This is a genomic window from Thioclava sp. F1Mire-8 (assembly GCF_002213165.1).
Taxonomy (GTDB): domain Bacteria; phylum Pseudomonadota; class Alphaproteobacteria; order Rhodobacterales; family Rhodobacteraceae; genus Thioclava; species Thioclava nitratireducens.
Genome location: NZ_NBNY01000003.1, coordinates 53,933 through 275,873, shown reverse-complemented (window position 1 = coordinate 275,873; position 221,941 = coordinate 53,933). Strand labels below are relative to the sequence as shown.

Annotated in this window: 225 protein-coding genes and 4 tRNA genes (2 of these 229 cut by a window edge); 116 read left to right on the top strand and 113 right to left on the bottom strand. The window is 63.9% G+C overall.

Translation table 11 applies throughout. The annotated features are described in order from the left end of the window. The 5 genes from leuC to B6V75_RS12750 all read left to right on the top strand — a co-directional run. Positions 1-752 carry the 3' portion of a 3-isopropylmalate dehydratase large subunit gene (gene leuC, locus B6V75_RS12770; protein ID WP_075776747.1) on the top strand. 670 nt of this gene lie to the left of the window's left edge, so the window shows 752 of its 1,422 coding nt (coding positions 671-1,422); its start codon lies off the left edge, out of view; the stop codon is at positions 750-752. 12 nt (positions 753-764) lie between these two features. Continuing rightward, the gene (leuD, locus tag B6V75_RS12765) at positions 765-1,370 is read left to right on the top strand and encodes a 3-isopropylmalate dehydratase small subunit (RefSeq protein ID WP_075776748.1); all 606 of its coding nucleotides are present in this window, start codon (positions 765-767) and stop codon (positions 1,368-1,370) included. A 126-nt stretch (positions 1,371-1,496) separates the two neighbouring features. Next, complete coding sequence (locus B6V75_RS12760) at positions 1,497-2,009, top strand: DUF308 domain-containing protein (RefSeq protein WP_088719938.1); 513 nt, start codon at positions 1,497-1,499, stop codon at positions 2,007-2,009. Between the two features lie 272 nt (positions 2,010-2,281). Next, positions 2,282-3,109: a hypothetical protein gene (locus tag B6V75_RS12755; RefSeq protein WP_075776750.1), complete on the top strand. Its 828-nt coding sequence runs from the start codon at positions 2,282-2,284 to the stop codon at positions 3,107-3,109. A 92-nt stretch (positions 3,110-3,201) separates the two neighbouring features. Then, on the top strand, positions 3,202-4,143 hold the full coding sequence (locus B6V75_RS12750) for an endonuclease/exonuclease/phosphatase family protein (protein ID WP_240496960.1): 942 nt from the start codon (positions 3,202-3,204) through the stop codon (positions 4,141-4,143). Here B6V75_RS12750 and B6V75_RS12745 read toward each other — a convergent pair. Next, the gene (locus tag B6V75_RS12745) at positions 4,107-5,027 is read right to left on the bottom strand and encodes a hypothetical protein (protein WP_075776752.1); all 921 of its coding nucleotides are present in this window, start codon (positions 5,025-5,027) and stop codon (positions 4,107-4,109) included. The genes B6V75_RS12750 and B6V75_RS12745 overlap by 37 nt on opposite strands. Before the next feature lie 216 nt (positions 5,028-5,243). Between B6V75_RS12745 and leuB the strand changes: the two genes are divergently transcribed. The 8 genes from leuB to B6V75_RS12705 all read left to right on the top strand — a co-directional run bounded on the left by leuB (position 5,244) and on the right by B6V75_RS12705 (position 11,900). Further along, positions 5,244-6,347 (top strand): 3-isopropylmalate dehydrogenase, encoded by a 1,104-nt coding sequence (leuB, locus tag B6V75_RS12740; protein WP_075776753.1) that lies wholly within the window; start codon positions 5,244-5,246, stop codon positions 6,345-6,347. 118 nt (positions 6,348-6,465) lie between these two features. Further along, complete coding sequence (locus tag B6V75_RS12735) at positions 6,466-7,443, top strand: DMT family transporter (protein WP_075776754.1); 978 nt, start codon at positions 6,466-6,468, stop codon at positions 7,441-7,443. 52 nt (positions 7,444-7,495) lie between these two features. Then, positions 7,496-7,572, top strand: a tRNA-Pro gene (locus tag B6V75_RS12730). 98 nt (positions 7,573-7,670) lie between these two features. Beyond that, positions 7,671-8,243 (top strand): dTDP-4-dehydrorhamnose 3,5-epimerase, encoded by a 573-nt coding sequence (rfbC, locus tag B6V75_RS12725; RefSeq protein WP_168174477.1) that lies wholly within the window; start codon positions 7,671-7,673, stop codon positions 8,241-8,243. Then, positions 8,240-9,277, top strand: coding sequence for a dTDP-glucose 4,6-dehydratase (gene rfbB / locus B6V75_RS12720; protein WP_088719935.1), 1,038 nt, complete (start codon positions 8,240-8,242; stop codon positions 9,275-9,277). The genes rfbC and rfbB overlap by 4 nt, the downstream gene beginning before the upstream one ends. Then, positions 9,274-10,119, top strand: coding sequence for a dTDP-4-dehydrorhamnose reductase (rfbD, locus tag B6V75_RS12715; RefSeq protein WP_088719934.1), 846 nt, complete (start codon positions 9,274-9,276; stop codon positions 10,117-10,119). The genes rfbB and rfbD overlap by 4 nt, the downstream gene beginning before the upstream one ends. Further along, positions 10,116-10,985, top strand: a complete 870-nt coding sequence (rfbA, locus tag B6V75_RS12710) for a glucose-1-phosphate thymidylyltransferase RfbA (RefSeq protein ID WP_088719933.1) — start codon at positions 10,116-10,118, stop codon at positions 10,983-10,985. Before rfbD ends, rfbA begins: the two co-directional genes overlap by 4 nt. Before the next feature lie 6 nt (positions 10,986-10,991). After that, positions 10,992-11,900, top strand: coding sequence for a glycosyltransferase (locus B6V75_RS12705; protein ID WP_088719932.1), 909 nt, complete (start codon positions 10,992-10,994; stop codon positions 11,898-11,900). A gap of 4 nt (positions 11,901-11,904) precedes the next feature. Here the strand turns inward: B6V75_RS12705 and B6V75_RS12700 are convergent, their stop codons facing one another. After that, positions 11,905-12,543, bottom strand: coding sequence for a ChrR family anti-sigma-E factor (locus B6V75_RS12700; RefSeq protein WP_075775155.1), 639 nt, complete (start codon positions 12,541-12,543; stop codon positions 11,905-11,907). Then, positions 12,540-13,127 carry a sigma-70 family RNA polymerase sigma factor gene (locus tag B6V75_RS12695; protein ID WP_075775156.1) on the bottom strand — a complete coding sequence of 196 codons (588 nt, stop codon included), beginning with the start codon at positions 13,125-13,127 and terminating at the stop codon, positions 12,540-12,542. The genes B6V75_RS12700 and B6V75_RS12695 overlap by 4 nt, the downstream gene beginning before the upstream one ends. A 190-nt stretch (positions 13,128-13,317) precedes the next feature. Between B6V75_RS12695 and B6V75_RS12690 the strand changes: the two genes are divergently transcribed. Genes B6V75_RS12690 through B6V75_RS12675 form a run of 4 tightly spaced genes read left to right on the top strand, consistent with a single transcriptional unit; the run spans position 13,318 to position 17,108 of the window. Continuing rightward, the gene (locus B6V75_RS12690) at positions 13,318-14,628 is read left to right on the top strand and encodes an FAD-dependent oxidoreductase (protein ID WP_088719931.1); all 1,311 of its coding nucleotides are present in this window, start codon (positions 13,318-13,320) and stop codon (positions 14,626-14,628) included. Beyond that, entirely contained in the window at positions 14,625-15,377 is a 753-nt protein-coding gene (locus B6V75_RS12685) for a DUF1365 domain-containing protein (protein ID WP_088719930.1), read from the top strand. Before B6V75_RS12690 ends, B6V75_RS12685 begins: the two co-directional genes overlap by 4 nt. Next, a complete protein-coding gene (locus B6V75_RS12680) occupies positions 15,377-16,540 on the top strand; it encodes a cyclopropane-fatty-acyl-phospholipid synthase family protein (protein WP_088720045.1) in 1,164 nt (387 codons plus the stop codon). The genes B6V75_RS12685 and B6V75_RS12680 overlap by 1 nt, the downstream gene beginning before the upstream one ends. 1 nt (position 16,541) lies before the next feature. Continuing rightward, positions 16,542-17,108, top strand: coding sequence for a DUF3833 domain-containing protein (locus tag B6V75_RS12675; protein WP_233243064.1), 567 nt, complete (start codon positions 16,542-16,544; stop codon positions 17,106-17,108). On the opposite strand, the gene mtgA is transcribed toward B6V75_RS12675, so the two are convergent. The 8 genes from mtgA to B6V75_RS12635 all read right to left on the bottom strand — a co-directional run bounded on the left by mtgA (position 17,109) and on the right by B6V75_RS12635 (position 28,399). Next, complete coding sequence (gene mtgA / locus B6V75_RS12670; RefSeq protein WP_088720044.1) at positions 17,109-17,855, bottom strand: monofunctional biosynthetic peptidoglycan transglycosylase; 747 nt, start codon at positions 17,853-17,855, stop codon at positions 17,109-17,111. A 31-nt stretch (positions 17,856-17,886) separates the two neighbouring features. Then, the gene (locus B6V75_RS12665; protein ID WP_088719929.1) at positions 17,887-18,804 is read right to left on the bottom strand and encodes a Hint domain-containing protein; all 918 of its coding nucleotides are present in this window, start codon (positions 18,802-18,804) and stop codon (positions 17,887-17,889) included. A gap of 131 nt (positions 18,805-18,935) precedes the next feature. Further along, a complete protein-coding gene (locus tag B6V75_RS12660) occupies positions 18,936-19,511 on the bottom strand; it encodes a DUF1269 domain-containing protein (RefSeq protein WP_168173031.1) in 576 nt (191 codons plus the stop codon). A gap of 76 nt (positions 19,512-19,587) precedes the next feature. Continuing rightward, positions 19,588-24,126: a glutamate synthase large subunit gene (gene gltB / locus B6V75_RS12655; protein ID WP_075775162.1), complete on the bottom strand. Its 4,539-nt coding sequence runs from the start codon at positions 24,124-24,126 to the stop codon at positions 19,588-19,590. After that, a complete protein-coding gene (locus B6V75_RS12650) occupies positions 24,123-24,878 on the bottom strand; it encodes a hypothetical protein (RefSeq protein WP_240496959.1) in 756 nt (251 codons plus the stop codon). The genes gltB and B6V75_RS12650 overlap by 4 nt, the downstream gene beginning before the upstream one ends. A gap of 35 nt (positions 24,879-24,913) precedes the next feature. Further along, positions 24,914-26,347 carry an NAD(P)-dependent oxidoreductase gene (locus tag B6V75_RS12645; RefSeq protein WP_088719926.1) on the bottom strand — a complete coding sequence of 478 codons (1,434 nt, stop codon included), beginning with the start codon at positions 26,345-26,347 and terminating at the stop codon, positions 24,914-24,916. Positions 26,348-26,565: 218 nt separating this feature from the next. Continuing rightward, the gene (locus tag B6V75_RS12640; protein ID WP_088719925.1) at positions 26,566-27,363 is read right to left on the bottom strand and encodes an undecaprenyl-diphosphate phosphatase; all 798 of its coding nucleotides are present in this window, start codon (positions 27,361-27,363) and stop codon (positions 26,566-26,568) included. A 49-nt stretch (positions 27,364-27,412) separates the two neighbouring features. Continuing rightward, positions 27,413-28,399 (bottom strand): complex I NDUFA9 subunit family protein, encoded by a 987-nt coding sequence (locus B6V75_RS12635; protein WP_088719924.1) that lies wholly within the window; start codon positions 28,397-28,399, stop codon positions 27,413-27,415. A 160-nt stretch (positions 28,400-28,559) separates the two neighbouring features. Here B6V75_RS12635 and B6V75_RS12630 point away from each other — a divergent pair. Next, a tRNA-Leu gene (locus B6V75_RS12630) sits at positions 28,560-28,644 on the top strand. Between the two features lie 87 nt (positions 28,645-28,731). On the opposite strand, the gene B6V75_RS12625 is transcribed toward B6V75_RS12630, so the two are convergent. Beyond that, positions 28,732-29,610: a MurR/RpiR family transcriptional regulator gene (locus B6V75_RS12625; RefSeq protein ID WP_240496958.1), complete on the bottom strand. Its 879-nt coding sequence runs from the start codon at positions 29,608-29,610 to the stop codon at positions 28,732-28,734. A 138-nt stretch (positions 29,611-29,748) separates the two neighbouring features. Here B6V75_RS12625 and B6V75_RS12620 point away from each other — a divergent pair, with 138 nt between their 5' ends. The 20 genes from B6V75_RS12620 (at position 29,749) to B6V75_RS12525 (ending at position 48,074) form a co-directional block, all read left to right on the top strand. Then, positions 29,749-30,519, top strand: a complete 771-nt coding sequence (locus B6V75_RS12620) for an N-formylglutamate amidohydrolase (RefSeq protein WP_088720042.1) — start codon at positions 29,749-29,751, stop codon at positions 30,517-30,519. Continuing rightward, positions 30,519-31,025: a TRAP transporter small permease subunit gene (locus B6V75_RS12615; protein ID WP_075775169.1), complete on the top strand. Its 507-nt coding sequence runs from the start codon at positions 30,519-30,521 to the stop codon at positions 31,023-31,025. Before B6V75_RS12620 ends, B6V75_RS12615 begins: the two co-directional genes overlap by 1 nt. Further along, the gene (locus B6V75_RS12610) at positions 31,025-32,350 is read left to right on the top strand and encodes a TRAP transporter large permease subunit (protein ID WP_075775170.1); all 1,326 of its coding nucleotides are present in this window, start codon (positions 31,025-31,027) and stop codon (positions 32,348-32,350) included. Before B6V75_RS12615 ends, B6V75_RS12610 begins: the two co-directional genes overlap by 1 nt. Positions 32,351-32,393: 43 nt before the next feature. Further along, positions 32,394-33,431 (top strand): TRAP transporter substrate-binding protein, encoded by a 1,038-nt coding sequence (locus B6V75_RS12605; protein ID WP_075775171.1) that lies wholly within the window; start codon positions 32,394-32,396, stop codon positions 33,429-33,431. A gap of 103 nt (positions 33,432-33,534) precedes the next feature. Next, complete coding sequence (locus B6V75_RS12600) at positions 33,535-34,899, top strand: glutamine synthetase family protein (RefSeq protein WP_088719923.1); 1,365 nt, start codon at positions 33,535-33,537, stop codon at positions 34,897-34,899. 44 nt (positions 34,900-34,943) lie between these two features. Next, positions 34,944-36,332: an aldehyde dehydrogenase family protein gene (locus tag B6V75_RS12595; RefSeq protein ID WP_075775451.1), complete on the top strand. Its 1,389-nt coding sequence runs from the start codon at positions 34,944-34,946 to the stop codon at positions 36,330-36,332. After that, entirely contained in the window at positions 36,329-37,483 is a 1,155-nt protein-coding gene (locus B6V75_RS12590) for an iron-containing alcohol dehydrogenase (RefSeq protein ID WP_088719922.1), read from the top strand. The genes B6V75_RS12595 and B6V75_RS12590 overlap by 4 nt, the downstream gene beginning before the upstream one ends. 237 nt (positions 37,484-37,720) lie before the next feature. Continuing rightward, positions 37,721-38,827 carry an ABC transporter substrate-binding protein gene (locus B6V75_RS12585; RefSeq protein WP_088719921.1) on the top strand — a complete coding sequence of 369 codons (1,107 nt, stop codon included), beginning with the start codon at positions 37,721-37,723 and terminating at the stop codon, positions 38,825-38,827. Positions 38,828-38,904: 77 nt separating this feature from the next. After that, positions 38,905-39,759 carry an ABC transporter permease subunit gene (locus tag B6V75_RS12580; RefSeq protein WP_088719920.1) on the top strand — a complete coding sequence of 285 codons (855 nt, stop codon included), beginning with the start codon at positions 38,905-38,907 and terminating at the stop codon, positions 39,757-39,759. Then, complete coding sequence (locus B6V75_RS12575; RefSeq protein WP_075775176.1) at positions 39,756-40,544, top strand: ABC transporter permease; 789 nt, start codon at positions 39,756-39,758, stop codon at positions 40,542-40,544. The genes B6V75_RS12580 and B6V75_RS12575 overlap by 4 nt, the downstream gene beginning before the upstream one ends. A gap of 3 nt (positions 40,545-40,547) precedes the next feature. Continuing rightward, the gene (locus B6V75_RS12570; protein ID WP_088719919.1) at positions 40,548-41,606 is read left to right on the top strand and encodes an ABC transporter ATP-binding protein; all 1,059 of its coding nucleotides are present in this window, start codon (positions 40,548-40,550) and stop codon (positions 41,604-41,606) included. 152 nt (positions 41,607-41,758) lie between these two features. Beyond that, positions 41,759-42,454: a hypothetical protein gene (locus B6V75_RS12565; protein WP_141104917.1), complete on the top strand. Its 696-nt coding sequence runs from the start codon at positions 41,759-41,761 to the stop codon at positions 42,452-42,454. A 74-nt stretch (positions 42,455-42,528) separates the two neighbouring features. Beyond that, entirely contained in the window at positions 42,529-43,170 is a 642-nt protein-coding gene (locus B6V75_RS12560; protein ID WP_075775179.1) for a DedA family protein, read from the top strand. Between the two features lie 105 nt (positions 43,171-43,275). Continuing rightward, complete coding sequence (locus tag B6V75_RS12555) at positions 43,276-43,890, top strand: ribonuclease D (RefSeq protein WP_075775180.1); 615 nt, start codon at positions 43,276-43,278, stop codon at positions 43,888-43,890. Then, the gene (locus B6V75_RS12550) at positions 43,871-44,827 is read left to right on the top strand and encodes a KpsF/GutQ family sugar-phosphate isomerase (protein WP_088719918.1); all 957 of its coding nucleotides are present in this window, start codon (positions 43,871-43,873) and stop codon (positions 44,825-44,827) included. The genes B6V75_RS12555 and B6V75_RS12550 overlap by 20 nt, the downstream gene beginning before the upstream one ends. Then, the gene (gene lptC / locus B6V75_RS12545) at positions 44,827-45,429 is read left to right on the top strand and encodes an LPS export ABC transporter periplasmic protein LptC (RefSeq protein WP_141104918.1); all 603 of its coding nucleotides are present in this window, start codon (positions 44,827-44,829) and stop codon (positions 45,427-45,429) included. Before B6V75_RS12550 ends, lptC begins: the two co-directional genes overlap by 1 nt. An 8-nt stretch (positions 45,430-45,437) precedes the next feature. Then, complete coding sequence (gene lptA, locus B6V75_RS12540) at positions 45,438-45,929, top strand: lipopolysaccharide transport periplasmic protein LptA (RefSeq protein ID WP_075775183.1); 492 nt, start codon at positions 45,438-45,440, stop codon at positions 45,927-45,929. Next, on the top strand, positions 45,929-46,705 hold the full coding sequence (lptB, locus tag B6V75_RS12535; RefSeq protein WP_075775184.1) for an LPS export ABC transporter ATP-binding protein: 777 nt from the start codon (positions 45,929-45,931) through the stop codon (positions 46,703-46,705). The genes lptA and lptB overlap by 1 nt, the downstream gene beginning before the upstream one ends. Positions 46,706-47,000: 295 nt before the next feature. Next, positions 47,001-47,576: a ribosome-associated translation inhibitor RaiA gene (raiA, locus tag B6V75_RS12530; protein WP_075775185.1), complete on the top strand. Its 576-nt coding sequence runs from the start codon at positions 47,001-47,003 to the stop codon at positions 47,574-47,576. 33 nt (positions 47,577-47,609) lie between these two features. After that, a complete protein-coding gene (locus tag B6V75_RS12525) occupies positions 47,610-48,074 on the top strand; it encodes a PTS sugar transporter subunit IIA (protein WP_075775186.1) in 465 nt (154 codons plus the stop codon). 67 nt (positions 48,075-48,141) lie between these two features. Here the strand turns inward: B6V75_RS12525 and B6V75_RS12520 are convergent, their stop codons facing one another. From B6V75_RS12520 to cysQ, 8 genes are all read right to left on the bottom strand, one after another. Further along, the gene (locus tag B6V75_RS12520) at positions 48,142-49,533 is read right to left on the bottom strand and encodes a nodulation protein NodH (RefSeq protein WP_088719916.1); all 1,392 of its coding nucleotides are present in this window, start codon (positions 49,531-49,533) and stop codon (positions 48,142-48,144) included. A gap of 3 nt (positions 49,534-49,536) precedes the next feature. Next, positions 49,537-51,234 (bottom strand): beta-1,6-N-acetylglucosaminyltransferase, encoded by a 1,698-nt coding sequence (locus B6V75_RS12515; protein ID WP_075775188.1) that lies wholly within the window; start codon positions 51,232-51,234, stop codon positions 49,537-49,539. A 13-nt stretch (positions 51,235-51,247) separates the two neighbouring features. Continuing rightward, entirely contained in the window at positions 51,248-52,258 is a 1,011-nt protein-coding gene (locus B6V75_RS12510; protein ID WP_088719915.1) for a glycosyltransferase family 2 protein, read from the bottom strand. A 212-nt stretch (positions 52,259-52,470) separates the two neighbouring features. Beyond that, positions 52,471-53,493 (bottom strand): glycosyltransferase family 2 protein, encoded by a 1,023-nt coding sequence (locus B6V75_RS12505; protein WP_088719914.1) that lies wholly within the window; start codon positions 53,491-53,493, stop codon positions 52,471-52,473. Positions 53,494-53,518: 25 nt separating this feature from the next. Continuing rightward, complete coding sequence (galE, locus tag B6V75_RS12500; RefSeq protein ID WP_088719913.1) at positions 53,519-54,502, bottom strand: UDP-glucose 4-epimerase GalE; 984 nt, start codon at positions 54,500-54,502, stop codon at positions 53,519-53,521. A gap of 3 nt (positions 54,503-54,505) precedes the next feature. Beyond that, entirely contained in the window at positions 54,506-55,399 is an 894-nt protein-coding gene (gene galU / locus B6V75_RS12495; RefSeq protein ID WP_075775192.1) for a UTP--glucose-1-phosphate uridylyltransferase GalU, read from the bottom strand. Positions 55,400-55,592: 193 nt separating this feature from the next. Beyond that, a complete protein-coding gene (kdsB, locus tag B6V75_RS12490) occupies positions 55,593-56,393 on the bottom strand; it encodes a 3-deoxy-manno-octulosonate cytidylyltransferase (RefSeq protein WP_088719912.1) in 801 nt (266 codons plus the stop codon). Further along, the gene (gene cysQ / locus B6V75_RS12485) at positions 56,393-57,187 is read right to left on the bottom strand and encodes a 3'(2'),5'-bisphosphate nucleotidase CysQ (RefSeq protein WP_075775194.1); all 795 of its coding nucleotides are present in this window, start codon (positions 57,185-57,187) and stop codon (positions 56,393-56,395) included. The genes kdsB and cysQ overlap by 1 nt, the downstream gene beginning before the upstream one ends. Before the next feature lie 130 nt (positions 57,188-57,317). Between cysQ and B6V75_RS12480 the strand changes: the two genes are divergently transcribed. Both B6V75_RS12480 and B6V75_RS12475 read left to right on the top strand, forming a co-directional pair. Further along, positions 57,318-58,139 carry an ABC transporter permease gene (locus B6V75_RS12480; RefSeq protein WP_075775195.1) on the top strand — a complete coding sequence of 274 codons (822 nt, stop codon included), beginning with the start codon at positions 57,318-57,320 and terminating at the stop codon, positions 58,137-58,139. 40 nt (positions 58,140-58,179) lie between these two features. Beyond that, the gene (locus tag B6V75_RS12475; protein ID WP_088719911.1) at positions 58,180-58,806 is read left to right on the top strand and encodes an SH3 domain-containing protein; all 627 of its coding nucleotides are present in this window, start codon (positions 58,180-58,182) and stop codon (positions 58,804-58,806) included. Here B6V75_RS12475 and B6V75_RS12470 read toward each other — a convergent pair whose 3' ends face one another. Further along, positions 58,807-59,835, bottom strand: a complete 1,029-nt coding sequence (locus B6V75_RS12470; RefSeq protein WP_088720040.1) for a LacI family DNA-binding transcriptional regulator — start codon at positions 59,833-59,835, stop codon at positions 58,807-58,809. Between the two features lie 327 nt (positions 59,836-60,162). On the opposite strand from B6V75_RS12470, the gene B6V75_RS12465 reads away from it, so the two are divergent. Next, positions 60,163-60,239: transfer RNA gene (locus B6V75_RS12465), tRNA-Arg, on the top strand. Positions 60,240-60,296: 57 nt separating this feature from the next. On the opposite strand, the gene B6V75_RS12460 is transcribed toward B6V75_RS12465, so the two are convergent. The 4 genes from B6V75_RS12460 to B6V75_RS12445 form a co-directional block, all read right to left on the bottom strand. After that, positions 60,297-61,544, bottom strand: a complete 1,248-nt coding sequence (locus B6V75_RS12460; RefSeq protein ID WP_088719910.1) for a saccharopine dehydrogenase family protein — start codon at positions 61,542-61,544, stop codon at positions 60,297-60,299. Positions 61,545-61,595: 51 nt separating this feature from the next. Further along, positions 61,596-62,690, bottom strand: coding sequence for a carboxynorspermidine decarboxylase (gene nspC, locus B6V75_RS12455; protein WP_088719909.1), 1,095 nt, complete (start codon positions 62,688-62,690; stop codon positions 61,596-61,598). 62 nt (positions 62,691-62,752) lie between these two features. Further along, a complete protein-coding gene (locus tag B6V75_RS12450; protein ID WP_240496957.1) occupies positions 62,753-63,457 on the bottom strand; it encodes a helix-turn-helix domain-containing protein in 705 nt (234 codons plus the stop codon). Next, positions 63,429-63,710, bottom strand: coding sequence for a hypothetical protein (locus tag B6V75_RS12445; protein WP_088719907.1), 282 nt, complete (start codon positions 63,708-63,710; stop codon positions 63,429-63,431). The genes B6V75_RS12450 and B6V75_RS12445 overlap by 29 nt, the downstream gene beginning before the upstream one ends. A gap of 168 nt (positions 63,711-63,878) precedes the next feature. On the opposite strand from B6V75_RS12445, the gene B6V75_RS12440 reads away from it, so the two are divergent. The 3 genes from B6V75_RS12440 (at position 63,879) to B6V75_RS12430 (ending at position 66,381) form a co-directional block, all read left to right on the top strand. Further along, entirely contained in the window at positions 63,879-64,424 is a 546-nt protein-coding gene (locus tag B6V75_RS12440; protein WP_075775200.1) for a hypothetical protein, read from the top strand. Positions 64,425-64,528: 104 nt separating this feature from the next. Continuing rightward, on the top strand, positions 64,529-65,164 hold the full coding sequence (locus B6V75_RS12435) for a ribonuclease HII (RefSeq protein WP_088719906.1): 636 nt from the start codon (positions 64,529-64,531) through the stop codon (positions 65,162-65,164). A 113-nt stretch (positions 65,165-65,277) separates the two neighbouring features. Next, positions 65,278-66,381: a site-specific DNA-methyltransferase gene (locus B6V75_RS12430; RefSeq protein ID WP_075775202.1), complete on the top strand. Its 1,104-nt coding sequence runs from the start codon at positions 65,278-65,280 to the stop codon at positions 66,379-66,381. A gap of 293 nt (positions 66,382-66,674) precedes the next feature. Here B6V75_RS12430 and B6V75_RS12425 read toward each other — a convergent pair whose 3' ends face one another. Genes B6V75_RS12425 through B6V75_RS12410 form a run of 4 tightly spaced genes read right to left on the bottom strand, consistent with a single transcriptional unit; the run spans position 66,675 to position 68,999 of the window. Next, positions 66,675-67,064: a MarR family transcriptional regulator gene (locus B6V75_RS12425; protein ID WP_075775454.1), complete on the bottom strand. Its 390-nt coding sequence runs from the start codon at positions 67,062-67,064 to the stop codon at positions 66,675-66,677. 53 nt (positions 67,065-67,117) lie between these two features. Next, the gene (locus B6V75_RS12420) at positions 67,118-67,945 is read right to left on the bottom strand and encodes a carbon-nitrogen hydrolase family protein (RefSeq protein ID WP_075775203.1); all 828 of its coding nucleotides are present in this window, start codon (positions 67,943-67,945) and stop codon (positions 67,118-67,120) included. 2 nt (positions 67,946-67,947) lie between these two features. Next, positions 67,948-68,205, bottom strand: coding sequence for a glutaredoxin 3 (gene grxC / locus B6V75_RS12415; protein ID WP_075775204.1), 258 nt, complete (start codon positions 68,203-68,205; stop codon positions 67,948-67,950). Between the two features lie 35 nt (positions 68,206-68,240). Then, positions 68,241-68,999 (bottom strand): ComF family protein, encoded by a 759-nt coding sequence (locus B6V75_RS12410; protein ID WP_240496956.1) that lies wholly within the window; start codon positions 68,997-68,999, stop codon positions 68,241-68,243. Between B6V75_RS12410 and B6V75_RS12405 the strand changes: the two genes are divergently transcribed. Continuing rightward, the gene (locus B6V75_RS12405) at positions 68,998-69,834 is read left to right on the top strand and encodes a methyltransferase domain-containing protein (protein WP_088719904.1); all 837 of its coding nucleotides are present in this window, start codon (positions 68,998-69,000) and stop codon (positions 69,832-69,834) included. The two genes, B6V75_RS12410 and B6V75_RS12405, sit on opposite strands and share 2 nt — an antisense overlap. Here the strand turns inward: B6V75_RS12405 and B6V75_RS12400 are convergent. Both B6V75_RS12400 and otsB read right to left on the bottom strand, forming a co-directional pair. Continuing rightward, positions 69,826-71,172, bottom strand: a complete 1,347-nt coding sequence (locus B6V75_RS12400; protein WP_088719903.1) for a trehalose-6-phosphate synthase — start codon at positions 71,170-71,172, stop codon at positions 69,826-69,828. The genes B6V75_RS12405 and B6V75_RS12400 overlap by 9 nt on opposite strands. Before the next feature lie 10 nt (positions 71,173-71,182). Beyond that, on the bottom strand, positions 71,183-71,932 hold the full coding sequence (gene otsB, locus B6V75_RS12395; RefSeq protein ID WP_088719902.1) for a trehalose-phosphatase: 750 nt from the start codon (positions 71,930-71,932) through the stop codon (positions 71,183-71,185). 113 nt (positions 71,933-72,045) lie between these two features. Here otsB and hemH point away from each other — a divergent pair, with 113 nt between their 5' ends. Further along, positions 72,046-73,101, top strand: coding sequence for a ferrochelatase (gene hemH, locus B6V75_RS12390; RefSeq protein WP_075775208.1), 1,056 nt, complete (start codon positions 72,046-72,048; stop codon positions 73,099-73,101). 148 nt (positions 73,102-73,249) lie between these two features. Beyond that, positions 73,250-73,543 carry a hypothetical protein gene (locus B6V75_RS12385; protein WP_088719901.1) on the top strand — a complete coding sequence of 98 codons (294 nt, stop codon included), beginning with the start codon at positions 73,250-73,252 and terminating at the stop codon, positions 73,541-73,543. A gap of 73 nt (positions 73,544-73,616) precedes the next feature. On the opposite strand, the gene B6V75_RS12380 is transcribed toward B6V75_RS12385, so the two are convergent. Next, on the bottom strand, positions 73,617-74,222 hold the full coding sequence (locus B6V75_RS12380; protein ID WP_075775210.1) for a L,D-transpeptidase: 606 nt from the start codon (positions 74,220-74,222) through the stop codon (positions 73,617-73,619). Positions 74,223-74,390: 168 nt separating this feature from the next. Between B6V75_RS12380 and B6V75_RS12375 the strand changes: the two genes are divergently transcribed. Continuing rightward, positions 74,391-74,906, top strand: coding sequence for a CAP domain-containing protein (locus tag B6V75_RS12375; protein WP_075775211.1), 516 nt, complete (start codon positions 74,391-74,393; stop codon positions 74,904-74,906). A 67-nt stretch (positions 74,907-74,973) separates the two neighbouring features. Here the strand turns inward: B6V75_RS12375 and B6V75_RS12370 are convergent, their stop codons facing one another. The 6 genes from B6V75_RS12370 to B6V75_RS12345 all read right to left on the bottom strand — a co-directional run bounded on the left by B6V75_RS12370 (position 74,974) and on the right by B6V75_RS12345 (position 81,417). Beyond that, on the bottom strand, positions 74,974-75,474 hold the full coding sequence (locus B6V75_RS12370; RefSeq protein ID WP_075775212.1) for a L,D-transpeptidase family protein: 501 nt from the start codon (positions 75,472-75,474) through the stop codon (positions 74,974-74,976). Positions 75,475-75,536: 62 nt separating this feature from the next. Continuing rightward, positions 75,537-76,757, bottom strand: a complete 1,221-nt coding sequence (locus B6V75_RS12365; protein WP_088719900.1) for a class I SAM-dependent RNA methyltransferase — start codon at positions 76,755-76,757, stop codon at positions 75,537-75,539. A gap of 39 nt (positions 76,758-76,796) precedes the next feature. Continuing rightward, a complete protein-coding gene (locus B6V75_RS12360) occupies positions 76,797-78,623 on the bottom strand; it encodes an ABC transporter ATP-binding protein (RefSeq protein WP_088719899.1) in 1,827 nt (608 codons plus the stop codon). 43 nt (positions 78,624-78,666) lie between these two features. Beyond that, entirely contained in the window at positions 78,667-79,806 is a 1,140-nt protein-coding gene (locus B6V75_RS12355; protein WP_088719898.1) for a CCA tRNA nucleotidyltransferase, read from the bottom strand. After that, entirely contained in the window at positions 79,803-80,396 is a 594-nt protein-coding gene (locus B6V75_RS12350; protein WP_088719897.1) for a CoA pyrophosphatase, read from the bottom strand. Before B6V75_RS12350 ends, B6V75_RS12355 begins: the two co-directional genes overlap by 4 nt. Then, positions 80,389-81,417, bottom strand: coding sequence for an Hsp33 family molecular chaperone HslO (locus B6V75_RS12345; protein ID WP_075775217.1), 1,029 nt, complete (start codon positions 81,415-81,417; stop codon positions 80,389-80,391). The genes B6V75_RS12350 and B6V75_RS12345 overlap by 8 nt, the downstream gene beginning before the upstream one ends. A gap of 97 nt (positions 81,418-81,514) precedes the next feature. Between B6V75_RS12345 and B6V75_RS12340 the strand changes: the two genes are divergently transcribed. Continuing rightward, on the top strand, positions 81,515-81,955 hold the full coding sequence (locus B6V75_RS12340; RefSeq protein WP_088719896.1) for an NUDIX hydrolase: 441 nt from the start codon (positions 81,515-81,517) through the stop codon (positions 81,953-81,955). A gap of 44 nt (positions 81,956-81,999) precedes the next feature. Here B6V75_RS12340 and B6V75_RS12335 read toward each other — a convergent pair whose 3' ends face one another. Then, positions 82,000-83,322, bottom strand: a complete 1,323-nt coding sequence (locus B6V75_RS12335) for a SpoIIE family protein phosphatase (protein WP_088720039.1) — start codon at positions 83,320-83,322, stop codon at positions 82,000-82,002. A 150-nt stretch (positions 83,323-83,472) separates the two neighbouring features. On the opposite strand from B6V75_RS12335, the gene B6V75_RS12330 reads away from it, so the two are divergent. Further along, complete coding sequence (locus tag B6V75_RS12330; RefSeq protein WP_075775220.1) at positions 83,473-83,802, top strand: histidine kinase; 330 nt, start codon at positions 83,473-83,475, stop codon at positions 83,800-83,802. Between the two features lie 205 nt (positions 83,803-84,007). On the opposite strand, the gene ilvA is transcribed toward B6V75_RS12330, so the two are convergent. Further along, positions 84,008-85,255, bottom strand: a complete 1,248-nt coding sequence (gene ilvA / locus B6V75_RS12325; protein ID WP_075775456.1) for a threonine ammonia-lyase IlvA — start codon at positions 85,253-85,255, stop codon at positions 84,008-84,010. A 185-nt stretch (positions 85,256-85,440) separates the two neighbouring features. On the opposite strand from ilvA, the gene B6V75_RS12320 reads away from it, so the two are divergent. The 3 genes from B6V75_RS12320 (at position 85,441) to mog (ending at position 88,394) form a co-directional block, all read left to right on the top strand. After that, positions 85,441-86,526, top strand: a complete 1,086-nt coding sequence (locus B6V75_RS12320) for a hypothetical protein (RefSeq protein ID WP_088719895.1) — start codon at positions 85,441-85,443, stop codon at positions 86,524-86,526. A 105-nt stretch (positions 86,527-86,631) separates the two neighbouring features. Then, positions 86,632-87,861: an argininosuccinate synthase gene (locus B6V75_RS12315; protein ID WP_075775222.1), complete on the top strand. Its 1,230-nt coding sequence runs from the start codon at positions 86,632-86,634 to the stop codon at positions 87,859-87,861. After that, entirely contained in the window at positions 87,858-88,394 is a 537-nt protein-coding gene (mog, locus tag B6V75_RS12310; RefSeq protein ID WP_088719894.1) for a molybdopterin adenylyltransferase, read from the top strand. The genes B6V75_RS12315 and mog overlap by 4 nt, the downstream gene beginning before the upstream one ends. 126 nt (positions 88,395-88,520) lie before the next feature. Here the strand turns inward: mog and ubiG are convergent, their stop codons facing one another. Next, the gene (gene ubiG / locus B6V75_RS12305; protein ID WP_088719893.1) at positions 88,521-89,264 is read right to left on the bottom strand and encodes a bifunctional 2-polyprenyl-6-hydroxyphenol methylase/3-demethylubiquinol 3-O-methyltransferase UbiG; all 744 of its coding nucleotides are present in this window, start codon (positions 89,262-89,264) and stop codon (positions 88,521-88,523) included. Positions 89,265-89,331: 67 nt separating this feature from the next. Between ubiG and pip the strand changes: the two genes are divergently transcribed. The 6 genes from pip to infB all read left to right on the top strand — a co-directional run bounded on the left by pip (position 89,332) and on the right by infB (position 96,326). Continuing rightward, a complete protein-coding gene (gene pip / locus B6V75_RS12300; RefSeq protein WP_088719892.1) occupies positions 89,332-90,303 on the top strand; it encodes a prolyl aminopeptidase in 972 nt (323 codons plus the stop codon). 29 nt (positions 90,304-90,332) lie between these two features. Beyond that, the gene (locus tag B6V75_RS12295) at positions 90,333-90,800 is read left to right on the top strand and encodes a TspO/MBR family protein (RefSeq protein WP_088719891.1); all 468 of its coding nucleotides are present in this window, start codon (positions 90,333-90,335) and stop codon (positions 90,798-90,800) included. A gap of 139 nt (positions 90,801-90,939) precedes the next feature. Continuing rightward, positions 90,940-91,521, top strand: coding sequence for a ribosome maturation factor RimP (gene rimP / locus B6V75_RS12290; protein ID WP_075775227.1), 582 nt, complete (start codon positions 90,940-90,942; stop codon positions 91,519-91,521). Position 91,522: 1 nt separating this feature from the next. Next, the gene (gene nusA, locus B6V75_RS12285; protein ID WP_088719890.1) at positions 91,523-93,142 is read left to right on the top strand and encodes a transcription termination factor NusA; all 1,620 of its coding nucleotides are present in this window, start codon (positions 91,523-91,525) and stop codon (positions 93,140-93,142) included. A gap of 29 nt (positions 93,143-93,171) precedes the next feature. After that, complete coding sequence (locus B6V75_RS12280; RefSeq protein ID WP_075775229.1) at positions 93,172-93,801, top strand: RNA-binding protein; 630 nt, start codon at positions 93,172-93,174, stop codon at positions 93,799-93,801. Continuing rightward, complete coding sequence (infB, locus tag B6V75_RS12275; RefSeq protein WP_075775230.1) at positions 93,798-96,326, top strand: translation initiation factor IF-2; 2,529 nt, start codon at positions 93,798-93,800, stop codon at positions 96,324-96,326. Before B6V75_RS12280 ends, infB begins: the two co-directional genes overlap by 4 nt. 219 nt (positions 96,327-96,545) lie before the next feature. On the opposite strand, the gene mutT is transcribed toward infB, so the two are convergent. Genes mutT through B6V75_RS12260 form a run of 3 tightly spaced genes read right to left on the bottom strand, consistent with a single transcriptional unit; the run spans position 96,546 to position 99,255 of the window. Further along, positions 96,546-96,944: an 8-oxo-dGTP diphosphatase MutT gene (gene mutT / locus B6V75_RS12270; RefSeq protein WP_075775231.1), complete on the bottom strand. Its 399-nt coding sequence runs from the start codon at positions 96,942-96,944 to the stop codon at positions 96,546-96,548. Beyond that, on the bottom strand, positions 96,941-98,320 hold the full coding sequence (argJ, locus tag B6V75_RS12265; protein WP_088719889.1) for a bifunctional glutamate N-acetyltransferase/amino-acid acetyltransferase ArgJ: 1,380 nt from the start codon (positions 98,318-98,320) through the stop codon (positions 96,941-96,943). The genes mutT and argJ overlap by 4 nt, the downstream gene beginning before the upstream one ends. A 20-nt stretch (positions 98,321-98,340) precedes the next feature. Continuing rightward, positions 98,341-99,255, bottom strand: coding sequence for a peptidylprolyl isomerase (locus B6V75_RS12260; protein WP_075775232.1), 915 nt, complete (start codon positions 99,253-99,255; stop codon positions 98,341-98,343). Between the two features lie 181 nt (positions 99,256-99,436). Here B6V75_RS12260 and secA point away from each other — a divergent pair, with 181 nt between their 5' ends. Both secA and B6V75_RS12250 read left to right on the top strand, forming a co-directional pair. Then, positions 99,437-102,139, top strand: coding sequence for a preprotein translocase subunit SecA (gene secA, locus B6V75_RS12255; RefSeq protein WP_088719888.1), 2,703 nt, complete (start codon positions 99,437-99,439; stop codon positions 102,137-102,139). 205 nt (positions 102,140-102,344) lie between these two features. Further along, a complete protein-coding gene (locus tag B6V75_RS12250; protein ID WP_088719887.1) occupies positions 102,345-103,334 on the top strand; it encodes a hypothetical protein in 990 nt (329 codons plus the stop codon). On the opposite strand, the gene radC is transcribed toward B6V75_RS12250, so the two are convergent. The 3 genes from radC to dnaK form a co-directional block, all read right to left on the bottom strand. Further along, on the bottom strand, positions 103,325-104,086 hold the full coding sequence (radC, locus tag B6V75_RS12245) for a DNA repair protein RadC (RefSeq protein WP_088720038.1): 762 nt from the start codon (positions 104,084-104,086) through the stop codon (positions 103,325-103,327). The two genes, B6V75_RS12250 and radC, sit on opposite strands and share 10 nt — an antisense overlap. 95 nt (positions 104,087-104,181) lie before the next feature. Continuing rightward, on the bottom strand, positions 104,182-105,345 hold the full coding sequence (gene dnaJ / locus B6V75_RS12240; RefSeq protein ID WP_075775235.1) for a molecular chaperone DnaJ: 1,164 nt from the start codon (positions 105,343-105,345) through the stop codon (positions 104,182-104,184). 74 nt (positions 105,346-105,419) lie between these two features. Continuing rightward, positions 105,420-107,336, bottom strand: a complete 1,917-nt coding sequence (gene dnaK, locus B6V75_RS12235) for a molecular chaperone DnaK (protein ID WP_088719886.1) — start codon at positions 107,334-107,336, stop codon at positions 105,420-105,422. Positions 107,337-107,518: 182 nt separating this feature from the next. On the opposite strand from dnaK, the gene B6V75_RS12230 reads away from it, so the two are divergent. Then, complete coding sequence (locus B6V75_RS12230) at positions 107,519-108,154, top strand: alpha-ketoglutarate-dependent dioxygenase AlkB (protein WP_088719885.1); 636 nt, start codon at positions 107,519-107,521, stop codon at positions 108,152-108,154. 66 nt (positions 108,155-108,220) lie between these two features. Here the strand turns inward: B6V75_RS12230 and B6V75_RS12225 are convergent, their stop codons facing one another. After that, positions 108,221-109,363 carry an alkane 1-monooxygenase gene (locus B6V75_RS12225; protein ID WP_088719884.1) on the bottom strand — a complete coding sequence of 381 codons (1,143 nt, stop codon included), beginning with the start codon at positions 109,361-109,363 and terminating at the stop codon, positions 108,221-108,223. Between the two features lie 58 nt (positions 109,364-109,421). Further along, positions 109,422-110,474, bottom strand: a complete 1,053-nt coding sequence (mutY, locus tag B6V75_RS12220) for an A/G-specific adenine glycosylase (protein WP_088719883.1) — start codon at positions 110,472-110,474, stop codon at positions 109,422-109,424. A gap of 83 nt (positions 110,475-110,557) precedes the next feature. Between mutY and B6V75_RS12215 the strand changes: the two genes are divergently transcribed. Both B6V75_RS12215 and B6V75_RS12210 read left to right on the top strand, forming a co-directional pair. Beyond that, positions 110,558-111,106: a DUF721 domain-containing protein gene (locus tag B6V75_RS12215; RefSeq protein ID WP_075775240.1), complete on the top strand. Its 549-nt coding sequence runs from the start codon at positions 110,558-110,560 to the stop codon at positions 111,104-111,106. Further along, positions 111,107-111,784, top strand: a complete 678-nt coding sequence (locus B6V75_RS12210) for a DsbA family protein (protein ID WP_075775241.1) — start codon at positions 111,107-111,109, stop codon at positions 111,782-111,784. Positions 111,785-111,832: 48 nt separating this feature from the next. On the opposite strand, the gene lpxK is transcribed toward B6V75_RS12210, so the two are convergent. From lpxK to B6V75_RS12190, 4 genes are all read right to left on the bottom strand, one after another. After that, positions 111,833-112,822 (bottom strand): tetraacyldisaccharide 4'-kinase, encoded by a 990-nt coding sequence (gene lpxK / locus B6V75_RS12205; RefSeq protein ID WP_088719882.1) that lies wholly within the window; start codon positions 112,820-112,822, stop codon positions 111,833-111,835. Next, positions 112,822-114,060 carry a glycosyltransferase N-terminal domain-containing protein gene (locus B6V75_RS12200; protein WP_075775243.1) on the bottom strand — a complete coding sequence of 413 codons (1,239 nt, stop codon included), beginning with the start codon at positions 114,058-114,060 and terminating at the stop codon, positions 112,822-112,824. Before B6V75_RS12200 ends, lpxK begins: the two co-directional genes overlap by 1 nt. 7 nt (positions 114,061-114,067) lie before the next feature. Next, on the bottom strand, positions 114,068-114,325 hold the full coding sequence (locus B6V75_RS12195) for a DUF4170 domain-containing protein (protein ID WP_075775244.1): 258 nt from the start codon (positions 114,323-114,325) through the stop codon (positions 114,068-114,070). A gap of 87 nt (positions 114,326-114,412) precedes the next feature. Next, positions 114,413-115,234, bottom strand: coding sequence for a sugar phosphate isomerase/epimerase family protein (locus B6V75_RS12190; protein WP_088719881.1), 822 nt, complete (start codon positions 115,232-115,234; stop codon positions 114,413-114,415). Between the two features lie 77 nt (positions 115,235-115,311). On the opposite strand from B6V75_RS12190, the gene zapE reads away from it, so the two are divergent. Beyond that, positions 115,312-116,403, top strand: coding sequence for a cell division protein ZapE (gene zapE, locus B6V75_RS12185; RefSeq protein ID WP_088720037.1), 1,092 nt, complete (start codon positions 115,312-115,314; stop codon positions 116,401-116,403). Here the strand turns inward: zapE and B6V75_RS12180 are convergent. The 4 genes from B6V75_RS12180 to B6V75_RS12165 all read right to left on the bottom strand — a co-directional run bounded on the left by B6V75_RS12180 (position 116,400) and on the right by B6V75_RS12165 (position 120,782). Beyond that, complete coding sequence (locus tag B6V75_RS12180) at positions 116,400-117,422, bottom strand: LLM class flavin-dependent oxidoreductase (protein ID WP_088719880.1); 1,023 nt, start codon at positions 117,420-117,422, stop codon at positions 116,400-116,402. The two genes, zapE and B6V75_RS12180, sit on opposite strands and share 4 nt — an antisense overlap. 92 nt (positions 117,423-117,514) lie before the next feature. Further along, the gene (locus B6V75_RS12175) at positions 117,515-118,786 is read right to left on the bottom strand and encodes a folylpolyglutamate synthase/dihydrofolate synthase family protein (protein WP_088719879.1); all 1,272 of its coding nucleotides are present in this window, start codon (positions 118,784-118,786) and stop codon (positions 117,515-117,517) included. A gap of 91 nt (positions 118,787-118,877) precedes the next feature. Further along, positions 118,878-119,822 (bottom strand): acetyl-CoA carboxylase, carboxyltransferase subunit beta, encoded by a 945-nt coding sequence (gene accD / locus B6V75_RS12170; RefSeq protein WP_075775248.1) that lies wholly within the window; start codon positions 119,820-119,822, stop codon positions 118,878-118,880. A gap of 66 nt (positions 119,823-119,888) precedes the next feature. Continuing rightward, the gene (locus tag B6V75_RS12165; protein ID WP_088719878.1) at positions 119,889-120,782 is read right to left on the bottom strand and encodes a type II CAAX endopeptidase family protein; all 894 of its coding nucleotides are present in this window, start codon (positions 120,780-120,782) and stop codon (positions 119,889-119,891) included. 168 nt (positions 120,783-120,950) lie between these two features. On the opposite strand from B6V75_RS12165, the gene B6V75_RS12160 reads away from it, so the two are divergent. Then, entirely contained in the window at positions 120,951-121,709 is a 759-nt protein-coding gene (locus B6V75_RS12160) for a TSUP family transporter (protein WP_075775250.1), read from the top strand. Positions 121,710-121,712: 3 nt separating this feature from the next. Here the strand turns inward: B6V75_RS12160 and B6V75_RS12155 are convergent, their stop codons facing one another. Further along, entirely contained in the window at positions 121,713-123,038 is a 1,326-nt protein-coding gene (locus tag B6V75_RS12155) for a FliI/YscN family ATPase (protein ID WP_088719877.1), read from the bottom strand. Positions 123,039-123,118: 80 nt separating this feature from the next. Between B6V75_RS12155 and B6V75_RS12150 the strand changes: the two genes are divergently transcribed. From B6V75_RS12150 to B6V75_RS12110, 9 genes are read left to right on the top strand one after another with little or no spacing between them, the layout of a single operon-like run. Continuing rightward, positions 123,119-123,505 (top strand): FlgB family protein, encoded by a 387-nt coding sequence (locus B6V75_RS12150; protein ID WP_088719876.1) that lies wholly within the window; start codon positions 123,119-123,121, stop codon positions 123,503-123,505. Positions 123,506-123,507: 2 nt separating this feature from the next. Beyond that, positions 123,508-123,900, top strand: a complete 393-nt coding sequence (gene flgC / locus B6V75_RS12145; RefSeq protein ID WP_088719875.1) for a flagellar basal body rod protein FlgC — start codon at positions 123,508-123,510, stop codon at positions 123,898-123,900. 18 nt (positions 123,901-123,918) lie between these two features. Then, positions 123,919-124,209 (top strand): flagellar hook-basal body complex protein FliE, encoded by a 291-nt coding sequence (gene fliE, locus B6V75_RS12140; protein WP_088719874.1) that lies wholly within the window; start codon positions 123,919-123,921, stop codon positions 124,207-124,209. Then, positions 124,209-124,475, top strand: coding sequence for a flagellar biosynthetic protein FliQ (locus B6V75_RS12135; RefSeq protein WP_088719873.1), 267 nt, complete (start codon positions 124,209-124,211; stop codon positions 124,473-124,475). Before fliE ends, B6V75_RS12135 begins: the two co-directional genes overlap by 1 nt. Before the next feature lies 1 nt (position 124,476). Then, a complete protein-coding gene (locus B6V75_RS12130; protein WP_088719872.1) occupies positions 124,477-125,193 on the top strand; it encodes a flagellar hook-basal body complex protein in 717 nt (238 codons plus the stop codon). Positions 125,194-125,207: 14 nt separating this feature from the next. After that, the gene (gene flgG, locus B6V75_RS12125) at positions 125,208-125,993 is read left to right on the top strand and encodes a flagellar basal-body rod protein FlgG (RefSeq protein WP_088719871.1); all 786 of its coding nucleotides are present in this window, start codon (positions 125,208-125,210) and stop codon (positions 125,991-125,993) included. After that, on the top strand, positions 125,993-126,418 hold the full coding sequence (flgA, locus tag B6V75_RS12120; RefSeq protein ID WP_088719870.1) for a flagellar basal body P-ring formation chaperone FlgA: 426 nt from the start codon (positions 125,993-125,995) through the stop codon (positions 126,416-126,418). Before flgG ends, flgA begins: the two co-directional genes overlap by 1 nt. Positions 126,419-126,442: 24 nt before the next feature. Beyond that, positions 126,443-127,168 carry a flagellar basal body L-ring protein FlgH gene (gene flgH, locus B6V75_RS12115; RefSeq protein WP_088719869.1) on the top strand — a complete coding sequence of 242 codons (726 nt, stop codon included), beginning with the start codon at positions 126,443-126,445 and terminating at the stop codon, positions 127,166-127,168. A 9-nt stretch (positions 127,169-127,177) separates the two neighbouring features. Next, positions 127,178-127,708: a flagellar basal body-associated FliL family protein gene (locus tag B6V75_RS12110; RefSeq protein ID WP_075775260.1), complete on the top strand. Its 531-nt coding sequence runs from the start codon at positions 127,178-127,180 to the stop codon at positions 127,706-127,708. A 48-nt stretch (positions 127,709-127,756) separates the two neighbouring features. Here the strand turns inward: B6V75_RS12110 and B6V75_RS12105 are convergent, their stop codons facing one another. The 10 genes from B6V75_RS12105 to B6V75_RS12060 form a co-directional block, all read right to left on the bottom strand. Further along, positions 127,757-128,125, bottom strand: a complete 369-nt coding sequence (locus B6V75_RS12105; protein WP_075775261.1) for a hypothetical protein — start codon at positions 128,123-128,125, stop codon at positions 127,757-127,759. Continuing rightward, positions 128,113-129,204: a flagellar type III secretion system protein FlhB gene (locus B6V75_RS12100; protein WP_088719867.1), complete on the bottom strand. Its 1,092-nt coding sequence runs from the start codon at positions 129,202-129,204 to the stop codon at positions 128,113-128,115. Before B6V75_RS12100 ends, B6V75_RS12105 begins: the two co-directional genes overlap by 13 nt. After that, positions 129,201-129,989 carry a flagellar biosynthetic protein FliR gene (locus tag B6V75_RS12095; protein WP_088719866.1) on the bottom strand — a complete coding sequence of 263 codons (789 nt, stop codon included), beginning with the start codon at positions 129,987-129,989 and terminating at the stop codon, positions 129,201-129,203. The genes B6V75_RS12100 and B6V75_RS12095 overlap by 4 nt, the downstream gene beginning before the upstream one ends. Further along, positions 129,986-132,070, bottom strand: a complete 2,085-nt coding sequence (gene flhA / locus B6V75_RS12090) for a flagellar biosynthesis protein FlhA (RefSeq protein ID WP_075775264.1) — start codon at positions 132,068-132,070, stop codon at positions 129,986-129,988. Before flhA ends, B6V75_RS12095 begins: the two co-directional genes overlap by 4 nt. Then, positions 132,070-132,819 (bottom strand): transglycosylase SLT domain-containing protein, encoded by a 750-nt coding sequence (locus B6V75_RS12085; RefSeq protein WP_088719865.1) that lies wholly within the window; start codon positions 132,817-132,819, stop codon positions 132,070-132,072. The genes flhA and B6V75_RS12085 overlap by 1 nt, the downstream gene beginning before the upstream one ends. Positions 132,820-132,903: 84 nt before the next feature. After that, entirely contained in the window at positions 132,904-135,210 is a 2,307-nt protein-coding gene (locus tag B6V75_RS18480) for a hypothetical protein (RefSeq protein WP_146735135.1), read from the bottom strand. Then, positions 135,207-136,076: a flagellar motor stator protein MotA gene (motA, locus tag B6V75_RS12075; protein ID WP_075775267.1), complete on the bottom strand. Its 870-nt coding sequence runs from the start codon at positions 136,074-136,076 to the stop codon at positions 135,207-135,209. Before motA ends, B6V75_RS18480 begins: the two co-directional genes overlap by 4 nt. Positions 136,077-136,152: 76 nt before the next feature. After that, positions 136,153-136,608: a hypothetical protein gene (locus tag B6V75_RS12070; protein ID WP_146735134.1), complete on the bottom strand. Its 456-nt coding sequence runs from the start codon at positions 136,606-136,608 to the stop codon at positions 136,153-136,155. 143 nt (positions 136,609-136,751) lie between these two features. After that, positions 136,752-137,105 carry a hypothetical protein gene (locus B6V75_RS12065; RefSeq protein ID WP_075775269.1) on the bottom strand — a complete coding sequence of 118 codons (354 nt, stop codon included), beginning with the start codon at positions 137,103-137,105 and terminating at the stop codon, positions 136,752-136,754. Between the two features lie 11 nt (positions 137,106-137,116). Continuing rightward, positions 137,117-137,608: a flagellar basal body-associated FliL family protein gene (locus tag B6V75_RS12060; protein WP_088719862.1), complete on the bottom strand. Its 492-nt coding sequence runs from the start codon at positions 137,606-137,608 to the stop codon at positions 137,117-137,119. A 121-nt stretch (positions 137,609-137,729) separates the two neighbouring features. Here B6V75_RS12060 and fliF point away from each other — a divergent pair, with 121 nt between their 5' ends. From fliF to fliP, 4 genes are read left to right on the top strand one after another with little or no spacing between them, the layout of a single operon-like run. Then, a complete protein-coding gene (gene fliF, locus B6V75_RS12055; RefSeq protein ID WP_088719861.1) occupies positions 137,730-139,358 on the top strand; it encodes a flagellar basal-body MS-ring/collar protein FliF in 1,629 nt (542 codons plus the stop codon). Continuing rightward, positions 139,358-139,954 carry a flagellar biosynthesis protein gene (locus B6V75_RS12050; RefSeq protein WP_088719860.1) on the top strand — a complete coding sequence of 199 codons (597 nt, stop codon included), beginning with the start codon at positions 139,358-139,360 and terminating at the stop codon, positions 139,952-139,954. The genes fliF and B6V75_RS12050 overlap by 1 nt, the downstream gene beginning before the upstream one ends. Then, positions 139,947-140,225 carry a FliM/FliN family flagellar motor switch protein gene (locus B6V75_RS12045; protein WP_075775273.1) on the top strand — a complete coding sequence of 93 codons (279 nt, stop codon included), beginning with the start codon at positions 139,947-139,949 and terminating at the stop codon, positions 140,223-140,225. The genes B6V75_RS12050 and B6V75_RS12045 overlap by 8 nt, the downstream gene beginning before the upstream one ends. A gap of 1 nt (position 140,226) precedes the next feature. Then, a complete protein-coding gene (fliP, locus tag B6V75_RS12040) occupies positions 140,227-141,018 on the top strand; it encodes a flagellar type III secretion system pore protein FliP (protein WP_088719859.1) in 792 nt (263 codons plus the stop codon). 75 nt (positions 141,019-141,093) lie between these two features. Here fliP and B6V75_RS12035 read toward each other — a convergent pair. Next, positions 141,094-141,169: transfer RNA gene (locus tag B6V75_RS12035), tRNA-Lys, on the bottom strand. A 106-nt stretch (positions 141,170-141,275) separates the two neighbouring features. Between B6V75_RS12035 and dapF the strand changes: the two genes are divergently transcribed. The 7 genes from dapF to B6V75_RS12000 all read left to right on the top strand — a co-directional run bounded on the left by dapF (position 141,276) and on the right by B6V75_RS12000 (position 148,072). Next, a complete protein-coding gene (gene dapF / locus B6V75_RS12030; RefSeq protein WP_088719858.1) occupies positions 141,276-142,112 on the top strand; it encodes a diaminopimelate epimerase in 837 nt (278 codons plus the stop codon). Next, positions 142,109-143,371 carry a tRNA (N(6)-L-threonylcarbamoyladenosine(37)-C(2))-methylthiotransferase MtaB gene (mtaB, locus tag B6V75_RS12025; RefSeq protein ID WP_088719857.1) on the top strand — a complete coding sequence of 421 codons (1,263 nt, stop codon included), beginning with the start codon at positions 142,109-142,111 and terminating at the stop codon, positions 143,369-143,371. The genes dapF and mtaB overlap by 4 nt, the downstream gene beginning before the upstream one ends. A 42-nt stretch (positions 143,372-143,413) precedes the next feature. After that, positions 143,414-143,836 carry an alternative ribosome rescue aminoacyl-tRNA hydrolase ArfB gene (gene arfB / locus B6V75_RS12020; RefSeq protein WP_075775325.1) on the top strand — a complete coding sequence of 141 codons (423 nt, stop codon included), beginning with the start codon at positions 143,414-143,416 and terminating at the stop codon, positions 143,834-143,836. After that, positions 143,826-145,088 carry an aminotransferase class III-fold pyridoxal phosphate-dependent enzyme gene (locus B6V75_RS12015; RefSeq protein WP_088719856.1) on the top strand — a complete coding sequence of 421 codons (1,263 nt, stop codon included), beginning with the start codon at positions 143,826-143,828 and terminating at the stop codon, positions 145,086-145,088. Before arfB ends, B6V75_RS12015 begins: the two co-directional genes overlap by 11 nt. Continuing rightward, a complete protein-coding gene (locus tag B6V75_RS12010; RefSeq protein ID WP_088719855.1) occupies positions 145,085-146,062 on the top strand; it encodes a phosphotransferase in 978 nt (325 codons plus the stop codon). Before B6V75_RS12015 ends, B6V75_RS12010 begins: the two co-directional genes overlap by 4 nt. Next, complete coding sequence (locus B6V75_RS12005; protein ID WP_088719854.1) at positions 146,059-146,502, top strand: NUDIX hydrolase; 444 nt, start codon at positions 146,059-146,061, stop codon at positions 146,500-146,502. Before B6V75_RS12010 ends, B6V75_RS12005 begins: the two co-directional genes overlap by 4 nt. Before the next feature lie 88 nt (positions 146,503-146,590). Next, entirely contained in the window at positions 146,591-148,072 is a 1,482-nt protein-coding gene (locus B6V75_RS12000; protein ID WP_240496954.1) for an inorganic phosphate transporter, read from the top strand. Between the two features lie 4 nt (positions 148,073-148,076). Here the strand turns inward: B6V75_RS12000 and pncB are convergent, their stop codons facing one another. Both pncB and pncA read right to left on the bottom strand, forming a co-directional pair. Beyond that, a complete protein-coding gene (pncB, locus tag B6V75_RS11995) occupies positions 148,077-149,384 on the bottom strand; it encodes a nicotinate phosphoribosyltransferase (RefSeq protein ID WP_088719853.1) in 1,308 nt (435 codons plus the stop codon). 3 nt (positions 149,385-149,387) lie between these two features. After that, positions 149,388-149,987 carry a bifunctional nicotinamidase/pyrazinamidase gene (pncA, locus tag B6V75_RS11990; RefSeq protein WP_075775330.1) on the bottom strand — a complete coding sequence of 200 codons (600 nt, stop codon included), beginning with the start codon at positions 149,985-149,987 and terminating at the stop codon, positions 149,388-149,390. Between the two features lie 98 nt (positions 149,988-150,085). Here pncA and B6V75_RS11985 point away from each other — a divergent pair, with 98 nt between their 5' ends. Further along, positions 150,086-150,991 carry a rhodanese-related sulfurtransferase gene (locus B6V75_RS11985; protein ID WP_088719852.1) on the top strand — a complete coding sequence of 302 codons (906 nt, stop codon included), beginning with the start codon at positions 150,086-150,088 and terminating at the stop codon, positions 150,989-150,991. Here the strand turns inward: B6V75_RS11985 and B6V75_RS18705 are convergent. Then, positions 150,988-151,152: a hypothetical protein gene (locus B6V75_RS18705; protein WP_157771528.1), complete on the bottom strand. Its 165-nt coding sequence runs from the start codon at positions 151,150-151,152 to the stop codon at positions 150,988-150,990. The two genes, B6V75_RS11985 and B6V75_RS18705, sit on opposite strands and share 4 nt — an antisense overlap. A gap of 155 nt (positions 151,153-151,307) precedes the next feature. Here B6V75_RS18705 and mbfA point away from each other — a divergent pair, with 155 nt between their 5' ends. The 5 genes from mbfA (at position 151,308) to B6V75_RS11960 (ending at position 155,236) form a co-directional block, all read left to right on the top strand. Next, positions 151,308-152,285: an iron exporter MbfA gene (mbfA, locus tag B6V75_RS11980; protein WP_075775332.1), complete on the top strand. Its 978-nt coding sequence runs from the start codon at positions 151,308-151,310 to the stop codon at positions 152,283-152,285. 127 nt (positions 152,286-152,412) lie between these two features. After that, positions 152,413-153,330, top strand: a complete 918-nt coding sequence (locus B6V75_RS11975; RefSeq protein WP_088719851.1) for an AEC family transporter — start codon at positions 152,413-152,415, stop codon at positions 153,328-153,330. A gap of 10 nt (positions 153,331-153,340) precedes the next feature. Further along, positions 153,341-154,171, top strand: a complete 831-nt coding sequence (fghA, locus tag B6V75_RS11970; protein ID WP_088719850.1) for an S-formylglutathione hydrolase — start codon at positions 153,341-153,343, stop codon at positions 154,169-154,171. Beyond that, positions 154,168-154,626: a YaiI/YqxD family protein gene (locus B6V75_RS11965; protein ID WP_075775335.1), complete on the top strand. Its 459-nt coding sequence runs from the start codon at positions 154,168-154,170 to the stop codon at positions 154,624-154,626. The genes fghA and B6V75_RS11965 overlap by 4 nt, the downstream gene beginning before the upstream one ends. Then, positions 154,619-155,236 (top strand): HAD family phosphatase, encoded by a 618-nt coding sequence (locus B6V75_RS11960; protein WP_075775336.1) that lies wholly within the window; start codon positions 154,619-154,621, stop codon positions 155,234-155,236. The genes B6V75_RS11965 and B6V75_RS11960 overlap by 8 nt, the downstream gene beginning before the upstream one ends. A 42-nt stretch (positions 155,237-155,278) precedes the next feature. Here the strand turns inward: B6V75_RS11960 and dxs are convergent, their stop codons facing one another. The 9 genes from dxs to B6V75_RS11915 form a co-directional block, all read right to left on the bottom strand. Then, positions 155,279-157,201 carry a 1-deoxy-D-xylulose-5-phosphate synthase gene (dxs, locus tag B6V75_RS11955; RefSeq protein WP_088719849.1) on the bottom strand — a complete coding sequence of 641 codons (1,923 nt, stop codon included), beginning with the start codon at positions 157,199-157,201 and terminating at the stop codon, positions 155,279-155,281. 19 nt (positions 157,202-157,220) lie between these two features. Further along, complete coding sequence (locus tag B6V75_RS11950; RefSeq protein ID WP_075775338.1) at positions 157,221-158,087, bottom strand: polyprenyl synthetase family protein; 867 nt, start codon at positions 158,085-158,087, stop codon at positions 157,221-157,223. Then, complete coding sequence (locus B6V75_RS11945) at positions 158,088-158,324, bottom strand: exodeoxyribonuclease VII small subunit (RefSeq protein WP_075775339.1); 237 nt, start codon at positions 158,322-158,324, stop codon at positions 158,088-158,090. It abuts the gene before it with no gap. A gap of 125 nt (positions 158,325-158,449) precedes the next feature. Further along, positions 158,450-158,845 carry a cytochrome c gene (locus B6V75_RS11940; protein WP_088719848.1) on the bottom strand — a complete coding sequence of 132 codons (396 nt, stop codon included), beginning with the start codon at positions 158,843-158,845 and terminating at the stop codon, positions 158,450-158,452. 348 nt (positions 158,846-159,193) lie between these two features. Next, the gene (locus B6V75_RS11935; RefSeq protein WP_075775341.1) at positions 159,194-159,826 is read right to left on the bottom strand and encodes a queuosine precursor transporter; all 633 of its coding nucleotides are present in this window, start codon (positions 159,824-159,826) and stop codon (positions 159,194-159,196) included. Positions 159,827-159,913: 87 nt separating this feature from the next. Continuing rightward, the gene (locus B6V75_RS11930; RefSeq protein WP_088719847.1) at positions 159,914-160,843 is read right to left on the bottom strand and encodes an esterase-like activity of phytase family protein; all 930 of its coding nucleotides are present in this window, start codon (positions 160,841-160,843) and stop codon (positions 159,914-159,916) included. Continuing rightward, positions 160,816-161,712: a penicillin-insensitive murein endopeptidase gene (gene mepA / locus B6V75_RS11925; protein ID WP_088719846.1), complete on the bottom strand. Its 897-nt coding sequence runs from the start codon at positions 161,710-161,712 to the stop codon at positions 160,816-160,818. The genes B6V75_RS11930 and mepA overlap by 28 nt, the downstream gene beginning before the upstream one ends. Further along, positions 161,709-163,064: an MFS transporter gene (locus B6V75_RS11920; RefSeq protein ID WP_088719845.1), complete on the bottom strand. Its 1,356-nt coding sequence runs from the start codon at positions 163,062-163,064 to the stop codon at positions 161,709-161,711. Before B6V75_RS11920 ends, mepA begins: the two co-directional genes overlap by 4 nt. A 103-nt stretch (positions 163,065-163,167) precedes the next feature. Continuing rightward, positions 163,168-163,701: an acyl-CoA thioesterase gene (locus B6V75_RS11915; RefSeq protein ID WP_088719844.1), complete on the bottom strand. Its 534-nt coding sequence runs from the start codon at positions 163,699-163,701 to the stop codon at positions 163,168-163,170. Between the two features lie 127 nt (positions 163,702-163,828). Here B6V75_RS11915 and B6V75_RS11910 point away from each other — a divergent pair, with 127 nt between their 5' ends. Both B6V75_RS11910 and recQ read left to right on the top strand, forming a co-directional pair. After that, positions 163,829-164,128 (top strand): YggT family protein, encoded by a 300-nt coding sequence (locus B6V75_RS11910; protein WP_075775346.1) that lies wholly within the window; start codon positions 163,829-163,831, stop codon positions 164,126-164,128. Further along, complete coding sequence (gene recQ, locus B6V75_RS11905; RefSeq protein WP_088719843.1) at positions 164,128-166,191, top strand: DNA helicase RecQ; 2,064 nt, start codon at positions 164,128-164,130, stop codon at positions 166,189-166,191. Before B6V75_RS11910 ends, recQ begins: the two co-directional genes overlap by 1 nt. Here recQ and B6V75_RS11900 read toward each other — a convergent pair. Further along, positions 166,188-168,401, bottom strand: coding sequence for a response regulator (locus tag B6V75_RS11900; RefSeq protein ID WP_088719842.1), 2,214 nt, complete (start codon positions 168,399-168,401; stop codon positions 166,188-166,190). The genes recQ and B6V75_RS11900 overlap by 4 nt on opposite strands. Positions 168,402-168,545: 144 nt before the next feature. Further along, positions 168,546-169,721: an acetyl-CoA C-acyltransferase family protein gene (locus B6V75_RS11895; protein ID WP_088719841.1), complete on the bottom strand. Its 1,176-nt coding sequence runs from the start codon at positions 169,719-169,721 to the stop codon at positions 168,546-168,548. Positions 169,722-169,885: 164 nt separating this feature from the next. Between B6V75_RS11895 and B6V75_RS11890 the strand changes: the two genes are divergently transcribed. Next, a complete protein-coding gene (locus B6V75_RS11890; protein ID WP_088719840.1) occupies positions 169,886-170,758 on the top strand; it encodes an MBL fold metallo-hydrolase in 873 nt (290 codons plus the stop codon). Positions 170,759-170,761: 3 nt separating this feature from the next. On the opposite strand, the gene B6V75_RS11885 is transcribed toward B6V75_RS11890, so the two are convergent. From B6V75_RS11885 to B6V75_RS11875, 3 genes are all read right to left on the bottom strand, one after another. Then, the gene (locus B6V75_RS11885; protein ID WP_088719839.1) at positions 170,762-171,496 is read right to left on the bottom strand and encodes a metallophosphoesterase family protein; all 735 of its coding nucleotides are present in this window, start codon (positions 171,494-171,496) and stop codon (positions 170,762-170,764) included. A 68-nt stretch (positions 171,497-171,564) separates the two neighbouring features. Next, positions 171,565-173,160 (bottom strand): phosphoglycerate dehydrogenase, encoded by a 1,596-nt coding sequence (serA, locus tag B6V75_RS11880; protein WP_088719838.1) that lies wholly within the window; start codon positions 173,158-173,160, stop codon positions 171,565-171,567. 70 nt (positions 173,161-173,230) lie between these two features. Further along, positions 173,231-174,376, bottom strand: coding sequence for a phosphoserine transaminase (locus tag B6V75_RS11875; RefSeq protein WP_088719837.1), 1,146 nt, complete (start codon positions 174,374-174,376; stop codon positions 173,231-173,233). Between the two features lie 305 nt (positions 174,377-174,681). Between B6V75_RS11875 and B6V75_RS11870 the strand changes: the two genes are divergently transcribed. Both B6V75_RS11870 and serB read left to right on the top strand, forming a co-directional pair. Next, positions 174,682-175,740 carry a glycosyltransferase family 2 protein gene (locus B6V75_RS11870; protein ID WP_088719836.1) on the top strand — a complete coding sequence of 353 codons (1,059 nt, stop codon included), beginning with the start codon at positions 174,682-174,684 and terminating at the stop codon, positions 175,738-175,740. A 122-nt stretch (positions 175,741-175,862) separates the two neighbouring features. After that, positions 175,863-176,735, top strand: a complete 873-nt coding sequence (serB, locus tag B6V75_RS11865; RefSeq protein WP_088719835.1) for a phosphoserine phosphatase SerB — start codon at positions 175,863-175,865, stop codon at positions 176,733-176,735. Here the strand turns inward: serB and nagA are convergent. Both nagA and B6V75_RS11855 read right to left on the bottom strand, forming a co-directional pair. Continuing rightward, complete coding sequence (gene nagA, locus B6V75_RS11860; RefSeq protein ID WP_088719834.1) at positions 176,711-177,853, bottom strand: N-acetylglucosamine-6-phosphate deacetylase; 1,143 nt, start codon at positions 177,851-177,853, stop codon at positions 176,711-176,713. The two genes, serB and nagA, sit on opposite strands and share 25 nt — an antisense overlap. Beyond that, positions 177,841-178,662 carry a BadF/BadG/BcrA/BcrD ATPase family protein gene (locus B6V75_RS11855; protein ID WP_088719833.1) on the bottom strand — a complete coding sequence of 274 codons (822 nt, stop codon included), beginning with the start codon at positions 178,660-178,662 and terminating at the stop codon, positions 177,841-177,843. Before B6V75_RS11855 ends, nagA begins: the two co-directional genes overlap by 13 nt. Before the next feature lie 134 nt (positions 178,663-178,796). Here B6V75_RS11855 and B6V75_RS11850 point away from each other — a divergent pair, with 134 nt between their 5' ends. The 8 genes from B6V75_RS11850 to B6V75_RS11815 all read left to right on the top strand — a co-directional run bounded on the left by B6V75_RS11850 (position 178,797) and on the right by B6V75_RS11815 (position 187,052). Then, positions 178,797-180,926, top strand: coding sequence for a bifunctional TVP38/TMEM64 family protein/FAD-dependent oxidoreductase (locus B6V75_RS11850; protein WP_088719832.1), 2,130 nt, complete (start codon positions 178,797-178,799; stop codon positions 180,924-180,926). Further along, entirely contained in the window at positions 180,923-181,528 is a 606-nt protein-coding gene (locus B6V75_RS11845; RefSeq protein WP_075775359.1) for a CDP-alcohol phosphatidyltransferase family protein, read from the top strand. Before B6V75_RS11850 ends, B6V75_RS11845 begins: the two co-directional genes overlap by 4 nt. Before the next feature lie 11 nt (positions 181,529-181,539). Beyond that, entirely contained in the window at positions 181,540-182,739 is a 1,200-nt protein-coding gene (locus B6V75_RS11840; protein WP_088719831.1) for an ABC transporter substrate-binding protein, read from the top strand. A gap of 7 nt (positions 182,740-182,746) precedes the next feature. Next, on the top strand, positions 182,747-184,402 hold the full coding sequence (locus tag B6V75_RS11835; protein ID WP_088719830.1) for an ABC transporter permease: 1,656 nt from the start codon (positions 182,747-182,749) through the stop codon (positions 184,400-184,402). Then, entirely contained in the window at positions 184,399-185,034 is a 636-nt protein-coding gene (locus tag B6V75_RS11830; protein WP_088719829.1) for an ATP-binding cassette domain-containing protein, read from the top strand. The genes B6V75_RS11835 and B6V75_RS11830 overlap by 4 nt, the downstream gene beginning before the upstream one ends. A gap of 73 nt (positions 185,035-185,107) precedes the next feature. After that, positions 185,108-185,767, top strand: a complete 660-nt coding sequence (locus tag B6V75_RS11825; RefSeq protein ID WP_088719828.1) for a hypothetical protein — start codon at positions 185,108-185,110, stop codon at positions 185,765-185,767. Positions 185,768-185,916: 149 nt separating this feature from the next. Beyond that, on the top strand, positions 185,917-186,690 hold the full coding sequence (locus B6V75_RS11820; RefSeq protein ID WP_088719827.1) for a DUF6478 family protein: 774 nt from the start codon (positions 185,917-185,919) through the stop codon (positions 186,688-186,690). Between the two features lie 11 nt (positions 186,691-186,701). After that, the gene (locus tag B6V75_RS11815) at positions 186,702-187,052 is read left to right on the top strand and encodes a hypothetical protein (protein WP_075775364.1); all 351 of its coding nucleotides are present in this window, start codon (positions 186,702-186,704) and stop codon (positions 187,050-187,052) included. A gap of 50 nt (positions 187,053-187,102) precedes the next feature. Here B6V75_RS11815 and B6V75_RS11810 read toward each other — a convergent pair whose 3' ends face one another. Continuing rightward, positions 187,103-188,731: an AMP-binding protein gene (locus B6V75_RS11810; protein ID WP_088719825.1), complete on the bottom strand. Its 1,629-nt coding sequence runs from the start codon at positions 188,729-188,731 to the stop codon at positions 187,103-187,105. 97 nt (positions 188,732-188,828) lie between these two features. Here B6V75_RS11810 and B6V75_RS11805 point away from each other — a divergent pair, with 97 nt between their 5' ends. Continuing rightward, a complete protein-coding gene (locus B6V75_RS11805) occupies positions 188,829-189,476 on the top strand; it encodes a sulfotransferase family 2 domain-containing protein (RefSeq protein ID WP_088719824.1) in 648 nt (215 codons plus the stop codon). Between the two features lie 262 nt (positions 189,477-189,738). After that, positions 189,739-190,407 (top strand): Hint domain-containing protein, encoded by a 669-nt coding sequence (locus B6V75_RS11800; protein ID WP_075775367.1) that lies wholly within the window; start codon positions 189,739-189,741, stop codon positions 190,405-190,407. Between the two features lie 178 nt (positions 190,408-190,585). Here B6V75_RS11800 and B6V75_RS11795 read toward each other — a convergent pair whose 3' ends face one another. The 10 genes from B6V75_RS11795 to B6V75_RS11750 all read right to left on the bottom strand — a co-directional run bounded on the left by B6V75_RS11795 (position 190,586) and on the right by B6V75_RS11750 (position 199,819). After that, entirely contained in the window at positions 190,586-192,775 is a 2,190-nt protein-coding gene (locus B6V75_RS11795) for a 3-hydroxyacyl-CoA dehydrogenase NAD-binding domain-containing protein (RefSeq protein WP_088719823.1), read from the bottom strand. 11 nt (positions 192,776-192,786) lie between these two features. Continuing rightward, entirely contained in the window at positions 192,787-193,998 is a 1,212-nt protein-coding gene (locus B6V75_RS11790) for an acetyl-CoA C-acetyltransferase (RefSeq protein ID WP_075775369.1), read from the bottom strand. 9 nt (positions 193,999-194,007) lie between these two features. Beyond that, positions 194,008-194,634, bottom strand: a complete 627-nt coding sequence (locus tag B6V75_RS11785) for a glutathione S-transferase family protein (protein ID WP_075775370.1) — start codon at positions 194,632-194,634, stop codon at positions 194,008-194,010. Positions 194,635-194,828: 194 nt separating this feature from the next. Further along, complete coding sequence (locus B6V75_RS11780) at positions 194,829-195,365, bottom strand: hypothetical protein (protein WP_088719822.1); 537 nt, start codon at positions 195,363-195,365, stop codon at positions 194,829-194,831. Between the two features lie 16 nt (positions 195,366-195,381). After that, on the bottom strand, positions 195,382-195,594 hold the full coding sequence (locus B6V75_RS11775) for a hypothetical protein (protein WP_075775372.1): 213 nt from the start codon (positions 195,592-195,594) through the stop codon (positions 195,382-195,384). A 114-nt stretch (positions 195,595-195,708) separates the two neighbouring features. After that, entirely contained in the window at positions 195,709-196,068 is a 360-nt protein-coding gene (locus B6V75_RS11770; RefSeq protein WP_088719821.1) for a DUF6404 family protein, read from the bottom strand. A 165-nt stretch (positions 196,069-196,233) separates the two neighbouring features. Beyond that, on the bottom strand, positions 196,234-198,009 hold the full coding sequence (locus tag B6V75_RS11765; RefSeq protein ID WP_088719820.1) for an acyl-CoA dehydrogenase C-terminal domain-containing protein: 1,776 nt from the start codon (positions 198,007-198,009) through the stop codon (positions 196,234-196,236). A 26-nt stretch (positions 198,010-198,035) separates the two neighbouring features. Beyond that, positions 198,036-198,431, bottom strand: coding sequence for a MerR family DNA-binding transcriptional regulator (locus B6V75_RS11760; RefSeq protein WP_075775375.1), 396 nt, complete (start codon positions 198,429-198,431; stop codon positions 198,036-198,038). A gap of 239 nt (positions 198,432-198,670) precedes the next feature. Beyond that, the gene (locus B6V75_RS11755; RefSeq protein WP_075775376.1) at positions 198,671-199,039 is read right to left on the bottom strand and encodes a MerR family DNA-binding transcriptional regulator; all 369 of its coding nucleotides are present in this window, start codon (positions 199,037-199,039) and stop codon (positions 198,671-198,673) included. An 87-nt stretch (positions 199,040-199,126) separates the two neighbouring features. Continuing rightward, positions 199,127-199,819 carry a metal-dependent hydrolase gene (locus tag B6V75_RS11750; protein WP_088719819.1) on the bottom strand — a complete coding sequence of 231 codons (693 nt, stop codon included), beginning with the start codon at positions 199,817-199,819 and terminating at the stop codon, positions 199,127-199,129. Between the two features lie 181 nt (positions 199,820-200,000). Here B6V75_RS11750 and gatC point away from each other — a divergent pair, with 181 nt between their 5' ends. From gatC to B6V75_RS11730, 4 genes are read left to right on the top strand one after another with little or no spacing between them, the layout of a single operon-like run. After that, positions 200,001-200,288, top strand: coding sequence for an Asp-tRNA(Asn)/Glu-tRNA(Gln) amidotransferase subunit GatC (gene gatC / locus B6V75_RS11745; protein WP_088719818.1), 288 nt, complete (start codon positions 200,001-200,003; stop codon positions 200,286-200,288). Beyond that, entirely contained in the window at positions 200,285-201,763 is a 1,479-nt protein-coding gene (gene gatA / locus B6V75_RS11740; RefSeq protein WP_075775379.1) for an Asp-tRNA(Asn)/Glu-tRNA(Gln) amidotransferase subunit GatA, read from the top strand. Before gatC ends, gatA begins: the two co-directional genes overlap by 4 nt. Before the next feature lies 1 nt (position 201,764). After that, a complete protein-coding gene (locus tag B6V75_RS11735) occupies positions 201,765-202,481 on the top strand; it encodes a hypothetical protein (protein WP_075775380.1) in 717 nt (238 codons plus the stop codon). Next, the gene (locus B6V75_RS11730) at positions 202,478-203,167 is read left to right on the top strand and encodes an N-acetylmuramoyl-L-alanine amidase (RefSeq protein ID WP_240496953.1); all 690 of its coding nucleotides are present in this window, start codon (positions 202,478-202,480) and stop codon (positions 203,165-203,167) included. Before B6V75_RS11735 ends, B6V75_RS11730 begins: the two co-directional genes overlap by 4 nt. A gap of 120 nt (positions 203,168-203,287) precedes the next feature. Here the strand turns inward: B6V75_RS11730 and B6V75_RS11725 are convergent, their stop codons facing one another. Continuing rightward, complete coding sequence (locus B6V75_RS11725) at positions 203,288-205,303, bottom strand: NADPH-dependent 2,4-dienoyl-CoA reductase (RefSeq protein ID WP_088719817.1); 2,016 nt, start codon at positions 205,301-205,303, stop codon at positions 203,288-203,290. 225 nt (positions 205,304-205,528) lie between these two features. Between B6V75_RS11725 and B6V75_RS11720 the strand changes: the two genes are divergently transcribed. Beyond that, entirely contained in the window at positions 205,529-206,434 is a 906-nt protein-coding gene (locus B6V75_RS11720) for a LysR family transcriptional regulator (protein WP_075775383.1), read from the top strand. 42 nt (positions 206,435-206,476) lie between these two features. On the opposite strand, the gene B6V75_RS11715 is transcribed toward B6V75_RS11720, so the two are convergent. Genes B6V75_RS11715 through B6V75_RS11705 form a run of 3 tightly spaced genes read right to left on the bottom strand, consistent with a single transcriptional unit; the run spans position 206,477 to position 208,880 of the window. Then, a complete protein-coding gene (locus B6V75_RS11715) occupies positions 206,477-207,445 on the bottom strand; it encodes an OmpA family protein (protein WP_088719816.1) in 969 nt (322 codons plus the stop codon). Beyond that, positions 207,442-208,155: a GNAT family N-acetyltransferase gene (locus B6V75_RS11710; RefSeq protein ID WP_088719815.1), complete on the bottom strand. Its 714-nt coding sequence runs from the start codon at positions 208,153-208,155 to the stop codon at positions 207,442-207,444. Before B6V75_RS11710 ends, B6V75_RS11715 begins: the two co-directional genes overlap by 4 nt. Then, positions 208,152-208,880: a molybdopterin-binding protein gene (locus B6V75_RS11705; protein ID WP_075775385.1), complete on the bottom strand. Its 729-nt coding sequence runs from the start codon at positions 208,878-208,880 to the stop codon at positions 208,152-208,154. Before B6V75_RS11705 ends, B6V75_RS11710 begins: the two co-directional genes overlap by 4 nt. Positions 208,881-208,997: 117 nt before the next feature. On the opposite strand from B6V75_RS11705, the gene map reads away from it, so the two are divergent. After that, positions 208,998-209,807 (top strand): type I methionyl aminopeptidase, encoded by an 810-nt coding sequence (map, locus tag B6V75_RS11700; protein WP_075775386.1) that lies wholly within the window; start codon positions 208,998-209,000, stop codon positions 209,805-209,807. Between the two features lie 143 nt (positions 209,808-209,950). Here the strand turns inward: map and B6V75_RS11695 are convergent, their stop codons facing one another. The 3 genes from B6V75_RS11695 to B6V75_RS11685 are packed head-to-tail and all read right to left on the bottom strand — an operon-like array spanning position 209,951 to position 212,375. Beyond that, complete coding sequence (locus tag B6V75_RS11695) at positions 209,951-210,619, bottom strand: HAD family phosphatase (protein WP_240496952.1); 669 nt, start codon at positions 210,617-210,619, stop codon at positions 209,951-209,953. Continuing rightward, on the bottom strand, positions 210,616-211,179 hold the full coding sequence (gene rsmD / locus B6V75_RS11690) for a 16S rRNA (guanine(966)-N(2))-methyltransferase RsmD (RefSeq protein ID WP_075775388.1): 564 nt from the start codon (positions 211,177-211,179) through the stop codon (positions 210,616-210,618). Before rsmD ends, B6V75_RS11695 begins: the two co-directional genes overlap by 4 nt. Then, positions 211,176-212,375 (bottom strand): FAD-dependent oxidoreductase, encoded by a 1,200-nt coding sequence (locus B6V75_RS11685; RefSeq protein ID WP_088719814.1) that lies wholly within the window; start codon positions 212,373-212,375, stop codon positions 211,176-211,178. Before B6V75_RS11685 ends, rsmD begins: the two co-directional genes overlap by 4 nt. A gap of 82 nt (positions 212,376-212,457) precedes the next feature. Here B6V75_RS11685 and B6V75_RS11680 point away from each other — a divergent pair, with 82 nt between their 5' ends. Continuing rightward, positions 212,458-212,946: a peroxiredoxin gene (locus B6V75_RS11680; protein WP_075775390.1), complete on the top strand. Its 489-nt coding sequence runs from the start codon at positions 212,458-212,460 to the stop codon at positions 212,944-212,946. A gap of 54 nt (positions 212,947-213,000) precedes the next feature. On the opposite strand, the gene B6V75_RS11675 is transcribed toward B6V75_RS11680, so the two are convergent. The 6 genes from B6V75_RS11675 to smc all read right to left on the bottom strand — a co-directional run bounded on the left by B6V75_RS11675 (position 213,001) and on the right by smc (position 220,447). Beyond that, positions 213,001-213,372 carry a 4a-hydroxytetrahydrobiopterin dehydratase gene (locus B6V75_RS11675; protein WP_075775391.1) on the bottom strand — a complete coding sequence of 124 codons (372 nt, stop codon included), beginning with the start codon at positions 213,370-213,372 and terminating at the stop codon, positions 213,001-213,003. 57 nt (positions 213,373-213,429) lie between these two features. Then, complete coding sequence (locus B6V75_RS11670; RefSeq protein WP_075775392.1) at positions 213,430-214,311, bottom strand: mechanosensitive ion channel domain-containing protein; 882 nt, start codon at positions 214,309-214,311, stop codon at positions 213,430-213,432. Positions 214,312-214,350: 39 nt separating this feature from the next. Then, positions 214,351-215,538: a GNAT family N-acetyltransferase gene (locus B6V75_RS11665; RefSeq protein WP_088719813.1), complete on the bottom strand. Its 1,188-nt coding sequence runs from the start codon at positions 215,536-215,538 to the stop codon at positions 214,351-214,353. Between the two features lie 57 nt (positions 215,539-215,595). Beyond that, positions 215,596-216,363 (bottom strand): glycerophosphodiester phosphodiesterase family protein, encoded by a 768-nt coding sequence (locus B6V75_RS11660; RefSeq protein WP_168174475.1) that lies wholly within the window; start codon positions 216,361-216,363, stop codon positions 215,596-215,598. Next, positions 216,360-216,815, bottom strand: a complete 456-nt coding sequence (locus tag B6V75_RS11655) for a RidA family protein (RefSeq protein ID WP_088719811.1) — start codon at positions 216,813-216,815, stop codon at positions 216,360-216,362. Before B6V75_RS11655 ends, B6V75_RS11660 begins: the two co-directional genes overlap by 4 nt. Positions 216,816-216,988: 173 nt before the next feature. Further along, positions 216,989-220,447 (bottom strand): chromosome segregation protein SMC, encoded by a 3,459-nt coding sequence (gene smc, locus B6V75_RS11650; RefSeq protein WP_088719810.1) that lies wholly within the window; start codon positions 220,445-220,447, stop codon positions 216,989-216,991. 262 nt (positions 220,448-220,709) lie between these two features. On the opposite strand from smc, the gene B6V75_RS11645 reads away from it, so the two are divergent. Together B6V75_RS11645 and B6V75_RS11640 are read left to right on the top strand one after the other, a co-directional pair. Further along, positions 220,710-221,066: a CidA/LrgA family protein gene (locus B6V75_RS11645; protein ID WP_088719809.1), complete on the top strand. Its 357-nt coding sequence runs from the start codon at positions 220,710-220,712 to the stop codon at positions 221,064-221,066. Then, complete coding sequence (locus tag B6V75_RS11640; protein ID WP_088719808.1) at positions 221,059-221,775, top strand: LrgB family protein; 717 nt, start codon at positions 221,059-221,061, stop codon at positions 221,773-221,775. The genes B6V75_RS11645 and B6V75_RS11640 overlap by 8 nt, the downstream gene beginning before the upstream one ends. Here B6V75_RS11640 and B6V75_RS11635 read toward each other — a convergent pair. Next, positions 221,772-221,941, bottom strand: partial view of a trimeric intracellular cation channel family protein gene (locus B6V75_RS11635; protein ID WP_088719807.1) — the end only. 487 nt of this gene lie beyond the right edge of the window; only the last 170 of its 657 coding nucleotides appear in the window; its start codon lies beyond the right edge, outside the window; the stop codon is at positions 221,772-221,774. The two genes, B6V75_RS11640 and B6V75_RS11635, sit on opposite strands and share 4 nt — an antisense overlap.

Genomic DNA, 221,941 nt, shown 5'->3' with positions numbered 1-221,941 from the left:
ACATGGCGATCGAAGGCGGCGCGCGCGCTGGCCTCATCGCGCCGGACGAGAAGACCTTCGAATACGTCAAAGGCCGGGCTCACGCTCCGAAAGGCGCGCAATGGGAGGCGGCTCTGCATTGGTGGAAGCAGCTCTACACCGACGAGGGCGCGCATTTCGACAAGGTCGTCACCATCAAGGCCGAAGAGATCGAGCCCGTCGTGACCTGGGGCACTTCGCCCGAGGACGTGCTGCCGATCTCGGGCTCCGTGCCCGCGCCGGAAGACTTCAAGGGCGGTAAGGTCGAAGCGGCCAAGCGCGCGCTCGACTACATGGGCCTCGAAGCGGGCACCAAGCTGACTGACATCAAGATCGACGTGGTCTTCATCGGCTCGTGCACCAACGGCCGGATCGAGGATCTGCGCGCCGCCGCCGAAGTCGTCAAAGGCCGCAAGCTGGCCGACGGCGTCCGCGCGATGGTCGTGCCGGGCTCGGGTCTCGTGCGGGCTCAGGCCGAAGAAGAGGGTCTGGACAAGATCTTCCTCGACGCCGGGTTCGAATGGCGCATGGCGGGCTGCTCGATGTGTCTCGCGATGAACCCCGACCAGCTGGCAGAGGGCGAGCGTTGCGCGTCGACCTCGAACCGTAACTTCGAGGGGCGTCAGGGCTACAAGGGCCGCACCCATCTGATGAGCCCGGCCATGGCCGCCGCCGCTGCCGTCACCGGTCATCTGACGGATGTTCGGAAGCTGATGGAAATGGAAGACGCGTAAGGAGCGACGAGAATGGAAAAGTTCGAAAAAGTTACCGGGATCGCCGCGCCCATGCCGCTGGTCAATATCGACACCGATATGATCATCCCCAAGGGTTTCCTGAAAACCATCAAGCGTACCGGGCTCGGCGTGCATGCGTTCGACGAGATGCGTTACGACCGTCAGGGCAACGAGAACCCCGACTTCGTTCTCAACAAGCCGCAATATCGGGAAGCGCAGATCCTCGTGGTCGGCGACAACTTCGGCTGCGGCTCCTCGCGTGAGCACGCCCCGTGGGCGCTCGCCGATTTCGGCATCAAGGTGATCATCTCGACCTCCTTCGCCGACATCTTCTACAACAACTCGTTCAAGAACGGGATGTTGCCGATCGTGCTGCCGCAGGAGCAGGTCGATATCCTGATGAAGGATGCGGAGAAGGGTTCGAACGCACGGATGACCGTCGATCTCGAGAACCAGGAGATCACGACCTCGGAAGGCGAGACGATCAAGTTCGATGTCGACGCTTTCAAGAAGCATTGCCTGCTCGAAGGTCTCGACGATATCGGCCTGACGCTTGAAAAGGCCGCAGCCATCGACAGCTTCGAGACGCAGATGCATCAGGCGCGTCCTTGGGTGTAATCCCCGATACCATAAGAACAGGAAAAGCCGCCCCGACCCGGGCGGCTTTTTTCGTGAGGAGGGGGCGCGGGAACGCACCGCCCGTGGTATCGTTCATCATTTGACGTAGACCGAGAGGATGATGCGATGCGCGTTTCGACCCTGTTTCTGATGACCGGCCTCGTGCTGATTGTTCTCGGCGTCGCGGCCATCACGAATCCCTTCGCGACCTCTCTGGCCCTGACTACCTTCGTGGGCATACTGTTCCTGATTGCCGGGGTGGTGCAGGCGTGGCTCGCCTTCAACGACCGAGACGGGGCGCATCGCGCGTGGCACGGGCTGATCGCGCTTCTCAATATCGTCGTCGGCGTCTGGCTGATCGCCGATCCGATGTCCGGCACGGTCTCGCTCGCAGCGGTGGTCGGCGTGCTCTTCCTGCTGATGGGGGCGTTGCGCCTGCTGATCGGCCTGCGCCTCGCGGCGCCGCGTCTGCGCTGGATGCTGGTCCTGTCGGGCGCGGTTTCGATCCTTCTCGGGCTTTTGATCTTCGCGGCCTTCGATCAGATCGCGACGCAGATCCTCGGGCTTTTGCTGGGCATCCAGCTTCTCGCGGATGGTGTCGGTCTTGCCGCAATCGGCTTTGCCAGTCGCGACTCCTGAGGGCTTTTGACCGGCTAAGCCCTTGATCCACAAAATATGGTTCCGCTCCCTAGTTTGCCACAATTTTGCACCTTTATTGATGCAATGTCGCACCAGGTCTTTCCAGAAAACGCCCGAATACGGCAGAGAGTCTGAAAACAGTATTTGCTTGGATCGGGAACTTGGGCAAAATCATGGCAAGTTTGAGGCAGCGGGTCACATTTGGCGCGCGTCTTGCGGGTAAAAGGATCGGCAATGTATCGAATCCGACCGCAGGGAAGGGTAGGGTAACTGTGTTTTCACGTCTCTCAGGGGCGCTCTTTCGCGCGATCCTCGTTGCGGTGGTGATTTGCATCCCCGCGCTCATACTGCCCGATACCAGTAGCGACACCGCCCAGATCGTGGCGTTGATGGCGCTGTTCGGATTTGCGCTGACCCTGTTCGAATACGCCTCGGTCTATCCCGGTCTGATCGAGTTTCGCGATGCGCCGCCCTTCAACCGCATTCGGTTCATGTCGCTGTTTCTAACCGTCGGCCTGCTCTCTCTTGCGGTACAGTCGCAATATCACGCATCGACCCTGACCCGGTTGATCGAGGTTCTAGGCACTACGGTCGCAAGCTCCATCGACGTGCCTTACAGCCCCGTGCGCCTATTGCAGCTCGCGCTTCCGGCGGATGCCTCTTTGCATCAGGTCGCGCTGGTGCGCACCGCGGCGGGGATGGCCTACCTGATCTCGCTGCTGACCCTCGGCTATTTCGTCATCGTCATGCGGATCATGGGCTGGCCGCAGGCGCATACCAAATTCAACGTCTGGGTAAATCTGCCGACCTTCGACCCCACCGCGGGCGGCGACGTGGTCGAGCGCCTGCGCCGCGACGCGTGGTTCAACATTGCACTCGGATTTCTTTTACCCTTCCTTATTCCGGCGGTGCTCAAACTCGTTTCGGTCAGTTTCGTGATCGTGACGCTGGAGGTGCCACACACGATGATCTGGATGGTGACGGCATGGGCCTTCCTTCCCGCAAGCCTGTTCATGCGCGGCATCGCGCTGGCCCGGGTCGCGCAAATGATCGAGAACAAGCGTCTCGCCTCCGGGGCGAGCGACTACTTGCCGGCCTGATCGCGCTCTGTTTCGCGCAGCCCGCCACGGCCGAGACTCTGCGCGTGGCGACATGGGATGCGGGGCTGTCGCGCCGGGGTCCGGGTCTTCTTATGAAAGATATCCGCAAAGGCGAGGCGCAGGTCGCGGCGGCGACGCGGATCGTGGACACGATCGCGCCGGACGTTCTGCTGCTGACCGGGATCGACTGGGATCTCGACGGGCTGTCGCTGGAGGCGCTGAACGAACGCCTCGCGCAGCCCTATCCGCACCTTTTCGCGCCGCGCCCCAATAGCGGCTGGCCGAGCGGGGCCGATCTCGACGGCAACGGAAAGCTAGGCGAAGCGCGGGATGCCCAAGGCTACGGACGATTTCCGGGGCAGGGCGGCATGGCGCTTCTGTCGCGTTATCCGATCGAGGCCGACCGTGTGCGCGACTTCTCCAGGATGCTGTGGAAGGACCTGCCCGACGGGAGGATCGCCGGGGCGGAGCTGTTGCCCGACGCGATGGCGGTACAGCGCCTCAGTTCGACGGGGCATTGGGACGTGCCGCTCAAGTTGCCGTCGGGCGAGCGCCTTCATCTTCTGGCCTTCTCCGCGACGCCGCCGGTGTTCGATGGGCCGGAAGATCGCAACGGACGCCGCAATCGTGATGAGATCGCCTTCTGGCTGCGCTATCTGGATGGGGAGCTCGACGCGCTGCCGCCCGAAGCGCCGGTGATCCTGATGGGCGACGCCAACCTCGACCCGAAGGACGGGGAGGGGCGGCGCGATGCGCTCGATTTGCTGCTGAACGGTCCGCATTTCCAAGACCCCCAGCCGCGGAGCGCGGGGGCGAAAGCTGCGGCGGATCCTGATCATAGGGGCGACTCGAGCCTTGATACCGCCGATTACGACGGCCCGGGTAACCTACGGCTCGACTACGTTCTGCCGTCGAATGATCTGCATGTAGAGGCGGCGGGCGTCGTCTGGCCCGAGCCAGGCGCGCCCTTGGCGGAGGCGGCACGCGCCGCCTCGCGTCACAAGATGGTCTGGCTCGACATTGTATTGCCCTGATCGGGCACGACCTTGAGGCCCCGGATATAGAGATGCTCGAACACCACGCGCTGCAGCGTCTTCGGCGTGAATTCCGGGAAGCGTGCGTGGAAATCGGTGCCGTCGATTTCGTGGCTCATGTCGAACAGGTAGCGCATCTCGCGTAGTTCGCGTGCCAGTTCCCACGCGGGCGATGCGAGCAGAAGCGCCGTCCACGGGAATTTCTTGATCGAGATGTCGCGCCCCATCTGGCGGGAGAATTCCTCGGCCAGCTCGCGAACGGAGAACCGGGTTCCGGGGAACCCGAGATCGAGAAGACCGGGCGAGTGATCTTCGGTCTCGGCAAGTTGCACCGCGACACGCGTCATGTCCTCGAGATCGGCGTAGACGCGCTGCGCATCGGGCTTGCCGAGCGCGGTGATCTTGCCCTTGCGCAAATCCTTCAGCATCACCCGGTTGAGTAGCGTATCGGGCGCCTCGGCATTGATGAAATCGCCGCCGCGCAGGATCACGACCGAACGGCCCTCCTCGGCATGGGCGCGATAGCGCGCCTCCATCTCGGCGCGGATATTGCCCTTGCGGGTGCAGGCGTGATGCGGGGTCGAGGCGCTCCACGGAGACGGCTCGCGCCCGTAAACATAGACGTTGCCCGGCACCATCACCGATGCGCCGCTATCGCGCGACGCGGTCAGAACCTGCTTGGTGATCTGCGGGATCTGGTTCGCCCAGTCGTGGTAATTCGGCGGGTTCATCGCATTCACGATCCACCGCGCGCCGCGCGCCGCGATCGCCATATCGGTGCCCCGGCGATAGCGATCGACGTCCCAGCCAGCCGCTCGAAAGGACCGTGCCGCAGCTGATCCGAACAAACCGCCCATTCCCAGGATCAGTACCCTGCGATTCATTTCGCCCTCATGTGTCGTCTGCCTGCTCTAAACTCTAGCATGCGCTCATACGCGCGCGGGGGCCACTCGCCAACCACTTGATCCGCAAAAGCCCGCCGAAGCCTCGGCAACCGCTTGCCGATCGTCCAGACACGGTTTCGCGACCTGTGCCGCTTGACCAGGGGGCGGGCAGGGGATACCCCCTTCGAGACCCTGTTTTCTCGGGAGATTATCCTAATGACCAACCCTTCCATCCTCATCCTGCCCGGCGACGGGATCGGCCCCGAAGTCATGGCCGAGGTTCGCAAAGTCATCGATTGGTACGGTGCCAAGCGCGACCTCGCCTTCGACGTGAGCGAAGACCTCGTCGGCGGCGCGGCCTATGACAAGCACGGCGTGCCGCTGGCCGATGAGACGATGGCGAAGGCGCAGGAAGTGGACGCGGTTCTGCTCGGCGCCGTGGGTGGCCCGAAATACGACACGCTCGACTTCTCGGTGAAGCCGGAGCGCGGCCTGCTGCGTCTGCGCAAAGAGATGGACCTGTTTGCGAACCTGCGCCCCGCGCAATGCTTCGACGCGCTCGCCGATTTCTCCTCGCTGAAGAAGGACGTGGTCGCAGGCCTCGACATCATGATCGTGCGCGAACTGACCTCGGGCGTCTATTTCGGCGAGCCGCGCGGCATCTTCGAAGAAGGCAACGAGCGCGTCGGCATCAACACCCAGCGCTACACCGAGTCCGAGATCGAGCGCGCCGCCCGTGCCGCGTTCGAACTGGCGATGAAGCGCAACAAGAAGCTCTGCTCGATGGAGAAAGCCAACGTGATGGAGTCGGGCATCCTCTGGCGCGAAGTCGTGACCCGCGTCGGTCAGGACTATCCGGAAGTCGAACTGAGCCATATGTATGCGGACAACGGCGCGATGCAGCTCGTGCGCGCGCCCAAGCAGTTCGACGTGATCGTCACCGACAACCTGTTCGGCGACATCTTGTCTGACTGCGCGGCGATGCTGACCGGTTCGCTCGGGATGCTGCCTTCGGCGAGCCTCGGCGCGCCGATGGCGAATGGTCGCCCGAAAGCGATGTACGAGCCCGTTCACGGTTCCGCGCCCGATATTGCGGGGCAGGGCAAGGCCAACCCGATCGCCTGTATCCTCAGCTTCGCGATGGCGTTGCGCTACAGCTTCGATCAGGGCGACGAGGCGACCCGCCTGGAAAACGCGATCGAGAAAGTGCTGGCCGATGGCGTGCGCACCGCGGACCTGATGGGCCCCGAAGGCGGCACCCCGGTCTCGACCACCGAGATGGGCGACAAGATCATCGAAGCGCTCGACGCCTCGCTCTGATCCAAGAGAAAAGTCTCATGAAAAAGGCGCGGGTGAAAGCTCGCGCCTTTTTCATGCCGCGGCCTTGCAACTCCCGAACATCCGCCCAAGATGCGAGCGATAACACCGGGAGCCTTCCATGCCCGATTTTGGCGGAAAATCAAACGCGCGCGGCGCCGCGCTCGGCCTGACATCGATGGCGATCTATGCCACGCATGACGTCATCATCAAACATCTTGGCCAGACCTATTCGCCGGTTCAGATCGTGTTCTTCGCGGCGCTTCTATCCTTCCCGCTGCTCTCGGTGATCCTGCTCAACGACAAGCGCGAGGGCAGCCTGCGCCCGGTTCATCCCGGTTGGGTCGTGGGGCGTGTCGTCACCACCGTCGTCACTGGGCTCTGCGCGTTCTACGCCTTCTCGACCCTGCCACTGGCGCAGGTCTATCCGCTTCTCTTCGCGATGCCGCTGCTGGTCACCGTCTTCTCGATCCCGATCCTCGGCGAGCGGGTCGGTATCCACCGCTGGGCCGCTGTCATCCTCGGCCTAATCGGCGTGGTGATCGTGGTGCGCCCCGGACAGGCGGAACTCGCGCCGGGCCATTTCGCGGCGATGACGGCGGCGGTGACCGGCGCCCTCGCCTCGGTGATCGTGCGCAAGATCGGTTCGGAGGAGCGTTCGGTCGTCCTCCTGCTCTCGCCGCTTCTGGGCAACGTGATCGTCATGGCGATCCTTCTCCCTTTCGTCTGGCAGCCGCTTCAGATTACCGATCTCGGCCTGATGGCGGTGATCGCGATGTTCGGCCTGACCGCGTCCTTCCTGCAAATCCTCGCCTATCGCGCGGGAGAGGCCGCAATCGTCGCGCCGATGCAATATTCGCAGATCCTCTGGGCGGTCTTTTACGGCTGGATCATTTTCCACGAGAGCGTGGATATCCCGACGCTCGTCGGCGCCGGCGTCGTGATCCTGTCCGGCATCTACATCGTGATCCGCGAGACCCGCGTCTCCACGAACCAGCCGGTGCTGCGCACGCGGGGTCGTTCGGAAACCGCGACCGCGCCGCGTTCGTCGCTGCTGGGCCGCGTTTTGGGCCTTCGCGCACCCAATTCAAGAAGCTGATCAAGACCCCCTTGCAAAACCCCGCGCAAGCCGCTAATTCCCCGCCCACGGTCGGAGCGTAGCGCAGCCTGGTAGCGCACCTGCTTCGGGAGCAGGGGGTCGGAGGTTCGAATCCTCTCGCTCCGACCATTTCCCGATTTTCCCTGATTCCTTGGCTTTTGGCGATGTCGCTGGCCTTTCGGCCCGTGCTTTGGCACAACTTTCCCGAAGCAATGAAGGCAGGGCGCATGCAGGCCGAAGCAACACCCCTCAGCGGCGTTCTGGTGATCACCCCGAAGCGATTCGGCGATCACCGTGGATTTTTCTCCGAGAGCTATTCGGCGAAGCGATTTGCCGAGGCCGGGATCGAGATCGATTTCGTTCAGGACAATCATTCGGTGTCCCAGGCCGTGGGCACGGTGCGCGGGTTGCATTTTCAGGCCCCGCCGCACGCGCAGGCGAAACTGGTGCGCTGCGGGCGCGGGCGGCTCTGGGATGTCGCCGTCGATATTCGCAAAGGCAGCCCGACCTACGGCCAGTGGTTCGGCACCGAGTTGAGCTTCGAGAACGGCAAGCAGCTGCTGATCCCGGCGGGGTTTGCGCATGGGTTCGTGACGCTCGAGCCGGGCACCGAGATCGTCTACAAATGCTCGGATTACTACGCGCCCGAATGCGAAGGTGCGATCCGCTGGGACGATCCCGATCTGGGCATAGACTGGCCGCTTTCCGCGGGAATAGAGCCTGTTTTGTCCGGCAAGGATGCCGAGGCACCTCTGTCTTCCGCGCTCAATAGCCCCTTCACCTGGGAGGGCGCAGCATGAAGATCCTCGTCACCGGCGGCGCCGGGTTCATCGGCTCCGCCGTCCTCCGCCTCGCCGTCTCGCGCGGCCATGAGGTTGTGAACCTCGACGCGCTGACCTATGCCGCCTGCCTGGAGAATGTCGCGCCCGTCGCCGACAGCCCGCTTTATGCGTTCGAGCAGGCCGATATCCGCGACCCCGAGGCACTGACGGCGATCTTCGCCCGCCACAAGCCCGACGCGGTGATGCATCTCGCGGCCGAAAGCCACGTGGATCGCTCGATCGATGGTCCCGGCGCCTTCATCGAGACGAACGTGATGGGCACCTACAACATGCTGCAAGCGGCGCGCAGCTTTTGGGAGGGTGAAGGCCGCCCCGAAGGTTTCCGCTTCCACCACATCTCCACCGACGAGGTCTATGGCACGCTCGGCCCCAGGGGCCAGTTCACCGAAGAGACGCCCTACGCCCCGAACAGCCCCTATTCCGCCTCGAAAGCGGGCTCGGACCATCTCGTGCGCGCTTGGCACGAGACCTATGGCCTGCCAGTGGTGCTCACCAATTGCTCGAACAATTACGGCCCCTATCACTTCCCGGAAAAGCTGATCCCGGTCGTGATCCTGAACGCGCTCGCGGGCAAACCGCTGCCGATCTATGGCGACGGCTCGAATGTGCGCGACTGGCTCTTTGTGGAAGATCACGCCGATGCGCTGCTTCTGGTGTTGGAGAAGGGCGCTTTGGGTCGCAGCTACAATATTGGCGGCGAGAACGAGCGGTCGAACCTCGAACTGGTCCAAACGATCTGCACCATTCTCGACAGGCTGCGTCCGGGCGAGACGCCCTATGCCGATCTGATCACCTTCGTCACCGACCGCCCCGGCCACGATGCCCGCTACGCGATCGACCCGACCCGCATCCGCGAGGAGCTGGGCTGGCGCCCGAGCGTCACCGTCGAAGAGGGGCTCGAGCGCACCGTGCGCTGGTATCTCGAGAACGAGGATTGGTGGCGCCCGCTGCTGGAGCGGCACGGCGTCGGCGAAAGGTTGGGCAAGGCATGATCCTCGTCTTTGGACAGACTGGCCAAGTCGCGCAGGAGCTACAGCGCCTCGCCCCTGATGCGGCGTTCTTAGGCCGGAATAGGGTCGATTTGAATGATCCCGGCGCTACAGCAAAGGCGATCCGGGTGGCCAAGCCCGAGGCGGTGATCAATGCCGCCGCCTATACCGCCGTGGATAAGGCCGAAGCAGAAGAGGCGCTCGCCCAGGTGGTCAACGGTGACGCGCCCGCGGCGATGGCCGAGGCCTGCCGCGACCTTGGCATCCCCTTCGTTCACATCTCGACCGATTACGTCTTCGACGGCTCCGGTGAAGCGCCGTTCAAACCGACCGATCCGACCGCTCCGCTCGGCGCCTATGGCCGCACCAAGCTCGCAGGCGAAGAGGCGATCCGGGCCGCAGGCGGCCCCTTCGCCATCCTGCGCACCAGCTGGGTCTTCTCGGCGCATGGCGGGAACTTCGTGAAGACGATGCTGCGCCTGTCCGAGAGCCGCGATCGCCTGACGATCGTCGCCGACCAGATCGGCGGGCCGACTCCGGCCAAGGCGATTGCCGAGGCCTGCCTGACGATGGCAGCGCAGTTGCAGCGCGCGCCCGAGAAGAGCGGCGTTTACCATTTCTCAGGCTCTCCCGATGTAAGTTGGGCAGGCTTCGCGCGGGAGATCTTCGCGCGGGCCGGGCGGGACGTGACGGTGGAGGATATCCGCACCGCCGATTATCCGACGCCCGCGAAACGGCCGCTCAATTCGCGGCTCGACTGCAGCGATCTGGCCGTGTTCGGCCTGAACAGACTCGATTGGAGATCGGGATTGGACGAGGTTTTGACCGAATTGGGGGCGATATGACGCGCAAGGGGATCATTCTGGCGGGCGGCTCGGGCACGCGGCTCTATCCGATCACGATGGGCGTCTCGAAGCAGCTTCTGCCGGTCTACGACAAGCCGATGATCTACTACCCGCTGACCACCCTGATGCTGGCCGGCATTCGCGAGATTGCGGTGATCACCACGCCGCATGATCAGGAGCAATTCATCCGCACGCTCGGCGATGGCAGCCAATGGGGGCTGAGCCTGACCTATATCACCCAGCCCTCGCCCGACGGTCTCGCGCAGGCCTATCTGCTGGCTGAAGACTTTCTCGCGGGCAGCCCTTCGGCGATGGTTCTGGGCGACAACATCTTCTTCGGCGCGGGTCTCGGCGAGATCCTGAAAGCGGCGAATGCGACAACAGAGGGCGGCACCGTCTTCGGCTATCGCGTCCGCGATCCCGAACGCTACGGAGTGGTGGATTTCGACGACAGCGGCAAAGTGCGTGCGATCATCGAGAAGCCCGAAGTACCGCCCTCGCAATTCGCGGTCACGGGGCTCTATTTCCTCGACGAGACCGCTCCGGACCGCGCCAAGACGATCACGCCATCCGCTCGGGGCGAGTTGGAGATCACCTCGCTTCTGGAAACCTATCTGCATGACGGCGCGCTCTCGGTCACGCAGATGGGCCGGGGCTTTGCCTGGCTCGACACCGGAACGCATGGCAGCCTGCTCGACGCGGGGAACTTCGTGCGAACGCTGGAAGAGCGACAGGGGCTGCAAAGCGGCTCGCCGGATGAAATCGCCTTCGAGAAAGGCTGGATCAGTGGCGAGCAACTGAAAGATCGCGCTAATGAGTTCGGCAAGAACAGCTATGGCGAGTATCTGCTGCGCCTGATCGAGTGATGGTCAATGGCACGGGTCACGATCCTGATGGCGACACGCGATCCGGGCCCGGAGTTGCGCGATCAGCTCGAAAGCCTCGCGACGCAGACGCATCCTGAGTGGCGGCTGATTGTTGGGGACGACAGCCGAAGCGATGCCGCACACGATCTATTGGCAGAGTTCGCGCGGAGCCATGAGGTATGGATTGTAGCCGGGCCGCAAAAAGGAGCGGGGGTGAATTTCCTATCTCTTCTAAGCGGCTTGGACCCCGCCACGACCGAGTTCATCGCCTTCTGCGATCAGGATGATGTTTGGTTGCCGGATCGGCTCGCGCGGGGGATTTCGGCCTTGCAGGAGGGTAAACCTGCTCTCTATTGCAGCCGCACATGGGTCTGTGACGTTAATTTGGGAAACAAACACCTTTCGGCTCGACATCCACATCGGCCATCGTTCCGTAACGCTCTGGTCCAGAATATCGCGGCCGGTAACACGATCCTCCTGAACCCGGCCGGGGCCGAGCTCGCCATCTCTGCGGCGCGCGAATTGCAGGTCGCGCCGCGCCATGACTGGTGGATTTATCAACTGTTCACTGGCTGCGGCGTCCGGGTCGTCTATGATGCGGAACCTACGCTTCTCTATCGACAGCATGGCCACAACGCGGAAGGTGCGAACCTCACGATGCGTGCAAAGCTCTCTCGGTTGAAGCGGCTGCTGAAGGGTGAATGGCGTGGTTGGATCGATGTCCAATGCGCGGCGCTTACCGCCTCCGCGCACCGGTTCACGCCCGAAAACCGGACCATTTTCAACCGCTTCTTGAATATGCGCGAGGCAGGTTTTTCGACCCGAATGAAAGAGGCCGCCCGGCTGAGGCTCTATCGCCAAAGCCGGGCGGCTACGCTTGCCCTTTGGATTGGGGCCGTGTTTCGCCTGATTTAGGGTCTCAAATCCGGAAAATCGGCTGCAGTAGGCGCGGCAGGAGCCCCTTGAACTTCAGCGGCGCATCGGTCGCGGCGAGGCAGATGCAGACATCTTCCATCCCCGCGATCGGCGTGTGGTCGAGATCGTCATCCGCCACTTCCACATCGCCCACGCCAAAGCGCCCGGTTTCGTCCGAGAAGGAGCCCTGCAGAACCATGGTCAGTTCCAGGCCGCCATGGGTATGATCGGGCACCGCCATTCCTGGCGGGATGTAGAGAAGCCGGGCCGACCCCTCTTTGTCCTCGCTCAGGATGGCCTGCTTGATGCCGCCGCCCAAGGCACGCCAGCGCGGGTTGTCCGCGCCCATCGCCTCGACCACGGCGCCCGGATAGATTCCTGCGCGCGCGGGTTGCGCCGCGACGATCACATCGTCGTCGTCCAGCCCATCAAACACACGTCGCCGCAAATCGTCGCTCGGCGCCATGCCTTCAAGCTCGTCCAGAACCAGCCCGCCTGCCAGTTCCTCTGCTTCAAGCCGTGCGCGACACTCGTCACACTGGCTCACATGCGCCGCGACGACCAGCGAAAACGCATGACCCAGCGAGCCGGTCGCGTAAGACCGAACCAACCAATCGGGCAAATGATGCGTAATCTCCGTCATTCGTCTCTCAGATCCCTTAACTCGTGTCTAAGCTTCTCCAGCGCGAGCCGGATCCGCGATTTGATCGTCCCAAGTGCGAGGCCTGTTGCCTCGCGTATTTCGGCCTGTGTGAGTTCCCCCACGTAGGCCCGCTCGATAATGTCGCGCTGCGCTTCGGGCAGAGCCTTGATCGCTTCACGCAGCTGCGCCGCTTCCTGTTCCAACCCGATCGCCGCGTCGGCTTCTCGGGTTTCCCGCGTTTCCGCTTCGGCGACCAGCTCGTCTGGAACGGGCCGGGGCCGTCTTCGGATCACATCGATCTGCCGATTGCGCGCAATTCGGTAGATCCATGCCGAGGCGCGCGCCCGCGTCTCGTCGTAAAGATGAGCCTTGCGCCAGATCGTGAGCATCACGTCCTGCACCACATCCTCCGCCGCCGCCTGCGACATGCCAGAGCGCACCAGCATCCCCTTCAGTCGCGGCGAGAAGTGATCGTAAAGCCGCGCGAAGGCCATTTTGTCACGCCTGTCACGAACGGCGACGAGCCAGTCGGTCTGCTCGCATGCCGCCTCTGGCGTCGGTTTCGCTGAATTCTTGTCGTCCATACTCTTCCCGGCAAAGGTATGTCCCGCCGCGATTGGCGGGGTCCCCGTGGTGTCGAAGTTGATGGTCGCATCTCTCAGCATGTGACCGATACGCAGCTTATGGGAATCTGGTTCACATGAGTCGCGAAAAAACTTCTGATCCAAACGGTAATATGCACCGTTAAGCCTTCAAGAGCTTGGGAGAATTCGAATGTCATTTGATGCCGTGCATCCACAGGCGCAACGCATCGCGATCATCGGCTCGGGGATTTCCGGTCTGGCCGCGGCGTGGCAACTCGCGCCGCAGAACCGCGTTACCGTCTACGAGGCGGAGCCGCGGCTCGGTGGGCATTCGCGGACGATCGTCGCGGGGCGCAACGGCGATCAGCCGGTCGATACCGGTTTCATCGTCTTCAACTACGCGAATTATCCCCATCTGACGCGCCTGTTCTCCGAGCTCGACGTGCCCGTCGAGAAATCCGACATGAGCTTTGGCGTGACGATCGATCAAGGCCGCATCGAATATGCGCTGCGCGATCTGAACAGCCTTGTGGCGCAAAAGCGCAACCTCGCCCGGCCGGGCTTTCTGCGGATGGTCGCGGATATCGCGAAGTTCAATGCGAAAGCCGTCTCGGTCGCGCAGAGTGACGACGTGACGATCGACGGCCTGCTGAACGAGTTGAACTTAGGCGACTGGTTCCGGCGCTATTACCTGTTGCCGATTTGCGGGGCGATCTGGTCCACGCCCGCCGATCAGATCGGCGCGTTTCCCGCGAAAAGCCTGCTGCGCTTCTTCGAGAACCATGCGCTGTTGTCGGCGACCGGTCAGCATCAGTGGTGGACAGTCTCGGGCGGGTCGATCGAATATGTAAAGCGGCTGGAGGCGGCCTTGCGTCTGCGTGGCGTCGAATTCCGCACCGGTACCCCGGTCACCGCGATCAAGCGGGAGCGAAATTCGGTGGCCATTCTGGCGGAAAAGGCCCTTCCGGATCAGTTCGACCAGGTGATCATCGCCACCCATTCCGATCAGGCGCTCAAGCTGCTGGCCAAGCCGACCCCGCAGGAGCAGGCCGCGCTTTCGGCGGTCCGCTATCAGCCAAACGATGTATATCTTCATCGCGACGAGGCGCAGATGCCGCGTCGGCGCGCTTGTTGGTCGAGCTGGGTCTACCAGGCGCAGACCCGTGCGAGCGAGACGCGGCTTGGTGTGACCTATTGGATGAACAAGTTGCAGAACATCCCCGAGCGCGATCCGCTCTTTGTCACACTGAACCCCGACACACCAATTGCCGAGGAAAAGATCTACGACCACGAGGTCTTCTGGCACCCGGTCTTCGACCGCGCGGCGTTGCGGGCGCAGGGCGAAATCCAGGCGATACAGGGTCTGAATCGGACCTGGTTTGCAGGGGCGTGGCTACGTCATGGCTTCCACGAGGACGGGTTCGCCTCGGCGGTTCGGGTTGCGCGCGAGCTCAATCGCGGGGCGCAGCCGCAGATCAAGTTCGAGAAGGTGCCCGCATGAGTGGCGAATTCTGTCCCGGTCACACGGTCCATGCGCGGCGGGGCGCGATTGCCCACCAGTTCCGCTATCACGTCGATTACGTGCTGATCGATCCGGATTCGCGGGGCCCCTGGCCAAGAGTATTCTCACGACGTGGGCGCAACCTCGCGACGGTGCAGGACAAGGACTATGGTGGGACGCCTCATTATGGGGAAGGCGCGGAGTGGGTCCGCAAGCAGCTCTCTCGGCTCGGTGCGCCGGAGATCGCGAAGCTCCGCCTTCTGACCCAACCGAAAATTCTCGGGGCGGGGTTCAACCCTGTGAATTTCTGGCTGGCCTATGATGCGCAAAACGACCTGCGCGCCGTTATCGCGGAGGTGAACAACACTTTCGGTGATCGGCACTCCTATCTCTGCGCCACCCCAGATTTCGACCCTATTTCTGCGGAAACCGAGCTTCACGCCGCGAAGATCTTCCATGTTTCCCCCTTCCAGACGATCGCGGGCGAGTATCGCTTCCGCTTCGATATCCGGACGGAACATATCCGCATCAGCATCGACCACCGAAATGGAGAGGAAGGCGTGGTTGCGACTCTCGTGACCGACCGGCGTCCACTCACCTCGGCGGCACTTCTCGGGATGGCGCTGCGCCGTCCGCTCACCCCAATCCGCACGCTCGGCCTGATCTACTGGCAGGCCCTGCGGCTCAAGCTCAAAGGCGCCCGCTACCTGCCGCGGCCCACACCCCCGACCGAGGAGATCAGCCAATGATGCCTTCCCTGACCAACCGCATCCGCAGCGAATTCCTCGCCACATGCGAGAAGATCGAGCATGGGACGCTCTATTTGCGCCTGCCCGACGGCACCGCTCGCCGCTTTGGTCACGGAGAGCCGCAGGCCGATATGGAAATCCGCGACTGGCAAGCCGTGGTGGCGATGGCGTCTCGCGGCGATGTCGGCCTGGGCGAGGCCTATATTGCGGGGCTATGGGAGACCTCCTCGATCGAGGCGCTTCTTTCTCTCGCGCTGAAGAACCTCGATGTGGTCGACGGCTATGCCTATGCGGGCTTCTGGTCGAACCTGAAATTCCGCCTGATCGACCGGTTGATGCGGGCCAATTCGCTGCGTGGCGCTTCGCGCAACATTCGGGCGCATTACGATGTCGGAAATGAGTTTTATCAACTCTGGCTCGATGAAGGGATGAGCTATTCGTCGGCGCTTTTCGCGCCGGGCGACAGCGATCTGCATCGGGCCCAAAACCGCAAGCTCGATCGCATTCTCGACCGGATGGGTGAGGGGGAGCAGGTGCTGGAGATCGGCTGCGGCTGGGGACATTTCGCCGAACGCGCGGCCGAGCAGGGGCGCCACGTCACCGGCATCACGATCTCGCCCAGTCAGAAAGGCTATGCCGATGCGCGGCTCGACGGGCGCGCGGATATCCGGCTTCAGGACTATCGCCGTACGCCGGGGCAGTTCGATCATATCGTCTCCATCGAGATGATCGAAGCGGTCGGAGAGCGCTACTGGCCGAACTATTTCCGTACTCTGAAAGAGCGGCTGGCGGAAGGCGGTTCGGCAATGATTCAGGCCATAACAGTGTCTGATTCCTACTTTCCGAAATATCGCCAGACCTCGGATTTCATCCGGCAATACACCTTCCCCGGCGGGATGCTCCTGTCGGACGGCGTGATCCGGGATCAGGCGGCGAAGGCGGGCCTGGCGGTGAAGGACAGCTTCGCTTTCGGGCAGGACTATGCCGAAACCTGCCGGCAATGGGCCGCCCGCTTGAAAGAGCGCAGCGCGCGGGCTGCCGAGCTGGGCTTTGGCCCGGAATTCCTGCGCAACTGGGCCTACTATCTCGAAGCCTGCGCGGCGGCTTTCGCGGTCGGCCATACCGATGTCGTTCAGGTGCAACTGGCACATGCGAGGGCGTAACATGATGCTGAAATTGTTAATTGTCGTCGCGGCCCTGATCTTTGCGGCTTTGCTGGTCCGACACTTCTTCTTCTCTTTCCCGGCGCAGAAATCTGCGGATTACGCGGCAGAGAGTCCGGAATTCGACATCCGGCGGGCCTTCGACGGTCCCGTCGAGGCGCACGGCATGATCTACGGGCCCGACGGCCGCGTCACCTCCCGCTTCCGCGCTGTGATGACGGGGCGGTTCACCAATGACGGTGGCGTAATCGAGGAAGAGTTCGAATATGCCTCGGGGCGGCGCCAGAGCCGGGCATGGAATATTCAGTTCGGGCCGAACGGCGAGATCAGCTCGACCGCCGACGATATCGAAGGCCGCGCCGAGATGGAGCAGTCGGGCAACGCGCTGCGGATGCGGTACCGGCTGCGGCTGCCGGAAGACGCGGGCGGCCATGTGCTCGACGTGACCGACTGGATTTACCTGATGCCGGACGGGACGCTTCTGAACCGGTCGCAGATGCGCAAATTCGGCATCAAGGTGGCGGAGCTGTTCGCGGTCATGCGGCCGATGACCGAACCGGCCGAATGATCACTCGAAGCAACTGGCGCGGCCGTCTTTCTGGATCGTCGCCGCGCCATCCATGATCGAACGCGCGCGGCGCGACAGGAAGCTGCCGGGCTTCGCTGCCGAACGGTCCTTCGGGTCCGGCAGGACGCCTGCGATCAGCGCGGATTGCCGGGCGCTCAGCTTGTCGGGTGTGCTGCGGAAATAGCGATGCGCCGCAGCATCCACCCCGAACGCTCCCTCATCGAACTCGGCGACGTTAAGATAGATTTCCAAAATCCGTCTCTTGCCCCAGATCGCTTCGGCGAGCGGTGTCATAGACGCCTCCAGCGCCTTGCGCAGCCAGCTTCGGCCCTGCCAGAGAAACACGTTCTTCACGGTCTGCTGGGTGATCGTCGAGGCGCCGCGATTGGCGCCATCGTCGATCGCCTTGCGGATCGCGCGCATGTCGAAGCCCCAGTGATTGCAGAAATTGGCATCCTCCGCCGCGACGACCGACCGGGCAAGCACCGGCGCAATGTCCTCGAGCGGCACCCAGTTCTGATCCACCGCACCGAGCCGCTGGCGTTCGCTCCAAATCGTCCAGGTGGTCGGTGGGTTAACGAACTTGAAAAGAACGATAAGCACGAGCACGAGCGCGACGAGACCGAGCAGGCCGCGCAGTGCCCATCTAAGAGCACCGCGAAACGGCGCTCGCATGCGGGTGGAGACACTCGATTTCGTGCTGCGTTTGGCGGGCTTTCTGCCCGTTTTTTTCGTGCTCTTTGCCATGCGCGTATAAGTCACAGCGTGCCCCGAGGGGTCAAGCGACAAGGAGCGCCAATTCCGGCCCGCGTGCCACATGTCGCGCCGTTACCATGGTTTCGATCGGTGCGTCTGAGACGGCTGTCCACGCGGTGCGGATCTCCTGCGCGAGGTCGCGATCTTCGTCGAGGATCATGTTCCCTGGAAAGAGGCTCTCGCTCGGCGCACCTTCGGCAACCAGAATATGATGCCGCGCTAAGAGCAGATGGCGATAGTGGACGGTTGCCCTCGGCTCGATCCGCACGCTTTTGCCATTCACCAGATGCTTTGCGGCGATCAGCACCTCGCTATCCGCGCAGGCGATCTCGGCGCGCCAGCCGCGCAGCAACATCCGGTGTTCCTGCGATACGTAGAGCGGACGTTCGTTGCCAATGGCACCGGCGGCGAAGCGGACCGGCGCGTAAAGGCCGGCGCCACGGCAGACCCGTCCCCCCGCCCAAAGGAGCGGCTGCGGCCCTTCGTCTTCGGTTGAGACGAGATCGCCTGCCGAGAGCGTTTCGACCGCACGCGGACCAGTGGGTGTCTCGATCCGCGTTCCGGCGAGAAAACAGGCGGGTCCGAGGTCGCCGACAGGGGCCTGCGTGCTTTGCGTGACGTAGGTCGAGCTGACGAAGGTCGCGTTGTGGAGGATCGTACCGTCCGAGGGCGTAAACACGGCCGTCCCGTCGCGCAGGTAGAACGTATCGCCGGTGATCGTTTCCTGCACGCCGTTCGCACGTTCGATCGTGATCGAGTCGCCGCGCCAGACATCGGTGACGCGTTGGCCGTTGATCGTGTCGCGGGCACCGTTGCTGCTTGATATCCAGTTGTCGTTGTTCCTGTCGACGATTTCGAATGTCGTCGGAGACAGGGCGGTGCCTGCGGTGGGCGGATTGCCCGGGTCCATGACGTAGAACTGATCGTAATAAGTCGCCATCTTTACTGCCCTGGTAACGTTATTATTGGTTATTCGTTACGTGGTAAGCAGCGATCTGGGCGACACGAAGGCGCCTGCAAGGCGCAAAATTAACACAGGATTAAAAAGTGGCAGCCCGGCGACGGGCCAATTCAGAGCGCAGAGGGGCCGACCATCCGAGCAAGGCCGCCGGTCGAGCCTTCGCTGATTTCCTCGCCGGTGAAGGCCGTGGTGCCCCCGGAGGAGAGCGCGACTTCCAGCCGTTCGTGGAAATCTTCCGGCAGGGGAATCTGCAGCACGCGGCCGCTTGCATGGCCCAGTGTCCGCATTCGGTCGAGCACTTCGGCGGCGCTGGCTTTCTTAAGCATGATGAAGACCGCAGAGCCGCCTTCCGGCAGGCTCTCCCCCGCCTCGCGCAGGAAGGAGGTATTCAGCCCGACATCCGTGAACTTGCCCGAGATCACCCCGGCCCCGGCGCCCACCACTGCACCGACCAGTGGCGACAGGAAAACCAACCCGAGGACGCCGCCCCAGACCGCGCCGCCGATCGCGCCGAGGGCGACCGTATTGTTGTTCTCATGGACCCGGACCGCGCCGCTTTGCTCGCGGGTCACGACGACAATGTCCTGCGACCGGAAAAATCCCTCTTTCTCGAGGGCGGTCAGTTCCTCGCGCATCGCGAAACCGGCGGCTTCCGTTTCATGCGCCATCACCAGTAATTCGGACATCGTTACCTCCAGACAGAACAAAGGGCGAGACATTTGTCTCGCCCTTTGAAACGGTTCCGTGAGGGGGTGGGTTCCCTTATTCCGCCGGCACTGCCTGCGGCTCGTCGCTGAGCGGGTAGGACAGATGCGCCAGCATTTCCTTCGGGCAGACCTGCAGGAAGTTCGCCTTCTCGGTCTCCCAGTGCTGGAGAATATCTGCGCCTTTGCGCGATCCCGTTTCGGCGACGTGACGCTCGATCAGGCCTTTCAGCTCGGCTTCCCAATGCTCGTGGCCCAGCCCGCAGGTGACGAGGCTTTCGAGATTGATCAGCTCTTCCGCCGTATTGTCCGGATCGTAGAGATAGGCCATGCCGCCGGTCATGCCCGCACCGAAGTTCGGGCCGATCGAGCCGAGGATCACCGCGACGCCGCCGGTCATGTATTCGCAACCGTTGGAGCCGCAGCCCTCGATCACCACTTTCGCACCCGAGTTACGCACCGCGAAGCGCTCGCCTGCGCGGCCCGCCGCGAAGAGGTAACCCTCGGTCGCGCCGTAAAGCACGGTGTTGCCGATGATCGTGTTCTCGGAGGCCACCAGCGGCGAAGCCATGGGCGGACGGACGACGATCATGCCACCCGAGAGACCTTTGCCGACATAGTCGTTGGCATCGCCCGACACTTCGATCTTCAGACCCGGGGCCGCGAAGGCGCCCAGCGACTGACCGCAGGAGCCGGTCAGCTTCACCGTCAGGTGGTCCGATTGCAGCGCGTTGCGCATCCCGAAGTTCTTCACGATGTGCGAAGAGGCGCGCGTCCCGATGGTGCGCAGCGTGTTGCGCACCGCGTAGGAGAGTTGCATCTTCTCGCCATCCTCGAAGAAGCGGTGACCGTCCTTGATGATCTCGGCATCGAGCGTGTCCGAAACCCAGTTACGCGGCTTCGAGCGGTCGTAGACGATCTTGTCCCAGCCATCGACGGTGATCAGGAGCGGATTGAGATCCAGATCGTCGAGATGCGCCGACCCGCGGCTCACCTGGCTGAGAAGATCGGCGCGACCGATCACCTCGTCGAGCGAACGCGCACCGATCGAGGCGAGGATTTCGCGAACTTCCTGAGCGTAGAAGGTGATGAGGTTCACCACCTTGTCCGCGGTGCCGGTGAACTTGGCGCGCAGCTCCGGATCCTGGGTGCAGACGCCCACCGGGCAGGTGTTCGACTGACACTGACGGACCATGATGCAGCCCATCGCGATCAGGGCGGCGGTGCCGATGCCGTATTCCTCGGCCCCCATCATTGCGGCCATCACGATATCGCGGCCCGTGCGCAGACCGCCATCGGTCCGCAGGGTGACGCGTTCGCGCAGGTTGTTCATCGCGAGAACCTGATGCGCCTCGGTCAGACCCATCTCCCACGGGAGACCGGCATATTTGATCGAGGTCGCGGGCGATGCGCCCGTGCCGCCGTTGTGGCCCGAGATCAGAATGATGTCGGCCTTCGCCTTCGCGACACCGGCCGCGATCGTGCCGACGCCCGAGGACGCGACCAGCTTCACCGTCACTTTGACCTTCGGGTTGATCTGCTTGAGGTCGTAGATCAGCTGCGCGAGGTCTTCGATCGAGTAGATGTCGTGGTGCGGCGGCGGCGAGATCAGGGTCACGCCCTTGGTCGAGTGCCGCAGACGCGCGATCAGGTCGGTGACTTTCATCCCCGGAAGCTGGCCGCCTTCACCGGGCTTGGCACCCTGAGCGACCTTGATCTCAAGCTCTTCGCAGTGGTTGAGGTATTCGGCGGTGACACCGAAACGGCCCGACGCCACCTGCTTGATCTTCGCCGACGGGTTGTCGCCGTTCGGCTCGGGCACGAAATGCGCCGGGTCTTCGCCGCCTTCACCCGAGTCCGATTTCGCGCCGATCCGGTTCATCGCGACGTTCAGGAGCTTGTGCGCCTCGGGCGAAAGCGCGCCCAACGACATGCCCGGCGTCACGAAACGCTTACGGATCGAGGTGATCGACTCGACCTCTTCGATCGGCACCGGCTTGCCCAGCGACTTGATGTCCAGCATGTCGCGGATGTGGATCGGCGGGTTCGCCCGCATCATCGCGGAATACTGCTTCCACAGGTCATAGCTCGCGCGGTTACAGGCCGATTGCAGCATGTGCATCGACTGCGCGCCCCAGGCGTGGCTTTCGCCGGTGCGGCGCGCCTTGTAGAAGCCGCCGATCGGCAGCACGTCCTGACCGCCTTTCCAGCCCTTCGCATGCACGCCTTCAAGCGCGTGCTGGATGCCGTGCAGACCGATGCCGGAGATGCGCGAGTGCATGCCGGGGAAATATTCTGCGACCATCGCGCGCGACAGACCCACGGCTTCGAAGTTCAGACCGCCGCGATAGGAGGAAATCACCGAGATCCCCATCTTCGACATGATCTTCAGCAGACCGGCGTCGATCGCATCGCGATACTTGCGCATCGCATCGACGAGCGAGCCGCTCAGCAGCCCACGGTCGATCCGGTCGGCGATCGTGTCCTGCGCGAGATAGGCGTTCACTGTGGTCGCGCCCGAGCCGATCAGCACCGCGAAGTAATGCGGGTCGATACATTCCGCCGAGCGCACGTTGATCGAACAGAAGGTCCGCAGACCTTTCTGCGTCAGCCAGCTATGCACCGCCGAGGTCGCGAGGATCATCGGCATCGCGACCTTGTTCTCGTCCTGCTCCTCGTCGGTCAGCACGATATGCAGCGCACCCGAGCGCACCGCGTCTTCGGCTTCCTGACGGATCCGGGTCAGACCCTCGCGCAGCGCATCCTGATCCGCATTGGCCGGGAAGGTGCAGTCGATCATCGCCACCTGCTCGCCGAATTCCTTGAGCATGTGGTCGAATTCGGAATTCGCGAGGAACGGGCTTTCGAGGATCCAGATTTCGGTCTGCGAGCTGTCCTCGTCGAGGACGTTCTTCAGGTTGCCGAAGCGCGTCTTGAGCGACATCACCCGGCTTTCACGAAGCGAGTCGATCGGCGGGTTGGTCACTTGGCTGAAGTTCTGACGGAAGAAATGGCTCAGCGGACGGTATTGCTTAGACAGAACCGCAGGCGGCGTGTCGTCGCCCATAGAGGCGATGGCTTCCTTGCCGTCCTCTGCCATCGGCGCGAGAATCTGTTCAATCTCTTCGACCGTGTAGCCCGCTGCGACCTGACGCTTGCGCAGCGTGCCGCCGGAGAATTTCGGCTCTTCCGGCACGTCCACGAGGATCGCGTTCAGATCGGTAACCTTGCCGACCCATTCGCCGAAGGGCTGTGCCGCGGCCAGTTTGTCCTTGATTTCGGTGTCGTGGTAGAGCTTGCCCTCGCGCATATCGACCGCGATCATCTGACCCGGGCCAAGCGCGCCCTTTTCCACGACCGTCGCCTCATCGATCGGCACCATGCCGGCTTCCGAGCCTGCGATCAGGACGCCGTCACCAGTAATGACATAGCGCAGCGGGCGCAGGCCGTTGCGGTCGAGACCGCCGCAGACCCAGCGGCCATCGGTCATCGCCAGCGCGGCGGGGCCGTCCCACGGCTCCATCACGGCGTTGCAATAGGCATACATGTCCTGCCACGCGGACGGCATCGTATCGGTGGATTTCGACCACGGCTCGGGCACGAGCATGGTCTTCACCATCGGCGCGTTGCGGCCCGAGCGGACCATCAGTTCGAACACCGCATCGAGCGCACCGGAATCCGACGCACCTGCCGGGATGATCGGCTTGATGTCTTCGGCGCTGTCGCCGAAGGCCGAGGAGGCCATGCGGATTTCATGGCTCTTCATCCAGTTGGTATTGCCCTTGATCGTGTTGATCTCGCCGTTATGCGCCAGCATCCGGAACGGCTGCGCCAGCCACCACTGCGGGAAGGTGTTGGTGGAATAGCGCTGGTGATAGATCGCGAAGGCGGATTCGAAGCGCTCATCCTTCAGATCGGGATAGAATTCCGCGACCTGCTCGGCCAGCATCATGCCTTTGTAGATGATCGAGCGCGTCGACAGCGAGCAGATGTAGAGCCCGTTGATCTGCGCAGCGATCGCCGCTTTCTCGATGCGGCGACGGATGATGTAGAGCTCGCGCTCGAACTGCTCCTCGTCGATGTCCTTGTCGTTGCGGATCAGGATCTGCTCGATCTCGGGACGCGTTGCGTTGGCCTTCTCGCCCAGCACTTCGGTGTTCACCGGAACGTGGCGCCAGCCGTAGATGTAGTGACCCATCCGAAGAACTTCGGATTCGACGATCGTGCGGCAGCGCTCCTGCGCGCCGAAATCGGTGCGCGGCAGGAAGACCTGACCGACGGCAACCATCTTCTCCATGTCCGGCTCGTGGCCGGTGCGGCGGATCTGGTCGTAGAAGAAGGGGGCCGGGATCTGGACGTGAATGCCCGCGCCGTCGCCGGTCTTGCCGTCGGCATCGACTGCGCCGCGGTGCCAGATCGCCTTCAGCGCGTCGATGCCGTTCTCCACGACGCGGCGCGAGGCCTTGCCGTCGATCGACACCACGAGACCGACGCCGCAGGACGCCTTCTCGTCATCTTCCTTCCACAGCGAATTCTCGTTCATCCACTGGCGTTTCGCTTCCTCGGCGGCCACCCAGGCTTCGTCATATTTGGTCATTGCAGTGCCTCCTTGGAGAAAGAGCGGGAAAGGGGGGCGAGGCTGACGCGCGTGGGCCGCAGATCGGCCTCCGTCATCATCAGGTCGCAGTCATATTCGGGCGTCTCGGTCGAAAAACCGGGATCGCCGGGAAAGTCGAAGCGTACCGGGCTGTCGTCATAACTCACGACATCGCCCTGATCGTTCTCGAACCGCTCGGCACCGCTGAAGAACACGCGATACTTGCGCGAGATATATTGCGTGCCGGTGCGGGTCGCGACGGTTTGGCCGTTCTGGTCGTCTTCGCGCAGGTCGAAGGTGATTGTCTCGAGCGGGACATCGTCGATGCTGAGCGAGTTGCCGGTGAGGGCATCGCTGCCGACATAGCGGCGCAGGCCCCGGTAATTCGACCGCGTGACGAAATCGTAATCGTCCTTGCCATCCGACAGGAGCGCCGAGAACGAGGGGGCGTCCTTCGACGCGCCCGGATCGAACATCTCGATCTCGCCGGTATCGGCCGACACGCTTTCGAGCCAGCGGGTCTCGGAATCTATATGGCTCAGGTAATAGATGCCCTCGCCATCCGCGAACGCGGTCCAGAGATCGCCCTCGGGATCGGCGGCGCAGCGATAGTAATTGGCGACCTGACAGTTATGCATCTGCACGGTCATGAAGACCTCGCAGCCCTGCGGCGGCTTGAAGTCTGCGGCATGGGCGGGCAGGGCGCTGAAGAGCCCCCCGCAGATCGCCATGCCGAGAAAATTCGACCGCATCGCATGCATTCCTTTTCAGATCGACAGGGCGCGGATCACTCCGCTGCCACCGCCGCCACGTTTTCGAGATAGCTCAGGATCGAGCCAGCCGCTTCGCGCCCGTCGCGGATCGCCCAGACAACGAGGCTAGCACCGCGCACGATGTCGCCGACCGCGTAGACGCCGGGGATCGAGGTCGCGTGGGTGCCGAACTCGGCCTTCACGGTGCCCCAGCGGGTCGTTTCCAGATCGTCGGCGTCCCACGCGCCGGGCAGGTCTTCGGGCTCGAAACCGAGCGCCTTGATCACCAGGTCGGCCTCTTCGTCATAGATGCCGCCCTCGATCTTCTCGGGGCTCTGACGGCCCGACTTGTCCGGAGCGCCCAGACGCATCCGCTGCACCGAGCAGTTGGTGACGGGATTGCCCGAGAAGCCGGCCGGTGCGGAGAGCCAGACGAATTCCACGCCTTCTTCCTCGGCATTCTGCACTTCGCGCTGCGAGCCCGGCATGTTGGCGCGGTCGCGGCGATAGAGACATTTCACCGAAGTGGCGCCCTGACGGATCGCGGTGCGCACGCAGTCCATCGCGGTGTCGCCCCCGCCGATGACGAGGACGCGCTTGTCCTTGGCGTTGAGCGTGCCGTCCTCGAATTCCGGCACCTCGTCGCCGAAGCTCTTGCGGTTCGAGGCGGTGAGATAGTCGATCGCGCGCACGATGCCGGCCGCGTCCGACCCCTTGTCGGTCAGTTCGCGCGTCTTGTAGACGCCCGTCGCGATCAACACCGCGTCATGCTTTCCGCGGATCGCGTCGAAGGAGATGTCGGTGCCGACATTGCAGTTCAGCACGAATTCGACGCCGCCATCTTCCAGCTGCTTCACGCGCTGCATGACGATGTCTTTCTCGAGCTTGAAGCCGGGGATGCCGTAAGTCATCAGGCCGCCCGCGCGGTCGTAGCGGTCATAGACGGTGACCTGAACGCCTGCGCGACGCAGCATGTCGGCCGCTGCCAGGCCGCCCGGACCCGCGCCGATGATGCCGACGCTTTCGGCACGCTCGGTCGCCGGTTTGATCGGCTTCACCCAGCCCATGTCGAAAGCGGTGTCGGTGATGTATTTCTCGACCGCGCCGATGGTGACGGTGCCGTGGCCCGACTGTTCGATCACGCAGTTGCCTTCGCACAGACGATCCTGCGGGCAGATGCGACCGCAGATTTCCGGGAAGGTATTGGTCGCCTGCGACATCTCATAGGCTTCCTGCAGACGGCCTTCGGCGGTCAGGCGCAGCCAGTCGGGGATGTTGTTATGGAGCGGGCAATGCGTGTGGCAATACGGCACGCCGCACTGGCTGCAGCGGCTCGCCTGCTCGGCAGCCTTCTCGTCCGCGTATTCGCGATAGATTTCGTTGAAATCATGGGAGCGCACGTTCGCGTCGCGCTTCTGAGGCATCTCTTTCGCCGTCTTGACGAACTTGAGCATCGGTTGCTTGGCCATTGTGGCGCCTCCCTAGAAAACCGGTGGGTGCGCATGACTACACCGCTTGCCGCAGCAATAAAAGTAAGCAAGGCTGACCTAAATGTGCGTTTTTTGTGTGAGGTGCGCGAGAAGGCCCCTCAAAATCACTCAAACTAGGTCAGCTTAGTTTACGTTATTGCGGCTTTTCCCTGATTTTCCTGAAGATGACGCACCGCCAAAAAGCGATTCGCGCTTCGTCAGCCTAGCACACCGACCGCCGCGAGGCTCAGCAAGAGCCCACCGAAGATGATCCGGTAGATCGCGAAGATGGTGAAACGGTGCCCCTGAATGTAGCCAAGGAGCCATTTCACCGCGACAAAGGCCGTGATTGTCGAGACGATGAAGGCGACGCTGAGCGCGGTCCAGTCCTCGTTGCCGCCGGCCCCGTCCTTGAACTGTTTGAGCAATTCGTAACCGCTCGCCGCATACATGGTGGGGATGCCGACGAGGAAGGCGAATTCCGTCGCGGCCGCGCGGTTCGAGGTGCCCAGAAGCATCGCTACGAAGATCGTCGTGGCGGAACGCGAGGTGCCCGGAAAGACCCCGGCCACGATTTGCGCGATCCCGACTGCGATCGCGACACGCCAGAAGACGTGGCTGCTATCGGGCTGACGATCCGCGACCTGCTCGGCAAAGAGCATCCAGAAGCCGCCGATCACCAGCGCCCAGGCGACTGGCTGAATGGCCGTCGGCAACTCGAAGCCCATCTTCTTTACGATCAGGCCCAGAACGGCCGTAATCAGGAAGGCAACGGTCAGCTTCGCCAAATAGTCGCGGTTTTCAGGATCGCGCCAGTTGAACAGCAGTTCCATCAGGCGGCGCCAGTAGATCAGTGTGACGGCGAGGATCGCCCCGGCCTGAATGACGATATTGTAGGTGTCCGAGCGCGTACCGAGCCAATGTTCGGCGAGAATGAGGTGGCCAGTGCTCGAAATCGGGAGGAACTCGGTGATCCCTTCAATCACACCGAGCAGAACATCGTTCAGATAGCTCAAGAATACCGCCTATGTCAGAACTGCGCCGCACGCGACGCTTGGAGGTGGGTCAGGTCTTGCGAAGGTTCTTCGCGGAAGCCTTGATGTCGTCATACTGGCCACCGGGACGGAAGCGCCACAGGTAGCCGGGCATCACGGCTTCCATTGCCATAGGATGGATTCCGAGATCGGAGAAGCCTTTCGCCCCCTCGGACACGACATTGTCAGTCTGCAGGTTCTTCACCTGATCGCGCGTGAGGATGCGGTTGGTGAACAGCCCGCCGGTGACGGCCTGGCCCAGATCGAAGACGCCGCCCATGATGCTTGCGATCCAGCGCGGCAGCGACAGCACGAGCCGACGACGGTGGATCACTGCCAGCATCTGCTTCATCAGGTCGTGGAAGGTTTCTACATCCGGCCCGCCGAGTTCATAGATGCCGGGCGCGACTTTCCCGTCGGCGCCCATGACCGCCACCTTCGCGACATCGTCGACGAAGACCGGCTGGAACTTGGTCTTGCCACCGGTGATCGGAAGGATCGGGGTGAAGCGCGCCATCGAGGCGAACTTGTTGAAGAAACCGTCCTCGTTGCCGAAAATGATCGAGGGACGCAGGATCACGGCCTGCGGATAGGCCTCCAGAACCGCTTTCTCGCCCGCAGCCTTGGTGCGGGCATATTCGCTGGGGCTGTCCGGATCGGCGCCAATGGCCGAGATCTGCACCAGTTTCGGCACGTTCATCTCTGCGGCGATACGTGCCACGCGGCCTGCGCCTTCGGCCTGCACCGCCCCGAACTTGTTCTTGCCTTCGTTCACCAGGATGCCGACGCAGTTGATCACCGCATCCGCGCCCTGCATCGCCGCGCGCACGCTGGCATCATCACGAATGTTACAGAAGACCGGCTCGACTTGCCCGACCGCACCGTAGGGTTTGACGAAGAGCGCCTCGTTCGGACGCCGGACCGCAACGCGAATCCGCCAACCGTCCTTTGCCATGCGCCGCGCGATATACCGCCCGACGAACCCCGAACCGCCGTAGATCGTAACCAGCTTGGACATGGGCAGAGGCCTTTCCTTGCAAGAATTTCGTCCTTTGATTACCGCCTCGCCCCCGCGGGAACAAGGCCAAAGACCCGAAGAGTGAAAGCTTGCGAATTTTTCGTGTCGATCCCCGTTGACAGTCCCAGCGCCGCTCTGTATCTCGCGCTCCACGGCACCTGCCCAGGTGGCGGAATTGGTAGACGCGCACGGTTCAGGTCCGTGTGCCGCAAGGCGTGGAGGTTCGAGTCCTCTCCTGGGCACCACTACTAAAAAGTCGCGCAACTCATCTGGGTTGCGCGACTTTTTCGTTTTCGGGTGGAGCGTCCTCGTGCAGCGGCCCGCGCTCCGTCTTATTTCCTGCGGAAAAAGCGCGCGCGATCGTAAAGCGCCTCGAGCCTAGCCATGCGGGCCGAGGTTTCCTCCCAAGTGAGCGACTGGATCGCAGCCATGAAGGTTTCGACCAGAACCTGAATCGCGACCGTCGAATCCCATGCCGAGGGCGCTTCGATCTGCGCCGAAAACCGATAGCGCGCATGCGTCGCGGCAGGCGAGACCCAGGGATCGGTGATCAGCACGACTTCCGCGCCCTGCTCGACCGCCATCTCCACCAGTTGCAGCACGCTCGATTCATAGCGGCGAATGTCGAATACCAGCAGCACGTCGCCCTTCTGCATCTCCAGAAGCGCGGGCGGCCAGCTGTTCGATAGCGGTTCGAGCAGCTCGACCCAGGGCCGGATCACCTTCATATGTGCCACGAAATAAGCTGCGATCGGGCCGGTGATCCGGCCCCCGGTCGCGAAAATGCGCCGCTTCGGATCGGCCATCATCGCGGCGGCGGCGTCGAACTGGGCATGGTCGATCTGCTTCAGGGTCGCCTGCAGGTTGCCCAGAACCGTATCGGCGAAGCGGTTGATCATATGGGTATCGGGCGCATCCCCCGCCCAGCGGTCATGTTTGACGAGCGGGGAGACAAGCTGCGCCTCCAGCTCGTCGCGCACCGCCTGCTGCAGTCCCGGATAGCCACCATAGCCCATCTTCTGGGCAAGTCTCACGACGGTGGGAGAGGAAACCTCGGCGGCGCGCGCCAGCTGCGCGACAGATCCCAGAAGCGCCATCGGATAGTGACGCAGGATATGTCCGGCGAGCTGCTTCTCGGTCCGGGTCATCTCTTCGATGCCCGACCGGAGCCTGTCTTCGATGCTTTGCGTGGCTGCTGACAAATCGGGCACTCCCGTGCGAATCACGTTAGAAATGATTGTAACAGAATTTTCTTCTCTGAAATTTTCTTGACAGACACGAGGTGCCGGGGCGAGCCTGACGCTAAGGACGCGACGCAGAATCGCGCCTTGCAACAGGAAGGGACCAATTTGAACAGCGCGCATGCAGCGGTGGACATCGAAGGCGCAGAGCGTTCGGGCCAGATCGTTCTGGTCTGCGAACATGCTTCGAATGCGTTTCCCGCGCCTTGGGGCGAGCTGGGATTGACCCCCGATCAACGCGACGCGCATATCGCCTGGGATCCCGGCGCGCTGGGCCTCGCGCGCGGTCTGGCTGTGAAATTGGAGGCACCGCTGGTTGCGGCCTGCCAGTCGCGGCTGATCTACGATCTCAACCGCCCGCCGCATCATACCGGAGCCATGCCCGTGCAGTCGGAGATCCACGAGATCCCCGGCAATGCGGGGCTGACACCGGACGACCGCAGCGCCCGCACCGAGGCGCTTTATCTTCCGTTCCACGCGGCTCTGGGCGGTCTCGTTGCCGAGCGGCTGGCGCGCGGGCAAGCCACTGCACTGGTCACGGTGCATTCCTTCACGCCGATCTGGTTCGGTCAGCCCCGCGCGGTAGAGTTCGGCGTGATCCACGACGCCGATCCGAGCTTTGCGCAGGCGGTTTTCGAGGAAGCCCGCCGTGTCACCGAGCTCGATACGCGTCTTAACGAACCTTACTCAGGCGCCGATGGCGTCTGTCATACGCTGGCGCTGCAAGCGACGCCGATGGGGCTGCCGAATGTCATGCTGGAACTGCGCAACGATCTGATCGCCGATCCCGCCGCGCAGGAGGCGATGGCCGCGACGCTTGCGCCGGTACTGCAAGCCGCGCTCTCACGGATCACCGCAAATAACGGGGAGGCCGCCTGATGCCACGCTGGAGTGTCGCCTATGTCCGCCTGATCGACGGGTTCAATCGCAAGCTCGGCAAACTGGCGATGTACCTGCTCTACGTCATCATGGGCATCATGCTGTTCTCGTCGGTGACGAAGATTGTGCAGATCCCCGCACTCTGGACGCTGGAAATGGCCCAGTTCACGCTGGTGGCCTATTACATGCTGGGCGCGCCGTGGACGCTGCAGGGCGATACCAACGTGCGGATGGACCTGCTATATTCCCGCTGGTCGGCGAAGGGGCAGGCGTGGTGGGATGCTTTCACCGTCTTCGCGCTGCTCTTCTATCTCGGGATCATGGTCTACTCGGCCTATGACTCGACGGTCTATTCCTTCGAATACAACGAGCGAAATCCGACCGCGTGGCGTCCGGTGCTGTGGCCGATCAAGGTCATCATCACGACGGGCTTCGCGCTTCTGTTCCTGCAGGCCGTGGCGCTTCTGATCCGCGATGTCGCGACTATTCGCGGAGAGGAAATCTGATGGATCACAACACCATCGCCCTTTTGATGTTCTCGACGATGCTGCTGATGATGCTGACCGGTCAGCGCGTCTTCGGCGCGATCGGCTTCGTCGCGGTCGTCGCGGCCTTCTGGCTCTGGGGGCCGGGCGGCACGCAGATGGGCTTCGGCTCGGTCATGAAGCTGATGAAATGGACGCCGCTGCTGACGCTGCCGATGTTCGTCTACATGGGCTATGTGATGTCCGAGAGCCGTCTGGCCGAAGACCTATATCGGATGTTCCACGTCTGGTTCGGGCCATTACCGGGCGGCCTCGCCATCGGGACAATCATGCTGATGGTGATGATCTCGGTGATGAACGGGCTGTCGGTCGCGGGCATGGCGATCGGGGCGACGATCGCGCTGCCGGAACTGCTGCGCCGGAACTACGACAAGCTGATGATCTCGGGCGTGATTCAGGCGGGGTCGAGCCTCGGCATCCTGATTCCGCCTTCGGTCGTGCTGGTGCTGTTCTCGCTGATCGCACGCCAGCCGGTTTCCGAACTGTGGCTGGCCGGCGCGGTGCCGGGGCTTCTGATGGCCACGCTTTTCGTCGCCTATATCGTGATCCGCTGCAAACTGAACCCCGACCTCGCGCCGCCGATGGATGCGGAAGAGCGCGCGATGATCACCATGCGCGAGAAACTGCGTCTGCTGCGTGCGGGTCTGATGCCGGTGTTCATCTTCATTGCGATGATGGTGCCATTCCTCAAAGGCTGGGCGAGCCTGACCGAAGCTTCGGTGATCGGCGCGCTGGCCGCTGTCTTCGCGGCGGTGATCAAGCGGCGCTTCACCTGGCAGGTTTTCCAGGTCGCGACCGAGAACACGCTCAAGATCACCGTGATGTTCATGCTGATCATTACCGCGGCGCTCTCCTTCGGGGCGGTGTTCGACGGTCTGGGTGCGGGCCGCGCGATCGAGGATTTCTTCACCGACAGCCTCGGTCTCGGCCCGTGGCAGATCCTGATCCTGATGCAGCTGAGCTTCCTCGTGATGGGGATGTTCCTCGACGACACGGCGATGCTGGTGATCGTGGCTCCGGTCTATGTCTCGCTCGCCCGGCATCTGGGCTTCGACATGATCTGGTACGGTGTCCTTTATACCATCACCTGTCAGGTTGCCTATCTCACGCCCCCCTTCGGCTATAACCTGTTCCTGATGAAGGCGATGGCGCCGAAGGAATTCACGTTGCCGGTGATCTACGCCTCCGTGATCCCCTTCGTGGGCGTGATGGTCCTGACGCTGATCCTCGTGATGATCTTTCCGCAGCTGGCGCTCTGGCTGCCGCATGCGGTGCTTGGAAGATAACCATAACCCGGAAAAACCGGGACCAACCAACAAGGAGAGAGTGATGACGACAAGAAGACAGTTCCTCACCACCGGTGCGGTGGGTGCGGCTGCGGCGGGCCTTGCGGCCCCGGCCGTCGCGCAAACCACGCCGATCAAGTGGCGGATGCAGACCTATGCCGGCCCCGCGCTGGCTGAACAGGTCGTGGATAACTGCATCAAGACCTTCAACGAAATCGCCGATGGCGAGATGGAGATCGAACTTTACTACGCCGACCAGCTGGTGCCGACCTCCGAGCTGTTCCGCGCGATGCAGTCGGGCACGATCGACGCCGTGCAATCCGACGACGACTCGATGGCCTCGCCCACCGAAGTCACCGTCTTCGGCGGCTATTTCCCCTTCGGCCTGCGCTACTCGCTCGACGTGCCGACGCTGTTCAACGAATGGGGTCTCAACGAGATCTGGGACGAGCAGTATTCGGCCGTGGGCGTGAAGCACATCTCGGCGGGCTCGTGGGATCCGTGCAACTTCGCCATGAAAGAGCCGGTGAAGTCGCTCGACGATCTGAACGGCAAGCGGGTCTTCACCTTCCCGACCGCCGGGCGCTTCCTCGCGCAATTCGGCGTGGTGCCGGTGACGATTCCGTGGGAAGACGTGGAAGTCGCGCTGCAGACCGGCGAGCTTGACGGCGTCGCATGGTCGGGCATCACGGAGGATTACACCTCGGGCTGGGGCAAGAACGCGCCCTACTTCCTGACCAACAACATCTCGGGCGCATGGATCGGCCACTTCTTCGCCAACATGGATCGTTGGAACGAAGTGCCGGATCGTCTGAAGACGCTGATGAAGACCTGCTTCGATCAATCGCATTACCACCGCCAGTACTGGTACTGGTCGGGCGAGGCGAAGCTGCGCGTCGATGGCGAGGATATGCAGCTCACCACGATCCCGGATGCCGAATGGCAGAAGGTCGAGGATGCGGCGCACAAGTTCTGGGACGAGATCGCGGCCGAGAGCGAGTTGAAGGCGAAAGTCGTCGACATCTTCCGCAAGTATAACGAGACGATGCGCAAGGCAGGCCCGCCCTACCGTTGCGGTTGATCTCGTCGGCGGGCAGCCCGTCCTGCCCGCTCTTATTTGCCCTCTTGTAGGGCCTTGCACCGCGCGGCACTCTCGCGCGGTGACCCTGATCCCGGAGGAACTCATGTCGCGAAAAATGTCGTTCGACGCGCTCAAGAAGGCGGTCAATGCTGGCGAGGTCGATACCGTCATCGCAGCCCTTGTGGATATGCAGGGACGGCTTCAGGGCAAGCGGTTCCACGCGGCGCATTTCATCGACAGCGCATGGGAAGAGACCCATTGCTGCAACTACCTGCTGGCGACCGACACGGAGATGGTCACGGTGCCGGGTTATGACGCGTCCAGCTGGGAACGCGGCTACGGCGATTACGTGATGAAACCCGACATGGAGACGCTGCGGCTGATCCCTTGGGTTCCGGGCACGGCGCTGGTGATCTGCGATCTGCTCGATCATCACAGCCACGAGCCGATTCCCCATGCGCCGCGCCAGATGCTGAAATCGCAGCTCAAGCGCGCGAAGGACATGGGCTATGACGTGATGATGGCGACCGAGCTGGAGTTCTTCCTGTTCGAGGAAAGCTATCCGCAGCTCTTCGACGCGGGCTATCCGGAGCCGACCCCGGTCGCGCGCTACAATGTCGATTACTCGATCATGGGCAATTCGCGCGCCGAACCGGCGATGCGCGCGATGCGCAACGCGCTTTATGCGGCGGGCGTGCCGGTCGAATGCTCCAAGGGCGAGGCCGAGCGCGGTCAGGAAGAGCTGAACGTGAAATATGCGGCCGGTCTGCAGACCGCCGACATGCATGTGCTGGTAAAGCAATGCGCCAAGGAAGTCGCCCAGTCCCACGGGCTGTCGGCGACGTTCATGGCGAAATACCACACCGACAAGGCGGGCAGTTCGAGCCACGTGCACCAGTCGCTCTGGAAGGGTGGCAAGCCTGCCTTCTTCGACAAGGACGCGCCCAATGGCATGTCCGAGCTGATGCGCCACTATCTCGGCGGGCAGATGGCCCATGCGCGTGACATCACCTATTTCCTCGCGCCCTACACCAACAGCTACAAGCGTTTCTGCGAGGGGCTTTTCGCGCCGACGAAAGCGGTTTGGTCTTTGGACAACCGCACCGCGGGTTTCCGCATCTGCGGCGAGGGCACGAAGTCCATCCGCGTCGAATGTCGCATCGGCGGCGCCGACCTGAACCCCTATCTGGCCTGCGCCGCGCTTCTGGCGGCGGGGCTCGCCGGGATCGAGCAGCAGATGGACCCGGGCCCGGAAGCCGCGGGCGACATCTACAAGGCGGGCGAAGTGACCGAGGTGCCGAAATCGCTGACTGAGGCGCTGGGCGCTCTGGAAGGTTCGGACATGCTCAAATCCGCCTTCGGTGAGGACGTGATGGCCCATTACGTGCGCGCCGCCCGCTGGGAAATCGAAGAACAGAACCGAGTTGTGACCGACTGGGAGCGGATGCGCGGTTTCGAACGCGCCTGAGTTTTGACAGACCCGCGGGGCCCTACACCCCGCAAGGAGACATGATGACCAAGACCCTGAAATGTATCTCGCCCGTCGACGGGCAGGTCTATGCCGAACGCGAGGCGCTGAGCGCCTCCGACGCGCAGGCGCTGGCCGCAGGCCTGCGCGCCGCGCAGCCGGCATGGGCCGAGCGCCCGCTGTCCGAGCGTATCGCGCTCGTCGAGGCGGGCATCGCCAAGCTCAACGAGATGAAAGACCTCGTAGTCGAGGAGCTCGCGTGGCAAATGGGCCGCCCGACCCGCTATGGCGGTGAATTCGGCGGCATGAACGAGCGCGCGGGCTACATGGCCTCGATCGCCGAAGAGGCGCTGGCCCCGATGGTGGTCGAGCAGAGCGACAGCTTCCTGCGCCAGATCGCGCGCGAACCCGTAGGCGTCGTCTTCATCATCGCGCCGTGGAACTACCCCTACATGACGGTGATCAACTCGCTGGTCCCGGCCCTGATCGCGGGCAACACGGTGATGTTGAAGCACGCGACGCAAACGATGCTGGTGGGCGAACGCATCGCCGAAGCCTTCCACGCGGCGGGCGTGCCGCAGGACGTGTTCCAGAATGTCTACCTCACGCATGAGGTGTCGGAAGAGTTGATGGGCGCGAAGGCGTTCGATTTCGTCAACTTCACCGGCTCGGTCGGCGGCGGTCGCGCGGTGGAGCGCGCGCTGGCGGGCACCTTTACCGGGTTGGGCCTCGAACTGGGCGGCAAGGATCCGGGCTACGTCGCCGCGGATGCCGATCTGGACGCGGCGGTCGACGGTTTGATGGATGGTGCGCTGTTCAACGCGGGCCAGTGCTGCTGCGGGATCGAGCGAATCTACGTCCATGCGAGCCTCTACGACGCTTTCGTCGAAAAAGCGGCGGCCTGGGCAAGCAAGCTGACCCTCGGCAATCCGTTCGAGCCGGAAACGACCCTCGGCCCGATGGCGAACAAGCGTTTCGCCGAAGTGGTGCGCGGCCAGATCGAGGACGCGATCACCGATGGCGCGAAGCCGCTGCTCGATCCTTCGTTGTTCCCGGCAGACGATGGCGGCGCCTATCTCGCGCCGCAGATCCTCGTGGACGTGAACCACGAGATGCGCGTGATGCGCGAGGAAAGCTTCGGTCCCGTCGTCGGCATCATGCCCGTGAAGGATGACGAGGAAGCCATCGCAGCGATGAACGATTGCGATTACGGGCTGACCTGCTCGATCTGGACCGCCGATCCCGCCCGCGCCGAGGCGATGGGCAAGCGGCTGCAGACCGGCACCGTCTTCATGAACCGCTGCGACTATCTCGACCCGGCGCTGTGCTGGACCGGCTGCAAGGAAACGGGCCGTGGCGGCTCGCTCTCGGTGCTGGGCTATCACGCGCTGACGCGTCCGAAATCCTACCATCTCAAGAAGGTGACGAAATGACTGCCCCCACCGCAAACTGGTCCTATCCGACCACGATCAAGTTCGGCCCCGGCCGGATCTCGGAACTGGCCGATCACTGCAAATCCGTGGGCATGAACAAGCCGCTTCTGGTGACCGACAAGGCGCTGGCGGCGCTGCCGATCACCGCTGCCGCGCTCGACGTTCTGGACGGCGCGGGTCTGGGCCGCGCGGTTTTCTCCGAGGTCGATCCGAACCCGAACGAGGGCAACATGGCCGCCGGGATCGAGGTCTATAAAGCGGGCGGCCATGACGGCGTGATCTGCTTCGGCGGAGGCTCGGCGCTCGACCTGGGCAAGATGATCGCGCTGATGGCGGGGCAGGACAGCTCGCTCAGCGTCTGGGATCTGGAAGATATCGGCGACTGGTGGACGCGCGCCAATGGCGACGCCATCGCGCCGATCATCGCCGTACCGACGACCGCCGGGACCGGCTCGGAGGTCGGGCGCGCGGGCGTTCTGACCAATTCCGAGACTCACAAGAAGAAGATCATCTTCCACCCGAAGCTGATGCCCGCGATCACGATTTGCGATCCGGAGCTGACGGTCGGCATGCCGCCCTTCATCACGGCGGGCACCGGGATGGACGCGCTGGCGCATTGTCTCGAGGCGTTCTGCAGCCCTCATTACCACCCGATGAGCCAGGGTATCGCGCTTGAAGGGATGCGGCTGGTCTTCGAGAACCTGCCGCGCGCCTTCACGACGCCGGACGATCTGGAAGCGCGCGCCAACATGATGTCGGCGGCGGCGATGGGGGCGGTGGCCTTCCAGAAGGGGCTCGGCGCGATCCACTCGCTCAGCCATCCGGTCGGCGCGGTCTACGGCACCCATCACGGCACGACCAATGCCTGCGTGATGCCGATGGTGCTCGACTTCAACCGCGCCGCCATCGAAGAGCGGATCAACCGCGCGGCGGCTTACCTTGGCATCCCGGGCGGCTTCGACGGCTTCAAGGCCCGCATCGAAAGCCTGCGCACCGAACTGTCCATCCCGGCTAACCTGACCGAGATGGGCGTGAAGCGCGAGGATCTCGACATGCTGGTCGAGATGGCACTGGAAGATCCGTCCTGTGGCGGCAATCCGGTCGAGATGACCGTCGACAATACCCGCGCGCTCTACGAGGCGTGCCTATAAAATCTGCGTGCGGCGGCCGGAAGGTCGTCGCACGCGCCTGCGGCTCACGCATCTGTGGCTCGTGTTGATAAGTAAATTGACTGCATGATCAATCTTGCCAAAATTCTGTTACAAGACCCGCATAAAGGGACGCCGATGCCGGAGCCAACCGGACGGCACAATCGTCGAAAGACATAGCTCGGGGGACAGGACCGCATGATGCGGCACCGCCCCCCATCAACGGGGAGAGACCTGAATATGACCTTCAAGTTCCGTTATCTTGCGGCAGCCAGCGCGATGGCCCTCGCTGCCAGCACCGGCGCCAGCTTCGCCGACAGCATGGATGACCTCTACGCCGCCGCTAAGGAAGAAGGCAGCCTGACCACGATCGCGCTGCCGCATTCGTGGTGCAACTACTCGGGCGTGATCGACGGCTTCAAGAAGAAGTACCCCGGGATCACCGTGAACGAGCTGAACCCCGATGCGGGCTCGGCCGACGAACTCGAGGCGATCCGCGCCAACAAGGACAACAAGGGTCCGCAGGCGCCCGACGTGATCGACGTCGGTCTTTCCTTCGGCCCGGCGGCCAAGGACGAAGGTCTGATCCAGCCCTACAAGGTCTCGACCTGGGACACGATCCCGGACAGCGCCAAGGATTCCGAAGGCTACTGGTACGGTGATTATTACGGTGTGCTGTCGTTCGCGGTGAACAAGGACATCGTCGACAACGTGCCGCAGGACTGGTCGGATCTGCTCAAGCCGGAATACGCGAACTCGGTGGCTCTGGCGGGCGACCCGCGCGCCTCGAACCAGGCGATCCTCGGCGTTCTGGCTGCGGGCGTCGCAGCAGGCGGCGAGCCGGGCAAAGCCTCGGGTGAAGCTGGCCTGAAGTACTTCGCCGAGATGAACAAGAACGGCAACTTCGTGCCCGTCATCGGCAAGACCGGGACGCTCGCACAGGGCGCGACCCCGATCGTCATCGAGTGGGACTATAACGCTCTGGCAGGTCGCGACACGCTGAACGGCAACCCGCCGGTCGACGTCGTCGTGCCGAAATCGGGCGTGGTCGCCGGTGTCTACGTTCAGGCGATCTCGGCCTACGCGCCGCACCCGAACGCAGCCAAGCTCTGGATGGAATACCTCTATTCGGACGAAGGTCAGCTCGGCTGGCTGGAAGGCTATTGCCACCCGATCCGCTTCAACGACCTGTCGGCCAACGGCAAGGTTCCGCAGAAGATGCTCGACGCGATGCCTCCGGCGGAAGGCTATGCCAAGGCGATCTTCCCGTCGCTCGACGCGCAGGCTGCGAACAAGGAAGTCGTGACCGGCGGCTGGGACAGCGTCGTCGGCGCGAACGTCCAGTAACCGAACCGGCATAAGAAAACGCCCCGCGCTTGATCGCGCGGGGCGACTTTATTGGAATTTCTGTAAGGCGAGGCCCGATGCAAAGCCGCAAGCTGCCGCTGACTTGGGTGGGGATGGTTCCCTTCACGCTCTTCGCGCTTTTGTTCCTGATCGCCCCGACGATGTATATCGTGGTGGGCGCGTTTAGGACGAGTGACGGGGGTTTCACGCTGTCGAACCTCGTGAACCTGTTTCAACCGACGATCCTCGCGAGCTATTGGATTTCTATCAGGATCAGCCTCGCCACTGCGCTTATAGGCTGCCTAATCGGGTTCGCGCTCGCTGCGGCCGTCACGCTGGGCGGCCTGCCGAAATGGCTGCGCGGTCCGGTGATGACCTTCTCGGGCGTGGCCTCGAACTTCGCGGGCGTGCCGCTGGCCTTCGCCTTTCTCGCGACGCTGGGACGTCTGGGTCTCGTGACCGTGCTGCTGAAGTCGTGGTTCGGCTTCAACATCTACACGCACGGCTTCAACCTGCTCAGCTTCTTCGGTCTGACGATCACCTATCTGTTCTTCCAAATCCCGCTGATGGTGCTGATCATCACCCCTGCGCTGGACGGTCTGAAGCGCGAATGGAAAGAGGCGGCGAGCATCCTCGGCGCGACCGGCTTCCAGTATTGGCGCATCGTCGCGCTGCCGATCCTCTGGCCCTCGCTGCTGGGTACGCTGGCGCTGCTGTTCGCCAATAGCTTCGGTGCGGTGGCGACGGCCTATGCGCTCACCGGTTCGTCGATGTCGATCGTGCCGATCATGCTTTACGCGCAAATCCGTGGCGATGTGCTGCAGGACCCGCATCTGGGCTACGCGCTGGCCTTCGGGATGATCGTCATCACCGGCCTAGCCAACCTCGCCTATGTCTGGCTGCGCGTACGCTCGGAAAGGTGGATGCGATGAAATCCAAGAAACTCTGGTCATGGCTCGCGCTGGCGTTCGGGGCGCTCTATTTCGCCCTGCCGCTGCTCGGTACGCTGGAATTCTCGCTGCGGGCGCGGCGCGGGGTGTATTCGCTCGACGCTTACCGCTCGGTGCTGGCCGATCCGCAATTCCGCGAGACCTTCAGCTACTCCGTCGTGATGGCGATCTTCACGATCCTCGTGGGGGCGCTGATCGTGGTGCCGACCGCCTATTGGGTGCGGTTGCGCCTGCCGCATTGGCGCCCGGTGGTTGAGTTCATCACGCTGCTGCCGCTGGTGATCCCGCCAATCGTGATCGTTTTCGGCTATATCCGGCTCTATAACACGTCGTCGATCCTGCCGCTGACCGGCACGACGACGGGCACCAATGTCCTGCTGATGCTGGGCTATGCCACGCTCTCGCTGCCCTACATGTATCGCGCCGTCGATACCGGCCTGCGCACCATCGATGTCGGTACGCTGACCGAGGCGGCGCAAAGCCTCGGCGCGGGATGGAGCACGATCCTTGCCCGCGTCATCCTGCCGAACGTGCTGGTCGCGGTGCTCTCGGGCGCCTTCATCACCTTCGCCATCGTCATCGGCGAGTTCGTCCTCGCCTCGCTCCTCAACCGGCCGGCCTTCGGCCCCTACATGCAGCTGACCGGCGCGAACAAGGCTTACGAGCCCGCCGCGCTTGCGGTGATCGCCTTCTCGATCACCTGGATCTGCATGGGGCTCATTCAACTCGTCACCCGGTTTTCCAAACATACGAACGCAAAGCGGTAACCCATGGCCTCTCTCGAGATCGAACACCTGGAAAAATCCTTCGGCGCGAACCGCGTTGTGAAGGATTTCAACCTCTCCATCGAAGAGGGCGAATTCATCTCGCTCCTTGGCCCGTCGGGCTGCGGCAAGACGACGGTGCTGCGGATGGTGGCAGGCTTCGAGTCCCCCTCGGGCGGTGCGATCCGCATCGGCGGGCAGGACGTGACGCATATGGGGGCGAACCAGCGCAATATCGGTATGGTGTTCCAGGCCTACGCGCTGTTTCCCAACCTGACAGTCGCGCAGAACGTGGGCTTCGGGCTGCGCGTGGCGAAACGTCCGCGCGCTGAGATCAAGGCGCGTGTCGCCGAGATGCTGTCGCTGATCGGCCTGCCCGATCTGGGCAATCGCTACCCGTTCCAGCTGTCGGGCGGACAGCAGCAGCGTGTGGCGCTCGCACGGGCGCTCGCGATTCAGCCGCGCGTGCTGCTGCTGGACGAGCCGCTCTCCGCGCTCGATGCCAAGATCCGCGTGAGCCTGCGTGAGGAAATCCGCGACATTCAGCGACGTATGGGCATCACGACGATCTTCGTCACCCACGATCAGGAAGAGGCGCTGTCGATCTCGGATCGCGTGGTGGTGATGAATGGTGGCGTCGCCGAGCAGATCGGTGCGCCTTTCGAAATCTACAATCAGCCGAAGACCCGGTTCGTCGCGCAATTCGTGGGCACGCTGAACGCGCTGGAGGCCGAGGTGGCCGATCCCGCGCGGGGCGCATTGCGGGTCGGCGATACCGAGGTGATCCTCTCCGAACCGGTCACCATGGGGCAGGGGACTCCGGTGACGCTGGCCGCACGGCCCGAGGTTCTGGCCTTGGGCCGCCGCGAGGGCAATGACACGGTGTTCACCGGGCGGATCGTCGAGACGCATTTCCTCGGCTCGATCCTGCGGGTAAAAATGGAAGTGGAAGGGCAGCTCATCGCGCTCGACACGTTCAACCGCCCCGACAACCCGCCGCCCAAGGTCGGCACCGAAGCCGAGGTCAGCGTAGCGAGCCGTGATCTGCTGGTTCTTGCCGACTGACGAGGCAAAACCGGTCCTGCGCTCCTCATTTCTTCAGGTTTCCGGACCCGGACGCCCCTCTGCCGCGTTGCCGATAGAACACTACGTGCGACCGATGCAGAAGGATGAAGATGGAGTGGCTTGTCGACCATAATCAGGTTGTAAGCATCGCGGTGCAGATCGTCACCGCGTTCGTCTGGCTGGTCTACCTGCAACTTCTACTGCAGAATTTTCGGCGTGAACGGCGCTCGAAACTGCTGCTCACCCGGGTCGCGGGCGGCCATGAACGCGGGCATCTGATGCTTGGCAACATGGGTGCCGAGCCAATCTTCGTGAAAGCGCTTCTCGCCGATCTCGTGGTCGACGGGAAAACCTATCACTCGATCGCCAGCGACTCCGGCGGCTTCGCTCCTTTCGGGGATTCCCAACCCGACGAGTCGATCAAGGGCCCGTTGAACACTGCGGAGTACCGGGATTTGGGCCGGATTTCAGATCTCGTGGATGTCGCACTGGAATTCTCCAGCCTGCCTGACGACGCGAAAGAGATGGAAACCGTGGTATTCACCGTTCTGGCGGAAAGCAGTCGCGACAATATCCTCGTCGCCGGACGCCTCTCTCTCGACGTTTATAACGCCGGGGAGCATCAACGCTTCTTGCCGCAGAGCCTGTCGACCGAGCAGCTGCGCAGTTTTCGCAAGCGTCGGGAACTGGCGTCGCGGCTGGAGGAGATGCTGGAGCAGGAAGCCCGCGCCTACCTGACCGGCGAAGACGGCAAACGCCGGGGGCGCGGCGCCGAGTTGGGGCAGCTACGCCTGAAACAACGCGGCGACGGGCGCCAAACAAAGGCTCCGCACGAGGCCGCTGAATGAAGCGGACAGATACCTCAGTTTAACCCACCCGACCAAGACGCGCCGTTCCGGTTTTCGTCGCCAAAGGAGACAACATGTTCAACTGGATTACCGGCGTTATCGCGTCCTTCGGCTATTTCGGCATCGCGGGGCTGATGTTGCTGGAAAACGTGTTTCCTCCGATCCCGTCGGAGCTGATCATGCCGCTCGCGGGGTACATGGCCGCGCAAGGGAAATTCTCGCTGATCGGTTTGATCGTCGCGGGGACGATCGGCTCGGTCATCGGGGCGCTTCTCTGGTACTGGATTGGTCTGAAAATCGGGATCAAGCGTCTGTGTCACCTCTCGAGCCGCCACGGTCGCTGGATCGGCATCACCCCCCGCGACATTACCCGGACCAAGAAATGGTTCGACAAGCACGGCTGGGCAGCGGTGTTCTTCGGGCGGATGCTGCCCGGCGCGCGCACGCTGATCTCGGTGCCGGCTGGCATGGCGCGGATGCCCTTCCTGCCGTTCCTCGCCTACACCACGGTGGGCAGCGCGCTCTGGACGGCATTGCTGACCGTTGCGGGCTATCTGCTCGGAAAGCAGTACAGCGAAGTCGCAAGCTGGGTGAACCCGGTCTCGACCGGCGTGATCGTGATCCTCGTCCTGCTCTACATCTACCGCGTGATTACCTGGAAGCCGCTGGAAGACCCCGACGAGTCGAGCGGCGCCATGCCGTCACGCGAGAGCTGATCGGCGAAGCAAGCGCCATACCTCGGCTGCCTTTCGCCATCTCGCGTTGGCAAGAACGCGGCAAAAGGCTTATATGCCCGGCAAGACGTTAAAGAAGGACACGCCGTGGCAATCCACCTGCATCAAAACGACCTTCCCGACGGGCTCGATCTCGGTCCCGTCGTGGCCATCGACTCCGAAACGATGGGCCTTGACCCGCGCCGCGACCGGCTCTGCCTCGTGCAGCTTTCGGCGGGCGATGGCGACGCGCATCTGGTGAAGATCGCCCAAGGTCAGACCGAAGCGCCGAACCTGTGCCGCATGCTGGCCGATCCGTCGGTGGAGAAGCTGTTCCACTTCGCGCGCTTCGATGTGGCGGCCCTCTACAACGCATTCGGGGTTGAGACGAAGCCGGTCTTCTGCACCAAGATCGCCTCGAAGATGGTGCGGACCTTCACCGATCGCCACGGGCTCAAGGTGCTGGTGCAGGAGCTTGTCGGCGTCGACATTTCCAAGCAGCAGCAAAGCTCGGACTGGGGCGCGGCGGAGCTGACCGACGCGCAGATGGAATACGCGGCCTCGGACGTGCTCTACCTGCACCAGATCAAGGCTGAACTGGTCAAGCGGCTGGAGCGCGAGAACCGGATCGGGCTGGCGCAGGCCTGTTTTGATTTCCTGCCGACGCGTGCGAAGCTCGATCTGCTGGGCTGGGATGAACCCAATGACATCTTCCACCACTGATTATTCCGACATCGCCCGCCGCGTGATCGGCATCGAGGTCGCCGGGCTCGAAGCCTTGGCGGCGAGCCTCGATGGCGAGTTTTCACGCGCGGTGGCGATGATCCTCAAAACCGAGGGGCGCGTGATCGTTTCCGGCATGGGGAAATCGGGCCATATCGGGCGCAAGATCGCGGCGACGCTGGCCTCGACCGGGACACCGGCGCATTTCGTCCATCCGGCGGAGGCGAGCCACGGCGATCTGGGCATGGTCACCCGGCACGATCTGGCGCTGGTGCTGTCCAATTCTGGCGAGACGCCGGAGCTGGCCGATCTGATCGCCCATACGCGGCGCTTCCGGATTCCGCTGATCGGTGTCGCGAGCCGCCCGGACTCGACCCTGCTGCGGCAATCGGATCTCGCGCTGGTGCTGCCCAAGGCCGAGGAAGCCTGCGGGACGGGCGTGGTGCCCACGACCTCGACGACGATGACGCTCGCGCTGGGCGATGCGCTGGCCGTCGCGCTGATGGAGCACCGCGAATTCACCGCCGAGCATTTCCGCACGTTCCATCCCGGCGGCAAGCTGGGCGCGCGGCTGTCGAAAGTCTCGGACCTGATGCATCGCGATATGCCGCTGGTCGCGGAAGACACGCCGATGCCCGATGCGCTCTTGATGATGAGCCAGAAGGGCTTCGGTGTCGTTGGCGTCACCGATGAGGCGGGCCGTCTGACCGGGATCGTCACCGATGGCGATTTGCGGCGCCATATGCAGGGGCTGCTGGAGCACAAGGTCTCCGAGGTGATGACCGCCAATCCGCGCACCATCGCGCCGGAGCAACTGGCCGAGGCTGCCGTGGCGCAGATGAACGAGCGCAAGATCACCGCGCTTTTCGTCGTCGAAGACGAAAAGCCCGTGGGCTTCTTGCAGATCCACGACTGCCTGAGGGCCGGGATCGTCTGATGATGTACGACAATAGCCATACGCGACTGGTGAACTGGGCGAAGATTGTCCTGCCGCTGCTCGCGCTGGCGCTGTTGTCGACGATCTTCCTCGTTTCACGTCGGATCGATCCGAGCGCCGCGATCCCCTATGCCAAAGTCGATGTCGAGAAACTCGCGCGCGAAAATGCGGTCACCCGGCCCGAATATTCCGGCGTGACCGATACCGGCGCGACGCTCTCGGTGACCGCAGCAATGGCGCGCACCCAGCCCGCGCAGGATCAGGGCGCGAGTGCCGATCAGGTCGCGGCAAAGCTGACCGCACCCGATGGCCATGTGACCGATCTGAGCGCGAATGAGGGTCTGTTTCAGCCCAATTCGAACCGTATCGATCTGACCGGGAAGGTCGCGATGCAGACCTCCGACGGCTATCGGGTGAATTCCGAGAAAATTGAACTTCAGACCGATAGCAGCGTTCTGACCTCGCCCGGCCCGATTCACGGGACATCCCCTTTCGGAACGCTCGATGCGGGCTATATGCAGATCGTCCCGACGGCGGATGGCAGCGGTCACGATCTTGTTTTCAAACAGGGTGTGAAGCTGGTATATCAGCCGCAACAATGAGGGTGTGGATGTTTCGAGCGCGTTTTTTCACCGCCTGCGCGATGGTGGTTTCGTTCCCGGTTCTCGTGATGGCGCAAAGCGTCAATTTCGGCGGTCTGCGCGCCGACAAGACCGCCCCGGTCGAGGTCACGGCCGACTCGCTCAACGTCGATCAGCAAAGCGGCCAGGCGGTGTTCTCCGGCAATGTGGAAGTCACCCAAGGCGATATGCATATGAAAGCGGCCGAGCTTGAGGTGTTCTACGCCAGCGACAAACGCTCCGAGATCACGAAGCTGCATGCGACCGGCGGTGTCACGCTGGTCTCGCCCACCGAAGCCGCCGAGGCAGAGGAAGCCGTGTACGACGTGAAGGCGGGCACCGTCGTGATGACGGGCAAGGTTCTTCTGACCCAAGGCAACAACGTGATGTCGGGCAACAAGCTCAATGTCGATCTGAGCACCGGCACGGGCACGATGGATGGACGTGTCCGCACGCTTCTGAAGCCCGCCGGGAGCAAGTGATGGTCGAGGATGCCGCCAAGAGCGACGCCGGGCTGGCCCCGGTCGCGGGTCACGGCGGTTTGCAGATCCGCGGGCTGCGCAAGAGCTACAAGCGCCGCCCCGTGATTCGCGATGTCTCGCTCGATCTGTCGCGCGGCGAGGTCGTGGCGCTTTTGGGGCCCAACGGTTCCGGGAAAACCACCTGTTTTTACAATATCGCCGGGCTGATCCGTCCCGATGCGGGCGAGGTGCTCATCGACGGACGCGATGTGACGGGCCTGCCGATGTATCGCCGTGCACGGCTCGGGATCGGCTATCTGCCGCAGGAAGCCTCGATTTTCCGCGGGCTTTCAGTCGAAGAGAACATCATGGCGGTTCTCGAGGTCGCCGTGCCGGACCCGCACACGCGGCGGGAACGTCTGGAGGAGCTGCTGGGCGATTTCTCGATCGGCCACCTGCGCCACGCGCCCGCGCTGGCGCTGTCGGGCGGTGAACGCCGTCGCTGCGAAATCGCGCGCTGTCTGGCCGCCGATCCGAAATATCTGTTGCTCGACGAGCCTTTCGCGGGCGTCGATCCGATCGCGGTGTCGGAGATTCGCGCCCTCGTCGGTCAGCTCAAGGATCGCGGTATCGGGGTTTTGATCACGGATCACAACGTCCGCGAGACGCTCGAGATCGTGGATCGGGCCTACATCCTGCATGACGGGACGGTGCTGATGTCAGGCACCGCAGAAGAGGTTGTGCAGGACGAAAACGTGCGCCGCGTCTATCTCGGGCAGCATTTCCGCATCCTCTGAGCATGCTCTACGGATCGCCCAAGCGACTCCGACCCTCGGCAGTTTTGCACCGCAGCGAGGGTCACCCGTTGACACCCCCTGCGATCCATCCCCAAATACATAAGAGATGCGTGATGTTCGCCCCCACTCCCCGGGCGCGCTTGCGGCCCCCGAGAGGGGTCCGGCGCGCGAAAGGTCCCCGAAAGAGGGCCCGGGCGAATTCAGACTCGACGCGACTTTTCAAGAGATTAACCGGCCCGAAACACCTCAGCCCCAAGGCTGGGGTCACTGGCCCAATGCGTGAAGGAGGAAATCCATGCGTTACCAAATCACCGGCAAACAAATCGATGTCGGAGAGGCCCTGCAATCTCACGTCAAGTCGGAGCTGGGCGAAGTCGCCGAGAAATACATGCAGCGTCCCACCGACGCGCAGATCACCTTCTCGCGCGATGCGCATGAATATATCTGCGAAGCGACGGTGCACCTGTCGACCGGGCTGACCGCCTCGGCCAAGGGGCATGCCACCGAAATCTACGCGGCCTTCGATGCGGCCCGCGAAAAGATGGACAAGCAGCTGCGGCGCCACAAACGCAGATTGAAAGATCATCACCGCGACCGTGCCGAACCAGTTGAATTCGAAGCTGCAGGTCTATATGTGCTCGCCTCGGAAGAGGATGACGATACCGGCGAGACGCGCGAAGGCGCTCCGATGATCGTAGCCGAGATGGAAACCAAGGTTCCCACGCTCTCGGTCGGTGAAGCGGTCATGCAGATGGAGCTGTCCGACGCGTCGCTACTCGTCTTCCGCAACGAGAAACATGGCGGGGTCAACGTCGTTCATCGGCGTGAAGACGGCAATGTCGGCTGGATCGACCCGCGCAACAGCAAATGAGCGGCCCGGAACGGGCGCGGAGTAGACGAGTTCATGGACCTATCTAAACTTCTCGTGCCTGGCGCGGTCAAAGTGCTGTCGAATGTCACGAGCAAGAAACGCCTGTTTCAGGATCTCGGCGACATCGCGGCGGCGTGCTACAAGATCGACGCCTCGGAAACCGTCGATGCGCTGCAGGAGCGTGAGAGCCTCGGACCGACCGGCGTCGGCCATGGTGTTGCGCTTCCGCATGCGCGGCTCGACGGGCTGAGCGAGGTCGTGGGTGTCTTCCTGCGTCTGGAAAAGCCGCTCGATTTCGACGCGGTGGACCGGCTGCCGGTCGATCTGGTTTTCGCGCTGTTCGCGCCGAAGGATTCCGGCGTCGAGCATCTCAAGGCGCTGGCCCTCGTGTCGCGCACGATGCGCGATCCGGAAACCTGCGAGAAGCTGCGGGCGAATACCGATCCCTCTACGCTGCACGCAGTGCTGACGGAAGCGCAAAGCCGTCAGGCGGCCTGAACCGGTCTCGAATGAAAATCGAAAAAGCGCGTCGGTCCTCCCGGCGCGCTTTTTCCATGGCCCAAGATCAGTCTCGCCAGTTTTCGAAGCCGAACTGCATCATGTCGCGCGTATAGGTCTCGCGCGCGGCGGCCTCGAGATCGGGCGTCCAGATATCAGCGAGCTTGATCGCCGCGGTGTCGGTCTCTCCGGGCGCGAGCGTAGGCGCCTCCACCCCGGCCATGCTGGCGAGATAGGCGAAGTCCTCGGCCATCCGTTCTTCGCGCACCAGCAGGTCGGGAAGCGCAAACTGGCCGATGCCCTGAAGCGCCGCGGATTGCGTGGCCCAGAGCGTGTTCACCGGAAGGCTCGTCTGGTTCGCGAGATTGGATTTGAGCCAGCCCAAGAAAGCGATCAGCGCCTCGGCGTAGTCGTCTTGCGCGATGCTCTGCCCTTCCTTCGGGATTGGCAGCTTGTAGCTTTGGCGCAGAACGGCGCGCGTCTCGTCCATATTGTCCCAGTTCAGCACCGCGTTGAACGCCAGATGCGCGCGCATCAGGGGATGGCGTAGCACGGTGAAGCTGCGATGGCCGGGATGGCGGCGTTTCCACTGGCGCAGGGTTTTCTGGCTGAACCCTTCGACCAGATCGCCGGTCGCGGCCAGCCAGTCGCGGATCGGCGCATCCATCGCGGGCCGGAGCGGCATATAAAGCAGCCCCGCCTCGCTCGCGATGAAACCGGGCACGCCGGGACCGCGCCGGGGCTCGAAATTCGGAGTCTTCGACAGGTTGAACCGGTCGAGTCGCGCCAGCGACGCCTCCATCCCCGGGAAATTTGCGACCTTTGCCTCCAGCGGCTCCGGGTTCTGCACCTTGAGGTTCTCGGGCAACTGTTTCAGCCGCCCCGAGACGCCCAGCCAATTCGCCAGACCGTTAAGCACTTCGACGGACTGTGCATCTTCATAATCGATATAGAAGGCTGTCTGTCCCGAGCGTTGCAGAGCGTTCAGTAACGTCACCTGAAAATCCTGCAGCCCTTCAAGATGCGCCTCGAATTCCTCCGCATCGAAGCGCGCTTTCGTGGCCTTGCGGTGTTTCGCATCGCCCAGCTTCCATTGGCCCGTCGCGCGCGCGATCATCAGGCTGACATAGCTTTCGATCGGGTTACGGGTCAGCACGATCTTCGCGCATTTCGGATCGTTCACGAAGACCGCCAGCATCCGCGGGTCATGGTCGTGGAAATAGCGGCAGCCGTTCAGCCCATCCTGAGACTTGATCGCATTCCACAGCACCAGAGGATTGTCGTCGCGCTGCGCCTTGGTGACTCCCACCAGCTCCTTTCGGTTCGGGTACCCGATCAGCGCCGGGTTGAACGCCTCACCATGGCACGTCACGCAGTCCAGATCGTTCAGCGCGGCTTCCACGAGGTTGGAGCCGGTGCGCATCTCGGCGAAGACGACGAAACTCTCAAACTTGGGCATGGGTTATTTCACCAGATAGGGGCGGCCCCGGCGGACGGCGTCGCGCTGCCCGCTTTGCTCGAGCGGGAAATCCCCCATCACGAGTGGCTGCATCCCCTGGTTCTTGAGATTTTGCAGGAATTGGTTGAACCCCGACAGATCGACCATCTGCGGCGCTTCGGTCAGGCGGCGCGTGGCGCGGGGGCTGATCTCGTCGATGATGGTCTGCAGGGGCTCCATCGGGTTCTCGATGAAATCCGCGACGGTCCAGATCCGCACCCGCGCCTTCACATACATCGAGCGGAGAATATCCAGATGCTCCAGCTCGCGCTTTTGCAGCATCGCGGCCTCGCGCCGGATCGTCGTGAAATTCTCGTTGCGGCGCGACAGCGGCAGGGCCCAGGCCCCGGTGATGACCGAGATTTGCGCATTCGGATCGGTCGCGGTGAACCAGTTATTCGCCTGATTGTCGCGCGGCGAGAACATGTAGCATTGCCGTTCCCCGCGCGAGTTCCAGATCAAGTTCGTCAGGAAGGCACGCGGGTTGTAATCGCGCAGCGCCGCGTCGTCGGTCAGGCAACCGTTGAACATCCGCTCGCCACCCGCGAACTCGGCGCGTTCGGGGGCGAAGAGATGACCGTGAACCCGGGCACCCACGTATTTCGCAAGCCAGCCGTCGAAATTCTCAAAGAGATCCGAAAAGCCGTGGAAGATCGAATAGGGTGCCGAGGTCTTGCCGTTCTCGTGGTCTTTCCTGGGAAAACGGCTTTGCATGTAGAGGCCGGGCCGCCCGCGTGTGCGCCGCTCGATCGACTTGGAAAACAGCCGGTCGATCTTGGCCGGGTTCGGCTCTGCCATGACGGACCGGCCAGGGCTTTTGTCGAGGAAGGTCCGATAGAGCTTGTCCGCCTTGGGCCAGATTTTCCGCGCCACGAAACAGTCCGACCGCCGCAGAAGCTGCAGGTGATCGTCGTAGAAGATGTGCGGCTTTCCCTGAAAATCGAACTTGGTCAGCGTCAGCGAGCGGCTCTCGATCGAGGTGGAATAGAGCCTTGCGAGGGTCTGGAAATAGCTCTCATCGGGGATCCAGACGCGCTTGAAATAGCGGTCGTAAAGCGCGCGATCCGGGTCTTCCAGAATGGCCGACAGGGTCTGGCGCGTCAGGCACCACCACTGGCTGCCCAAATGCGGCACCAGCCCGTCGGGAATGCGTCGCTTGAAGCCTACGCGGCGCTGAAACTCGACATAGCGGTCGAACATCCGCCGCTGTTTTTTCCACGAGAAGGGGAAGCGCAGCGTGAAGCGTTCGATGTCGATTCCGCCAACCGTCCAGCCGACTTCCGTGGTGGTCACACTCTCGATGAAATCGGTATAGGGCCGCGCGTCGAGATAGTCGGTCAGCTCGTGCAGCGGGCGCAGCGGCAGGCAGGAGCCCGACGCCAGATAGACGTGGCGCACGTCGGCATGCAGTGCCAGCATCTGTTCTGCCGCAGCTTGGCTGGCGGCGACCAGCGACCACGTGCCCCACTCGCATTTGTAGCGCCGCGAGAAAGAGACATTCTCTAGATCGGCGAGCATCTTCTTGAAGCCGTTATAGTCATGCGCGGTGACGCGGGCATCGACATGGATCACCACGGGCGATCCGCCCTCCGACCAGAACCGCGCGACCTGCGCGGCCCGGTCGAGCGCGGTGTGGCACATCATGATGAATCCGACCGTCACGAGACCTGTTTCCTCACGCCCAATTGCCCTTCGACATCAGCCCGAGGATTTCGAGCTGGCGCCAGTTGATATATTTCTCCGACCATTTGCACCACAAATCGGGCTCTTTTGAGATCGTGCGGGCATAGGCGTGATATTCGCGCGAGCCTGCGTAATGCTGTTTGCGCTCCAACTCTTCCTCGACCTTGTCGGTTAGCGGCGAGAGGAACTTCGCGTGCAGCAGGCACCCCGAGACCATCTCTCCGCCGATCGTGTCGTAGACCTGGTTGAGGCCGCGCGGCAGCAGCGCATGGGTCGAGGAGATATAGACATTCCCGCGCTCCCATTTGACGAGCGGTATCTTGTTGAGCGAGGGGGCCTTCTTCGGCGCGTCGGGAAAAAAGATGCGTGCCCGCGGTCCGCCCTGGATCCACAGATTATTGGTCTCGGAGTTCTGCGAGATCATGTAATTGCCCGCATCGAACCAGCAGGCCAGATCGAACGGGTTCTGCCCCTCGCGATAGGGCTGCGCGTCGATCGGTCCTTTCGGATACATATCGAGCAGCATCGCCGGGAAAGACCGGATGCCATAGGTATCGAGCCAGTCGGTCAGCGCCTGAATGGGCCGCGTGTCGCAGAACGGGTAGACGAAGAACTCGTCCGGATCGAGCGTCAGCGTCCAATGCCCGGTGCCGTGTTTGCGCAGCAGCCAGTTCATCCAGTCGACGCCGAAATTCGACGCCTTGTAAGACGCCTCCGTGCGCCAGACCGAGCAATCCTCCTGCTGCGCGAGATACTCGGCGCTGCCGTCGTCGCTGCCATTGTCGACAAACAGGAAGTGGCCGACCCCCATCTCGCGGTAATAGCGCAGGAAATAGGGCAGGCGGATGCGTTCGTTGCGGGCGGTGACGAAGACGAGGATATCCTCGGGGTGGATGTCGCCGGTGCGATCGGAATAGAGAGAGAGTTCGTGGCTTTTCCGGAAAGCCCGAATCTGCCGAATTCTGCGCTTGCGGCGCAGTCTGGCGATTTCTCTCAGTCCCAATATCCGTCCCTCTTCGACGTCGCGGTCATTTCGTGCCGCTTCGGTCCCGTGATGCTCGTACCGTAGTTTTCAAATCGTTAAAGGTCGCCCGGTTCAAATCGGCAAGTTTTTAACGGGTTATCAATATCTTCCGATACTTACCCGGTTTGCTTGCAACTGAGAAGCCCGCGCTTCACGCTCACGTCAGTATTGTTGCCCCCAAGTCAACAAATTTACATCCACCCGCCGCGCGACATCAGCCCCTGCGCCTCCAGTTGTCGCCAGTCGCCGAGCCGCGTCGAATGCGGCGTCCAGAGTTCCGGATCGGCGGCCAGCGCGTCGTAATACTGGTCGAATTCCGCGGGCTGGCCGAAATGCTCGCCGCGCGATTTCTCCTCCTTCGACTTGTCCACGATCTCGTCGAGAAACTTCGTGTGCAGCAGCAGCCCCGAGATGGCCTCGCCGCCCTCCGTGTCGTAGGTCTGGTTCAGGTGGCGGGGCAGCAGCGCATGGGTCGAGTTCAGATAGGTCCACCGGCGATGCCACCGCACCAACGGGATTTTCGACAGGGTCGGCGCTTGTCGGGGGGTGTGGGCAAAAAACGCGCGTGCCCGGGGTCCGCCCTGAATCCACAGCGCGTCGGTCCGGTCCTGCCGGGTCATCATGTAATTCCCGGCATCGAACCAGCTCAGGATCTTGCGCGGGTCCTGCCCCGCCTCATAGCGCTGCGCGCCCAGCGGCCCCTTCGGGTAGAGGTCGAGCATCATTGCTGGGAAACAGCGCTGCTCGGACCGGTCGAGCCAGTCGGTCAGCGCGGGCAGGGGGCGGCTGTCGTGATAGGGGTAGATCAGCAGCTCATCGGCATCGACGGTCAGGCACCAGCGATCGTGCCCGTAGCGCAGCATCAGCCATGTCACCCAATCGAGCCCGAAACGCGAGGCCCGGTAGCTGCCCTCCGTCTGCCATAGCGAGACGTCGCGCGCTTCCGCCAGCAGCGCGGCGGTGTCATCCGTGCTGCCATTATCGACGATCAGGAAGTGATCGACGCCCAGCTTGCGGTAATGCTTGAGGAAAAAGGGCAGCCGCCGCGCCTCGTTGCGCATCACCGCGAAGGCGAGGATCGCACAGGGCCTTATCTTGCCGGTGCGGTTGGTGACGCTGTCGAGCTGATGCCGCTTGCGCAGGGCGCGCCACAGGAAGTGCTTGCGCTTGAGGCGCAGCCTGTAGCTCTCCCAAAGCTCATGGCGCGATGGCATCCATACTCCTGACCCTGCCTCGGGGTCAGTATTCATACTCTTTCGCCTGATGCCAACGCCATGCATCGGAAATCATGGTGGACAGGTCCGACCGCTTCGGCTGCCAGCCAAGTTCCTCGGTCGCCCGTTTCGAGCCCGACACAAGCGACGCCGCATCGCCCGGTCGACGGTCCCCCTCGACGATCGGAACATCGCGATTGGTTACCGCGCGCGAGGCGTCGATCACTTCGCGCACCGAGAACCCGTTGCCAGAGCCGAGGCAGAAGACCCGCGAGGGTTTGCCATCCTCGAGCCATTTCAGACCCAGCACATGCGCATCGACCAGATCGGAGACATGCACGTAATCGCGGATGCAAGTGCCGTCGCGCGTCGCGTAATCCGAGCCGAACACGGTCAGCGCCGGGCGTTTGCCCGCGATCGCGTCGAGCATCAGCGGGATCAGATGCGTCTCGGGGATGTGCTGCTCGCCGACTTCTGCGTCGGGATCGGCGCCCGCCACGTTGAAATAGCGAAAGATCACGGAGTTCATCCCGTGGCTCGCGCCGAAATCGCGCAGCATGTCTTCGATGGCGCGTTTCGATCCGCCATAGGCGTTGATCGGGCGCTGTTCTGTGTTCTCATCCAGCACCACCCCGTCCTGATCGCCGTAGGTCGCACAGGTCGAGGAGAAGACGAAGTTGCGGCAGTCTGCATCGACGGCCGCCTCGATCAGGTTCAGCGCGCAATTCACGTTGGTGCGCCAATATTTCGCCGGATCTTCCATCGACTCGCCGACGAGGCTGAGCGCCGCGAAATGCATTACAGCGATGGGCTGATACTTGGCGAACACTTCGTCGAGCCGGGCACGATCGGCCAGATCGCCCTCCTCGACGGGGCCGAATTTCACCGCTTCTTTCCAGCCGGTCGAGAAATTGTCGAAACAGACCGGGACGTAGCCCGCCGCGGCCAGCGCCTTGCAGGCGTGCGAGCCGATATAGCCCGCACCGCCCGTCACCAACACATGCTTCATCGCTTACTCGGCAGCCTGCCGCATCGCGGAGAGATCGGAGAGATACTCGCCGAACTCGTCCTTCAGATCCGGGCGCTGGAGGCCGAAGGCCACCGTTGCCTGCAGGAAGCCCGCTTTCGATCCGCAATCGTAACGTTGGCCGTCGAAGCGATAGGCGTAGACCGAGTTGCCGCCGTGGATTTCCTGCGCGATGGCGTCGGTCAGCTGGATCTCTCCACCGGCTCCCGCCTTGCGCGCATCGAGGTTCCACATGATCCGCGGGGTCAGGATGTAACGACCGATCACCGCGAGGTTCGAGGGGGCGTCTTCAGGCTTGGGCTTCTCGACCATGCCATTGACGGGCAGGCGCGGACCGTCGCCCGGGCCCACATCCAGAACACCGTAGGAGGCGGTCTTGTCGGCGGGGACTTCCATCGCCGCGACATAGTTCCCGCCGGTCTCGTTATAGGCTTCCATCATCTGCTGCAGACAGGGCTTGTCGGCGGCGATGACGTCGTCGGTCAGGATCACGGCGAAGGCTTCGTCATGCACCAGACGGCGCGCGCACCAGACCGCATGGCCCAGACCCAGCGGCTGGTTCTGGCGGACATAGGCAATCGCGCCGCTATCCATGTTGGTCTTCTTCAACTCGTCGAGAATCTCGGTCTTGCCCTTCTGCGAGAGCGCGCTTTCGAGCTCGGGGGCGTTGTCGAAGTAATCCTCGAGCGCAGATTTGCCGCGCGAGGTGACGAAGATGAATTCCTCGATACCGGCCGCGCGCGCCTCGTCGATGGCGTATTGGATAAGCGGGCGGTCCACCAGCGTGAGGATCTCTTTCGGGATCGATTTCGTCGCGGGCAGGAAGCGGGTTCCGAGGCCGGCCACCGGGAAGATCGCCTTCGTCACCTTGCTTTTCATTCGTCACCTATAGGGTTGCTACGATCAAATCGTCAGAAGTTGGTTTATTGTGTCCCCAAAGCCTCAATCCAACAAGGGACCGGTTTTCGCGTTGAGCACTCCAAAAGGAAGAAATGCTGCAAACGCGAAAATTGTTTCGTTCAACGCCGTGAAAATTCGCGGTTTACGCGTGTTCGGCGATAAATCGCCGCAGTCAGGGGAGCTGCATCTGCTGCATCATGGATTCTATCCGGGCCACGTCTGATGGATTGTTGAGTTCCCAGAATTGCCGTCCGCGCGCCTCGACTTCTGTGCAGAGCACTGCACGCCCGTTCTCTAGGAAACGCAATTGCTCCAGCCCTTCGAGCGTCTCCAGAGGCCCGACCGGCCAGCCTGCATAGGCCGCCAGCGTGTCCGGTCGGTAAGCATAGACGCCCACATGGTGGAACACCGGCGTCGGGGCTTCGTCCGCGTAACTCTCGGAGGTGAATGGAATGACCTCTTTCGAGAAATAGAGCCCGCGATTGCCTGCGCCGAACACCGCCGTGGTGCCGCCCACCCGCCCGTTCTGGCGATCTTCCAGCAGGCTTTTCAACATTGCGCCCTCGCAGCGCAGCACCGGGGTCGCGAGTTCGGCCCAGTCATTGGCGCGCAACCCCGTCACGAGGTCTTCGATGAACCAAGCGGGAGTCAGCGGCGCGTCACCTTGCAGGTTCACCACGATATCGTAGTCACCGCCAAGCGTTGCGGCAGCTTCGGCGCAGCGCTCGGTCCCGTTGCGGCAGCTCTCCGAGGTCATCACCACCTCCGCGCCGAAGGCCTGGCAGGCGTCGCGGATACGGGCGTCATCGGTGGCCACCACGACCCGGTCGACGCCGCCGACCTGCGTCGCCGCCTCCCAGCTGCGCTGGATCAGGGTCTTTTTCTCGCCCGTGGCGCCGGTCAGTTCGACCAGCGGCTTGCCGGGATAACGGCTCGACGCGTAGCGCGCTGGAATGACGATGAGGACAGACATCACTTCACCAGCAGAACGCCGGGAGCGTAGGCGATAAAGAACGGGTTCTCGAAGCCAGGCTTGCCATAGGTGAAGGGCGCGTGATCTTCGAAGCGGATCATCTCGCCGCCTGCGCCGCGCAGAACCGCGTCACCTGCCGCCGTGTCCCATTCCATCGTGCGGCCCAGACGTGGATAGAGGTCTGCCTCGCCCGTCGCGACAAGGCAGAATTTCAGCGACGACCCCGCCGAGGCCATATCCTTCACCGCGTATTTGCCAATGTATTCGTCGGTCGCCTGATCGCGATGCGATTTCGACGCAACCACCATCAGACCGCGATTGTCGGGCATCGAAACCGTGATCGGCTGCTGCTTGCCGGGGCGCTCCTTGTCGAAGGGGCCGTCTTCTTCGACCGCGCGGCCCTCGGCCAGTGTGTAGAACAGCCGCCCCTTGGCGGGCGCATAGACCACGCCACGCACCGGCTTGCCATTCTCGACATAGGCGATGTTGACGGTGAAATCGCCGCGGCGCTTCACGAATTCCTTCGTGCCGTCGAGCGGATCGACGATGAGGAAGGTCGACACCTCCTGCGAATGGCTCGCGGCCTGTTCCTCGGTGACGAGCGGCACGTCGGGAAATTCGGCGCGCAGCCCGGCGGAGATCAGCGCGTCGGCGGCCTCGTCGGCTTCGGTCACCGGCGAGTTGTCCGACTTCGACTTCACCTCGAAATCCGGCGAGTCGTAGATCTCCATGATCTTGTCGCCTGCCTCGAGCGCCAGTCGCCGCATCACTCGCATCAGATGTTCGAAATCCATCGTCACGCCTCTCCCGGCCTTGTTAAGGCCCAATTGCTATGCTCCAACTCCCCCCTTATGATGCGGCGACAAGGGTTGAGCAAGCAATCCGACCTAGCTTGGGCCGCAACGCGCCCGAATCGGCAGGAACATGTTCAGACCGGAGACGAAAGCGACCAAGCTCGGGACGACCTTCAGCCTGCTGGAGTTGATCTACCATGCGACCGTGCGCAATCTGCGCAAGACCCACGGCAATGCGTTGATCGGCCTGCTGCTGAACATGGTCCAGACGATGATGCTGGTCATTTCTTTCTACGTCATGTTCAGCATATTGGGGATGCGGTCCAGCTCGGTGCGCGGCGATTTCCTCCTCTACATCATGACCGGCATTTTCCTCTACATGACCCATACCAAGACCCTGGGCGCGGTCTTCGGATCTGAGGGGCCGACCTCGGCGATGATGAAACACGCGCCGATGACCACCGCGGTCTCGATCTCCGCGGCGGCGCTGAGCGCGCTCTACATCCAGGTGCTGTCGATGGTGACGGTGCTCTACATCTACCATGCGGCCTTCAAGCCGATCGAGATCTACGATTGGGTCGGTGCCTTCGGGATGGTGTTGCTGGCGTGGTTCACGGGGCTCGCGGTCGGGGTTGTGCTGTTGGCGGCGAAGCCCTGGGCGCCCGAAGTGGTGGGCGTGATCCAGCAGGTCTACACCCGTGCCAACATGATCGCCTCGGGCAAGATGTTTCTCGCGAACAATCTGCCGCACAAGATGCTGATCCTGTTCAACTGGAACCCGCTGTTCCACACGATCGATCAGGCGCGCGGCTTCACCTTCATCAATTACAATCCGCATTTCTCGAACTGGGAATATCCGCTCTATGTCGGGCTCGCGATCCTGATGATCGGCCTTCTGGGCGAATTCTACACGCGTCAATACGCCTCGATCAGCTGGGGGGCGCGGCGTTAGCGCCTTTTCAGGCAGGCTCGTTTCGAAAAGGAGCGCTGTTATGGCCACGAATACCATCCGAACGATTGGCCTCGGTCTGGCCCTTGCGATGAGTTCTGCCGGATCCGTTCTGGCAGAGGACTTTCCCCACTACGCGGCGGTCACCGGCGTCGCTGCCGACGATGTTCTCAATCTCCGGGCGGAGCCGACCGCATCGGCGCCCATCCTAGGCACATTATCCCCCGGAGCGACAGGCATCGAGATAACGGGCGCATCCGCGGACGAAAAATGGCTCAGGTTGAATGTCGATGGACGCACGGGGTGGGCTGCGGCGCGATTTCTCAAGGACGTTCCGATGCCGCCGTGGTGGACCGAACAGGTGCCGCTCGCCTGTTCCGGGACAGAGCCGTTCTGGTCGCTACGCTACGCGCCGGGGCTCTTTCGCTTCGAGATGGCGGGGGAGGCTGCGCAAAACCTCGATGTCGAATGGTCAGGGGCTCCGCAAAACGGAAAGGCTGAGACGGTGGGGATGAAACTGTCGGGAAAAGGCACGGACGGCTTCGTGGTGTTCAAGGGCGGCACGTGTTCCGATGGCATGAGCGATGCGCTTTACGCGATCGGGCTCGATCTCTTCCTGAAGACATCCGCAGGTCGTCGCGCGCTGACCGGATGCTGCCGCCTCGACTGATCAGACTTTACGGATCGTGTCGCCGGGATCGAGGGTCGGCTCCAGCTCGATCACCTCGCCGCCGATCATCCCGCTTTGCGAGCGACCCGAAATGATCTGCGCCGCCTTGCGCCCGATCTCGGCCCGGCAGGCATTCATCGTGGCGAGCCGCACCGACAGACCGTCGAGCAGTTCGAGCCCGTTGAACCCGGCCAGACCCATCTTTCCCGGCACGTCGATCCCGTGATCGAGGCACCAAAGCAGACCGCCGGCGCCGATCATGTCGTTCGAGTAATATAGAAAATCGAGATCGGGCGAGCGCTTGAGCATCGTCTCCGTCATCTCGCGTCCCTTCGCGAGTGCCGATCCCCCGCCGTAGAACTCGGTATCGGCCAGTTCGATCCCTGCCTTGGCGAGCCCTTCCTTGAACCCTTCGAGCCGTTTGCGCGCCCGGTGATCCTCGGGCATTTTCGTCCCGAGGAACCCGATCTTGCGATAGCCCGCGGCGATGATTGCCTCGGCCATGTGCAGCCCGGCGCGGCGATGCGAGATACCGACGACCGAGTCGATCCCCTCACCATCGACATCCATGATCTCGACCACCGGAATGCCCGCGTTCTGCAGCATCGCGCGAGAGGCGGGCGTGTGTTCGACCCCCGCGATGATCACCCCCGAGGGGCGCCACGAGAGCATCTCATAGAGAACCTGCTCTTCCTTCTCGGGCGAGTAATTCGTCACGCCCACGACCGGCTGCAACCCGGTATCCTCAAGCTCGTCGGATACGCTCGACAGGACTTTCGGGAAGACGAGGTTCGACAGCGACGGGATGATCACGGCCACGAGGTTCACCCGCTGCGAGGCGAGCGCGCCGGCGATCTTGTTGGGCACGTAGCCAAGCGCCTTCGCGGCTTGCAGGACCTTTTCGCGTGTCGCATCAGAGACATCGCCGCGATTGCGCAGCACGCGGCTCACGGTCATCTCGGACACGCCGGAGGCTTCGGAGACATCGCGCAGGGTCAAGGGGCGGCGGGTTTCGCTGGGGCGGGACAAGGGCAGTTCCTCAAGTTTCACCTCTTGTTAGCGCCAAACATTTCCCTTGCGCAAGCGAATGATGACCAGTATGTTAGCGTTAACGGTTATAGGGTCGGATAATATCCGCTCGATACCTGGACAGACCCGCGCCCCTGTCGGATTCGTCAGGGCGAGGGACGCGAAAGGGGGCGCAGTGGGCCAATTTGCGCTCCCTTTTCTTTCTTCCCAACCAGTTCCCGAATTCACGACCGCACTAGATGCGCGGCATAGCGGCTGCGGTTTTTCGCAGCACCACCGCGATGGACTTGCGCCACAAGCTCTTTGGCGGCATCAAAGGCGCTGTGCGGTCCCGTGGCTCAACTGGATAGAGCAGCCCCCTCCTAAGGGGCAGGTTGCAGGTTCGAATCCTGCCGGGATCGCCAATCAGACATGAAAAAGGCCCGCGCTATGCGGGCCTTTCGTGTTTCTGGTGCGACCGCTCAAACCTCGGTCCAGGATTTGTCCTCGCCCTTGAGGCCGCCGACCATCACGCGGGTCGGAAGGCCCATGCGGTCGAGCTCGGTGAAGAAGGGTTTGGGGTCCATCTCTTCGACGTTCTTCATCGTCTTCGCATCCCAGTCGCCCTGCGCGATCAGGATTGCGGCGGCGACCGGCGGCACACCTGCCGTATAGGAGATGCCCTGCGAGCCGACCTCTTCGTAGGCTTCTTTGTGATCGGCGACGTTATAGACGAAATACTCCACGTCCTTGCCGTCCTTCGTGCCTTTCACCAGATCGCCGATGCAGGTCTTGCCGGTGTAGTTCGGCGCGAGGCTCGACGGGTCGGGCAGCACGGCCTTCACCACTTTCAGCGGCACGACTTCCAGACCCTCGGCGGTTTTCACCGGCTGTTCCGACAACAGGCCGAGGTTCTTCAGCACGGTGAAGACGTTGATGTAGTGATCGCCGAAGCCCATCCAGAAGCGAACGTCGGCCTGCGGATAGTTGGTGGCGAGCGAGTGCACCTCGTCATGGCCCGACTGGTAGGCCTGCGAGGGGCCCACGACGGGCAGATCCCATTCGTGGCCCGAGGCGAACATGCTCGTCTCTTTCCACTGCTGGTCTTCCCAGTAATAGACGACCCCGGTGAATTCGCGGAAATTGATCTCCGGATCGAAATTGGTCGCGAAATACTTGCCGTGCGAGCCCGCGTTGATGTCGACGATGTCGATCGATCTCACCTCGTCCATCTGGTCGATGGCGAAACGCGCATAGGCGTTCACCACGCCCGGATCGAAGCCCGCGCCGAGGATCGCAGTCACGCCATGTTCGGCGCACAGGTCGCGCTTCTTCCATTCGTAATTGGCATACCAAGGCGGGGTTTCGCAGATCTTGTCGGGCTCTTCATGAATCGCGGTGTCGATATAGGCGGCGCCGGTGGCGATGCAGCCATCGAGGACGTGCATGTTCACGAAGGCGGTGCCGACGTTGATCACGATCTGGGACCCGGTCTTGCGGATAAGCTCGGCGACGGCCTCGGAATCGGTCGCATCCACCGCATGCGCCTCAAACGTGCCCTCGACCTTCATCGCGCCTTTCTCATGCACGCTTTCGATTATCGCATCGCATTTCGATTTGGTGCGCGAGGCGATGTGCAGATCGCCCAAGATGTCGTTGTTCTGCGCGCATTTATGCGCCACGACCTGGGCGACGCCGCCCGCTCCGATGATGAGCACGTTCTTTTTCACTTCGGCTGTCTCCTTTGTTTGCGGACAGGGGAAGGGGGCTCTTGTGGGCCCTCAGGACAATGAGGCGCGATAATCCTCATAGGCGAAGTCGCGAATCCGGTCGATGTTCCCATTTTCGCGGCGGATGGCGATAGCAGGCATCGCAACGCCGTTGAACCAGTTCTTCTTGACCATCGTGTAACCGGCGGCATCGGCAATCGAGATACGGTCGCCGATTTCGAGCGGTTTGTCGAACCGCGCCTCTCCGAAGATGTCGCCCGCGAGGCAAGTTTTGCCCGCGATCTGGTATTCGTATTCGCCCTGTTGCGGCAGCTTCGCGGTCTCGCGATAGATCAGCAGGTCGAGCATATGCGCCTCGATGCTGCTGTCGACGATGGCGATCTTCTTGCCGTTGTCGAGAATGTCGAGCACCGTGACTTCGAGCGAGGCACTCTGCGTGATGGAGGCCTCGCCAGGCTCGAGATAGACCTGCACGTCGAAATCTTCGGAGAATTTCTTCAACCGGTCGGCCAGATCGTCGAGCGGGTAATCTTCGCCGGTGAAATGGATGCCGCCACCAAGGCTCACCCATTTCAGGCGCTTCAGAATATCGCCGAACTCGGCTTCGATCCGCGAAAGCTGATGGTCGAACAGCGCGAAATCGGCGTTCTCGCAATTGTAGTGGATCATCACGCCCGAGATGCGATCCATCGCCGCCTCGAGCCGCTCGGCATCCCATTCGCCCAGACGCGAGAACGGCCGCGCCGGGTCCGCCAGATCGAAACCGGAGGTCGAAAATCGCGGGTTCAGGCGCAGGCCACGCTCGATATGCGCCGCCTTCTCGCCAAAGCGATCCAGCTGGCTCAGCGAGTTGAAGATGATCTTGTCGGCATACCCGATGGCCTCGTCGATCTCGTGATCGGCCCAGGCGACCGAATAGGCATGGGTTTCCTTGCCGAATTTCTCACGTCCCAGATGCAGCTCGAACAGCGAGCTGGAGGTCGTGCCATCCATGTAGGGCTTCATGATGTCGAAGGCCGACCACGTCGCGAAACATTTCAGCGCCAGCAGGGCTTTCGCGCCGGAACGTTCGCGCAGACGCTCGATCTTGCGCATATTCTCGCGCAGTCGGGCCTCGTCGATCAGGTAGAAGGGCGTATCGGACATGGCTCCCCCGCAGGTCAACAGACCCTGCGATATAGGGCCCATGTGACAGTGGCGCAACCGGATCAGTCGACTCGGATCGCATCCTTGGCCACGCTAAGCGCATAGCCTTTGCGGGAAATGTTGCGCACCAGAAGCTCGCTGACGAGCTGATTTCCGAGGCTGTCGCGCAGCCGTTTGATCCGCGTGGCGCCCGCGGCTTCGTCGCAATCGGCCTCGTCGCGGCCCGAGATCATCGCCTCGATCTGCGCGCCGGTGAGGATGTCGTCATCCATCCGCGCTTCGGCCAGGACAGACAGCGTCTCGATCGCGGCCGGGGTCAGTGTGAAGCCCATATCATTGAGCATCACCGCGTTTTCGCCGCGCAGGATGCGCAGGCTCTGCACCTCGATCCCGGCGCGGCGGATTTCGGTCATGCGCTTGTTCAGCGCGATCAGCAGCAGCAGGAAGACGATCGTCGCGATCAGCAACGCGGCGGCGAATATCAGGAGGATGAAGATGATCACGCGGTAATTCGCCAGCACGTCGGAGAACGCGGTACCCGATTGCGCGAGCACCTCCAGCAGTTTGATTTCGGCCTGCGAGGTCAGGTTGTCGTTCTGCACGAAGATCTGCTCGACTCGCGCGTTGAACGCATCCGCATTCGGCAGGTTCGCGAATAGTAGCACCGCAGCGACCGCGAGAATCGCAACCACGGCGACGATCCCGCCCACGACCGCGCGCGAGCCCAATCGCAAACTGTCAGTAACGGAGGTAATATTGTCCGGCACTGGCCTTCCTTTGCTCCAAGCCATCGGGGCCGAATGTGGAGAGAACCGTCAGCAAGGTCCACCCATCGGCTTTCAGCTTCGGCGCCAATTCGCGCGCCGCCGCCTTTTTCGAACAGGCCGAGTCCGAGACCTGCGCAACCCCGTATTGCAGCTGCAACGGGTTGTCGCGCTTGGCCTTGTAGTCGGCATAGCACTCGGCCTGCGCGGCCGAGGCAGAGGCGAGAAACGCCAATATGAGGACTGCATGTTTCATGTGGAACACGCTGCGCGCAATGCCCGTGTTATTCAATAGCCAAAGGTGGTTGGCCGGTCTGTTATCCGATAGCAGGGGGCCGTTATTGCCTGACTTTCGACCCCCGGCCCAATCTCGGTTCATCGACGTCACGCGGCCTTCGGGCTGCCGAGTGAAAGGACCGAAGCCATGAGCCTCAAGACCAAGGCCACCGCCGCCATCACCGCCCTCGCCCTCGCGCTGGGCTCCGTCGCGATCAGTGCCACGCCCGCCGCCGCGCTGGGCAAGAAGGACCGTCAGGCGCTAACCATCCTGCTTGGGGTCGGTGCCGCCGCGTTGCTGCTCGACGGCATGAACAAGAACGACCACAAGGCGAAGAAGGCGCAGCCGCGCTATGAAAGCTGGCAGGACCGGCAGCGCCGACTGGAGCGTGAACGCCGCGAGCGCGAGCGTCGCGCCGCCGAAGCCCGCCGCAAGCGCGCGCAGGAACGCTACGACCACGACCGCTATCGCCATGACCGAGACCGCATCTACCTGCCTGCGGAATGCGTGCAGCGCGTGAAGACCCGCCGCGGCTGGGGCGAGGTGGTTTCCGCCTCCTGCCTCGACCGCCGCACCGAGCGTACGCTGCCCGCCAACTGCGCCTTCACGATGCGCACCGGGCGTCACGGGGTCGAGAAAGTCTACGGCAGCAACTGCCTGGAGGATCGCGGTATCCGTCTCCGCCGGCGTTAAGACATGCGGCAGACGCCAAGAAGAGCGTCGTCGAGCAGTGCGGGGGCCTTCGGGCCCCCGCTTTTTCATTGAACAGACCTGCCGGTTCGGGGCATTCCCAACGCATGGCAGACTCACCTGACTTTTCCTTCGAAGAAGCCGCCTTCGCGCGCGGCCTGATCGTCGTCGCGGGCGTGGACGAAGTCGGCCGCGGACCGCTTTGCGGGCCCGTCACCGCCGCCGCGGTCATTCTCGATCCCGCCTGCATTCCCGAGGGGCTTAACGATTCGAAGAAGCTCAGCGCGAAGCGCCGCGCCGATCTGGCGGCCCGGATCATGGACTGCGCCGAGTTCTGCGTGGCCCATGCCAGCGTCGAGGAGATCGACGCGCTCAATATCTATCACGCTTCGCATCTCGCGATGTGCCGGGCGGTCACAGGCCTCGCCCGGATCGCCGATCACGTCCTCGTCGATGGCAACCGCGTGCCATCCGATCTGCAACTTTCCTGCGAGCCGATCGTGAAGGGCGACGCGCGCTGCCTGTCGATTGCGGCGGCCTCGATCCTCGCGAAAGAGGCCCGCGATTTGCTCATGGTGGATTTGGCGCAACAGTATCCTGGCTACGGCTGGGAACGAAATGCGGGCTACGCGACGAAGGATCATCTGCAGGCGCTTCTAGATTTAGGGGTTACCCCCGTTCATAGACGAAGCTTCAAGCCGGTCTACAATATCTTGTGCCAAGCGAATTATATAAGCCCTTGATTCAAAAAAGAAATTGACGATGAATCGGCTTTGACTCATTTTTATAGCCATAGATCGGCACAAAGCCGGCACCCAGATATTGGGCCCTGAGGCGGGCAGTTAAGAGGCTAAAAATGGCAAAGACCAAGACTCCGGTGGTGCGCAATGCACTGCCCCTGAACGAAATTCTCGCAGGCGATTGCATCGAGATGATGAACTCGCTGCCCGAGGACAGTGTAGACCTGATCTTCGCCGATCCACCCTACAACCTACAGTTGCGCGGCGACCTGCATCGCCCCGATAATTCCAAGGTCGACGCGGTCGATGACGCGTGGGACCAGTTCGGCTCCTTCGCGCATTACGACAACTTCACCCGCGAATGGCTGAAGGCCGCACGCCGCATCCTTAAGCCGAACGGCGCGATGTGGGTGATCGGCTCCTATCACAACGTGTTTCGCATGGGCGCAGAGCTGCAGAACCAGGGCTTCTGGATTCTGAACGACGTCGTGTGGCGCAAATCGAACCCGATGCCGAACTTCCGCGGCAAGCGCCTGACGAACGCGCATGAGACGCTGATCTGGGCGTCGAAATCCGAAGGCGCGAAATACACCTTCAATTACGAAGCGCTGAAATCGCTCAACGAAGGGGTGCAGATGCGCTCCGACTGGGTGATCCCGATCTGCAATGGCGGCGAGCGTCTGAAGGATTCGAACGGTGAGAAAGCCCACCCGACCCAAAAGCCCGAGGCGCTGCTGCACCGCGTGCTCGTCGGCACCACCAACCCCGGCGACGTGATCCTCGACCCGTTCTTCGGCACCGGCACGACCGGCGCCGTGGCGAAGATGCTGGGCCGCGATTTCATCGGTATCGAACGCGAGGAAGCCTATCGCGAAGTCGCGCTCAAGCGCCTCGCCAAGATCCGCAAGTTCGACAAGGAAGCTCTGGAGGTTTCCACCTCGAAACGCGCCGAGCCGCGGGTGCCCTTCGGCCAGCTGGTCGAACGCGGGATGCTGCGCCCGGGCGAGGAGCTCTACTCGCTCAACGGTCGCCACAAGGCGAAGGTCCGCGCCGACGGCACGCTGATCGGCGACGACGTGAAAGGCTCGATCCATCAGGTCGGTGCCCATCTCGAAGGCGCGCCCTCCTGCAACGGATGGACCTACTGGACTTTCAAGCGCGACGGCAAACAGGTCCCGATCGACCTGCTGCGCCAGCAGATCCGCGCCGAGATGAACTGAGGCTCTGCTCTCTCAAGAATTAGAAGTTACCGCCGGTGCCTGAGGACCGCTCCTCGGCACGCGCCTTGCCCCGCCGTGCGAAACGGCGGGGTCTTTTCGTTTTCGTAACGTTGAAAGGAGGCTCCGCCGCCGTCGCCGGAGGGCGACAATCAAAAGGGAAAAGGGAGCTCTGCCCCCAAGCGTACCGCGCTCCCCTAGGGTATTTGAAGAAGAGCGAAAATCCGGATTTCGGCTTGGCGGAAATATCCCGGGGTGAATGGCCGCAGGCCAGAGGGGCAGAGCCCCCGATCCGTTCAGGCCTGACCGAGGCGGGCGCGCAATTCGCGGAGCACCGGCAGGGTGGCTCGGACCTTTTCGGGACCGAGGTCGCGCACGATCCCCCCGATGATCGGCATCAGCGAGGCCAGCGCGGCATCACGCGCGCGCCGTCCCGAGGGCGAGAGCGAGACCCATTTGCGCCGCGCATCGTCCCAGTCGGGCCGGATATGCACATGGCCCGCCCATTCCAGCTTGGCGAGCGTGTTGGTCATCGCACCGCGGGTGACATGCAGCGCCTCGGCCAGTTGGGCGGGCGTGCGTTCCTCGTTGATATGGGCCAGCAGGTTGAGCACCGAGAAATGCGAGATTTCCATACCCTTCGGCAGGGCGCGGCTCACCACGTTGCGCGCCAGTTGATCGGCCATGAAGACCTCGGCGAACAGCGTCGCGGCGAGCGGATCGTTCTCGGGCAAGGTGCTCACGGTCCGTCGAAGCTCCGGTCATGGAACAAGGAGCGCAGCCGCGAGCGCACCGCGTCCACCTGGTCGAGATCGAGATCAACGAGCGTCACGCCGGGCTCGGTGCCGCCATCGGCCAGCACCTTGCCCCACGGATCGACCGCCAGCGAATGGCCCCAGGTCCGGCGCGGTCGACCGCCATGCGCGGCATGGGTTCCGCATTGCGCGGGCGCGAGCACGAAGCAGGTATTCTCGATCGCGCGGGCACGCACCAGAACCTCCCAATGGGCGGCCCCGGTCGTGTCGTTGAACGCCGCCGGGATCGTCAAGACCTGCGCCCCGGCCTGCGCCAGCGTCCGGTAGAGATGTGGGAAGCGCAGATCGTAGCAGACCGACAGGCCCAGCTGGGCGTATTTCGTGGCGCCTAGAACCGCCTCGCGCCCGGGCCGGTAGGCTTCGGATTCGCGGTAGCGTTCGGTCTCGGACACATCCACGTCGAACATGTGGATCTTGTCGTAGCGGGCTTTGATATTGCCCTTGCGCCCGATCAGGAAGGAGCGATTGGCGAAGCGCGCATCGTCTCCGGATTTCAGGCAGAGCGAGCCGATCAGGATATAGACGCCGAGGCGCTCTGCCTCGTTGCAAAGCGCCTCCAGCGTCGGATCGTGATGCTCGTGCTGCAGGACCGCGTTCTGATGTGCGCGATCCGACGAGATCAGGTTGGTGCACTCGGGCGTCGCGATCAGTTGCGCGCCTTTCGACGCGGCATCGCGGATGAAATCGATCGTGACCGGCAGGTTCCGTGCCGGATCATCCGTGACCGAAAGCTGAACGAGCGCCGCCTTCATCGTCAGCCCGCCAGCATCTGATCGAGTTTACCCGCATGCTCGAGCGCATGCAGCTCGTCGCAGCCGCCGATCGGCTCGCCGCCGATGAAGATCTGCGGGACGGTCCGGCGGCCATTGGCACGTTGGGTCATCGCGGCGCGCAGTTGCGGCTCGCGGCCCACATCGGTTTCCTCGTAGGAGATGCCCTTCTTGTCCAACAGGCGCTTGGCCCGGATGCAGAAGGGGCAGGTGCTGGTGACGTAGATTTCGACGCGTTTCATACTGTATTCCCTTTGGTCTGCGAGACTATAGGGATTTAGGGCGCCTTCGCAACGCGTGCCAGTGTCACAGCGCAGATCCGCTCTGCCCCGGCATTTCGCGCTGCCTCCGTCGCAGCGGAAAGCGTGGCCCCCGAAGTCATCACGTCATCGACGATGAGAAGCGGGTGCCCCTGCAGCAGCGCGGCGTGGCGCGGCGCGACGGTGATCGCACCGTCGAGATTGGTGCGGCGCTCCTCGCGGCTTTTGCCTTTCTGGCTCGCGGTGGCGCGGGTGCGGTTGAAGAGATCGGCGCAATAGGCGTGCCCGGTGCGCCGGGCCAGCGCGCGCGCGAGTTCCGCCGCTTGGTTGTAGCGTCGTCGCAGCAGTCGCAGCCGATGCAGCGGGATCGGCGCGATCAGCGTGTCGGGTGTCAGAAGCGGCGCGGCGGCGCGTGCCATCCAGTCGGTCAGCGGCGGCACCAGATCGAGCCGGTCGCCATGTTTCAGCGCCAGTACCAGATCGCGCCCGGTGCCAGAGTAGTGCATCACCGTGCGGCCCTGCGCCCATGGGCGCGGATGGGTGAGGCAGTCGTCGCAAAGGATGGCGGTCTCGCTTTCTCCGGGCAGGGGCGTACCGCAGGCGTCGCAGACCGTGCCGCGCGCGAAAGTGGCATCCGACCAGCAGGCGCTACAGAGGCCAAAATCGGTGCCCACCGCGTCGCCGCAGGCGATGCAGCGCGGCGGGAAGAGGGTGCGCAATCCCAGACGTCCCGCCGCTAGCATCCGGCCCCGAACCTCGTTAAGGGTATCTGCCATGGATACGCCGCCCCTTCTGACCGACCGCGAGGCGCTCGAGCGCCACAGGAAACGCGCCGCCCGCGCGCCCGAGCTGTTCCTGCACGAGGACGCGGCGGCTGAGCTCGAGGAAAGACTGCTAGAGGTTAACAGGACCTTTACGGAGCCGGCCCTGATCTCCGCTTTTCCCGAACCTTGGCTCGAAATCCTTCCCGACGCGAAGGTGGTGGCCGATACGGATGTGCTCGATCTCGAGGAAGGCGCGCATGATCTGGTGGTGCACGCGCTGTGTCTGCATTGGGCGAACGATCCGGTCGGACAGCTGGTGCAGGCGTCGCGTGCGCTGAAACCCGACGGGCTGTTCATCGGCGTGATGTTCGGCGGCCAGACGCTCAACGAGCTGCGCGCTGCGCTGGCGCAGGCCGAAGCCACGATCACCGGAGGCTTGAGCCCGCGGATCGTGCCGATGGGCGAAATCCGCGATCTCGGCGCGCTGATCCAGCGGGCCGGGTTGGCGCTGCCGGTCGCCGATGCGGTGACGCGCAAGGTGACCTACGAGACGCCGCTGCGCCTTCTTTCGGACCTGCGCGCGATGGGCGAGACCAATGCGCTCGCCGCCCGTGATCGCCGCTTCCTGCGCCGCGATGTGCTGGCCGAGGCGTTGCGTCTTTATATCGAAACTTATCAGGAGCCCGATGGCCGGGTGCGCGCGACCTTCGACATGGTCTGGCTCACCGGCTGGAAGCCGCATCCCGATCAGCAGAAACCGTTGCGCCCGGGATCGGCGGCGCAGCGGCTCGCAGATGCGCTTGGAACGACCGAGCGGCCGAGCGGCGACAAGCCCGGCTCAGCCTAGCGCGTCGAGGAAGGACTTCGACCACCAATGCACGTCATAAGTGGTCAGCCCTTCCATCAGCGACCGGTAGCGTTCCCGCCGCTCGCCGCGCGACATCATCAGCGCAGTCAGCATCGAGGTCGCGACCTGTTCCGGGTCGTGCGGGTTCACCATCAGCGCCGCGTCCATCTGCTCGGCCGCGCCGGCAAATTGCGACAGCATCAGCACGCCTGGATCGTCAGGGTTCTGTGCTGCGATGAACTCCTTCGCGACGAGGTTCATCCCGTCCATCAGCGGCGTCACCAGCGCGACATGCGAGGCGCGATAGAGCCCCGCCAGAACCTCGCGCGGCACCGGCCGGTTGATAAAGCGGATCGGGACCCACTGGATGTCTGCGAATTGGCCGTTGATGCGGCCCGAGAGATGCTCGGTCTCTTCGCGGATATCGTCATAGGCCTGCACGCCCTCGCGGGTCGGCGGTGAGATCTGCAGCAGCGAGACGTGGCGATGCCAATCCTCGTGCCGCTCCAGAAATTCGCCGAAGGCACGGAAGCGGTGCGGAACGCCCTTGGAATAATCCAGCCGGTCGACGCCTATCACCAGCCGGCGATGATCCTTCACGATCCCGGCGGGGAGGTTCTCGAACTCGGCCTCTGCCAGGTCCTGGAATTCCCGCGCATCAATCGAAATCGGGAAGGCGGCGATCCGACATTGGCGCGGCGAGAGATGCACATAGCCCGCGCCCAGATCGGAAGCCCCGGCGATCTCGATCATCGAGTGGAGGCAGGCCCGCACGTCGCGCTCTGCCTGCAGCCCCACGAGGTCGTAATTCGCGATCCACTGGCAGACTTCGCGCCCGTTGGGCAGCGCCTGCATCGCGGTCGGCCCGGGGAAGGGCGTGTGAAGGAAGAAACCGATCGGGTTGGTCGCGCCCATCAGGCGCAGCTCGTAGGCCAGCGGCAGCAGGTGGTAATCCTGCACCCAGATCCGGTCGTCGGGCTTGAGAAACGGCGCCACGAGCTTCGCGATCCGCCGATTCACCTGCTTGTAGACGCCCAGATAGAGGTGGTGGATATCCATCAGATCGGCGCGCCCGTGGAACAGCGGCCAAAGGACCGAATTGGAATAGCCCGCGTAATAGTTGTCCTGCTCTTCCTGGGTCAGATCGAAGCAGTAGCGCCTGAACGGCCCGCCCTCGATCTCGCGCAGCTCCGCGGCGGGCTTCTCCGCGATTTCGCCGGAGGTGCCGATCCAGATGCCGCCGGTCTCCTCCAGCACATCGCCAAGCGCCACGACCAGCCCGCCCGAAGGATTGGCCCCGGTCGGAATACGGTTCGAGATGCAGATCAGGCGACCCATGTGACGTTCCTCATTCAACGCGCAACGCGGCGGCCAGCCAGTCGCGCACATTCGTCGGTGCGGCGAGGTGATAGCGTGCGACGCTCTCTCCGTCGCCGACCTTGATTCCGAAGCCGCCATGTTCCTCGGCCCAGGCCAGCGCGGGCTCGTCCGTCGTGTCGTCGCCCGCATAGACCGGCTTGCGCCCGTCGAACTGCACGAGGTCGGACAGGATCGCCAAGGCGCCGTCCTTCGAGAACCCCTGGGGGCGGATTTCGACGGCCATCTTCGCGGGCTGGATCATGAAGCCGTCATAGCGCTCGGTCAGCGCCTCGGTGAAGGCTTCGACCTGACCCTGCTTGGCGGGGTTGGAGCGGAAATGGATCGCGGCGCCGTGGCTCTTGTCCTCGAAGATGAGATCATGCTCCTGCGCGAAGCCCGCCAGATCCTCTTTCACTGCGCCCAGATGCTGCGGCGCCTCGGCCATCGGCGGCTCCATCCCGCGCGCCTCCGAGCCGTGCGATCCGACCATCAGGCCTTCGAACCCCTCGAGAAACCGTTCCAGTTCGTGCAGCGACCGCCCCGAGACGACCGCGAGCGCGCTGTCGAGCGCCTCTGACAGCTTGGTCAGGATGCCGGGCAGATCGCGCGGCACGATCACCGCGTCCGGGCGCGGCGCGATATCCACGAGACATCCGTCGAAATCGAGGAACAGCGCGTCCCGTGACGGGTCGAGCGCGGGCGGTGCCGGTTTTTTCCCGGTCATGTCATCCATTGCCATGTGAAGACCGTAAGTGATCCTGTCCCGGTTGAATAGGCCGCATTGGCACAGATCGGGAAACCCGTTAAGTCGGGTGGAAGTTCCGCGATAATTGACGACAGGACAGTGACACGATGACCAACGCCGCAAATCCGCGCCTTGCCCACGCCCCCGCCGATCATCCGCCCGTCAAGGAAGCGAAGATCGGTCTGCTCGTCGCCAACCTCGGAACCCCGGACAATACCGATTACTGGTCGATGCGCCGCTACCTGAACGAGTTCCTCTCGGACCGGCGTGTGATCGATTATCCGGCATGGAAGTGGCAGCCGCTGCTGCAGCTGATCATCCTGTCGCGGCGGCCTTTCACCTCCGGCGCGAACTACAAAACGATCTGGAACAACGAGGCCGACGAAAGCCCGCTGATGACGATTACCAAGCAGCAGGTCGCAAAGCTGCGCGATGCGGTCTCGGCGCGCTACGGGCAGGAAGTCGTCGTCGATTACTGCATGCGCTACGGCAACCCCTCGACCCAGTCGGTGGTCGACAAGATGGTCGAGCAAGGCTGCGAGAAGATCCTGTTCCTGCCGCTTTATCCGCAATATGCAGGGGCAACCTCGGCCACCGCGAACGACCAGTTCTTCCGCGCGCTGATGAAGCAGAAGCGCCAGCCCGCCGCCCGCGTCGCGCCTGAATATTTCGACAGGCCCTCCTATATCGACGCTCTCGCGCAATCGGTGGAGCGGGTCTATGCGACGCTGGACGAAAAGCCCGACGTGCTGGTCGCGTCCTATCACGGGATGCCCAAGCGCTACCTGATGGAGGGCGACCCCTACCACTGTCAGTGCCAAAAGACCTCGCGCCTGCTGCGCGAACGGCTCGGCTGGGACAAGGACGGAATCGACACCACCTTCCAGTCGGTCTTCGGTCCCGAGGAATGGCTCAAGCCCTACACCGTCGAGCATGTGGCGGAACTGGCGAAGGCCGGGAAGAAGAATATCGCGGTGATCTCGCCCGCCTTCAGCGCGGATTGCATCGAGACGCTCGAGGAGATCAACGGCGAAATCCGCGAGGCGTTCGAGCATGCGGGCGGCGAGAAATTCACCTATGTCCCCTGCCTCAACGACGACGATCTGCACATCAAGGCACTGATGGACGTCGTGCAGGAAAACCTCGCCGGTTGGCTGGACTGATACGACTTTCGCAATCTGCGACGACCTGTCTCACAGATTAGTGGGGCTCTCTTCCTATATGTTCCTGACGTTGGGGAAGGGGATCGCCGTGAAGGCGCATCCTGCGGACCGGCAACGATCGGGACGCGCAGAGCAGAAAGGAACGAGAATGATCAAGACTATCGGACTGGCCGCTCTGGCGGCGCTCTATGCTGGCGCGTCCTGGGCCGGCCATGCAAATCCGTGGGCGACGGAAGACGACGTGATTTACTCGCAAAATCACGAGGAAAACCTCGTGCAATCGGTCGACACGCCCGGCGAAGACGAGATGCTGGGCGTCATGGTGCAAAGCGCCCGTGGCAAGCTCGACGGCTTGTCGGGCGGTTCGGGAGCCAGCGATGCTTCGGGCGATGGCTCGGGCGGCGCGTCCGACCATGCCCACGCCACGGGTGGACACGACTGACCACTACGCAGATTGAAAAGCCCCCGGTCCTACGCGGAGCCGGGGGTTTTCCGTGTCGGTCGAGCGGCGCGCCTCAGATCAGCAGCACCTGCGTTCCGATCTTCGCGAAGCCGAACAGCTCCTGGATATGTTCGTTGTAAAGCCCGATGCAGCCGTTCGAGCTTTTACGGCCGATCTTGCGCGTGTCATGGGTGCCGTGGATGCGGTAATAGCGCCACGATAGGTAAAGCGCGTGGGTGCCCAGCGGGTTGTCCGGACCCGGTGGCACGTAATCGGGCCATTCCGGATTGCGCTTCTTCATCGAAGGCGTCGGCGCCCAGCTCGGCCCCTTCACCTTGCGGATCACCTCGGTGCGGCCGCGCCGGGTGAGTTCCTCGGAGACCGGCACCGAGGTCGGGTAGAGCCGGTAGATCGAGCGATCCTCTGACCAGTAATGCAGCGCCCGCGAATGGGTGTCGACGAGGATCGCGCCGTTGCGCAAATTCGAGAAATAGGACTGCCAGTCGCGGTTCTGGAAGCTCGAGATATTGCGCCGCTGATTGGTGAAGGCCGTGGTCTCGAACTGCTCCTGCCCGGCATCGGGCGTCTGCGCTCCGGCGGGCAGCGCGAGCCCCGCACCAAGGCAGGCGGCGGCGCCGAGAAAGGCGCGGCGGTCGAAGGGCTTGCGCGTGTGGGACATCTCAGGCTCCGGGTTCGCGACGGGGACGATTGCGATAAATATAATGTGATCGCACGGCCGCGGCAAATCAAACTGGCGGGGATCGGCCCGCAAATCGACAGAGGGGTTTGCGCGGCTGAGTACAAGCGTGTAATGCGGATTGACGGTTTAACGAGGGACTGACCAAAGATGTTGCGCGCTACCGTATTTGCGATCTCTGCGACTGTGGCTCTGGCAGCCTGCCAGCCGACCGACACGCAGCCGAAGCTTGGCCCCGATGGCCTGCCGCTGCCGAAAGTCTACAACATCACCGCGAGTGACCGCTCGGTGATCCCGCAGCGTGTGCTGGAATCTGTGAACAGCCTGCGCTCGGCGCGCGGGGCCGCGCCGCTGGTGCTGAATGACGCACTGACGACGGCGGCACTCGCGCATTCCAAGGACATGGCCGCGCAGAACCGCCCGTGGCACTGGGGTTCCGACGGCTCCTCGCCGCTGACCCGGGCGCAGCGTGCTGGCTATCCGGGGCAGGTGCTGGGCGAGAATATCTCCGAGACCTACGAAACCGAGATGGAGACCCTCGCAGCTTGGATGAAGGTCGCGGATACGCGCGACGTGATCCTGAACCCGGCGGCGACCCAGATGGGCTTCTCGTGGTATCAGGAGCCCTCCGGCAAGATCTGGTGGACGATGGTCACCGGCAACTGAGCCGAAGACCCGCCGCAAGCAAAAAAGGGCCCCGTGCGGGGCCCTTTGTAATTTTCGGGGGGGGCAATCAGGGGAAGATGAAGATCGGCGTTCCGTCGCGGACCATCGCGTAGATGTCGCGGATTTCCTTGTCCTTCACCGCAATGCAGCCAGCGGTCCAGTCTCGGCCCTTGCCCTTGTTCTTGCCGTCGCGGCCATGGATGAAGATGTCGCCACCCGGCTTCTTGCCCTGAGACTCCGCGAAGGCCACCTGCTGCGGGTTCGGATAGCTGATGCCGATCGATAGGTAATAGGCAGAATTCGGATTGCGCCGGTTGATGTAATAGAGCCCTTCCGGCGTCTTGCCGTCACCCTCGAATTGCTTCGGTCCGACAGGATCACCGCCAAGGCCGACCTTGTAGCTTTCCAGCACCTTGTCGCCATGCAGCAGGTACATCATCCGCTGCGACTTGAAGAGCTGGATCTGGGTCACGGCGGGGCCGTTATAGGATTTGAATTTGCTGGAATCGCCGCAGGCGGCCAGCGTTGCGAGGGCGCATCCGCCCAAGAGGAGGGTTCGACGATTCATGTTCGGCCTGTATTCGAAAGCTGCTGTTTTGCCACATTTCTAACCGATTTTCGGCCTCGCATCTAGCGGGTGAAAAGCGCCGCGAGCTCCACATGAGCGGAAAACCGGAACTGATCCACGACCAGTAGTTTATCGAGCGTGAAGCCCGCCGCGATCAGCGTCTCGGCGTCGCGCGCGAAGGTCACAGGATTGCAGGAGACATGGACGAGGCGCTTGAGCTTCGAGGTCGCGATCTCGGCGATCTGGGCCTGCGCGCCCGCCCGCGGCGGATCGATCAACACCGCGTCGAACTTCGCCAGTTCGTCCGGCAGAAGCGGTCGGCGGAACAGGTCGCGCGCCTCGGTGGAGACCCGGTGCAGGCCCTGCGACTGACGCCAGCCCTGATCGAGCGCTTCGGTCATCGCTGCGACTCCTTCGACCGCATGCAATTCGGCAAGCTCGGCCAGCGGCAGAGAGAACGTCCCGCAGCCCGCGAAGAGATCGGCCACCATTTTCGCATCGCCAATCGCCGCCTTGGCGAAGGCGGTCAGCACCGCTTCGCCGTGATGGGTGGCTTGCAGGAAAGCACCCGGCGGCGGCACGACCTTGGCTTTGCCGAATTGCTGGATCGCCGGTCGCCGCCCCGCGATGATCTGCCCGTTCCAGCTGAGCCGTGCGAGATCGTGGCGATGCGCCAGCCCCGACAAATCCTCGAATTGGGCCGTATCAGGGTCTTTACCGCCCTGTGCCGCGAGTTCCAGACCTGCCTCCGAAAGCGTCAGCGTGAAAGCGATCTCGCCTTTGCGCGAGCCTGCGATCGCGGTCGCCTCGTGCAGCATCGGTATCGCGGCCAGCAGTTCGGGCCGCAGGATCAGGCAGTTCGGAATCTCGACGACCGTGTCCGAGGCGCGGGCGTGAAAGCCGACCAGCGTGCCTTTCTTGGTGCGCCGCCCCGACAGCGTCGCCCGCCTGCGGGAATTCAGCGGCGAGGTCGCGATGGTCATCTCCGGCACGGGCAGATCGCGCGCGGTCAGCGCCTGACGTACCACGTCCATTTTCCATTCTGCGGTGAACGCCTCCGACGCGTGCTGCATCGAGCAGGCCCCGCAGGAGCGGTAATGCGGGCAGGGCGCTTTGACGCGATCGGGCGAGGGCGTCACGATCTTCGGCTGAGCGATGCAGCCGTCGACCACCTCGCCCTCGACCACTTCGCCGGGAAGCGCCATGGCGACATGCACGGTCCCCTCGGGGCCATGGGTCACGCCGTCGGCATGCAGGGACAGTCGCTCGATTTCATAGGTCATGCGCATTCTCTAGCGGCGTGGCGTCGGTCAGAAAAGACCCTATTCCGCCGCATCCTCCGCGTCGTCGCAGGTCAGGAAGCCCCCGGACTGACGCGCCCAGTAGCGCGCGTAGAGGCCGTTCATCGCCAGCAATTCGTCATGGCTGCCCTGTTCGACGATCCGCCCTTCCTCCAGCACGACGATCCGGTCCATCTCGGCGATGGTGCTGAGGCGGTGCGCGATCGCCAGAACGGTCTTGCCCGCCATGACCCGGTGAAGCGCGGTTTGGATTTGCGCCTCGACTTCCGAGTCGAGTGCCGAGGTCGCCTCGTCCAGCACAAGGATCGGCGCGTTCTTCAGGAAGGCGCGCGCAAGGGCGATCCGCTGGCGCTGCCCGCCCGACAGCTTCACCCCACGCTCGCCCAGCTTGGAGTCGTAGCCACGATTGCCTTCGTGATCGGCGAGGCCGCGGATGAAGTGATCCGCCTCGGCCTGTTTCGCGGCGGCGATCATCTCCTCCTCGGTCGCGTCGGGCTTGCCGTAAAGGATGTTCTCCCGCGCCGAGCGATTGAACATCGCGGTTTCCTGCGTGACCATCGCGATATTGCGGCGCAGGCTTTCCTGCGTGACCTCGCGAATATCCTGCCCGTCGATCCGAATAGACCCTTTTTCAGCGTCATAGAGCCTTAGCAGCAACGCAACGAGCGTCGATTTCCCTGCACCCGAGGCCCCGACGATCCCGATCCGCTCGCCATCCGCGATGGTCAGGTTGATATCCGCGATCCCGCCGCTGCGACGGCCGTAGGCGAAGTCGACATTGTCGAACTGGATCTCGCCTTCGACATGGCGCAACGTCCGGGCATCGGGCGCGTCGGTCAGGTCATGCATATGGGCAAGCGTTCGCATCCCATCCTCGGCCTCGCCGATATGGGTCCAGACGGACATCAACGCCTGGCTCACCCAGCCCGACATCTGCGACAGCCGGATCGCGATGGCACCCGACGTGGCAATGGCCCCCGCAGTCGCCTCGCCCTGCGACCAGAGCCAGATCGCGCCGCCGACCAGCATCACCGGAACGATCCCTGCATAGGCCATCTGCACCACGCGATAGAGGCTCTGAACCATGCCGAAGGAATAGGTTTTCTGGCGGAACTTCTGCATTGCCTCCAGCGCCGCGCGATCCTCGTGCTCGGCATGGGCGAACAGCTTTACCGTCTTGATATTGGTGACCGTGTCGACGACCTGCCCCGTCACCATCGCCCGGGCGGACGCCCGCTCACGCGAGCGTCCGCGGATATGCGGCAGGAAGAGGCGGATGATCAGGTAGAGCCCGAAGGTCCAGAATACGAGGCCCACGGCCCCCCAGCGGTCGATCTGGGCCAGAACGATCAGAGAGCCGATGATCGAGGCCAGCGCGAAGAGGCCGGTGTTGATGATCTCGGTGACCGTGTCGGTTACCGCACGGGCGGTCTGCATCTGCTTTTGCGCGATGCGGCCGGCGAAGTCGTTGTCGAAGAAGGTGACCGACTGGCCCATCGTCCAGCGATGCAGCCGCGAAAGCACGAGCGGCATCACGTTGGGGCTGATCAGCAGGTTATTGGTGGCAGAACTGATGCCGAAGGTCAGAGGGCGGATCAGCAGGAAGAACGCGACGAACAGGACGAGAAGCCCGACATTTGCCCCGATCACTGCGGCCCGTTCGCTGTTTAGTGCAGCGTCGATCACCTGCCCCAGAAGCCAGGCCGAGACGACTTCCATCACGCCGGCGATGGTCGTGCCGAAGCTGGCCACGGCAATCGCGCCCCAGCTGCCCTTGAGGCACCAGCGGAAGAAGGCGCCAAGCTGGCGCGGCGGGGCGCCTTCGGCGGGGGAGAAGGGATCGAACATGGGTCTCTCTTTCCTCTCCCGATATAGTCGATTGCGGCGCGGTTCAAAGCGCGGCGAGCAAATCCTCGCGCGTCAGCGTGAAACCGGAGTCGATCCAGCGCGCCTCGAGAGCTTTCAGTGTATCTCCCAGCACCTTGCCCTCATAGCGGGGCATCAGATCCCGCGCTTGCACCGGAAATTGCTGTTTTGCGCCGAAATAGACCCTGTTTTGCCAGCCCTCCGGCATTTCCTGCCCCATCAGCGCATGGCGCAGCAAAAACGCATCGGCCCCAGTGTCGGCGCCGAGCCGATAGCCGAGGACAGCCGGGTCGTCGCTGTCGGACAGCGAGGCGCGCAGGGCCTCGAGCTGCCGTGTGTCCTTCTTCGACAGACGCAGCCGCTCGGCCACGTCCTCGCCGCCAATCGCTGCCAGCCTGCGGATCGGATCCGCTGGGCGATCTTCGAGATGCACGAGCGGCCCGAGCGCGGTCGCGTCCGCGCCGGGCAGCACGGCTGTGAGAACCCCGCATTGCGCCATCGCCGCCACAGCGTGAACGGGATCGGGTGCGGCCAGCAATTTGAGCATCTCGCCGCCAAGGCGTTCGCGCGAAAGCGTCTCTATTCCAGCGGTATTCGCGGCACAGGCGGCCAGCCCGTCAGGGTCGAGATCGTGCCCATACCACGCGGTAAACCGGAAGAAGCGCAGGATACGCAGGTAATCCTCGCGGATGCGTTCTTCGGCCTCGCCGACGAAGCGCACATGACGCGCCGCCAGATCCTCCAGCCCCGTGCCTAGCGGGTCGAGAACCGTGCCGTCTGAGCGCGCATAAAGCGCGTTCATCGTGAAATCGCGCCGCGCCGCGTCCTCCGCGATGTCGTCGGAAAACGCGACCGTGGCGTGCCGCCCATGGGTCTCCACATCGCGGCGGAAGGTGGTGACCTCATGCGGATGCCCGTCGGCGACCACCGTGACCGTGCCATGATCGACCCCGGTCGGCACCGGCTTCAGCCCGGCCGCCTTCGCAAGTTCGATCACCCGTTCGGGCCGCGCATCGCTGGCGATGTCGATATCGTTGACCGGCGCGCCCAAGGCGCTGTTGCGCACGCAGCCGCCCACCAGAAGCGCCTGATGCCCGCCCTCTTCGAGCATCTTCAGCACGCGTTGGGTCGGTTCTGCCTCGATCCAGTCTCCGGTCAGTCTCATCCCGCCATCCGGTCCGCCAATGAGCGCAATATACGCGCGGTGGCGCCCCAGATGTAATAGGGCCCGTAAGGCGCCACGAAATAGCTGCGCCGTGTGCCGCGCCACCGGAGCGACTCGACGCGGAAATTCTCGGGCGTGATATGCGACAGCGGCACGGTGAACGCCTCGGCCACCTCGCCCGCTTCGGGGATGACCTCGAACGGGGTATGGATGCGTGCGAGCACCGGCGTCACCAAAAAGGACGTCACCGTCTCATGGGGAGCGAACGTGCCCAGCATCTCGACATGGTCAAGAGGCAGGCCGATCTCTTCATGCGCCTCGCGCAGCGCCGCGCCGACCGGGCCTTCGTCATCGGGATCCACCTTGCCGCCGGGAAAGGCGATCTGGCCGGGATGGTGGCGCAGATGCGAGCTGCGCTTCGTCAGATGCAGACGCGGCTCCGGCCCGAACGTATCGAAGGCGACGAGAACGCCCGCGGGCCGCAGCTTGCGTCCCTCGGGCAGGATCACTTCCGGATTCAGATCGTAATCCGAAGAGGGCCGCCCCGGTCGCGCCAAGGCGTCCAGAACCGGGGCGAGCGGATCACTCATTCGTTCCCTCGCCTCCCGCTTCGCGCAGCGACCCGTCGGGGTTCTTCTGCGCCTCGAAGCCAAGCGTCAGCGGATCGAATATGTAATGCGCGCCGCAGAACTGGCAGTCCGCGGTGACCGTACCCTCATCGGTGGTCATATGCGCGATGTCGCGCGCCGAGTAGATCGAGAGCGACTGACGCACGCGGTCAGCAGAGCAGGTGCAGCCGAACTCCACCCGCTGCGGATCAAAGACGCGCGGCCGCTCTTCGTGGAACAGGCGCACCAGCAACTCGGTCGGCTGCACGGTCGGGCCGATCAGCTCCATATCCTCGACCGTGTCGAGCAGGATATTGGCGCGGGCCCAGTTCTCGCCTTCCTCGCCATCGAGGATGTCGTCGGCGGTCAGCAGGCCCTGATCGCCCGAGCCTTCCTGGGCGGCGAAGGGCGAGGCTGGGGGCATATGCTGCAGCATCACGCCGCCCGCGCGCCAGCTTTCGCCCTGACCGGGCAGGATCGAGCGCCCGAAGGACAGCGAGAATCGCGTGGGCAGCTGCTCGGATTGCGCGAAATACGCCTCGGCGCAGGCGCGCAGCGAGCCCTCGGTCAGCGGCGTGATACCCTGATAGGGGGTCGTGCCTTTGCCCTGATCGATCAGGATCGCGAAATAGCCCTGCCCGATCTGTTCGAACGGGTCGGCCTTGGGATCGAGCTTCTCGTCATCGAAACTCGCCCATGCGCGGATGCGGGCGGGCGCGCCCTCCTTCTCGGGGGCGTAGTAGTCGGTGGCGATGATGCGGATCGGGCCGTTGCCGCGGATTTGCAGCGACAGCTTCCAGCGCAGTTTGACGGTCTGGCCGATCAGCGCGGTCAGAAGGGCGGCTTCGGCCACCAGCATTTCGACCGCGCGGGGGTAATCATGTTGCGACAGGACGGTGTCTAGCACGCCGTCGAGGCGGGCAACCCGGCCGCGGATGTCAGAGCGGTCGAGCTGAAACGGCAGAACTGTATCGTCCCATGCGATTTGGGATAACTTGGACATGGTGCTCCTGAGAGGCTCAGAGGGGTTTTCGGGCAGCGCGGAGCCTGCCATACAGCCCCAATATAGGCGCGGCAACCGCAGACCCAAGGGAGAGCACATGATCGCGAGGTTCGGAGAGCGGGTGGAATCCGGTCAGCGGTATCGTTTGCGCCCCGGTGCCTACGCGATCCTGATCCGCGACGGCAGGGTGCTTCTGACCCATCAGTCCCATCCCGTGCCGGAGTTTCAATTGCCGGGCGGCGGGATCGATCCGGGCGAGGGGCCGATCGAAGCGCTGCACCGTGAGGTCTTCGAAGAGACCGGTTGGGCGATCACCGGGTTGCGCCGCGTTGGGGCCTATCGGCGTTTCACCTACATGCCCGAATACGAGTTCTGGGCGGAGAAGCTGTGTTCGATCTGGCTGGCGCGCCCGGTGTTGAAGCGCGGCCTCCCGCCGGAGCCGTTTCATACGGCGCATTGGGCCGATCCCGAGGAGGCGCTCGGTTTGCTTGCGAATGAAGGCGAGCGCGCGTTTTTCCGGCAGGTGCTTCGCCGCTGAAAAGCAGGGGTCGTTTCATTCGGTGGGAGCTTAGTTGCGGTGGTTCATCCTCCTGTCGTTTCTGCAATCGGGTCACAGTCGCCATTGTCCGAAACGAGCACCGATCGTCGCGCGGTGCTGCCGGGGCCGTGAAATTCCAGAACGCCCGCCGAGACATCGTCCGCGATTTCGCCCTCGGCGAACTGCTCGGTTTCGCGATATATCGCATCCAGCAGCGCTGGGCCCGCCATCCCGGAAAACTTGCGGAGCATCCGGGCCAGTCGGGTCTGATCGATCATCTCGCCGTCTCGGTCACAGGCTTCGGTGATTCCGTCCGAGACCAGAACCAACCTGTCTCCCGGGGTCAGTTGAACGGTGAAGGTTTCGTAGGTGGCGCCTTCGATCAGACCAATCGGTAGTCCTCCCTCGCCGAGAAACTCCACCGTACCATTGCGCCGTTGCAGGACCGGATAGGGGTGCCCGGCCTGCACCAGCTCCGCCTTGCCGGTGCGCAGGTCGATATCGGCATAGATTAGCGTGAAATATGTTTCGGTGTTCATCTCGCTCAGCACGAGCTCGTTGAGATGTCGCGCAAGGTCCGCCGGGCGTCGGCCGCGCAATTCACCCTGTTCGTTACGGTAGATTGCGAGGTTCTGGCTGGGGGTGGCGGCGGAGAAGTAGCCCGCGATCCGTGCCATCATCAGAGCCGAGGTGATGCCATGTCCCGACACGTCGATGCCGTAAAGGCCGACCCGGCGTTCGTTGATCGGAAAGTACCCGACGAGGTCGCCGCCGACATGGCCCGCCGGTCGCAAGAGCAACGAGACCTCCGCCGCTTCGAACTGTGCGTGACGTACCCGCACCAAGCTCTGCTGTAGCTTGCGTGCCTCCTGCAGGTCGCGGTCGATCACCTCCTGCGCCGCGCGCAGCAGTCGGTTCTTCTCGGCCAGTTCCTCTTGCATCTTGAGAATGCGGGTTCCCGCGCTGAGCCTTGCGCGAAGCTCCTCTCCGTTGACTGGTTTCGAGAGGAAATCGTCGGCCCCGCTTTCCAAACCGCGCGTGACGTCCGTCTTCTCGGCCTTGGTGGTCAGAAGGATGAAATAGCCGTAGCTGCGTCGTGGCAAGTCGCGGAAGATACGGCAGAATTCGGGGCCGCTCATCCCCGACATCATCCAGTCCGAGATCACGATATCCGGCTCGTACTGGGCGCAGATCGCGATTGCCTCTTCCGCACTTTCAGCCTCGCTCACCTGATAGCCGGAGCGCGACAATTGCGCCGACAGAATGCGGCGCTGCATCCGGCTGTCGTCCACGACCAGAACGTGCCGCGTCGTGCCCGCCAAGGGTGGTCGGCTCGCGCCAACGGGAACCTCGTGTCTTTGCGCCATCTGCATCATCCGAAACCTCTGCAACCAATGAAACCGCAGAGTCCCTAAGATTCGGTGAAAACCGGCCGGCTCAGGCGTTAAGAAAATCGAAAGGGTGCGGCCCTATGGTCAGCGTCGGGTGGTGTCGGATCGATTGGCCTGGAGGGCGCGATGATTGATTGGGAACGGGTACAGGAATTGCGCTCTGAAATAGGCGCAGAGGGCTTTTCCGAGGTCGTGGATCTATTTCTCGACGAGGTCGAGGCCGTCGTGATGGCGCTTGGCGGGCGCCCCGATCGGGTCGAAGAAGACCTGCACTTCCTGAAAGGCTCTGCCTGGAATCTCGGCTTTCGCGATTTCGGCGGTGCCTGTCAGAAAGGAGAGCGCATGGCGGCCGCCGGACGCTCCGCGGAGGTCGATCTGGGCGCGATCCGCGAGACCTACAGCTTGTCCAAACTGCAATTCATGGGGCGGCTATCGGAATTCACCCCGGCCGCATAGGTAAGGTGCCAGGTAGATCGCGCCAAGCGCTGCATTGCGCAGAACGGAAGATCACAAGCGTGGTTACGGCCAAAGTTCGAAAATTGGTTCGGCTACCGAAGCGGGGCCGTAACTATCGAACTGCGGACGCATCAATGCGGCGCAGTGCAAGGACAACGAAAATCTAACGCCCCCATATGATGGGCGGCCTATCGGAAAGGAGGCGTTAAATAAGAAACTCGGCCAAGGTCTCGTCTTCGGTGATGTCGCGCCAAACGAAGCCCTCGGCGTCGAGCTTAGCGAAGAGCTCTGTGAAGTTCTCGGCGCGTTTGGTCTCGATCCCGATCAGGACCGAGCCGAAATTCCGCGCCGACTTCTTCAGGTATTCGAAGCGCGCGATGTCGTCGTCGGGGCCAAGCATCTGAAGGAAATCCTTCAGGGCACCGGGCCGTTGCGGCAGGCGAAGGATGAAATACTTCTTCAGGCCCGAATAGCGCTGGGCGCGTTCGCGCACTTCCGGCAGCCGCTCGAAATCGAAATTGCCGCCCGAGGTCACGCAGACCACGCGCTTGCCGCGGATCGTATCGGCCAGTTCCGGGAGAATATCGACCGACATCGCGCCGGCGGGTTCCAATACAACGCCTTCGACATTGAGCATCTCGAGCATCGTGATGCAAATGCGATCCTCCGGCGCAAGATGGACTTGCTCGGGCGTGACCCAGCCAAGCTCCGCAAAGGGACGCGCGCCGATCCGGGCGACTGCGGCACCGTCGACAAAACTGTTCACCTGTGAAATCGTCACGGGCTCATGCGCCTTGACCGCTGCGGTCAGGCTCGCACCGCCCAAGGGCTCGACGAAGCGGAATTCCGTCCCGGGGGCGGTCGCACGAAGATAGCCGGTGACGCCCGCGGCCAAGCCCCCGCCGCCCACGGGCAGGATTACCATATCCGGCGCGCCGCCCAGTTGGTCGAGGATCTCCACCCCGACCGAGGCCTGTCCCTCGATCACATCCGGATCGTCGAACGGGGCGAGGAAATGCGCTCCGGCGTCGCGGCAAAATTCCTGCGCCGAGGCGAGCGTGTCGTCGAAATAGTCGCCGGTCAGAACGATCTCGACCGCATCGCCACCAAAGGTCTTGGTCTTGTCGATTTTCTGCTGCGGCGTCGTGACCGGCATAAAGATCGTGCCTTTCACCCCGAAATGCCGACAGGCGAAGGCCACGCCCTGCGCATGGTTTCCGGCGCTCGCGCAGACGAAATGCGCCGCCGACGGGTCGCGTTCGCGCAATTTCCGCATGGCGGTGAAGGCGCCGCGAATCTTGTAGGAGCGCACCGGCGTCAGGTCCTCGCGCTTGAGCCAGACCTCCGCCTCGAAGCGTTTCGACAAATGCGCATTGAGTTGCAGCGGCGTCGGCTCGAAGAGCGCACGCAGCGCGCGGGTGGCGGCTTGGGCGGAAAGGGCGAACTCACTCATAAGGAAAGCCATGACGAAGCTGCACCGCTCTTGCAAGGGGGAAGGCCGTTCGGCGGGACTACGCGCAACCCGGGGGCGCTTTGGGCGAAGCTTTGCGCATTTTGCAAAGGCCGCCGCTTTTTTGCCCACTTTCGACGGTATTCGTGCTGAAAACGTGTCGCGAGCAATAAAAAGAGGAGGGCCGCATGCGCCTGAGAAAAACTTCGATCGTCGCCCTTGTCGCGGCGAGCTTCGTCGTCGCCCCGGTGGCGACCAGCCATTTCACCGGCGCGGATGCCGCGTTTGCCAAGAACGGCAATGGCGGTGGGAACGGTGGCGGAAATGGCGGTGGCCATGGCGGCGGCAACGGGGGCGGCAACGGCCACGCGGGCGGCAAATCCGGCGCGGCGGGCAAATCCGCATCGGCCGGGCGTCCCACGAGCCCGGGCAATTCCGGCAAAGCTGCCACGCATGGCGGCGGCCCGGCGAAATTCCTCGACGATCTCTTCTCCGGCAAACTTAACAACAAGTCGCAACACACCAGCCGCTCCACCGTGAAGACGGCGTCGCGCGGCACGACCGCGACGAAGAAACGCTCGACCACCCCGACCGAATACGCGGTCAACGAGTCGCCGCGTCCGAACGGCAAGCCGAGTCTGAGCGAGGATGAGCTGCGCAATCACGGCGCGCTGGCCTCCGAGCTGAAAGGCCTGAATGCCGCCCATGCCAGCGCGACAGCGCTCGCCAACGCCTCGCCGAACAGCCAGGTGGGTCGGATCGCAGCCTATCGCGACACGGTTCTGGCTGCGGCCGAGGCCGAGCAGAACCTGACCGACGCGCAGGATGCGCTGGCGGCACTTGAATCGCAGGATGTCCGCAGCGTGGAGGATATCCAAACTGATATCGACGCGCTTGACCCCGAGGCGGAGGGCTATGATGCGCAGCTCGCGCCGCTGGAGGAAGAACTGGCGGCAGCGACGACCTATGAGGCCGATCTGGCCGCTGCGCAGCAGAAGGTCACCGATCTGGAAACCGAGATCGCGAACTCCGCTACGAACGAAAACGATGCGCTTCTCGCCGCCTCGAACGGTCGCGAGCTTTCGCCCGAGGCGCTCGCCTATCTGCATCAACTGCTTGACCTGCCCCCGCCGGAGACCGCGACGGCAGAGCCGCCCGCCGATGGCGATGTGGCGACCGGCGACGGCACGACCGGGGACGGCACCGTCGAAGGCGATCTCGCCGCGACCGGGGAAACCACCGATCCGCTCGTGGATCCGTCCACCGAGAGCTGATCTCGCTTAAAGCCAATGCGAAAGGGCCGTCCTTCGGGGCGGCCCTTGTTCATTGGAAAAAAAGCTTCTATTCCGTCGCGGAACAAGAAAACCGGGAGATGCCGTATGTCCGCGCCCAAGAAAGTCGTGCTTGCCTATTCGGGCGGCCTCGATACCTCGATCATCCTGAAATGGCTGCAGACCGAATACGGCTGCGAGGTCATCACCTACACCGCCGATCTCGGCCAAGGCGAGGAACTCGAGCCGGCGCGCAAGAAGGCAGAGATGCTCGGCATCAAACCCGAGAATATCCATATTCTCGACGCGCGCGAGGAATTCGTCCGCGATTTCGTCTTTCCGATGTTCCGCGCCAATGCGGTCTACGAGGGGCTCTATCTGCTGGGCACCTCGATCGCGCGCCCGCTGATCTCCAAGCATCTCGTCGAGATCGCGCATCAGCACGGCGCCGATGCGGTGGCGCATGGCGCGACCGGCAAGGGCAACGATCAGGTCCGCTTCGAGCTGTCGGCCTATGCGCTCGACCCGTCGATCAAGGTGATCGCGCCGTGGCGCGAATGGGATCTGTCCTCGCGCACCAAACTCTTGGAATTCGCCGAGGCCAACCAGATCCCGATCGCAAAGGACAAGCGCGGCGAAGCGCCTTTCTCGGTCGATGCGAACCTGCTGCACACCTCGTCCGAGGGCAAGGTGCTGGAAGACCCGGCAGATATGGCGCCCGATTACGTCTACCAGCGCACCGACGATCCGATCACGCAGGCTCCGAACGAGCCCGAATATATCGAGATCGGTTTCGAGAAGGGTGACGCGGTCTCGATCAACGGCGAGGCGATGTCGCCCGCGACAATCCTCACCAAGCTGAACGAATACGGCAAAAAGCACGGCATCGGCCGTCTCGATTTCGTCGAGAACCGCTTCGTCGGCATGAAGTCGCGCGGCGTCTACGAGACTCCCGGCGGCACGATCCTGCTGGAGGCCCACCGCGGCATCGAGCAGATCACGCTCGACAGCGGCGCAGGCCACCTGAAGGATTCGATCATGCCGCGCTATGCCGAGCTGATCTATAACGGCTTCTGGTTCTCGCCCGAGCGTGAGGCGCTGCAGGCGCTGATCGACAAGACGCAGGAATATGTCACCGGCACGGTGAAGCTGATGCTCTTCAAGGGCGCGGCCCGGACCGTGGCGCGCTGGTCGGATTATTCGCTCTATTCCGAGGCCCATGTGACCTTCGAGGAAGACGCAGGTGCCTACGATCAGAAAGACGCGGCGGGCTTCATCCAGCTCAACGCGCTGCGCCTGAAGCTGATCGCAACCCGCAACGCGCGAGTGAAGAAATGAGTTTTTCGCAGCCCAAGGCCGCCATCGTCACCGTCTCCGACCGCGCGTCCCGGGGCGAATACGAGGACAAGGGCGGTCCGGGCTGCGAGGACTATCTCCGCGGCGTGATCACCTCGCCGCTGGAGATCGAGCGTCACATCATCCCCGATGGGCGCGAGAGCGTTGCGGCAAAGCTGCGCGAGCTGGTCGAGGCGGAAGCAGATCTGATCCTGATCACCGGCGGCACCGGTCCCGCGCCGCGCGACGAGACGCCCGAGGGCTGCTTCGACGTGATCGAGAAGGAACTCGCGGGCTTCGGCGAAGAAATGCGCCGCGCCTCGCTGCTCGAAGTGCCGACCGCCATTCTGTCGCGCCAGTCGGCAGGGATCGCGGGAAAATCGCTGATCATCATGGTGCCGGGAAAACCCTCGGCCATCGCGACCTGCCTCGATGCGGTCTTCGCCGCCGTGCCCTATTGCCTCGACCTGATCGGCGCGGGCTATATCGAGACCGATCCTGCCCGGATCAAAGCCTTCCGTCCGAAGAAGAAGTAAGAGGAGGCGCTGCCCCCGTCTCTTTCAGAGAGACCCCCGGGATATTCGACCGGGGCGAAAATCACCTCTCTTCGTGTTGGCCGAAATATCCCGGGGTGAATGCCGAAGGCAGAGGGGCAGCGCCCCTTACCGCTTCACCGCTGCGATGGCGTAATTCACCGAAAGATCGCGCTCCGAGAGTGACCATGTCCACGCCAGCGGGTTGAACACCATCCCACGGCGGTCGACCGGGTCGAGCCCTGCGTTGCGCGACAGCTCGTAAAGCTCGTCGGGCGTGACGAATTTCGACCATTCATGCGTGCCCACCGGCAGCCAGCGCATCACCCGCTCGGCGCCGATGATTGCGACCATGTAGCTTTTCGGATTGCGGTTCAGCGTCGAGCAGATCATCAGCCCGCCCGGCCTCATCAGGCTCTGGATCGTGTTCACGAAGCCCTGCGGATCGGCGACGTGTTCGATGATCTCCATCGCGAGGACGACATCGAATTGCTCACCCTTCGCGGCCAGATCTTCCGCCGCGCAATGGCGGTAATCGATTTCGAGACCCGACTGTTCGGCATGCAGCCGCGCGACGGGGATATTCCCTTCCGCCGCATCCGCCCCCACGACCTCGGCCCCGAGCCGCGCCATCGGTTCGGACAGAAGCCCGCCGCCGCAGCCGATATCCAGCAGGCGCAGCCCCTCGAACGGGCGCGGCGCTTTCAGGTCACGACCGAACTGGGTGGCGATCTGGGTGGTGATGTAGTCGAGACGGCAGGGGTTGAGCATATGCAGCGGTTTGAACTTGCCGTTCGGGTCCCACCATTCGGCGGCCATCGCTTCGAATTTGGCGACTTCGGACGGGTCGATGCTGTTTGCCGGATCTGCCATTGCTCTCCTCGCATTGATTTTAGGGCAGCCCATGGCGGGCGCGCCTTTTGCTCTATATAGTCCGGATATGGACAGAACTGCAGGGCAAAAGCGCGCATCGGGCGCCCATCTTTATCCGCCGATCGAGCCTTTCGATCAGCGCCGGATCGACGTGGGCGATGGCCATATTCTTTATGTCGAGCAATCCGGCCATCCCGAGGGCCAGCCGGTCGTCGTCTGCCACGGCGGACCGGGCGGCGGCTGCTCGCCGACGATGCGGCGATTCTTCGATCCGCAGCATTACCGGGTCATCCTGTTCGATCAGCGCGGCTGCGGTCTGTCGCGCCCGCATGCCAGCGTCGCCGACAACACGACATGGCATCTAATCGCGGATATGGAGCAGATCCGCCGGACGCTCGGCATCGACAGGTGGATGGTTTTCGGCGGCAGTTGGGGGGCGACACTGGCGTTGCTTTATGCGCAGGCGTATCCCGACCGGGCCTCGAACCTGATTCTTCGGGGCGTCTTTCTTGCGACGCAGGCGGAGCTCGACTGGTTCTACGGCGGCGGCGCGGGGAATTTCTATCCCGACCTCTGGGCGAATTTCCGGCGTCCGATTCCGGAGGACGAGCAGCACGATCTGATCGGCGCCTATCACAAGCGGCTCTTTTCCGGCGACTACATGGCCGAAGCGCGCTATGCGCGGCACTGGGCGATGTGGGAGAACGCGCTGGCGTCGGTGCGCTATGACGGTCCGCCGGGCGAAGCCTCGCCCGATTACGCGCGTGCCTTCGCGCGGCTCGAGAACCACTATTTCCAGAACGCGGCCTTCCTTGAAGAGGACGGCCAGATCCTGCGCGACCGCTCCAAGATCGAGCATATCCCGACGACGATCGTGCAGGGGCGGCTCGACATGATCTGCCCGCCGACTTCAGCCTATCGGCTGGCGCAGGGCTGGGCGCTGGCGAAGCTTCAGCTGGTGCCGATGGCAGGACATGCGCTTTCCGAGCCGGGGATCACGGCCGGGCTTGTCCGCGCGATGGATGAGCTTAGATCCTGATCTGACACCGGATTTCCATCGAGGCCGCCATGACGCTCACCTATTTCCTGCTGTTTCTCGCGGCCTCCGCGGCTGCGGCTGCAACCGGCATCATCTTCAAGCCGGGCGAATGGTATGTCGGCTTGAAGAAGCCGGGCTTCACGCCGCCAAACTGGGTGTTTCCCGTGGCCTGGACTTATCTCTATGTCTCGGTCGCCTACGCTGCGGCGCGCATCGCCCCCGAGGCCGGAAGCCAGATCGCGCTTGCGCTGTTTGCGGTGCAGATCGCGCTGAACACGCTCTGGACGCCGGTGTTCTTCGGGGCGCATCGGTTGTGGCTCGGGCTCCTCGTCCTGATCTGTCTGTGGGTCGCCGTAGCAGCGATGATGCTGGCATTCCTGCAGCTCGATATGCTGGCCGGATTGCTGGTCTTCCCCTATCTCGTCTGGCTGACATTGGCGGGCGCGCTGAACTTCCGCGTCTGGCGCGACAACCCGAGGGCGGGTGCCCAGACCTGATTCCACTTGCGGAATCTGCGATACAGGACTATATCGCGTTCAACAGCGGCGCGCCGGGGTCCAAACCTGACGCCCACCGGAAACGTGTGACGGGCCGCAACGGCCCGTTTTTTGTTTTTGTAGGATCGGAAAGAGAGACATGACCGACCTGATCGCCAAGACCGCCATCGACCGGCGTCTGGCCGAGATCGTGACCCCCGTGATCGAGGGGCTGGGCTTCGAGCTCGTGCGGCTGCGGCTGCAGGGCGGCAAGACGGCCACGCTTCAGATCATGGCAGACCGCCCCGATGGCGGCATCGTCGTGGACGATTGCGCCGCGATCTCGACTGCCGTGTCCGCGGCCCTCGACGTGGAAGACCCGATCGAGGACAAATATACGCTCGAAGTGTCGTCGCCCGGCATCGATCGCCCGCTGACGCGCTTCAAGGATTTCGACATCTGGGAAGGCTACGAGGCGAAGATTGAGACTTCCGAGCAGATCGACGGGCGCAAGCGCTTCAAGGGTATCCTGCGCGGCACCGAAGGCTCGGAAATCCTGATCGAGCTGGACGAGAACGGCGAAGACGTCGTGATCGGCCTCCAGTTCGACTGGCTCGCGGATGCGAAGCTGGTGCTGACCGATGAGCTGATCGACGAGATGCTGCGCCAGAAGAAGGCGACCGAAGGCGTCGACGAAGCTGAATTTGACGAGATTGACGATTCCCCCGAGGAGGAGAACTGAGATGGCCATCACGGCAGCCAACCAGCTTGAGCTTCTGCAGACCGCCGAGGCGGTGGCGCGCGAAAAGATGATCGACCCGGATCTGGTGATCCAGGCGATGGAAGAGAGTCTCGCGCGTGCGGCGAAGTCGCGTTACGGCGCGGAGATGGACATCCGCGTCTCGATCGATCGCAAGACCGGCAAGGCGACCTTCACCCGTGTCCGCACCGTCGTCGAAGACGAGGATCTGGAGAACTATCAGGCCGAGCTGACCGTCGAGCAGGCGAAGCAGTATCTCGAAAATCCCTCGGTCGGCGATGAGATCGTCGACGAGGTGCCGCCGGTCGATCTGGGCCGCATCGCCGCGCAATCGGCCAAGCAGGTCATCCTGCAGAAGGTCCGCGAAGCCGAGCGTGATCGCCAGTACGAAGAGTTCAAGGACCGCGTCGGCACGATCATCAACGGCATCGTCAAGCGCGAGGAATACGGCAACATCATCGTCGATGTGGGCCGTGGCGAAGCGATTCTGCGCCGCAACGAGAAGATCGGCCGCGAGAGCTATCGCCCGAACGACCGTATCCGTGCCTATGTGAAAGACGTGCGCCGCGAGACCCGTGGCCCGCAGATCTTCCTCAGCCGCACCGCGCCGGAATTCATGGCCGAGCTGTTCAAGATGGAAGTGCCGGAAATCTACGACGGCATCATCGAGATCAAGGCCGTGGCCCGCGATCCGGGTTCGCGCGCGAAGATCGGCGTCATCTCCTATGACAACTCGATCGATCCGGTCGGCGCCTGTGTCGGTATGCGCGGTTCGCGCGTGCAGGCCGTCGTCGGCGAGCTTCAGGGCGAGAAGATCGACATCATCCCGTGGAACGAAGATCAGGCGACCTTCCTCGTGAACGCGCTGCAGCCGGCCGAAGTGTCGAAAGTGGTGATCGACGAGGATGCGCAGAAGATCGAAGTCGTGGTGCCGGACGAGCAACTGTCGCTCGCCATCGGCCGCCGCGGTCAGAACGTGCGTCTGGCCTCGCAGCTGACCGGTCTCGACATCGACATCCTGACCGAGGCCGAGGAATCGGCACGCCGTCAGGCCGAATTCGCCGAGCGCACCAAGCTGTTCGTCGACGCGCTGGACCTCGACGAGTTCTTCGCGCAGCTCCTCGTGGCCGAGGGCTTCACCTCGCTCGAGGAAGTGGCCTATGTCGAGATGGACGAGTTGCTGTCGATCGAAGGCGTGGACGAGGATACTGCAGGCGAACTGCAGGCCCGTGCCCGCGACGTGATCGAAGAGCAGAACCGCAAGGCGCTGGAGGCGGCGAAGGAAATGGGCGTCGAGCAATCGCTGTTCGACTTCGAAGGCCTGACCCCGCAGATGATCGAGGCGCTCGCGAAAGACGACGTCAAGACGCTGGAAGATTTCGCGACCTGCGCTGACTGGGAACTGGCCGGTGGCTGGACCACGGTCGACGGTCAGCGCGTGAAGGATGAAGGTCTGCTCGAGAAATTCGACGTGAGCCTCGAAGAGGCGCAGAACCTGATCATGACCGCGCGTATTCAGCTGGGCTGGGTCGACCCGTCCGAGCTGGAAGGCGACGCGGAAGACGAAGGCGAAGAGGAAACCGCGGAGGAGGCCGAGGCGTAAGCCTCGGTCCCGACCGGAGAGGAGCTTAGATGAGTCGCGGCGGAAAGCCGAAAAATCACGACGAGCCCGAACGGCGCTGCATCGTCACCGGCGATGTTCAGCCGAAGGCGGGGCTTGTCCGCTTCGTGGTCGGACCCGACGGGATGGTCTACCCGGACGTGGCGGGCAAGCTGCCCGGCCGCGGAATCTGGGTGACGTCCGATCGCGGCATCATCGAGACGGCGATGAAAAAGGGATTGTTCCCCCGTGCAGCCAAGCAGGCGGTCAAAACCCCTGAGAATCTGGTGGAATTGGTGGAACAGGCCCTTGCCTCTCGCGTTGTGGAGCTTATTTCTCTGGAGCGAAAGGCCGGCAAAGCGATTGTCGGCTTCGAGAAGGTCAAGGGCTGGCTGGCCGAGGGGCGCGCGAAAGTGCTGCTACAGGCAAGCGACGGCTCGGACAGGGGCAAGGGCAAGCTTTGGACGCCCGAAGGCGGGCGCTGGTTCGGCTGCCTCACCTCTCAGGAATTGGGTTTGGCATTCGGCCGCGATCGTGCGATACACGGCGCGCTTGCAGCCGGTGGCCTCACCCGGCGCGTAATTGAAGACGCATCGAGGCTTGCGGGCGTACGCAAGCAGGACGGCGGCAAGACCGCCATGAAGGATACGAAGACGGCATGAGCGATACGGACGGCAAAAAGACTCTCGGACTGGGCGGCGGGCGCCCCGGGCAGGTGAAGCAAAGCTTCTCGCACGGGCGCACTAAGAACGTCGTGGTCGAGACGAAAGGCAAGAAGCGGGTGCTGAACAAACCGGCGGCAGGCGCTGGTAAGGGCGGGGGCAACAAACCCTCCCTTGGCGATCCGTCGAAGCGCCCCGCCGGGATTTCCGACGCCGAGATGGAGCGTCGCCTGAAGGCGCTTCAGGCCGCGAAGGCGCGCGAGGCCGAAGAGGCCGCCGCCCGCGAGGCCGAGGAAAAAGCCCGCGAAGAAGAGCGCGAGCGTCGTCGCGCCGAGGCTGAGGCCAAGGAGCGCGAGGAGCGTGAACGCGAAGCGGCCCTGAAGGCCAAGGAAGAAGAGGACGAGCGCAAGAAGCGCGAGGCCGAACTTCGCGACAAGAAGAAAGAAGAGATCCGCAAGGGCGGACCGAAGAAAGATGCGCCGGTCGATCAGGCCGCGGTCGAAGCAGCGGCTGCCCGCGCCGAGACCAAGGGCGTCTCCTCCTCGGGTCCGCGCAAGACGGATCGCGAGCGTGACACGCGCAACGATCGCAACAACGATCGTAACAACAAGGGCAACGACCGCGGCAACCGCCGTTCGGGCAAGCTCTCCTTGAGCGATGCGCTTTCGGGTGGCGAAGGCCGCCAGCGTTCGCTTGCCGCGATGAAGCGCAAGCAGGAAAAAGCGCGTCAGAAGGCGATGGGCGGTACGCAGCGTGCTGAAAAGCAGTCCCGCGAAGTGCAGCTCCCCGAGACGATCATCGTGTCGGAGCTCGCCAACCGTATGGCGGAGCGCGCCGCGGATGTGGTCAAAACGCTCATGAAGATGGGCATGATGGTCACCGCGAACCAGACGCTCGACGCCGATACCGCCGAATATGTGATCGAGGAATTCGGTCATAAGGCCGTGCGCGTGTCGGATGCGGATGTCGAGCAGGTCATCGATCAGGTCGACGACAAGGAAGAAGATCTGCAGCCGCGCCCGCCGATCGTCACGATCATGGGTCACGTCGACCACGGCAAGACCTCGCTGCTCGACGCGATCCGCAAGGCGAACGTCGTCTCGGGTGAGGCTGGCGGGATCACGCAGCACATCGGCGCCTATCAGGTGCAGACCGAGAGCGGCGCGACGCTGTCCTTCCTGGATACGCCCGGCCACGCGGCCTTTACCTCGATGCGCGCACGCGGTGCGAATGTCACCGATATCGTGGTGCTCGTGGTGGCGGCCGATGACTCGGTGATGCCGCAGACCATCGAAGCGATCAATCACTCGAAGGCCGCTGGCGTTCCGATGATCGTCGCGATCAACAAGTGCGACAAGCCCGAGGCGAACGCCCAGAAGGTCCGCACCGAGCTTCTGCAGCACGAAGTCGTCGTCGAAGAGATGTCGGGTGACGTGCAGGACGTGGAAGTTTCGGCGAAGACCGGCAAGGGTCTCGACGAACTGCTCGAAGCCATCGCGCTTCAGGCCGAACTGCTTGAACTGAAGGCGAACCCCGATCGCGCCGCGCAAGGTGCGGTGATCGAGGCGAAGCTCGACGTTGGCCGTGGTCCGGTCGCGACGGTGCTGGTGCAGAATGGCACGCTGCGCAAAGGCGACATCTTCGTCGTCGGCGAGCAGTGGGGTAAGGTCCGCGCGCTGATCAACGACAAGGGCGACCGCGTCGATGAGGCCGGTCCGTCGGTTCCGGTCGAGGTGCTCGGCATCAACGGCACGCCCGAGGCTGGCGACGTTCTCAACGTCGTCGAGACCGAGGCGCAGGCCCGTGAGATCGCCGAATACCGCGAGCAGGCTGCGAAGGACAAACGCGCCGCTGCCGGTGCCGCGACGACGCTGGAACAGCTGATGGCGAAAGCCAAGGCCGACGAAAGCGTCACCGAACTGCCCGTGCTGGTGAAGGCCGACGTGCAGGGCTCGGCGGAAGCGATCGTTCAGGCGCTCGAGAAGGTCGGCAACGAAGAGGTGCGCGTCCGTGTGCTGCATTCGGGCGTCGGTGCAATCACCGAATCCGACATCACGCTGGCCGAGGCGTCCAACGCGCCGGTCATCGGGTTCAACGTTCGTGCCAATGCGCCTGCGCGCAACGCCGCGAACCAGAAGGGCGTCGAGATCCGCTACTACTCGATCATCTACGATCTGGTGGACGACATCAAAGCTGCCGCTTCGGGCCTCCTGTCGGCCGAGATCCGCGAACACTTCATCGGCTATGCCGAGATCCTCGAAGTGTTCAAGGTCACCGGCGTCGGCAAGGTTGCTGGTTGCCGCGTCACCGAGGGGGTCGCCCGTCGTTCGGCTGGCGTGCGCCTGCTGCGTGACAACGTGGTGATCCACGAAGGCACGCTGAAGACGCTCAAGCGCTTCAAGGACGAGGTCAAGGAAGTGCCCTCCGGTCAGGAATGCGGCATGGCCTTCGAGAAATACGACGATATCCGCCCCGGCGATGTCATCGAGATTTTCGAGCGCGAAGAGGTCGAGCGGACGCTCTGATCCTTCGGGACCATCCTACAGATATGAAAACGGGGGCCTTCGCGCCCCCGTTTTGCATTTGTGGTTGTGATTTGCGGGCTCTGGGCGTGCGGTTCTTACTTTGCGCGCCCGCTAGAAGCGCAAGCTCTGGAGGATCCGCGACAAATAAGTGAACCGAGGCGGGGCAGGTGCGAGAGATTGCGGAGAGGATCACGAAGGTTAATCGCGTCCGGACTCCGCTCAGAGCCAGTCGCGCAGAATGGGGATCAGCGGGATATCCGCTGGCGGCATCTCGTAATCGCGGAGATCGCGCGCCCGCGCCCAGGCGAGCGTTTGTCCCTCGCGGGGGCTGACGATCCCCTGCCACTTGCGGCAGGCAAAGAGCGGCATCAGCAGGTGAAAGTCGTCATAGGCGTGGCTGGCGAAGGTCAGCGGCGCGAGGCAGCTCTGATGGGTCTGGATGCCCAGTTCTTCGTCCAGCTCGCGGATCAGCGCGGCCTCGGGCGTCTCGCCCGGCTCGACCTTGCCACCGGGAAACTCCCAGAGACCCGCCATCGACTTGCCCTCGGGGCGCTGTGCCAGAAGCACGCGCCCGTCGGCGTCGATCAGGGCGACGGCGGATACCAGAACCATCTTCACGAACGATAATCCGCGTTAATGTCGATGTAGCGGTGGGTGAGATCGCAGGTCCAGACCGATTTCGATGCGCGACCGAGCCCGAGATCGACGCCAATCACCAACTCGTCGTTCTTCATATAGGCGCTCGCGGCCTCTTCGGAGTAATCCGGCACGCGCCAGCCTTTCTCGGCCACCACCATGTCCCCGAAGGAAATCTTGAGCTTGTCGCGATCGGCCTCGGCCCCGGACTTGCCGACGGCCGCCACCACGCGGCCCCAGTTCGCGTCCTCGCCCGCGATTGCGGTCTTCACCAGCGGCGAATTCGCGATCGACATCGCGATCTTATGCGCGTCCTCGTTCGAGCGCGCCCGCGTCACGCGGATCTCGACGAACTTGGTGGCGCCTTCGCCGTCTTTCACGACCTGATGCGCGAGATCCATCATCACGCCGCGCAGACCGGCCTCGAACGCCTTCGCCGGCTCCGAGCGCAGATCGGCGATCTCGGCGGCGTCGGATTTCCCGGTCGCCGCGACGATCAGCGCATCCGAGGTCGACGTATCGCTGTCCACGGTGATCGCGTTGAACGTGTCATCCACCTGCCGCGACAGCATCTTTTGCAGCCGCGCCGGCGTGATTTTCGCATCGGTAAAGATATAGACCAGCATCGTCGCCATGTTCGGCGCGATCATCCCCGAGCCTTTCGCGATCCCGGCGATCTTGATCTTGCCGCCTTCGCCCTGAACTTCGGCAAAGGCGCCTTTGGGATAGGTATCGGTCGTCATGATCGCGCGCGCGGCATCCTCGATCCCGGCAGGGGAGAGGCGCTGCGTCAGGCTGTCGATCACCGCGACGATCTTGTCATGGGGAAGCGGCTCGCCAATGACCCCGGTGGAGGAGGAGAACACGCGGCTGATCGGCATGTCGAGCGCCTGAGCCACCGCTCCGGTGACCTTGTCGACGCTCTCCTGACCGCTTTTCCCGGTGAACGCGTTGGCATTGCCGGAGTTAACTATGATCGCGGCACCGGCGTCGTCCGGCGCGCGCATCGCAAGCTTTTCCTGACAATCGAGAACGCAGGCCGCGCGGGTGGAGGACGTGGTGAACACGCCCGCGATCGAAGCGCCCGGCGCAATCCGCGCCAGCATCACGTCGGTGCGGCCGGCATATTTGACCCCCGCCGCGGCGGAGGCGAATTCGACCCCCGCGATTTCCGGAAGATCGGGAAATTTCGCGGGGGCGAGCGGCGAGATCGTGACCGATTTCGCCTTGGTCTGTGCCGCAGGGGCGGCAGGGGCGGGCGCGTCGGAAAGGTCGGACTTCAGCGCCTTCACCTTGGCGCGGAGCTTTTTGACCTTGGCCTTCAGCTCCTTGGTGTCCTTCGACTTTTTCTTCGCCATCGCGCCCGCCTTTTGATCGATCAGTTGCTACCCAGGATGGACTGATCTTTCAGAACGCTCGGATCAATCCCGTCGGTCATCTTGTCGATTTTGGCTTCGTCCACAACAGCCTTTACGCGGTTTTGCACAGCCTCCTGGCGAATATCGCCCACCAGCTTCTTGCGCACATCGGCCAGTTTCGGGGCATCGACCATCTTGGTGCCGAGCAGCTTCACTACGTGCCAGCCGTATTGGGTCTGGATCGGACCGGCGACTTCGCCTTCCTTCATGCCCGCGACCTCGTCCGCGAAGGGCTTGACCATCGCGTCGAGCTTAAACCAGCCCAGATCGCCGCCATTCGCCGCAGCGCCATCGGTCGAGTTCTTCTTCGCCAGTTCCGCGAAGTCGGCGCCGTTATCGATCTCTTTCTTGATCTTCTCGGCCTCTTCCTTGGTTTTCACGATGATATGGGCGGCGTGATATTCCTTGGTCGGCTCGGCCTTGGCGTATTTCGCGTCATAGGCTTTCTGCACGGCTTCGTCGGTCACGGCCTTGTCGGCGGTGTAGTTGAGGAACGCACCCGACAGGTAAGCGCGCTTTTGCACTTCGAGGGCGATCTTATCGCGCTGGGTGATGCGCTTTTCCTCGAGCTGTGCGAGCGCGGTCTGCTGGATCAGCTGCTGCAGGACGCCGTCGAACAGCTTGTCGTCGGGCAGCTGCTGGTATTGTGCGGGCAGGCCGTCGCGCACGGTTTGCATCATGCCAAGCGTGATGTCCTGGCCATTGACGGTAGCCACGACAGTGTCGGCGCTCAGGTCGGTGCGCGGCTTGGCGGCGGTTTCCGATTTCGCGGTATCCCCAGCGGGTGCAGGCGCTTTTGCGTCCTCGGCCTGTGCGATTCCGGCAGTCATCGCGCAGATCGCTACGCTCGCAAGCAGTTTCGTCAGATTCGGCATCCTTGCCACTTCCTTTCTGCCGCGTCTTTAGGCGGCGTTGACACTCTGGCAGTCGCCCCTTACATCGCCAAGGGTCTGTAAGAGCCGTTTCGGCCTTGTTTCGCTAGCTCTTCTAGGCAAGCAAACCCTATGCGGCAAGGCACAGGGAATAACGATCTGGTCAGCTACCCTCGGAGATTACATGCTCGGCATCGGAACACTCGCGAAGAAGGTCTTCGGCACGTCGAATGATCGTAAGGTGAAATCGGTGCGCCCGCTGGTGGCCAAGATCAACGCGCTGGAGGAGGAATACGCAGCCCTCTCCGACGAACAGATCATCGAAAAGACGCGCGATTTTCAGCGCCGCGTGCAGGAAGAGGGCGAGAGCCTCGACAAGATTCTGCCCGAAGCCTTCGCCAACTGCCGCGAAGCCGCGAAGCGTGCACTCGGCCTGCGGGCCTTCGACGTGCAGCTAATCGGTGGCATCTTCCTGCATCAGGGCAACATCGCCGAGATGAAGACGGGCGAAGGGAAAACCCTCGTCGCGACCTTCCCGGCCTACCTGAACGCGCTGGCGGGCAAGGGCGTGCATGTCGTCACCGTGAACGACTATCTCGCGCGGCGCGACGCGGAATGGATGAGCAAGGTCTACGGTGCGCTGGGTCTGACCACCGGCGTCGTCGTGCCCTTCCAGGCCGAGCCCGAGAAGAAGCAGGCCTACGCCGCCGACATCACCTATTCTACGAATAACGAGCTCGGCTTCGATTATCTGCGCGACAACATGAAGACCTCGGTCGACCAGATGATGCAGCGCGGCCATTTCTACGCGATCATCGACGAGGTCGACTCGATCCTCATCGACGAGGCGCGCACGCCGCTGATCATCTCGGGCCCGTCCGACGACCGCTCGGAGCTGTATATCACGCTCGACAAGTTCATCCCGAGCCTGACCGAAGATCATTACACCATCGACGAGAAGGCCCGCACCGCGACCTTCACCGAAGAGGGCAACGACTTCCTCGAAAACCTCCTGCTGGAGGCAGGCGTTCTGCCTGAGGGGCAGTCGCTTTACGATCCGGAAAGCACGACCATCGTGCACCACGTCAACCAGGCCCTGCGCGCCCACAAGCTGTTCTTCAAGGATCAGAACTACGTCGTGCAATCGGGCGAGGTCGTGCTGATCGACGAATTCACTGGCCGCATGATGAAGGGGCGCCGCCTCTCGGAAGGGTTGCATCAGGCGATCGAAGCCAAGGAAGGCGTCGATATTCAGCCCGAGAACGTGACGCTCGCCTCGGTCACCTTCCAGAACTACTTCCGTCTCTACGACAAGCTGGGCGGCATGACCGGCACCGCGGCCACCGAGGCCGAGGAATTCGCCGAGATCTACTCGCTGGGCGTGGTCGAGATCCCGACCAACCGTCCGATCGCGCGGAAAGACGAACATGACCGCGTCTACCGCACGGCGCAGGAGAAATACGACGCTGTCGTTGAGGCGATCAAGAAGGCCCACGAGAAGGGGCAGCCGATGCTGGTCGGCACCACCTCGATCGAGAAATCCGAGATGCTATCGGATATGCTCAAGAAGGCCGGCATCAAGCACAACGTCCTCAACGCCCGTCAGCACGAGCAGGAAGCGACCATCGTCGCCGAGGCCGGTCGTCTGGGTGCGGTGACCATTGCGACCAACATGGCTGGCCGCGGCACTGACATTCAGCTCGGCGGTAATGTCGAGATGCGCGTTCAGGACGAACTCGCTGCGAATCCCGACGCCGATCCCGAAGAGGTCCGCAAGCGGATCGACGCGGCGACCGCCGAGGAAAAGGCGAAGGTTCTGGAAGCGGGCGGCCTGTTCGTTCTCGCGACCGAGCGCCACGAAAGCCGCCGCATCGACAACCAGCTGCGCGGCCGTTCGGGCCGTCAGGGTGACCCGGGCCGCTCGCTGTTCTTCCTGTCGCTGGAAGACGACCTGATGCGGATCTTCGGCTCCGACAAGCTCGATTCGGTCCTCTCGAAGCTGGGCATGAAAGAGGGCGAAGCGATCGTCCACCCGTGGGTGAACAAGTCGCTCGAGCGTGCGCAGGCGAAGGTCGAAGGCCGCAACTTCGACATCCGCAAGCAGCTTCTGAAATTCGATGACGTGATGAACGACCAGCGGAAAGCGGTCTTCTCGCAGCGTCGCGAAATCATGGAAACCGAAGAGGTCGGCGAGATCACCCGCGACATGCGCGTGCAAGTGATCGAAGATCTCGTGGACCGCTACATGCCGCCGAAATCCTATGCCGATCAATGGGATGTCGAAGGGATGCATCAGGCGGTGATCGAGCAGCTCAACCTTGACGTTCCGATCGCGGAATGGGCCGAGGAAGAGGGCGTCGATCAGGAGGTCGTCACCGAGCGTCTCGAAGAGGCGACCGATACGCTGATGGCCGAGAAAGCCGAAGCCTTCGGTGCCGACACGATGCAGATGATCGAAAAGCAGGTCCTGCTGCAGATCATTGACGCGAAATGGCGCGAACATCTGGTTACGCTCGATCAGCTGCGCCAGACCATCGGTTTCCGCGGTTATGCGCAGCGCGATCCGCTGTCGGAATTCAAGACCGAGGGCTTCCAGCTGTTCGAGATCATGCTCGACAGCTTGCGCTCGGACGTGACCCAGCAGCTGGCCCGCATTCGCCCGCTAACCGAAGAAGAGCAGGCGCAGATGATGCAAGCGCAACAGCAGCAGCTCGCGCCCGCCGAGGCGCCGGCGGCCGAGGCTGCGCCCGAGGTCGAGGTGGTGGGAGAGCCGCTGCCGGGCTTCGATGAGACCAATCCGGCAACCTGGGGCGAGCCGTCGCGCAACGATCCCTGCCCCTGCGGCTCGGGCAAAAAGTTCAAGCATTGCCACGGGCAGCTCGTTTGACACAACTCTGACGAGAATATGGCAAAGTTGAGGCGGCTTCGGCCGCCTTTTCCATATCTTGTTGGAGTCGTTGACTCTCTTGGCAGGGTGACCCCACCCAAAGCCAGCTATGGGTGCACGATTTCCCCAATCGCGCCCCAGCTTCGCCGCTTTCGGCCATTAGGAAAAAATTAAGCAGTTTTCTAAGACCGAGTTCGAGGCGGCGATGCGCACCATTCGCAAGATTTCCATGATCGGAGCGACATTCCTGCTCGCCGCCGCGACTGGTCATGTGATGCAAAGCGTGGGCCCGCGTCCGCAACTCGGTGCGTCTTTGGTCGCCAGCTCGGTCGGAAGCGAGTCCTGGGAAAAGCGTGCCGCGCCGCCCCGCGAAGAGCCGAAGGTCCGGCTGATTTCGAAAACCGTGCTGCGCAATCCTCCGGTCTATCATTTTGTGGCCGATCCCGGCGTCGGGATCGTTCCGGCGACTGTGCGCACCTCTGGCGACCAGTTCAACGCGCCTCTGCCGCAACCGATGCCGCTGAAAACCGGTGCCGCCGATTGCGACAACCCGGTGCTGTCGGTGAGCCCAGTCGGAGACGGCTTGACCAAGCTGGAACTGAACGCGCCGTGCCATCCCGATACGAATCTGGCGATCCGTGACGAATCGCTCTCGATCGCGGGACAAACGGATGCGTCGGGAGTTTTCGAGGCGGTGCTGCCGCTTCTCGCGCCCACGACATCGCTGCAAGTCACTGCTGACGGTGCGATGATCGCGCAGCTGGAAGCCGGAGCCTCCGGCCTTGATAAGATCAACCGGGCGATCTGGGTGACTAAGGCCGAGAGCCCTTTGCATCTCAACGCCTATGAGAACGGCGCGCAGTTCGACGACGCTGGCCACCTCGACGCGACGAAGCCGCGTTCGCCGGACACGTCGCTGGGCGGGTATATGCAAAGCTTCACCGCCGCCGATGGCAAGCGCATCGAGATCTATACTGCGCCCAAGACCCTTACAGATCTCCGGCTGCAATTGGAGGCGAGTTTTTCGCCCGAGGATTGCGGTAAATCCGTCGGCGGGCGCCTGATGCGGATGCATGGCACGGGGACTGCCGCGATGCCGATCACGCTCGATCTGCCCGCTTGCCCCTCCGATGGCGGCACGGTGGTTCTGCCGCTTGACGGGTTCGAATCTCAGGGCCTGACCGCTCAAAAATAACCCTCCGAGCGTAGGCTGATCTCGCAATCCTTGCCGAGGATCAGGTGATCATGCAGCACGATGCCGAAGAGCTTCGCTGCCTCGTCGATCTGTCGGGTCAGGACGATGTCCGCCTCTGACGGAGTGGGATCGCCAGAGGGATGATTATGGACGAGGATCAGCGCCGAGGCATTTGCCTCCAGCGCACGCTTCATCACCTCGCGCGGATAGACCGGGACATGATCAACCGTGCCGCGGCCCTGTTCCTCATCCGCGATCAGCGCGTTTTTCCGATCCAGCAGCAGCAGGCGGAATTGCTCCGTCTCGGCATGGGACATCGCCATGTGGCAGTAATCGACAAGCGCCTGCCACGAACTGAGCACGGGGCGATGCATCACCTTCGACCGCGCGAGCCTTTGTGCTGACGCCTCGACCAGCTTCAACTCGATCACCACAGCCTCCCCGACGCCGGTCACCTGTCGCAGCCGGTTCGGCGGGGCGGAGACCACCCGCCCGAAATCGCCAAAGGTCTGGATCAGGCGGCGGGCGAGGGGCTTCACATCCTGCCGGGGAATGGCGCGAAACAGCACCAGTTCGAGTAGCTCGTAATCGGGCAGGGCCCGCGCGCCGCCTTCCATGAACCGCGTGCGCAGCCGGTGCCGGTGGTCGAGCAGATAGGAAGGTTTGGACGCACGCGGCGGCGGACGGACCGCAGTCCCGCTGGCAAACAGCGGCAGCGGAGGCTCCTCCATATGATGGGGCGTCTGGTCCATGAAACAGACCATGATCGATTCGGATTGAAGAAAGCCTTAATCGCCCTCTGTCAGACCAAGAAAAAAGGCGCCCGAAGGCGCCTTTCCTATGTTTGTCACTGGGTCATGCCATCCCAGAAGCTTTTGACTTTCTTAAAGAAACTCGCACCTTCCGGGTTGTTCTCGGCTTCGATCCCCTGGAACTCCTTGAGGATTTCCTTCTGCCGTGCGGTCAGGTTCACCGGGGTTTCGACGGCCAGTTCGATGAACATGTCGCCGGACCCGCCGCCGCGCAGCGCGGGCATACCCTTGCCGCGAAGGCGCATCTGGCGGCCCGATTGGCTGCCTGCCGGGATTTTAACGCGGCTGCGGCCACCGTCTATCGTCGGCACTTCGACCTCGCCCCCAAGGGCTGCGGTCGCCATGCTGACCGGCACGCGGCAGTGCAGATCGGTGCCTTCGCGTTCGAAGATCGCGTGCGGCTGGACCTCGATGAAGATGTAGAGATCGCCCGACGGACCACCACGCAGCCCCGCCTCGCCTTCGCCGGCGTGACGGATGCGGGTGCCGGTCTCGACCCCCGGAGGGATGTTGACCTGAAGCTGGCGATCGACCTCCACGCGGCCCGCGCCATGGCAGACCTTGCAGGGGTTCTTCACCACCTGACCCTGACCACCGCAGGTCGGGCAGGTCCGCTCTACCGTGAAGAAGCCGTTCTGCGCGCGCACCTTGCCCAGACCGGAACAGGTCGGACAGGTCTGAGGCTCGGAGCCGCCCTCCGCGCCGGAGCCGTTACACGCCGTACAGGCGGCCGAGCTCGGCACGTTGATCGTCTTGTGGGTGCCGCGATACGCCTCTTCGAGCGTGACGCGCATGTTGTAGCGCAGGTCGGAGCCTCGCTGTGCGCGCGAACGCCCACCGCCGGGACCGCCTCTGCCGCCGCCCATGAAGTCGCCGAACAGGTCTTCGAAGACGTCGGAGAAGGCCGAGGCGAAGTCGCCCTGACCGCCCGCGCCGCCATAACCGCCGCCCGGACGCCCGCCGCCCATGCCGCCTTCGAACGCCGCATGACCGAACCGGTCGTAAGCCGCCTTCTTCTCGGCGTCCTTGAGGACGTCATAAGCCTCGTTCACTTCCTTGAACTGGGCCTCGGCATCGGGATTGTCGGAATTTCGATCGGGATGAAGCTCTTTCGCCTTCTTGCGATAGGCTTTCTTGATCTCTTCGGCCGAGGCGCCTTTGGCAGTTCCCAGAACGTCGTAATAGTCGCGTTTTGCCATTGGTTACCCCCTTGGCGGAACGCAGGCGGGCCCGCCCTTGGAAAAGGCAGGCCCGCCCGACATTCCATGCGCAATTACTTGCGCTCGTCCTCGCCCAGATCTTCGAAGTCAGCGTCGACGATATCGTCATCGACATCGCGTGGGCTGTCTTCGTCGTTGGAGCTCTCGCCCTGACCGGCTTTCTCCTGCTCGGCCTTGTAGATGGCCTCGCCGAGTTTCATCGCCGCATCCGTCAGGTTCTGGATCGCGCCTTTGATCTTGCCGGCTTCATCGGTCTTGAGGGCTTCCTCAAGCGCGTTGGCCGCGAGTTCGATCGCTTCGACGGTCGAGGCATCGACCTTGTCGCCATGCTCTTCGAGCGACTTGCGGGTCGAGTGCAGCAGCGATTCGCCTTGGTTCTTGGTTTCGACCAGTTCCTTGCGGGACTTGTCCGCGTCGGCGTTCGCCTCGGCGTCCTGAACCATTTTCTCGATCTCTTCGTCGGACAGGCCGCCGGACGCCTGGATCGTGATCTTCTGCTCCTTGCCGGTGCCCTTGTCCTTCGCCGAAACGGAGACAATACCGTTCGCGTCGATGTCGAAGGTCACTTCGATCTGCGGCATGCCGCGCGGGGCCGGCGGGATGTCCTCGAGGTTGAACATGCCGAGCATCTTGTTGTCGGCAGCCATCTCGCGCTCACCCTGGAAGACCCGGATCGTCACCGCGTTCTGGTTGTCTTCCGCGGTGGAGAACACCTGGCTCTTCTTCGTCGGGATCGTCGTGTTGCGATCGATCAGGCGGGTGAACACGCCACCCAGCGTCTCGATGCCGAGCGACAGCGGCGTCACGTCGAGTAGGACGACGTCTTTCACGTCACCTTGCAGAACGCCGGCCTGAATGGCCGCACCGAGCGCCACGACCTCATCCGGGTTCACGCCCTTATGGGGCTCCTTGCCGAAGAAGCCGGTCACTTCCTGCACGACTTTCGGCATACGGGTCATACCGCCGACGAGCACGACTTCGTCGATCTCGTCCTTGGAGACGCCAGCATCCTTCAGCGCGGCGGCGCAGGGCTTCAGCGAGGCCTTGATGAGATCGCTCACGAGGCTCTCCAGCTTCGCACGGGTCAGTTTCATGACCATGTGCAGCGGAGTGCCGTCCTTGCCCATCGAGATGAAGGGCTGGTTGATCTCGGTCTGGCTCGAGCTCGACAGTTCGATCTTCGCTTTCTCGGCAGCTTCCTTCAGACGCTGCAGCGCCATCTTGTCCTTGGTGAGGTCAACGCCATGCTCTTTTTTGAACTCGTCAGCGAGGTAGTTGACGATGCGCATGTCGAAGTCTTCACCGCCGAGGAACGTATCGCCGTTGGTCGATTTCACTTCGAAGAGACCGTCGTCGATCTCGAGGATGGTGATGTCGAAGGTACCCCCGCCAAGGTCATAGACCGCGATGGTTTTCGATTCTTTCTTGTCGAGGCCATAGGCCAGCGCAGCCGCGGTCGGCTCGTTGATGATGCGCAGCACTTCGAGACCGGCGATCTTGCCAGCGTCTTTGGTGGCCTGACGCTGAGCGTCGTTGAAGTAGGCGGGCACGGTAATGACGGCCTGCGTGACTTCTTCGCCCAGATAGCTCTCGGCGGTTTCCTTCATCTTCTGAAGGATCACGGCCGAAACCTGTGCGGGGGAATATTTCTCGCCCTTCACTTCGACCCATGCGTCGCCATTGCCGCCGTCGACGATGGAATAGGGAACGAGTTTCTTGTCCTTCTCGACTTCCGCGTCCGTGGTGCGGCGCCCGATCAGGCGCTTCACGGCGAAGACGGTGTTCGAGGGGTTGGTGACCGCCTGGCGTTTCGCCGGCTGGCCGACCAGACGTTCGTCGTCAGTATAGGCGACGATCGAGGGGGTGGTGCGTGCCCCTTCGGAGTTTTCGATCACTCGGGGCTGTGCGCCATCCATGATGGCGACGCAGGAGTTCGTGGTCCCGAGGTCGATACCAATGACTTTACCCATGATGTTACCTCTCTTGGCGATATGACGGGGAACGGGTCCATTCAGGCCCCCGGCCCCTATCCCTTGGGTTTCGGTTTCATGTTCTGCTATCTGGCGGTGTGGTCCGCCATCGGCTTCGAAGCGTATATAAGGAGGGGAAAATCGGCCTGCAAGAAGGCTCCCCCGAGGAAGATTGCGAGAAAATGACAGAAAATCCGAAACACGCAATATCTCGCCCCGACCCGCAGGAGATCCGTGGCTTCCGGCATTACCCCGGCTGGCTCGGTCTCGAGGAGCAAAAGGCGCTGATCGAGACGCTGCGTAGCGTCGTGACGCAGGCACCGCTTTTCTCGCCGATGACCCCTTACGGCAAGCCGATGTCGGTGCGCATGACCTCGGCCGGGCGCTTCGGCTGGATCTCCGACCGACGCGGCTACCGATATTCCGAGACTCATCCCGACGGGCAGCCGTGGCCCGCGATTCCGCAACCGATCCTCGATATCTGGGAGGCGGTCTCGTGCACGAGTCGCGCCCCCGAATGCTGTCTGATCAACTTCTACGGCGAAGGTGCGAAGATGGGGATGCATCAGGATCGCGACGAGCAGGATTTCGACCAGCCCGTCGTCTCGGTCTCGCTGGGCGATGACGGGCTGTTCCGCATCGGCAACCGTACCCGCGGCGGAAAGACCGAAAGCATCTGGCTGCGTTCGGGTGACGTGATGGTGATGGGGGGCGAGGCGCGGCTCCTTTATCACGGAATCGACCGCGTGAAGCCCGGCACCTCGCCGCTGATGCCGAAGGGCGGGCGGATCAACCTGACGATGCGCGTCGTGACCTGAGGCCTTTGCGGGCTGCGCCGGCGGGAGCCTCCGGCGGGGATATTTTCATCAAGAGGAAGGGGCGCGTCAGAAAGAGCCGCGCGGCAACGGCGTCGTGCCCGTGTTATAGGGCGTCCAGTCCGCGACATCCGGGTAGTATTTCCGCCGCCACGCCCGCACGCGCGGGTTCATCCGGCGGCGCCAGAGCGGCGGGATCATCGCGAGCGCCGTCATACCGGGATAGCCGAAGGGCAGCTGCGGGGCTTCCTCGGCATCGTAGGTCTGCAGCAGCGGGAAGCGGCGATCGGGTTTGTAATGGTGATCTGAGTGGCGCTGCAGGTTGATCAGCAGCCAGTTCGAGGCCGTGTGATCGGCGTTCCAGCTATGGCGCGGGAGGACATGTTCGTAACGCCCCTCGCCCTTGTATTGCCGGGTCAGGCCGTAATGCTCGACATAGTTGGTCAACTCCAGCTGCCAGACCGCGAAGAGGGCCTGCAGCAGGAACAGGCCGAGCCCCATCCATCCGCCGAGCAGCGCCGCCACGACCAGCGCCAGCACCTGCAATGCGCCGTAGCGCCAGAACGGGTTGGAGCGGTGCCAGACAGGGCGGCCCGCGCGGCGCAGCTTCAGCTTCTCGGCTCTCCAGGCGGAGCGGGGGCACTCGAAAATCACCCGCCAGAAGAAGCGGTGAAACCCCTCATTATAGCGCGCCGAGACCGCATCGCGCGGCGTGCCGACCCAGAGGTGATGGACCAGCAGATGCTCGGTCCTGAAATGGGAATAAAGGACTGTGGCCAGCAGCAGGTCGCCCAGCCAGCGTTCCAGCCTGGACTTCTGGTGGAGCAGCTCATGCGCATAGACTATGCCGATCGTGCCCGAGATCACGCCCACGCCGAACATCAGGGCGACGATCTCGAAGCCGTTCAGGTGATCGGTATGCGTCACCCACCAGATCGTGCCGAAGATCACTGCCGCCTGAATCGGGAACCAGATCAACGTGATTGCGCGATACCAGAACAGGTCGTCCTCGGGCGTTTCCGTGTCGGGCTGGTCCTCGTTATGCCCCAGCAGCTGGTCGAGCACCGTCGTCAGCCACCACGCATAGGCGGGCAGCAGGATCAGGGTCCAGCCGCCGACCCACGCCTCGATCCCCGCCAGCGGCACGGTGCCGAGCGATAGCCAGAAGGGCAGGGCGTGCGAGGGGCGGCGGATTTCGTCGCGGCTGGACATCGGGGCCTCGTGAGCGATGCGGGCGCGGTCATACTAGCCGAACGCTAACCCGATACAATCATTCAGCTTGCGACCCATCGGCGCTCTGCGCGGCATCCCAGACCTTGCGCATCAGGGTGGGCAGATCGCCCGGGCGGAAATCTGTCCGCGAGGTCATGGACTCGGTCTCCTTGCGGGCGACATGGACCTGAAGGATCAGATGGAAATGGGTGAAGGTGTGGCGCACCTCGACGGGTGAGAGAATCCAGTCGGCCTGCACCGGCGGGGCGGGTGTCGGCGCGTCGGACCAGTCCGAGCCGGGAAAGCCCAGCGTGCCGCCCAGAAGCCCCTTGTCCGGGCGACGTTCCAGCAGCACGTCGCCTTGAGCGTTCATCACCACATAGGCAAAGCCGCGACGGGTCGGCTTTTCTTTCTTTGGGGCTTTGCGCGGCAGCGTCTCGGCAATACCGGCGGCACGCGCGGTGCAACTGTCGATCAGCGGGCAGATGCCACAGGCCGGGTTGCGCGGCGTGCAGATCGTCGCGCCCAGATCCATCATCGCCTGAGCGAAATCTCCCGGTCGGTCCTCGGGCGTGATCTGCGCGGTCAGGTCGGTCAGTTCCGATTTCGCGCCGGGAAGGGGCGTGTCGACGGAGAAGAGGCGCGAAACCACGCGCTCCACATTGCCGTCGACCACGGCGACGGGCTCGTCATAGGCGATTGCGGCGATGGCTGCGGAGGTATAGGGGCCGATGCCGGGCAGCTTTTGCAGTTCCGCTGCGCTCTCGGGGAAGCGACCGTCCATGTCATCCGCCACAACACGCGCGCATTTCAGCAGGTTGCGGGCGCGGGCGTAATAGCCGAGCCCCGCCCATTCTGCCATCACGTCGCCCTCTTCGGCCGCCGCCAATGCACCTACATCGGGCCAGCGCTCGGTGAAGCGGCGGAAATAGTCGCGCACGGCGGCGACCGTGGTCTGCTGCAGCATCACCTCGGAGAGCCAGACGCGGTAGGGGTCGGGTCGCTCGCCCTCTGCCCGATCCGCAGGCGATACGCGCCACGGCATGACGCGGGCATGGGTGTCGTACCAGTTGAGCAGGGTTTCGCCGATTGCCTCTTTACCGTCACGCAATGTTTATGCTCCCCTCTTGCCGACCGGTTGGCCCGGCCCGATGTGCTGCCTAGAATGGGATGGATCAAGAGGAACCGCCCCGAATGAGTAAAAGCGACCCGCAAAAGACGCCGGATCGGCGGATGCGTGGCTTTGAAGCCGCGGGCGGGCTGCTGCGTAACCGGATCCGAGCCGCGGGCGAAGCGCGGGGTTTCGCGGTGTCGCGTCTGCTGACCCATTGGGCCGAAGTCGTGGGTCCTGAGACGGCCGCGCAATGCCGCCCGGTGAAGATCGGCTACACGAAAGGCGGCTTCGGGGCGACCCTTACCCTGCTGACCACCGGGGCGGCGGCGCCGATGCTGCAGATGCAGCTGCCGCAAATCCGTGACAAGGTGAATGCCTGCTACGGCTATAACGCGATCTCGCGTATCTCGCTGACGCAGACGGCGCCGACCGGCTTTGCCGATGGTCAGGCGCAATTCGCACCGAAACCGAAACCTGAACCCAAGGCGCCCGATCCCCGTATCATCGAAGAAGCGAAGGCGCGCGTTGCGGAATGTAGCGATGCCGGTCTGAAATCGGCGCTGGAAGAACTGGCAAGAAACGTTCTATCGAAGTCCGCAGAGCGGGCTGGACAGAAGAAAGGCAGATAAATGAGCAAAACTCTTTCGATCCTCGGCGGCGCGGCCGTTATGGGCCTCCTCGCTACGGGCGGCTGGTACGCCAGCCAGCATAGCGAAGCGAGCCTGATCACTGCGGCGCAAGCGCAGGAAGCCACGGCGAGCAAAGATGTCGAGACTCTGCCCGACGTGGTTCTCGGTCAGGAAGATGCGCCGGTCACGGTGATCGAATACGCCTCCTTCACCTGCCCGCACTGTGCGGAATGGCACAAGGTCGAGTATCCGCAACTGAAGAAGAACTACATCGATACCGGCAAGGTGAAGTTCATCCAGCGTGAAGTCTATTTCGACAAGTTCGGCGTCTGGGCGGGTCTGATCGCGCAGTGCGGCGGCGACCCGAAATATTACGCGATCTCGGACATGATCTATAACAAGCAGAAGGAGTGGATCGGCGACGGCAAGCCGCAGACCATCGCGGACAATCTACGCAAGATCGGCCTGCAGGCCGGGCTGAGCAACGATCAGGTCACCGCCTGCATGAACGACGAGAAGCGCGCTGAGAAGATGGTCGCGACCTTCCAGAAGAACGCGGGCGACGACAAGATCGACGCGACGCCGACCTTCATCATCGATGGCGAGAAGCATTCCAACATGGCTTGGGACGACTTCAAGAAGATTCTCGACGACGAGCTGGCGAAGCAAGCCAACTGAGCTTTTGTACAGATCAAGCGAAGGCCGGTCCCGCGGGGCCGGCCTTTCTCATATCCCGAGTTGGTCGAGCGCGGCGTCGAGTTCTGCGGAGTCGTCGATCGCAAGCCGCACGGGCAGCGCGAGAACCTTCGGACGGAAGCTTTCGGGCAGGCGCACCGCATCCTTCTCGGTCGTGACCATCTGCGCGCCGAGCATGTCGGCCTCCGTCTCGATCCGCTGCAAGAGGCGCGTTGTGAAAGGCTGATGATCTTCCAGCGCCTCGCCGCGCAGCAGGTTAGCCCCGAGACCGCGCAGCGTGGCGAAGAATTTCTCGGGATGGCCGATGCCCGCGAAGGCGAGGACTGGAAGCCCTTCCCAATCCATGCCCGTCTGCAGCGGCGCGAGTTGGCCCGTCAGGTGCGGTTTCGAAATTCTGGAACCCCAGAAATTCGTGAAATCTTCTTGTGCGGTCTCCGGTCCGATAGACAGCAGGAAGTCCGCGCGGGCCATCCCAGCCTCGATCGGTTCGCGCAGCGGTCCGGCGGGCAGACACCGCCCGTTGCCGAAACCCTTATGGGCGTCGACCACCACGATGGAGAGGTCTTTCTCCAGCGTGGGGTTCTGATGGGCGTCGTCCAGAACGATCACCTGTGCCCCGGCGGCGACCGCGGCGCTCGCCCCGGCAGCGCGGTCTCGCGCGACCCAGACCGGTGCGAAGGCGGAAAGCAGCAACGGCTCGTCCCCGGTCTCTTCGGCGCGGTGGCTGCGCTCGTCGACCCGCACCGGCCCTTCGAGCGATCCGCCATAGCCGCGTGTGACTACATGCGCCGTCACACCGCGTGCCGCCAGCCGCTGCACCAGCCAGATCACCGTCGGCGTCTTGCCCGTCCCGCCCGCGTTGATATTGCCGGCCGAGATCACCGGCACGTCGAGCCTCAGACCCGGCTGCGCCACGCGCCGCTTCGTCATCGCTGCGTAGATTGCCCCAAGCGGAGACAGCAGCCGCGCCCGCAGGCCTGGCGCATCGGGGGCGTTGAACCAGAAACCGGGCGCGCCCATCACGCCACCCTTGCGGGCTGAGTGCCCGACAGGATCTCGGCAAGATCGCGGGCGATGGTCTCCACCGCACCGGCCCCGCCAGACGTCACGGCCCAGGCGTTATGGGCGAGTTGGGCGGAGCGTTCGGGCGCGATCAGGTCGGCCACCACTTCGGGCAGATCCTCCGGCACCACGACGCCGCGACAGGCTTTCGCGGCCTCGAGCCGCAGGTAATCCTCGCGGAAAGGCGCAAGTTTCGGGCCATGCAGGATCGCCGAGCCAAGTGCCGCCGCCTCGACCGGTGAGCGCGGCGACTGTGCGGTCCCCGACAAAGTGCCGCCCATGTAGCTGAGCGCGGCGAGCCGATACCACAGCCCGTATTCCTGCGCGTCGTCCGCGATGAAAATCTCGGTCGTCAGTTCCGGCTCGCCCTCGAGAGAGCGGCGCGCGACCGACCAGCCCTCGGCGGTCAGTTGCGCGGCAAGGGTTTCGCCTTGGGATTCATCATCCGGCACGAGCAGAAGCAGCAGCCGATGCGCGTGGCGCTGAGCGTAGCGATGGGCCGCCGTCACCGGGCCGACTTCGGCCTCGGGCACGGCTGCGGCCAGCCAGACCGGACGCGCGCCCATCGACTCGGCCATCGAGGCGCGCTCGGCCTCGGACCCGTGAAGCGGCTGCGGTGGCTCGCCGAGCGCGCCATCATTGACCACGATTACCGGGCCGCTCAATCGGTCGTCCACCCGTTCTAGGCTCGCCTCGTCTCGCAGGTAAATGCGGTCGATTCGGCCCAGCAGCGCCAGCGAGACATCGTCGAGCCGCAGACCGTCCTGCCCGCCGAATTTCGCGTCGGCCAGCACGCTGGCGATACCGCGGGTTTGCGTCTCCGCGATCAGGGCGGCGGGCAGCGTTTCATCCATGATGAGCACGAGATCGGGGCGCCACGCATCCAGCACGAGACGGACGGAGGCCGGGCGATCCTCGGGGGCGGCGCGCAGGAAAACCTGATCGGGCAGCCCATCCGGCGCGCTCTCCGAGCCGCGCACCGTCATCGCGATGCGGATATCGGGCATCCGCGCCGCGACCCTGCGCGCGACCAGCCCGGCGGCCTCCGCGCATGTCCCCGCAGCCCAGATCCACAGTAGCGGGGCGTCGGCGCGATCTTCCCCCTGACCGGCCTCGACCGCGGCTTTCGCCTTGGGTCCCGCAGGACGCAGGGCCGAGAGCCGCAGTCTGAGCCAGAGAGGAAGAGAGCCCGCCATGCCAGCCTTAGCTGCCGAGCTCTTCGGTGGTCGAAACCTCGAGCTCTTCGTCGCGCAGGCGATGCAGGTGCGCGATGAAGTAGCGGGTGTGGGCGTCGTCGACGGTACGCTGCGCCTCGGCCTTCCACGCGGCATAGGCGGAAGCGTAGTTCGGATACATCCCGACGATATGGATATCGTCGACATTCTTGAATTCGGTGCGGCTCGGGGTCACCAGCTCGCCGCCGAAGACGAGGTGAAGACGTTGCGGGGTCTTTTTGGCCATGTGAACTCCTGTCGGCTTTTCTGCGGCGCAGAGATTACGCTTTGCCCTCACCCTTCACAAGGAGAGGGCCGGGGCCGCACGTAGCCGTTACCGCGCCAGTCCCAGAGACTCCAGATATTCCGCGCCTTTTCTCACCCCAATCTCGTCATTCACTTCGAGGATCAGGCGAGGCATCTTGGGCAGCTTGCCAAGCGCCTTGAACACCGAATGCCACGCGATCGTGCCCTCGCCCGGGTGCCAGTGGCGGTCGCCATAGCCGTCGATATCCTGCAGGTGGACATGCTCCAGCGCCGCGCCCGCCGCATGGACGAACACATCGACCGGCGGCGCGCCGCAGCTGCGATGCATGAACTGCGCATGGCCCGTATCGAGCGAAACCTTCACCGCTTCGCTCTTCATCTTCGCGGCCAGTTCGACGCGAAGGTTCGGCGTGATGTCCTCGCAATTCTCGATGACCAGCGTCACGCCCAGTTCCTCTGCCCTTTCGATCACCGGGGTGAGGACATAGCGCACGCGTTCGACCTGAATGAACGCGTTCGCGGGGTTCTGCTCCAGATCGGCCTCCTTCCAGAGGGTGTAGGGCGAGTGGATCACCATCTGATCACCGCCCAGTTCCGCCGTGATCTCCAGCACACGCAGCATCCGGGCGCGAATGATCTCGACGATCTCCGGGTCGGCGCAGTCGATGTTGAAGGAGGTGAACGGCCCATGCAGCCCCAGCCGTCCGGTATAGCCGTCGAGCAGGTCTTTCGCGCGTGCCACCATCTTGCGCAGGTCCGCATCCGTCGCGTTCGGCCAGCAGAAGCTCTGCAATTCCAGATCGCGCTGATCGGCGACGATCCAGTCGCGATGATGCGCGAGCATATCGAGGCTCAGCGCAGCGCCGAGCAGCGGTAATTCCTTGGCCATGGGGTCCTCCTCCGGATCGGATGCTCGCGCAAGCCGCGGGGCTTTTCAATCCCGTGAGCGCGCTATATCGGAACGTCATGAAACGCAGCCTGCCCGAGTTTTACGAGTCCATGGTGGATAACGGGGACCTCAACCCCGATCCCGCCCAACGCTCCATTTTGCCCGAACTGGAGCGCGTGCGCCGCGCGCTGGAAAATGCCCCCGCCGCCGAGCCGGTGAAACGCGGCTTCTTCAAGCGCAAGATCAAGCCGGTCGAAGGCGTGCGCGGCCTCTATATCTGGGGCGGTGTCGGGCGCGGGAAATCCATGCTGATGGACCTGTTCTTCGGCCAGACCGACGTGCCGAAACGCCGGGTGCATTTCCACGCCTTCATGCAGGAAGTCCAAGGCAAACTCGACGATGCGCGCCGCGCCAATACCGTGGATGCGATGCGCCCCGTGGCCGAAGAGGTGGCGGGCTCGCTGCGGCTGCTGTGCTTCGACGAGATGCAGATCACGGACATTGCCGATGCGATGATCGTGGGGCGTCTCTTCGAGGCTCTGTTCGAGCGTGGCGTGACTATCGTTACGACGTCGAACCGCGTGCCCGAGGACCTCTACAAGAACGGACTCAACCGGCAGCTATTCCTGCCCTTCATCGGGCTGATCCGCGAGAAGCTCGACGTCTACGAGTTGGCCTCCGAAAACGACTATCGTCAGAACCGTCTGGCCGGGCAGCAGGTCTATTTCACACCGGCGGGCCGCGAGGCGCGCGCGAAGATGGATGCGCTTTGGGACGAGCTGACCGGGGGCGATCATCACGGCAAGCTCGATATCCCGGTGAAGGGACGCACGGTCGAAATCCCGCATTTCCACAACGGGGTCGGTCGTGCGAGCTTCTGGGATCTCTGCGCGCAGCCGCTGGGTCCTGCGGATTACCTCGCCATCGCGGATGCGGTGAAGGTGCTGTTGCTCGATGATATCCCGCTGCTCTCGGCCTCCAACTTCAACGAGGCGAAGCGCTTCGTCACGCTGATCGACGCGCTCTACGAGGCCAAGGTCCGGCTGATCTGTTCGGCCGCGGACGAGCCCGAGCGGCTTTACGTCGAAGGCGAAGGCACGTTCGAATTCGAGCGCACCGCCAGCCGCCTGCGCGAGATGCAGGCAGACGGCTGGGCGGCGGAGGCTTAAGCCAGCATCTCCGCCAGAAGCGGGCGCACCTTGGTGCCGTAAAGCTCGATCGTCTTGCGCAGATGCGCGGGGTTCTGCGGCCCGCCGCTGTATTTCAGCGTGAATCGCGACAGACCCAAGGCTTTCACCGTCCGCGCGATCTTGCGCGCTACGGTTTCCGGGCTGCCGACATAGAGCGAGCCATGCTCGATCTCCGACAGGTAGGCCTCGCGCCGGAATGGCGGCCAACCGCGCGAGCGCCCGATCATGTCATGCATCCGCGCGTAGCCTTCGTAGAACTCTTCCTGCGCGTTCTCGTCGGTCTCGGCGATATGGCCGGGAGAGTGGACACCGATCTTGCCGGGCTTGGTGCCAAGCTGCTCATGCGCGCGGTGATAGAGGTCGACATGCGGTTTGAACCGGGTCGAATCCCCGCCGATGATCGCCAGCATCAGATCCATCTGCATCGCGGCGGTCTCGACCACCGATTGCGGCGAGCCACCGACCCCGCGCCAGATCTGCAGCGGCGTCTCGGGGCGCGGATAGACGGTGACGTTCTTCAGCGGCGGGCGCATCTGCGCATCGAAGCTGACCTTCTCCTGCGTCGCGAGCAGGTGCAGGATCTGCGATTTCTCGGTGAACAGCGCCTCGTAATCGTTCAGGTCGAGCCCGAAGAGCGGGAAGCTCTCGGTAAAGGAGCCGCGCCCTATGGTGATCTCTGCCCGCCCCGGCGCCAGCGCGTTCAGAGTGGCGAAGCGCTGGAACACGCGGATCGGATCGTCCGAGGACAGCACCGTCACGGAGGTGCCCGCCTTGATCTTTTCGGTGCGCGCGAGGATCGCAGAGAGGATCGGCTCGGTCGAGGAGATTGCGAAATCGGGGCGGTGATGTTCGCCCAGACCGATGTAATCGAGCCCGACCTGATCGGCGAGCTCGCCTTCGGCCAGCGTGTCGCGGATCACCTCGGCATGGCTGCGCAGCAGGCCGTCCTCGCCGCGCGTCACATCGCCGAACGTGTCGATCCCAAGCTCAAGCTGCATGGTGGTCTCCTTTCCTGTTCACGCGAAGATAGGGGCGCGGGCGCAGGTGAGCCACCGGCATACTCGCACAGAGCTCGTGCAAGGCCGCAGCTTCAGCCGTTCTCGCGCAGCACCCGGCCCGCGAGATAGAGCGAGCCGCAGATCAGGATGCGGGCATGCGGATGGATCGCGACGATCCCCGCGATGGCCGAGCCGACCGAGGCCGCCGGGCGTGCCTCGATGCCGACCGCGCGCGCCGCTTCGGCGGTGTCTTCCGCCGAGAGGGTGTTCGCCTCGCCAGGGATGGACACGGCTAGAAGGCTCGCTGCGTGAGGGGCCAGGGGACGCAGATACCCGGTCACGTCCTTGGTATTCAGCATGCCGCAGATCAGGTGGGTCGGGCGCTGCGGCAGCGTGCCCAGCGTCTTCGCGATCATGTCGCCCGCCGCCGGGTTATGGCCGCCATCGAGCCAGACCTCGGCTTCGGGCGCGCCGTCGACCAACGGTCCGTGGCGCAGCCGTTGCATCCGCGCGGGCCATTCGGCCTTCGTCACGGCTGCCTCGCAGGCGGCTTCGTCAAAGCCCAGGTGCCGCAGCGCCGCGAGCGCTGCCCCGGCATTCGCGATCTGATGCGGGCCGGGCAGGTTCGGCAGCGGCAGATCGAGCAAGCCGTTCTCGTCCTGAAAGATCAACCGGTCGCGCTCTTCCCAGACCTGCCAATGCTGGCCATGCACCAGAAGCGGCGCGCCGAGCTTTTCCGCCCGCGCCTCGATCACGTCGAGCGCCCCCTCCTGCTGGGGACCGACCACGCAGGCCACGCCGCGCTTGAGGATCCCGGCCTTCTCGCCCGCGATCTCGGCCAGCGTCTCGCCAAGGAATTGCTGATGGTCGATCGAGACCGGCGTGATGATGCTCAGCGCGGGTTTGTCGATCACATTGGTCGCGTCGAGCCGCCCGCCGAGACCCACTTCGAGGAGCGTGTAATCCGCAGGCGTCCGCGCGAAGGCCAGAAGCGCCGCCGCCGTCGTCACCTCGAAGAAGGTGATCGGCTTGCCGCCATTCGCCGCCTCGACCTCATCGAGAAGCGCGGCCAGATCGTCCTCTGAGATCAGCGCTCCGGCGATCCGGATACGTTCGTGGAAGCGCGCAAGATGCGGCGAGGTATAGGCGTGGACGCGCTTGCCAGCAGCCTCCAGCCCGGCCCGGATCATCGCCTGGGTCGAGCCCTTGCCATTGGTGCCCGCGATATGGATCACCGGCGGCAGGTCGCGCTCGGGATGGTCGAGGTCCCCCAGCAACCGCTCCATCCGGTCGAGCGACAGGTCGATGACCTTGGGATGCAGCGCCATCAGGCGGTCGAGAATGTCATCGGAGCTTTGTGTCATCGGCCCCTCCGGCCTCAGATGGCGGACCGGAGAGGGGACGCTGCCCCCGCGGCTGGCGCCGCCCCCCGGGATATTTCAGCCAATACGAAGATCAGGTCTTGGGCTTCGCCTCGGCCTCGGGAGCTGCCTCGGCGACCGCTACCTCGGGGGCCTTCTCCGGCGCGGGCAGATCGCCCTTCACCGCAGGCGGCAGGTTCATCAGCATGCGCAGGATAGTGATCAGCTCGTCGCGCATCTTCATGCGATGCGTCACGCGGTCGAGCATCCCGTGATCGAGCAGATATTCCGCGCGCTGGAAGCCTTCGGGCAGCTTTTCGCGGATCGTCTGTTCGATCACGCGCGGGCCCGCGAAGCAGATCAGCGCGTTGGGTTCGGCGATATGCACGTCGCCCAGCATCGCGTAGGAGGCGGTCACGCCGCCGGTCGTCGGATGGGTCAGAACGACGATATAGGGAAGGCCCGCTTCCTTGAGCATCTGCACGGCGACAGTGGTGCGCGGCATCTGCATCAGCGACAGGATACCTTCCTGCATCCGCGCGCCGCCAGCCGCCGAGAACAGCACCAGCGGACGTTTGAGCTTCACCGCACGCTCGGCCGCCGCGATGATCGCGTTGCCGACATACATGCCCATCGAGCCGCCCATGAAGGTGAAGTCTTGCGCGGCCGCGACGATCGGCGTGCGCCCGATCTCGCCCTCGGCCACCAGCATCGCCTCTTTCTCGCCGGTCGATTTCTGTGCCGCCTTCATCCGGTCCGGATAGCGTTTCTGATCCTTGAAATGCAGCGGATCGGCGATCGGTTCGGGCACTTTCACTTCGGAGAAGATGCCACCGTCGAACAGCGCCTCGAAGCGCACGCGGGGCGTAATCGCGAGGTGATGGTCGCAATTGGTGCAGACGTTCAGATTGTCCGACAGCTCCCGGTGGAACAGCATCGTCCCGCACTCGGGACATTTCGTCCAAAGGTTCTCGGGCACTTCGCGGCGCGAAAACAGCGAGTTAATCCGAGGACGGACGTAATTGGTGATCCAGTTCATCGTAAGAGCCTCTCGCTGGGGCGGGTCGGTTTGGCTTGAAATACGCCGCCCCTGCGTGAATTGCAATCAGACGCGCAGGGTGAGGCGGATCAACAGCCACGCGATCAACAGGTGCAGCATGTCGAGAACGAGCCACGGCAAGAGGTCCCACAAGTCGCGCGTATTGATCACGATCGTGTAGAGCGCCAGCCCGTCGAGCTGACCGTAGAAGCCCACAAGGAAAAGCGAGCCGAAGTTATTGGCGAAATGCAGCGCGAGGGCGGCCCCGAGATTGCCGGTGCGCGCGGTCAGGTCGCTCGCGAGGCAGCCGAAGCCGAAGGCCCAGAGCGCGGGCCAGAACGCGTTACTGCCATAAGTGCCGGGCGAATAGTGGAGCGCCCCGAAGAGCGTCGAGGGCAGGACCATCCAGACCAGGGGGCTGCGCCAGCGCGCTGCGAGCTGCTGCAGCAGGTAGCCGCGAAACAGGACCTCTTCGGTGGCGATCTGGACGAACAGAAGCGGCAGTGCGATTGGCGCCCAGCCCAGCACGTTCATCAGCGAATTGGAGCGGGCCGTGGATTCGCTGAGCTGGGTGAGCGCGAAAGAGAAACAAGCAAAGAGCAACAGCGTCGGCAGCACCTTCGCAAATGTCGAGAGGCTCTGCTTTCCGAACAACGTCGCCGCCGCGCGGTGGTGCAAGTGGCGGCTGACGAGGAAGGTCGCGATCAGAAGCGGCGCGAAGGTTGCAAGCAGGATGGCGAGGCCGCGCGGGGTCGAACCATGGGCGATTTCCTGAAACAGCCTGAGCATCGAAAAATCGTCGAGCACCGAGGAGAAGAACAGGATCATCGCCCAGCCGCTGAGCAGGTAGAAGGCGACGATCACGCCCAGCCCAAGCATCCCGCGCCAGATCTGGGAATAGGGTTTCGCAGGGGCCGCAAAAGCGTCGAGCGGCGCATATCGGTGGGTCCGCGCGATCACGACGCGGCCTTCGCGGAGAGGGGTACGGTTTCGGGGCGCGAGTGGGTCATCTGGGTCTTCCGCAAGGCTATGGGTCGGTGATAGCGGCTGCGGCCCCGTTGAGGCAACGGCTTTACTTTTCGCGGCGTGGGCAGGACAAGAGGCGGCTGTCTTCTGACCGGGGTGCAAATGTTTGAACTTCCTCTCGATCTGGTGGTGATGCTGATCGGCGCGGCTTTCGCGGCGGGGGTGGTCGATTCCATCGCGGGCGGCGGCGGGCTGATCACGGTGCCGGCGCTTTTGCTGGCGGGCGTGCCGCCGGTTCAGTCGCTCGCGACGAACAAGATTCAGGGCACGTTCGGCGCGGCGACGGCGGCGATTTCCTACGCGGCTTCGGGCCATGTGGTGCTGCGAAAACAGCTGTTGGCCGCCGTGATCGGGTTCCTCGGAGGGCTCGCGGGGGCGCTTCTCGTGTCGCGCATCCCGACCGACAAGATCGAGATCGCCCTGCCGTTCATCCTCGTCGCAATCGCCGCGTTTTTCGCGTTGCGGCCGGGTTTGGACGACACGGACCGGGTGCAGCGTATTCGGCCCGGCCTGTTCACCGCCGCTTTCGTGCCGGTGATCGGCTTTTACGACGGTCTGATCGGGCCGGGGACGGGCTCGTTCTTCATGATCGGTTTCGTGACGCTGGCGGGTTACGGCGTGCTCAAGGCGACGGCACATACGAAACTGCTGAACTTCTCGTCGAATATCGGGGGGCTGACGGGGTTCCTGCTGGTCGGCTCGCCGCTCTGGGTGCTCGGCATCGCGATGGGGCTGGCGCAGATCGCCGGGGCGCGGCTGGGCTCGCGGCTTGCGATGCGGGTGGGCGCGCGGCTGATCAAGCCGCTGCTGGTGACGACCTCGACGTTGCTGGCCGCGAAGCTGCTTTGGGACCTGATGTAGACCCTATCCCGGCACCTGCGACAGGATCGTGCGCAGCCGCGCGAAACTGCCCGCGTTGCCGTCGGGGGCGGGTTCGGCAATGAAGGCGTCCAGCTCGGGCCAGACCTTGATCGCCGCGTCGATGCGTGGGTCCGAGCCTTCCGCATATAGCCCCGCCTGAATCATCATCTCGGCCCGGTCATAGGCGCCGAGCAGGCTGCGCGCCTTGCCGATCAGCCGGTTTTCCTCGGGATCCGCCGCGTCGGGCAGCGAGCGCGAGACCGAACGCAGCATATTGATCGCCGGGAAGCGCCCACGCTCCGCAATCTCGCGCTCCAGCACGACATGCCCGTCGAGCACGCCGCGCAGGATATCGGCGATCGGCTCGTCCATATCGGAACCGGCCACGAGGACCGAGAAGATACCGGTGATGTCGCCCTGACCCTCGGCGCCGGGGCCCGCGCGCTCGCCCAAGGCCATGATCTGATAGGAGGTCGAGGGCGGATAGCCGCGCAGCGATGCGGGCTCGCCCCCGGCCAAAGCGACCTCACGATGGGCTTCGGCAAAGCGCGTGATCGAGTTGGCGAGGAACAGCACGTGCTGGCCCGCATCGCGGAAATGCTCGGCCACGGCCATCGCGGCCCAGGCGCAGCGACGGCGCACCAGCGGCGATTGATCCGAGGTTGCGGCGACGATCACCGCGCGGGCCATCCCCTCCGGGCCAAGGGTCTTTTCGACGAATTCCCGCAATTCCCGGCCGCGTTCGCCGATCAGCGCGATGACGACGATATCGGCAGACACCCCGCGCGCGAAACTCGCCAATAGCGAGGATTTTCCGACGCCCGATCCCGCGAAAAGGCCGACCCTTTGGCCTTGGACCAATGGCAGCATCGTGTCGAAAGCGGCGAGTGACGTCTCCAACCGGCCGCCCAACCGCTTGCGCTGGGCGGCAGGCGGAGGGCTTGCGCGCAATTCGCGCTCGCGCGCGCCGTGGATCAGCGGTTGCCCGTCGAGCGGCTTTCCGAACGGGTCGATGATGCGCCCGACCCAGCTGTCATGCGGAGCGATCCCGCCCTGACCGAGCAGCTCCACCTCGTCGTCGATCGCCACGCCATCGGCGGCTCCGTCGGGCAGCACGGTGACCGCCCCGCGCGTCAGCGACAGAACTTCCGCGCCGATCTCGCGCCCGCTTTGGCAGCGAATCGTCGCGCGGTCGCCAAGGGCCGCCGAACGGGCCAGACCGCTGACCTCGATCATCCCGCGTCGCACCTCGCGCACGCGCCCGACGGCGTGGGCGCGGGCGATAGCGCGCATTTCGGCGTGCAACAGGTCGAATCCCGCAAATGCCATTCTGGCCTCCGATGTTCTCGAAAGGTTTTCTAAACGATTCGCTCTTAAAGCTTGGTTGATAGCTCGGAGGAGAAGCCCCGATGTTCGAGAAGATTGAGATCATGAAAATGGCCAGTGCGATGGCCCGACACGCAGCAGCCCGTCAGAACGCGGTTGCGGAAAATATCGCCAATGCGGACACGCCCGGCTACGCGGCGCGGGATCTGCCGCCTTTCGAAGACCTCTATCGTAGCGAGGTCGGCGGCGACCTGCGCGCGACGCGGCCCGGCCATATCGGCGCCGCGTCGACGATCACGACCGGACCGGAACCGCTCGCCTCCCCCGGGGTGACCTCGCCCGATGGCAATGCCGTTTCGCTGGAAGAGGAGATGGTCCGCTCGGTCGAGGTGAAGCGCGAGCATGACCTGTCGCTCGCGATCTACCGCTCCTCACTCAACATCTTGCGCAGTTCGCTTGGGAGGGGATGAGGATGACCGATTTCACCCAATCCATGGCGCTCTCCGCCTCGGGCATGAAAGCGCAGGCGATGCGGCTTCGGCACAGTTCCGAAAATATCGCGAATGCCGACACCCCCGGCTACCGCCGCAAGATGGCGGCCTTCGAGGAGGTCGTCGAGGCGGGCGGACGAACCGGGGAGGTTGCGCTCGGCCCGGTCCGGCTCGACCGTACGGAACTCACACGTATTTACGATCGTGGCCATCCGATGGCCGACGAGAACGGCTACTACGACGGCTCGAATGTCGATCTGGTGGTCGAAATCGCTGACGCGCGCGAAGCGCAGCGCAGCTACGAGGCGAATTTGCGCATGTTCGATCAGGCCCGGCAAATGTCGGCCTCCCTGCTCGAACTGCTTCGCCGCTAAGGACCGAGGAGATCTAGAATGGATTTGAACACCTCCCTTGCAACGCAAAGCTACGCCCAGGCCCGGGCCGCTGTCCCGCCGAAAACGGGTGGTTCCGGGCCGGGCCCCCTTTTCGAACAGGCGGCGAGTTCTTTCGTCGATGCGGTAAAGGCAGGCGAAGACGCCGCCAAATCTGCAATGACGGGCAAGGCCGATCCGCACGCGCTGGTGCAGGCCCTCGCGCAGAGTGAACTCGCGATCGAGACCGCGGTGACCGTCCGCAACAAGGTCGTCGAGGCCTATCAGGAAATTCTCAGGATGCCGGTGTGATGCAGGACGCGATCTTCTTCGACACGCTCCGGCAGGGCCTGTGGATCGCCGTGCTGATCGCGGCGCCGCTGCTGTCGGTCGCCCTCGTCGCCGGGGTGACGATCGGCCTCTTTCAAGCGTTGACCTCGGTGCAGGAAATGACGCTGACATTCGTGCCGAAAGTGGGCGCGATGCTCGTCGTGTTCTGGGTGTCGATGAGTTTCATGTCGGAAAAGCTGGTGGAGTTCTTCACCCGCACCCTCCTGCCGATCATCGCCGGGGGCTAAGATGGATAACGCGATCTATGCCACGCTGACGCGGCAATCCGGCCTGATGCGCGAAATGCGCACCGTCGCCAACAACATCGCGAATGTCTCGACGACGGGCTTCCGGCGCGAAGGGGTGATCTTCTCCGAATACCTTTCGGGGCTCGAGGGCAACGAGCCTTCGCTGTCGATGGCGCGCGCGCATGGCCGCATGATCGACCGGAGCCAGGGGGGGCTGACCCAGACGGGGGGGGCCTTTGACTTCGCGATCGAGGGCGAGGGGTTCTTCATGATCGAGACCCCGCAGGGCAATCAGCTGACGCGGGCGGGAAGCTTCATTCCTTCCGCCGCGGGCGAGTTGTTGACGCCCGACGGCTATCGCCTCCTCGATTCCGGCGGCACCCCGGTGGCGATCCCGTCCGGGGCGAGCTCGGTCGCGCTCGCGGCCGATGGCACGCTGTCCAACAATGGCCAGCCGATCGCGCAGGTTGGCGTCTATCTTCCCACAGATCCCAACGGATTGCGCCACGTCGGGGGCACGCGGTTCACCGCCGAGGCGGGCGCCGAACCCGTCGAGGGCGCGGTGCTGATGCAAGGTTTTCTCGAAGACAGCAACGTCGATCCGGTCACCGAGATCGCACGCATGATCGAGGTCCAGCGCGCCTACGAAATGGGACAGGCCTTTCTCGAACGCGAAGACGAACGAATTCGCAGCGTCATCCAGACGCTCGCCCGCTAACAGGAGACCATGACATGAGAGCGCTTCAGATCGCGGCCACCGGCATGAGCGCGCAACAGATGCGCGTCGAGGTGATTTCCAACAACCTCGCAAACATGTCGACCACCGGCTACAATGCGCGCCGCGCCGAATTCGCCGATCTCTTCTATCAGCAGGCGACCCGCCCTGGCACGATCAACGCGACCGACGGGACGACCATTCCCGCCGGCGTTCAGCTCGGCCTCGGGGTGCGCCCGACCGCGGTGACGGTCAATGTCGCGCAGGGCTCGCTCAGCGCCACGGGCGGCGATCTGGACGTCGCGATCGATGGCAATGGATATCTGGAGGTGATGCTGCCATCGGGCATCTCCGCCTATACGCGCGATGGTGGGCTGAAACGCAACGGCACAGGCCAGATCGTGACCTCCGACGGCTACCCGGTCGTGCCCGAGATGACGATCCCGAACGATGCTCGGGCGATCGCCATCAACGCTCAGGGCGAGGTCTATGCCTATTTCAGCAATCAGGTGGCGCCGCAACTATTGGGGCAGTTCACCCTCGCGAATTTCTCGAACCAGAAAGGGCTCGAGGCGATGGGCTCGAACCTGTTTCTCGAAACCGGGGCCTCGGGGCCACCCAACGTGAACACGCCCGGCGCGGACGAATTGGGCACGCTGCGGCAGGGCTATCTGGAGGAAAGCTCGGTCGATCCGGTGCGCGAGATCACGGAGTTGATCAAGGCGCAGCGCGGCTACGAGCTGAACGCGAAGGTGATTTCGGCCGCGGACCAGATGCTCGGCGCAACGACGCAGGTGCGCTGATGCTGTTTCGGGCGATCCTGATTGCGCTAGCCGGCCTTTTGACAGGCCAAGCTTCGGCGGACACGCTCGTCGCGCTCCACACTTTGCGCGCGCGCACGATCGTCACGCGGGCGGATGTCGGGCTGCGGCCGGGCGAAGTGGTCGGGGCGTTGAGCGGGTCGGAGAAGGCCGTCGGCCTCGAGACGCGCACGGTGATCTATGCCGGGCGCCCGATCCGCGCGCGCGATCTCGGCCAACCCGCGATCGTCGAGCGTAACCAGATCATCCCGCTGCTGTTCCGCCTCGGATCGCTTGAGATCCGTACCGAAGGCCGCGCGCTCGACCGTGCCGGGATCGGAGAGACGATCCGCGTGATGAACGCGGCCTCCAAAACCGTGGTGTCCGCAACGCTTGGCGCGGATGGAACCGCCCATGTCGCGAGATGAGGGGACCCGAAAGAGGAATTCGCGATGAAATCTCCTGCACTGTTGCTTCTTTCGATTGCGCTTGTCGCCTGCGGGCGGCTCGAACAGGTCGGTAAGGCCCCCGATTTCACGCCGGTCGAAGGCGGGAACGAGTTCTATGCCATGGCCTCCTCGCCGCTGCCCGCCACGACCGTGGCCCGCACGCCCGAGCAGGAAGCTTCGCTTTGGTCGGGCGCGCGCAACTCGCTTCTGGGCGATCAGCGCGCCGCCCAGCGCGGTGACATTCTCACGGTTGTGATAGAGATTAACGACAAGGCTGAAATCTCGAATTCCACAGGCCGCTCGCGTAACGGCTCCGAAACGATGGGGGTGCCTTCGATGCTGGGCATTCCGCAGCGCATCGACAAGCGGCTGCCTGCGGGAGCGAACATGGCCAATGCCGTCGCGACCAATTCGAACTCCTCCTATTCCGGCGACGGGCGAGTGTCGCGCAACGAGAAGCTGACCCTTCGCGTGGCCGCCACGATCATCGAGACACTCCCGAACGGCGTGCTGCGCATTCAGGGGAGCCAGGAGGTGCGAGTGAATTTCGAAGTGCGCGAGTTGATCGTCACCGGCTTCGTGCGCCCCGAGGATGTGAGCCGCCAGAACGAAATCACCTATGACAAGATCGCGGGGGCGCGGATTTCTTATGGTGGGCGCGGGCAGATCACCGATGTGCAGCAGCCGCGTTACGGCCAGCAGATCGCCGATGTTCTTTTGCCGTTCTGAGGTGCCTTGATGCTTGGCAAACTTCTCCCGCTTCTCCTTGGTCTGATCGGCCTCGCCGGCGGTGGCGCGGCTGGCTATTTTCTGCGTCCCGCTCCGCCGCCCGCAGCCCCCCCGACGGCCCCCGCCGCTGCGGAGGCGGAGGCGGGCAAGTCTGCTGCCGCAACCGACTCGCATGGTGACCCGGTCGCCGTCGCTAATGGCGCCGGAGGCGAGGTCACCTCCGAATTCGTCAAGCTCAACAACCAGTTCATCGTGCCGCTGGTGACCGAGTCGCACATCTCCGGAATGGTTATCCTTTCGCTGAGCCTCGAGGTGAAGGCGGGCGAAACCGAAGCCGTTTATCGCGCCGAGCCGAAACTGCGTGATGCGTTCCTGCAGGTGCTGTTCGATCACGCGAATACCGGCGGGTTTCAGGGTCTGTTCACCGATTCTGCGAACATGTCGCGCTTGCGCCGGGCCCTGACCGAGACGGCCCGCAACATTCTGGGCCCGAGTGTTCTTGCGGTTCTGGTTTCTGATATCGTGCGTCAGGACAGTTGAGCGCAGGCCGCCCAGCGGCGCACCGCGAAAAACCAGAGCCTCCGCGCCTCAGCGGGGCATTTCGCGTTTCGGGCGACCGAGTTTCGTGACGACGTCATGTCGGCCGACCGCGCGTGCAGTCGCGTCATGCTGCTTCGCGATCGCGGGATTCAGCTCGTCACGCGCAGCGCGAAGCCGCGTTTCTTCCAGCGAGAGATACCGGAGATAAGCGAGCGTGTTTTGCCCGAATGTCGGGTCCAGCGCGAGCGTCGCCCGGCTCGACCGCTCTTCTGCTTGCAGGCTCGCAATGCGCAAATCGAGCGCGCGGGCCTGGGCGTTCAGCCGTGCGAGCGCGGCGAGTTCCGCCTCGCTTTGCATGCGAGTCAACCGAGCGAGTTTCGTTAGACGCGCGACCTGCAGTTTGCTCATTTGCGCCATGCCGCGCCTCTACCCGCCGCCTTGCGCATCTTCTCCGCGAAGCGGATCGCGGCCGCGACGGGTTTGTAATGCTCGGGACGGATTTCCTCTCCGATCTCGATTGCCGCGAAGAGCGCGCGCGCGGTCGGTGGATCCGAATGCAAGGGTACCGCGTTCTCCGCCGCGATTTCGCGTATCCGCGCCGCGATCGCATCGACCCCTTTCGACAGGCAGACCGGGGCGCGACCCGAGGCGCGGTTCCATTTCAGCGCGACCGCATAGTGGGTCGGGTTGACGATCACGACGTCGGCCTTGGCGGTGTCGGGAACCGATTGCCGCATCGCAAGCTCCATCCCCTTCTGGCGCCGCTGCGCCTTGAGATGGGGGTCGCCATCGGATTGCTTCATCTCGTCGGTCAGTTCCTTGCGCGTCATCCGGTTGCGCCGCAGGAATTCCACTCGTTGCCAGAGATAGTCGACGACGCCTATCGCTGCGGCGAGCGCGGTTACGATCATCAGGAACTCGGCGATCATACGAAACAACACGCCCGCGATCTGCACCGGTTCGAGATGCTGCGTCAGAAAGATCAGCTCCGCGCGCGCCCTGAGGTAGAGAAAGAGAGTCGTCGCGATCACGGCGAGTTTCGTCACGCTCTTGGCGAATTCGAACAATCCGCTGCGGCCGAATTTCTGCGCAGCATTTTTCAGCGGATTGATCCGGTTGAGCTTCGGTTGGATCTTGTCAGGCGCGACAACGACCGCGCGTTGCGCCCAATAGGCGACCAGCGCGGCGACCATCGGCACCACGAAAAACGGGGCGAGCGGCAGCAGGAGTTCTCCGATCACGCGCCCGCCCATGGCCGTCCCGCCACCGAAGAACTGCGCGGCCATCTCATCGGCGCGATCGAGCATTGCCATCGCGCCGCTGCCGAACCGCGTGAGGCTGAAGATGCCAAGGCCAAAGAGCGTCGCGAGAAAACTGCCGTAAACGGCAGCGACCGAAATATCGGAGGAGCGCACCAGATCGCCCTTGCGACGCGCGGCCTCCAGCTTGTGCGGTGTCGGGGCGAATTCCTTTTCGCCGCCTTCGTCCTCGCTCATCGCACCGCTCCGAACGGGTTGGCGAGGAAGGCCATGACCGCCTCGCGCCAGATCGCGATCGCGGTCGGAGCGCAAAGCGCGAGCAGGATCAGCCCGCCCGCTGTCAGCGCCGGAGCGCCGACGAAAGCCACCATGAGCTGCGGCATGGCACGGTTAATCGCGCCGAGCGCGACGTTGTAGATCAACCCGGTGACCGCGAAAGGGGCGGCAAGCGTGAAGGCCAGCGAAAACGCTTGCGCGATGCCCGAGACGCCCCAGCTGCGCAATGCCTCGGGATTGGGCCACTCGCCGACGGGCAGAACGTCGTAGGTGCCGATCATGAACTCGATGAGCCGGACATGAAACCCGAGGCTCATAAGCACCGCGATTCCGGCGATCATCAGCAGGTTTCCGATCGCGGGTTGCGGCTCGCCGCTCATACCGCCAAGCAGTTGCGCGAGCGAGCTCGACTGTGCCGCCATCGTGCCCGCAATCTGCAAGGCGAAGACGAAAGCGCGCAAGCCGAACCCAAGGAACAGGCCGATCGCGATTTCCGAGATCAGCCAGATCGGCGGGCTTGCCCCAAGATCGACAGTGGCGAGCCTGGGGACGAGAGCCGGGATCATCACGAGCGTTATCGCGAGTGCGACGCCGGTCTTGATCCGCGCCGGCAGGCTGGTTTCGCCAAATCCAGGGGCCATTGCGACGATCCCGCCGACCCGAAGCAAGATGACGAAACCTATCAGCAAAAAACTTTGCGTTTTCTGCAGAATCTCTGCGAGTTGATCTAGAAGCGGCGGGCTCATGCCGGAACCTGCCCGACCATCGCGGGCCGCGCCTCGAGGCCAATTTCCTCGTAGCTCAGAACCGGCGCGTTCAGACCTTTTGCGTTGATGACGGTGCGCAGAAACCGTCGCCTGCGTCCCGAAGAGACGAGCGCCGGGAACGTGCCCGCCTGTGCCGCGCCAGCAAGTTTTTCGGCGATATTCGCAGCGAGTTTGTTGAACAGATCGGGCGGTAAAGCGACATCGCCGCTCGCGTCGCCGCCGATCGTGTATTTGCCGAACCGCTCCTCCCAATCGGGCGCCAGTTGAATCAGGGGGATCGTGCCGTCGTCGCGCCGCAGATCGGCGACGAGCTGGAAACCGAGACGCTGGCGAACGTGCTCGCAAATCTGCTCCGGGGTTTGCAGGTGGCGGGCCTCCGAGATCGCCTCGACGATCAAAAGAAGGTTTCGGATCGAGACCCGTTCATCGAGCAGCAAGCGCAGGACCGCTAGAAGCAGGTCGATCGGAACCTTGTCGGGTATCAACTCGTCGAGGACGCGCCGATTGGCCTGCGCGCGCGTCGGATCGGAGAGGTTCGCGACCTCGTCTAGCAGCCGCCGCAACGCCCGTAACGTCATTAAACGCGAGAAATTCGCCTTGATTACCTCGAGAAGGTGCGTCGCGAGCACCTCCGTCGGCCCGACCACCGTCGAGCCTGCGAGCGCCGCATCCTCCTGCTGATGAGCGGGCACCCAAAGGGCTGGGGCGTGGAAGACGGGTTCGCGCACCTCTTCCCCGTCGGGCAGGAAATCGCGATTGTCCGCGATCAGTGCCAGCACATGCTCCGGCATCAGCCGGTCGCGCGCCTGCTCCACCCCCTGAACGCGGATCCGGTAATGTCCAGGCGGCAAGGTCGCGTCGTCGGTCAACCGAATTTCCGGCAGGATCAGCCCGAAACTCGCCGCGACATGGTTGCGCATGTTCGAAATCCGCGCGTCGAGACCTGTGGCGGGATCGAGCGCCATCTTCACCAGATCGGGGGCGAATTCGACATGGATGTCGTCGATGTCGAGCACGTCGCCCATGGACTTCTGTTTCGGCCCGGTTTCGGGCGTGGGCATCTTCATCGCCTCGCGCCGGGCGCGCGCCCGCTCTGCGCGCCGCAGCATGAAGGCAGCCCCGCCAAGGAGGACGGCTCCCGCGGTGAAGGGCACGAAAGGCAGCCCCGGCACGAGACCGAACAGCGCCATCAGGACCGCCACGGTGGTCAGCGCGGCCGGATATTTACCAAGCTGGCGAAACAATTCCAGATCGGTGGAGCCTTTCGCGCCGCCACGCGAAAGCAGGATCGCCGCTGCGATCGAGATGATGACCGCGGGTATCTGGCTGACGAGGCCGTCGCCGACCGTGAGGATCGCATAGGTTTCGAGCGCGCGATCGAGCGGCATTCCATGCACCACCGTGCCGATGGTCAGACCGACGACGAGGTTGAGCAACGTGATCAACAACCCTGCGACCGCGTCTCCTTTCACGAATTTGGACGCGCCATCGAGCGAGCCGAAAAAAGTGGTTTCCGCCTGTTCGCGTTCGCGCCGCTCCCGCGCCTCGGCGTGGTCGATCGCGCCCGCATTCATGTCGCTATCGATCGCAAGCTGCTTGCCCGGCATGGCGTCGAGCGCGAAACGCGCGCCGACTTCTGCCATGCGCCCGGCGCCTTTCGTGATCACGATAAAATTCACGATCAGGATCACGCAGAACACGACGAGCCCGATCAGGACCGAGCCGCTCATGATGAAATTCGCGAACCCCTCGATCACGCCACCCGCCGCGCCGGTGCCTGTATGGCCGTTGCCGATGATGAGTTTCGTCGAGGTAACGTTAAGCGAGAGTCGCAACATCAGCGTTGCGAGAAGAATCGTCGGAAAGGCGGAAAAATCGAGCGGTCGTTCGATGAACAAGGTGACAGTGAAGATCAGGATCGCGAGGGCGAAGGAGGTCGCCAGGCCGATGTCGAGAATCCAGGAGGGCACCGGCAGGATCATCATCGCGATGACCGCCATCAGTGCGAGCGCCAGCATGATGGTGGGTTGAAACGCACGGTGCACGAGCGGCGACGCCATCACATCCCTCGCGCTTTTTGCGCGGCTCGGATGAAGAGCGAGGCTCCCGGAGCACTGCCCACGCCTGGAGGCTCTGTTCCTTCCGAGCGAAGCAGGAGGGGATATTGGTTATCCCTGCTTTGCGCCGACGGTTCGGTTCGTGCCAATACGATCTCCGGAATCTCAGGCGCCCCGGCGGTTGCCCGCGTGGCGGAGGTATTCACCACCTTTTCAGGTTCGACCTTGCCTGCGAGCTTGGCATGAAGACGCGCGAAGCGTTCAGAATAGCGCCTCGCATATTTCGGCGTGCGCGAATGATAGACCCCGGCAGCCTTCGTCCAGTCCCCAGTTTCGGCATAGAGAGATTTCAGAAACCGAGCCGCATATCGTGCATTTGTCAGCGGGTCGAACATGTCTTCGATCGAAGAAAAATGCTGCCCATGCCATTTGAAGTTGATCTGGAAACAGCCGATATCGAAACTTCGCGCGCCGCGTTTGAATTCCTTGAATACGTAAGCCAGCGCCAAATCCCGGGAGTCGAACCAGTGTCCCGCGCCCTCCATGTTCACGGTCCAGGGCCAGGGCTGGAAGCCGCCTGCTCCCTTGCGACCCGTCTCATTCAACGAAATCGCCATGAGCACCGCGTAAGGCACATCGCTTTCGCGCGACGCTTGTTTCGCGGCGGCCTCGCATAGCTGGGGCTGTCCCGCCGCGGATAGCGGGGTGAAGGTAAGACATAAGATATAAAGTGCCCGCCGAAACCAAGGCATGGGATTTTCCCTTTGCAGTGCAATTCTTGCGACCCCAAACCTAGCGGGCAAAGCTTTAGAATCCGTTTCCGAAGATTTTGCCCGTCACTGCTGAACAGGGGGCAAAGCAAGGCGATCGAGCATTTTCGACAGCGTTTCGCGTTCTGCCTGGCTTTGCTCCAACAGGCTGCGGGCCCGCGTGAGCGGCCCGCCTTTCACCTCCTTCGTTTGTGAGGACGTCGCCCCGAAAGTTTCCAGAAAACGCTGTTCTACCGCATCTGGAGGGGCGTCCAGGCTTGACCAATCGCCCTTGTGCCAGGATTGCGCGCGGGCCCCTTCCGGATTGCCCGCGCGAAGGTAGGCGGCGCGCGCCTCGTCGTGGCGACCGAGTCGAGACAAGGCAGCGGCTCTGATCTGCTCGATCTGTTTACCCTCCAAATCCTTCAGATGCGCGACGGCGGCAGCTGGATCCAGTTCGAGGAGCGCGGCCCGCGCGAGCAGAGTCTTGTCCTGCACCGACAACGGATCGGCCTGTCCGAGAAGGCGCACGGCAACGGCAGGCATTCCCAGAGATATTGCACGTCCGGCCAGTTCTTGTCGCAGCCCGGAGGTCTGCGCGGCTTTCTCGGCTAGGGGCAATTGGTCATAAAGGGTTCGAAGGAAATCCCCGTCGCCGGCTTGCCCAACCAACCGCGAGAATATCGCTTCGAGCGTGCCCTTCGAATCCGCGATCTCGGTCGCATCTGAGTAAATCTCGAAGGCTTTGCCGAATTCGGAATTCGCGGCGTGGCCAATCGCGGCGATACGACGCAATTCCGGAGCCTCCGGCGCGTCGGCGAGTTCGAAAGCCAAGGCCTCTGCATTCGCAAGAGCTGCCGGGTCGACCGCTCCGCCCGCGTCGATCTGGCTGTTGAGCCACAAGATCAACGCGCGCAGCCCTTGCGCCGAGTTCGTCTTCGAAAGCGCTTCAAGGCGCCCCGAAGCTTGCGGATCGCCCTCCACCACTTGGATTTCGGCTTCCATCGTGTCGAGCGCACGTCGATCCCCGGTCGTGATCCGGCTGACAGCCGGCTCGAGCGATCGTGCCACATCCGCCGCTCCGATCTGCGTGAGGCGGGCCACAAGGTTTGGCGCCAGAGACCGTCGCAAATCGGCTGGAAGCGCCTCGAAATGTCGGCGAAGCGCCGCGAAGGCAACATCGCGTTTTTCGGGAAGCGGGTCAGCTGCGAGGAAGGCCCAAAGCGCGACCGCGCCATTGCAATCGGTGAGCTGAGCAAGCGGCGAGGTGGCGGCGGCAGGATCGGCGTCGAGCACCGCTCCCACGAAGAGCAGCGCATTCTTGCTCGGTCCATCCTTGCCCATATCGCGCAACAGCGCGCGGGCCTCCGTCCCGAAGCCGAAGGCGATGTAAAGCCGCGCCAATGCTGTCACCTTACGTGGATTGGGTGCGTCGAATTCGCCCAAGAGGCCTTTTCGCGCATCGCTGATCTGAGCGAAGGCCGGACGCTCGTCGACCCAGTGCGCGAGCTCGAAATATCGGTCGGGCGGGCACGCGGATACCTCGGGAGGCGCCTGGAGGCCTGTGGCAAGTTGGTCACGGTCGATCGCTGTAACCGAGTCGATCGCAAGATGCGGTGGAGGTCTCGGGCCCTGAGGCGCCTGCGGAATTTCAGCCGTTTCGGCGGCCCTGTCGCCTGTGGGTGGTGGAGCGTGTCGCCCTTGCGCGGGCTTTTCCTCGGTCGGCGTCATCTGTGGCGAGACGAGCCCCTGCGATGCCGCGCGCGACATCTGGCGTAGAAGGCGCTCTTCAATGCCATCGAGCCGTGGATCGGGTTTCGGGGGGAGGGGCGGTTTGGGCGCGCCATCAGAGATATTCACCGGCGCGTTGGCAGGCTCCTCTTGTGCAGTCGTAGCTCGCCAGAACAGGTCGAGGTAGTCGTCTCCGATCCTCACGGGTTGAACGGTTTTCGGGCGGGGCCGAGAGGCTGGTGGGGGCTTCGTTGACGTGGTCTGCGATCGATCTTCACCCGTCGCAATTACCGGAGGGACGGTTTGACCTGGAGAAGGATCCTTGAGGTCGATGACAAACGCGCCGCTCTCGAGCGAGAAGGTTTCAGGCGCGACCCCGGGCGCGAGTTTCAGAAACAACCCGCCATCGGCTTGTGCCGCGAGCGCCTGCAATCTGTCACGGGGTATCAACTCGAAAACGTTCTGGGTCGCGAATTGCGGCTCGGGGGCGTCAGTATCTATCCGTATCCCCCCATCGACAGGCGTAATCGCCCGGCTCGCCGATGCCGGTAGATAGACGACAAGGCGTGAAAAGCCGTCATGCTCCCCCGATTTGACCGGAATCACCGTTGCATGTGCCGGCGCGAGGGGCAGCAGAAATAGAAGTGCGAACCAGAGCCTCATGCCGCCTCCGACTTCACCGACTTCAAGGCCTCCTCAAGGTCGGAGAAGCTGGGGCGAATATGGTGGGGCGTGTTCTGGCGACCGACCTCGATGCAGATATTGGTCGCGTGGTTGTGCAGGTTGGCGATCAACACTTCGCGGATAAGCTTGTAGAAGTGGCTGTCTTCGTCGGTCACCCCTTTCATCCGGCTCGCGAAAGGGGCGATGAATCCGTAGGCGATGAACACGCCGAGAAAGGTGCCGACAAGCGCGCCGCCGATCATCTTGCCGAGAATTTCCGGAGGCTGATCGATCGAGCCCATCGTCTTGATCACCCCGAGCACTGCCGCGACGATCCCGAGGGCGGGCATCGCGTCGGCCACCGACTGCATAGCGTGGCTCGAATGCATGGCATGGTGGTAATTTGCCTCGAGTTGCTTGTCGAGCACCTCTTCCACCTGCATGGGATCGTCGTAGTTCATCGAAGCCGATCGCATCGTGTCACATATGATGTCGACCGCCTCGTGATCGTGGAGGATTTTCGGATATTTTCCGAAGATCGAGGATTTTTCCGGATCTTCGATATGTTCTTCGATTGCGACGGGGTTCTGTCGGGCGAGCCGGATCAATTCGAACAGAAGACACAGAAGATCGCGATAGTCGTCGGGTTTCCATTTGGGGCCTTTGAAGACCTTCCCGACATCCTTCAGCGTATGCTTGATCGAGGCCAGGTCGTTCGAGAGTACAAAGGCGCCCACAGCTGCGCCGCCGATCATGATCATCTCGAAAGGCAGGGATTTGAGGATAATCCCCATCTTGCCGCCCGCCGCGACATAGCCGCCGAACACCATCACGAAGATGATCACGATCCCGATGACGCCGATCATGGAAAGCCTCTTCCGTTTCTCTCGGGCGACTTTGGATGATTCGGTTTAAGAAAGGCCCAAGAGCCTTAAACATCGCTCAGTTGCGCGGTGCGCCCGCGTTACGGCCTGCCATCAGCACGCTGATCGCGTAGGCCGTTTTGGGTTCGAGACTCTCCATGACCGCAGCGGCGGCGGCGGGGCGCATGCGCGCGAGGAAACCGGCGGCGAAATTCGGGTCCATTTCGGCGAAAAGCGGCGCGGCCTGTTTCGGCTTCATGTTCTCGTACAGCGCAACGAGCTTTCCGACATCCTTGTCGGCACCCTCTTCCGCCACGGCGACGGTCTTGGACAGCGCCTCTTCCGCCGCGACGAGATCGTTCAGTCGCTTTTCCAAGCGGGTTTCGGCAAGGGCGAGCGCATTGCGGCGGTCAGTAAGCAGTCCTTCCTGTTCGACCAGTTTCGCTTCCCGCGCCTTGAGATCGGCGAGCATCGCCGTGAACCCGGCGTCGTCGATACAACCGTCCTGCGGTTTTGTCGCCTTTGTCTCGTGCACTGGTTCCGCGGTATCGCGCGCCCAAGCTCCGCTCTGTGCAAGCTGCATGCCGCCGGAGAGGACAAAAAGCGCAGCGATGATCCAGAGGGCACCGCGGCCCGGGCGGGGCCTGCGCCTACCGGGTTTGCGTTCGGCTGCGCGGTTCATTGCGCGGCCTCGATATCCGTTTCGCGTTGCCGCCGGCGCAGCACGCGGCGGCGTGGTTCACCGTCTTCGGGAAGATCATGCAGGGAGGCCAGAAGCAGCTCGAGCTTCTCCGCCCCCGCCTCCGCGCGTTCGGTCAGCGCGCGCAATTGTCGCTCGGATGTGCCCGCGGTGGCCTGCGCCCGTTCAAGCGCGCGAGTCATGTCGTCGACCTGCGCGGACAGCACGGCGATGGCCCCGCCCATCCCGGTTTCGAGTTGGTTGAATCGCTTGAGCCTGCGCGCGAGCACGAAGCAATAGGTCGCCGCCGCCAACGCTGCGAGCCCGGATGTGATTTCGGCAAGGAATTGCATCAGCCTCTCCCTCAGTTCAGCACGAATTCGATGACGAGAAGGTCGCGCACGCGCCCGTCTCCGGTGACCAGTTGAATCCGTCGCAACATCTGCGCGCGCAGGCGCATCATCGCGCTCGGGTCTTCCAGAAGGCTGACGTCGACGGCGCGCAGATACCCATTCAGCACGTCCATCACGCGCGGCTTCAGCAGCTCTACGTCATGTTCATAGGCGCTCGGCACTTCGAGTTGCGCCGCGAAGCGCAGATGGCGCGCGGAGGCGCCGCTCAGCGTAATTGCGAGCGGGTCGAGTGCGACATAGGCGATGTCGGGAAGTGCCTCCGGTGTATGCGCCTCCGGCGCAGCGGCGGCATGCGTGGCCTCTGGAGGCGCGAGAACCAGCCCCGAATAGACCGCGTAGAACCCACCGCTCCCCAGCATAATCATGAGGACGAGGCCGATCAGGAGCATCAGCTTGGTCTTCTTCTTCGGCGGCTCGTTCGCCTCGGCAGTGGCTTCCGTCATGGGGGCCTCGCTGTGTCGGGTCGAGGCTTGGAATAGCCGAGTCGGACTAACCGATTGTTAATCGCAATGAAGGAAGGTGCCCGTGACGCCGGGCAGAACGCCCGCTCTCTGGAGGTTCGTCTTGCAGCAACTCATCGACACTTGGGCTGGCCTGGATATGCGCCGGAAACTCGCCGCGGTTTTCGGCGTGATTGCGATGGTCGCCACGGTCTTAGCAATCGGATCGATCGCGTCGAAGCCGACGCTGGCCTTGCTTTACGCGGGCCTCGGCAGCGCGGAGGCGGGCGAGGTGATCTCCGCGCTCGAACAGCGCGGGGTGGCCTACGAGGTGCGTGGCGATTCGATCTTTGTCGCCGCGCCGAAGCGAGACGAATTGCGCATGACTCTCGCCTCGCAAGGTCTGCCCGCGACCGGTGGCGCGGGCTATGAGCTGCTCGATTCGCTCTCGGGCTTCGGCACGACCTCGCAGATGTTTGACGCCGCCTATTGGCGCGCGAAAGAAGGGGAATTGGCGCGAACCATCGCTGCGGTGCCGTCTATTCGGTCGGCGCGCGTGCATATCGCGCATCCGACGAATGCGCCTTTTCGCGGAACGCTTGAGCCGACGGCCTCTGTGACGATCACGCCGGCTTCTGCGGGGCTGAGCGCTGCGCAGGCGAAGGCCGTTCGCTATCTCGTGGCCTCGGCGGTAACCGGCATGACGCCCGAAGATGTCTCGGTAATCGACTCGGCGCGTGGGCTCATTCCCTTCAGCGACAATCCCGCGCTGCCCGGCGGCGGGGAGACTCGCGCTCTGGCGCTGAAGCGGAACGTCGAACGGCTGCTGGAGGCGCGCGTCGGTCCCGGGAATGCCGTGGTCGAGGTGGCGCTCGACACCGTGACAGAGCGCGAGGCGATCACCGAGCGTCGCTTCGACCCGCAGGGCCGGGTGGCGATCGCGACCGACACGTCCGAAACCTCGAAAACCTCCGATTCGACGACACCCCCGGCGACGACCGTGGCCTCCAACCTGCCCGACAACGGGACTGGCGCGACCGGCAAGTCGCAAAGCCGTACGAGCGAAACGCGCGCGCGCACCAACTTCGAAGTCTCTGAGACGCGTCGTGAATTGCTTCGCAAGCCCGGCGCTCTCAAGCGGCTTAGCGTCGCGGTGCTGGTCGATGGGGTGCGCGGCACCAATCCCGACGGGACCCCTAGCTGGTCGCCGCGCAGCGATGCCGAACTGGCCGATCTGCGCGAGCTCGTGGCCTCCGCGGTGGGATTCGACGAGGCGCGGGGCGACGTGATCACGCTGCGCTCCATGCAGTTCGAGGCGCTGCCGGAAGCGGGAACCCTCGCTGGCGCCGGATTCATCGACAGCATGGCCCTCGATCTGACGCAGATCATCCAGATCGCGGTGCTCGCAATCGTTGCGCTTGTGCTCGGCCTCTTCGTCGCGCGCCCGATCCTGCTGCAGAAAACCCGAGAAGGAGCCGCGGAACTGCCGGCGCCAAATGCCACGTCAGAGGAAAACTCCCGGTCTTCAACGACGCTCACCGGTGAAATCGACGATGGGGAGATGCCCGATATGAACATGCAGCTGGTGTCCGACTTCGACCTCGGGGATCTACCGATGGCGCGACAGACGGATTTCGATCTCGACCGCCCTGCCGATCCGGTTGACCGCCTCAAGAAGATGATCGAGGAGCGTCAGGCCGAAACCGTCGAAATCCTGCGTAGCTGGATGGAAGAGCCGTCGGAGAAAGCGTGATGGGCCAAAGGCTGAAACTCGAATCCTTTGAGCCGAAGGCGAGCGAGGCGGGTGAAATCGCGCTCGACCCGGCCGAGTTGGAAGAGACCAAGCTGGCCGCGTTCGAGACCGGTTACCAGGCAGGCTGGGACGATGCGGTCGCCGCGCAAAACGCCGAAACCGCGCGACTTCACGGCGATCTCGGGCGCAACCTGCAGGCGCTGGGCTTCACCTATAACGAGGCGCGCCAGCACATGCTCGGTGCGCTCGAGCCGCTTCTGCTCGAGATCTGCGGAAAACTGTTGCCCGCGCTCGCGCGTGCGTCGCTTGGCGCCGTCGTGGCCGAGCAATTGATGCCGATTGCCGGGGATCTCTGCGCGAGGCCGATCACGGTGGTCGGCAATCCGACCGCATTGCCGCAGATCCAAGAGGCGCTGGCGCCGCGCGCAGACTTGCCGCTCGCATTCGTCGCGGAGCCCAGCCTTGGCGAAGGGCAGGTCTATCTGCGCTTCGCCGATACCGAGACCCGCGTCGATCTCGACGCCGTCATCGCCGCCATTTCGCGCGCGGTCACGACCTATTTCACCGCCACCGCGAAGGACAAGCCCGATGAATGAGACCGCGCCGAATGCCTCGACCGCCAATCCCTTCACGCAGGTGCCGATCGAGATCACCATCTCGGTCGGCAAGGCCCGCCCGCTGGTGCGCGATTTGCTGCGCCTGAAGCGCGATGCGGTGCTGTCCCTCGACCGGAAAGTGGACGACCCGGTTGAACTCTACGTGGGAGACAAGCTGATCGCGCGCGGCGAACTGACCGAGATTGACGGCAGCGACGGGCAGCTTGCGGTACGGCTCACCGAGGTGGCCGATCTGCAAAACGGCCTGTGACATGCCTCGCCGCCTACCCTTTGCCGTTCCCGACGTCCGCCTCGCGCGCTCTCCCGCGCCAAGGTTTGTCCTGCTGGCAGCCTTAACCTTAATCCTCGCGGCCCTGCCGGCGCAGGCCCAGGACATCACGCTTTCTGTCGGGGAGGGCGACAGCCTCGCCGGGCGCTCGCTGCTGATCATCGCGGCAATCACACTTCTCAGCCTCGCGCCGGGGCTCGCGATCATGGTGACTGCGTTCCCGTTCATCGTCACGGTGCTGTCGATTCTGCGCCAAGCCCTCGGACTTCAGCAGTCGCCGCCAAACATGTTGATCATCAGCCTCGCGCTATTCCTGACATGGTTCATCATGGAGCCTGTCTTCCTTGAGAGTTGGCGCGTCGCGGGCCAGCCCCTGGTCGAAGGCGCGATCGACTGGCAGGAGGCGTTTACGAAGGGGATAGAGCCTTTCCGCATCTTCATGGCAGGGCGCACGAATCCCGACACCTTCGCGGCCTTGGCCGATCTGCGCAACGGCACCGCCGCGACGGGAGCCCCGACAAGCCTCGATGCCGCGCCGCTCTCGACCCTCGTGCCCGCCTTCATGCTGTCCGAGGTCACGCGCGCCTTCCAGATCGGCTTCCTCGTCTACCTGCCGTTTCTGATCATCGACCTCGTCGTCTCGGCGGTGCTGATGTCGATGGGGATGATGATGGTGCCGCCCGCGGTCGTGGCGCTTCCGTTCAAGCTCGCCTTTTTCGTGGTGGCCGACGGCTGGGTGCTGCTCTCGGGGGCCTTGGTGCGCAGTTATTTCTGACGCCGAGAGCGGCTCACGTAACCGCAGACCCCAAAACGCAAAAACCCGGGCCGAAGCCCGGGTTTCTGAGGGTGATGGTGAGCCGTGCAGGATTCGAACCTGCGACCCACTGATTAAAAGTCAGTTGCTCTACCAACTGAGCTAACGGCCCATCACAGGGCGCGTCTCTACAAACCCCCGCCGGGGGGGTCAAGGCATAAAATTCACAAAAATTGCACATCTGGAAAAAACCTTGGCGCGGGCGTATATCGCGCGCCATGAATACAAAGCGCATACAGAGCGGACTGCCCTTCATGAAGATGCATGGGCTCGGCAATGACTTCGTCGTGATCGACGCCCGCGTGGGCGTCGATCCGGTCACGCCTGCGCTCGCGCGTGCGCTCGGTGATCGGCATCGCGGCGTGGGATTCGACCAGCTCGCCGTCATCCGTCCCGCCCAAGGGGCTGATTTCACGCTCGAATTCTGGAATTCCGACGGTACGCGGGCCGGCGCTTGCGGGAATGCGACTCGCTGCGTGAGCGATTACATGATGCGGCAGCTCCACCGGGCCGATGTCACGCTGCTCACCGAACGCGGGCAACTCAGCGCGGTGCGGCGCGAGGACGGGATGGTCTCGGTCAATATGGGCGCGCCGATTCTCGAAGCGGCGCAAATTCCGATTCTGCCCGGCATCGATCCCGCGCATCTGCCGCTGGGCGGCGACCCGATCGCGGTCGGCATGGGCAACCCGCATTGCGTCTTCTTCGTGGACGATGCCGAGGCGGTCGAAGTGGATCGCCAGGGCCCGGTGATCGAGCATGATCCCCTGTTCCCCGAGCGCACCAATGTCGAATTTTCCAGCGTGATCGGCCCCGACCATCTGCGGATGCGCGTCTGGGAGCGCGGCACCGGCATCACGCTGGCCTGCGGCTCGGGCACCTGCGCCACCGCCGTCGCCGCGCATCTGCGGGGGCTCACCGGCAAGCGCGTCCTCGTCGATGTCGATGGCGGCCAGCTGGAGATCGACTGGCGCGAAGATGGCGTCTGGATGACCGGCCCCACCGCGCATGTCTTCGATGCGACCCTCACCCAAGATTTTCTGGACGCGATATGAAACCGCCCGTTTTCTCGACTCTCGGCTGCCGTCTCAACGCCTATGAGACGGAGGCGATGAAGGAATTGGCTGCAGGCGCCGGGCTCGAAGGGGCCGTGGTCGTCAATACCTGTGCCGTGACCGCCGAGGCCGTGCGCAAGGCCAAGCAGGAAATCCGCCGTCTCGCGCGCGAGAATCCGGACGTGCCGGTGATCGTGACCGGCTGCGCTGCGCAGACCGAGCCCGACACCTTCGCCGCGATGCCCGAGGTCACCAAGATCATCGGCAATCACGAGAAAATGCAGGCCGACACCTGGGCGCAGCTCGCCCCGCAAGGCCCCGATTTCATCGGCGAGACCGAGCGGGTGATGGTCGACGACATCATGTCGGTGAAGGAGACCGCCGGTCACCTGATCGATGGGTTCGGCCGCCATCGCGCTTATGTGCAGGTGCAAAACGGCTGCGATCACCGCTGCACCTTCTGCATCATCCCCTTCGGGCGCGGCAATTCGCGCTCCGTCCCGGCGGGCGTCGTGGTCGAGCAGATCAAGCGCCTCGTGGATCGCGGCTTCAACGAGGTCGTCCTCACCGGGGTCGATCTGACTTCCTGGGGCGCGGACCTGCCGGGCGAGCCGCGTCTGGGCGATCTGGTGATGCGAATCCTGCGCCTCGTGCCGGACCTGCCGCGCCTGCGCATCTCCTCCATCGACTCGATCGAGGCGGATGAGAACCTGATGCTGGCGATCGCGAGTGAGCCGCGTCTGATGCCGCATCTGCATCTCAGCCTGCAGGCGGGCGACGACATGATCCTCAAGCGGATGAAGCGCCGCCACCTGCGCGACGACGCCATCGCCTTTACCGAGGAAGCGCGCAAGCTGCGCCCCGGGATCGTCTTCGGCGCGGATATTATCGCGGGTTTCCCGACCGAGACCGAGGAGATGTTCGAAAACTCCCTGCGGCTCGTCGACGATTGCGGGCTGACCTTCCTGCATGTCTTCCCCTATTCCGCGCGCAAGGGCACGCCCGCCGCGCGGATGCCTGCCGTGAAAGGCCCCATCGTCAAGGAGCGCGCGGCCCGGCTGCGCGCGAAGGGCGAGGCCGCGCTGGCCGCCCATCTCGACGCGCAGGTCGGCACCGAACAGCGCGTGCTGACCGAGACCCCGCGCGTCGCGCGCACCGAAGGCTTTGCCGAGGTGACGTTCGAGGCGGACCAGCCCGAAGGCACGCTGATGAGCGTGCGCATCACTGGCCATGACGGGGCGCGGTTGCTGGCGGGCTGAAGGGGGCTTTCGTTTTTCGCAGCGTGAGCTAGCTTGTGGCCCATGCTGCGGATCAACGATCAGATAACCATCGAGGATTGGGAAATCACCGAAACCTTCACCCGGGCGCAAGGTCCAGGGGGGCAGAATGTGAACAAGGTTTCGACCGCGGTGGAGCTGCGCTTCGAGGCCGAACGCTCGCCGCACCTGCCGCAACCGGTGAAGAACCGCTTGCGCCGGATCGCGGGGCGCAGATGGACCAGCGACGGGGCGCTTTTGCTGCTGGTGCAGGACACGCGCAGTCAGGCGCGCAACCGCGAGATCGCGCGCGACCGCCTCGCCGAGATGATCCGAAAGGCCTGCGAAAAGCCCAAGAAACGCATCCCGACGCGGCCCACGCTCGGCTCGAAGAAGCGGCGTCTGAAGGCGAAGGCGATTCACGGCGAGAAGAAAGCGCTGCGCGGGAAGGTCTCGGATGGGGAGTGATCTGCTGGACCGGCGCGAACGGCTTTTAGGGCCGAACGTGCCGACCTTCTACGACCGCCCGGTGGAGATCGTGCGGGGAGAGGGCGCTTCGCTTTTCGACGCCGACGGCCAGCGCTACCTCGACGCCTATAACAACGTCGCCCATTGCGGCCATTGCCATCCGCGCATCGTGAAGGCGATCTGCGAACAGGCCGCGACGCTCAACACCCACACGCGCTATCTGCATGAGGGCATCCTAAATTATGCCGAGGCGTTGCTGGGCAAGTTCGCCTTCGACGGTCAGCTTCTCATGACCTGCACCGGGTCCGAGGCCAATGACGTCGCTTTGCGCGTGGCGCAGGCGGTGACCGGCAAGCGCGGCTTCATCGCGACCGACAACACCTATCACGGCAACACCACCGCCGTGGCGCATCTGTCGACCCGCCGCCCGCCGATCGGGGGCTGGCCCGACCATATCCGCCGGGTGCCGGCGCCCGACAGTCTTACCCCCTTGGGCGGATCGCTCGAGGCGCAGTCCGAAGCCTTTGCGGCCAACGTCGCGCAGGCGATTGCCGAGCTGGAAGAGAGCGGCCACGGCTTCGCGGGGCTCATGCTCTGCCCGATCTTCGCCAATGAGGGGATGCCCGGCATCGCGCCCGGTTTCCTAGACCCGACCGTCGAGGCGATCCGCCGCGCGGGCGGGCTGATCCTGTGTGACGAGGTGCAGCCGGGTTTCGGCCGGATCGGCTCGCATTTCTGGGGGCACGAATGGCTGGGCGTCACGCCTGACGTGGTCACGATGGGCAAGCCGATGGGCAATGGGCACCCGGTCGCGGGCCTTGTTGCGACGCCCGAGGTGATGGGCGCCTTCCGCGAGGCTTTCGGCTATTTCAATACGTTCGGCGGGAATCCCGTTTCGGTCGCAGCCGCAATGGAGACGTTGCGGGTGATCGAAGACGAAGGCTTGCAGGAGAACGCGGCACAGGTCGGCGACTACCTTCTGCAAGGGCTGCGCGACCTGTCCCATCCGCTGATCGCCGACACGCGGGGCCTTGGCCTGTTCCTCGGGATCGAACTGGCGCGGGACGGCGAGCCCGCCAGCGACGCTGCTGGCCGGATCGTCGAGGCGATGCGCGAGCGCCGTGTCTTGATGGGCCGGGTGGGCCGGGCACAACACATTCTCAAGATCCGCCCGCCGATGGTCTTCAATCGCAGCGATGCCGATGAAATGCTGGAGAAGCTTTCGCAGAGTTTCGAGGAGCTTCCTGCATGATCTCGGACGAGACCGCACGGGCGATGGCGGAGTCTGCCCTCGCTTCATGGGGAGGTGCGCCCGAGCCGCCGCGACTGGTGAAGAACCGCGAGAATATCGTCTTCGAGGCGCATCTGAAGGATGGACGCCATGTCGCGTTGCGTTTGCACCGGCCCGGTTATCAGGGCCGCGAAGGGGTCGAGGCCGAGTTGCGCTGGTGCGAAAGCCTCGCCGATCAGGGGATGCCGGTGCCGCGCCCGGTGCGCACGAGCGAGGGCGCTCTGACAGGGCTCGTGGAGGACCGCGTCACCTCTTGCGTGGGTTGGCTGGATGGGACGCCGATCGGCGCGGGCGATCAGCCCCTCGCCGGGACGCCAGAAGCAGTGCGCGCCGAGGCCCAGGCGCTGGGTCGCCTCATCGCGCAGCTTCACATCAGCAGCGATGCCGCCCCGCCCGACGGGTTCGACCGGAACCCGTGGGATGGCGAGGGGTTTCTGGGGGAGCGTCCGCTTTGGGGTCGTTTCTGGGAACATCCTCAGCTTTCGGAAGTTGAGGCCACAACGTTGTCCTCGGGCCGCGACCTTGCGCGTGTGCTTTTGGCACAGGCACAGGACTATGGTCCGATCCACGCCGATTGCCTGCGTGAGAACGTGTTGTCGACGCCGGACGGGCTCGCCCTGATCGACTTCGACGATTGCGGGCCGGGCTACCGGCTCTACGACCTCGCGACGGCGCTGGTGCAGGGCTGGGGCGACCCGCTTTGGGGCGAACAGGCGGCAGGGCTCGTCGAGGGCTATCGCAGCCTGCGACCGCTTCCGCCCGATCAGGAGGCACTCCTCCCGCTTTTCGTGGCGCTGAGGGCCTTCGCCTCCGCTGGCTGGATTGTGACCCGGGCCCTTCCTTCCGATCCGCGCCAAAAACTATATGTAGAACGTGCGCTTGATCTCGCACAGCATTTGGAGAACCGTACGCCGCCATGGGAGACCAGTCGATGAAATGGGCGAAATCCGTCGCCAAGGGCCTGCTGGGCTATCGTCCCGCCTCTTTGCAGGTGGGCGCGCTCTGTCTGCGCATCCGTGACGGAAAGACCCAGGTTCTGCTGATCACCTCCCGCGATACCGGGCGCTGGGTCATCCCCAAAGGCTGGCCGATGCGGGGACGCTCGCTGTCCGGCGCAGCCAAGCAGGAGGCGTGGGAAGAGGCCGGAGTCGTCGGCAAGATCGACAAGGAGCCCGCCGGGGCATTCCGTTATGACAAGATCCTCGATAGCGGCTTGGCGACGCCCACCGATGTCGTCGTCTTCCCGCTGCGGGTGGAGACCCTGATGAAGTCCTATCCCGAAGAACATCAGCGCAAGCGCAAATGGTTCGCGCCGAAGGAGGCCGCGAAGCTTGTGGCGGAAGAGGGGCTGCAAAAAATTCTGCGCAAGCTCTGAGCGCCGAAACGGGCCTGACGCCTTGTCACAGCGGGTCAAACCCGTTACCCCGCGCGGGTTCTGACAATTAGATGACAGGTTCGTGACGGTGGCCAATCAAGACAACGAGTCCCGCGTCAATCAGTGGAAAACGCTCGACAAGGATCTCAAGCGGATCGGTCGTGTCGAAAGCGCCGCGCAATTCGTGGCGCGCGGCATGGTTGCGCCGGGAGTCGCGCTGGCCTTCATCGTGCTCGCCGGACTGGTGGCCGCCGTGCTGGTGGGAGGTCAGCCTGGCCAGCTGGTGGTGATCTTCGCTGCCGCGATCGGGGCCTATATGGCGCTCAACATCGGCGCCAATGACGTGGCCAACAACATGGGCCCCGCCGTGGGCTCACGCGCGATGACGCTGATCGGGGCGCTGATCGTCGCCGCCATCTTCGAAAGCTTGGGCGCGCTCGTCGCGGGCGGCGATGTCGTCAAGACCGTCGCGAAAGGCATCATCGAACCCACCGCCTTGCCCGATTCCGGGCATTTCGTCTGGGCGATGATGGCGGCGCTTCTGGCGGCGGCCTTGTGGCTGAACCTCGCGACATGGCTGGGCGCGCCGGTCTCGACCACGCACTCCATCGTCGGCGGCGTCGTCGGCGCGGGCATCGTGGCCGCGGGCTTCGGCGCGGTCGACTGGGCGTCGATGGGGATGATCGCGGCAAGCTGGGTGATCTCGCCGATCCTCGGCGGGGTGATCGCGGCGGCCTTCCTCGCACTTATCAAGTCCAAGGTGATCTATGTCGACGACAAGATCGCGGCCGCCCGGCGATGGGTGCCGATCCTGATCGGGATCATGGCGGGGGCCTTCGCTGCCTATCTCGCGCTCAAGGGCCTGAAGCACCTGTTCAAGATCACGATCGTCGAGGCCGTCCTGATCGGGCTCGTCGTCGGTCTTGTGGGCTGGCTGATCACGATCCCGATGATCCGCCGCCAATCCGAGGGAATGGAGAATCGCAAGAAGTCCCTCAAGACGCTGTTCGGCCTGCCGCTCGTCGTCTCTGCCGCGCTGCTGAGCTTCGCCCATGGCGCGAATGACGTGGCAAATGCGGTGGGTCCGCTTGCCGCCATCGTGCACACGGTCGAGCAGGGCGATATCGCCGCAGAGGTCGGCATCCCGTTCTGGGTGATGGCCGTGGGCGCGCTGGGGATTTCCGTCGGCCTGCTGCTGTTCGGGCCCAAGCTGATCCGCCTCGTCGGCAACGAGATCACTAAGCTCAACCCGATGCGCGCCTATTGCGTGGCGCTCTCGGCGGCGATCACGGTGATCGTGGCGTCGTGGCTGGGCCTGCCGGTCTCCTCGACCCATATCGCGGTCGGCGGCATCTTCGGCGTCGGCTTCTACCGCGAATGGCACGCCGAGAAACGCGCCCGCGAGCTGGGCATCCGCAAGGGCAAGCCCGTCCCGCCGGAAGAGCGCAAGCGCCGCCTTCTGGTGCGCCGCTCGCATATGATGACGGTCGCCACGGCGTGGATCGTCACGGTGCCGGCCTCGGCCGCGCTTTCGGCGGTAGTCTACCTGATCCTCAACGCGATCACCTGACCGCTCAGACCATGACCTTCATCGCCTGCTGCTGGCCGACCTCGAAGACGCGCTTGTAGCGGGCGATCTCTTCCTCCGGGCCCATCGCCTTCGCGGGATTGTCCGACAGCTTCACCGTCGGGCGCCCATCGGCCTCGACCGCTTTGCACACAAGGCTGAACGGCGCGAGCGCGTCATTCGGCACCAGCCCGCGGAAATCGTTCGTCAGCAGCGTGCCCCAGCCGAAGCTGACCTTCACCCGGCCTGCGAACTGCGCGTGCAACTCGCGAATCTTGTCGACGGTCAGCCCGTCCGAGAAGATCACCAGCTTTTGGCGTGGATCCTCGCCGCGTGCCTTCCACCAGTCGATCGCGATATCCGCGCCGGTCGCCGGATCGCCCGAATCGATGCGAATACCGGTCCAGCCCGCCAGCCAATCCGGTGCGTGATCGAGGAAACCCTTCGTGCCGTAGGTGTCGGGCAGGATGATACGCAGGTTGCCGTCATGCTCCTCGTGCCAATCGGCCAGCACCTTGTAGGGCGCCTTTGCCAGCTCCGCATCGCTATCGGTCAGCGCCGCATAGACCATTGGCATCTCATGCGCGTTGGTGCCCACGGCCTCGATGTCGCGCCGCATCGCAATCAGGCAGTTCGAGGTCCCGGTGAAAGCGCCCCCTTCGGAGATGTCACCAAGCCCTTCGAGCATCGCCTGCACGCACCAGTCCTGCCACAGGAAGCTGTGCCGTCGCCGTGTGCCGAAATCCGCGATCCGCAGGTGATCCAACTCGCGCAGCGCCTCGATCTTCTCCCAGACCTTCGTCATCGCGCGGGCATAAAGCACCTGCAACTCGAACCGCCCCATCGTGTTCAGCACTGCCCGGCCGCGCAGCTCCATCAGGATCGCGAGCGCCGGAATCTCCCAGAGCATGACCTCGTGCCACTTGCCCTCGAAGGTCAGCTCATATTGCCCGTCGCGCTTTTCCAGATGGTAGGGCGGCAGTTGATAGCCCTCGAACCATTCCATGAAATCCGAGCGGAACATCTGCCGCTTGCCGTAGAACGTGTTGCCGCGCAGCCAGGTGCTCTCCCCGCGCGACAATTTCAGCGAGCGTGCATAATCGAGCTGCTCGCGCAGTTCCGCCTCGTCGATCAACTCCGCCAGCCGGATCGACTTGCTGCGATTGATCAGGCTGAACTTGACCCGCGTCTCCGGCTTGTTGCGAAAAATCGACTGACACATCAATAGCTTGTAGAAATCTGTGTCGATCAGGGACCGCACGATCGGGTCGATCTTCCACTTGTGGTTATAGACGCGGCTCGCGATGTCGACCATGGATCAGGCCTCCAGCTTTACACCGGCAGAGCGCATCTCGCTATGCGCCTCCTGCAGCGAGCCGTCGAGGTCGATCGCCCGGCAGGCGCCTTCGATCACGGTCGCGCGGAAGCCCAGCTTCGCCGCATCCAGCGCCGACCACGCGACGCAGAAATCGGTGGCGAGCCCCACGAAGGTCAGATCCTCGACACCCCGGTCGCGCAGGTAGCCTGCAAGCCCGGTCGGCGTCTTGTGGTCGTTCTCGAAGAAAGCCGAATAGCTGTCGACGCCGCGCCGGAACCCCTTGCGGATGATCAGCTGCGCCCGGTCCACGGCGAGATCGGGGTGGAACTCCGCCCCTTTGCTGCCTTGGACGCAATGATCCGGCCAGAGGGTCTGCAGCCCATACTCCATGTGGATCTGCGTGAAGGGCGCGCCGCCTTCGTGCTGGCTCGCGAAAGAGGCGTGATCCGCCGGGTGCCAATCCTGCGTCAGCACCACGGTGTCGAACTCGGTCATCAGCGTGTTCACGCGCGGAAGGATCTCGTCGCCCCCCGATACCGCCAGCGCGCCGCCGGGGCAGAAATCGTTTTGCACGTCGATCACGATCAGGGCTTTGGTCATTTTGTCTCTCCCGCAGGGTCTCTCCATGGGTAGGGCGCGGGCCCCACATGGTCAACGGCTCTTGCCTAATGCCCCTGCACGGCGCTAATGCGGGGCCCATGTTCACCGTTGCCGCCCTTTACCATTTTACCCGGTTCGAGTCCCCCGAGGCCTTGAAGGCCCCGCTGGCGAAGCTTGCCTGCGCGCAAGGTGTGAAGGGCTCGCTCCTGCTCGCGCGCGAAGGGATCAACGGCACGATCGCCGGGACCCGTGAAGGGATCGATGCGGTGCTGACGCATATCCGCAGCTTGCCGGGCTGCGCCGATCTGGAGTGGAAGGAAAGCGCGGCGGCCGAGATGCCTTTCGGCAAGATGAAGGTGCGGCTAAAACGCGAGATCGTCACGATGGGCGAGCCCGATATCGATCCCAAAGCCCGCGTCGGCCATTACGTCGAGCCGCAGGACTGGAACGCGCTGATCTCCTCGCCCGACACGGTGGTGATCGATACGCGCAACGATTACGAGATCGAGATCGGCACTTTCGAGGGTGCCATCGACCCCGGCACGAAGAGCTTCCGCGAATTTCCGCAATGGTGGCGCGACAATGCGCATCGCTTCCATAACAAGCGCGTCGCGATGTTCTGCACCGGCGGTATCCGCTGCGAGAAATCGACGAATTTCCTGCTCTCGGAAGGGGTGCCCGAGGTCTATCACCTCAAGGGCGGCATCCTGAAATATCTCGAAGACATGCCCGAAGACGGCTCGCTCTGGCAGGGCGACTGCTTCGTCTTCGATCAGCGCGTGAGCCTGCGCCACGGCCTCAAGCAAGGCGATTACGACAGCTGTCACGCCTGTCGCCGTCCGGTTTCCGCGGAAGACAAACGCCACCCCGATTACGAGGAAGGCGTCTCCTGTCACCGCTGCATCGGCGAGTATTCCGATGCCGATCGCGACCGCTTCCGCGAGCGCGAACGTCAGATGCGCCTCGCCGCCGAGCGGGGCGAAGCGCATCTTGGACGCGATTAATTATCCGCGCAGACCTGCGTCAGATCGTTGCAGCCTTGCGTGACGGTCGGAGCCCCGGTGGTCGGGAAGTCCAGACGCGGCAGCGAGAAATCCCCGACGCCAGCCGACGCGGCAGTCGCGCCAAACACGGACAGAACAAGGGCGTAAGCGAGACGTTTCATAGCGGTTCTCCATAACTGAACTACTTGGTTCGGAATGCAATATGAACCGTTCGGTTCGGAAATCAAGGCCTAATGAACTGAATGGTTCAAAATACTGCCTTGCACTGAAGGCAAAGCCGCCTATTTTAGAACCGTTCTAAAAAAGAGGGCCTCCCATGCTTCCCGGTTTCGCGTCACGCCGCCGTTTCGACGATCTCTCCGAACAGGAAGTGCTTGCGCTCGCGATTTCCTCCGAGGAGGACGACGCGCGCATCTATCGCCAATATGCCGAGCATCTGCGCGATGAGTTTCCGGGCTCCGCGAAGATTTTCGACGAGATGGCGAAAGAGGAAGACGAGCATCGCCGCCTCTTGATCGCCCGGCACACGGAGCGTTTCGGCGAGGTAATCCCGCTGATCCGTCGCGAGCATGTCGCGGGCTTCTACAACCGCAAACCGATCTGGCTGACGAAGAACCTATCACTCGATACGATCCGCGGCGAGGCCGAGGCGATGGAGCGCGAGGCGGGCAAGTTTTATACGCTCGCCGCCCAGCGTAGCTCTGATGCCAGCACGCGCGAGTTGCTGGGCGATCTCGCCGCAGCCGAACTCGGCCACGAGAAGAAGGCCGAAGAGCTGACCGGCACGCATCTGCCCGAGAGCGAGAAGGAAGAAGAAGACCGTCAGGCCCATCGCCAGTTCATCCTGACTTGGGTGCAACCGGGTCTCGCCGGACTGATGGACGGCTCGGTCTCGACCCTCGCGCCGATCTTCGCCACCGCCTTCGCGACCCAAAATCCTTGGACCACCTTCCTCGTGGGCCTCGCGGCCTCGGTCGGCGCGGGCATCTCGATGGGCTTCACCGAAGCCGCTCATGATGACGGCGTGATCTCGGGCCGCGGTTCGCCGATCAAGCGCGGCATCGCCTCGGGCGTGATGACCATGCTGGGTGGCTTGGGCCACGCGCTGCCCTACCTGATCCCCGATTTCTGGACCGCGACCACCATCGCGATCATCGTCGTGTTCATCGAGCTCTGGGCGATCGCGTGGATCCAGAACCGCTTCATGGAAACGCCTTTCCTGCGCGCGGCCTTCCAGGTCGTGCTCGGTGGTGCGCTGGTCTTTGCGGCCGGTGTCTTGATCGGCGGCGGCTGACGCCGACCTGCGATTTGCCTTCGGCTTGGCGAAAATATCCCCGCCGGAGGCATCCCCGCCTTTCCACGGGTACATGGGTCACATTCCGTATCTGGCACTTGCCAAAGGCGCATGCTAGCCCTTGGCCATGCTCGAGATCTTTCTGAAGACCTTGCCCTTTTTCGCCCTGATCGGGCTTGGCTGGTTCGCCGGACAGATCCGCTTTTTCACCGCCGAGGCGACCGCGTGGCTGACGAAGTTCGTCTTCTACTTCGCGCTCTCGGCGATGCTGTTCAAATTCTCCGCCAATCTCGATCTGGACGCGCTCGTCGATCCGCAGTTCATCCTTGCGTATCTGACCGGCTCCGGCGCGGTCTGGCTGATCACTTTCGCCGTCGCCAAGGCGCGCAAACTTCCCACCGCGCTTTCGGCGATGGAGGCGCATACCTCGATGACCGGCAATACCGGCTTTCTCGGCGTGCCGATGCTGGTGGTGCTGCTGGGACCGGCGGCGGTCGGGCCGGTGCTGATGGTGCTGAGCTGCGATCTGATCGTGTTTTCCTCGATCATCACGATCTTCATCACCGCCGCGCGGCACGGGAAGGTCTCTCTCGCGCCGATCGCGCTGGGGCTTGTGAAGAACCCGATGATCGTCTCGATGGTGGCGGGGCTCGCCTGGGCGGGGCTGAAGCTGCCGATGCCGGGTCCGCTTGAGGAATTCATGACGCTTTTGGGCGCCGCCGCCACGCCGGGCGCGCTGTTCGCCATTGGCGCGTCGCTCGCGGGGAAATCGGCGGAGAAACCCGCGCCGGCGGTCTGGCTGTCCTTCGGCAAGCTCTTTCTGCATCCGGCCGCGATCGCGATCACCTCGCTTATGATCTTCGACGTCGATCCCTTCGCGGCAGGCGTGATGATCGCCGCCGCCGCTCTTCCGGTCGCGGGCAATGTCTATATTCTGGCGCAGCATTTCGGGGTGGCGCCGCAGCGCGTCTCGGCGTCCATCCTCGTCTCGACTGCCGTCTCGATCCTCACGGTTCCGGCGGTCATCCACTGGGTTCACGGCTAAGGAGGCTCTGATGAAAACGATCTCGGAAAACCGCTGTTTCGGAGGCGTCCAAGGCGTCTACTCGCACGCCTCGAAGGTCAACGATTGCGAGATGACCTTCGGGCTGTTCCTGCCGCGCGAGGCCGAGGACGGGCCGGTTCCGGTGCTGTGGTATCTCTCGGGACTGACCTGCACCCATGAGAACGCCATGACCAAGGCAGGCGCACAGGCGTTTGCGGCCGAGCACGGGATTGCGCTCGTGTTCCCCGACACCTCGCCGCGCGGCGAGGGCGTCGCCAACCATGAGGATTACGATCTGGGGCAGGGCGCGGGCTTTTACGTCAACGCGACGCAGGATCCGTGGGCGCCGCATTTCCGGATGTGGGATTACATCGCCGAGGAACTTCCGAACGCCATCGACGCCGCTTTCGAGATCGATCCCGAGCGGCAGGCGATCACCGGCCATTCGATGGGCGGGCATGGCGCGTTGACGCTGGCGATGCACCAGCCCGAGCGCTTCCGGTCCGTCTCGGCCTTCGCGCCGATCGCGAACCCGACGCAAAGCGATTGGGGCCGCAAGCAGTTCAGCGCCTATCTGGGCGAAGACGAGGCGGCTTGGGCGGCGCATGATGCCACGCTTCTGATGCGCGAGCGTGGGTTCGACGGCGAAGTGCTGATCGATCAGGGCGGCTCGGATCAGTTCCTCGATCTCCTGAAGCCCGAGGCGCTGGCCGAGGCGATGGCCGCGCGCCGTCAGCCCGGCACCTTCCGGTTTCAGGAAGGTTACGATCACAGCTACTATTTCGTCTCGACCTTCATTCCCGACCACATCGAGTTCCACGCCGAGGCGCTCTGGGCGTGATCTGGGTCGATGCCGATGCCTGCCCGGTGAAGGCCGAGGCCGAGAAGGTCGCGACCCGTCTCGGGATCAAGCTGATGCTGGTCTCCAATGGCGGGCTGCGGCCCTCGCCCAATCCGCTGGTCGAGATGGTTTATGTCGATCAGGGGCCGGACGTGGCCGACATGTATATCGCCGAGCGGGCGACCGTGGGTGATGTGGTGATCACCAATGACATTCCGCTAGCGGCAAAATGCGTCGAGTCCGGCGCGCGCGTCCTGCGCCCCGATGGCGAGGCGCTGACGCCCGCCAATATCGGCAACGTTCTGGCAACGCGGGATTTGATGGCGGATCTGCGCTCTGCCGATCCGTTCCGGCAGGGCGGCGGCAAGCCGTTCTCCAAGGCGGATCGGGCGCGGTTCTCGGATGCGCTCGACCGGGTGGCGCGGGCGGCGGCAAGAGAGGTTAAGAATGGTTGAGGCAGTTATCTTCGACATCGGAAACGTGCTGATCGAATGGCAACCCGAGCGGCATTACGACCGGATCATGCCGCGCGAGACCCGCGAGCAGATGTTCACAGAGGTCGATCTGCACGGCATGAATGACGAGATCGACCGCGGCGCGCCCTTCCGCGAGACGATCTACGCATGGGCCGCGAAATACCCGAGCTGGCGCGATGCGATCCGGCGTTGGCACGACGACTGGATCGAGATGGCCTCGCCGGGTATCCCGCATTCGCAGCGGCTGATGAAAGCCCTGCAGGCCAAGGGGATACCGGTCTTCTCGCTGACGAATTTCGGGATCGAAAGCTACGATTTCGCGGCGACGCATTACCCGTTCCTGCGCGAGTTCGACCGCGATTTCATCTCTGGCCATATGGGCGTCACGAAGCCCGATCCGAAGATCTATCAGATGGTCGAGGACGCGTCGGGGCTGTCCGGCTCGGATCTGATCTTCACCGATGACCGCGCCGACAATATCGCGACGGCGCATACCTTCGGCTGGAAGACGCATCTTTTCGATGGGCCCGAAGGCTGGGCGCGGCGGCTGGTCGAGGAAGGGCTGCTGGAGGAGGCGGAGGCCGCATAAGTTGAACTTATGCAGCCGCCTCGAAAATAAGGAAAACTTATCTCAGGCGCGTTTCGCGACCGCAACGCCCAGAAGTTCGAGCACCTTGGCCTCGATCTGCGGCGCATCCATGCCCGCCGAGTGATACATATCTTCCGGCGAGGCGTGATCGATGAACGTGTCGGGCAGCACCATCGAGCGGAACTTGAATCCGTGATCGAAGACGCCCTGATCCGAGAGGTATTGCGCGACATGGCTGCCGAAGCCGCCCACCGCGCCTTCCTCGATGCAGATCAGCGCCTCGTGCTCCGCCACCAGCCGGTCGATCAGATCGGTGTCGAGCGGTTTCGCGAAACGCGCATCGGCGATGGTCGGCGCAAGGCCGCGGGCTTGCAGCGCTTCGCGGGCTTTCAGAACCTCGGCGAGACGGGTGCCGTAGGAGAGGATCGCAACGCGCGCGCCTTCCGCGATCATCCGGCCCTTGCCGATCTTCAGCGGCACGCCTTCTTCGGGCATGTCGACGCCCATGCCTTCTCCGCGCGGATAGCGGAAGGCGATCGGGCCGTCGTCATATGCTGCGGCGGTGGCGACCATATGGACCAGCTCCGCCTCGTCGGCGGCGGCCATCACGACCATGCCGGGCAGCGAGGACATGAAGCCCACGTCGAACGAGCCCGCATGGGTCGCACCATCCGCGCCCACCAGACCGGCGCGGTCGATGGCGAAGCGCACGGGAAGGCGCTGGATCGCGACGTCATGGACGATCTGGTCGTAGCCGCGTTGCAGGAAGGTCGAGTAGATCGCGCAGAACGGCTTCATACCGGAGGCCGCGAGACCGGCAGAGAAGGTGACGGCGTGCTGCTCGGCGATGCCCACGTCGAAACAGCGGCGCGGATAGACGCCCGCGAATTGCTTTAGTCCGGTCCCGTCCGGCATGGCGGCGGTGATGCCGACGATCTTCTCGTCTTTCGCCGCTTCCTTGATCAGGCTTTCGGCGAAGACCTTGGTGTAGCTCGGGGCGTTGGAGGGCGATTTCTTCTGCTCGCCGGTGTTGAGGTCGAATTTCGCGGTGGCGTGACCGCCATCGGGGCGGCTCTCGGCGGGGGCATAGCCCTTGCCCTTCTTCGTCAGCGTATGGATCAATACCGGGCCGGTCGCGCGCGCCTTGAGCGTACGCAGCAGCGGCAGAAGCTGATCGAGATCGTGTCCGTCGACCGGGCCAACATAGGAGAAGCCGAGCTCCTCGAACAGCGTGCCGCCCATCGCGATGCCTTTCAGCATCTCTTTCGCGCGGCGCGCGCCCAGCTGGAACGGCACCGGCAGCAGACCGACCGCGCCCTTGGCGGCGGATTTCAGGTCCTGCAGCGGGGCCTCGGAGTAAAGCCGCGTGAGATAGCTCGACAGCGCGCCGACGGGCGGGGCGATCGACATCTCGTTGTCGTTGAGCACGACGAACATGCGCTTGCCCAGGTGGCCTGCGTGGTTCATCGCCTCGAAAGCCATGCCGCCCGACATCGCGCCGTCACCGATCACGGCAATCGCGTCGCCAGTTTCAGCGCCCAGCTCGCGGCCCATCGTGAAGCCGGTCGCGGCCGAAATCGAGGTAGAGCTATGGCCCGCGCCGAACGGGTCGTAGGGAGATTCGGAGCGCTTGGTGAAGCCCGACAGCCCGCCCTTGGTGCGCAGCGTGCGGATGCGGTCGCGACGCCCGGTCAGGATCTTGTGCGGGTAGCACTGGTGACCGACGTCCCAGACGATCTTGTCGCGCGGCGCGTCGAACACGGCATGCAGCGCGACTGTCAACTCGACCACGCCGAGACCCGCGCCCAGATGTCCGCCGGTTTGCGACACCGCCGAGATCGTCTCGGCGCGCAACTCGTTGGCGAGCGTTTTCAGCTCGGCATCGGAAAGGCCTTTCAGATCGGACGGCAGTCGCACCTTGTCGAGGAGCGGCGTGGCCGTTTGGTCGTTCGGGTTGTCGCTCATTGGCTGCCCCCTAGGCGCGCTACATTTCGCGGGAGATAACGAAACGCGCAGCGGCCCGCAAGTTTTCCGCTTCCTCGCCGTAAGGTGAAAGCGCGTCTATCGCCTGGTCGATCAGCTCGCCCTCGCGGAGCCGCGCGCCAGCAAGGCCGAGCAGCGAAACGAAGGTCGCCTTGCCGGCCTCGGCGTCCTTGCCGACCCGCTTCCCGGCGGCCTTTTCGCAGCCCGTCACATCTAGGATGTCATCGTGAATTTGAAAGGCCAGACCGACCGCATCGGCGAAATCGCTCAGAGGGCCCTCGTCTTCGCCCGCGAGGATCGCGCCGGCGCGGGAGGCAAAGGAGATCAGCGCCCCGGTCTTGCCCGCCTGCAGCGCGGTGATCTGGCTCAGCGAAAGGGGATTGGTGGCACTTTCCGCCGCGATGTCGAGCGCCTGACCGTGGCCCATGCCCGCCGCGCCGGAGGCTTTGGCAAGCGCGAGGCTGAGCGCGATGCGCCGCTCTGCCGGGCCGAGGAGGGGATCGGCGCAAAGCTCAAACGCAAGCGTCTGCAGCACGTCGCCGGTGAGCACGGCGGTGGCCTCGTCCCATTTCACGTGAATCGTCGGCTGGCCGCGGCGCAGATCGTCGTCATCCATGCAGGGCAGATCATCATGCACGAGGCTGTAGGCGTGCAGCGCCTCGACCGCGGCGGCGGCGGGCATCGCTTGAGCTTCGGGAATTCCGAAGATCGCGGCGCTTTCGATCGCGAGGAAGGCGCGCAGCCGCTTGCCGCCCTGCAGCGCGTAATGCATCGGGTCGCGCAACGGCCCCTCCGGCTGGCGCGCCACGGCGGCATCAAGCGCGACCTGAACGGCAGCCTGCACCTCTTTCAAACGGGAGGAGAACATTTACAGACCTTCGGCGGGGGCCGTGCCTTGCGGTGCGCCGTCGGCATTGAGCGTGATCTTCTCGACCCGCGCCTCGGCCTCCTTCAGAAGCTTGGCGCAATGCTCTTTCAGCTTGGCGCCGCGCTCGTAGAGCTTGATCGACTCGTCGAGGGGCACGTCGCCGTGTTCCAGTTTGCCCACGACTTCCTCGAGGGCCTTCATCGCCTCTTCGAAGCTCAGCGCGTTAATATCGCTCATCAATCTGCATTCCCGGTGATATGTCGTCCAATAAGGCGCTGACGCCCGGCTTCCTGCAAACCATATCCGGCTCGCGGAGTCGAGATCACCCCGCGAACCCGGCCCAGCAGTGAACGTCTTGTCGCCTATTTCTGGAGCGATTCGAGATATGTCGCGAGGGAGAGGACGCGCCCGCGCGTGGCCAGCACGTCGGTGTAATACGGCGCGCCGTGCCCGCCCTGGTCCATGAACACCTCGCCGAAGACCGGCATCGGCCCGCCATGTGCCCGCACGCCCGTGCGCCCGTCGATGATGTGGATCGTTTTGAGCATCGGGAACGCGCCGTCATTCGCGGCGGCAAGCCCGGTCAGATCGGCAGGTTTCACGGTCAGATATTCGGCCATCGGCCCGGTGCCGGTGCCGTCGTCGCCATGACAGCTGGCGCAATATTGGCCGTAGAGAACTTTGCCGACATCGGCGTTCTGAGCGATGGCCGGCGTCGCGGCGAGACATGCCGCGGCGATGAGGTAAGTGAAGCGCATTGTATCCTCCCACAAAGATGACGCGGGGGGAAGGTTAGGCGCGAAACGTGATCACGTCTGTGATCGGCGTCAACGAAGAAAGGCGCCCCGTATGCTACGGAGCGCCCCACGAAAAGGGCCATCTCTATTCGAGATGACCCTCCGAGATCTACGGAGATGGTCCGGTTAGGGTCCGAAGGATCCAGCCGTCCCAGTCAGGGTTCTTTGCCCTAGGGTTTGCCCTCAGGCCACGGCCCCCCTCACTGTCCCGACACCTCTCTCCACTATCACTCTAGACACTGGACCACCTCCTTTCATGCGTTGCCGTTATCCACAGCGTGCCACAGATTTTGTGTGTGGCAAGAAAAATCACGCAAGTCTTGGAGAAAGTTTCGTGACGAGTGCCTTGAAAGGCAGCAGTGCGATCAAAGTCAGGGCAAGTTTGACAAGCCAGTCGGCGGTGGCGAGCGACACCCAGAGCGGCACTGTCGGCCCGACGCCCAACAGGGGCAGGGTCTCATTCGCCCAGGACACGTCGTTGCCCGGCTCGAGGAAGGTCAGCCCGGCCGAGAATGCCACCGAGAAGAAGATCAGCGTATCGAGCGAGGCGCCGATCAGGGTCGAGATCGCCGGGGCGCGCCACCAGACGCCGTCGCGCAGCTTGTCGAAGACGAAGATGTCGGTCATCTGCGCCACGAGGAAGGCCGCGCCGGAGCCGAGCGCGATGCGCAGCGTCACCGCCGGATAGGTGAAGCCGTCACCCTGCAGCATGATCTGGCTGCCGATGAGCGAGCAGATCACCCCCACGACAAAACCCGCGAAGACCACGCGACGCGCGGCACCGGGGCCGTAGACACGGTTCATCACGTCATTCACGAGGAAGGCGAAGGGGTAGGTGAAGGCGCCCCAGGTCAGCCAGTCGCCGACGAGGAATTGCACCAGGATGTTCGAGGCCACGACGATTGCGGCCATGGCAATGATGCCAGGAATATAGCGGGTCATGATGTTCAACCGTTTTTACATGGTAGCGGAGACATGGCCCGGACCAGCCCGGGCAAGGGCGCGCGATACGCCGTCACGACGCGCGCGTCAATCCTTCTTGGCGGTGCGGCGCGTGTTGGGCAGGACGTATTCGACGATTTCGGTGCGCTGCAGGAACCGGAAATTGTCGTCGGAGATCATCGTCAGGCGGATCGCACCCTCGTCGTCGCGCCAGACCGACAGGCCCTCGAGATTGTCGTGTCGTCCCGCGCCGGTTTCCAGCAGAACCTCGCCGCCCGAGATCGAATCGCCGTTGATGTCGAAGACCTGCACGCGCGAGCGGAAGCCCAGAAGGCCCCAGAAGTCGCGCTCCAGCAGATAAAAGCGGCCATCGGGCCCGAAATCCGCACCGACCGGCAGCCAGTTCTCGGAGCGCGGGATGGCGAAGGGCTGATCCCATTTGCCATCGCGATAGCGCCAGACCGGGTAGGGCCTGTCCTTCGCGCCCGAGCGTTCGGGCATCGTGTAGAGCGTGCCCTGATCGTCGATCGCCAGCGCCTCGAGCGAGGAGTTGTTCTGCATCTTCGCGAAGGCATCCGGGCGCGGCAGTAGCTCGGCCGGACCGCCGTCGGTCGGGAAATGCGACACCCGCGCCAGCCCTTCGAAGGAGATGTAGACCGAGCCGTCGGGCGCCAGGGCCAAGCCTTCGCTGTCGCCCTGATGGCGGTTGAGCACGCGGCCCTTGGAGCTGTGAAGCCAGTTCGGCCCGTTGGTGATTTCGACATCGCTGATCCGGCCCTGCGCGTCCCGGTCCAGCCGCCCGCGCCAGATCGTCGTGCGGTCGGATTGGGTGATGAAGTTGCGCCCGTCGGGGCCCAGCTCGAGCCCCGAGAAGCCGCCGAAGACGCTCACGCCCGGCATCGTCCAGTGATAGCTTTGCAGGAAGCGGGCGCGCGGTTCCGGTCCGGCCGGCGCGAGCCCCGCGAGAACCGCCAGCCCCGCCCCCGCGATCAGCGCGAAGACAGAACGGCGCGGCATTGGCTAGGCAGGTCCGACATGACGTAGGTCTTGGCGTTCTTTTTCGGCGGCCCTTTCGGCTTGGGCTTCGCTGCGGTTTTCGGCGGGTTGAGGTAATCCGTCACCCACCAGTTCAGCGTTTCGTCACAGCCGTCGCCTCCCTTCGACAGCTGCGCCACGGTCGGCTTCTGCGTCTGGCAATAGCGCGCACCGGGCGGGCATTTCAGGCGGACATGGAAATGGGTGTTGTGGCCATACATCGGACGGATTTTCTGCAGCCAAGCGCGGTCGTTGCGCGGCACCGTGTTGCACATCGCGATTTTCACCGCAGCGGCGACGAAGATGCGGTCGACCCGCGGATCGGCGGCGGCATGGCGCATCAGCTCGAGATGCTGCGGCGTCCAGTTGCCGTTGATATGGCGCTGGTCGGCGGTGCGCACCGAGATCGAGGAAATCTTCTCCCGCTGGGCGCGGCTGAGATTGAGGTTCGTGGCCGGCAGCATCCAGATGTCGGCATCCAGCCCGATCTGGTGGCTGGCATGGCCGCCGGTCATCGGGCCGCCGCGCGGCTGGGAAATGTCACCGATATAGAGCCCGTTCCACCCCGGCAGGGTCGCGGCGTAGCGCGACAGATCCTGCAGATAGGTCAGCATTGCAGGCTGGCCCCAGTTGCGATTGCGCGACAGGCGCATCGCCTGCCATGTCGGCCCGCTCTCGGGCATCCGTTGCAGCCCGGCGGCGCAGCCGCGCGAATAGAAGCCGATGGCAGAGGGCGCCTGCGCCGAGGCTACCGCTTCCGCGCCAAAAAGCTGGCGGGCGAGCGGTTCGGAGAATCCGGGGGCGGCAATCAGGCTGAAAGAAAGAGCGGCGGCGAGTAATTTCGCGATCATGGTGAGGGGGGTCCTTCGGGCTCAGGGTCTCCGTGGCTTCTCACGAAGCCTAGCAGGACCAGGCCCAAAAGCAAAAGAACGATGATCGGCGTGATGCCGGTCGACTGATTTCCGCTTATCTGCGTCGTGATCCCGATTGCAAGCGGCGCGATGAAGGCCGTGGCCTTGCCGGACAGCGCGTAGAGGCCGAAATGCTCGGTGATCTTTTCCGGGTCGGCCTGACGCACCATCATCGTGCGCGAGGCCGATTGCAGCGCGCCGCCGCAGGCCCCGATCATGCCGCCAAGTACCATGAAGGCGATGTCGGGCAGTTTGCTGTCGGGGGTGACGGCCATGCCGAAGACGCTTTCGCGCGAGATCATCACGATGCCGAGCACCACGAGCGTGAGGATCACGAGCGTCGTGATGATGACCGTGCGCGGCCCCCAGCGGTCGTCCGCCTTGCCGCCGAGCCATGCGAAAGTCGCACCGGTGATCGTGCCGAGGATGCCGAACATGCCGATCAGGGTGATCGACCAGTTCAGCACGCCCGCCGCGTAGAGCCCGCCGAAGGTGTAGATGCCGTTGAGCGCATCGCGATAGAACATCGAGCTGAGCAGGAACGAGGTCAGCGAGCGCCGATGTGGCAGCGCGCGGAGCGTCGCGCGCAGTTCCGGCCATGCGCCGCGCAGAGCCGTGCCGATGGGTAGCGCATCGGCTTTGCGCGGCTCGCGCACCCAGAGGAAGAAGGGGATCATGAATACCGCGTACCAGATCGCGGTGAGCGGCCCGACCGCGCGGGTGTCCTCGCGCGTGGCGACGTCGAGGCCGAACAGCGGCTCGATCCCGAGCATGGTTTTCCCGGTCGTCGGGCTCGCCTGCAGCAGCAAAAGCATGATGAACAGCGTGATCATCCCGCCGATATAGCCGAACGCCCAGCCCGAGCCGGAGATGCGCCCGATTTCTTCGCGGGGCCCCAGATCGGGCAGAATCGCATTGGTGAAGGTGGTCGCAAATTCCATACCGATCATGCCGATGGCGAAGCTGATCATGATCGCCATCAGCTTGAAATCGCCCGGCACCGCGTACCATAGCCCCCACGCGCCCAGAACGTACATTGCCGAGAAGACCCAGATGAACGGCATCCGCCGCCCCGATCGGTCGGCAATCGCGCCGAGGAAGGGCGAGCCGAGCGCGATGATGATCCCCGCGATGCCCACGCCATAGCCCCAGACGGTCTGCGCCGCGGTGCCCGAGCCCATAAGGTCTTTCACGAAGGGCGCGAAGATGAAGGTGATCAGCAGCGTGTTATAGGGTTGGCTCGCCCAGTCGAAGAACCACCAGCCCCAGATGCGTTTCTTCGCCGTGATCATGTCGCCCTCTCCCCGCCGCGCCAGCAATTGCGGCGATCAAGCCCGAAAAGGGACGGTCTGGCAAGGGGTTCGACGGTTGGGGCATGCCGCGGGCGCGGCAGTGTCACATCTGCGGCGGCCAGGGACGCTTGAGGTCGGCCTCGGCCCAGGCGGTCACGAATTCGGGCAGCGGCGGCGAGGTCGCGTCCTGCCCCATCTCGCCCAGAACTTGCGCCGGTGGGATCATGCCCTTCTTCGAGGTCACGGCACCACGGATCAGCACATGCGAGGTGCATTCGCCGCTTTCGGTGAACATCGCATGCTCTAGCCAGATCCAGCGATCGTCCCAGCCAAGACAGCGCGAGCGCATCTCGAATTTCTGGAAGGCCTGCACCCGGCGGCGATAGCGCGTGGTGTTCCCGGCGACCACGATGCCCCATTTGTTGCGCTTCAGTGCGCCCCAGAGCCCTGTGCGGATCGCAAGCGGAATTCGCCCGAGATCGTAGAGCGTCAGCGTGCGCCCGTTGTTCAGCTCCATCCAGAGGTCGATGTCCCACGGCCAGCAGATATGCTGGCTGACATGGGTACCCGTGATCGGCAGCGCCGGGGCGTTGCGGAACTTCACGATCTCTTTGGCCATACGGATAACGGGGTACATGCGGGCACTGGTGCTGCGACGCCGCGGGACGGTCAAGAGAGACGTTACGGAAAATGCGCGTGAGCCTGCGGTTGCAATGCCGCGGCGCCTCGCTTACCTGTCTTTGCGATCCAAAGCGGAGGTTTCGATGGTCACGCTCTTTCAGGCCCTGGTGCTGATCCTGAACGTCATCTGGTTCGTCATGATCGCCCATATCATCATGAGCTGGCTTATCAATTTTCAGGTACTGAACCTGCGCCAACCCTTGGTGGCGCAAATCTGGTTCGGCCTGAATAACCTGCTGGAGCCGATCTACGGGCGCATCCGTCGCTTCCTGCCCGACACGGGCGGGCTCGATCTGGCGCCGCTGGTGGCCTTCATCATCCTGATCATCATCCGTCAGGCGCTGTTCAACAACGCGGCCTTCTTCTACGGCAACAGCTTCTGATGCCTGCGGCTGTGGCAGCCGAAGCCCCCGCAGAGCTACTGGCGCGGGTCTGGGGGTTCGACGCCTTCCGACCCGGTCAGGAAGAGATCGTGCGCGCGGTGATCGAGGGCCGGAACGTGCTGGCGATCATGCCGACGGGCGGCGGAAAATCCCTGTGTTATCAATTGCCTGCGCTGGCGCGCGAGGGCGTGACGGTGGTGATCTCGCCGCTGATCGCGCTGATGCGCGATCAGGTGCGCGCGTTGAAACAGGCCGGCGTCGAGGCGGGTGCGCTGACCTCGGGCAATACCGAGGAGGAGACCGAGGAGGTCTTCACCGCGATCGACGAAGGACGGCTGAAGCTTCTCTACATGGCGCCCGAGCGTCTGGCCTCTGGCGGGGCACAGCACCTGCTGAAGCGCGCAGGCGTCAGTCTGATCGCGGTGGACGAGGCGCACTGCGTCAGCCAATGGGGCCATGATTTCCGCCCCGACTACCTGCGCATCGGCGAGCTGCGCCGCAGCCTTGGCGTACCGCTTGCGGCCTTCACCGCGACTGCCGACGAAGAAACCCGGACCGAGATCGTCACGCGCCTGTTCGACGGCCAGCCCCCCGAGAGCTTCCTGCGCGGCTTCGACCGACCGAATATCCATCTGGCCTTTTCGCCCAAGGATCAGCCACGCCAACAGATTTTGCGCTTCGCGGCCGCGCGAAAAGGGCAATCCGGCATCGTTTATTGCGGCACGCGGGCGAAGACCGAGAGCTTGGCCAAGGCGCTGAGCGAGGCCGGGCATCTCGCCTGTCACTATCACGGCGGGATGGAGGCCGATGACCGCCGCGCTGTGGAGACCCGCTTTCAGCAGGAAGACGGGTTGATCGTGGTCGCGACGGTCGCCTTCGGGATGGGCGTCGACAAGCCCGATATCCGCTGGGTCGCCCATGCTGATCTGCCCAAGAGCATCGAGGCTTACTATCAGGAGATCGGACGGGCGGGCCGCGACGGTGCCGCTGCCGAGACGCTGACACTGTATGGGCCCGACGACATCAAGCTGCGCCGGTCCCAGATCGACGAAGGGCTCGCCCCGCCCGAGCGCAAGGAGGCCGATCACGGGCGGCTGAATGCGCTGCTGGGTCTGGCCGAGGCGACCGAATGCCGCCGGGTGAAACTGCTGCGCTATTTCGGCGAAGAGGCCGCGCCCTGCGGGCATTGCGACCTATGCGATACGCCGCCCGAGGTGTTCGACGGGACCGAGGCCGTGCGCAAGGCGCTGTCCGCCGCGCTGCGCTCGGAGGAACGGTTCGGCGCGGGGCATCTGATCGAGATTCTGCTGGGCTCGCAGACCGACAAGATAAAGCAATGGGGCCACGACAAGCTGCCGACCTATGGGGTCGGGCGCGATCTGAGCCGAGCGCAATGGCAGGCGGTGTTTCGGCAGATGATGGGCCACGACCTGATCCGGCCCGACGCATCGCGGCACGGCGCGCTGGTGATGACCGAGACTGCCCATCCGATCCTGCGCGGCGAGCAGTCGATCACGCTGCGCCGCGATCTGGTGGCGAAGGCGAAGACCAAACACGTGGTCCGGACGCTGGTTAGCGACGACGACGCGCCGCTTCTCTCGGCGCTGAAGGCGAAGCGCCGCGCGCTGGCCGAGGCGCAGGGCGTGCCTGCCTATGTCGTTTTCACCGACCGCACCCTGATCGAGATGGCCGAGAAACGCCCCGGAACGCTCGACGAAATGGCCGGGATCAGCGGTGTCGGTGCGAAGAAGCTGGAAAGCTATGGCACGGAGTTTCTGGAGGTGATCGCCGGCGCGGTGGAAGAGATGCACCCGCTGCGCCGCAAGCTCGCAGGTTCGACCGAGGGGGAGATTTACGACCGTCTGGCCGATGCGCAGCGAAATCTCGAACGCGGCGCGGATGGCTATGATCGCCCGCTCTCCTGCTCGGCCTCGACGATCCGCAAGATCGCGGAGACGAAGCCTCGCAACCGCGACGATCTCGCCCGGATTTCCAACCTGCCCGAGGCGAAGCTTGACCGCTTTGCCGAGGCGTTCCTGGCGGTGCTGGCCGACTACCGCTAGGCGGGTTGGTCGACCGCGGGTGGGCGTGCATCTGCGGGGCGATCCGACTGGATGCGTTCGGTAATCTCTCGTTTCTTCAAAGGCTTGGTTAGGTAGTGGTCGATCCCGGCGGCGAGGATGCTCTCGCTGTCGCCCTCCATCGCATGGGCGGTGAGCGCGCAGATCGGCACATGTACCGCGCCTTCCAACGCCCGGATTTCGCGCGCCGCCTCGCGCCCGTCCATGCCGGGCATCGAAATGTCCATGAAGATCAGATCGGGCTGGAAGCTGCGCCACAGCGCGACGGCCTCATGCCCGTTATTGGCGAAGCGCAGATCGATATCGAGATCCTTCACCATCTTGGAAAAGACCAGCTGATTGGTGCGGTTATCCTCGGCGGCGAGGATCCGCATCGCACGCCGCTCGGTCAGGTCTGGCGGCGGGCTGGGAGGCGGCGGATCAGGTGTCGCTTCGGCGGCCCGCGACAGGTCCTGCAATGCGCGGAACAGTTCCGAGCGCAGCACCGGTTTTTGCAGACAGCCGGTGACACCCTCGTCCATCGCGGCCTTCGCAGCCTCCGGGTCGGAGCTGAGCAGCAGGATCGGCACGTCGCCGCCATCCGCCCGAAGCCTCTGCGCCAGCGCCACCCCGTCGAGCGCGGGCATCCGATGATCGGTCAGGATCACGTCGAAGGCGCTGCCATCCTCGATCACCTGCAACGCCTCCTCGCCGGAGCGACAAAGCGTCACCTCCAGCCCGTAGGTCTGCAATTGCCGCTCCAGAATGACGCGATTGACCAGAAGATCGTCGACCACCAGCGCCGCGTGCAGCGTGATCGGCTGGGAGGGGGCGTCGATCGGCTCGACCGGTTCGGCGCGGGGCAGCACCAGTTTGAGGCCGAAACACGAGCCTTCGCCAAGCGCGCTGTCCACCCAGACCTCGCCACCCATCAACTCCACCAGTTGGCGGGTGATCGCAAGACCAAGCCCGGTGCCTTCGAACTTGCGATTACTCTCGGCCTCGACCTGATTGAACTCGCCGAAGACGTGATCGAGCAGCTCGGGCGCGATGCCGATGCCGGTGTCTTCGACGGTGATGTGCAGCTCGTAGTGACCGGCCTCGCGTTCGACCCCCACGACGCGGGCGAGGACGTGACCGGCATCGGTGAATTTCACCGCATTGCCCAGAAGGTTGGTCAGGATCTGACGCATCCGTCCGGGATCGGCCTCGAACCGGGTGGGCAGGAACAGGTCGTAATCCACCAGAAGCTTCAGATCGCGGTCCTTTGCAGAGGGCTGCAAGAGCACCGTCACCTCGTGCAGGCAGCGTTCCAGATCGAAGGGTTCGGGGTAAAGCCGCATCCGCTCCGCCTCGATCTTCGAGTAATCGAGCACGTCGTTGATGATGGTCAGAAGCGCTTCGCCGGAGGAGCGGATGGTCTCGGCGAACAAGCGCTGCTCTTCGGACAGATCGGTCTCGACCAGCAGGTCCGCCATGCCCACGACGCCATTCATCGGCGTGCGGATCTCGTGGCTCATATTGGCGAGGAAGGCGGATTTCGCGCGGTTCGCCGCCTCCGCCCGGTCGCGGGCGTCGCGCAACTCCGCTTCGCGCGCGACGGCGCCGGTGATGTCCTGCGCGAAGGTGACGAGATCGCCCTGCGCGCCCCATGTGTCGTTGAGCCGGAACCAGCGGCCATCCTGCGTGCGCAGCGCCATCGGGGGGATCTCGGTGCGACGGATGCGTTCGCACATCTCGAAATGCCAATCGTGCGGATCGCGCCCCTGCAGGTCGAAGACACCGCACTCTGCCGCGATCCGCATCACTTCGTCATAGGCGACGCCGACGCCGATCGCGATTTCGCCTTCGAAGAAGGAGAGGAACAAATGGTTGGCGGCGACGAGGCGCAGATCGCTGTCGAAGACGGCGAAGCCGTCCGAGATCGAATTGACCGCGTGCCACAGCCGCGCCTGCGCGATCTGGGCGAGCGAATTGGCCCGTTCGAGATCGTTGCGCACGCGGCTGTTCTCGCCCAGCAGGGTTTCGCGTTCGCTAAGAGCACGGGCAAGACCTTCGCGCTGCTCCACAACTTGATCTGAGAGCATCCTTGCGTGCTGGGCCAGCTTCTGGTTGGCGGCGAACAATTCCTGGCGCTTCTGCTCCAACAGCTTTTCCGCCGCGAGTCGCCCGCGGCGTTCCCGTGCCAGTTTCTCTGCGATCGCCTTGTGCATGGACGCGGCAAAGCCCCCCCGTGTGGTCCGGGAGGCAGAGTTGCAGTGCTGCGTGAAAGGCGGGTTAACCGCGATGATGGGCGGGCGGGAAAATCCTTAAATTGCTATGGATTGCCCGCCCGCTTGACCCTCAAAGACCGGGCCTCAGAGACGCTCGATCGAGAGCGCGATGCCTTGGCCGCCACCGATGCACATGGTGACGAGGCCGTGCTTGCCGCCGATGCGCTCCAGCGCATGCAGGGCCTTTACGATCAGGATCGCGCCGGTGGCGCCGACCGGGTGGCCGAGCGCAATCGCGCCGCCATCGGGGTTCACCTTCGACGCATCCAGACCCAGCTCGCGCGAGACGGCCAGCGCCTGCGAGGCAAAGGCTTCGTTGCTTTCGATCCAGTCGAACTCGGAGGCCTGCATGCCGGTCTTTTCCAGCAGCGCGCGCACGGCGGGGATCGGGCCGAGGCCCATCACCTCGGGGCGGACGCCCGCGATGGCGTAGCCGGTGATCTTGGCGCGCGGGGTCAGACCCGCCTCTTTCGCGGCCTCTTCGCGGGCCAGAACCAGTGCCGCCGCACCGTCATTGATGCCCGAGGCGTTGCCCGCGGTGACCGAGCCGTCCTTCTGGAAGACCGGCTTGAGCGAGGCGAGTTTCTCGAGGCTCGTCTGTTTCGGGTGCTCGTCGGTGTCGAAGACGGTCGTGCCCTTGCGCGTGGTGATCTCGACGGGGGCGATCTCTTCCTTGAAATGGCCCTCGGCGATCGCTTTTGCCGCACGCTCCTGGCTTTCCATCGCGAAGGCGTCCTGCTCTTCGCGCGAGATCGAACACTCGGCGGCCACGTTCTCGGCCGTCACGCCCATATGGCCGGTGCCGAAGGGACACGACAGCGCGCCGGTCATCATGTCGAGCATCTTTGCGTCGCCCATCTTCTGACCGAAGCGGGCGGCGGGCAGGATATAGGGCGATTTGCTCATCACCTCGGCACCGCCTGCCAGCGCGAAATCGGCATCGCCCAGCATCAGCATCTGCGCGGCGGACACGACCGCCTGCACGCCGGAGCCGCAAAGGCGGTTCACGTTCATCGCGGGCGTGCCGACCGGAACGCCGGCATTCACCGCCGCCACCCGGCTGAGATACATGTCGCGCGGTTCGGTGTTGATGATATGGCCGAAGACCACCTGACCGATCTTGTCCGCCGAGACGCCCGCCCGCGAGATCGCCTCTTTCGAGACATGGGTGGCGAGGTCGATCGGCGCGAAGCCGGACAGCGTGCCGCCGAACGTGCCGATAGGCGTGCGGGTGCCGGAGAGAATGACGATACCGGTCATGGGTAGCCTCCAATGTTTGGGTCGGCGCGAGGGTAGCGAATGGGCTGATCCCGCGCCAGCGCGCCCGCATGGTTATGACGAGACGTCATTTGCCAAGGGCAGCGGGTTGAAACTCGCGACATAGGAAACACATTCTAGAAATCGAATATGACTAGGAGGCCGACATGACTGCCAACCCGATCGTCAAAGGGTTCTGGGATCGACCCACCGGAAGCTGGCAATACGTCTTTCACGACCCCGATACGATGAAGGGGGCGGTGGTCGATCCGGTCTGGGATTACGACCCGCAGGCGGGCGCTACGACCCTGGGCAATGCCGAGAAAATCCTCGATTACGTCAAGGCCGAGGGGATCGACGTGGAGTGGGTGCTCGATACGCATCCCCATGCCGACCACTTTTCCTCGGCCGTCTGGCTGGCCGAGAAACTGGGCGCGAAGCGCGGCATCGGCGAGCGCGTGCGGACGGTGCAAAGCCTCTGGGCCGAGATCTACAACACGCCCGAGCTGTCGCAGGACGGGCGGCAATGGGATCACCTGTTCGCCGAGGGCGAGACGTTCAGGATCGGTAATCTCGATGTGAAGGTGATGCTCTCGACCGGGCATACGCTGGCCTCGATCACCTATGTCGTGGGCGATGCGGCCTTCGTGCATGATACGCTGATGCAGCCCGAAAGCGGCACGAGCCGGGCGGATTTTCCAGGCGGCTCTGCGGCCGAGCTGTGGGATTCGATCCGGGCGATTCTCGATCTGCCCGCCGAGACGCGGCTGTTCATCGGGCACGACTATCCCGGCGAGGGCAAGGAGCCGCAGACCGGCGCGACCGTGGCCGATCACCGCAAGCACAACAAGCACGTCAAGGACGGCATCTCCCGCGAGGAGTACATCAAGACGCGTGAAGAACGCGATGCGACCCTGCCGCTGCCCAAGCTGATGCTGGCCGCTTTGCAGGTGAATATCCGCGGCGGGCGCAAGCCCGAGGCCGAGGGGGATGGTCGGTCTTACCTGAAAATCCCGCTCGACTATTTCGAGCCGCGGTAAGCGTTAGCCGCGTGGCAGTTCGGCCCGGCCCTCCGGGGTCAGCAGCCACGCGTCGCGGCCTTCGATCACCACGGTCGAGAGCGGGTGGCCATAGCCCGCGCCGGAATCGAGATTGAGGCGGTTGCCGTAATGGGTGGCCGCCTTGATATTTGTATGCCCATGCACGATCAGCGCCCCGTGGTCGCGCGGGTCGGTCAGGAAGGGTTTGCGAATCCATAGCAGGTCATCCTCCACCTGATCCTCCATCGCCACGCCGGGGCGGATGCCTGCGTGAACGAAGATCGCCTCGCCGCGGGGGAAATAGGCGGGCTGGCGCGCGAGCCAGTCGCGATGGGACTGCGGGATGGCGGAAAGCTCCGATGTGACCTCGTCGAGTGGGCGCGAGAACGCGTCGGGGATGCCGTAGCTCTCCAGCGTCGCCTCGCCGCCCACGCGCGGATTGAGATAGGAGACCTCTGCGCTGAGGATCGGGTCTTCGGTATAGGGATCGTCAAGGAAGCCCAGGAACATCCGGTCGTGATTGCCGCGCAACACGATCCAGTTCTCGCCGCTCTGCTGACCTTTCATCAGGTAGTCGATCACCCCCGCCGAGTCCGGTCCGCGATCCACCAGATCGCCGACATGCACGATCGGGGCCTCCGTCTCGCCATAGGTGTCGCGATCCGCCGCAATCAGGTCATGCGCCCCGCGCAGCTTGTCGAGATGCCCGTGAATGTCGCCGATCGCGTAGGTCCGCATGAGTGCCCCTTCCAATGCAAAGGCCCCCCGCGCACGGCGGAGGGCCCGGTTTCAACCGTTCAGCTAAGTCAGCCGAGGACGAATTCCAGCGGCTTGACCTGCTTGAAGCCCCCCGAGGTTTTCAGCGCCTCGACAACGTCCGCGCTGACCGCCTCGTCGACATAGGCGATGGCGATCGCTTCGCCGCCCTGCTTGGAACGACCCAAGGTGAAGTTCGCGAGGTTCACGCCCTTCTCGCCGAGGATCGTGCCGAGCTTGCCGATGATGCCGGGCACGTCGTCGTTGGTGGTGTAGAGCATGTGCTCGCCCACTTCGGCGTCGATGTTGATGCCCTTGATCTGGATGAAGCGCGGCTTGCCATCCGAGAACACGGTACCCGCGATCGAGCGTTCCCTGCTTTCCGAGACGACGGTGACCTTGATGTAGCCCTCGAAGATACCGGTCTGGTCCTGCGAGGTGGTCGAGATCTGGATGCCGCGCTCTTTCGCGATGACCGGGGCGGAGACCATGTTCACGTCCGGCTGGCTGGCCTTGAGGATGCCCGAAACGACAGCCGCGTCGAGCGCCTTGAGGTTCATCTCGGACGCCACACCGTCGAAGGTGATGTTGATCGCCTTGATCGCGTCCTCGGTCATCTGGCCGATGAAGCCGCCGAGGTGCTGCGCGAGTTTCACCCAGGGGCCCATGACTTTCGCTTCTTCAGCGGTCATCGAGGGCATGTTGAGCGCGTTCTCGACGGCGCCGTCCAGCAGGTAGTTAGACATCTGCTCTGCCACCTGCAGGGCCACGTTCTCCTGCGCTTCGGTGGTCGAGGCGCCGAGGTGCGGCGTGCAGACCACGTTCGGCAGGCCGAAGAGGACGTTATCGGTCGCCGGTTCCTCGGCGAAGACGTCGAAGGCCGCGCCCGCGACATGGCCCGACTTGATCAGATCGGCCAGCGCCTGCTCGTCGACCAGGCCGCCACGCGCACAGTTGATGATGCGCACACCGGGCTTGGTTTTCTGCAGGTTTTCCTTCGAGAGGATGTTGCGGGTCGAATCCGTAAGCGGCACGTGCAGAGTGATGAAGTCGGCGCGACGCAGCAGTTCGTCCAGCTCGACTTTCTCGACGCCCATATTGGCCGCCTTCTCTTCGCTCAGGAAGGGATCATAGGCCACGACCTTCATCTTCAGGCCGCGCGCGCGGTCGCAGACGATGCCGCCGATATTGCCCGCACCGATCACGCCGAGCGTCTTGGCGGTCAGCTCGACCCCCATGAATTTCGACTTTTCCCATTTGCCGGCCTGCGTCGAGGCATCGGCTTCGGGAATCTGGCGCGCAACGGCGAACATCATCGCGATGGCGTGCTCGGCGGTGGTGATCATGTTGCCGAAGGGCGTGTTCATCACGATCACGCCTTTCTTGCTCGCCGCTTCCTTGTCGACATTGTCGGTGCCGATACCGGCGCGGCCGACGACTTTCAGGTTGGTCGCGCTTTCCAGCAGTTTCGCCGTGACCTTGGTGGCCGAGCGGATGGCGAGACCATCATACTTGCCGATCACTTCGGCGAGCTTTTCCTTGTCCTTGCCGAGCGAGGGTTCGAAATCGACCTCGATGCCACGGTCGCGGAAGATCTGGACGGCGGTTTCCGAGAGCTTGTCGGAGACGAGAACCTTGGGGGCCATTTTCTGGGCTCCTTGAATTTTCAGGATATCGGGAAAGGACGGGCCCGGAGGCCCGCCAATCTGTCACGGATCACGCTTGCGCGGCGATCTCGGCCTCGAAGGCGTATTCGACCCAAGGCATCAGCGCCTCGACATCCGCCGTCTCGACGGTCGAGCCGCACCAGATGCGCAGACCGGCCGGGGCGTCGCGATAGGCGCCGAGATCGAGGCCCACGCCTTCATTCTCGAGCCGCTTGGCGACGGCTTTGGCGAAGGCTGCGCCATCCTTGATGCGATCGTCGGTGAACTTGAGGCAGACCGAGGTGGTCGACGCGGTCGCCGGATCATTGGCGAGATTCGCGATCCACGGCTTTTCGGCGCAGAAATCCCAGACGACTTTCGCGTTGGCATCGGCGCGGTCGATCAGGCCTTTCAGCCCGCCCACCGACTTCGCCCAGTTCAGCGACACGAGGTAGTCTTCGACGCAGAGCATCGAGGGGGTGTTGATCGTCTCGCCCTTGAAGATGCCCTCATTCAGCTTGCCGCCCTTGGTCATGCGGAAGATCTTCGGCAGCGGCCAGGCGGGGGAGTAGTTCTCGAGCCGCTCGACGGCGCGGGGGCTCAGGATCAGCACGCCGTGACCGCCTTCGCCGCCCAGCACTTTCTGCCAGGAGAAGGTGGTGACATCGAGCTTGTCCCACGGCAGATCCATCGCGAAAGCGGCCGAAGTGGCGTCGCAGATGGTCAGGCCTTCGCGGTCCGCCGGGATCGCATCGCCATTGGGGACGCGCACGCCCGAGGTGGTGCCGTTCCACGTGAAAACGACGTCGGTGTTGAAGTCGATGGTGGAGAAATCGACGATATCGCCATAGTCGGCAGTCTTCGTCTCGGCCTCGATCTTGAGCTGCTTGACCACATCGGTCACCCAGCCGGCGCCAAAGCTTTCCCAAGCGACCATCGTCGCCTTGCGCTCGCCCAACAGCGACCACATTGCCATTTCGACGGCGCCGGTGTCGGAGGCGGGCACGATGCCGATGCGGTAATCGGCGGGCACGCCCAGAATTTCGCGGGTGGTGTCGATCGCCTCTTTCAGCTTCGCCTTGCCGATTGCGGCACGGTGCGAACGGCCCAGCGGCGCGTCATTGAGCATGTCGAGGGAGAAACCAGGGATCTTCGTGCAGGGGCCCGAAGAAAAACGCGGGTTTGCCGGCCGCGTAGCCGGAGCTTGAATAGCCATTGCTGGTATCCTTCCAGATATATGCCCTTCGTTGGGGAAGGGTGTCCCGCCGCCGGATGTACGCGTGGGTCCGCTCTGGTGCAAGGGGAGAATTCACCGCGAGGCCACACCTGCGTCAAAATGATGCCGGATCTCGATGCAGACTGGTGCGGCGGTCGTGATGTTGTATCGTTTCAACGATACGCGCCGGCGAGCATATGAGCCAAGGCAAAATCTTATATTATAAACAGTATGATAAATCTTTCAGCTCGTGACATTTGTTCGCGTCACTCCGCTCGAACTGGGCGACCCAAGAGCTTTCAGACATGACTAAAGACAGCGCCCCGGAGGCAGCCGTGATCACGCCGATGCGAATTTGCATCATCACCCTGATGAAGAACGAAGGGCCTTTCATCCTCGAATGGTTGGCACATTGGCGCAATCTCGGGGTGACCGATTTCATCGTCTTTTCGAACGACTGCTTCGATGGCACGGATGCGATTCTGGACCGGCTCGATGCTCTCGGGGTCGTGCAACACTTGCCCAACCCAGCATATCTGGCGGACACCAAACGCTTCCATCGACAAGCCTTGGCTTACGGGTCGCAATTGCGGCGCCATCGCGAGGCCGATTACACGATGATCTGCGATACCGACGAATTTCTGCATATCGACGTGGCGGATGGCACCCTTCCGGGGCTTCTGGCATTGCACGATTATCCCGATGCGATCTCCTTCGGCGAGCTGCTCTTCGGGTTCGGAGGGCGAGAAAGCTTCGAAGAAGGTCTCGTTACCGAGCGGTTCACCTGGGCGATCGACATGAGACCCGGAGCGCGCCGTGCCCGTCGTGGCGTGAAGACGATCGCAAAGGTCACGCCGACGGTCCTCGAATGGAACAACCATCGTCCGCAGATGGAGCGACGGCGCGGCATTCGTTGGCTCGACGGTGCCGGCGTCCCAGTGCCGCGCAAATTCCGTGTCGGAACGGATCGCGGCTACGATGTGCGCGGGCGATATGATCAGGCATGGCTCGCGCATTATTCGGTACGCTCGGCGGAAAGCCTGTTACTGAAAATGGAGCGCGGCGACGCGGTGCGGCCGGACCGGCTGACTTCCAATTATGCGCGCAAACGCAGCTCTGCGCGCGAAGATAACCTGACCATGCTGCGCTATGGATTGGCGATCCGGCGCGAGATGGGCCGCTTCCTCGAAGATCCGGTGTTGTCCGCGTTGCACACTGCGGCGATCGACGCTCATCATGCGCGGATCGCCGAACTGAAAGCCGACCCCGAGATGGCGGAGGTCTGGAAGACGTTCCGCGAAGTCTGCCAGACAGAGATAGCAACGCGCGCGGAGCGTTCCGGAAAGGGTGAAGCCGAGAAATAGCGAGGCGACCGACACCCGGAGAGGAGGCGCAGGTTGTCCCGTGGCGATGCTCTGGCATGCGCCGGGAAATTGGTCTAATTCCGGCATCAAAATTCGGAGCCGATATTCCCCAAGGAGCGCGCATGTTTACCGCCACGCTGATCGCTGACCCGAAAGAGGCCAATCTGGATCAAGGCACGCTCGATGCGCTCTGTGGCGCATGGGGCGGTGGCGATGCGCGTTGGCTCAACCCGAATGTCGCAGCCGAGTTCATGGTGGACCGCGTGCCGTCGAATCGTTGGGAGGCGTGGGAGGGCCTGCAGGGGCTGGGCGTCGATCTGGTCGTGCAGCCCGCCGAGGGGCGTCGCAAGCAGATGCTGCTGGCAGATATGGACTCGACGATGATCCAGCAGGAATGCATCGACGAGCTGGCCGACGTGGCGGGCGTGGGTGAACGCGTGAAGGAGATCACCGCGCGGGCGATGAATGGCGAGCTGGATTTCGAAGGCGCGCTGACCGAGCGGGTCGGTCTGCTGAAAGGGCTGCCCGAGAGCGTGATTTCCGAGGTGATCGCGAACCGCATCAGCTTCATGCCCGGTGGGCACGATCTGGTCGCGACGATGAAGGCCAATGGTGCCTACTGTGTGCTGGTCTCGGGCGGGTTCACGGCCTTCACCGGCTATGTCGCGGAGACGCTGGGCTTCGACGAGAACCGCGCGAACCTGCTGCTGGTCGAGGATGGCAAGCTGACGGGCGTGCCCTCGCAGCCGATCCTCGGGCGTGAGGCCAAGGTTCAGGCTTTGCTGGAAATTTCGGAAAAACTGAAGCTGGATCATGCGCAGGTCATGGCCGTGGGCGATGGGGCGAACGATCTGGGAATGCTGAAGCTCGCCGGTGCGGGCGTGGCGCTGCATGCCAAGCCCTCCGTTGCCGCCGAATGCGACATCCGGATCAACTTCGGAGATCTGAGCGCGCTGCTCTACATTCAGGGCTATGCGGTGGAAGATTTCGCCTGACCGCCCTGCCAGACTTCGGTCAGGCGCCAATCGTCATCGAAATGCACCAGATCCCCTGCGAGACCGGGGGCGATCCGGCCCACCGGCGCGCCGATTGCCTCGGCCGGGATACGACTTGCCATCGCAAGCGCCTGTTCCGGTGATACGCCAACCGTCTCGATCATGAAGCGCACCGCCTGCGGCAGCGACAGATCGGCCCCGGCGAGCGTGCCGTCCTCCAGCCGCAGCGCCCCGTCGCGGCGCAGGATGCGGCGACCGGCGAGATCAAACTCGGTCAGAGCGGACCCGGCGCAGGCCATCGCGTCGGAGACGAGGAAGACCTCGCCCTGCCGTTTCGCCTCCAGCGCCAGCCGGATCGTGTCGGGATGCACATGGATGCCGTCCGCGATCAGCCCCACGGAGACCGGCTGCGACAGCGCCGCGCCGACGAGGCCGGGTTCGCGCGAGCCCAGTTGGCTCATCGCATTGAAGAGATGGGTGACCATCCGCGCGCCTGCCGAGATGGCCTCCTGAGCCTCCGCGAAGCTGCAATCGGAATGGCCGAGGCTGACGACGATACCGGCGTCGGAGAGGCGCGCGATCTGTTCGGGCGTCGCGTTGGCGGGCGAGAGCGTCACGATCAGCGCGGGTAACCCTGTCTTCGCCTCCAGCAGCGTCTCGATATCCTCTTCGTCCATCGGTCGGATGCAGCCCGGCGGGTGACAACCGGGGCGCTTCGGGTCGAGATGCGGGCCCTCCAGATGCAGCCCGCCGAAGCCCGGCACTCGCGACACGGCGGCGATACCTGCCGCCAGCACGGTCTGGGTCGCGGCGCGGGTGTCGGTGATCAGCGTCGGCAGGATCGTCGTCGCGCCAAGCTCGGCATGCGCGGCGCAGATCGTCGCGATCGTCTCCAGCGTCGCGCGCCCGTCGAGCATCACGCCGCCGCCGCCGTTCACCTGCAGATCGACAAGCCCGGGCGCGAGCGTGCCTCCCGGAAACTCGATCACCTCGCCCTCTGGCAGCTCCGCGATCGGGCAGAGCGCCGAGATTCGACCCTGTTCCAGCACGATTGCATAGTTTTCGTGGAAGGCGGCGCCATCGAAAACGCGCGCGCCCGTTAGGATCAACTTGTCCAAAACGCATCCTCCATCGCCAATGCCAAGGCACCGTCCAGCGCGTTGCCTTTCGCCGCCCGCTGCGGCCAATCTTGCACCGCCAGACCCTGTCCAAGTCCGCCGAGCCACGTCACGGGCAGCGGCTCTTCGGGTTGCAACAGCGCGATGGCCTCCCGAATCTCCGTCTGCGCAGCCTCGCGCACAGCGACCGCGGCAGGGTCGGTCGACTGCAGGACGCGCGGCGCAAATCGCGCCCAATCGGCAGGTGTGGCGTCGAGGCTGAACGCTATCAGCCCGTTGCGCCCGTTCATCTCGTCGAGGAAGTCGCGCAGCAGCGGCGTCACCGGGCAGAAACCATCCAGCGCACGCCCCGCCCGCATTCCGAGCGCCCGGCCCATCCAAGCGCCCGAGCCCTCATCGCCCAGCCGCAAGCCCCAGCCACCGATCGCGTGTTGCTGACCGCCCAGCTGCCGCGCGAAGAAAGAGCCGGTGCCAATGGCCGCGACGATACCGTCCTCCGGTCCCAGGGCGCCGCGCACCGAGGTCGTCACATCCTGCACGACGCGGGCGGGAAAAGGCAGCTCGGCGGCCAAAGCCTCGGCGGCGGGCGCATGGTTCGCCCCGGCCAGCCCGAGCACCCCGCGAATCTTCGGTGCATCGAGGGGCCCCATCGCGGTTTCGATGGCGGTGAAGATATTCCGCCGCGCAGCGTCGTAATCGGAAGCAATATTCGCGGGGCCGGCCTCGCCGCGCCCGATGACGCGGCCTGACGCATCGGCGAACACCGCCCGGCATCCGCTGCCTCCGCCATCGACTGCAATGAAATGCATCCCCGCCTCCGTTTTCTGCGTAACAGTGCCAAATAGCGAACCCGAGAGAAAGCGCGTAACGAAATCCGCGCGTGAAACGACTTGGGGAAAGATCGCATCGCCTCTATCACTGGGGCGTCACCCACGGGAGGACCATGCGCAAACCTCTGATATTCCTTGGCCTGATCGCTGTGGCGGTGATCGCGACCTTTCTGGTGGCCGATCCCGACCCCGAACGGCTGCGCGCCCTGCGCGACAGTCTCGCGGCGTGGCGCGAGGCGCATCCGCTGGCGCTGCCCATCGGGTTCTTCGTCACCTACGTTGTCGTTACGGCGCTGTCGCTGCCCTTTGCGGTCTGGCTGACCCTTTTGGGCGCGGCGCTGCTGGGATTCTGGCAGGGGCTGGTGCTGATCTCCTTCGCGTCATCCATCGGGGCGCTGCTGGCCTTTCTGGTCGCGCGCTACCTGATGCGCGACTGGGTGCGCGGGCGGCTCGGCCCACGGCTTGCGAAGATCGAGAAAGGCGCCGCGCGCGACGGGGAATTCTATCTGTTCTCGCTTCGCCTGATCCCGGTCGTGCCGTTCTTCGTCATCAACCTCGCCTTCGGGCTGACCCGGATGAAGGCGTGGAAGTTCTATGCCGTCTCGCAGCTCGGCATGCTGCCCGGCACGGCCGTTTATGTCGCGGCGGGGGCGCAGCTGGGCGATCTGAACAGTCTGTCGGGGATCGTCTCGCCGGGTCTGCTCGGTGCCTTCGCGGCGCTGGCGGTGTTTCCGTGGGTGGCGCGCGCGGCGCTACGATTCTGGGCGCGCAAGCGCGCTTATCGCGGCTATGAGCGCCCGGCCAAGTTCGACCGCAACCTGATCGTCATCGGCGCAGGGGCGGCGGGGCTTGTGGCGTCCTATGTCGCGGCCCAAGCGAAGGCGAAAGTCACGCTGGTGCAGGACGGCCCGATGGGCGGCGATTGCCTGAATTTCGGCTGCGTGCCGTCGAAGGCGCTGATTGCCTCGGCGAGGGCTGTGGGTGTGGCACGCGGTTCCGAGGCGCTGGGCGTGCGCGCGGATGTCTCGGTCGATTGGCCCGTCGTGACGCGGCGGATATCCGAGGTGATCGCGCAGATTGAGCCGAATGATTCCGTGGAGCGCTATGAAGGTTTGGGCGTCGAGGTGATCGAAGGCCATGCGCGACTGGAAGACCCGTGGACCGTGCGCGTGGGCGACCAGCGCCTGACGACGCGCGGCGTCGTGCTCGCGACCGGCGCGGCCCCGGTGATCCCGCCGATCGAGGGGATCGGATCGGTCGAGCCCCTGACCTCGGACACGCTGTGGGAGGCGCTCGCTGCGATGCCTGCGCCACCCGAGAGGATGGTGATCCTTGGCGGTGGCCCGATCGGCTGCGAGATAGCGCAGGCGCTGACGCGGCTTGGGGCGGGCGTGACGGTCGTCGAGGCGGCGGAGCGGCTGTTGATCCGTGAAGATACCGAGGCCTCGGACGCCATCGCGGCCGCGTTGCGCGCCGATGAGGTCGATCTGAAGCTTGGTGCGAAGGCGATCCGCTTCGGGCGGGACGAGTCCAGCGCGGATGGAGGCAAATGGCTGGAGCTGGAAGACGGCTCCAAGATTCAATTCGACACGCTGCTGGTCGCGGTCGGACGCAAGGCGCGGCTCGAAGGCTTTGGGCTGGAGGAACTGGGCATTCCGGCAAACAAGGTGATCGAGACCAACGACTACCTCGAAACCCTCATGCCCAATATCCACGCCGCAGGCGATGTGGCCGGGCCCTTGCAGCTTACCAACGCCGCGGGCCATCAGGGCTGGATCGCGGCGGCGAATTCGCTGGCCTCGCCGTTCTGGCGCTTCAAGGCCCACGCCGCGCCGATCCCGCATGCGGTCTTCACCACGCCCGAACTGGCGCGGGTGGGGATGACAGCTGCAGAAGCCGAGGCGGAGGGCGTGCATCACGAAGTCACGACATATCCGCTTGGCGATTTGGACCGGGCGCTGGCCGAAGGCGCGGGACAGGGCTTCGTGCGGATTCTCACCGCGAAGGGCTCGGACAAGATCCTTGGTGCCACGGTCTGCGGAGCGCATGCGGCCGAGGTGCTGGCGGAATTCGCGCTGGCGATGCGGCACGGGTTGGGATTGGGCAAGATTCTCTCGACGCCGCATATCTATCCGAGCTGGTCGGAGGCCGCGAAGAACGCCGCCGGGCGTTGGCGGCAGGCTCATGTGAACCCGCGCACGCTGCGGATCGCCGAGCGTTTCATGACCTGGAGGCGCGGATGATCGATGCTGCTCTCCTGCCGCTGCAACGTGCCATGATGCAGCCTCCCGCCGAGGCGCTGGCCGCGCGCGGTATCCGCGCCGATCAGGTGACGGTGGCGGGCTTCGCGCTGGGTCTGCTCGCGATTCCGGCGCTGGCGTTCCACGCCTATTGGCTGGCGCTGGCGCTGATCCTGATCAACCGGGTCGCGGACGGGCTCGACGGGGCTATTGCCCGCATCAAGGGGCCGACCGATCGCGGTGCGTTCCTCGATATCGCGCTGGATTTTCTGTTCTACGCGCTGATCCCGGTGGGCTTCGCTCTGGCTGATCCGGCCCGTAACGCGCTCGCCGCTTCCATCCTGATCGCGGCCTTCGTCGGCACCGGATCGAGCTTTCTCGCCTTCGCCTCGATCGCCGCCAAGCGCGGGATGAGCACCGACGCCTATCCGACCAAGGGCATCTACTACCTCGGCGGGCTGACCGAAGGCGCCGAGACGATCCTGTTCTTCGCGGCGATCTGCCTGTTTCCGCAAGCCTTCCCGATCCTTGCTGGGATCTTCGCCGCCGCCTGTTTCGTGACCACCGTGACCCGCTGGCTGATGGGCTGGCGGGCGTTTTCCTGAACGGAGAGAGTATGAGAAACCTCCTTGCCGCCCCGGTTCTTGCCGCGAGTCTCGCGCTGCCGCTCGCTGCGCCCGCCTTCGCCGATTGGGCGCAGACGCAGGCTGAGGCGAAGGGCCAGACGGTCTATTTCAACGCCTGGGGCGGCGATCCGCGCACCAACGCTTTCATCGACTGGGTGTCCGATCAGATGCAGGAGAAATACGGCGTCACGGTCGAGCAGGTGAAGCTGTCCGACACTGCCGAAGCCGTTTCGCGCGTGCAGGCCGAGAAGGCGGCAGGCAAGGATGACGGCGGCGCGGTGGACCTTATCTGGATCAACGGGCCGAACTTTCTGGCGATGAAGGTCGCGGGGCTGCTGCATGGGCCGTTCGTGAGCGATCTGCCCAATGCGAAATATCTCGACTTGTCGGAAGGCTCGGCGGCCACGACCGATTTCACCGTGCCGACCGAGGGCTATGAGAGCCCGTGGCGGCTTGCGAAATTCGCCTTCGCCTACGATGCGGAGCGGGTGAACGAACCGCCGAAGGATATGGCGGGGCTTCTGGATTGGGCCAAGGCGCATCCGGGCCGCTTCACCCATCCCAACCCGTCGAATTTCATGGGGGCGAGCTTCCTCAAGCAGGCGCTGGTCGAGTTGGCGCCCGATCCGGCGGCGCTGTCGCAGCCCGTGACGGACGAGGCCTATACCAAGGAAACCGCGCCGCTCTGGGCGTGGTACGATGCGTTGCGCCCGCTGATGTGGCGCGAAGGCAAATCCTTCCCCGAGAACGAAAGCGTGCAGGCGCAACTGCTGGCCGATGGCGAGGTCGATTTCGCGATGTTCTTCGATCCCGCCGCGCCCGCCGCGATGATCGAGCAGGGCGTGCTGCCGCCCTCTGTCCGCGTCTGGGTGCCCGAAGGCGGCACGATCGGGAATATCTCCTACGTCGCGATTCCCTATAACGCGGCGCATCAGGCGGGGGCGGAGCTGGTCGCAAATTTCCTGCTCGATCCGGCCACGCAGGCCCATATGCAGGACATCCGCGTGCTGGGAAGTTTCTCGGTGCTCGATCCGGCGAAGCTGGACGAGGCGGCGAAACAGGCCTTCGCTGATTTGCCCACCGCGCCCGCGCTGCCGACGCTGGAGGAGTTGGGCTCGACCCTGCCCGAGCCGCACCCGAGCTGGATGACCAAGCTCACCGAGGACTGGGCGCAGCGCTACACGAAGTGAGGTTCCGATGCGGCTCGCCGGGGCGATCCTGACGCTGGTGATCGGCGCGCCAGTGCTGCTGGGCGCGGCGCTGACGCTGGCGACCGCGTTTGGCTGGCAGCCGGGGCTGGGGCGCGTCGCGCTGGGCTGGAACGGTTTCGCTGAGGCATTGGCCGCGCCCGGTATCCTCACCTCGCTGCGGCTGACGCTGGTGACCGGTTTGGGGGCTACGCTGCTGTCGCTTGCGGCTTCGATCCCGCTCGCGCGCTGGCTGGTGACGCGGCAATCGGCGTCGCGCTGGCTGACGCCTCTGCTCGCGGTGCCCCATGCGGCGCTGGCGATCGGGCTGGCCTTCCTGATCGCGCCCTCGGGCTGGGCCGCGCGGTTGATCTCGCCCTGGGTGACTGGCTGGGACTTGCCGCCGCAGATCGTCACTGTGGGCGACCCGTGGGGGGTGTCGCTGATCCTCGGGCTGATGCTGAAAGAGGTGCCGTTCCTGACGCTGATGACGCTGGTCGCCGCCGCGCAGCGCCCGGTGGCGGCGCAGATGGCGGCGGGGCGCGCGCTTGGCTATGCGCCGGGCCGCGTCTGGGTGCGGATCGTCTGGCCGCAGCTGTACCCGGCGCTGCGGCTGCCGGTGCTGATCGTGCTGGCCTTCTCGCTGTCGGTCGTGGACATGGCGCTGATCCTTGGGCCGTCGAACCCGCCGACGCTGGCCGTGCGGATCCTGCGACTCTACGGCGCGCCGGATCCCGCGCAGGCGGTGCCCGCCTCGACGCTGGCGGTGATCCTGCTGGCGGTGATGGGGGCGAGTGCGGCGCTTTGGATGGCCGGCGAGCGCGCGGTGGCACGGCTGGGCAAGACGGCGATCCGCGCTGGGCATCGCGGCACCTCGCGGCGAAACTGGAGCGGCGCTGGCCTGATCGGGACGGGCGGTCTGCTGGCGATCGGATCGCTCGGCGCGCTGATCCTGTGGAGCCTCGCGAGCTTCTGGCGCTTTCCCGATGCCATGCCCGCCGATCTGACGCTCAAACGCTGGGCCAGCGCGGATTGGGCAGGGCCCGCTCTGACAAGCTTGTCCCTTGCATTGGTCTCGACCGGGCTGGCGCTGATCCTCGCGATACTCTGGTTGGAAAGCGAGGATCGCTCCGGCAAGCGCCTGCCGCTCGGCGCCTTGATCGTCCTGCCGCTTTTGCTGCCGCAGATCGGGTTTCTGCAGGGGCTGACGACGGGGTTCCTCTGGCTCGGCCTGCCGCCCGGGCCGGTCGCGGTGACATGGGCCGAACTGCTGTTCGTCTTTCCCTATGTGATGATCGCGCTGGCCGGGCCGTGGCGCGCGCTCGACCCGGCGCATCTCGCCAGTGCGGCGAGCCTCGGGGCCGGGCCGACGCGACGCCTGCTGCGGATCAAGCTGCCGATGCTGCTGGGCCCGATCTGCGCGGCGGCGGCGATCGGGGTCGCGGTGTCGGTCGCGCAATATCTCGCAGTTCTGCTGCCCGGGGCGGGGCGCGTTCAGGCGCTGGCGACTGAAGCTGTCGCGCTGGCCTCGGGGGCGGATCGGCGGCTGGCCGCGATCCTCGCGCTCATGCAGGCGGCGCTGCCATGGCTGGGTTTCGCGCTGGCGCTCGCCGTGCCGGCATGGTGGCATCGCAATCGGCGCGGGTTGCGCGGAGGAGTGGCATGAGCCTCGAGTTGATCGATCTGAGCCTGACCGCGCCCGGCGCCTCCGCGCCGCTCTTCGCGTCGCTGTCGCTGGTCGTGGCGCCCGGAGAGACCGTCTGCCTGATGGGGCCGTCCGGGATCGGCAAGTCAAGCCTGCTCGCCCATATCGGCGGGCACCTGTCGCGTGGGTTCACGGCCTCGGGCGATGTGCTGCTCGATGGCGAAAGCGTCACGCAGCTGCCCGCCGAGAAACGCGGCATCGGGATGCTGTTTCAGCAGGCGCAGCTTTTCCCACATCTCTCGGTGGGCGACAATCTGGCCTTCGGGTTGCCCGGGCAGGTGAAGGGCAAGGCGGCCCGGCGCGCGGCGGTCGAGGCGGCATTGGAACAGGCTGGGCTTGCGGGCATGGCTGATCGCGATCCGGCGACGCTGTCGGGCGGGCAGAGCACCCGTGCGGCGCTGATGCGCACTCTGCTTGCCCGGCCCCGCGCGGTGTTGATCGACGAACCCTTCGCCGCGCTCGACGCGGAGTTGCGGGCCGAGATCCGCAGTTTCACGCTGCGGCATCTCGCGGCCGAGCGGATCCCTTGCCTGATGGTCAGCCACGATCCGGAGGATGGCGCGGCAGCTGCGCGTCGGATCACATTGGGCTGAACCCCGCGCAGCCGCAGTGCGGCGAGCCCCGGCAGACTTGCGCGTTGAGGGCCCTGAGGCTATCTCAAAACTCATGATTTCTGCTGTCAAACACCGCTCGTCGCGTCTTTTGGCCCCCCTCGCCCTCGCGCTGGGGGGCACCGGATTGCTGGCGGGGTGTCAGCCGACAGCCTTCGGTTCGGCGCAGGTCGCAAAAGCCCGCACCACCCTCGCGAATGGCGCGCTGACGGTAGCCGCGCCGAAGGGCTGGTGCGTCGATCCGAAAAGCCTGCGCAATTCCGGTGCGGGGGGGTTCGCGCTGTTCGGCAATTGCGCTGCAATCTCGCGCAATGCCGAGGATGCTCATGCGCCAGAGCCCGCGCTGCTGAGCGTCACCGTCGGGCCGCCCGCGCTGGAGGATGGCTCCGGCAAGCTGTCACGGGATCGGCTCAAGAAGATCGGCGATTTCTTCCATTCCGAGATTGGGCGGGCGGCGCTGTCGCGATCTGGCGAGGCGGGCGACGTCACTATCAAGGGCACCGATATCGCCGATGGCACCTTGCTGCTGCGGGTCGAGGATCGCTCCGGCACCGGCGGGCCGCCGATCGCCAAGACCTATCTGCGGGGCGTCACCGCGCTTGGCGGGCGGATCACCGCGCTGTCGGTTATGCCGCTGAAGGAAGGCGAATTGAGCTACGCCCAGCAGCGCCAGTTGCTGGAGAAATTCATCGCCGCGATCCGCGCCGCGAACTGACCGTGCGGACGTGACGCTCCAAGCGCGCGTCGCCACGCCGGAACATGATGACTTCGCCCGGAAATTTCCCTTTCTCAGAACCCGGTGATAAGGAATAACTGCTGTGATGCCGCAAGCGGCAACGGCAGGACGGGAAAGAAGGGCGGGACATGGCGGGGCGAAACGGCGGATCGCTGTTGCAACGGATTGCCGAGCGGCGCAGCTTGCGGCGCTGGCGCGATGCGGCGTCCACGGTGCCCACGCTTGGGCCTGATGGACTGCGCAGTCTGCGCGCCCGGGCGCGCGCGCTGCGCAACGAGCTCGACACGGTGCTCCGCGCGACCGAGCAGCGGCTGACGGCCTTTCCCGGTGATACGTCGGTTCGCAAGCCCGCCGGCAGTGACTGGGCGTGGCGTCCGCTGCTCTGGCGGGTGAAGGCGCATCCGCACGGTGTCGCGGGGGCGCAAAGTCGCGACAAGCTTGGCGATGACCTCACCCTGTTCCATGACTGCCCTCGGTCCGAGATAACGCTGCGCCAGATCCGTAATACCAAGGGCGAGACGCTCGCGCCGTTCGGGCTGCGGCTCGATGTGCTGCGCTTCGAAGGCTCGTTCCTGTCGCTGGTGCTCGACCTACCCGATGCGGCGCTTGGCGGGCTGCAACTCAACCATCTCATCCGGCTGGAGATGCAGCTGGAGTGCGAGCGGGAACTGGAGGTGTTCTGCCGCCTCAACATCAAGCACGGCCCCAATTCGGAGCAGCTGGTGCGCGAATTGCCCCAAGGCGAGGGCGCGCGCTATGTCGAATTCGATCTGGCCTATACGCGGATGAACGAGCGGCGGTTGGAAAAGGTATGGGTCGACCTGATTTTCGAAAACCCACGGATGAACGAGGTGGTGATCCGCGATCTCACCTTCGCGCGCTACCCGCGCGCCGAGCTGTGACGGAGGCGAGGATGCTGGAAAATTCACGGATCAAGGCCGGGCGCTGGGAGGCGGTGAGCCACGAGAAAGAGGCGCCCGATCTTGAGGTGCGCCATCAGGGCGAGGTGCTGGAAGGGCTGTTGCTGACTGGCGAGCCGGGCGACTGGCGCCTCTCGCAGCCGATCCCGGCGGAGTTGCTGAGTGAGGGGGTGCTGACCTTCCTCGTCTGCCGCAAATCGGATGGCGAGGTGATCGACCGCTTCTCTCTGGTAGCAGGCGCGCCGCTCGCGGGTGATCTGCGCGCCGAGATCGACCTGCTGCGCACCGAGTTGGACATGCTGTCGCGCGCCTTCCGCCAGCATTGCGCCGAGAGCGAAAGCTGAGCCTTTTACGCGCGCCCTCGCGCGGGCGCGCGCACGCGTAGAAGAAAGACCTACGCGTCGAGCAGCTTGGCCACGGCCCGCAGCTCGAATTTCTGGATCTTCCCGGTCGAGGTTTTCGGCAGTTCGGAGAAGACCACGCGCTTGGGCGTCTTGAAGCCCGCGAGCCGCTCGCGGCAGAACTTGATCAACTCCTCTTCCGTCGCCTCCTTGCCCTCCTTCAGCTCGACGAAGGCGCAGGGCACCTCGCCCCAGGTCTCGTCGGGCTTCGCTACGACCGAGGCGAGCGAGACCGCCGGGTGGGCGCAGATCACGCCTTCCACCTCGACCGAGGAGACGTTCTCCCCGCCCGAGATGATGATGTCCTTCGCGCGGTCGGTGATCTTGATGTAGCCGTCGGGATGCATGAAGGCGATGTCGCCGGAGTGGAACACGCCGCCCTCGAAGGCCTCGCGCGTTGCCTGCGGGTTCTTGAAGTAGCCCTTCATCACCATGTTGCCGCGGAAGACGATCTCGCCCAGATGCTGAGCGTCGCGGGCGACCTCCTTGCCCTGATCGTGAACGGTGACCTGTTCGAGCATCGGCATCGACACGCCTGTGCGCGCCTTCAGTTCGGCACGTTCCTCGCCGGTTGCGCCGTCCCAGGAGGGCTTCCAGGTGCATTCGACGGCAGGCCCGTAGGTTTCGGTCAGCCCATAGACCTGCGTGACGTTGAACCCCAGCGGTTCGATCGCGGCCAGCGTTGAGGCGGGCGGCGGGGCGCCGGCGGTGAAGACTTCGACCACGTGATCGAAGGGGCGGCGATGCTCGTCCTTGGCGTTGACGATGGTGTTGAGCACGATCGGCGCGCCACCGAAATGCGTCACCCCGTGATCGGCGATCGCGTCATAGATGTTCTTCGCGGTCACATCCCGGCAGCCGACGACCGTGCCGCCCATCATCGGGGCCATCCAGCTATGGGTCCAGGAGTTGCAATGGAACAGCGGTACGATGGTCAGCAGAACCGGGTAAAGCTGCATCCGCCACGAGATCGCGTTCGCCTGCGTCGAGAGATAGGCGCCACGGTGGTGATAGACGACGCCTTTGGGCTTGCCGGTCGTGCCGGAGGTGTAGTTGAGCGCGATGCTCTCCCATTCGTCCTCCGGCATGATCCAGTCGAACATCGGGTCCCCCTCGGCCACCAGCGCCTCGTATTCGAGGTAATGCCCGGTCGGCTCGAACCCGTGATCGGGGTCGGCCACCTCCACGATCTGCGGCGCGGGGCCTTTCATCTTCTTCACGGCTTCTTCGGCCACCGGCAGGAAGGCCACGTCGCAGAGCACGATCTTCGCGCCGCCATGTTCGAAGATATAGGCGACGGTATCGACATCGAGCCGTGTGTTGATCGCGTTCAGCACCGCGCCGCAGGCGGGCACGCCGAAATGCGCTTCGATCTGGGGCAGGGTGTTGGGCAGGATCGTCGCTACCACGTCACCAGAGTTCACGCCGCGCGCCTTGAGCGCCGAGGCGAGCTGGCTCACGCGCGCGTGGTAATCGACGTAATTATAAGAGCGGCTGCCGTAGATCACCGCCGGTCGCTCGGGGAAGACCTCCAGCGCGCGGTTGAGATGCGACAAAGGTGTAAGCGGGGCGTAATTCGCCGCGCATTTCTCCAAACCCGTCTCGTCGGCAAGCCAGCCCATGAAAACCTCCTCCTCAATTGTTCGGGCATCTTCAGGCGGCTCCGCGCGAAAGGAAAGAGGGTTTGCGTCATCTTTCGTCAGAGATAGTGTCTCGCGCATGATCGTTTCGCATGGCCGTCGCTATATCTTCGTTCACATCCCGAAGACGGGCGGCACGGCGCTGACGCTCGCGCTGGAGGGCCGCGCCATGGCGGACGATCTTCTGATCGGAGACACGCCCAAGGCGCAGCGGCGCAAACGCAGGCTGGCGGGCCGCGAGACGCGAGGGCGGCTTTGGAAGCATTCCACGCTGAGCGACGGGCTGGGGCTCTATACGGAAGAGCAGGCTCGGGCCTATTTCACTTTCACACTTGTGCGGAACCCGTGGGATCGGGTCGTCAGCTACTACCACTGGTTGCGCGAGCAGCAGATGGCGCATCCGGCCGCGGCGTTAGCAAAGTCACTCAGCTTTTCGGACTTCATAAACCATCCGCACACCCAGGCATCGCTCGCGGCGGCCCCTTATGGCAGCTACATGCGGCTGCCGGACGGGGAGGAGATTTGCGACCTTTATATTCGCCTTGAAGATGTAGAGGCCGATGCCGCACCCCTCGCGACGCATCTGGGGTTTTCCGTGACGCCCTTCGCGCGATCCAACATTTCCGCGCGGAAGCGCAACTGGCGCGAGTATTTTTCGGATGCCGACGCTGAAGCGGTTTCAAAACTCTGTGCCGAAGACATCGCGCGGTTCGGTTACCGATTCTAAATTTTCGCGCGATTGCAGATTGCGACGCATTTTGGGCCATTCTTACGGGCGGTGAACGCGCCCCTATCCAAAAAGATAGGTCAATCGAGCGTGTCCCCTATCCAAAAAGATAGGTCAATCACGGGTCCGTGAGCAACTTACTGTCCGAAAGTATAGGTTTGCCACATTTCGGTCACCTTTCGGCCCCGGAAACTCCCTAGGAATCAATTGATCTGGGTAGGACCAAGAAATGGCCTCGCCGACTTTCAGAAGGAAGACCGACATGACCCGCAGTGCAACGACGACCTGGGACGACGATTGCGCCTTTGATACCGCTCTGGCGGGCGCAACCTCCGGGCGAATGCTCGACAACGGAGCTGCGTCGGGAATCGTCGCCGGAACGCGCATCGCCACCGCCATGGGCTGGCGCCCGGTGGAAGCGATCGCAGCCGGTGACATGGTCATGACTTTCGACAGTGGCCTGCGTCCCGTCGCGGACGTCAAACGGACTCAACTCTGGCTCGGTCACGGGCGTTGCCCGGACCATCGCAAGCCGCTCGCCGTGCCGGTCGGCGCGTTGGGCAACAAAACCCCGATGCTGCTTTTGCCTGAACAGAACATGATGGTGGAAAGCGACATGGCCGAGGCAATTTACGGTGACCCCTTCGCCGTGATCCCCGCTTCGGCACTTGAAGGCTATCGCGGGATCGATCGGATTACACCCCACCGTCCGATCGACGTGATCGTGCTGGAGTTTGAGGAGGAGGAGATCGTCTACGCTAATGGTTCTGGCATGGTCCATTGCGGTTCGGTCAACAGCCACCGGCTCGAAGCGCTCTTCGACGATGATGCAGGCCCGAACTACGAGACGCTGTCGCTCGAGATGGCGCGCTCGATCGTCGCGGGGCTGATCGACGAAGATCTGACCGCACATGCTTACGCGGCAGAGTGATAGCCCGGCCTGATCCCCTCCTGAAATTCTGACAGGCCGAACGCCGCACCCCAGACCAGGGTGCGGCGTTTTCCTTTGCCCGGGAATAGGCGAACGCTTCGGCGCAGAGGAAGGCGCGCGCATAGAAAAACGCCGGGGCCTTTCGGTCCCGGCGTTCTGGTTTTCTGGCGCCGTCGGATCAGGCGGCTTTCGCGGCCTGACCGTCGCCGAAACGACCATAGAAGGTGTCACCCTTGGCTGCGATGTCGCGCAGCAGGGCGGGGGCTTCGAAGCGCGGACCGTATTGCGCGGTGAGCGCCTCGCAGATCTCCACCGCCTTGCCGGCGCCGAGGATGTCGAGCCACGAGAACGGGCCACCCGACCACGGGGCGAAGCCCCAGCCGAGGATCGCGCCCACGTCACCCTCTCGGATGTCCTCCAGCACGCCCTGCTCGAAGGCGCGCACGGCTTCCAGCACCTGCGCCATCAGCAGGCGATGCTGCACGTGATGCACGTCGGGCTGCTCGTCGGCGCGCGGGAACTTGGCGTCGAGACCTTCCCAGAGGCCTTGGCGTTTGCCCTTGTCGTCATAGTCGTAGAAGCCCGCGTTCGACTTGCGGCCCATCCGGCCTTCGTCGGCCATCCAGAACAGCACGTCATCGACCGCCTCATCGGGATAGGCATCGCCCATCGCCGCCTTGGTGGCCTTCGCGATCTTCACGCCGAGGTCGATCGAGGTCTCGTCTACCAGCTGCAGCGGTCCGAGCGGCATGCCGACCATAGTCGCGGCGTGTTCCACCAGCGTCGGGTTCACCCCTTCGGCCACCATGCGAATCCCCTCGTTGATATAGGGGATGATGCAGCGGTTGGCGTAGAAGAAGCGCGCGTCGTTCACCACGATCGGCGTCTTGCGGATCTGGCGCACGAAGTCGAGCGCCTTGGCCACGGCCACCGGACCGGTCTCGGCGCCCTTGATGATCTCGACCAGCATCATCTTGTCGACGGGCGAGAAGAAGTGGATGCCGATGAACTGCTCGGGGCGTGCGCTGGCCTTGGCCAGCTCGGTGATCGGCAGGGTCGAGGTGTTGGTCGCGAAAATCGCATCCTGCGGAATCACGGCTTCGGCCTTCTTGGTGACCTCGGCTTTGACGCCCGGATCTTCGAACACGGCTTCCACGATCAGGTCGCAACCCTCAAGCGCGGCGTAATCCGTGGTCGCGTTGATCAGGCCCAGCGTCTTGGCCTTGCCCTCTTCGGTGACCTTCTTGCGCGAGATGCCCTTGTCGAGGATGCCCTCGGAATAGGACTTCCCGCGATCGGCGGCCTCCTGGCTGTTGTCGATCAGCACGACCTCGATACCGGCTTTGGCCGAGACATAGGCAATGCCTGCGCCCATCATGCCCGCGCCGAGGATGCCGACCTTCTTGACCTTCTGGTCCGGCACGTCGGGACGGTTCGCGCCCTTCTCCAGCGCGCCCTTGTTGATGAAGAGCGAACGGATCATCGAGGTCGACGACGGGTTCAGCAGAACGTTGGTGAACCAGCGCGCCTCGATCTTGATCGCCTGATCGAAGGGCACGAGCGCGCCTTCATAGACCGCCGACAGAAGCGCCTTGGCCGCCGGATAGACGCCCGCGGTCTTGCCATGCACCATCGCGGAAGCGCCGACGAAGGTCATGAAGCCCGCCGGGTGATAGGGTGCGCCGCCGGGCATCTTGAAGCCCTTCGCGTCCCACGGTTTGACCAGATCGGCGTCTTTGGCGTTCAGCACCCATTCCTTCGCGGAGGCCAGCGGATCCTCGACGACCTCGTCGATCAGGCCCGCGGCCTTTGCCTTCTTGGGGTCCGAGAGCTTGCCTTCCAGCAGGAAGGGCGCCGCCGCCATCGCACCGAGCTTGCGCGAGACACGGGTGGTGCCGCCGCCGCCGGGGAAGATGCCGACCATGATCTCGGGCAGGCCAATCTTCGCCTTCGGATTGTCCGCGACAAAAGTGCGGTGCGTCGATAGCGGCAGTTCCAGACCGATGCCGAGCGCGGTGCCGGGGATCGCGGTTGCGATCGGCTTGCCGCCCTTGTTGGTCTTCGGGACCATGCCGGCGCGCTCGATCTTGCGCAGGACATGGTGCATCTGCATCACCCCGTCGAAGATCGCCTGAGCGCCGCCTTCGCGCATCTGCGCGATGACGTTGAGATCCATGCCGCCCGCGAAATCGGGCTTGCCGGAGGTGATGACGACACCCTTCACGGCGTCATCCGCCAGCGCCTTGTCGATGAAGCTGTCGAGAAGCGCGAAGCCCTCCATGCTCATCACGTTCATCGACTTCTCGGGCACGTCCCAAGTGATGACGGCAACGCCGTCGCTGCCAAGTTCGTATTTGAAATCAGCCATTTGTTCCTCCCTCACACGCGCTCGATGATGGTCGCGGCGCCCATGCCGGACGCAACGCAGAGCGTGGCCAGACCGGTGTTCAGGTCGCGGCGTTCGAGCTCGTCCAGCAGCGTGCCGATGATGATCGCGCCGGTGGCGCCGAGCGGGTGGCCAAGCGCGATCGCGCCGCCGTTGACGTTGACCTTCGATGCGTCGACCTGGAAGGCCTGCATGAAGCGCAGCACGACAGCAGCAAACGCCTCGTTCACCTCGAACAGGTCGATGTCGGAGATCGACATGCCCGAATCGGCGAGGATCTTCTCGGTCACGGGCACCGGGCCGGTCAGCATGATCGTCGGATCGGTGCCGATCTTCGCGGTGGCGCGGATGCGCGCGCGCGGCTTGAGGCCATGCGCCTCACCGAATTCCTTGTTGCCGATCAGCACGGCGGCCGCTCCGTCCACGATACCCGAGGAGTTGCCGGCGTGATGGACGTGGTTGATGTGATCGAGGTGCGGGTATTTCAGCATCGCGACCTTGTCGAAGCCGGGCATGACCTCGCCCATTTCCTTGAAGGACGGCTTCAGGCTGCCGAGCGATTCCATCGTCGTGCCCGGACGCGGGAATTCGTCCTGCTCGAGAATGGTCAAACCGTTCTGGTCCTTCACCGGCACGATGGATTTTGCGAAACGGTTTTCCTTGATCGCCTCCGCCGCACGGCGCTGCGATTCCACGCCGAGCGCGTCGACGTCTTCGCGGCTAAAGCCGTATTCGGTGGCGATGATATCGGCCGAAATGCCCTGCGGGACGAAATAGGTCTTCATCGCGAGCGACGGGTCCACGGCGATTGCCGCGCCGTCCGAGCCCATCGCGACACGGCCCATCATCTCGACGCCGCCTGCGATATAGCCCATGCCCGCGCCGCCGCGCACCTGGTTCGCGGCGAGGTTCACCGCTTCCATGCCCGAGGCGCAGAAGCGGTTGATCGACAGGCCCGGGATGCGCTCGTCGAGATCCGACAGAAGCACCGCCGAGCGCGCAAGGCAGCCGCCCTGCTCCATCACCTGGGTCGCGTTGCCCCAGATTACGTCCTCGACCGCATGGCCTTCGAGGTTGTTGCGCTCGGCCACCGCGTTCAGCAGCCGCGCGGACAGCGCGACCGAGCTGACCTCGTGCAAGGAGCCGTCCTTGCGGCCCTTGCCCCGCGGAGTGCGGGCTGCGTCATAGATATAGGCTTCCGTCATGGTTCCTCCTCACGCCCGGTCGGAAGGATTGCCGGGCATCAAATCATAGGGGTGTTTCCAACCGGGCAGGGCAGCAATGCCATCCAGCCAACGGTCGATATTGGGGAATTCCTTGCGGTCGAACCCAAAGGGCTCGGGGTAGTAGAGATAGCCGCAGCAGGCGAAATCGGCCAAGCTGGGCTGGTCGCCGACGACCCAGTCGCGACCCTCCATATGTTTCTCCAGCGTCTTGATCGCGGTCAGCACGCGGCCCTTGAGCCAGCCGATCGCCTCTTGCGGACGCTTGTCTTCGGGCAGGAAGTTCATCAGGAAGCGCAACCCGCCTTGCTGGCCCGAGCCTTTCTGCGCATCCCAGAACATCCAGCGCAGCATTTCGTTGCGGTCCTCGGCGAGGAATTTGCCGGTCTGCTCCGCGATGTGAAGTTGGATGACGCAGGATTGCGACAGGGTCAGGTCGCCCTCTTTGAAGACAGGCGCCTCGGCCATTTCGTTCAGCGCCTGGTATTCGGCGCTGCGCGCCTCGCCGTTGAAGAAATCGACATAGACCGGCTCCCAGTCGTAGCCCGCCAATTCCATCGTCAGCGCCGCCTTGTACGCGTTCCCCGACTCTCCGAAGCAATAAAGTTGTGCCGCCATTCGTTGCGGTCCTCCCTGATCACGATGCCAATCTGGCCCCTAAGTGACGCGAACGTAAGCCCCTCGTGGGCATTCCGCCGCAACGTCATTCGATCACGACGTTGCGTCCAACGCGAGGGAGAGGGTGACGTTCCGTTGCGAGAGGTGAACGGACGTGAACGGAAAGCACGGAAAAAGCGAGAGGAGCGGTGCGGTTAGCGCACCGCCTGCATCGTTCCCTTGGGAAACTCGATTCCCTCGAAATCGGGATACACCTTGCGCAATACCGCGATCTGCGCCGGGCTGTCGATGCGCACAAGATACCATTCCTCGCCATCCTGCAGCGCCAGCGTGGTATTGGTCGAGCGCACCTTGCCCATCTCGGGCACCTCCATCACCGTCGATGTCGGAATCTGCGCGTAGGCCCGGCCCGAAGACGTCTCGCCGGTTTTCATTTCGTTGGTGTTCATCTCGAACTCGTCGATCGTGACCGAGGCCATCGCGTCGTTGATTTGCTTGCGCATGATCTCTTCGAGCTGTTCTTTCGGTACGCCCGTCTGATCCGCGATGGCCTGCATCATCTTCGGCGGCACCGTGTCGAAGAAGACCGAGTAGTCCTTCTCTTCCACCGCCTTGGTGAAGCCCGCGACCTCCTGCGTGACAGCGTTGCGGTCGGCGGAGTCGAAGGCAAAGGCGGGCAGGGCCGAGACGGCAAGGGATGCGACAGCGAAAGCGAGAGACAGGCGGGTCATGGATGTCCTTTCGAAATCAGGCTTTGCGCTCGCCAAGCTCGGCCTTGAACAGCCGCAGGCGGTGGTTGAGATTTTCCTCGTGGGTGACGGAGTTGAAATGCTCGAACAGGAAGGTCAGCGCCTCGTCGGGCGTGATTTCCGCCTCCTGCGCGAAGCGGTTGAGGCTGCGATAGGCGTCATTGGTCATGGCGACGGGAAAGCGACGGGTCAGGCGCAGTCGTTTGGGCATTCAGGCTCCGGGGCAATGTAGCGCGGGAAGGCGCGTCAGTTGCGCGCAGCTTAGGAAGAAACCTGCGCGCTGACCAGACCGCCCTTGCTCCGAAGCCAAGCATCGGGACCGCGCCTAGAGGTCGTCCCAATCGCTCAGCCCGAGCTTGTTCTTGCGGTGGATCTGCCACAGCGCCATCAGTGCCCCGAAGGCGAGCGCCGAGATTACCAGCGTTACCAGATGCGGCGCGTAGGACATGCCCTCCGTCGCGCTCAGCAGATGATCCACGAGGAGCTGCGCCACCGCGAACCCGGCGCCGAAGATCAGCAGGTTCTGCTTCCAGTCGAGATAGGGAATCGGGCGCGGCTCGAAACCCAGCCAATGCAGTACCCGCGCGCTCATGGAAGGGCGGGTCGAGCGGAACACGCCCCGCGCCCGCAGCTCTGCGAGCGCGGCATCGTATCGGCGGTGGGTTTCTGCGTTATTGAGATACATGGCGGCGGGGCTCGGCGGGAATCGTGTCTCGGTTGAGATTCCGAGGTTAGACCTGCATGGCCGCAAAACAATCGCCCGGCGCTACACTTCGCCTGACATGGCGGTGATCGAAAATTGAAACGGCGGGCCGAGGCCCGCCGTTCATTTTCGTTTGATCCGTTCGTCTCAGAACTGGTCGTCGGTCAGCGCCATGACCGGGTCCGCACCGCTCTCGATCCGCGCCAGATGCATGGCGCAGGCGGGAAGCTGACGCGCCATGTAGTAGCGGCCCGTCGCGATCTTGCCTTCGTAGAAGGCGGTGTCCGACGCCCCGTTGTCGAGCGCGGTGAAGGCGGCTTTCGCCATCCGCGTCCACATCAGGCCGAGGCAGACGTGGCCCATCAGGTGCATGAAGTCATAGCTGCCCGACAGCGCCGCGTTCGGGTTTTTCATGCCGTTCTGCATGAAGAACATGCCCGCGGTCTGAAGCTGCTTGGAGGCGTTCTTCAGCGCATCGGTGAAGGGCTTCATCCGCTCATCGTCGTCATGCGACTTGCACTCTGCCTTGACCATCTCGAAGAAGGCCATGACGTGCTTGCCACCGTCGGCTGCGAGCTTGCGGCCCACGAGGTCGAGTGCCTGAATGCCGTTGGCGCCCTCGTAGATCATCGCGATGCGCGCGTCGCGCACATGCTGCGACATCGGCCAGTCCTCGGTATAGCCGTGGCCACCGAAGACCTGCTGCGCGGAGACGGCGGTCTCGAAGCCCTTGTCGGTAAGGAAGCCCTTGATGACCGGGGTCATCAGCGAGATCAGACCTTCGGCTTCGGCGTCGTTGAGCGCATGGGAGCGGTCGATCAGATGCGCGCCCCAGAAGGTGAAGGCGCGGGCGCCCTCTACGAAGCTCTTCTGGTCCATCAGCATCCGGCGCACGTCCGGGTGCACGATGATCGGATCGGCGGCCTTCTCGGGCGCCTTCACACCGGTCACGTCGCGACCCTGAATGCGGTCCTTCGCGTAAGCCACGGCTTCCTGATAGGCGGCTTCGGCCACGGCATAGCCCTGAAGGCCGACGCCGAGACGCGCTTCGTTCATCATGGTGAACATCGCGCGCATCCCCTTGTGGAGATCGCCCAGCAGCCAGCCCTTCGCGCCGTCGTAGTTCATGACGCAGGTCGCGTTGCCGTGGATGCCCATCTTCTCTTCGAGCTTGCCGACCGAGAGCGAGTTGCGCTCGCCCAGCGAGCCGTCCTCGTTGACGAGGAATTTCGGCACGATGAAGAGCGAGACGCCCTTGGTGCCTTCGCCACCGCCCGGCGCTTTCGCCAGCACGAGGTGGATCACGTTATCCGACAGGTCATGATCGCCCGCCGAGATGAAGATCTTGGTGCCGGTGATCGCGTAGGAGCCATCATCCTGCGGCTCGGCCTTGGTGCGCATGAGACCCAGATCGGTGCCGCAATGGGGCTCCGTCAGGTTCATCGTGCCGGTCCAGTCGCAGGTGACCATCTTCGGCAGATAGGTCTGCTTCTGCTCGTCCGTGCCGTGGGTGTGGATCGCCGAATAGGCGCCGTGGGTCAGGCCCTGGTACATGTTGAAGGCCATGTTGGCCGAGACGAACATCTCGCCCACCGCGCAGTTCAGCAGGTAGGGCATGCCCTGACCGCCGAATTCAGGATCGCAGTCGAGCGCGGTCCAGCCGCCCTCTTTCATCGCCTCGAACGCCTTGTCGAACCCTTTGGGCGTGCGGACCACGCCGTTTTCGAGCACGCAGCCTTCCTTGTCGCCCACCTCGTTCAGCGGTGCCAGCACCTCCGACGAGACCTTGCCCGCAGCGTCGAGAACGGCTTCGGTGAAGTCGCGGTCCATTTCTTCGTAACCCGGCACGTCCGAATCCGAAACCTTGAGCAGGTCATGCAGCACAAACTGCATGTCTTTGGTGTTGGCGATAAAGCTCGACATGGTTCGCTCCCTTTAGTCGTCGCGGATCAGGCCGCGTCGTCGTGGCGCGCCTTCTCCAGTTCCTTCTCCGCCCACTCGATCTGACTGGCCAGTTCGTCGATCGCCTGACCCAGTTCCTCGCGTTGGCGCGTCATTTCCTCCAGACGTTGCTGTGCGAGCTTGATCGTCTCGTTCAGCTGCGTCTTCTGCTTGTCGCCCATCTCGTAGAGGTCCAGCAGCTGGCGGATATCCTCCAGCGAAAACCCGAAACGTTTGCCGCGCAGGATCAGTTTCAGCCGGGCGCGGTCGCGCCGCGTAAACAGCCGTTTCTGTCCCTCGCGAATGGGAAACAGCAACTCCTTGCTTTCGTAGAACCGCAGGGTGCGCGGGGTCACCTCGAAGGCATCGCACATCTCGCGGATCGTCATTACTGTGTCGGTCATACTCTCTGCCTCGCGTTTCCTTTGCGTAATGCGACGCGGCAGATCGTCTGTCCGCAGTCACAATACAAGACTTCTTTACGTTCGCGTCACCGTAACGTGGCGTCACGAATCCAATGACGTAATGTCAGGGAATTTTTACCGTACGGTAAAGCAAGTTTCTTTCGTCGAAACTGGCCATAATCGTCAAGCTCACAAGGCGTTCACACGACCTCGCTGACGTTAAGGAATGCATTTCAGGCTCAAGAATCAAGAGTGTCCTGAACCTGATCACGCAATTGTCGGAGGTCGTCGATTGCCGCGTCCAATTCTTCGCGTTGTCGCGTCAGCACGTCAAGCTGCCGGTCGGCCAGTTCGACCCAGACGCGGTTCTGCTCTTCGGTGCCTTGCTGATCATAGATCAGCAGCCATTGGCGCAACTCCTCGAGCGAGAAGCCAAATCGACGCCCGCGCAAGATCAACGTCATCCGCGCGATTTCGCGCGGGCCGTAATAGCGCGAGCGGCCTTCCTTCTGGGGATTGAGAAGCTCGATATACTCGTAATAGCGCAGCGTGCGCGGGGTCACGTCGAACCGCTCGCACATCTCCTTGAAGGACAGTAAGTCTGACATCTATTCGGCCTCCCGATCCGGGCGAGAAGCTAGCGCGCCGGGCTTCAGGCTGCAAGCAAAGCCAGCCCTCGCCCGGCGGGCTGCAGCTTATATTTCGATCGCTTTGAGTATCTCGGGTTCGATGACATCCACCCCCGGCAGACCGTCGATCAGCGCCTGCGCGGATTGCTCCAGCGCATCGAAGGTCTTGTAGTGGCAGGGGATGACCGTCTTGAAGTTGAAATACTTCTTCGACGCCCAGGCCGCGCGCTTCATGTCCATCGTGAAATGGCCGCCCGCCGCGAGGATGCCGATATCGGGATTGTGCAGTTCACCCATCCAGTCCATGTCGGCCATGATGTCGGTATCGCCGCTGACGTAGATCGTGTGGCCCTCTGCCTCGATCATGAAGCCCGCGGGCTGGCCCGCATAGGCCGGGTTGCCGTCCTTGTAATCGACCGAGGCGGAATGGGTCGCGTTCACCATCGTGACCTTCACACCGCCCAGATCGACCGTGCCGCCTTTGCCGAAACCGACCGTCTCGGCCCCCTCGGCACCGAGCATGATCGACAGCTCGTGGATGCAGTAGATCGGGATATCCAGTTCCTTCGCGATCGGCACCGCGTCCGAAGCGTGATCGCCGTGGCCGTGGGTCAGCAGCAGATGCGTCGCACCCTCGATCGCCTCGCCGCGCTTGTCGTCGGGAAAGACCGGCGAGCCGGTGAGGAACGGATCGAGCAGGATCACGGCGTCGCCGGTTTCGATGCGGAAGCCGGAATGGCCGAGCCAGATGAGTTTCATATGGATTTCCTCCGTTAGGCACTTCGGTTGTGACAGGGTGACGTATAAGCCCTGCGCATGTTCCAAGATTAGCGCGCAAATTCGCGTGGGACAGGGCAGGGGCGCGCCGATGCCGGGGCGCGGCGCTTGAAAGCCCCAGTGGCTCGGGCTAAACCGCCTTCCAAGACAAGCGGAGAAGCACATGTCCATCGATATCGACACCGCCCGCAAAGTGGCGCATCTGGCCCGGATCCGGGTGCCCGAAGACCATCTGCTCGAGCTCGCGCAGGAACTCTCCAGCATCCTGACCTTCATGGAGCAGCTCAACGAGGTCGACGTTGAGGGCGTCGAGCCGATGACCTCCGTGACGCCGATGCGCCTCAAGCGTCGCGTCGACGAGGTGACCGATGGCGGTTATCCCGAGAAAATCCTCAAGAACGCCCCCGATGCCCGCGAGGGCTTCTTTGCCGTGCCGAAGGTGGTCGAATGAGCCTGAACAAACTGACGATTGCCGACGCGCGCGATGCGCTCAAGAAGGGCGATGTGACTTCGGTCGAGCTGACCGAGGCCTGCCTGGGCGAAATCGAAGGCGCAGGCGCGCTGAATGCCTACGTGCACAAGACCCCTGAGATCGCGCTGGAGCAGGCCAAGGCCGCCGATGCGCGCATCAAGTCGGGCGACGCGCCCGCGATGTGCGGCATCCCGCTGGGGATCAAGGATCTTTTCGCGACCAAGGGCGTGGCGACGCAGGCCGCGTCGAACATCCTCGACGGGTTCAAGCCGGAATACGAATCCACCGTCACGCAGAACCTGTGGGACGCGGGCGCGGTGATGCTCGGCAAGCTGTCGATGGACGAATTCGCGATGGGCTCGTCGAACGAGACCGCCTGCTACGGCCCGGCGGTGAACCCCTGGAAGATCGATGACCGGAAACTGACCCCGGGCGGGTCTTCGGGCGGTTCGGCCGCGGCTGTGGCTGCCGACCTGTGCCTTGCCGCGACCGGCACGGATACCGGCGGCTCGATCCGCCAGCCCGCCGCCTTCACCGGCATCGTCGGCATCAAGCCGACCTATGGCCGGGTCTCTCGCTGGGGTGTGGTGGCCTTCGCCTCTTCGCTTGATCAGGCTGGTCCGATGACCAAATCGGTGCGCGACGCGGCGATCATGCTTGGCACGATGTGCTCGCACGATCCGAAGGATTCGACCTCCGCCGATATTCCGGTCCCGGATTTCGAGGCCGCGCTGACCGGCGACATTCGCGGCAAGAAGATTGGTATCCCGAAAGAATACCGCATCGATGGTATGCCCGCCGAGATCCAGAAGCTCTGGGACGACGGCATCGCGATGATGAAAGATGCGGGGGCCGAGATCGTCGATATCTCGCTGCCCCATACGAAATACGCGCTGCCCGCCTATTACGTCGTGGCTCCCGCGGAAGCCTCGTCGAACCTCGCGCGCTATGATGGCGTGCGCTACGGCCACCGCGCCAAGCTCGCGGCAGGCGAGGGCATCGTCGACATGTACGAGAAGACCCGCGCCGAAGGTTTCGGCCCCGAGGTGCAGCGTCGCGTGATGATCGGCACCTATGTGCTGTCGGCAGGCTTCTATGACGCCTATTACAACCGCGCCCGGAAAGTGCGCGCCTTGATCAAGCGCGACTTCGAAGAAGTTTTCGCGCAGGGCATCGATTCGATCCTGACGCCTGCCACCCCCTCTGCCGCTTTCGGTCTGGGCGAGATGGACGGCGCCGATCCGGTCGAGATGTATATGCAGGATGTGTTCACCGTGACGGTGAACCTTGCAGGCCTTCCCGGCGTTTCGGTGCCGTGCGGGCTGGACAGCAAGGGCCTTCCGCTGGGGCTGCAACTCATCGGGCGGCCCTGGGAAGAGGGCGATCTGCTGAACCACGCCCACGTCCTCGAACAGGCCGCGGGCTTCTCGGCCAAACCGGAGAAATGGTGGTAACATGAAACAGGCACTCGCGATCCTCGGCGGCGTTCTGGCCCTCTCGGGCTGTATCTCTTCGATCCCCGACAGCGGCCCCGAAGCCCGTCGCGAGGCCGAACTGCGCGGCCAGCCCATCGTGCCGCCCTCGGCACAAAGCGTCCTGCCGACCGACAACGGCTCGACCAACCCCGATGCGCCCGGCGCGCCGCTGAACGCGACCGGCACGGCGACGCCCGGCACGACCAACGCGCTTTCCGCACCGACCATCGATGCGGGCGGCACCATCGGCGACAATCCTTCGACCTCCAGCTCCGACAGCAGCGACAATAGCGGCGCCGCGATCGGGGCAGATGCGATGGCCGCGCTGCAGGAGACCGACGCGTCGAACAGCACTGCCGGTTCCAGCACCATGGCCAGCTCGCCGAACTTCGACACCACCGCGTCGAGCAGCGCGCCCGCGCAGAACACGATCAGCAATCAGGACAGCTCGGGGCCGAACCTCGCTGCCTATGCGCTGTCGGTGTCCAACCGTCCGGGCGACTCGGTCTACAAGCGCTCGGGCATCAAGCTGACCTCGTCGAGCAAGGCCTGCGCGAAATACGTCTCTGCCGATCAGGCGCAACGCGCCTTCCTCTCCGCAGGCGGGCCGCAGAAAGACCGGCTGAACCTCGATCCCGATGGCGACGGTTTCGCCTGCGACTGGGATCCGACGCCGTTCCAGACCGCGCGCCAGTGAGCGCCGACTGGCCCTCGCCCAATTACGGCCCGCGCCGCGAGGGGGCGGTGCCGGAACTGATCATTATCCATTACACCGCGATGTGGTCCTGCGAGGCCGCGCGGACGCGCCTTTGCCTGCCCGAGGCGGAGGTCTCCGCGCATTGGCTGATCGGGCGTGATGGCTCGGTCGAGCAGCTCGTCCCAGAGGAGATGCGCGCCTGGCATGCGGGCTTGGGAAGCTGGCAGGGGCTGGGCGATGTGAATTCGCGCTCGATCGGGATCGAACTGGACAACGAGGGCGATCGTCCGTTCCCCGAGCCGCTGATGGCCGCGCTGGAAGAGCTGCTGCCGCAGATCATGCGCCGCTGGGCAATTGCACCCGAGAACGTCATTGGCCATTCGGATTTCGCGCCCGAGCGCAAGATCGACCCGGGCCCGCGTTTCGACTGGCAGCGCCTCGCGCGGCAGGGCCTGGCGATCTGGCCGGAGCGGGGCGCTACTGCGCCCGCGGTCGACCCCGAGAGCTTCCTCGCTCTGGCGTCGAGCCTTGGCTACCCGGAAGCGCCGCTCGCGACGATCCTGCCCGCCTTCCGCCTGCGCTTCCGCCCGCGCCATGAGGGGCCGCTGGATGCGGTGGACATGGCGCTGGTCACCGATCTGGCGATGCGCTTTGGCGCAGATGGCGGGGCGTGGCGATCAAGCTGAGGCCGGGAGCGGGCTCTGCCCCCCGGTCGCCGGACGGCGACAGATTTGAAGACGGAGGGGGGTCTGCCCCCGCTCGCGATGCGAGCCCCCCGGGATATTTCTTCCAATCCGAAGAGTTGATCAGAGCGCCGCGGCGAGCCGGGTGCCCTGATCGATGGCGCGTTTCGCGTCGAGTTCCGCCGCCACATCCGCGCCGCCGATCACATGCGGGCTGCGACCCGCCGCGATCAGCTGATCGGCCAGCGAGCGGTCCGAGAGTTGGCCTGCGCAGAGCACCACCGTATCGGCCTCGATCAGCGTCGGGTTCTCGCGCGCCTCGCCAAAAGTGACATGCAGCCCCTCGGCGGTGATCTTCTCATAATTCACCCCGCCGATCATTTTCACGTCCTTCATATGCAGTGCCGCGCGGTGAACCCAGCCGGTCGTTTTGCCGAGGCGGCGGCCGAGTTTTTCCTTCTTGCGCTGCAGCAGCGTCACTTCGCGGGCAGGGGCTTCGGGCTCGGGCTTGGTCAACCCGCCCGGCGTCTGCGCCGGATCGCCGACGCCCCATTCGCGCTTCCACTCTTCCAGATCCAGCGTCGGGCTTTCGGTCACCGTCAGGAATTCGGCCACGTCGAAGCCGATGCCGCCCGCGCCGATCACCGCGACGCGCTTGCCGGCGGTGACGCGGCCTTTGAGGATGTCGATGTAACTCACGACCTGCCCGCCCTCGATCGGGATTTCCGGGTCGCGCGGCTGCACGCCGGTTGCGATGATGATCTCGTCGAAGGGGGCGAGGAGATCGGGCGTGGCCTCGGTCTCCAGCTCCACCGTCACGCCGGTCTTCTCGATCATGGTCTTGAACCAGTCGGTGAGCCCGTGGAATTCCTCCTTGCCGGGGATCGCGCGCGCCATGGTCAGCTGCCCGCCGAGTTCAGAGGCGCGGTCGAACAGCGTCACGGCATGGCCCCGCTCGCCTGCGGTGATCGCGGCAGACAGGCCCGCCGGGCCCGCGCCGACGACGGCGACGGATTTCGGCGCCTCGGTCTTGGTGATGACGATCTCGGTCTCATGCGCGGCGCGCGGATTCACGAGGCAGCTCGAGACCTTGCCCTGGAAGGTGTGGTCCAGACAGGCCTGATTGCAGGCGATGCAGGGTGCGATCTCGGCGGCGCGGCCCTCTTTCGCCTTCACCAAGAAATCCGCATCGGCGAGGAAGGGGCGCGCCATCGACACCATGTCGGCGCAGCCGTCGCCCAGCACCTCTTCGGCGACTTCAGGCGTGTTGATGCGATTGGACGTGATGACCGGGATCGAGACCTCGGGCTTGAGCCGCCCGGTGAGCCAGGTGAAGGCCGCCCGCGGCACCGACGTCACGATGGTCGGCACCCGCGCCTCGTGCCAGCCGATGCCGGTGTTGAGCATCGTGGCGCCCGCGGCCTCGACGGCTTTCGCGAGGGTGACGACCTCTTCCCAGGTCGAGCCGTCGGGGATCAGGTCGATCAGCGAGATGCGGAAGATCACGATGAAATCGGGGCCGACCGCTTCGCGCACGCGCTTGACCACTTCGACGGGCAGGCGCATCCGGTTCTCGAACGAGCCGCCCCAACCGTCTTCGCGCTTGTTGGTGTGGCGTACGAGGAACTGGTTGAGGAAATAGCCCTCGGAGCCCATCACCTCGACGCCGTCATAACCCGCTTCGCGGGCGCGCGCGGCGGCGGTGGCGATGTCGGCGATCTGCTTCTCGATCCCGGCTTCGTCGAGCTCTTTCGGCGGGAAAGGCGAGATCGGGGACTTGATCGCAGAGGGCGCCACGCAATCGGGGCCATAGGCATAGCGCCCGGCGTGCAGGATTTGCATCGCGATGCGGCCGCCCGCTTCGTGAACGCGGTCGGTGATGATCTTGTGATGCGCGATGTCCTCGGGGGTGAACAGCCCCGCCGCGCCGGGAAAGACGCCACCTTCGTTATTAGGGGCCATGCCGCCCGTCACCATCAGCGCGACACCGCCGCGCGCGCGTTCGGCATAGAACTCGGCCACCGCATTCCAGTCGCCGCGCTCTTCGAGATTGGTGTGCATCGAGCCCATCAGCACGCGGTTCGGCAGCGTCACGTGGCCCAGATCGAGCGGCGTGAAGATATGCGGATATTGGCTCATGTAACCCTCCCTGATTTGGCCCGCACTCTGCGGCGCAAGGCCAGGCTTGTCACGTCAAACGCGGCGTCAGAGCGAAAGCGCCACCGTTTCGCAGAGGTCACCAACCTGCGGGATTCTCTCCCATTGTTACCCTCGTATTGTCGCCGCGAAGTCTAAATTGCGCCCGATTTCGGCTCGATAAGCGGAAAATAAGAAACAGAAATTACAAGCCGAAGGGTGTTTGGGATGGATCGCCTGACTGAAATGGAAGCCTTTGCCACGGTTGTGGATCAGGGGGGCTTCACCGATGCAGCCAAGAAGATGGGCATCTCCAAATCGGCTGTGTCGAAGCATGTCTCGGCGTTGGAGGCCCGCCTCGGCGCACGTCTTCTGAATCGCACCACGCGTCGCGTTTCGCCGACGGAAATCGGGCTGGCTTATTACGACCGCGCGCGTCGCGTTCTCAACGATGCGGGCGAGGCCGATGCGCTGGTGACGTCGATGCAGACGGCGCCCTCGGGGCTGCTGCGCATCTCGGTCGCCACCGATTTCGGTGTGAACCTTCTCTCTCCCGTTCTGGGCGAATTCCTGCAGGAATTCCCCGAAATCACCGTGAATATGGTGCTGAACAACCGCTACGTCGAACTTATTTCTGAAGGGTTCGACATGGCGATCCGCGTCGGCGAACTGGAGGATTCGAGCCTGCGCGCGCGCAAGCTGACCGAGACTTCGCGCCGGATGATCGCCTCGCCAGACTACTTCAAGAAATTCGGCCGCCCCGAGCGGATCGACGATCTCAACAACCACAAACTGCTGCATTATTCGAACCAGTCGGCGGGCAATGTCTGGAAGTTGACCGCGCCTTCGGGCGAGCGGCGTCAGGTCCGCTCGGCGGGCTGGCTGACGGTCAATGACGGTCAGTCGCTGCTGCATGCCGCGACGGCCGGTCTCGGGATCGCTTACCTGCCCTCGTTCCTCTATGCCGACGCGATGCGCGAGGGCCTCGTGGAAGAAGCGATGCCCGATCTGCCGATGGAAACGCTGGGCATCTACGCAATCTATCCGCCGGGGCGTTTCACGCAGCCGAAAGTGCGCGCTTTCATCGATTTCCTCGCCAAGACCTTCGCCGAGAAGGGCCCCGACAACTGGTGAGACCGAACTCCCTCCCGCGCCGGGCCATTCCGCCGGCTGGCGCTAACTCCGGGTCGAGGTGAGAACCGCTTCGACCCGTCTGTTTTTCTCGCGTCCCTCTTTGGTCAGATTGCTTGCGCGCGGGGCGAGGAAGCCCGCCCCCTCGGCGCTGACCTGTGACGCCGCCACCCCGTAATCGCCGATCAACTTTTGCCGTGCCGATTGCGCGCGTTTCTTCGACAGCGCGATATTGGCCGCGAGCGAACCGACCGCATCGGTATGACCCACCAGCATCACCTGATAATCCGGGTTGGCCTTGAGGAACTCTGCCAGCGCCTGCAGCGAGGCGAAATCGCCCTCGCCGAGCGCGGATGCCCCCGATGGGAAGTCGAGATCGTCGAGCGCGACCGAGCCCTGCGCCTCCAGCGTCTGCGCAAGCGCGGAGGGGGCGACGGCCGGGGCATCGGCGCGCGGCAGAACCGGCGCGGTTTGCGGCGCGCCGAGCGGGTCGTCGGGCCGAGCGGGGGTGACGTCCTGCACCCGCAGCTCGGTCACCTGAATGAAGCCCGACTCGGACGACCGCGAGACGGTGATCCCAAGGTAATCGGCATCCTTGCGCGCCGCGATGTAGCGGAAATCGCCCAGATCGACATGCATCGCGGGCTCGGACAGCAGGTCGAGCGCGTAGCGAAAATCGAAGCCGCCGCAGGCCTGCGTGTCGCACTCATAGAGGATGTCGTAGCCCGCCTGCTTGAGCTGATCCCGTAGCGGCGCGAGGATCTGTAGCGTCGTATTCTGATTGGCCCGCAGTTGATAGGCCGTGTCGGAGCGCGCACCCTCGAGATCGCGGGTCTCCAGCTTGCCGTCCTGCCACGGACCGACCGCCAATTGGTAGCTGGTGGCGGGGCTCGTTTCCTGCGCGGATTGGGTGGCGCCGGCGGGCAACGTCAGATCTAACGAGGCGGAGCATGTGGCGTGGGGCAGGCTGGCGGCGAGCAGACTGGCCAGCAGGAGTGGCGCGCGGCGGATCATGCCACCTCCGGCGCGCGGCGATAGTGATACTGCGCGCGAACTTCCATGCCGAAGCTCTCGGCGAGGGCGTTCGAGGCGTCATTGGCGAGCGTCGTGATCATCTCGAACCGCTCTGCCCCGGCCTCAACGGCCCAGCGAGCGCCCTCGTAGATCATCTCGCGCGCGAGGCTCATGCGGCGGTATTTCGGCGCAACGGCGAGCGCGTGGAGCATCGCCGCGTCCTCGTACAGAGCGATATAGACAACGCCCGCGGCCCGGTCGTCCTTGCGGCCCAGAACGCAGGTTTTCGGTACCTCTGCGCGGTCCATGATCGCCTGCCGCTCGGGCCCGACATCCAACTCGGTCCAGAGGTCGCGGGCGATCTGCAGCGGCGGCCAATGGGCGAAAGCGGTCACGGGCGGGACCTCGCCCTGCATCGCTGCAATCGGCGCGGACCAGATCCGCACCGGGTCATAAGCTTCGTAGCCGCGCGCCTCCAGAACCGCGTCGAGCGCCTCGTCTCCCGCGCGGATCATGAAGCGCGGACGCTGGCCCAAAGCGCGATGCGCAGCTTCGGCGGCGGGAATGTCGGCCTGCTCCAGCGGGACTTCCAGCGTCGCGCAGCTGACGCGCGATCCGCCGCCTTGCCCGTCGCGGATCAGAAACCCGCCTGCGCGGCGATATTCGGCGGCTGGCCAGGTCGCGTCGATGATCGCGTAGGCGTCGATCATGTGCCCTCCGGGAAGGCGGCCTTCAGCGCGGCGAAGCCCGCCTCGACCTGATCGGGATCGGTGCCGCGCAGCACGAGATTGGTGCCGTAGCGGCCTTCTTGAACGAAAGGATAAGAACCGATTGAAAGGTCGGGGAAGCGGCCAGCCAGCGCGCGCAGATCGTCGGCCACCGACGATTCCGCCCGCAGAACCTGCAGGCTGCGCGAGAGCATTGGCGCGCCACCGGTGAGCTTCGGCAAAAGCCCTTCGACCATCGCCTGAAAGATGTTCGGCACGCCCGCCATCACATGGACATTGCCCAGCGAGAAACCCGGCGCGGCAGAGACCGGGTTCTCGATCAGCTCGGCCCCGTCGGGGATCCGCGCCATGCGCAGCCGCGCGGAGGTGAACTCAGCGTCGCGCGCGGCGTAATGCGCGGCGAGGATCGCCTTGGCATCCTCGCGCACGTCGAGCTTGGCGCCCATCGCCTCGGCTACCGCATCGGCGGTGATATCGTCATGGGTCGGGCCGATCCCGCCACTGGTGAAAAGGTGATCATGGGCCGCCGAAAGCTCCCGCACCGCGGCAACGATCACGTCATTGTCGTCCGGCACCACGCGGATTTCGCGGCAGGTGATTCCGCGCTCGACCAGCTGTCCGGCCAGATAATGCGCGTTTCCCTCGCGGGTGCGTCCCGAGAGGATTTCATCGCCGATGATCAGGATCGCTGCGGTGGGATTTGGCATCTGTGAGGCTCCTTTCGACTTGGTATAGGGCGCGGAACGGGGCGCGAAAAGCCCGGGCACTGGCCAAGCCCCGCTTTTGTGACTATCTAAAGGCCGAAACCCTTAAGGAGCAGACCGTTGGACGATACTCAGGGCCGCACCACGAAGGACGGGATCCGGATCTACGATCAGAGCGATTTTGCAGGAATGCGCGCCGCCTCGCAGGTGACGGCGCAGATCCTCGACGAGGTCGCTGATCTCGTGGAGCCGGGGGTCACGACCGCAGCACTCGACGCCTTCATCGAACGCCGCGTGGGCGAGTTGGGCGCGACCTCGGCGACCATCGGCTATCGCGGCTATCAGCACGCGAGCTGCATCTCGGTGAACCATGTCGTCTGTCACGGCATCCCGGGCGACAAGAAGCTGAAGGACGGCGATATCATCAATATCGACGTGACCGTGATCCTCGACGGCTGGTTCGGGGACAGTTCGCGCATGTATGTCGCGGGCAACCTGAGCCGCAAGGCCGAGCGTCTGATTCAGGTCACCCATGACTCGCTCATGGTCGGCATCGAGCAGGTGAAGCCCGGCAACACCTTTGGCGATATCGGCCACGCGATCCAGAAATTCGTCGAAAGCAACCGCATGTCGGTGGTGCGCGATTTCTGCGGTCACGGCGTGGGCAAGGTGTTCCACGCGCCGCCGAACGTGTTGCATTACGGGCGCGCGGGTACCGGCGCGATGCTCGAAGAGGGCATGATCTTCACGATCGAGCCCATGGTGAACCTCGGCCGCCCCGAGACAAAGGTTCTGGCCGACGATTGGACCGCCGTGACGCGGGACAAATCGCTGTCGGCGCAGTTCGAGCATTCGGTGGGCGTGACCGCCGATGGCTGCGAGATCTTCACCACCTCGCCGGCGGGGCGCTTCCACCCGACCTGGCGCTAAGGTTCAGGCGTTAGTGGGGGCGCTGCCCCCGCTGGCTGCGTCAAAGCCCTACGTTTGCGCTTCGGGCGTTCGCCGGGGCGTCCTTCCACTGGAAGGCGGCTGATCCCGGCTCACCCCCCGGGATATTTTAGCCAAGCCGAAGATCAGGGGTCGAGGCCGATGAGCCGCGGCACCTGACGCATGTCGGTGAAGAGCTCCGCGCCTTCCGCCGCGAGCCGCGGATTGCCGCCTTTCGGCGAGTAGCCCAAACAACGCATCCCCGCGTTTTTCGCCGCACGCGCCCCGGTAGGACTGTCTTCGATCACCACGCAGGCCGCCGGATCGGCGCCCAGATGGCGCGCGGCATGGATGTAGAGATCGGGTTTCGGCTTTGGCATGCCCATGTCCTGACCCGAGAACAGCAGCCCCTCCAGCCGCGTGCGGATATCCGGGTGCTGGCCCAGTGTCGCCTCCATCTTCGCTTTCCGGCCGTTCGAGCCGACCGCGAAGGGAATGCCTTCCGCATCGAGACGCGCGAGAAGGCGCGGGATGCCGGGCATCAGCTCGGTCCCCTCGCGCAACCGCGCGTAGAGCGCCTTGTAATAGCTGTCGACCCAGCCGTCGGGCAGATCGGCCCCATGCTCGCGGCCCCATTGATAGACGTTCTCGATGGTGGATCCGATGAAGGCGTCTTCCAGTTCGGAGATCGTCTTGTGCACGCCGTAGCGGGCGAATTCTTCCTGAATCAGATCGAAGGTCGCGGGCTCGCTGTCGACGAGCACACCGTCGCAATCGAACAGGACGGCGTGCGGGATCGGGTGGTGTTGCGTCATTCGGGCATCCGGGCAAGAGTTACGAGCGTGTCGCCATAGCGGCGCTGGTCGAGCTGTTCGAGGGCGGCGGGCAGGATCGGCGCTGTGTTCTCCTCCCAAACGATCATCGCACCCGGAGCGATCCATCCATTCTCGAGACAGGAGGCGAGGGCGCGTTCGCCCAAGCCCATCCCGTAGGGCGGATCGAGGAAGATGAGGTCGTAGCCGGGGCCGCGATTGGGGCCCATATTGGTCGCATCGCGCCGCCAGACATCCGTCACGCCCATCGCGCGCATAGCCTCGATGTTGCGGCGCAGAAGCGCGCGGGCGGCGGTGCCGTCATCGACGAAAGCCACCCGGGCCGCGCCGCGCGACAGCGCCTCCAGCCCCAGTGCGCCGGTACCTGCGAAGAGGTCAAGCACCCGCGCCTCGGGCACCGGATTGCCGTGCCCGCCATTGGTCAGCAGGTTGAAGATCGACTCGCGCACGCGGTCGGTCGTGGGGCGCAGATGGGCATCCATATCGCCTGCCCCCACATCCGCCAGCTTCAGCCCGCGTTTCGCGCCTCCGATAATTCTCATTTCATCAGGGCTTTCAGCTCTGCCGTGGTCTCGACTGCTTCGGGTGTCACGGGCTTGCCCGCTTCGATGAGGCGCTTGCCGACCATGTAGGCGCGCGCGTCGTTGATCGCGTCCACCGCGATCAGGCGGCCGTCGCGGAAATACCAGAAGCTGCTGCCCTCATCGCGGCGGGTGACGACCTCATCGTAGCCCGCATTGAGCCCGGCGATCTGCAGCTTCGCGTCGAACTGGTCCGACCAAAACCACGCTTTCGGGGCGTAAGGACGACCTGCACCCAGCATGTTCTCGGCGACCAGCTCGCCCATGTCGATCGCGTTGCCGACGGATTCGAGGCGGATCCGCTCCTCTGTGCCGGGGAAGGAGGCACAATCCCCCGCCGCCCAGATATGGGGCGCGGAGGTGCGGCCCTGTTCGTCGGCAGCGATGCCGTTCTCGCAATGGATACCGGCTTCGCGGGCGACTTCCTCGTCGGGGGTGATGCCGATGCCGACGATCACGAAATCGGCGGGCAATTCGCGCCCGTCCTCGAGGATCGCGCCGGTGACGGTCCCCTCGCCGGTCAGTCGCGTCAGGCCGACCCCTTCGAGGATTTCCACGCCGCGCTCGCGATGCAGCGCGCGGATCGCGTCCGCGGTTTCCTTGCAGGCGACGCGGCCGAGGATGCGCGGTGCGGCCTCGACCAGCGTCACCTCGAGGCCGAGCTTGCGCGCGACCGCGGCCGCCTCGAGCCCGATATAACCGCCTCCCACCACGACCAGCCGTTTGTCGGCGGTGAAAAGGGGCCGCATCCGGTCGACATCGGCGAGGTTGCGCACGGTGAAGACATTGCCCAGATCGCCGCCGATCGCGGCGGGCAGGCGGCGCGGCGTGGCCCCGGTGCAGAGCGCTAGTTCGGCATAATCCAGCGTCTCGCCATCCGACAGGGTCACCGTCCGCGCCTCGGTGTCGATTGCGGTGACCGAGATGCCGAGCCGCAGCGTAATGTCGTTTTCCTGCCACCAGTCCGGGGCGCGCAGGGTCAGCCGCTCCAGCTCCATCTCGCCCAGCAGATAGGCTTTCGACAGCGGTGGGCGTTGATAGGGGGGCACCGGCTCTGCGCCGATCACGGTGATCGTGCCGTCATATTTCAGCGCCCGCAGTTTCGCGGCCATCGAGGCTGCGGCCTGTCCCGCGCCGACGATCACTATTCCACCCATATCTTTCTCCACTGGCCCGGCTCGCGCATGACCCTATATCGACGGGCGGAACAAGTGCAACGCGAACAAATCGGAGCTTTTCATGACTATTTCGACCGGCGACGTTCTTCCTGGCGCGACTCTCCTCGCGATGGGCGATGAAGGGCCGCAGCCCGTGAGCCTTGGTGACAAGATGAAGGGCCGCAAGATCGTGATCTTCGCGGTGCCGGGCGCCTATACCGGCGTCTGCACGACCGCCCATGTGCCGAGCTTCATCCGCACCAAGGACCAATTTGCGGAGAAAGGCGTGGATGAGATCATCTGCGTCTCGGTCAACGACCCCTTCGTGATGAAGTCGTGGGGCGAGGCGACGGGCGCGACCGAGGCGGGGCTGACCATGCTGGCCGACCCGGAAGCCGCATTCACGCAGGCGATCGAGATGGATTTCACGGCGCCGCCCGCGGGTCTCATCAACCGCTCGAAGCGCTATGCGATGCTCGTCGAGGACGGTGTGGTCAAGCAGCTGAATGTCGAGGAAAGCCCCGGCACCTGTGAAGCCTCCGCAGGCGAAGGGCTTCTCGCGGAGATCTGATCCGCGCCCCAAATGCAAAGGAAAACGCCCGGCCAAGGAGCCGGGCGTTTTTCGTCAGTCTTCGTCTTTCGGAGCCGGCTCGGCCAGTCGCATCAACGGGCGTCCGATGTCGCGATCGACCTCGGCGACGCCTTCGGCCAGCGAGTCCAGCGCACCGGCTAGCTCGATATCGAGCACGCTGATGCCGCCGCAGTCATGGGTCGTCAGCGTGATCTCGAGCTTGTTGTAGACGTTGCGCCAGTCGGGATGGTGATCCATCTTTTCGGCGCAAAGCGCGGCTTGGCTCATGAAGCCCCACGCGGCGGAGAAGTCCTTGAACAGGAGCCGCTTGATCAGGGCATCCTGTCCATCGGCCGCGCGCCATCCGGTATCTTCAAGCGCGTTCAGCAGCGCCCTGCGTTCCTCGGGTTCGAGCTTCGAAGTCATCGCTTACTCCCTGATACGTTAAGCTGGCCCGCAGCCTTGCAGCAGCGGGCCGCCAGTTCAAGCCGCGCCGCTTTCGCGTGTCACGCTGCGGGTTTCGATCTTCGGCACCTGCACCACTTCGAGCGTGCGCGTAGGGAAGGGGATGCCGATGCCGTTCGCGTCGAACTCCTCCTTGATCTTGCGGGTATATTCCGCCTGAAGCCCCCAGAAGTCGGCGGTGGTGGCCCAGACACGGAAGGTAAAATCGACCGAGCTGTCGCCGAGCTGCTTCACGCGGATCACCGGCGCGGGCTCCGGCAGGGCGCGCGGATCGGAGAGCGAGATCTTCTCCAGCACTTCCTGCGTTTTCTTGAGATCCGCGTCATAGGCGACGCCGATCGTCAGATCCATCATACGTGTCGGATTGGCGGAGTAATTGGTGATCGCGCTCGACCAGATGTCGCTGTTGGGCACGATGATCTGGATGCCGTCATAGGTCGTCAGGACCGTGTAGAAGAGCTGAATCTCGGTCACCGTGCCGCTTTCCGAGCCCGCGGCGATGTAGTCGCCTTGGCGGAACGGGCGGAACAGGATGATCATCACCCCGGCGGCGAGGTTCGACAGCGTGCCCTGCAGCGCGAGACCGATGGCCAGACCGGCGGCACCGACGAGGGCGGCCAGCGACGTGGTCTGGATGCCGAAGCGGTTGAGGATGAAGATCACCCCGATCGCGAGGATCAGGTATTTCACCATGTTCCCGAGGAAGCCGAAGAGCGTGTCGTCCAGCCGCTTGTAGCGCTGCGACAGCGCCACGATGCGCCGTTTGGCCCAGGCCGAGATCGCCATTGCGACCAGCAGGATCACCAGCGCAGCCACCACATTCACCGCAACCATGATGGCCGCATCGATCCGATCCTGCGTCAGCCACGCGCTGACATCGGTCAGGTCATTGAAATTCATTCATCGCTCCCGTCATACGTCCTTTAACACTGCTACTTATCACGCCTGCTCATCGCTGCCACCCGAGGGGCTCCGGAACGGGCCCATTTCGGTCAGTATCTCGATATCTTCGTCCACGGCGGCGCGTTCGGCTTCCAAGTACTCCGCGACGGCGCCGCGCAGACCTTCATGGCCAATCCAGTGCGCCGAATGGGTGGCGACGGGCAGGTAGCCGCGCGCCAGCTTGTGTTCGCCCTGCGCGCCGGCCTCGACCCGGCTCAGCTTGTGCGCGATCGCGTAATCGACCGCCTGATGGTAGCAAAGCTCGAAATGCAGGAAGGGGTGATCCTCGATACACCCCCAGTAGCGCCCGAACAGAGCCTCGCGCCCGATCAGGTTCAGCGCACCGGCGATCGGGCGGTCGCCGTTCATCGCAAGCACCAGAAGCACGTCGTCGCGCATCTCGTGCAGAAGATCGAAGAAGGCACGGGTCAGGTAGGGGCGGCCCCATTTTCGCGCGCCAGTGTCCTGATAGAACTGCCAGAACGCGTCCCAATGCTCGGGCCGTATGTCGTCGCCGGCGAGCTGCAAGATTTCGCCGCCGAAGGCCTGCGCCCGCTGACGCTCCTTGCGCAAAGCCTTGCGCTTGCGTGAGCTCAGTTCGCCGAGGAACTGGTCGAAACTCTCATACCCCTCGTTGAACCAATGGAACTGCTGCCCGATCCGTGGCAGCCACCCCGCTTCGGTGGCAAGCTCAGCCTCGTCCTCGGTACAAAACGTCATATGGACCGAGGAAACCCCGGCCCCTTCCGCGATCTGCGCCATGCCAGCCAGAAGCGCGCGGCCCCCGGCCTCTTCCAGCCCCGGTAGGACCAGCAGACGCCGCCCGGCCACTGGGGTGAAGGGCACCGCGCATTGCAGCTTGGGGTAATAGCGCCCGCCCGCGCGCTCGAACGCATCGGCCCAGCCGTGATCGAAGACATATTCGCCCTGACTGTGCGATTTCACGTAGAGCGGCGCGACGCCGATGATCCGATCGCCCATCCGCGCCACCAGATGCCGCGCATCCCAACCCGTGCCCGGCCCGACCGAGCCGGAGGCCTCGAGGGCGGCAAGAAACCGATGTGTGGTGAACGGGTCGAACGCCCGTTCCCCATCCCCGGTTTCGGGGCAGGCGCAGGCATTCCAGTCTGTTTCACTTATTTCGGAAATATCCGAATAAAGCGTGATTTCAACGCTTTGATCCATTTTATCCCGGGAGGTTAGGCGATCCTTTGCCTGAATCTGTGCCCCGCGCGCTCCGCGTCAAGCCGGAAGCGCCGAGAGGTAGCCTTCGAAGGTCACGTTATCGGCGACCCGCCGCGCCAGCGCCTCCTCGTCGACGGAGCGGATCGTCCAGCACAGAACCGGCACGCCGAGCGATTTCAGCTCGGTCACCCGAAGCGCGTTCAGGTCCTTCGCCTCATGCGAGATGAAGGCCGCTCCAACGCGATCGAAATCGGGGATGTGGCGCAGCTCGTCGCCGCGCGCCGCGGGCAGCAGAGCCCAGTCATTGGGCTGGTAGGCCGAGGTCGTCAGACCGACAGCGACGTCCGGGGCCAATTCGCCGAAAGCCGCCACCGCATGGGGGTTGAAGGACATCACCGCGACCGGGCCCTCGTAATCGCGCAGCAACAGCGCCGTCGCCTCCTCCAGCGCGCCGATCTGCGAACCGAGAGCCCCGTCCTGATCCTTGATCTCGACCAGAAGCGGCACTTGGCCTTTCACGATCTCCAGCACTTCGCCGAGGGTCGGAATACCTTCCTCCGTGCCGCTCAGATGGATCGCACCCAGCTCCGCCGCCGTTCGCTGGCGTACCGGGCCGCGCTCTGCGGTCAGCCGGTCCAGCGCGTAGTCGTGAAACACCATCGGCACGCCATCGGCGGAGAGCTGCACGTCGATCTCGATTCCGTAACCCGCGGCGATTGCCGCGCGGATCGCCCCGCGGCTGTTCTCAGGGCGGCCCAGCGTGTAGTCGTGCAAAGCCCTATGCGCGATCGGAAGCCGGAGAAAATCAGGATGCAATGCCATCACGCGACCTCGAAAATCGCCTCGATCTCGACTGCGACGCCCATCGGCAGCGAAGCCGCCGAGACCGCCGAACGCGCGTGACGCCCGGCTTCGCCGAAGACCTCGACCATCAGGTCGGAGCAGCCGTTGATGACCTTGGGCTGATCGGTGAAATCAGCGGTGGAGTTCACGAATCCCACTAGCTTCACCACGCGGAGTTTGTCGAGATCGCCGACGGCCGCTTTCGCCTGGGCGATCAGAGCCAGCCCGCAGAAACGCGCCGCCATCGCGCCCTCTTCGACATCCATGCCGTCGCCGAGTTTGCCGCGGATCAGACCCTCGGGCCCGTTCGAGATTTGCCCCGAGACGAACAGCTGATTGCCGGTGCGCACGAAGGGCACGTAATTCGCGGCCGGTGCCGGGGCATCGGGAAGCTGAATCCCCAACTCTTCGAGACGTGCTTCGATCTTGGCCATTGCGCCCTCCATGTGAAATTCGACGCGAGGCTAGGCGCGCGCCTTTTCTCCCGCAAGCGGAATCGCTTCTCTTCTTCTTGATGAAAATATCCCGGGGCGCGATAGCGCAGGGTAGAGCCCCTTCACCCTTTAGTTTTGTCGCCCTACGGCGACGAGGGCGGAGCCCCTTGCTGTTACGCCACCAGCGCCTCGGCCTTCTTCAGGTCGACCGAGACGAGCTGGCTCACGCCCTGCTCCTGCATCGTCACCCCGAACAGCCGGTCCATCCGCGCCATCGTCACCGCATGGTGGGTGATGATCAAAAAGCGCGTATCGGTGCGCCGCGTCATCTCGTCGAGCAGGTCGCAGAAGCGCGTCACGTTGGCGTCGTCTAGCGGCGCGTCGACCTCGTCAAGCACGCAGATCGGCGCGGGGTTGGCCATGAAGACCGCGAAGATCAGCGCCATCGCGGTCAGCGTCTGCTCCCCGCCCGACAACAGCGACAGCGTGGACAGCTTCTTGCCCGGCGGCTGGCACATGATCTCGAGACCGGCCTCCAGCGGGTCGTCGCTTTCGACCAGTTGCAGGTTCGCAGAGCCACCGCCGAAGAGGTGGGTGAACAGCGTGCGGAAGTTCTCGTTCACCTGCTCGAACGCGGTCAGAAGACGCTCGCGCCCTTCGCGGTTGAGCCCCGAAATCCCGGCGCGCAGCTTGCGGATCGCCTCTTCGAGATCGGATTTCTCCTGCACCAGCGCGTCATGCTCTTCCTGTACCTCGCGCGCATCTTCCTCGGCGCGCAGGTTGACTGCGCCGAGGCTCTCGCGCAGTCGCTTGAGCCGGTTCACTTCCGCGTCGAGCTTCTCCGCGTCGGGCATCTTATCGGGATCGGTATCGAGGCTTTCCAGCAGATCCTGCGGCGACTTCTCGGTCTCTTCCAGGATGCGTTCGGCGGCATAGGCGACGGTTTCGCGCGCCGCGTCGACGCGGGCCTCGGCGCGGGCGCGGGCTTCGCGCGCCTCGCCAGCCAGACGTTCGGCCTCGCGCTCGGCCAGCTGCGCCTCGCGCAGGGCGGTTTCCGCGCCCGACAGCTTTTCCGACGCTTCGGCCTGACGCGCTTCGGCGGTGGCAATGGCTTCCGACAGCTCGGCGCGTTTCGCGGCCAATTCCTCAGGGGCGGCGGAGGCGTCTTTCAACTCCGCCTCGCTCTCGATCTTGCGGGTTTCCAGCTCGGCGGAGCGTTTCTCTGCGGTCTCTAGCCGGTGCCGCCAACCGGAGATTTCCTTGGTGATCTCCTGCCGACGCTTCAGCCGCGCCTCGCCCTCGCGACGGATTTCGTCATGGGCGGAGCGCTTGGTCATCATCGTCATCCGCGCCGCTTCGACGGTCATCTTCACAGCCTCGACGTCGCCGCGCGCGGCGTCCAGATCGGGCAGGGAAGATTGCGCATTCTCCGCCTCGCGCAGCGCCATCCGCGCGCTGCTAGCTTCTTCCTCGTGGCGTGCGACGGCGAGCTGTGCGCTTTCAAGCTTGGAGCTGGCGATGGAACGATCGGCCTCGGCGCGGCTGAGCGCGCGGCCCGCCTCGGCCAGACGGCGATCGGCCTCGCGGCGCGCCTCGCGGGCGCTGGCATCGGCGCGTGTGGCCTCGGCCAGCGCGGCGGTCAGCGCCTCATGAGCGGATTTCGCGCCCGAAGCGCGCGCCTCGGCCTCTTCGAGATCGCGCTTCAATTCCACCAGACGGTTGAGCTGTTGCAGGCGCAGTGCGGCGGCGGTCGGGGCATCCTCGGCGCCGGCGCGATAGCCGTCCCAGCGCCACAGGTCGCCCTCGGTCGACACCAGCCGCTGACCGGGGGCCAGCTGATCCTGCAGCCGCGCGCCCTCGTCATAATCCTCTACCAGACCAATCTGCGAAATCCGGCGAACCAGCACGTCGGGCACGTCGACATGGACCGAGAGCGGCTCGACCCCGGCGGGCAGGGGTTGCGGCGTGGGATAGTCGGGGAGGGCTTGCCAGCCGGTCGCGTCATCCTCGCCGACTTCCGGCGCGCGCAGGTCATCGGCGAGGGCGGCACCAAGGGCCGCCTCGTAGCCACGATCCACCCGGACGCGGTCGAGAATTTGCTGACCGTTGGAGGCTTCGCGCTCGACCAGACGAGCCAGTGCCGAGACTTCGGCGCGCAAGGCCCCCGCTTCGCCCTCGGCCTCCGAGCGCGCTGCCCGGGCTGCGCTTTCGCGGCCCTGCGCCTCGGCGCGCGCGTCATCGGCGGCGGCCAACGACTCTTCGGCAGCTTCGGCGGCAGCTTGCGCTTGTGTCTGTGCGCCTTCGGCCGCCTCGAATTCCGCATTCGCCTTCGCAAGCGCGGCGGCAGCAGCGTCGGCAGCTTGCTTCGCCTGCGCGGCGGCGGCCTCGGATTTCTCGGCCGTCGCGCGGTTGTCGGTCACCAAACGCTGCGACGACTGGTGGCGGGCCGCGAGCCGCGCGACATCCTCGGTCAGTTCCGACAGTTGCGCCTCGCGCTCCTGCAGAATCTGCGCGGCCTCATGGGCGGCATCGACCGCTGCGGCCAGCTTGTCTTCATGCCCCTCGGAGGCTTTCGCGATCTGCGCCTGCTCCCATTCGAGCCGCCCGATCGTCTCCCCCGCATCGCGATTTAGGCCCGCTTCGCGCTCCATGTCGCGCACGAGCTGCTCGATCCGCGCCTTCAGCGTCTCGATCCGCGCAATCGCCTGATCTTCCTGATCCGAGAGCGCGTCGCGCTGTACGGTGAGGCGTTGCAGGATCGCGCCTGCGATGGCTTCTTCCTCGCGCAGCGGCGGCAATGCGTCTTCCTTGCCCTGCCGGGCTTTCGCCGCCTCGCGGGAGGCTCTCTCGGCTTGCGCGGCCCCGGTGACCTTCTCGCGATGCGCCTCTTCGGCGGTCGTGCGGGCCAGATCGGCTTCGCGCCAACGACGATACAGCAGCATCCCCTCGGCGCGGCGCAGCTCTTCGCCGATGGTGCGGTAGCGCGCGGCCTGGCGGGCCTGCCGGGCGAGGGTAGCCAGCTGCGTGGCGAGTTGCTCGATCACGTCATCGACGCGCGTCAGATTCTGCTCGGCGCCGTTCAGCTTCAGCTCCGCCTCGTGGCGGCGCTGATAGAGCCCGGAAATCCCGGCCGCTTCCTCGAGGATGCGGCGACGGTTCTTCGGCTTGGCGTTGATCAGCTCGGAAATCTGGCCCTGCCGCACGAGTGCGGGCGAATGCGCGCCGGTCGAGGCGTCCGCGAACAGCATCTGAACGTCTCGAGCGCGCACGTCCTTGGAGTTCACCTTGTAGGCCGAGCCCGCATCGCGGGTGATCCGGCGCACGATTTCCAGCCCGTCGCTGTCGTTGAACCCCGAGGGCGCGAGCCGCTCGGTATTGTCGATCTGCAGCGCGACTTCCGCGAAATTGCGCGCGCCCCGCGACGAGGCGCCAGCGAAGATCACGTCTTCCATCCCGCCGCCGCGCATCGCCGAGGGGCGGTTCTCGCCCATCACCCAGCGCAGCGCTTCCAGGAGGTTAGACTTGCCGCAGCCATTGGGCCCGACGACGCCGGTCAGCCCGTCATGGATCACGAGATCCGTGGGGTCCACGAAGCTCTTGAAACCGTTGAGACGTAGCCGAGAGAAGCGCAATTGACGAACTTTCCGAATCTGAATGAGTACTGAGAAGTGTCCGTAGAGCAGGCCTGCGAGTCAATGGGAAGACACTTCATCTGGAGATGATGGCGGCATTATCCACAAGATATTGGCGTATTCTCGCCGGTGTTTTGCGCTATTTGCGCTCTGGACCCCCCGACGCCGGGAGGAGCGTGTTTCGCCTGAAGCTCTTGAATAGTCCGTCTTTTCCTTTTGTGCGGGCAGGCTTAGCATCGAAAGCGACCGAAGGAGCCGACCGATGATCCCAGCCCTGTCCCTGATCCTCGCCTGCCAACTCGCCGGCGAGATCCTGTCCCGCGCCTTGCAGCTACCGCTTCCCGGCCCGGTTCTGGGGATGATCTTCCTGCTGATCGTGATGAGCGTTTCGGGCAAGGTGCAGCAGATCGTGCGCCCCACAGCCCAGTTCGTCTTGCAACACCTGTCGCTTCTCTTCGTGCCGGCGGGCGTAGGGATCGTCGCGCATCTCGGCGCGCTGCGCGAGCATGGGGTGGGGCTGGCGGTGGCGCTGGTGGTCTCGACCATGCTTGCGATCGTGGTCGGTGCGGCGGTTTTCGTCGCGGTGGCGAAGCTGACGCGGAGCGATGTGGATGACTGATCCGTTCAAGCTCTGGTCCTATCTGTCCTCCGAACCGCTGCTGTGGCTCTGGGCGACGCTGATCGCCTATTGGATCGGGGATGCGATCTTCAAAAGCGTGAACCGCAACCCCTTCGCCAATCCGGTGATGATCGCGGTGGTGATCCTCGGCGCGGTGCTCCTGATGACGGATACGCCCTATCAGCGCTATTTCGACGGGGCGCAATTCGTGCATTTCATGCTGGGTCCGGCGACGGTCTGCCTGGCGGTGCCGCTGCATGCGAACCTGCCCAAGGTGAAGCGCGCCCTGCTGCCGATCGCGGCGGGGCTTGTGGCGGGGTCGGTCACGGCCATCGTCTCGGTTCTGGCGATTGCGAAGGCGATGGGGGCGGGGCCTGAGTTGCTCGCCTCGCTCGCGCCGAAATCGGTGACGGCCCCGGTGGCTATCGGGATTTCGCAAAGCTTGGGCGGGGAGCCGTCGCTGACGGCGGCGTTGGTGATCCTGACCGGGATGATCGGGGCGATTACGGTGACGCCGATGCTCAACCTGCTGGGCTTTCGCGACTGGCGGGCGCGGGGCTTCGCGGTGGGCGTCGCGGCCCATGGGATCGGCACGGCGCGCGCCTTTCAGGTACATGAGACTGCGGGCGCCTTTGCGTCCATCGGCATGGGGCTGAACGCGGTGCTGACCGCCTTCCTCGCGCCGGTCGTGCTGAGTTACTTCGGTTAATACTGCCTCGGCGGGCGGGCCTTGTAGACCGGGAGCTTCCAGCCGAAGCGCAGCGATCCAGCGCGCAGCGCAAAGGTCATGCCGCCGCAGATCAGCAGCGCCAGCAGCGTATCCGCTCCGAGCGCCGTCGCGACCAGCGCGCTCGCTGCCCCTGCGAAGGCGCAGG

What these genes read in the sequence shown, in the direction of transcription:
- leuD (WP_075776748.1), top strand. Translation starts at nt 765, where the DNA reads ATGGAAAAGTTCGAAAAAGTTACCGGGATCGCCGCGCCCATGCCGCTG.
- B6V75_RS12760 (WP_088719938.1), top strand. Translation starts at nt 1,497, where the DNA reads ATGCGCGTTTCGACCCTGTTTCTGATGACCGGCCTCGTGCTGATTGTT.
- B6V75_RS12750 (WP_240496960.1), top strand. Translation starts at nt 3,202, where the DNA reads ATGAAAGATATCCGCAAAGGCGAGGCGCAGGTCGCGGCGGCGACGCGG.
- B6V75_RS12745 (WP_075776752.1), bottom strand. Translation starts at nt 5,027, where the DNA reads ATGAATCGCAGGGTACTGATCCTGGGAATGGGCGGTTTGTTCGGATCA.
- leuB (WP_075776753.1), top strand. Translation starts at nt 5,244, where the DNA reads ATGACCAACCCTTCCATCCTCATCCTGCCCGGCGACGGGATCGGCCCC.
- B6V75_RS12735 (WP_075776754.1), top strand. Translation starts at nt 6,466, where the DNA reads ATGCCCGATTTTGGCGGAAAATCAAACGCGCGCGGCGCCGCGCTCGGC.
- rfbC (WP_168174477.1), top strand. Translation starts at nt 7,671, where the DNA reads ATGCAGGCCGAAGCAACACCCCTCAGCGGCGTTCTGGTGATCACCCCG.
- rfbB (WP_088719935.1), top strand. Translation starts at nt 8,240, where the DNA reads ATGAAGATCCTCGTCACCGGCGGCGCCGGGTTCATCGGCTCCGCCGTC.
- rfbD (WP_088719934.1), top strand. Translation starts at nt 9,274, where the DNA reads ATGATCCTCGTCTTTGGACAGACTGGCCAAGTCGCGCAGGAGCTACAG.
- rfbA (WP_088719933.1), top strand. Translation starts at nt 10,116, where the DNA reads ATGACGCGCAAGGGGATCATTCTGGCGGGCGGCTCGGGCACGCGGCTC.
- B6V75_RS12705 (WP_088719932.1), top strand. Translation starts at nt 10,992, where the DNA reads ATGGCACGGGTCACGATCCTGATGGCGACACGCGATCCGGGCCCGGAG.
- B6V75_RS12700 (WP_075775155.1), bottom strand. Translation starts at nt 12,543, where the DNA reads ATGACGGAGATTACGCATCATTTGCCCGATTGGTTGGTTCGGTCTTAC.
- B6V75_RS12695 (WP_075775156.1), bottom strand. Translation starts at nt 13,127, where the DNA reads ATGGACGACAAGAATTCAGCGAAACCGACGCCAGAGGCGGCATGCGAG.
- B6V75_RS12690 (WP_088719931.1), top strand. Translation starts at nt 13,318, where the DNA reads ATGTCATTTGATGCCGTGCATCCACAGGCGCAACGCATCGCGATCATC.
- B6V75_RS12685 (WP_088719930.1), top strand. Translation starts at nt 14,625, where the DNA reads ATGAGTGGCGAATTCTGTCCCGGTCACACGGTCCATGCGCGGCGGGGC.
- B6V75_RS12680 (WP_088720045.1), top strand. Translation starts at nt 15,377, where the DNA reads ATGCCTTCCCTGACCAACCGCATCCGCAGCGAATTCCTCGCCACATGC.
- B6V75_RS12675 (WP_233243064.1), top strand. Translation starts at nt 16,542, where the DNA reads ATGATGCTGAAATTGTTAATTGTCGTCGCGGCCCTGATCTTTGCGGCT.
- mtgA (WP_088720044.1), bottom strand. Translation starts at nt 17,855, where the DNA reads ATGGCAAAGAGCACGAAAAAAACGGGCAGAAAGCCCGCCAAACGCAGC.
- B6V75_RS12665 (WP_088719929.1), bottom strand. Translation starts at nt 18,804, where the DNA reads ATGGCGACTTATTACGATCAGTTCTACGTCATGGACCCGGGCAATCCG.
- B6V75_RS12660 (WP_168173031.1), bottom strand. Translation starts at nt 19,511, where the DNA reads ATGTCCGAATTACTGGTGATGGCGCATGAAACGGAAGCCGCCGGTTTC.
- gltB (WP_075775162.1), bottom strand. Translation starts at nt 24,126, where the DNA reads ATGACCAAATATGACGAAGCCTGGGTGGCCGCCGAGGAAGCGAAACGC.
- B6V75_RS12650 (WP_240496959.1), bottom strand. Translation starts at nt 24,878, where the DNA reads ATGCGGTCGAATTTTCTCGGCATGGCGATCTGCGGGGGGCTCTTCAGC.
- B6V75_RS12645 (WP_088719926.1), bottom strand. Translation starts at nt 26,347, where the DNA reads ATGGCCAAGCAACCGATGCTCAAGTTCGTCAAGACGGCGAAAGAGATG.
- B6V75_RS12635 (WP_088719924.1), bottom strand. Translation starts at nt 28,399, where the DNA reads ATGTCCAAGCTGGTTACGATCTACGGCGGTTCGGGGTTCGTCGGGCGG.
- B6V75_RS12615 (WP_075775169.1), top strand. Translation starts at nt 30,519, where the DNA reads ATGCCACGCTGGAGTGTCGCCTATGTCCGCCTGATCGACGGGTTCAAT.
- B6V75_RS12610 (WP_075775170.1), top strand. Translation starts at nt 31,025, where the DNA reads ATGGATCACAACACCATCGCCCTTTTGATGTTCTCGACGATGCTGCTG.
- B6V75_RS12605 (WP_075775171.1), top strand. Translation starts at nt 32,394, where the DNA reads ATGACGACAAGAAGACAGTTCCTCACCACCGGTGCGGTGGGTGCGGCT.
- B6V75_RS12600 (WP_088719923.1), top strand. Translation starts at nt 33,535, where the DNA reads ATGTCGCGAAAAATGTCGTTCGACGCGCTCAAGAAGGCGGTCAATGCT.
- B6V75_RS12595 (WP_075775451.1), top strand. Translation starts at nt 34,944, where the DNA reads ATGACCAAGACCCTGAAATGTATCTCGCCCGTCGACGGGCAGGTCTAT.
- B6V75_RS12590 (WP_088719922.1), top strand. Translation starts at nt 36,329, where the DNA reads ATGACTGCCCCCACCGCAAACTGGTCCTATCCGACCACGATCAAGTTC.
- B6V75_RS12585 (WP_088719921.1), top strand. Translation starts at nt 37,721, where the DNA reads ATGACCTTCAAGTTCCGTTATCTTGCGGCAGCCAGCGCGATGGCCCTC.
- B6V75_RS12580 (WP_088719920.1), top strand. Translation starts at nt 38,905, where the DNA reads ATGCAAAGCCGCAAGCTGCCGCTGACTTGGGTGGGGATGGTTCCCTTC.
- B6V75_RS12575 (WP_075775176.1), top strand. Translation starts at nt 39,756, where the DNA reads ATGAAATCCAAGAAACTCTGGTCATGGCTCGCGCTGGCGTTCGGGGCG.
- B6V75_RS12570 (WP_088719919.1), top strand. Translation starts at nt 40,548, where the DNA reads ATGGCCTCTCTCGAGATCGAACACCTGGAAAAATCCTTCGGCGCGAAC.
- B6V75_RS12560 (WP_075775179.1), top strand. Translation starts at nt 42,529, where the DNA reads ATGTTCAACTGGATTACCGGCGTTATCGCGTCCTTCGGCTATTTCGGC.
- B6V75_RS12550 (WP_088719918.1), top strand. Translation starts at nt 43,871, where the DNA reads ATGACATCTTCCACCACTGATTATTCCGACATCGCCCGCCGCGTGATC.
- lptC (WP_141104918.1), top strand. Translation starts at nt 44,827, where the DNA reads ATGATGTACGACAATAGCCATACGCGACTGGTGAACTGGGCGAAGATT.
- lptA (WP_075775183.1), top strand. Translation starts at nt 45,438, where the DNA reads ATGTTTCGAGCGCGTTTTTTCACCGCCTGCGCGATGGTGGTTTCGTTC.
- lptB (WP_075775184.1), top strand. Translation starts at nt 45,929, where the DNA reads ATGGTCGAGGATGCCGCCAAGAGCGACGCCGGGCTGGCCCCGGTCGCG.
- raiA (WP_075775185.1), top strand. Translation starts at nt 47,001, where the DNA reads ATGCGTTACCAAATCACCGGCAAACAAATCGATGTCGGAGAGGCCCTG.
- B6V75_RS12525 (WP_075775186.1), top strand. Translation starts at nt 47,610, where the DNA reads ATGGACCTATCTAAACTTCTCGTGCCTGGCGCGGTCAAAGTGCTGTCG.
- B6V75_RS12520 (WP_088719916.1), bottom strand. Translation starts at nt 49,533, where the DNA reads ATGCCCAAGTTTGAGAGTTTCGTCGTCTTCGCCGAGATGCGCACCGGC.
- B6V75_RS12505 (WP_088719914.1), bottom strand. Translation starts at nt 53,493, where the DNA reads ATGCCATCGCGCCATGAGCTTTGGGAGAGCTACAGGCTGCGCCTCAAG.
- galE (WP_088719913.1), bottom strand. Translation starts at nt 54,502, where the DNA reads ATGAAGCATGTGTTGGTGACGGGCGGTGCGGGCTATATCGGCTCGCAC.
- galU (WP_075775192.1), bottom strand. Translation starts at nt 55,399, where the DNA reads ATGAAAAGCAAGGTGACGAAGGCGATCTTCCCGGTGGCCGGCCTCGGA.
- kdsB (WP_088719912.1), bottom strand. Translation starts at nt 56,393, where the DNA reads ATGTCTGTCCTCATCGTCATTCCAGCGCGCTACGCGTCGAGCCGTTAT.
- cysQ (WP_075775194.1), bottom strand. Translation starts at nt 57,187, where the DNA reads ATGGATTTCGAACATCTGATGCGAGTGATGCGGCGACTGGCGCTCGAG.
- B6V75_RS12480 (WP_075775195.1), top strand. Translation starts at nt 57,318, where the DNA reads ATGTTCAGACCGGAGACGAAAGCGACCAAGCTCGGGACGACCTTCAGC.
- B6V75_RS12475 (WP_088719911.1), top strand. Translation starts at nt 58,180, where the DNA reads ATGGCCACGAATACCATCCGAACGATTGGCCTCGGTCTGGCCCTTGCG.
- nspC (WP_088719909.1), bottom strand. Translation starts at nt 62,690, where the DNA reads ATGTCCGATACGCCCTTCTACCTGATCGACGAGGCCCGACTGCGCGAG.
- B6V75_RS12445 (WP_088719907.1), bottom strand. Translation starts at nt 63,710, where the DNA reads ATGAAACATGCAGTCCTCATATTGGCGTTTCTCGCCTCTGCCTCGGCC.
- B6V75_RS12440 (WP_075775200.1), top strand. Translation starts at nt 63,879, where the DNA reads ATGAGCCTCAAGACCAAGGCCACCGCCGCCATCACCGCCCTCGCCCTC.
- B6V75_RS12435 (WP_088719906.1), top strand. Translation starts at nt 64,529, where the DNA reads ATGGCAGACTCACCTGACTTTTCCTTCGAAGAAGCCGCCTTCGCGCGC.
- B6V75_RS12430 (WP_075775202.1), top strand. Translation starts at nt 65,278, where the DNA reads ATGGCAAAGACCAAGACTCCGGTGGTGCGCAATGCACTGCCCCTGAAC.
- B6V75_RS12425 (WP_075775454.1), bottom strand. Translation starts at nt 67,064, where the DNA reads ATGGCCGATCAACTGGCGCGCAACGTGGTGAGCCGCGCCCTGCCGAAG.
- B6V75_RS12420 (WP_075775203.1), bottom strand. Translation starts at nt 67,945, where the DNA reads ATGAAGGCGGCGCTCGTTCAGCTTTCGGTCACGGATGATCCGGCACGG.
- grxC (WP_075775204.1), bottom strand. Translation starts at nt 68,205, where the DNA reads ATGAAACGCGTCGAAATCTACGTCACCAGCACCTGCCCCTTCTGCATC.
- B6V75_RS12405 (WP_088719904.1), top strand. Translation starts at nt 68,998, where the DNA reads ATGGATACGCCGCCCCTTCTGACCGACCGCGAGGCGCTCGAGCGCCAC.
- B6V75_RS12410 (WP_240496956.1), bottom strand. Translation starts at nt 68,999, where the DNA reads ATGGCAGATACCCTTAACGAGGTTCGGGGCCGGATGCTAGCGGCGGGA.
- B6V75_RS12400 (WP_088719903.1), bottom strand. Translation starts at nt 71,172, where the DNA reads ATGGGTCGCCTGATCTGCATCTCGAACCGTATTCCGACCGGGGCCAAT.
- otsB (WP_088719902.1), bottom strand. Translation starts at nt 71,932, where the DNA reads ATGGCAATGGATGACATGACCGGGAAAAAACCGGCACCGCCCGCGCTC.
- hemH (WP_075775208.1), top strand. Translation starts at nt 72,046, where the DNA reads ATGACCAACGCCGCAAATCCGCGCCTTGCCCACGCCCCCGCCGATCAT.
- B6V75_RS12385 (WP_088719901.1), top strand. Translation starts at nt 73,250, where the DNA reads ATGATCAAGACTATCGGACTGGCCGCTCTGGCGGCGCTCTATGCTGGC.
- B6V75_RS12380 (WP_075775210.1), bottom strand. Translation starts at nt 74,222, where the DNA reads ATGTCCCACACGCGCAAGCCCTTCGACCGCCGCGCCTTTCTCGGCGCC.
- B6V75_RS12375 (WP_075775211.1), top strand. Translation starts at nt 74,391, where the DNA reads ATGTTGCGCGCTACCGTATTTGCGATCTCTGCGACTGTGGCTCTGGCA.
- B6V75_RS12370 (WP_075775212.1), bottom strand. Translation starts at nt 75,474, where the DNA reads ATGAATCGTCGAACCCTCCTCTTGGGCGGATGCGCCCTCGCAACGCTG.
- B6V75_RS12365 (WP_088719900.1), bottom strand. Translation starts at nt 76,757, where the DNA reads ATGACCTATGAAATCGAGCGACTGTCCCTGCATGCCGACGGCGTGACC.
- B6V75_RS12360 (WP_088719899.1), bottom strand. Translation starts at nt 78,623, where the DNA reads ATGTTCGATCCCTTCTCCCCCGCCGAAGGCGCCCCGCCGCGCCAGCTT.
- B6V75_RS12355 (WP_088719898.1), bottom strand. Translation starts at nt 79,806, where the DNA reads ATGAGACTGACCGGAGACTGGATCGAGGCAGAACCGACCCAACGCGTG.
- B6V75_RS12350 (WP_088719897.1), bottom strand. Translation starts at nt 80,396, where the DNA reads ATGAGTGATCCGCTCGCCCCGGTTCTGGACGCCTTGGCGCGACCGGGG.
- B6V75_RS12345 (WP_075775217.1), bottom strand. Translation starts at nt 81,417, where the DNA reads ATGTCCAAGTTATCCCAAATCGCATGGGACGATACAGTTCTGCCGTTT.
- B6V75_RS12340 (WP_088719896.1), top strand. Translation starts at nt 81,515, where the DNA reads ATGATCGCGAGGTTCGGAGAGCGGGTGGAATCCGGTCAGCGGTATCGT.
- B6V75_RS12335 (WP_088720039.1), bottom strand. Translation starts at nt 83,322, where the DNA reads ATGGCGCAAAGACACGAGGTTCCCGTTGGCGCGAGCCGACCACCCTTG.
- B6V75_RS12330 (WP_075775220.1), top strand. Translation starts at nt 83,473, where the DNA reads ATGATTGATTGGGAACGGGTACAGGAATTGCGCTCTGAAATAGGCGCA.
- ilvA (WP_075775456.1), bottom strand. Translation starts at nt 85,255, where the DNA reads ATGAGTGAGTTCGCCCTTTCCGCCCAAGCCGCCACCCGCGCGCTGCGT.
- B6V75_RS12320 (WP_088719895.1), top strand. Translation starts at nt 85,441, where the DNA reads ATGCGCCTGAGAAAAACTTCGATCGTCGCCCTTGTCGCGGCGAGCTTC.
- B6V75_RS12315 (WP_075775222.1), top strand. Translation starts at nt 86,632, where the DNA reads ATGTCCGCGCCCAAGAAAGTCGTGCTTGCCTATTCGGGCGGCCTCGAT.
- mog (WP_088719894.1), top strand. Translation starts at nt 87,858, where the DNA reads ATGAGTTTTTCGCAGCCCAAGGCCGCCATCGTCACCGTCTCCGACCGC.
- ubiG (WP_088719893.1), bottom strand. Translation starts at nt 89,264, where the DNA reads ATGGCAGATCCGGCAAACAGCATCGACCCGTCCGAAGTCGCCAAATTC.
- pip (WP_088719892.1), top strand. Translation starts at nt 89,332, where the DNA reads ATGGACAGAACTGCAGGGCAAAAGCGCGCATCGGGCGCCCATCTTTAT.
- B6V75_RS12295 (WP_088719891.1), top strand. Translation starts at nt 90,333, where the DNA reads ATGACGCTCACCTATTTCCTGCTGTTTCTCGCGGCCTCCGCGGCTGCG.
- rimP (WP_075775227.1), top strand. Translation starts at nt 90,940, where the DNA reads ATGACCGACCTGATCGCCAAGACCGCCATCGACCGGCGTCTGGCCGAG.
- nusA (WP_088719890.1), top strand. Translation starts at nt 91,523, where the DNA reads ATGGCCATCACGGCAGCCAACCAGCTTGAGCTTCTGCAGACCGCCGAG.
- B6V75_RS12280 (WP_075775229.1), top strand. Translation starts at nt 93,172, where the DNA reads ATGAGTCGCGGCGGAAAGCCGAAAAATCACGACGAGCCCGAACGGCGC.
- infB (WP_075775230.1), top strand. Translation starts at nt 93,798, where the DNA reads ATGAGCGATACGGACGGCAAAAAGACTCTCGGACTGGGCGGCGGGCGC.
- argJ (WP_088719889.1), bottom strand. Translation starts at nt 98,320, where the DNA reads ATGGCGAAGAAAAAGTCGAAGGACACCAAGGAGCTGAAGGCCAAGGTC.
- B6V75_RS12260 (WP_075775232.1), bottom strand. Translation starts at nt 99,255, where the DNA reads ATGCCGAATCTGACGAAACTGCTTGCGAGCGTAGCGATCTGCGCGATG.
- secA (WP_088719888.1), top strand. Translation starts at nt 99,437, where the DNA reads ATGCTCGGCATCGGAACACTCGCGAAGAAGGTCTTCGGCACGTCGAAT.
- B6V75_RS12250 (WP_088719887.1), top strand. Translation starts at nt 102,345, where the DNA reads ATGCGCACCATTCGCAAGATTTCCATGATCGGAGCGACATTCCTGCTC.
- radC (WP_088720038.1), bottom strand. Translation starts at nt 104,086, where the DNA reads ATGGACCAGACGCCCCATCATATGGAGGAGCCTCCGCTGCCGCTGTTT.
- dnaJ (WP_075775235.1), bottom strand. Translation starts at nt 105,345, where the DNA reads ATGGCAAAACGCGACTATTACGACGTTCTGGGAACTGCCAAAGGCGCC.
- dnaK (WP_088719886.1), bottom strand. Translation starts at nt 107,336, where the DNA reads ATGGGTAAAGTCATTGGTATCGACCTCGGGACCACGAACTCCTGCGTC.
- B6V75_RS12230 (WP_088719885.1), top strand. Translation starts at nt 107,519, where the DNA reads ATGACAGAAAATCCGAAACACGCAATATCTCGCCCCGACCCGCAGGAG.
- B6V75_RS12225 (WP_088719884.1), bottom strand. Translation starts at nt 109,363, where the DNA reads ATGTCCAGCCGCGACGAAATCCGCCGCCCCTCGCACGCCCTGCCCTTC.
- B6V75_RS12215 (WP_075775240.1), top strand. Translation starts at nt 110,558, where the DNA reads ATGAGTAAAAGCGACCCGCAAAAGACGCCGGATCGGCGGATGCGTGGC.
- B6V75_RS12210 (WP_075775241.1), top strand. Translation starts at nt 111,107, where the DNA reads ATGAGCAAAACTCTTTCGATCCTCGGCGGCGCGGCCGTTATGGGCCTC.
- lpxK (WP_088719882.1), bottom strand. Translation starts at nt 112,822, where the DNA reads ATGGGCGCGCCCGGTTTCTGGTTCAACGCCCCCGATGCGCCAGGCCTG.
- B6V75_RS12200 (WP_075775243.1), bottom strand. Translation starts at nt 114,060, where the DNA reads ATGGCGGGCTCTCTTCCTCTCTGGCTCAGACTGCGGCTCTCGGCCCTG.
- B6V75_RS12195 (WP_075775244.1), bottom strand. Translation starts at nt 114,325, where the DNA reads ATGGCCAAAAAGACCCCGCAACGTCTTCACCTCGTCTTCGGCGGCGAG.
- B6V75_RS12190 (WP_088719881.1), bottom strand. Translation starts at nt 115,234, where the DNA reads ATGGCCAAGGAATTACCGCTGCTCGGCGCTGCGCTGAGCCTCGATATG.
- zapE (WP_088720037.1), top strand. Translation starts at nt 115,312, where the DNA reads ATGAAACGCAGCCTGCCCGAGTTTTACGAGTCCATGGTGGATAACGGG.
- B6V75_RS12180 (WP_088719880.1), bottom strand. Translation starts at nt 117,422, where the DNA reads ATGCAGCTTGAGCTTGGGATCGACACGTTCGGCGATGTGACGCGCGGC.
- B6V75_RS12175 (WP_088719879.1), bottom strand. Translation starts at nt 118,786, where the DNA reads ATGACACAAAGCTCCGATGACATTCTCGACCGCCTGATGGCGCTGCAT.
- accD (WP_075775248.1), bottom strand. Translation starts at nt 119,822, where the DNA reads ATGAACTGGATCACCAATTACGTCCGTCCTCGGATTAACTCGCTGTTT.
- B6V75_RS12160 (WP_075775250.1), top strand. Translation starts at nt 120,951, where the DNA reads ATGTTTGAACTTCCTCTCGATCTGGTGGTGATGCTGATCGGCGCGGCT.
- B6V75_RS12155 (WP_088719877.1), bottom strand. Translation starts at nt 123,038, where the DNA reads ATGGCATTTGCGGGATTCGACCTGTTGCACGCCGAAATGCGCGCTATC.
- B6V75_RS12150 (WP_088719876.1), top strand. Translation starts at nt 123,119, where the DNA reads ATGTTCGAGAAGATTGAGATCATGAAAATGGCCAGTGCGATGGCCCGA.
- flgC (WP_088719875.1), top strand. Translation starts at nt 123,508, where the DNA reads ATGACCGATTTCACCCAATCCATGGCGCTCTCCGCCTCGGGCATGAAA.
- fliE (WP_088719874.1), top strand. Translation starts at nt 123,919, where the DNA reads ATGGATTTGAACACCTCCCTTGCAACGCAAAGCTACGCCCAGGCCCGG.
- B6V75_RS12135 (WP_088719873.1), top strand. Translation starts at nt 124,209, where the DNA reads ATGCAGGACGCGATCTTCTTCGACACGCTCCGGCAGGGCCTGTGGATC.
- B6V75_RS12130 (WP_088719872.1), top strand. Translation starts at nt 124,477, where the DNA reads ATGGATAACGCGATCTATGCCACGCTGACGCGGCAATCCGGCCTGATG.
- flgG (WP_088719871.1), top strand. Translation starts at nt 125,208, where the DNA reads ATGAGAGCGCTTCAGATCGCGGCCACCGGCATGAGCGCGCAACAGATG.
- flgA (WP_088719870.1), top strand. Translation starts at nt 125,993, where the DNA reads ATGCTGTTTCGGGCGATCCTGATTGCGCTAGCCGGCCTTTTGACAGGC.
- flgH (WP_088719869.1), top strand. Translation starts at nt 126,443, where the DNA reads ATGAAATCTCCTGCACTGTTGCTTCTTTCGATTGCGCTTGTCGCCTGC.
- B6V75_RS12110 (WP_075775260.1), top strand. Translation starts at nt 127,178, where the DNA reads ATGCTTGGCAAACTTCTCCCGCTTCTCCTTGGTCTGATCGGCCTCGCC.
- B6V75_RS12105 (WP_075775261.1), bottom strand. Translation starts at nt 128,125, where the DNA reads ATGGCGCAAATGAGCAAACTGCAGGTCGCGCGTCTAACGAAACTCGCT.
- B6V75_RS12100 (WP_088719867.1), bottom strand. Translation starts at nt 129,204, where the DNA reads ATGAGCGAGGACGAAGGCGGCGAAAAGGAATTCGCCCCGACACCGCAC.
- B6V75_RS12095 (WP_088719866.1), bottom strand. Translation starts at nt 129,989, where the DNA reads ATGAGCCCGCCGCTTCTAGATCAACTCGCAGAGATTCTGCAGAAAACG.
- flhA (WP_075775264.1), bottom strand. Translation starts at nt 132,070, where the DNA reads ATGGCGTCGCCGCTCGTGCACCGTGCGTTTCAACCCACCATCATGCTG.
- B6V75_RS12085 (WP_088719865.1), bottom strand. Translation starts at nt 132,819, where the DNA reads ATGCCTTGGTTTCGGCGGGCACTTTATATCTTATGTCTTACCTTCACC.
- B6V75_RS18480 (WP_146735135.1), bottom strand. Translation starts at nt 135,210, where the DNA reads ATGAGGCTCTGGTTCGCACTTCTATTTCTGCTGCCCCTCGCGCCGGCA.
- motA (WP_075775267.1), bottom strand. Translation starts at nt 136,076, where the DNA reads ATGATCGGCGTCATCGGGATCGTGATCATCTTCGTGATGGTGTTCGGC.
- B6V75_RS12065 (WP_075775269.1), bottom strand. Translation starts at nt 137,105, where the DNA reads ATGCAATTCCTTGCCGAAATCACATCCGGGCTCGCAGCGTTGGCGGCG.
- B6V75_RS12060 (WP_088719862.1), bottom strand. Translation starts at nt 137,608, where the DNA reads ATGACGGAAGCCACTGCCGAGGCGAACGAGCCGCCGAAGAAGAAGACC.
- B6V75_RS12050 (WP_088719860.1), top strand. Translation starts at nt 139,358, where the DNA reads ATGGGCCAAAGGCTGAAACTCGAATCCTTTGAGCCGAAGGCGAGCGAG.
- B6V75_RS12045 (WP_075775273.1), top strand. Translation starts at nt 139,947, where the DNA reads ATGAATGAGACCGCGCCGAATGCCTCGACCGCCAATCCCTTCACGCAG.
- fliP (WP_088719859.1), top strand. Translation starts at nt 140,227, where the DNA reads ATGCCTCGCCGCCTACCCTTTGCCGTTCCCGACGTCCGCCTCGCGCGC.
- dapF (WP_088719858.1), top strand. Translation starts at nt 141,276, where the DNA reads ATGAATACAAAGCGCATACAGAGCGGACTGCCCTTCATGAAGATGCAT.
- mtaB (WP_088719857.1), top strand. Translation starts at nt 142,109, where the DNA reads ATGAAACCGCCCGTTTTCTCGACTCTCGGCTGCCGTCTCAACGCCTAT.
- arfB (WP_075775325.1), top strand. Translation starts at nt 143,414, where the DNA reads ATGCTGCGGATCAACGATCAGATAACCATCGAGGATTGGGAAATCACC.
- B6V75_RS12015 (WP_088719856.1), top strand. Translation starts at nt 143,826, where the DNA reads ATGGGGAGTGATCTGCTGGACCGGCGCGAACGGCTTTTAGGGCCGAAC.
- B6V75_RS12010 (WP_088719855.1), top strand. Translation starts at nt 145,085, where the DNA reads ATGATCTCGGACGAGACCGCACGGGCGATGGCGGAGTCTGCCCTCGCT.
- B6V75_RS12005 (WP_088719854.1), top strand. Translation starts at nt 146,059, where the DNA reads ATGAAATGGGCGAAATCCGTCGCCAAGGGCCTGCTGGGCTATCGTCCC.
- pncB (WP_088719853.1), bottom strand. Translation starts at nt 149,384, where the DNA reads ATGGTCGACATCGCGAGCCGCGTCTATAACCACAAGTGGAAGATCGAC.
- pncA (WP_075775330.1), bottom strand. Translation starts at nt 149,987, where the DNA reads ATGACCAAAGCCCTGATCGTGATCGACGTGCAAAACGATTTCTGCCCC.
- B6V75_RS11985 (WP_088719852.1), top strand. Translation starts at nt 150,086, where the DNA reads ATGTTCACCGTTGCCGCCCTTTACCATTTTACCCGGTTCGAGTCCCCC.
- B6V75_RS18705 (WP_157771528.1), bottom strand. Translation starts at nt 151,152, where the DNA reads ATGAAACGTCTCGCTTACGCCCTTGTTCTGTCCGTGTTTGGCGCGACT.
- mbfA (WP_075775332.1), top strand. Translation starts at nt 151,308, where the DNA reads ATGCTTCCCGGTTTCGCGTCACGCCGCCGTTTCGACGATCTCTCCGAA.
- B6V75_RS11975 (WP_088719851.1), top strand. Translation starts at nt 152,413, where the DNA reads ATGCTCGAGATCTTTCTGAAGACCTTGCCCTTTTTCGCCCTGATCGGG.
- fghA (WP_088719850.1), top strand. Translation starts at nt 153,341, where the DNA reads ATGAAAACGATCTCGGAAAACCGCTGTTTCGGAGGCGTCCAAGGCGTC.
- B6V75_RS11960 (WP_075775336.1), top strand. Translation starts at nt 154,619, where the DNA reads ATGGTTGAGGCAGTTATCTTCGACATCGGAAACGTGCTGATCGAATGG.
- dxs (WP_088719849.1), bottom strand. Translation starts at nt 157,201, where the DNA reads ATGAGCGACAACCCGAACGACCAAACGGCCACGCCGCTCCTCGACAAG.
- B6V75_RS11950 (WP_075775338.1), bottom strand. Translation starts at nt 158,087, where the DNA reads ATGTTCTCCTCCCGTTTGAAAGAGGTGCAGGCTGCCGTTCAGGTCGCG.
- B6V75_RS11945 (WP_075775339.1), bottom strand. Translation starts at nt 158,324, where the DNA reads ATGAGCGATATTAACGCGCTGAGCTTCGAAGAGGCGATGAAGGCCCTC.
- B6V75_RS11940 (WP_088719848.1), bottom strand. Translation starts at nt 158,845, where the DNA reads ATGCGCTTCACTTACCTCATCGCCGCGGCATGTCTCGCCGCGACGCCG.
- B6V75_RS11935 (WP_075775341.1), bottom strand. Translation starts at nt 159,826, where the DNA reads ATGACCCGCTATATTCCTGGCATCATTGCCATGGCCGCAATCGTCGTG.
- B6V75_RS11930 (WP_088719847.1), bottom strand. Translation starts at nt 160,843, where the DNA reads ATGCCGCGCCGTTCTGTCTTCGCGCTGATCGCGGGGGCGGGGCTGGCG.
- mepA (WP_088719846.1), bottom strand. Translation starts at nt 161,712, where the DNA reads ATGATCGCGAAATTACTCGCCGCCGCTCTTTCTTTCAGCCTGATTGCC.
- B6V75_RS11920 (WP_088719845.1), bottom strand. Translation starts at nt 163,064, where the DNA reads ATGATCACGGCGAAGAAACGCATCTGGGGCTGGTGGTTCTTCGACTGG.
- B6V75_RS11915 (WP_088719844.1), bottom strand. Translation starts at nt 163,701, where the DNA reads ATGTACCCCGTTATCCGTATGGCCAAAGAGATCGTGAAGTTCCGCAAC.
- B6V75_RS11910 (WP_075775346.1), top strand. Translation starts at nt 163,829, where the DNA reads ATGGTCACGCTCTTTCAGGCCCTGGTGCTGATCCTGAACGTCATCTGG.
- recQ (WP_088719843.1), top strand. Translation starts at nt 164,128, where the DNA reads ATGCCTGCGGCTGTGGCAGCCGAAGCCCCCGCAGAGCTACTGGCGCGG.
- B6V75_RS11900 (WP_088719842.1), bottom strand. Translation starts at nt 168,401, where the DNA reads ATGCACAAGGCGATCGCAGAGAAACTGGCACGGGAACGCCGCGGGCGA.
- B6V75_RS11895 (WP_088719841.1), bottom strand. Translation starts at nt 169,721, where the DNA reads ATGACCGGTATCGTCATTCTCTCCGGCACCCGCACGCCTATCGGCACG.
- B6V75_RS11890 (WP_088719840.1), top strand. Translation starts at nt 169,886, where the DNA reads ATGACTGCCAACCCGATCGTCAAAGGGTTCTGGGATCGACCCACCGGA.
- B6V75_RS11885 (WP_088719839.1), bottom strand. Translation starts at nt 171,496, where the DNA reads ATGCGGACCTACGCGATCGGCGACATTCACGGGCATCTCGACAAGCTG.
- serA (WP_088719838.1), bottom strand. Translation starts at nt 173,160, where the DNA reads ATGGCCCCCAAGGTTCTCGTCTCCGACAAGCTCTCGGAAACCGCCGTC.
- B6V75_RS11875 (WP_088719837.1), bottom strand. Translation starts at nt 174,376, where the DNA reads ATGGCTATTCAAGCTCCGGCTACGCGGCCGGCAAACCCGCGTTTTTCT.
- B6V75_RS11870 (WP_088719836.1), top strand. Translation starts at nt 174,682, where the DNA reads ATGACTAAAGACAGCGCCCCGGAGGCAGCCGTGATCACGCCGATGCGA.
- serB (WP_088719835.1), top strand. Translation starts at nt 175,863, where the DNA reads ATGTTTACCGCCACGCTGATCGCTGACCCGAAAGAGGCCAATCTGGAT.
- B6V75_RS11855 (WP_088719833.1), bottom strand. Translation starts at nt 178,662, where the DNA reads ATGCATTTCATTGCAGTCGATGGCGGAGGCAGCGGATGCCGGGCGGTG.
- B6V75_RS11850 (WP_088719832.1), top strand. Translation starts at nt 178,797, where the DNA reads ATGCGCAAACCTCTGATATTCCTTGGCCTGATCGCTGTGGCGGTGATC.
- B6V75_RS11845 (WP_075775359.1), top strand. Translation starts at nt 180,923, where the DNA reads ATGATCGATGCTGCTCTCCTGCCGCTGCAACGTGCCATGATGCAGCCT.
- B6V75_RS11840 (WP_088719831.1), top strand. Translation starts at nt 181,540, where the DNA reads ATGAGAAACCTCCTTGCCGCCCCGGTTCTTGCCGCGAGTCTCGCGCTG.
- B6V75_RS11835 (WP_088719830.1), top strand. Translation starts at nt 182,747, where the DNA reads ATGCGGCTCGCCGGGGCGATCCTGACGCTGGTGATCGGCGCGCCAGTG.
- B6V75_RS11830 (WP_088719829.1), top strand. Translation starts at nt 184,399, where the DNA reads ATGAGCCTCGAGTTGATCGATCTGAGCCTGACCGCGCCCGGCGCCTCC.
- B6V75_RS11825 (WP_088719828.1), top strand. Translation starts at nt 185,108, where the DNA reads ATGATTTCTGCTGTCAAACACCGCTCGTCGCGTCTTTTGGCCCCCCTC.
- B6V75_RS11820 (WP_088719827.1), top strand. Translation starts at nt 185,917, where the DNA reads ATGGCGGGGCGAAACGGCGGATCGCTGTTGCAACGGATTGCCGAGCGG.
- B6V75_RS11815 (WP_075775364.1), top strand. Translation starts at nt 186,702, where the DNA reads ATGCTGGAAAATTCACGGATCAAGGCCGGGCGCTGGGAGGCGGTGAGC.
- B6V75_RS11810 (WP_088719825.1), bottom strand. Translation starts at nt 188,731, where the DNA reads ATGGGCTGGCTTGCCGACGAGACGGGTTTGGAGAAATGCGCGGCGAAT.
- B6V75_RS11805 (WP_088719824.1), top strand. Translation starts at nt 188,829, where the DNA reads ATGATCGTTTCGCATGGCCGTCGCTATATCTTCGTTCACATCCCGAAG.
- B6V75_RS11800 (WP_075775367.1), top strand. Translation starts at nt 189,739, where the DNA reads ATGACCCGCAGTGCAACGACGACCTGGGACGACGATTGCGCCTTTGAT.
- B6V75_RS11795 (WP_088719823.1), bottom strand. Translation starts at nt 192,775, where the DNA reads ATGGCTGATTTCAAATACGAACTTGGCAGCGACGGCGTTGCCGTCATC.
- B6V75_RS11790 (WP_075775369.1), bottom strand. Translation starts at nt 193,998, where the DNA reads ATGACGGAAGCCTATATCTATGACGCAGCCCGCACTCCGCGGGGCAAG.
- B6V75_RS11785 (WP_075775370.1), bottom strand. Translation starts at nt 194,634, where the DNA reads ATGGCGGCACAACTTTATTGCTTCGGAGAGTCGGGGAACGCGTACAAG.
- B6V75_RS11780 (WP_088719822.1), bottom strand. Translation starts at nt 195,365, where the DNA reads ATGACCCGCCTGTCTCTCGCTTTCGCTGTCGCATCCCTTGCCGTCTCG.
- B6V75_RS11775 (WP_075775372.1), bottom strand. Translation starts at nt 195,594, where the DNA reads ATGCCCAAACGACTGCGCCTGACCCGTCGCTTTCCCGTCGCCATGACC.
- B6V75_RS11770 (WP_088719821.1), bottom strand. Translation starts at nt 196,068, where the DNA reads ATGTATCTCAATAACGCAGAAACCCACCGCCGATACGATGCCGCGCTC.
- B6V75_RS11765 (WP_088719820.1), bottom strand. Translation starts at nt 198,009, where the DNA reads ATGTCGAGCTTTATCGCCAACACCAAAGACATGCAGTTTGTGCTGCAT.
- B6V75_RS11760 (WP_075775375.1), bottom strand. Translation starts at nt 198,431, where the DNA reads ATGACCGACACAGTAATGACGATCCGCGAGATGTGCGATGCCTTCGAG.
- B6V75_RS11755 (WP_075775376.1), bottom strand. Translation starts at nt 199,039, where the DNA reads ATGTCAGACTTACTGTCCTTCAAGGAGATGTGCGAGCGGTTCGACGTG.
- B6V75_RS11750 (WP_088719819.1), bottom strand. Translation starts at nt 199,819, where the DNA reads ATGAAACTCATCTGGCTCGGCCATTCCGGCTTCCGCATCGAAACCGGC.
- gatC (WP_088719818.1), top strand. Translation starts at nt 200,001, where the DNA reads ATGTCCATCGATATCGACACCGCCCGCAAAGTGGCGCATCTGGCCCGG.
- gatA (WP_075775379.1), top strand. Translation starts at nt 200,285, where the DNA reads ATGAGCCTGAACAAACTGACGATTGCCGACGCGCGCGATGCGCTCAAG.
- B6V75_RS11735 (WP_075775380.1), top strand. Translation starts at nt 201,765, where the DNA reads ATGAAACAGGCACTCGCGATCCTCGGCGGCGTTCTGGCCCTCTCGGGC.
- B6V75_RS11725 (WP_088719817.1), bottom strand. Translation starts at nt 205,303, where the DNA reads ATGAGCCAATATCCGCATATCTTCACGCCGCTCGATCTGGGCCACGTG.
- B6V75_RS11720 (WP_075775383.1), top strand. Translation starts at nt 205,529, where the DNA reads ATGGATCGCCTGACTGAAATGGAAGCCTTTGCCACGGTTGTGGATCAG.
- B6V75_RS11715 (WP_088719816.1), bottom strand. Translation starts at nt 207,445, where the DNA reads ATGATCCGCCGCGCGCCACTCCTGCTGGCCAGTCTGCTCGCCGCCAGC.
- B6V75_RS11710 (WP_088719815.1), bottom strand. Translation starts at nt 208,155, where the DNA reads ATGATCGACGCCTACGCGATCATCGACGCGACCTGGCCAGCCGCCGAA.
- B6V75_RS11705 (WP_075775385.1), bottom strand. Translation starts at nt 208,880, where the DNA reads ATGCCAAATCCCACCGCAGCGATCCTGATCATCGGCGATGAAATCCTC.
- B6V75_RS11695 (WP_240496952.1), bottom strand. Translation starts at nt 210,619, where the DNA reads ATGACGCAACACCACCCGATCCCGCACGCCGTCCTGTTCGATTGCGAC.
- rsmD (WP_075775388.1), bottom strand. Translation starts at nt 211,179, where the DNA reads ATGAGAATTATCGGAGGCGCGAAACGCGGGCTGAAGCTGGCGGATGTG.
- B6V75_RS11685 (WP_088719814.1), bottom strand. Translation starts at nt 212,375, where the DNA reads ATGGGTGGAATAGTGATCGTCGGCGCGGGACAGGCCGCAGCCTCGATG.
- B6V75_RS11680 (WP_075775390.1), top strand. Translation starts at nt 212,458, where the DNA reads ATGACTATTTCGACCGGCGACGTTCTTCCTGGCGCGACTCTCCTCGCG.
- B6V75_RS11675 (WP_075775391.1), bottom strand. Translation starts at nt 213,372, where the DNA reads ATGACTTCGAAGCTCGAACCCGAGGAACGCAGGGCGCTGCTGAACGCG.
- B6V75_RS11670 (WP_075775392.1), bottom strand. Translation starts at nt 214,311, where the DNA reads ATGAATTTCAATGACCTGACCGATGTCAGCGCGTGGCTGACGCAGGAT.
- B6V75_RS11665 (WP_088719813.1), bottom strand. Translation starts at nt 215,538, where the DNA reads ATGGATCAAAGCGTTGAAATCACGCTTTATTCGGATATTTCCGAAATA.
- B6V75_RS11655 (WP_088719811.1), bottom strand. Translation starts at nt 216,815, where the DNA reads ATGGCCAAGATCGAAGCACGTCTCGAAGAGTTGGGGATTCAGCTTCCC.
- B6V75_RS11645 (WP_088719809.1), top strand. Translation starts at nt 220,710, where the DNA reads ATGATCCCAGCCCTGTCCCTGATCCTCGCCTGCCAACTCGCCGGCGAG.
- B6V75_RS11640 (WP_088719808.1), top strand. Translation starts at nt 221,059, where the DNA reads ATGACTGATCCGTTCAAGCTCTGGTCCTATCTGTCCTCCGAACCGCTG.